Annotated in this window: 186 protein-coding genes, 2 tRNA genes, 2 other RNA genes, 1 pseudogene, 1 riboswitch and 1 other annotated feature (1 of these 193 only partly in view); of the genes and pseudogenes, 98 read left to right on the forward strand and 93 right to left on the reverse strand. The window is 58.3% G+C overall.

The genetic code is table 11. From position 1 onward, the window contains the following. Positions 1–817: the 3' portion of a porin OmpC gene (ompC, locus tag ACJ8HB_RS08635; RefSeq protein ID WP_047571579.1), read on the forward strand. Its footprint begins 266 nt before the window's first position; 817 of the gene's 1,083 nt are visible here — the last part of the coding sequence; the start codon falls outside the window, past its left edge; its stop codon occupies positions 815–817. Between the two features lie 242 nt (positions 818–1,059). Here ompC and ACJ8HB_RS08640 read toward each other — a convergent pair whose 3' ends face one another. Together ACJ8HB_RS08640 and ACJ8HB_RS08645 are read right to left on the reverse strand one after the other, a co-directional pair. Next, entirely contained in the window at positions 1,060–1,284 is a 225-nt protein-coding gene (locus tag ACJ8HB_RS08640) for a biofilm development regulator YmgB/AriR family protein (RefSeq protein WP_033654433.1), read from the reverse strand. A 123-nt stretch (positions 1,285–1,407) separates the two neighbouring features. Continuing rightward, positions 1,408–1,599, reverse strand: coding sequence for a YebW family protein (locus ACJ8HB_RS08645; protein ID WP_004934567.1), 192 nt, complete (start codon positions 1,597–1,599; stop codon positions 1,408–1,410). A 228-nt stretch (positions 1,600–1,827) separates the two neighbouring features. Here ACJ8HB_RS08645 and lysM point away from each other — a divergent pair, with 228 nt between their 5' ends. The 5 genes from lysM to ACJ8HB_RS08670 all read left to right on the forward strand — a co-directional run bounded on the left by lysM (position 1,828) and on the right by ACJ8HB_RS08670 (position 4,708). Beyond that, complete coding sequence (gene lysM, locus ACJ8HB_RS08650) at positions 1,828–2,274, forward strand: peptidoglycan-binding protein LysM (RefSeq protein WP_033634902.1); 447 nt, start codon at positions 1,828–1,830, stop codon at positions 2,272–2,274. 278 nt (positions 2,275–2,552) lie between these two features. Then, positions 2,553–2,693 carry a hypothetical protein gene (locus ACJ8HB_RS08655; RefSeq protein WP_162846225.1) on the forward strand — a complete coding sequence of 47 codons (141 nt, stop codon included), beginning with the start codon at positions 2,553–2,555 and terminating at the stop codon, positions 2,691–2,693. 23 nt (positions 2,694–2,716) lie between these two features. Beyond that, positions 2,717–2,881, forward strand: a complete 165-nt coding sequence (locus tag ACJ8HB_RS08660; protein ID WP_162846224.1) for a hypothetical protein — start codon at positions 2,717–2,719, stop codon at positions 2,879–2,881. Between the two features lie 104 nt (positions 2,882–2,985). Beyond that, on the forward strand, positions 2,986–3,927 hold the full coding sequence (locus tag ACJ8HB_RS08665; RefSeq protein ID WP_033654432.1) for a pirin family protein: 942 nt from the start codon (positions 2,986–2,988) through the stop codon (positions 3,925–3,927). A gap of 427 nt (positions 3,928–4,354) precedes the next feature. Continuing rightward, the gene (locus ACJ8HB_RS08670) at positions 4,355–4,708 is read left to right on the forward strand and encodes a DUF1304 domain-containing protein (RefSeq protein ID WP_033654431.1); all 354 of its coding nucleotides are present in this window, start codon (positions 4,355–4,357) and stop codon (positions 4,706–4,708) included. Between the two features lie 21 nt (positions 4,709–4,729). Here ACJ8HB_RS08670 and ACJ8HB_RS08675 read toward each other — a convergent pair whose 3' ends face one another. After that, complete coding sequence (locus ACJ8HB_RS08675) at positions 4,730–5,116, reverse strand: helix-turn-helix domain-containing protein (protein WP_004927697.1); 387 nt, start codon at positions 5,114–5,116, stop codon at positions 4,730–4,732. Between the two features lie 447 nt (positions 5,117–5,563). After that, positions 5,564–5,776 carry a YccJ family protein gene (locus ACJ8HB_RS08680; protein WP_004927694.1) on the reverse strand — a complete coding sequence of 71 codons (213 nt, stop codon included), beginning with the start codon at positions 5,774–5,776 and terminating at the stop codon, positions 5,564–5,566. A 184-nt stretch (positions 5,777–5,960) separates the two neighbouring features. Here ACJ8HB_RS08680 and ACJ8HB_RS08685 point away from each other — a divergent pair, with 184 nt between their 5' ends. Further along, on the forward strand, positions 5,961–6,200 hold the full coding sequence (locus tag ACJ8HB_RS08685; RefSeq protein ID WP_004927692.1) for a DUF2766 family protein: 240 nt from the start codon (positions 5,961–5,963) through the stop codon (positions 6,198–6,200). 40 nt (positions 6,201–6,240) lie between these two features. Here ACJ8HB_RS08685 and ACJ8HB_RS08690 read toward each other — a convergent pair whose 3' ends face one another. Next, the gene (locus tag ACJ8HB_RS08690; protein WP_004927690.1) at positions 6,241–6,474 is read right to left on the reverse strand and encodes a YobH family protein; all 234 of its coding nucleotides are present in this window, start codon (positions 6,472–6,474) and stop codon (positions 6,241–6,243) included. Between the two features lie 161 nt (positions 6,475–6,635). Between ACJ8HB_RS08690 and ACJ8HB_RS08695 the strand changes: the two genes are divergently transcribed. Together ACJ8HB_RS08695 and ACJ8HB_RS08700 are read left to right on the forward strand one after the other, a co-directional pair. Beyond that, positions 6,636–6,794, forward strand: coding sequence for a PhoP/PhoQ regulator MgrB (locus ACJ8HB_RS08695; protein ID WP_004927688.1), 159 nt, complete (start codon positions 6,636–6,638; stop codon positions 6,792–6,794). 81 nt (positions 6,795–6,875) lie between these two features. Further along, positions 6,876–7,151, forward strand: coding sequence for a YebO family protein (locus ACJ8HB_RS08700; RefSeq protein WP_033647694.1), 276 nt, complete (start codon positions 6,876–6,878; stop codon positions 7,149–7,151). 36 nt (positions 7,152–7,187) lie between these two features. Here the strand turns inward: ACJ8HB_RS08700 and fos are convergent, their stop codons facing one another. Continuing rightward, positions 7,188–7,595, reverse strand: a complete 408-nt coding sequence (gene fos, locus ACJ8HB_RS08705; RefSeq protein ID WP_033634897.1) for a fosfomycin resistance glutathione transferase — start codon at positions 7,593–7,595, stop codon at positions 7,188–7,190. A 170-nt stretch (positions 7,596–7,765) separates the two neighbouring features. Here fos and ACJ8HB_RS08710 point away from each other — a divergent pair, with 170 nt between their 5' ends. The 3 genes from ACJ8HB_RS08710 (at position 7,766) to ACJ8HB_RS08720 (ending at position 9,916) form a co-directional block, all read left to right on the forward strand. After that, positions 7,766–8,068: a phage protein NinX family protein gene (locus ACJ8HB_RS08710; protein ID WP_004927682.1), complete on the forward strand. Its 303-nt coding sequence runs from the start codon at positions 7,766–7,768 to the stop codon at positions 8,066–8,068. Positions 8,069–8,142: 74 nt separating this feature from the next. Beyond that, complete coding sequence (locus ACJ8HB_RS08715) at positions 8,143–8,379, forward strand: DUF4060 family protein (RefSeq protein ID WP_004927680.1); 237 nt, start codon at positions 8,143–8,145, stop codon at positions 8,377–8,379. 175 nt (positions 8,380–8,554) lie between these two features. Continuing rightward, positions 8,555–9,916: an amino acid permease gene (locus ACJ8HB_RS08720; protein WP_060421412.1), complete on the forward strand. Its 1,362-nt coding sequence runs from the start codon at positions 8,555–8,557 to the stop codon at positions 9,914–9,916. 46 nt (positions 9,917–9,962) lie between these two features. Here the strand turns inward: ACJ8HB_RS08720 and ACJ8HB_RS08725 are convergent, their stop codons facing one another. Further along, positions 9,963–10,253, reverse strand: a complete 291-nt coding sequence (locus tag ACJ8HB_RS08725) for a hypothetical protein (RefSeq protein WP_033647690.1) — start codon at positions 10,251–10,253, stop codon at positions 9,963–9,965. Between the two features lie 220 nt (positions 10,254–10,473). Between ACJ8HB_RS08725 and ACJ8HB_RS08730 the strand changes: the two genes are divergently transcribed. The 3 genes from ACJ8HB_RS08730 to cspE (ACJ8HB_RS08740) all read left to right on the forward strand — a co-directional run bounded on the left by ACJ8HB_RS08730 (position 10,474) and on the right by cspE (ACJ8HB_RS08740) (position 12,558). Beyond that, complete coding sequence (locus tag ACJ8HB_RS08730; protein WP_094859901.1) at positions 10,474–11,508, forward strand: MBL fold metallo-hydrolase; 1,035 nt, start codon at positions 10,474–10,476, stop codon at positions 11,506–11,508. A 682-nt stretch (positions 11,509–12,190) separates the two neighbouring features. Then, complete coding sequence (locus ACJ8HB_RS08735; RefSeq protein ID WP_002211058.1) at positions 12,191–12,307, forward strand: DUF2627 domain-containing protein; 117 nt, start codon at positions 12,191–12,193, stop codon at positions 12,305–12,307. 41 nt (positions 12,308–12,348) lie between these two features. After that, a complete protein-coding gene (gene cspE / locus ACJ8HB_RS08740) occupies positions 12,349–12,558 on the forward strand; it encodes a transcription antiterminator/RNA stability regulator CspE (protein ID WP_002221949.1) in 210 nt (69 codons plus the stop codon). A gap of 52 nt (positions 12,559–12,610) precedes the next feature. On the opposite strand, the gene ACJ8HB_RS08745 is transcribed toward cspE (ACJ8HB_RS08740), so the two are convergent. Further along, a complete protein-coding gene (locus ACJ8HB_RS08745) occupies positions 12,611–13,327 on the reverse strand; it encodes a polyphenol oxidase family protein (RefSeq protein ID WP_047571583.1) in 717 nt (238 codons plus the stop codon). Between the two features lie 161 nt (positions 13,328–13,488). On the opposite strand from ACJ8HB_RS08745, the gene rlmA reads away from it, so the two are divergent. Continuing rightward, positions 13,489–14,307: a 23S rRNA (guanine(745)-N(1))-methyltransferase gene (gene rlmA, locus ACJ8HB_RS08750; RefSeq protein WP_047571584.1), complete on the forward strand. Its 819-nt coding sequence runs from the start codon at positions 13,489–13,491 to the stop codon at positions 14,305–14,307. Positions 14,308–14,371: 64 nt separating this feature from the next. On the opposite strand, the gene mntP is transcribed toward rlmA, so the two are convergent. From mntP to manX, 5 genes are all read right to left on the reverse strand, one after another. Then, positions 14,372–14,941, reverse strand: a complete 570-nt coding sequence (gene mntP, locus ACJ8HB_RS08755; protein WP_033647683.1) for a manganese efflux pump MntP — start codon at positions 14,939–14,941, stop codon at positions 14,372–14,374. Between the two features lie 11 nt (positions 14,942–14,952). Beyond that, positions 14,953–15,136, reverse strand: a riboswitch (yybP-ykoY riboswitch). A gap of 218 nt (positions 15,137–15,354) precedes the next feature. After that, positions 15,355–15,813 (reverse strand): DUF986 family protein, encoded by a 459-nt coding sequence (locus ACJ8HB_RS08760; protein WP_033647681.1) that lies wholly within the window; start codon positions 15,811–15,813, stop codon positions 15,355–15,357. Positions 15,814–15,867: 54 nt separating this feature from the next. Beyond that, positions 15,868–16,710 carry a PTS mannose transporter subunit IID gene (locus tag ACJ8HB_RS08765; protein ID WP_033634889.1) on the reverse strand — a complete coding sequence of 281 codons (843 nt, stop codon included), beginning with the start codon at positions 16,708–16,710 and terminating at the stop codon, positions 15,868–15,870. A 15-nt stretch (positions 16,711–16,725) separates the two neighbouring features. After that, positions 16,726–17,526, reverse strand: coding sequence for a PTS mannose/fructose/sorbose transporter subunit IIC (locus ACJ8HB_RS08770; RefSeq protein ID WP_033634888.1), 801 nt, complete (start codon positions 17,524–17,526; stop codon positions 16,726–16,728). Positions 17,527–17,582: 56 nt separating this feature from the next. Further along, positions 17,583–18,542, reverse strand: coding sequence for a PTS mannose transporter subunit IIAB (gene manX / locus ACJ8HB_RS08775; protein WP_033654424.1), 960 nt, complete (start codon positions 18,540–18,542; stop codon positions 17,583–17,585). 563 nt (positions 18,543–19,105) lie between these two features. Here manX and ACJ8HB_RS08780 point away from each other — a divergent pair. Further along, positions 19,106–20,650 carry a TerC family protein gene (locus ACJ8HB_RS08780; protein WP_047571585.1) on the forward strand — a complete coding sequence of 515 codons (1,545 nt, stop codon included), beginning with the start codon at positions 19,106–19,108 and terminating at the stop codon, positions 20,648–20,650. Between the two features lie 16 nt (positions 20,651–20,666). On the opposite strand, the gene ACJ8HB_RS08785 is transcribed toward ACJ8HB_RS08780, so the two are convergent. The 4 genes from ACJ8HB_RS08785 to pabB form a co-directional block, all read right to left on the reverse strand. Beyond that, a complete protein-coding gene (locus ACJ8HB_RS08785; RefSeq protein WP_039565702.1) occupies positions 20,667–22,253 on the reverse strand; it encodes an EAL domain-containing protein in 1,587 nt (528 codons plus the stop codon). A 267-nt stretch (positions 22,254–22,520) separates the two neighbouring features. Beyond that, the gene (sdaA, locus tag ACJ8HB_RS08790) at positions 22,521–23,885 is read right to left on the reverse strand and encodes an L-serine ammonia-lyase (protein ID WP_047571586.1); all 1,365 of its coding nucleotides are present in this window, start codon (positions 23,883–23,885) and stop codon (positions 22,521–22,523) included. 446 nt (positions 23,886–24,331) lie between these two features. Further along, on the reverse strand, positions 24,332–24,910 hold the full coding sequence (locus ACJ8HB_RS08795) for a CoA pyrophosphatase (protein ID WP_033654422.1): 579 nt from the start codon (positions 24,908–24,910) through the stop codon (positions 24,332–24,334). After that, on the reverse strand, positions 24,907–26,280 hold the full coding sequence (gene pabB, locus ACJ8HB_RS08800) for an aminodeoxychorismate synthase component 1 (RefSeq protein WP_047571780.1): 1,374 nt from the start codon (positions 26,278–26,280) through the stop codon (positions 24,907–24,909). Before pabB ends, ACJ8HB_RS08795 begins: the two co-directional genes overlap by 4 nt. Positions 26,281–26,799: 519 nt before the next feature. On the opposite strand from pabB, the gene ACJ8HB_RS08805 reads away from it, so the two are divergent. Both ACJ8HB_RS08805 and ACJ8HB_RS08810 read left to right on the forward strand, forming a co-directional pair. After that, positions 26,800–27,801 carry a glycosyltransferase gene (locus ACJ8HB_RS08805; protein ID WP_047571587.1) on the forward strand — a complete coding sequence of 334 codons (1,002 nt, stop codon included), beginning with the start codon at positions 26,800–26,802 and terminating at the stop codon, positions 27,799–27,801. Positions 27,802–27,871: 70 nt separating this feature from the next. Then, positions 27,872–28,117: a YoaH family protein gene (locus ACJ8HB_RS08810; protein WP_033634881.1), complete on the forward strand. Its 246-nt coding sequence runs from the start codon at positions 27,872–27,874 to the stop codon at positions 28,115–28,117. Between the two features lie 34 nt (positions 28,118–28,151). Here the strand turns inward: ACJ8HB_RS08810 and purT are convergent, their stop codons facing one another. Beyond that, positions 28,152–29,330: a formate-dependent phosphoribosylglycinamide formyltransferase gene (purT, locus tag ACJ8HB_RS08815; RefSeq protein WP_047571588.1), complete on the reverse strand. Its 1,179-nt coding sequence runs from the start codon at positions 29,328–29,330 to the stop codon at positions 28,152–28,154. A 246-nt stretch (positions 29,331–29,576) separates the two neighbouring features. Between purT and cspE (ACJ8HB_RS08820) the strand changes: the two genes are divergently transcribed. From cspE (ACJ8HB_RS08820) to yebF, 5 genes are all read left to right on the forward strand, one after another. Next, positions 29,577–29,786 carry a transcription antiterminator/RNA stability regulator CspE gene (gene cspE / locus ACJ8HB_RS08820; protein WP_004927572.1) on the forward strand — a complete coding sequence of 70 codons (210 nt, stop codon included), beginning with the start codon at positions 29,577–29,579 and terminating at the stop codon, positions 29,784–29,786. A 147-nt stretch (positions 29,787–29,933) separates the two neighbouring features. Continuing rightward, positions 29,934–31,316, forward strand: a complete 1,383-nt coding sequence (dbpA, locus tag ACJ8HB_RS08825; RefSeq protein WP_047571589.1) for an ATP-dependent RNA helicase DbpA — start codon at positions 29,934–29,936, stop codon at positions 31,314–31,316. 88 nt (positions 31,317–31,404) lie between these two features. Further along, positions 31,405–31,728 carry a YebG family protein gene (locus ACJ8HB_RS08830; protein WP_047571590.1) on the forward strand — a complete coding sequence of 108 codons (324 nt, stop codon included), beginning with the start codon at positions 31,405–31,407 and terminating at the stop codon, positions 31,726–31,728. 39 nt (positions 31,729–31,767) lie between these two features. After that, positions 31,768–32,076, forward strand: a complete 309-nt coding sequence (gene yqfB / locus ACJ8HB_RS08835) for a N(4)-acetylcytidine aminohydrolase (protein ID WP_004927562.1) — start codon at positions 31,768–31,770, stop codon at positions 32,074–32,076. Positions 32,077–32,146: 70 nt separating this feature from the next. Next, on the forward strand, positions 32,147–32,506 hold the full coding sequence (yebF, locus tag ACJ8HB_RS08840; protein WP_033634875.1) for a protein YebF: 360 nt from the start codon (positions 32,147–32,149) through the stop codon (positions 32,504–32,506). 56 nt (positions 32,507–32,562) lie between these two features. Here the strand turns inward: yebF and ACJ8HB_RS08845 are convergent, their stop codons facing one another. From ACJ8HB_RS08845 to mdtH, 5 genes are all read right to left on the reverse strand, one after another. Continuing rightward, positions 32,563–33,126 (reverse strand): lipoprotein, encoded by a 564-nt coding sequence (locus ACJ8HB_RS08845; RefSeq protein ID WP_004927555.1) that lies wholly within the window; start codon positions 33,124–33,126, stop codon positions 32,563–32,565. A gap of 152 nt (positions 33,127–33,278) precedes the next feature. Beyond that, positions 33,279–34,919 carry an ABC1 kinase family protein gene (locus ACJ8HB_RS08850; RefSeq protein ID WP_094859900.1) on the reverse strand — a complete coding sequence of 547 codons (1,641 nt, stop codon included), beginning with the start codon at positions 34,917–34,919 and terminating at the stop codon, positions 33,279–33,281. A 32-nt stretch (positions 34,920–34,951) separates the two neighbouring features. Beyond that, positions 34,952–35,599, reverse strand: a complete 648-nt coding sequence (grxB, locus tag ACJ8HB_RS08855; protein WP_047571591.1) for a glutaredoxin 2 — start codon at positions 35,597–35,599, stop codon at positions 34,952–34,954. A 127-nt stretch (positions 35,600–35,726) separates the two neighbouring features. Next, on the reverse strand, positions 35,727–35,975 hold the full coding sequence (locus tag ACJ8HB_RS08860; protein WP_033634870.1) for a hypothetical protein: 249 nt from the start codon (positions 35,973–35,975) through the stop codon (positions 35,727–35,729). Positions 35,976–36,048: 73 nt separating this feature from the next. Next, positions 36,049–37,254: a multidrug efflux MFS transporter MdtH gene (gene mdtH / locus ACJ8HB_RS08865; protein ID WP_033654414.1), complete on the reverse strand. Its 1,206-nt coding sequence runs from the start codon at positions 37,252–37,254 to the stop codon at positions 36,049–36,051. Between the two features lie 345 nt (positions 37,255–37,599). On the opposite strand from mdtH, the gene rimJ reads away from it, so the two are divergent. The 4 genes from rimJ to murJ all read left to right on the forward strand — a co-directional run bounded on the left by rimJ (position 37,600) and on the right by murJ (position 41,396). Further along, positions 37,600–38,184 (forward strand): ribosomal protein S5-alanine N-acetyltransferase, encoded by a 585-nt coding sequence (rimJ, locus tag ACJ8HB_RS08870; RefSeq protein ID WP_033638511.1) that lies wholly within the window; start codon positions 37,600–37,602, stop codon positions 38,182–38,184. A 9-nt stretch (positions 38,185–38,193) separates the two neighbouring features. Next, the gene (locus tag ACJ8HB_RS08875) at positions 38,194–38,841 is read left to right on the forward strand and encodes a YceH family protein (protein ID WP_049232802.1); all 648 of its coding nucleotides are present in this window, start codon (positions 38,194–38,196) and stop codon (positions 38,839–38,841) included. Further along, a complete protein-coding gene (locus tag ACJ8HB_RS08880; RefSeq protein ID WP_041035483.1) occupies positions 38,834–39,754 on the forward strand; it encodes a Gfo/Idh/MocA family protein in 921 nt (306 codons plus the stop codon). Before ACJ8HB_RS08875 ends, ACJ8HB_RS08880 begins: the two co-directional genes overlap by 8 nt. A gap of 106 nt (positions 39,755–39,860) precedes the next feature. Further along, the gene (murJ, locus tag ACJ8HB_RS08885) at positions 39,861–41,396 is read left to right on the forward strand and encodes a murein biosynthesis integral membrane protein MurJ (protein ID WP_033654412.1); all 1,536 of its coding nucleotides are present in this window, start codon (positions 39,861–39,863) and stop codon (positions 41,394–41,396) included. Positions 41,397–41,458: 62 nt separating this feature from the next. Here murJ and argS read toward each other — a convergent pair whose 3' ends face one another. Continuing rightward, complete coding sequence (gene argS, locus ACJ8HB_RS08890; protein ID WP_060418900.1) at positions 41,459–43,189, reverse strand: arginine--tRNA ligase; 1,731 nt, start codon at positions 43,187–43,189, stop codon at positions 41,459–41,461. Between the two features lie 828 nt (positions 43,190–44,017). Here argS and ACJ8HB_RS08895 point away from each other — a divergent pair. Further along, the gene (locus tag ACJ8HB_RS08895; RefSeq protein WP_033647652.1) at positions 44,018–44,584 is read left to right on the forward strand and encodes a VOC family protein; all 567 of its coding nucleotides are present in this window, start codon (positions 44,018–44,020) and stop codon (positions 44,582–44,584) included. On the opposite strand, the gene ACJ8HB_RS08900 is transcribed toward ACJ8HB_RS08895, so the two are convergent. After that, positions 44,581–45,729 (reverse strand): MalY/PatB family protein, encoded by a 1,149-nt coding sequence (locus tag ACJ8HB_RS08900; protein WP_094859899.1) that lies wholly within the window; start codon positions 45,727–45,729, stop codon positions 44,581–44,583. The genes ACJ8HB_RS08895 and ACJ8HB_RS08900 overlap by 4 nt on opposite strands. Before the next feature lie 101 nt (positions 45,730–45,830). On the opposite strand from ACJ8HB_RS08900, the gene cutC reads away from it, so the two are divergent. The 3 genes from cutC to ACJ8HB_RS08915 all read left to right on the forward strand — a co-directional run bounded on the left by cutC (position 45,831) and on the right by ACJ8HB_RS08915 (position 49,122). Continuing rightward, the gene (cutC, locus tag ACJ8HB_RS08905; protein WP_033634860.1) at positions 45,831–46,589 is read left to right on the forward strand and encodes a copper homeostasis protein CutC; all 759 of its coding nucleotides are present in this window, start codon (positions 45,831–45,833) and stop codon (positions 46,587–46,589) included. 428 nt (positions 46,590–47,017) lie between these two features. Next, on the forward strand, positions 47,018–47,422 hold the full coding sequence (locus tag ACJ8HB_RS08910; RefSeq protein WP_033654407.1) for a hypothetical protein: 405 nt from the start codon (positions 47,018–47,020) through the stop codon (positions 47,420–47,422). Next, complete coding sequence (locus ACJ8HB_RS08915) at positions 47,419–49,122, forward strand: FKBP-type peptidyl-prolyl cis-trans isomerase N-terminal domain-containing protein (protein ID WP_094859898.1); 1,704 nt, start codon at positions 47,419–47,421, stop codon at positions 49,120–49,122. The genes ACJ8HB_RS08910 and ACJ8HB_RS08915 overlap by 4 nt, the downstream gene beginning before the upstream one ends. Before the next feature lie 36 nt (positions 49,123–49,158). On the opposite strand, the gene cmoB is transcribed toward ACJ8HB_RS08915, so the two are convergent. From cmoB to ACJ8HB_RS08940, 5 genes are all read right to left on the reverse strand, one after another. Next, on the reverse strand, positions 49,159–50,130 hold the full coding sequence (gene cmoB, locus ACJ8HB_RS08920; RefSeq protein WP_033654405.1) for a tRNA 5-methoxyuridine(34)/uridine 5-oxyacetic acid(34) synthase CmoB: 972 nt from the start codon (positions 50,128–50,130) through the stop codon (positions 49,159–49,161). Next, positions 50,127–50,870, reverse strand: coding sequence for a carboxy-S-adenosyl-L-methionine synthase CmoA (gene cmoA / locus ACJ8HB_RS08925; RefSeq protein WP_033634856.1), 744 nt, complete (start codon positions 50,868–50,870; stop codon positions 50,127–50,129). Before cmoA ends, cmoB begins: the two co-directional genes overlap by 4 nt. A 102-nt stretch (positions 50,871–50,972) precedes the next feature. Next, a complete protein-coding gene (locus tag ACJ8HB_RS08930; protein ID WP_004932387.1) occupies positions 50,973–51,368 on the reverse strand; it encodes an MAPEG family protein in 396 nt (131 codons plus the stop codon). Between the two features lie 102 nt (positions 51,369–51,470). Then, positions 51,471–52,286: a DUF72 domain-containing protein gene (locus ACJ8HB_RS08935; protein WP_094859965.1), complete on the reverse strand. Its 816-nt coding sequence runs from the start codon at positions 52,284–52,286 to the stop codon at positions 51,471–51,473. 53 nt (positions 52,287–52,339) lie between these two features. After that, positions 52,340–52,918 (reverse strand): hydrolase, encoded by a 579-nt coding sequence (locus ACJ8HB_RS08940; protein ID WP_094859964.1) that lies wholly within the window; start codon positions 52,916–52,918, stop codon positions 52,340–52,342. A gap of 254 nt (positions 52,919–53,172) precedes the next feature. On the opposite strand from ACJ8HB_RS08940, the gene ACJ8HB_RS08945 reads away from it, so the two are divergent. From ACJ8HB_RS08945 to ruvB, 7 genes are all read left to right on the forward strand, one after another. Beyond that, positions 53,173–53,364 carry an FmdB family zinc ribbon protein gene (locus ACJ8HB_RS08945; RefSeq protein ID WP_033632845.1) on the forward strand — a complete coding sequence of 64 codons (192 nt, stop codon included), beginning with the start codon at positions 53,173–53,175 and terminating at the stop codon, positions 53,362–53,364. A 74-nt stretch (positions 53,365–53,438) separates the two neighbouring features. Continuing rightward, the gene (gene aspS, locus ACJ8HB_RS08950) at positions 53,439–55,223 is read left to right on the forward strand and encodes an aspartate--tRNA ligase (protein ID WP_043147580.1); all 1,785 of its coding nucleotides are present in this window, start codon (positions 53,439–53,441) and stop codon (positions 55,221–55,223) included. After that, positions 55,223–55,669, forward strand: a complete 447-nt coding sequence (nudB, locus tag ACJ8HB_RS08955; RefSeq protein WP_004932373.1) for a dihydroneopterin triphosphate diphosphatase — start codon at positions 55,223–55,225, stop codon at positions 55,667–55,669. Before aspS ends, nudB begins: the two co-directional genes overlap by 1 nt. A 19-nt stretch (positions 55,670–55,688) precedes the next feature. After that, positions 55,689–56,432 (forward strand): YebC/PmpR family DNA-binding transcriptional regulator, encoded by a 744-nt coding sequence (locus ACJ8HB_RS08960; RefSeq protein WP_004932370.1) that lies wholly within the window; start codon positions 55,689–55,691, stop codon positions 56,430–56,432. A gap of 57 nt (positions 56,433–56,489) precedes the next feature. Next, on the forward strand, positions 56,490–57,011 hold the full coding sequence (ruvC, locus tag ACJ8HB_RS08965) for a crossover junction endodeoxyribonuclease RuvC (protein ID WP_004932367.1): 522 nt from the start codon (positions 56,490–56,492) through the stop codon (positions 57,009–57,011). A gap of 112 nt (positions 57,012–57,123) precedes the next feature. After that, complete coding sequence (gene ruvA / locus ACJ8HB_RS08970) at positions 57,124–57,738, forward strand: Holliday junction branch migration protein RuvA (RefSeq protein WP_033634852.1); 615 nt, start codon at positions 57,124–57,126, stop codon at positions 57,736–57,738. A gap of 19 nt (positions 57,739–57,757) precedes the next feature. Next, positions 57,758–58,762, forward strand: coding sequence for a Holliday junction branch migration DNA helicase RuvB (gene ruvB / locus ACJ8HB_RS08975; protein ID WP_025303125.1), 1,005 nt, complete (start codon positions 57,758–57,760; stop codon positions 58,760–58,762). A 69-nt stretch (positions 58,763–58,831) separates the two neighbouring features. Here ruvB and znuB read toward each other — a convergent pair whose 3' ends face one another. Both znuB and znuC read right to left on the reverse strand, forming a co-directional pair. Beyond that, positions 58,832–59,617, reverse strand: a complete 786-nt coding sequence (gene znuB, locus ACJ8HB_RS08980; protein ID WP_033634849.1) for a zinc ABC transporter permease subunit ZnuB — start codon at positions 59,615–59,617, stop codon at positions 58,832–58,834. Further along, positions 59,614–60,372 carry a zinc ABC transporter ATP-binding protein ZnuC gene (znuC, locus tag ACJ8HB_RS08985; protein ID WP_004932357.1) on the reverse strand — a complete coding sequence of 253 codons (759 nt, stop codon included), beginning with the start codon at positions 60,370–60,372 and terminating at the stop codon, positions 59,614–59,616. Before znuC ends, znuB begins: the two co-directional genes overlap by 4 nt. Before the next feature lie 78 nt (positions 60,373–60,450). Here znuC and znuA point away from each other — a divergent pair, with 78 nt between their 5' ends. The 3 genes from znuA to lpxM all read left to right on the forward strand — a co-directional run bounded on the left by znuA (position 60,451) and on the right by lpxM (position 63,858). Continuing rightward, complete coding sequence (gene znuA, locus ACJ8HB_RS08990) at positions 60,451–61,395, forward strand: zinc ABC transporter substrate-binding protein ZnuA (RefSeq protein WP_094859963.1); 945 nt, start codon at positions 60,451–60,453, stop codon at positions 61,393–61,395. Between the two features lie 21 nt (positions 61,396–61,416). Beyond that, entirely contained in the window at positions 61,417–62,739 is a 1,323-nt protein-coding gene (gene mepM / locus ACJ8HB_RS08995) for a murein DD-endopeptidase MepM (RefSeq protein ID WP_033654402.1), read from the forward strand. A gap of 150 nt (positions 62,740–62,889) precedes the next feature. Next, complete coding sequence (gene lpxM, locus ACJ8HB_RS09000; protein WP_033638507.1) at positions 62,890–63,858, forward strand: lauroyl-Kdo(2)-lipid IV(A) myristoyltransferase; 969 nt, start codon at positions 62,890–62,892, stop codon at positions 63,856–63,858. 49 nt (positions 63,859–63,907) lie between these two features. Here lpxM and ACJ8HB_RS09005 read toward each other — a convergent pair whose 3' ends face one another. From ACJ8HB_RS09005 to ACJ8HB_RS09015, 3 genes are all read right to left on the reverse strand, one after another. After that, on the reverse strand, positions 63,908–64,789 hold the full coding sequence (locus ACJ8HB_RS09005; protein WP_094859897.1) for a leucine-rich repeat domain-containing protein: 882 nt from the start codon (positions 64,787–64,789) through the stop codon (positions 63,908–63,910). An 85-nt stretch (positions 64,790–64,874) separates the two neighbouring features. Beyond that, positions 64,875–66,317 carry a pyruvate kinase gene (gene pyk, locus ACJ8HB_RS09010; protein WP_019452801.1) on the reverse strand — a complete coding sequence of 481 codons (1,443 nt, stop codon included), beginning with the start codon at positions 66,315–66,317 and terminating at the stop codon, positions 64,875–64,877. A gap of 189 nt (positions 66,318–66,506) precedes the next feature. After that, on the reverse strand, positions 66,507–67,379 hold the full coding sequence (locus tag ACJ8HB_RS09015) for a MurR/RpiR family transcriptional regulator (RefSeq protein WP_047567051.1): 873 nt from the start codon (positions 67,377–67,379) through the stop codon (positions 66,507–66,509). A gap of 448 nt (positions 67,380–67,827) precedes the next feature. Here ACJ8HB_RS09015 and zwf point away from each other — a divergent pair, with 448 nt between their 5' ends. The 4 genes from zwf (at position 67,828) to mdtI (ending at position 71,335) form a co-directional block, all read left to right on the forward strand. Beyond that, positions 67,828–69,303: a glucose-6-phosphate dehydrogenase gene (zwf, locus tag ACJ8HB_RS09020; RefSeq protein WP_033634844.1), complete on the forward strand. Its 1,476-nt coding sequence runs from the start codon at positions 67,828–67,830 to the stop codon at positions 69,301–69,303. 154 nt (positions 69,304–69,457) lie between these two features. After that, positions 69,458–70,099 (forward strand): bifunctional 4-hydroxy-2-oxoglutarate aldolase/2-dehydro-3-deoxy-phosphogluconate aldolase, encoded by a 642-nt coding sequence (locus tag ACJ8HB_RS09025; protein ID WP_047567052.1) that lies wholly within the window; start codon positions 69,458–69,460, stop codon positions 70,097–70,099. Positions 70,100–70,650: 551 nt separating this feature from the next. After that, entirely contained in the window at positions 70,651–71,019 is a 369-nt protein-coding gene (gene mdtJ / locus ACJ8HB_RS09030; protein ID WP_033634840.1) for a multidrug/spermidine efflux SMR transporter subunit MdtJ, read from the forward strand. Further along, a complete protein-coding gene (mdtI, locus tag ACJ8HB_RS09035; RefSeq protein ID WP_033634839.1) occupies positions 71,006–71,335 on the forward strand; it encodes a multidrug/spermidine efflux SMR transporter subunit MdtI in 330 nt (109 codons plus the stop codon). Before mdtJ ends, mdtI begins: the two co-directional genes overlap by 14 nt. 62 nt (positions 71,336–71,397) lie before the next feature. On the opposite strand, the gene ACJ8HB_RS09040 is transcribed toward mdtI, so the two are convergent. Further along, on the reverse strand, positions 71,398–71,742 hold the full coding sequence (locus ACJ8HB_RS09040) for a RidA family protein (RefSeq protein ID WP_033634838.1): 345 nt from the start codon (positions 71,740–71,742) through the stop codon (positions 71,398–71,400). 133 nt (positions 71,743–71,875) lie between these two features. On the opposite strand from ACJ8HB_RS09040, the gene ACJ8HB_RS09045 reads away from it, so the two are divergent. From ACJ8HB_RS09045 to rnd, 5 genes are all read left to right on the forward strand, one after another. Next, the gene (locus ACJ8HB_RS09045; RefSeq protein WP_094859896.1) at positions 71,876–73,792 is read left to right on the forward strand and encodes an ATP-dependent DNA helicase; all 1,917 of its coding nucleotides are present in this window, start codon (positions 71,876–71,878) and stop codon (positions 73,790–73,792) included. 78 nt (positions 73,793–73,870) lie between these two features. After that, positions 73,871–74,572 carry a tRNA (adenosine(37)-N6)-threonylcarbamoyltransferase complex dimerization subunit type 1 TsaB gene (gene tsaB, locus ACJ8HB_RS09050; RefSeq protein ID WP_047567057.1) on the forward strand — a complete coding sequence of 234 codons (702 nt, stop codon included), beginning with the start codon at positions 73,871–73,873 and terminating at the stop codon, positions 74,570–74,572. Positions 74,573–74,672: 100 nt separating this feature from the next. Beyond that, positions 74,673–75,263, forward strand: a complete 591-nt coding sequence (locus ACJ8HB_RS09055; protein ID WP_442520174.1) for a Slp family lipoprotein — start codon at positions 74,673–74,675, stop codon at positions 75,261–75,263. A 208-nt stretch (positions 75,264–75,471) separates the two neighbouring features. Beyond that, positions 75,472–77,160, forward strand: a complete 1,689-nt coding sequence (gene fadD / locus ACJ8HB_RS09060; RefSeq protein WP_033654397.1) for a long-chain-fatty-acid--CoA ligase FadD — start codon at positions 75,472–75,474, stop codon at positions 77,158–77,160. Between the two features lie 81 nt (positions 77,161–77,241). Beyond that, complete coding sequence (gene rnd / locus ACJ8HB_RS09065) at positions 77,242–78,363, forward strand: ribonuclease D (RefSeq protein ID WP_041035461.1); 1,122 nt, start codon at positions 77,242–77,244, stop codon at positions 78,361–78,363. 237 nt (positions 78,364–78,600) lie between these two features. Here rnd and minE read toward each other — a convergent pair whose 3' ends face one another. The 3 genes from minE to minC are packed head-to-tail and all read right to left on the reverse strand — an operon-like array spanning position 78,601 to position 80,407. Further along, positions 78,601–78,870 (reverse strand): cell division topological specificity factor MinE, encoded by a 270-nt coding sequence (gene minE / locus ACJ8HB_RS09070; RefSeq protein ID WP_004932303.1) that lies wholly within the window; start codon positions 78,868–78,870, stop codon positions 78,601–78,603. A 3-nt stretch (positions 78,871–78,873) separates the two neighbouring features. Next, entirely contained in the window at positions 78,874–79,686 is an 813-nt protein-coding gene (gene minD, locus ACJ8HB_RS09075; RefSeq protein ID WP_016927452.1) for a septum site-determining protein MinD, read from the reverse strand. 25 nt (positions 79,687–79,711) lie between these two features. Continuing rightward, positions 79,712–80,407 carry a septum site-determining protein MinC gene (minC, locus tag ACJ8HB_RS09080; RefSeq protein WP_025303113.1) on the reverse strand — a complete coding sequence of 232 codons (696 nt, stop codon included), beginning with the start codon at positions 80,405–80,407 and terminating at the stop codon, positions 79,712–79,714. A gap of 136 nt (positions 80,408–80,543) precedes the next feature. On the opposite strand from minC, the gene ACJ8HB_RS09085 reads away from it, so the two are divergent. From ACJ8HB_RS09085 to ACJ8HB_RS09100, 4 genes are all read left to right on the forward strand, one after another. Next, positions 80,544–80,816 (forward strand): YcgL domain-containing protein, encoded by a 273-nt coding sequence (locus ACJ8HB_RS09085; RefSeq protein WP_033634832.1) that lies wholly within the window; start codon positions 80,544–80,546, stop codon positions 80,814–80,816. A 28-nt stretch (positions 80,817–80,844) separates the two neighbouring features. After that, the gene (locus ACJ8HB_RS09090; RefSeq protein ID WP_047567066.1) at positions 80,845–81,867 is read left to right on the forward strand and encodes a lytic murein transglycosylase; all 1,023 of its coding nucleotides are present in this window, start codon (positions 80,845–80,847) and stop codon (positions 81,865–81,867) included. A 58-nt stretch (positions 81,868–81,925) separates the two neighbouring features. Beyond that, positions 81,926–82,582 carry a fumarylacetoacetate hydrolase family protein gene (locus ACJ8HB_RS09095; RefSeq protein ID WP_033634830.1) on the forward strand — a complete coding sequence of 219 codons (657 nt, stop codon included), beginning with the start codon at positions 81,926–81,928 and terminating at the stop codon, positions 82,580–82,582. A 119-nt stretch (positions 82,583–82,701) separates the two neighbouring features. Continuing rightward, complete coding sequence (locus tag ACJ8HB_RS09100; RefSeq protein WP_025159803.1) at positions 82,702–83,148, forward strand: YcgN family cysteine cluster protein; 447 nt, start codon at positions 82,702–82,704, stop codon at positions 83,146–83,148. A gap of 677 nt (positions 83,149–83,825) precedes the next feature. Here the strand turns inward: ACJ8HB_RS09100 and dsbB are convergent. Both dsbB and nhaB read right to left on the reverse strand, forming a co-directional pair. After that, positions 83,826–84,356 (reverse strand): disulfide bond formation protein DsbB, encoded by a 531-nt coding sequence (dsbB, locus tag ACJ8HB_RS09105; RefSeq protein WP_033634829.1) that lies wholly within the window; start codon positions 84,354–84,356, stop codon positions 83,826–83,828. 120 nt (positions 84,357–84,476) lie between these two features. Continuing rightward, complete coding sequence (gene nhaB / locus ACJ8HB_RS09110; RefSeq protein ID WP_047567072.1) at positions 84,477–86,042, reverse strand: sodium/proton antiporter NhaB; 1,566 nt, start codon at positions 86,040–86,042, stop codon at positions 84,477–84,479. A gap of 243 nt (positions 86,043–86,285) precedes the next feature. On the opposite strand from nhaB, the gene fadR reads away from it, so the two are divergent. Then, complete coding sequence (fadR, locus tag ACJ8HB_RS09115) at positions 86,286–87,005, forward strand: fatty acid metabolism transcriptional regulator FadR (protein WP_033634827.1); 720 nt, start codon at positions 86,286–86,288, stop codon at positions 87,003–87,005. Positions 87,006–87,062: 57 nt separating this feature from the next. Here fadR and ACJ8HB_RS09120 read toward each other — a convergent pair whose 3' ends face one another. Then, a complete protein-coding gene (locus ACJ8HB_RS09120) occupies positions 87,063–88,598 on the reverse strand; it encodes a SpoVR family protein (RefSeq protein ID WP_004932268.1) in 1,536 nt (511 codons plus the stop codon). A 298-nt stretch (positions 88,599–88,896) separates the two neighbouring features. Between ACJ8HB_RS09120 and zinT the strand changes: the two genes are divergently transcribed. Then, positions 88,897–89,547: a metal-binding protein ZinT gene (zinT, locus tag ACJ8HB_RS09125; protein ID WP_047567074.1), complete on the forward strand. Its 651-nt coding sequence runs from the start codon at positions 88,897–88,899 to the stop codon at positions 89,545–89,547. A gap of 44 nt (positions 89,548–89,591) precedes the next feature. On the opposite strand, the gene ACJ8HB_RS09130 is transcribed toward zinT, so the two are convergent. Continuing rightward, complete coding sequence (locus ACJ8HB_RS09130; protein ID WP_047567076.1) at positions 89,592–89,909, reverse strand: antibiotic biosynthesis monooxygenase family protein; 318 nt, start codon at positions 89,907–89,909, stop codon at positions 89,592–89,594. A gap of 542 nt (positions 89,910–90,451) precedes the next feature. Between ACJ8HB_RS09130 and ACJ8HB_RS09135 the strand changes: the two genes are divergently transcribed. Then, on the forward strand, positions 90,452–91,756 hold the full coding sequence (locus ACJ8HB_RS09135) for a D-amino acid dehydrogenase (protein ID WP_047567078.1): 1,305 nt from the start codon (positions 90,452–90,454) through the stop codon (positions 91,754–91,756). 76 nt (positions 91,757–91,832) lie between these two features. Continuing rightward, positions 91,833–92,906 carry a catabolic alanine racemase DadX gene (dadX, locus tag ACJ8HB_RS09140; protein WP_047567080.1) on the forward strand — a complete coding sequence of 358 codons (1,074 nt, stop codon included), beginning with the start codon at positions 91,833–91,835 and terminating at the stop codon, positions 92,904–92,906. 8 nt (positions 92,907–92,914) lie between these two features. Here the strand turns inward: dadX and ACJ8HB_RS09145 are convergent, their stop codons facing one another. The 3 genes from ACJ8HB_RS09145 to ACJ8HB_RS09155 all read right to left on the reverse strand — a co-directional run bounded on the left by ACJ8HB_RS09145 (position 92,915) and on the right by ACJ8HB_RS09155 (position 95,534). Beyond that, positions 92,915–94,108 (reverse strand): multidrug effflux MFS transporter, encoded by a 1,194-nt coding sequence (locus tag ACJ8HB_RS09145; protein WP_047567082.1) that lies wholly within the window; start codon positions 94,106–94,108, stop codon positions 92,915–92,917. A gap of 77 nt (positions 94,109–94,185) precedes the next feature. Continuing rightward, positions 94,186–94,746 carry a 3'-5' exonuclease gene (locus ACJ8HB_RS09150; protein ID WP_033634819.1) on the reverse strand — a complete coding sequence of 187 codons (561 nt, stop codon included), beginning with the start codon at positions 94,744–94,746 and terminating at the stop codon, positions 94,186–94,188. Between the two features lie 305 nt (positions 94,747–95,051). Beyond that, positions 95,052–95,534: a hypothetical protein gene (locus ACJ8HB_RS09155; RefSeq protein ID WP_047567085.1), complete on the reverse strand. Its 483-nt coding sequence runs from the start codon at positions 95,532–95,534 to the stop codon at positions 95,052–95,054. Positions 95,535–95,759: 225 nt separating this feature from the next. On the opposite strand from ACJ8HB_RS09155, the gene ACJ8HB_RS09160 reads away from it, so the two are divergent. Next, positions 95,760–96,053 carry a hypothetical protein gene (locus ACJ8HB_RS09160; protein ID WP_033634816.1) on the forward strand — a complete coding sequence of 98 codons (294 nt, stop codon included), beginning with the start codon at positions 95,760–95,762 and terminating at the stop codon, positions 96,051–96,053. Between the two features lie 266 nt (positions 96,054–96,319). Here ACJ8HB_RS09160 and ACJ8HB_RS09165 read toward each other — a convergent pair whose 3' ends face one another. From ACJ8HB_RS09165 to yeaG, 5 genes are all read right to left on the reverse strand, one after another. Then, positions 96,320–96,496: a GhoT/OrtT family toxin gene (locus tag ACJ8HB_RS09165; protein WP_033634815.1), complete on the reverse strand. Its 177-nt coding sequence runs from the start codon at positions 96,494–96,496 to the stop codon at positions 96,320–96,322. 805 nt (positions 96,497–97,301) lie between these two features. Continuing rightward, positions 97,302–97,580, reverse strand: coding sequence for a hypothetical protein (locus ACJ8HB_RS09170; protein WP_047567087.1), 279 nt, complete (start codon positions 97,578–97,580; stop codon positions 97,302–97,304). A gap of 53 nt (positions 97,581–97,633) precedes the next feature. Then, entirely contained in the window at positions 97,634–97,864 is a 231-nt protein-coding gene (locus tag ACJ8HB_RS09175; protein ID WP_004932237.1) for a hypothetical protein, read from the reverse strand. A gap of 337 nt (positions 97,865–98,201) precedes the next feature. Next, the gene (locus ACJ8HB_RS09180; protein WP_047567090.1) at positions 98,202–99,470 is read right to left on the reverse strand and encodes a YeaH/YhbH family protein; all 1,269 of its coding nucleotides are present in this window, start codon (positions 99,468–99,470) and stop codon (positions 98,202–98,204) included. A 132-nt stretch (positions 99,471–99,602) separates the two neighbouring features. Next, positions 99,603–101,537 (reverse strand): protein kinase YeaG, encoded by a 1,935-nt coding sequence (gene yeaG, locus ACJ8HB_RS09185; protein ID WP_004932230.1) that lies wholly within the window; start codon positions 101,535–101,537, stop codon positions 99,603–99,605. A 42-nt stretch (positions 101,538–101,579) separates the two neighbouring features. On the opposite strand from yeaG, the gene ACJ8HB_RS09190 reads away from it, so the two are divergent. Together ACJ8HB_RS09190 and ACJ8HB_RS09195 are read left to right on the forward strand one after the other, a co-directional pair. Then, complete coding sequence (locus tag ACJ8HB_RS09190) at positions 101,580–101,855, forward strand: hypothetical protein (RefSeq protein ID WP_154067234.1); 276 nt, start codon at positions 101,580–101,582, stop codon at positions 101,853–101,855. A 108-nt stretch (positions 101,856–101,963) separates the two neighbouring features. Further along, positions 101,964–102,728: a MipA/OmpV family protein gene (locus ACJ8HB_RS09195; protein ID WP_033647613.1), complete on the forward strand. Its 765-nt coding sequence runs from the start codon at positions 101,964–101,966 to the stop codon at positions 102,726–102,728. 94 nt (positions 102,729–102,822) lie between these two features. On the opposite strand, the gene ACJ8HB_RS09200 is transcribed toward ACJ8HB_RS09195, so the two are convergent. Then, positions 102,823–103,698 (reverse strand): D-hexose-6-phosphate mutarotase, encoded by an 876-nt coding sequence (locus ACJ8HB_RS09200; RefSeq protein ID WP_047567093.1) that lies wholly within the window; start codon positions 103,696–103,698, stop codon positions 102,823–102,825. Positions 103,699–103,781: 83 nt separating this feature from the next. Then, positions 103,782–104,777, reverse strand: coding sequence for a glyceraldehyde-3-phosphate dehydrogenase (gapA, locus tag ACJ8HB_RS09205; RefSeq protein WP_004932222.1), 996 nt, complete (start codon positions 104,775–104,777; stop codon positions 103,782–103,784). Positions 104,778–105,125: 348 nt separating this feature from the next. Here gapA and msrB point away from each other — a divergent pair, with 348 nt between their 5' ends. Beyond that, positions 105,126–105,539: a peptide-methionine (R)-S-oxide reductase MsrB gene (gene msrB, locus ACJ8HB_RS09210; RefSeq protein ID WP_004932219.1), complete on the forward strand. Its 414-nt coding sequence runs from the start codon at positions 105,126–105,128 to the stop codon at positions 105,537–105,539. Positions 105,540–105,602: 63 nt separating this feature from the next. Beyond that, a complete protein-coding gene (locus ACJ8HB_RS09215) occupies positions 105,603–105,875 on the forward strand; it encodes a YeaC family protein (protein ID WP_033634809.1) in 273 nt (90 codons plus the stop codon). 46 nt (positions 105,876–105,921) lie between these two features. Here the strand turns inward: ACJ8HB_RS09215 and ACJ8HB_RS09220 are convergent, their stop codons facing one another. The 4 genes from ACJ8HB_RS09220 to sppA all read right to left on the reverse strand — a co-directional run bounded on the left by ACJ8HB_RS09220 (position 105,922) and on the right by sppA (position 111,051). Then, the gene (locus tag ACJ8HB_RS09220) at positions 105,922–107,199 is read right to left on the reverse strand and encodes a glycoside hydrolase family 18 protein (protein ID WP_047567096.1); all 1,278 of its coding nucleotides are present in this window, start codon (positions 107,197–107,199) and stop codon (positions 105,922–105,924) included. A 230-nt stretch (positions 107,200–107,429) separates the two neighbouring features. After that, on the reverse strand, positions 107,430–108,062 hold the full coding sequence (pncA, locus tag ACJ8HB_RS09225) for a bifunctional nicotinamidase/pyrazinamidase (RefSeq protein WP_047567098.1): 633 nt from the start codon (positions 108,060–108,062) through the stop codon (positions 107,430–107,432). 22 nt (positions 108,063–108,084) lie between these two features. Then, complete coding sequence (ansA, locus tag ACJ8HB_RS09230) at positions 108,085–109,101, reverse strand: asparaginase (protein WP_033638505.1); 1,017 nt, start codon at positions 109,099–109,101, stop codon at positions 108,085–108,087. Positions 109,102–109,194: 93 nt separating this feature from the next. Next, entirely contained in the window at positions 109,195–111,051 is a 1,857-nt protein-coding gene (gene sppA, locus ACJ8HB_RS09235) for a signal peptide peptidase SppA (protein ID WP_047567101.1), read from the reverse strand. Positions 111,052–111,211: 160 nt separating this feature from the next. Here sppA and ACJ8HB_RS09240 point away from each other — a divergent pair, with 160 nt between their 5' ends. The 5 genes from ACJ8HB_RS09240 (at position 111,212) to ACJ8HB_RS09260 (ending at position 116,300) form a co-directional block, all read left to right on the forward strand. Further along, complete coding sequence (locus ACJ8HB_RS09240; RefSeq protein ID WP_004932204.1) at positions 111,212–111,763, forward strand: NAD(P)H nitroreductase; 552 nt, start codon at positions 111,212–111,214, stop codon at positions 111,761–111,763. Positions 111,764–111,920: 157 nt separating this feature from the next. Beyond that, positions 111,921–112,964 carry a selenide, water dikinase SelD gene (selD, locus tag ACJ8HB_RS09245; RefSeq protein ID WP_047567103.1) on the forward strand — a complete coding sequence of 348 codons (1,044 nt, stop codon included), beginning with the start codon at positions 111,921–111,923 and terminating at the stop codon, positions 112,962–112,964. Next, positions 112,964–114,082, forward strand: coding sequence for a tRNA 2-selenouridine(34) synthase MnmH (mnmH, locus tag ACJ8HB_RS09250; RefSeq protein ID WP_047567105.1), 1,119 nt, complete (start codon positions 112,964–112,966; stop codon positions 114,080–114,082). Before selD ends, mnmH begins: the two co-directional genes overlap by 1 nt. Further along, the gene (locus ACJ8HB_RS09255; protein ID WP_047567107.1) at positions 114,082–116,007 is read left to right on the forward strand and encodes a DNA topoisomerase III; all 1,926 of its coding nucleotides are present in this window, start codon (positions 114,082–114,084) and stop codon (positions 116,005–116,007) included. The genes mnmH and ACJ8HB_RS09255 overlap by 1 nt, the downstream gene beginning before the upstream one ends. Continuing rightward, positions 116,004–116,300, forward strand: a complete 297-nt coding sequence (locus ACJ8HB_RS09260; RefSeq protein ID WP_041035422.1) for a YnjH family protein — start codon at positions 116,004–116,006, stop codon at positions 116,298–116,300. Before ACJ8HB_RS09255 ends, ACJ8HB_RS09260 begins: the two co-directional genes overlap by 4 nt. A 21-nt stretch (positions 116,301–116,321) precedes the next feature. Here the strand turns inward: ACJ8HB_RS09260 and ACJ8HB_RS09265 are convergent, their stop codons facing one another. The 9 genes from ACJ8HB_RS09265 to ACJ8HB_RS09305 form a co-directional block, all read right to left on the reverse strand. After that, on the reverse strand, positions 116,322–116,723 hold the full coding sequence (locus ACJ8HB_RS09265; RefSeq protein WP_047567110.1) for a pyrimidine (deoxy)nucleoside triphosphate diphosphatase: 402 nt from the start codon (positions 116,721–116,723) through the stop codon (positions 116,322–116,324). A 44-nt stretch (positions 116,724–116,767) separates the two neighbouring features. Continuing rightward, on the reverse strand, positions 116,768–117,574 hold the full coding sequence (gene xthA / locus ACJ8HB_RS09270; protein WP_047567113.1) for an exodeoxyribonuclease III: 807 nt from the start codon (positions 117,572–117,574) through the stop codon (positions 116,768–116,770). A 101-nt stretch (positions 117,575–117,675) separates the two neighbouring features. Continuing rightward, on the reverse strand, positions 117,676–118,248 hold the full coding sequence (locus ACJ8HB_RS09275) for a TIGR00730 family Rossman fold protein (protein ID WP_004932190.1): 573 nt from the start codon (positions 118,246–118,248) through the stop codon (positions 117,676–117,678). 185 nt (positions 118,249–118,433) lie between these two features. Then, a non-coding RNA gene (locus tag ACJ8HB_RS09280) (RtT sRNA) lies at positions 118,434–118,560 on the reverse strand. Positions 118,561–118,607: 47 nt separating this feature from the next. Then, positions 118,608–118,734: non-coding RNA, RtT sRNA (locus ACJ8HB_RS09285), on the reverse strand. A gap of 47 nt (positions 118,735–118,781) precedes the next feature. After that, positions 118,782–118,866: transfer RNA gene (locus ACJ8HB_RS09290), tRNA-Tyr, on the reverse strand. Positions 118,867–119,079: 213 nt separating this feature from the next. Continuing rightward, positions 119,080–119,164, reverse strand: a tRNA-Tyr gene (locus ACJ8HB_RS09295). 175 nt (positions 119,165–119,339) lie between these two features. Beyond that, positions 119,340–120,188 (reverse strand): formyltetrahydrofolate deformylase, encoded by an 849-nt coding sequence (gene purU / locus ACJ8HB_RS09300; protein WP_016927485.1) that lies wholly within the window; start codon positions 120,186–120,188, stop codon positions 119,340–119,342. Positions 120,189–120,256: 68 nt separating this feature from the next. Then, positions 120,257–120,721 (reverse strand): YchJ family protein, encoded by a 465-nt coding sequence (locus tag ACJ8HB_RS09305; protein WP_033634796.1) that lies wholly within the window; start codon positions 120,719–120,721, stop codon positions 120,257–120,259. Positions 120,722–120,839: 118 nt separating this feature from the next. Between ACJ8HB_RS09305 and rssA the strand changes: the two genes are divergently transcribed. The 5 genes from rssA (at position 120,840) to ACJ8HB_RS09330 (ending at position 126,392) form a co-directional block, all read left to right on the forward strand. Then, positions 120,840–121,742 carry a patatin-like phospholipase RssA gene (rssA, locus tag ACJ8HB_RS09310; protein WP_033654364.1) on the forward strand — a complete coding sequence of 301 codons (903 nt, stop codon included), beginning with the start codon at positions 120,840–120,842 and terminating at the stop codon, positions 121,740–121,742. 103 nt (positions 121,743–121,845) lie between these two features. Further along, positions 121,846–122,859, forward strand: a complete 1,014-nt coding sequence (rssB, locus tag ACJ8HB_RS09315; RefSeq protein ID WP_043147565.1) for a two-component system response regulator RssB — start codon at positions 121,846–121,848, stop codon at positions 122,857–122,859. A gap of 211 nt (positions 122,860–123,070) precedes the next feature. Further along, on the forward strand, positions 123,071–123,988 hold the full coding sequence (galU, locus tag ACJ8HB_RS09320) for a UTP--glucose-1-phosphate uridylyltransferase GalU (RefSeq protein WP_047567119.1): 918 nt from the start codon (positions 123,071–123,073) through the stop codon (positions 123,986–123,988). Between the two features lie 40 nt (positions 123,989–124,028). Beyond that, positions 124,029–125,372 carry a UDP-glucose dehydrogenase family protein gene (locus tag ACJ8HB_RS09325; protein WP_033634791.1) on the forward strand — a complete coding sequence of 448 codons (1,344 nt, stop codon included), beginning with the start codon at positions 124,029–124,031 and terminating at the stop codon, positions 125,370–125,372. 9 nt (positions 125,373–125,381) lie between these two features. Further along, on the forward strand, positions 125,382–126,392 hold the full coding sequence (locus ACJ8HB_RS09330; RefSeq protein ID WP_047567121.1) for an NAD-dependent epimerase: 1,011 nt from the start codon (positions 125,382–125,384) through the stop codon (positions 126,390–126,392). A 186-nt stretch (positions 126,393–126,578) separates the two neighbouring features. On the opposite strand, the gene hns is transcribed toward ACJ8HB_RS09330, so the two are convergent. Then, positions 126,579–126,986 carry a histone-like nucleoid-structuring protein H-NS gene (hns, locus tag ACJ8HB_RS09335; protein WP_004932170.1) on the reverse strand — a complete coding sequence of 136 codons (408 nt, stop codon included), beginning with the start codon at positions 126,984–126,986 and terminating at the stop codon, positions 126,579–126,581. Positions 126,987–127,686: 700 nt separating this feature from the next. On the opposite strand from hns, the gene ACJ8HB_RS09340 reads away from it, so the two are divergent. Continuing rightward, positions 127,687–128,271, forward strand: a complete 585-nt coding sequence (locus ACJ8HB_RS09340) for a thymidine kinase (protein ID WP_033634789.1) — start codon at positions 127,687–127,689, stop codon at positions 128,269–128,271. A gap of 119 nt (positions 128,272–128,390) precedes the next feature. On the opposite strand, the gene adhE is transcribed toward ACJ8HB_RS09340, so the two are convergent. Beyond that, positions 128,391–131,063 carry a bifunctional acetaldehyde-CoA/alcohol dehydrogenase gene (gene adhE, locus ACJ8HB_RS09345; RefSeq protein WP_038877249.1) on the reverse strand — a complete coding sequence of 891 codons (2,673 nt, stop codon included), beginning with the start codon at positions 131,061–131,063 and terminating at the stop codon, positions 128,391–128,393. A 531-nt stretch (positions 131,064–131,594) separates the two neighbouring features. Between adhE and ACJ8HB_RS09350 the strand changes: the two genes are divergently transcribed. Further along, positions 131,595–132,239: a YchE family NAAT transporter gene (locus ACJ8HB_RS09350; RefSeq protein WP_015378089.1), complete on the forward strand. Its 645-nt coding sequence runs from the start codon at positions 131,595–131,597 to the stop codon at positions 132,237–132,239. Between the two features lie 124 nt (positions 132,240–132,363). On the opposite strand, the gene ACJ8HB_RS09355 is transcribed toward ACJ8HB_RS09350, so the two are convergent. Beyond that, positions 132,364–132,603: a hypothetical protein gene (locus ACJ8HB_RS09355; protein WP_141240915.1), complete on the reverse strand. Its 240-nt coding sequence runs from the start codon at positions 132,601–132,603 to the stop codon at positions 132,364–132,366. 332 nt (positions 132,604–132,935) lie between these two features. Between ACJ8HB_RS09355 and ACJ8HB_RS09360 the strand changes: the two genes are divergently transcribed. From ACJ8HB_RS09360 to oppF, 6 genes are all read left to right on the forward strand, one after another. After that, a complete protein-coding gene (locus tag ACJ8HB_RS09360; protein WP_047567124.1) occupies positions 132,936–134,573 on the forward strand; it encodes an ABC transporter substrate-binding protein in 1,638 nt (545 codons plus the stop codon). Positions 134,574–134,722: 149 nt separating this feature from the next. After that, positions 134,723–136,360 (forward strand): oligopeptide ABC transporter substrate-binding protein OppA, encoded by a 1,638-nt coding sequence (oppA, locus tag ACJ8HB_RS09365; RefSeq protein WP_033647597.1) that lies wholly within the window; start codon positions 134,723–134,725, stop codon positions 136,358–136,360. Between the two features lie 83 nt (positions 136,361–136,443). Next, entirely contained in the window at positions 136,444–137,364 is a 921-nt protein-coding gene (gene oppB, locus ACJ8HB_RS09370; RefSeq protein ID WP_033634784.1) for an oligopeptide ABC transporter permease OppB, read from the forward strand. A gap of 14 nt (positions 137,365–137,378) precedes the next feature. Next, positions 137,379–138,287, forward strand: a complete 909-nt coding sequence (oppC, locus tag ACJ8HB_RS09375) for an oligopeptide ABC transporter permease OppC (RefSeq protein ID WP_038877253.1) — start codon at positions 137,379–137,381, stop codon at positions 138,285–138,287. Positions 138,288–138,298: 11 nt separating this feature from the next. Continuing rightward, positions 138,299–139,315, forward strand: coding sequence for an ABC transporter ATP-binding protein (locus ACJ8HB_RS09380; protein ID WP_033634782.1), 1,017 nt, complete (start codon positions 138,299–138,301; stop codon positions 139,313–139,315). Next, positions 139,312–140,313, forward strand: a complete 1,002-nt coding sequence (gene oppF, locus ACJ8HB_RS09385; RefSeq protein ID WP_025303071.1) for a murein tripeptide/oligopeptide ABC transporter ATP binding protein OppF — start codon at positions 139,312–139,314, stop codon at positions 140,311–140,313. The genes ACJ8HB_RS09380 and oppF overlap by 4 nt, the downstream gene beginning before the upstream one ends. A gap of 74 nt (positions 140,314–140,387) precedes the next feature. Here oppF and ACJ8HB_RS09390 read toward each other — a convergent pair whose 3' ends face one another. Further along, positions 140,388–140,711 (reverse strand): HI1450 family dsDNA-mimic protein, encoded by a 324-nt coding sequence (locus ACJ8HB_RS09390; protein WP_004932139.1) that lies wholly within the window; start codon positions 140,709–140,711, stop codon positions 140,388–140,390. Between the two features lie 56 nt (positions 140,712–140,767). Beyond that, positions 140,768–142,228, reverse strand: a complete 1,461-nt coding sequence (gene cls / locus ACJ8HB_RS09395; RefSeq protein WP_033634781.1) for a cardiolipin synthase — start codon at positions 142,226–142,228, stop codon at positions 140,768–140,770. Between the two features lie 242 nt (positions 142,229–142,470). On the opposite strand from cls, the gene ACJ8HB_RS09400 reads away from it, so the two are divergent. Further along, a complete protein-coding gene (locus ACJ8HB_RS09400) occupies positions 142,471–142,647 on the forward strand; it encodes a YciY family protein (protein ID WP_025159792.1) in 177 nt (58 codons plus the stop codon). 45 nt (positions 142,648–142,692) lie between these two features. Here the strand turns inward: ACJ8HB_RS09400 and ACJ8HB_RS09405 are convergent, their stop codons facing one another. After that, positions 142,693–143,184, reverse strand: coding sequence for a Dps family protein (locus ACJ8HB_RS09405; protein WP_004932132.1), 492 nt, complete (start codon positions 143,182–143,184; stop codon positions 142,693–142,695). A gap of 200 nt (positions 143,185–143,384) precedes the next feature. Continuing rightward, the gene (smfY, locus tag ACJ8HB_RS09410) at positions 143,385–144,857 is read right to left on the reverse strand and encodes a multidrug efflux MFS transporter SmfY (RefSeq protein WP_033634780.1); all 1,473 of its coding nucleotides are present in this window, start codon (positions 144,855–144,857) and stop codon (positions 143,385–143,387) included. 127 nt (positions 144,858–144,984) lie between these two features. On the opposite strand from smfY, the gene ACJ8HB_RS09415 reads away from it, so the two are divergent. After that, positions 144,985–145,548, forward strand: a complete 564-nt coding sequence (locus ACJ8HB_RS09415; protein WP_047567132.1) for a TetR/AcrR family transcriptional regulator — start codon at positions 144,985–144,987, stop codon at positions 145,546–145,548. Between the two features lie 141 nt (positions 145,549–145,689). Here the strand turns inward: ACJ8HB_RS09415 and ACJ8HB_RS09420 are convergent, their stop codons facing one another. The 5 genes from ACJ8HB_RS09420 to ACJ8HB_RS09440 all read right to left on the reverse strand — a co-directional run bounded on the left by ACJ8HB_RS09420 (position 145,690) and on the right by ACJ8HB_RS09440 (position 151,843). After that, complete coding sequence (locus ACJ8HB_RS09420) at positions 145,690–146,697, reverse strand: substrate-binding domain-containing protein (protein WP_033634778.1); 1,008 nt, start codon at positions 146,695–146,697, stop codon at positions 145,690–145,692. A gap of 33 nt (positions 146,698–146,730) precedes the next feature. Beyond that, positions 146,731–147,708, reverse strand: a complete 978-nt coding sequence (locus tag ACJ8HB_RS09425) for an ABC transporter permease (RefSeq protein WP_369783701.1) — start codon at positions 147,706–147,708, stop codon at positions 146,731–146,733. A 76-nt stretch (positions 147,709–147,784) separates the two neighbouring features. Then, a complete protein-coding gene (locus ACJ8HB_RS09430) occupies positions 147,785–149,290 on the reverse strand; it encodes a sugar ABC transporter ATP-binding protein (RefSeq protein WP_094859895.1) in 1,506 nt (501 codons plus the stop codon). Continuing rightward, positions 149,287–150,804, reverse strand: coding sequence for a xylulokinase (gene xylB / locus ACJ8HB_RS09435; RefSeq protein ID WP_094859894.1), 1,518 nt, complete (start codon positions 150,802–150,804; stop codon positions 149,287–149,289). The genes ACJ8HB_RS09430 and xylB overlap by 4 nt, the downstream gene beginning before the upstream one ends. 4 nt (positions 150,805–150,808) lie before the next feature. Next, positions 150,809–151,843, reverse strand: a complete 1,035-nt coding sequence (locus ACJ8HB_RS09440) for an NAD(P)-dependent alcohol dehydrogenase (RefSeq protein WP_094859893.1) — start codon at positions 151,841–151,843, stop codon at positions 150,809–150,811. 228 nt (positions 151,844–152,071) lie between these two features. Here ACJ8HB_RS09440 and ACJ8HB_RS09445 point away from each other — a divergent pair, with 228 nt between their 5' ends. The 3 genes from ACJ8HB_RS09445 to ACJ8HB_RS09455 all read left to right on the forward strand — a co-directional run bounded on the left by ACJ8HB_RS09445 (position 152,072) and on the right by ACJ8HB_RS09455 (position 155,756). After that, complete coding sequence (locus ACJ8HB_RS09445) at positions 152,072–152,626, forward strand: D-lyxose/D-mannose family sugar isomerase (protein ID WP_047571603.1); 555 nt, start codon at positions 152,072–152,074, stop codon at positions 152,624–152,626. A 70-nt stretch (positions 152,627–152,696) separates the two neighbouring features. Then, positions 152,697–153,698, forward strand: coding sequence for a LacI family DNA-binding transcriptional regulator (locus ACJ8HB_RS09450; protein WP_094859892.1), 1,002 nt, complete (start codon positions 152,697–152,699; stop codon positions 153,696–153,698). A gap of 171 nt (positions 153,699–153,869) precedes the next feature. Beyond that, entirely contained in the window at positions 153,870–155,756 is a 1,887-nt protein-coding gene (locus tag ACJ8HB_RS09455) for a hypothetical protein (protein WP_094859891.1), read from the forward strand. A gap of 213 nt (positions 155,757–155,969) precedes the next feature. Here ACJ8HB_RS09455 and ACJ8HB_RS09460 read toward each other — a convergent pair whose 3' ends face one another. Further along, positions 155,970–156,920 (reverse strand): amidohydrolase family protein, encoded by a 951-nt coding sequence (locus tag ACJ8HB_RS09460; protein ID WP_094859890.1) that lies wholly within the window; start codon positions 156,918–156,920, stop codon positions 155,970–155,972. Between the two features lie 172 nt (positions 156,921–157,092). Further along, on the reverse strand, positions 157,093–157,389 hold the full coding sequence (locus tag ACJ8HB_RS09465; RefSeq protein WP_033634770.1) for a YciI family protein: 297 nt from the start codon (positions 157,387–157,389) through the stop codon (positions 157,093–157,095). A 175-nt stretch (positions 157,390–157,564) separates the two neighbouring features. Here ACJ8HB_RS09465 and ACJ8HB_RS09470 point away from each other — a divergent pair, with 175 nt between their 5' ends. Together ACJ8HB_RS09470 and tonB are read left to right on the forward strand one after the other, a co-directional pair. Next, positions 157,565–158,218, forward strand: coding sequence for an epoxyqueuosine reductase QueH (locus ACJ8HB_RS09470; RefSeq protein ID WP_025303057.1), 654 nt, complete (start codon positions 157,565–157,567; stop codon positions 158,216–158,218). 236 nt (positions 158,219–158,454) lie between these two features. Beyond that, on the forward strand, positions 158,455–159,198 hold the full coding sequence (tonB, locus tag ACJ8HB_RS09475; protein WP_016927510.1) for a TonB system transport protein TonB: 744 nt from the start codon (positions 158,455–158,457) through the stop codon (positions 159,196–159,198). A 67-nt stretch (positions 159,199–159,265) separates the two neighbouring features. On the opposite strand, the gene yciA is transcribed toward tonB, so the two are convergent. Beyond that, positions 159,266–159,694, reverse strand: coding sequence for an acyl-CoA thioester hydrolase YciA (yciA, locus tag ACJ8HB_RS09480; RefSeq protein WP_004932085.1), 429 nt, complete (start codon positions 159,692–159,694; stop codon positions 159,266–159,268). 76 nt (positions 159,695–159,770) lie between these two features. Then, a complete protein-coding gene (locus tag ACJ8HB_RS09485; RefSeq protein WP_004932082.1) occupies positions 159,771–160,310 on the reverse strand; it encodes a septation protein A in 540 nt (179 codons plus the stop codon). 221 nt (positions 160,311–160,531) lie between these two features. Between ACJ8HB_RS09485 and ACJ8HB_RS09490 the strand changes: the two genes are divergently transcribed. Next, a complete protein-coding gene (locus ACJ8HB_RS09490; protein WP_047567147.1) occupies positions 160,532–162,235 on the forward strand; it encodes a SulP family inorganic anion transporter in 1,704 nt (567 codons plus the stop codon). 52 nt (positions 162,236–162,287) lie between these two features. Here ACJ8HB_RS09490 and ACJ8HB_RS09495 read toward each other — a convergent pair whose 3' ends face one another. Then, positions 162,288–163,040: a YciC family protein gene (locus ACJ8HB_RS09495; RefSeq protein WP_033647584.1), complete on the reverse strand. Its 753-nt coding sequence runs from the start codon at positions 163,038–163,040 to the stop codon at positions 162,288–162,290. A gap of 34 nt (positions 163,041–163,074) precedes the next feature. Further along, positions 163,075–163,515, reverse strand: a complete 441-nt coding sequence (locus ACJ8HB_RS09500) for a YkgJ family cysteine cluster protein (protein WP_033634766.1) — start codon at positions 163,513–163,515, stop codon at positions 163,075–163,077. Positions 163,516–163,801: 286 nt separating this feature from the next. On the opposite strand from ACJ8HB_RS09500, the gene ompW reads away from it, so the two are divergent. Next, positions 163,802–164,434 carry an outer membrane protein OmpW gene (gene ompW / locus ACJ8HB_RS09505; protein ID WP_004932076.1) on the forward strand — a complete coding sequence of 211 codons (633 nt, stop codon included), beginning with the start codon at positions 163,802–163,804 and terminating at the stop codon, positions 164,432–164,434. Between the two features lie 44 nt (positions 164,435–164,478). Here ompW and ACJ8HB_RS09510 read toward each other — a convergent pair whose 3' ends face one another. The 6 genes and pseudogenes from ACJ8HB_RS09510 to ACJ8HB_RS09535 all read right to left on the reverse strand — a co-directional run bounded on the left by ACJ8HB_RS09510 (position 164,479) and on the right by ACJ8HB_RS09535 (position 171,572). Next, positions 164,479–164,793: a BON domain-containing protein gene (locus tag ACJ8HB_RS09510; protein WP_025303053.1), complete on the reverse strand. Its 315-nt coding sequence runs from the start codon at positions 164,791–164,793 to the stop codon at positions 164,479–164,481. Between the two features lie 217 nt (positions 164,794–165,010). Then, positions 165,011–165,817: a tryptophan synthase subunit alpha gene (trpA, locus tag ACJ8HB_RS09515; RefSeq protein WP_047567149.1), complete on the reverse strand. Its 807-nt coding sequence runs from the start codon at positions 165,815–165,817 to the stop codon at positions 165,011–165,013. Continuing rightward, positions 165,817–167,007, reverse strand: a complete 1,191-nt coding sequence (gene trpB, locus ACJ8HB_RS09520) for a tryptophan synthase subunit beta (RefSeq protein ID WP_033634762.1) — start codon at positions 167,005–167,007, stop codon at positions 165,817–165,819. The genes trpA and trpB overlap by 1 nt, the downstream gene beginning before the upstream one ends. Positions 167,008–167,048: 41 nt before the next feature. Beyond that, the gene (gene trpCF, locus ACJ8HB_RS09525) at positions 167,049–168,410 is read right to left on the reverse strand and encodes a bifunctional indole-3-glycerol-phosphate synthase TrpC/phosphoribosylanthranilate isomerase TrpF (RefSeq protein ID WP_079656981.1); all 1,362 of its coding nucleotides are present in this window, start codon (positions 168,408–168,410) and stop codon (positions 167,049–167,051) included. 3 nt (positions 168,411–168,413) lie between these two features. After that, positions 168,414–170,010: pseudogene (gene trpD / locus ACJ8HB_RS09530) on the reverse strand (bifunctional anthranilate synthase glutamate amidotransferase component TrpG/anthranilate phosphoribosyltransferase TrpD). After that, on the reverse strand, positions 170,010–171,572 hold the full coding sequence (locus ACJ8HB_RS09535; protein ID WP_047567153.1) for an anthranilate synthase component 1: 1,563 nt from the start codon (positions 171,570–171,572) through the stop codon (positions 170,010–170,012). The pseudogene trpD and the gene ACJ8HB_RS09535 overlap by 1 nt, the downstream one beginning before the upstream one ends. A 24-nt stretch (positions 171,573–171,596) precedes the next feature. Then, positions 171,597–171,700 (reverse strand) — a sequence feature (Trp leader region). Between the two features lie 253 nt (positions 171,701–171,953). On the opposite strand from ACJ8HB_RS09535, the gene rnm reads away from it, so the two are divergent. From rnm to rluB, 5 genes are all read left to right on the forward strand, one after another. Further along, positions 171,954–172,835 carry an RNase RNM gene (rnm, locus tag ACJ8HB_RS09540; RefSeq protein ID WP_047567156.1) on the forward strand — a complete coding sequence of 294 codons (882 nt, stop codon included), beginning with the start codon at positions 171,954–171,956 and terminating at the stop codon, positions 172,833–172,835. 47 nt (positions 172,836–172,882) lie between these two features. Next, positions 172,883–173,503: an L-threonylcarbamoyladenylate synthase gene (locus ACJ8HB_RS09545; protein WP_033643268.1), complete on the forward strand. Its 621-nt coding sequence runs from the start codon at positions 172,883–172,885 to the stop codon at positions 173,501–173,503. Positions 173,504–173,618: 115 nt separating this feature from the next. Beyond that, positions 173,619–173,978, forward strand: a complete 360-nt coding sequence (locus tag ACJ8HB_RS09550; protein ID WP_033634755.1) for a Rap1a/Tai family immunity protein — start codon at positions 173,619–173,621, stop codon at positions 173,976–173,978. A gap of 148 nt (positions 173,979–174,126) precedes the next feature. Further along, the gene (locus ACJ8HB_RS09555; protein ID WP_033634754.1) at positions 174,127–174,924 is read left to right on the forward strand and encodes an alpha/beta fold hydrolase; all 798 of its coding nucleotides are present in this window, start codon (positions 174,127–174,129) and stop codon (positions 174,922–174,924) included. Between the two features lie 163 nt (positions 174,925–175,087). Further along, positions 175,088–175,993 (forward strand): 23S rRNA pseudouridine(2605) synthase RluB, encoded by a 906-nt coding sequence (gene rluB, locus ACJ8HB_RS09560; protein WP_033634753.1) that lies wholly within the window; start codon positions 175,088–175,090, stop codon positions 175,991–175,993. A gap of 37 nt (positions 175,994–176,030) precedes the next feature. Here the strand turns inward: rluB and cobO are convergent, their stop codons facing one another. After that, entirely contained in the window at positions 176,031–176,621 is a 591-nt protein-coding gene (gene cobO / locus ACJ8HB_RS09565) for a cob(I)yrinic acid a,c-diamide adenosyltransferase (protein WP_047567159.1), read from the reverse strand. A gap of 11 nt (positions 176,622–176,632) precedes the next feature. Beyond that, positions 176,633–177,394: a YciK family oxidoreductase gene (locus ACJ8HB_RS09570; RefSeq protein WP_047567160.1), complete on the reverse strand. Its 762-nt coding sequence runs from the start codon at positions 177,392–177,394 to the stop codon at positions 176,633–176,635. A 359-nt stretch (positions 177,395–177,753) separates the two neighbouring features. Between ACJ8HB_RS09570 and sohB the strand changes: the two genes are divergently transcribed. After that, complete coding sequence (gene sohB / locus ACJ8HB_RS09575) at positions 177,754–178,800, forward strand: protease SohB (protein ID WP_033634750.1); 1,047 nt, start codon at positions 177,754–177,756, stop codon at positions 178,798–178,800. A 51-nt stretch (positions 178,801–178,851) separates the two neighbouring features. On the opposite strand, the gene ACJ8HB_RS09580 is transcribed toward sohB, so the two are convergent. Further along, positions 178,852–179,103: a YciN family protein gene (locus ACJ8HB_RS09580; RefSeq protein WP_033634749.1), complete on the reverse strand. Its 252-nt coding sequence runs from the start codon at positions 179,101–179,103 to the stop codon at positions 178,852–178,854. A gap of 427 nt (positions 179,104–179,530) precedes the next feature. Here ACJ8HB_RS09580 and topA point away from each other — a divergent pair, with 427 nt between their 5' ends. After that, positions 179,531–182,128, forward strand: coding sequence for a type I DNA topoisomerase (topA, locus tag ACJ8HB_RS09585; RefSeq protein ID WP_047567162.1), 2,598 nt, complete (start codon positions 179,531–179,533; stop codon positions 182,126–182,128). Positions 182,129–182,300: the final 172 nt, after the last annotated feature.

Consider the following 182,300-nt stretch of genomic DNA (forward strand, 5'->3'; position numbering starts at 1 on the left):
GCAGGGCACTACCGGCACCAAAACGCGTCTGGGCTTCGCGGGGCTGAAATTCGGCAACTACGGTTCTTTCGACTACGGCCGCAACTACGGTGTGGTCTATGACGCCGAGGCTTACACCGACATGCTGCCGGAGTTCGGCGGCGACTCCTACAGCTATACCGATAACTTTATGACCGCCCGTTCCAACGGTTTGGCCACCTACCGCAACCGTGATTTCTTCGGTTTGGTGGACGGCCTGAATCTGGCGGTGCAGTACCAGGGTAAAAACGATGGCGACGGCCGCAGCGTGACCAAGCAAAACGGCGACGGTTACGGCCTGTCTCTGGACTATCAGGACATCGGCGGTTCCGGCATCGGCGTAGCGGCGGCGTTCTCCGACTCCAACCGCACCAGCGCTCAGAAAGCCCTGCAGTACGGTAAAGGTGACAGCGCCACCGCATGGACCACCGCGGTGAAATACGATGCCAACCAGGTTTACCTGGCTGCGATGTATGCCGAAACCCGCAACATGACGCCGATCAGCGTCAACGGCACTTCCGGTTTCGCCAATAAAACGCAAAACTTCGAAGTTGTGGCCCAGTATCAATTCGAGAACGGTCTGCGTCCTTCCGTGGCTTACGTGCAGTCCAAAGGCAAGGATATCGAAGGGATCGGTGATGCCGACCTGGTGAAATACGTGGAAGTGGGGGCGACTTACTACTTCAACAAAAATATGTACACCTACGTTGATTACCAAATCAACCAGCTGAGCGACGATAACAAACTGAAATTGGCCAACGATGATATTGTTGCCGTCAGCCTGACGTATCGCTTCTAATCTGCAATTCCCTTACCTTCATCCTGTGTCGGGATTGGTAATCAGGCGGGGCGCAAGCCCCGCCTTAGCTCGTTGACAAAGGCGGAAAAAGCGTGGTTTTTCCTTCTTTGTGGTGAGCAACCGAAAATCAATGAATTGATTTCCCTTATTTTAAATGCTGTTTTCGGTAAACCTGGCAATGTCATCAGGCTTGTCATTCACCTCAGGTGGGGCGCAAGCCCGGCCTTCGTTTTATCGGGATCTCAGCCTTTGGGCGCCAGCCCGACCAGCTCAATGGCGGAACGCAGCGCGGCGAAACGTTGCTGATCCTGCTCACGCTCTATTTCGTTCACCAGCTGTGAAAGAATATTGCTGCCGGAGACCTTTTTATGGTTTTGGATTAACTGCAACACTGCGTCGCCTAACGCCAGGCTGACGTCGTGCAGCAGAGTTTCATATTGCTCGTTGGAGTGAGCCGATGCTGGCATGACCTTTCTCTGTCTCTTTCTTCTTCGGGAGCCGCAATTTAGCAAAACAGCGGCCTTATGCCTCGGAGGAAGACGCAGTTTCCGATGAAATCAGAAATTCCTCAGCGTCGCGCGGGGAGGGCGTTAAAAATCCGAATATTCGCTGGCTGGCAACCAGAAGCCGTCGATAAACTCTTCCATGGGATAACAGCCGGCGTGTCGCAAGTTCTGTTCCTTCATCGCGACCAGGCATTGCGGCTCGTCGCGCAATATATCGACCACCATTTCACTGCAGCCACCATCCAGATAACAGACAAACATCACCAATGCGTACATCGTTGCACGCCTCCTTCGTCGAGTTGCTCTGTCTGCAACAGTGTAGGTAAAAAAGCGCGATTTTTCAGCATCATTGCGCGATTAATCGCCATCGAAACGCCGTTGACTGCACTTTCGGAATACTCTAACCGTTTCTGACGCCGTGAGCGGATGGCATATCCTTTTGTCGATGCTAAGCTTAACTAGCCTTACTTAAACGCATTAGTGAAACCATCAAAAGGAGTGAATATGGGCTTGTTTAACTTCGTCAAAGAAGCGGGCGAAAAACTGTGGGACACAGTCACCGGCAATGCCTCCGCCGAAGATCAAGGCGCCAAACTCAAGGAGCATCTCGATAAGAGCGGCTTGCCGGGCACCGACAAAGTCAATGTGCAAGTGATCGATGGTAAAGCCGTAGTGACCGGCGACGCCGTCAGCCAGGAGTTAAAAGAGAAGATCCTGGTGGCTGTCGGCAACGTGGCGGGCATCAGCGGCGTGGAGGATAAGGTGGCGGTGACGCAACCCGACGCCGAGAGCCGCTTCTATACCGTGAAGAAGGGCGATACGCTGAGCGCCATCTCTAAAGAGATGTACGGCAACGCCAATCAGTACAACAAGATTTTCGAAGCCAACAAGCCGATGCTGTCGAGCCCGGACAAGATTTATCCTGGGCAGGTGTTGCGTATCCCGCAATAACGCGTCGGTCTGCCATAGCCCGGTTGCGTACCGGGCTTTTTTTTGTCCTCTGCAATAGGCGTCTCTTATTTCCCTGCGATCTTGATGCCGGTTACATTTCCCCTGTGTACCCGCTCGCTTGCCGGCAGGCGCGGTGTTGACCCTGATGGGGAAAATTGATAGCGTCATCCCCCGGTTGAGCCGGAACGACCAAGGCGGCAACGTTGGCGCCTTATTCTGAGGGGATGTTTTGCCCCGTCAAACAGCAATGCAGCAGTTGAACGAGTGAAACCGATTTAGTGAAACAACAGCGTAACGCCTCAACGGATAAAAACTATCGAGAAACCTTGGGTGATGCGCAATTTGCGATCGTCGTGTTGGCGGTGGCGTCCTGCTCACTGATTATCTTTACGCTGGCGGTCACGCTGTGGGTGACCTGACGCGATTAACTAGGGGAGATAAAATGGAGCCTAATCTCCATGATGAGACCAAACTGCTGGCGATTATCGGCCTGTTGGTGTCCGTGCTGCTGGTGGTATCAATTCTCTTTGGCGTGACCTATTTTTCCGATCTCAGGCACGCGCAGGACGATATAGACATCATGAGCTGCTATATCAAAGCGTCCTGACCGCGCAACTGCGCCTGAGCGTCGCCGCTCTGTGGGGAAGCTGTCCTGTGTTAAGCTTGGGCGGTTACCCTTGGCGAATCGGCGCCATTCAGGAGGTCTTTGCGATGAGTCAGTCACGTCCTACGCTCTCTTCACCTGCACGCGAATGCCCTGTCGTTGACGGCGTGCGCCAGATACAACGTATTGCCGTGCGTAACGCAGAAGTGGGGGGCATCCCGATCAACCGTGCGTTACCAACCCGGGAGCGGCGCACCGTCGGCGCCTGGTGTTTTCTCGATCACGCCGGGCCGACGGTATTCAACGGCACCTCGCCCGGCATGGATGTGGGGCCGCATCCGCACATCGGGCTGCAAACGTTCACCTGGATGATAGAGGGGGAGGTGCTGCACCGAGACAGCCTTGGCAGCGAGCAGGTGATTCGCCCGGGCCAGGTTAATCTGATGACCGCAGGGCGCGGCATTGTGCATACCGAACAGTCGGTGGGTGAGCAACGGCGATTGCATGCCGCACAATTATGGATCGCGCTGCCGGCCGAACATGCCGACATGGCGCCACGCTTCGATCATTATCCTGACTTGCCGCAATGGCAGAATAACGGCGTGAATCACCGTTTGCTGGTTGGGGAATTTGGCGCTTATCGTTCACCGGTGTTTACGCTTTCGCCATTAATCGCCATTGATCTGGAATGGCAGGAAGCGGCGAGGATCGAATTGCCGCTGCGCGATGATTATGAAATCGGCTTTTTGCCCCTTATTGGTGCATTTGAACTTAATGGTGAAACTTTTTCACCTGATGAGTTCGCCTATTTGGGCATGAAGAATAACTCTATTGGGTTAAATGCGCAAAAGGGCAGCCGGGGATTATTAATCGGTGGGGCGCCATTAAACGAAGAGGTCCTTATCTGGTGGAATTTCGTTGGCCATAGCAAGGCTGAAATTACTCGGGCTCAGCATGATTGGGAACAAGGGGCGCCGCGCTTCCCGGCGGTTAGCGGTTATTCTGGTGAGCGCATGACCGCGCCACGCCTGCCCTGGAGCGATGTTTGATAGCGTTAGGATATAATCGCCGCGATTATTCGGCTTATTTCGCTCTAATAAGGCGAAATTAATGTGATCGCGGCTCCAGCTTTACGACAATATAAGGTTTATCGGCGGAAAAGTGATCTGGCGCATATAATGACAGCGAGAAGAAGTTTAGGATAATCCTCAGGAAGTAAGGTTGTCTCCCGTTAGTCAGATGTCAGTGAGGTCATTATGAGCCAGGTACTCTATCGTGCAAGACTGTCCCATGTCGTGGTTGCCACGGCGCTGTTTTGGGCCTCTGTCGCGGCATTGTTGGTCGCCGTATTAAACTAACCTCAAAAAATGACTCCTGCATAAACCCGCCTCGGCGGGTTTTTTTATCTCCGCCGATGGGAAGATGAGAGGCGGAGTTTATAATTGATGACATCTTCAATAAACGACCGGGATCCTCATGAAGCTCTTTGCCGATATTTTGCTGCTGCTCATCGCAGCGCTCCATCTTTATATCCTGGTGCTGGAAATGTTCCTGTGGCGTACGCCACTCGGCAGGCGCGCATTCGGCACGACGGCGGAGTTCGCCGCCGCCACCCGGGTGCTGGCCGCCAATCAGGGGTTGTACAACGGCTTTCTGGCGGTGGGGTTGGCATGGAGCTACTGGCGTGGGGATATGGCGCTGCAGCTGTTCTTTCTCGGGTGCGTGTTGGCGGCCGGCGTGTTCGGCGGGCTGACCGCCAGCCGCAAAATTCTGTGGGTGCAGGCGCTGCCGGCCGCGATCGCGATACTGGCTGCATGGGCGGCGCGTTAACCCGCCGGTTTGCGGCGGGCTTCAGGCGGATTTTTGGTGAATGACGTGCAGCGGCGGATCGATATGCAGATCGACGCTCAAATCCTGGCGGAAATCATAGGGCGTGATATTAAAACGCTTTCTGAACATGTACGTGAAGTGAGACTGTGAACCGAAGCCAAAGTCCAGGGCAATATCGAAGATCGACGCTTCACTGCTGCGCAGTTGGTAGACCGCGCCGGCCAGACGGCGTTCGCGAATGTATTTGCCGAGCGAAATTCCCGTCGCTTCTTTGAACAGCTTCTGCATGTGCCACAGCGAGTAGCCGGAGTACTCGGCCAGCTCTTCGAGATGGATCACTCGTCCGAGGTGAGTTTCGACCCATTTGCTGAGGGCGCAGACCAATGAGAGGTGGTGTTCTTGTATCATCAGTGCGTCAGTGTGAGACCTACATAGCGGTGAAGTATACACAACTTGCCGCCGTGGACAAAAACGCCGCCGGTGTCGGGCGGCAATTATTCGGAAAAACCGCGTAACCGCCGCTTGTCAGCCGAAAGGAAAAACGGCTAATCTGAGACGGTCACCGCCTCGGTGGGGGACGCAAAGAAGGCCGCAGCAAGTAACCGCCAAAACAGAGTCAGCCGTAACAACTCAACGTTGATGGGGTGATCGCATGTTAATGACAGTGATTATTACTCTGGTTGTAATCGTGGGCGTCGGCGCTTTTATGGCGATGCCGGTGATGAGCATGAAAAACGCGGAAGGTGTGGGAGGTGAAGAACCGTGAGAGCAAGAGATATTGCACGCCGCTGAGCGGGGCGAACGCCAATCGGGAAAGCCTGGGTCAGAAACCCGGGCTTTTTGTTGCGCAGGCGCTCAAACGTTTTTCCGCTCGACGGTTTCCTCTCCCCAATAAAGCTGGTCGGCGGTGGTTTTGGCAAAGGCTTTCTCCAGCGCTTCGTCGCTGCCTTCTTCCCAGATTTTCTGCGCCAACACTTCGTCGTTCCCTGCCAGTTCAAAAATGGCTTCGGCGATCTCCACCGAAGTTTCACGCACTGTCGCCCAGGATTTCACATTGTGATTCGCCATAACTTTCTCCTGTTGGTTGTGGCTTGGGGGTGGTTTTTGCCACCGTCATGCTGCAAGTATAGGCTAATCCGCCGCGGGCTTTTGCCCGGCGGTGCGCAGAAGGGGGAAAAAGACGGGGAGAGCGGGCAATGGCGCGGACGCCATGCTATTCTGTGCGGCGTTTGAATCAAGAAGGAAAGTTATTATGTCTGACATGCTGAGCAACGAGCAGGAATTGGCTTCCGATCTGGTCGCTTGCCAACTGGTCATCAAACAGATTCTGGACGTTATCGACGTGATTGCGCCGACCGAAGTGCGCGACAAGATGGCGGGTCAGCTCAAAAGCATCGATTTCTCCACGCACCCTGCTGGCGCCGATCCGGTGACCCGCCGAGCGATTGACAAGGCGATTGCGCTGATCGAGATGAAGTTTACCCGCAACTGAGGCGGGGCCGCCGCAGAGCGACGGCGTCGGGCGGTGGCGGTTAATCCACCACCGTTTCGATTTTCTTGAACAGCGGGCAGTCGGCTACGCCGATGAAACCGTTGTCGCCATTCACGTACTGGGCGATCGCCACGTTACGCGCCGTCAGGTATTTGCACTGCAATCCCAACCCGCCAACGTTTTTGTTGCTGCCGATCAGCACGCCGTAACCCGAGATCAAAAAGCCGCCGTAAATGACCGCCAACACCAGTACCCACTTAATCAATTTACTCATCGCATTTCCTCGTTGTCCCTGAGGGAGCATCTAGCCACGGCGCGCATGCGAGGGCAAGGGTAACAGTCTGAAAACCGGGCGATAGCCAGAAATCTAAACGAAAAGTTAAACTTCGTTTAACTTCGCTGTGATAACATGCGCGATAGATTACCCAGATAACAATGAGGCTGCTAAATTTGTTGCGAAAAAAAATCCTCGTGATAATGACGGCCGTCGCTGCCTGCCTGTTTTTCTACCTGCTGGCGCTGGACAGCTATTGCGACGATGGTGGAAATTTTGCGTTGGGCATCTGTTCGGTGACCCGCTTCGTGCCCTGGTAAGCAATTTTCGGCAGGGATGTTCGCACGGCCGCCGCGAGTGTTAAGATGGCGGCCTGAATGTCGCAGTAGATAGGGTTTTTCATGTACGATTTAGGTTTTGGCCAGAACGGCCTGTTGTCGCTGGCCCTCGCCGCCGTGGCGTTGCTGGCCGGGCTGTGGGTTTGGTTCCTGGTGAACCGCGCCAGCGTGCGCGCCAACGAGCAGATTCGCCTGCTGCAAGAGATTGCCGAGCAACAACGTCAGCAAACGGCGCTGTTGAAGCGTATGGCGCACCGCGCTGGCACTGACGGCGCTGCTGCTGACGACGACGATCTCAGCCCCGCGCTGGATTTCAAAGGTTTTATCCCCGAACGTTGAGCATGATGCTCCGGCTGGCGCTGCCGCCGGGGCGCCTCAGTAAAACACCATGCCCTGATAAGGTTTTTCCCGGCATGCCGCCAGGCGGCTGGCCAAATCGCCGGCATGGATCTCCAATTGATGCCCATCAGGATCGAGAAAATAAAGCGATTCGCCTTCGCTGCGATTGCTTTTCCACTCTTCGACGCCGGCCTGGCGCAACCGCTGGCTGGCCTGTTCAATATGTTCCGGCGCTACGCTGAAGGCGTAATGGGTGTAATCGCGCTCGTGTTGTTGCGTGCGCCTTTCATCCAGCGACAGGCATAGCCACAATGACCCCAATGAAAGATAGGCGCCGCCTTGCCAGCGGGCGTGCGGGGTAAAACCCAACAGATGACGATAAAAATCGAAGCTGCGATCGAGATCGCTGACGGCAAGCGTCAGATGGTTGAGGCCGGTCAACATGCATGCGTTTCCTGGGCGCAGAACAGAGAGAAAAGTGTACGCAGGCGCTCAGGAAAGATAAAGGGGGCAAAGCATTAGTAGAGATAATGTGAAAACCGGCGGCGCTGTCATAAAACTGTCGTACAGACATCGTAATGTAGCGCGAACCTTACGAAAGATGGATGAAGCCGATGATTAAATGGTACGAAGAAAGCGATGCCGAAGTGAACCGCAGCATCGCGCTGCTGACCGGAGAGAACCCGGACAAGTGGTATCCCTACGGTGGTGTGAAAGGTAAAGATTACTGCAAGAATCCCTCCGATGCCTGGCCGATCATTTGCGCCAACAAAATCAGTCTGAACCCCGATAACCAAAGCGACAGCCCGCAATGGCAGGCGCGCATGAGCACCCAGGGCGGTGAATGGCAGGCGGACAGCGCCAGCCCGCTGCGCGCGGCGATGATCTGCTTCCTGATGAGCCGACAGGCTAACTGAGTCGAACAATACCGGTGATTGGTAAGAGTTTCTCCTTTTTCTAATAACAGAGCTGTCGTTGGCGGAGGCTGTTTATGAAGCGCATTATCAAAGGTGATAAAAACTTGTCTCATCTGGTGATTGCCCATGCGGCGATCGATCGTCATGCCGAAAGCTTCGGCCAGCGCCGTCAGGGCTGGCCCTCGACCTACCTGATAAAATATCAAAACGATCGCGTGGCGGTGGAAGTGGTCACGCGTAGCCAATCCTATGTCGCCACGCTGATGATCGGCGCGCGCAACCTGACCAAACTGTGCGGTATGCCTGGCTGAACGCCACCGTTGCATGCTTTCTCACGGTTAAAAAATCGCGCTCCGGCCTGCCGTCTCGGGGCGCTTCTCCTTGATGCTCACGGGGTTAAGTGTTAAAAAGCCGCCCGCAGATACATTTATTGATTGGTGAAATCTTGGCCGATAGCGGCAAGGGTGTACGCCATATGAGGATAAGATGGGCGGTCAGCATCAGGATACTCCGCTAAAACGCGGCTTAAAAAACAGACATATACAGCTTATTGCCCTCGGGGGCGCCATCGGTACCGGTTTATTTCTCGGCATTGCGCAAACCATTAAAATGGCCGGCCCCGCCGTGCTGTTGGGTTACGCCATCGGTGGTTTTATCGCGTTTTTAATCATGCGCCAGCTGGGCGAAATGGTGGTGGAGGAGCCGGTCGCCGGATCGTTCAGCCACTTTGCCTATAAATATTGGGGCGACTTCGCCGGCTTTCTTTCCGGCTGGAACTATTGGGCGATGTTCATTCTGGTCGGCATGGCGGAACTGACCGCTGTCGGCATCTACATTCAGTACTGGTGGCCGGAGATCCCCACCTGGGCCTCCGCCGCGCTGTTTTTCGTGCTGATCAACCTGATTAACCTGGTGAACGTGCGCCTGTACGGCGAAACCGAATTCTGGTTCGCCATCATCAAAGTGGTGGCGATTGTCGGCATGATCGTGTTCGGCGCCTGGCTGTTGGTCAGCGGCAACGGCGGCCCGCAGGCCAGCATCACCAACCTGTGGCAGCAGGGCGGCTTTATGCCGCACGGCTTCTCCGGGCTGGTGATGGCGATGGCGGTGATCATGTTCTCGTTCGGCGGCCTGGAAATGGTCGGCATCACCGCGGCGGAAGCCGCCGATCCGCGCCGCAGCATTCCCAAAGCCACCAATCAGGTGGTGTACCGCATTCTGATCTTCTATATCGGCTCGCTGACCGTGCTGCTGTCGCTCTATCCGTGGGGGCAAGTGGTGGAAGGCGGCAGCCCGTTCGTGCTGATTTTCCATGCGTTGAACAGCAATCTGGTGGCGACCGTGCTCAACGTGGTGGTGCTGACCGCCGCGCTGTCGGTCTACAACAGCGGCGTTTATGCCAACAGCCGCATGTTGTTCGGGCTGGCCAGCCAGGGCAATGCGCCGCAGGCGCTGACGCGGGTTAACAAGCGCGGCGTGCCGGTGCTGTCCATTGCGCTATCGGCGTTGATTACCTCGATTGGCGTGCTGATTAACTACCTGATGCCCGGCAAGGCGTTTGAGCTGCTGATGGCGCTGGTGGTTTCAACGTTGGTGATCAACTGGGTGATGATCTGCCTGGCGCACCTGAAATTCCGCGCCGCCAAGAACCGCCAGGGCGTCATTCCCAGCTTTAAGGCGCTGTGGTACCCGTTCGGCAACTACCTGTGCCTGGCGTTCCTCAGCCTGATTCTGGTGATTATGTATTTCAGCGAAGGGATCCGCATTTCGGTGTTACTGATGCCGGTGTGGATTGCGGTGCTGTGGTGCGGGTTTATGCTGACGCGCCGTAAAGGCACCAAGCGTTAATCGGTATGCTGCGGAGGCGTATTGCGCGCCTCCGCTTCTTTTCTCGTTAGCCGCGCGGCATAAAGGCGCGCCCCTCACTATGCCCCCGCCCCAGCAGTTTCCGACACAGCAGCAGCAGGGTGCTGATCACGTCGATGGCGACCACGCTGAGCATCAGCAGGGTCAGCATGAAGAATCCGAGCAGCGAACCGCCCAGCACCACCAGCGGGGCAGGTACGCGCAGACGGCGCAGCTTCATGGCGAAATACATTTTCCAGTATTGCTTCTGCGCCAGCAGCGCGCTGCGAATACGGCGCCCCAGGCCGATGCCTGATTTGCGGGATGTAGAACGACTCATAACTTCTCCTTTTCTGTATGCCCTACAAGTCAATCACAAAGATCTTAAGAGAGTCTTAACGAGCTCTTGGCGGCCCTGGCTGTCTCACCGGAGTGAGACAACAGCATACGGCAAAAGGTCCCGAGATGCAGCGCACGGCTGACAAAGTGCGAGCTTCATCGGGTTTGTTACACTGAAAGTCATGCCCGTGCAGGGCGCAGTGGTCGGGAGAAAAGGCAGGATGAAGAGAATCAACCGTTATTACGACGCGGCCAAGGCGCATCACACGCCGGAGGGATTTCGCAACCCGGAACCCTCGCAGCGCCAGGAGGGCGACCTGCAGCGTTGGCAGGATGAACGCAAGCGGCAGGGGGTGCCCAGGCCGCCGCAGCAGGGCTACGCGCAATTTACCGAGCGTTGGTGGCAACCCGCCGATCTCAGCGGCGGCGATGACAGCATTTGGTGGCTTGGGCATGCGTCAATGCTGCTGCGGCTGGGCGGGCGCTATATCCTGATCGACCCGGTGTTGTCCGAACGCGCATCGCCGCTGAGCTTCTACGGCCCGAAGCGCAGAACGCCGACGCCGCTGACGGTGGGGCAACTGCCGGCGGTGGATGCGGTGCTGATCTCCCATAATCATTATGATCATCTCGACAGGCGCACGGTGCGGCAGCTGGTGCGGCGCTTTCCACAGGCCGAGTTTATCGTGCCGCTCGGATTGAAGCGCTGGTTTCGCCGCTATCGGCTGAAGGTGCATGAACTGGACTGGTGGCAGAGCCTGTCGCTGGGCGAACTGACGGTCTACGCCACGCCGGCGCGGCACTGGAGCATGCGCACGCTGTGGGATCGCAATCGCTCGTTGTGGTGCGGCTGGGTGATCCACCATCCGGCGCTGCGGTTTTATTTTTCCGGCGACAGCGGCTATTCGGAACGGCTGGCGGAGATCGGTCAACGGCTGGGGCCGTTCGACGTGGCGGCGCTGCCGATTGGCGCCTATGCGCCGCGCTGGTTCATGCAGGAGCAGCATATGGATCCGCAGCAGTCGGTGGCGCTATATCGCGAGCTGAATCAGCCGCGCGCCATTCCCATCCATTGGGGGGTATTCGAATTGGCGGATGAATCGCTCGACGAGCCGCCGCAGCAGTTGAACCTGGCGCTGAGCGAGGCGGGGCTGGATCAGCATCAATTCCACCCGTTGAAGATTGGCGAGCGCATCGCGTTGCAGGACTCGCAGCAAGCGTTCTCTCTTCGCCCTGCGGTACCGGGGAAAGAATAAGATCAACGGTTTGAAAGCGTGGCGGTAATTAGCAGAATCGATAAGCACGGGTGGTGATTCAAATAACCACCCGATCTTCAAGATTTAATTCCATGCCACACTTTCGCTATTCATAAGATTATTCCGGTTATTCAGACTCGTGGCTTTCGGATTATTTAGGATGAAACAACCGGCCAGCGGGAGAGGCGTCTGGAGGTTGCATGCTTATGCAACCGTTGCTCGCGGTACCCGCTTCACTTGCGCCTTCCGACGCGATGGGGTTCTCACCCTGTGGCGGCAGGGTTGAAAACCGACGATGACTGCGCTTTCCGGCGCTAAAGGGTCGGAGCAGCATTGAATAAATTGGCCCCCGTTCATCGATATTCAAATGTTGCATATGACATTCCATAAAGATTCAAATTTTTTAACGCTATAAGCGGCAAAAAAGCGAAAGTGCCGAGAAGGAGAGGCGTCAAAACGATGAAAGTTTTGTTAAAACGCTATCAGAATGCGGGGTCTGGCGCAGTGATTTTGGCAAGCAGAAAATAGCCGATGCTTCAACATCTTTTGGGCTATTTAAGCAAATGCGGCGCTCGACCGTTTCAAATATGTGCGACATGTCGTTCAGTGATTAAAAATGGCTTGCCATCGCATACAGAGTATGTGATAACGCATCTGGGTAAAACGAGGTACAGTTCTGTATATGTGTGGCATTTTCAGTAAAGAAGTTCTGAGTAAAGACGTTAGCGTTGAATACCGCTTCTCTGCCGATCCTTATCTTAGTGCCTCAAGCAGTAACGACTCTAGTTTGTCTATGTAACGCCCTCGGGCGGTTTAAACAATCCAAAGGAAATACTCAAGATGGCAAAGATCAAAGGTCAAGTTAAGTGGTTCAACGAGTCTAAAGGTTTCGGTTTCATCACCCCGGCTGACGGCAGCAAAGACGTGTTCGTACACTTCTCTGCAATCCAGGGTAACGGCTTCAAAACCCTGGCTGAAGGCCAGAACGTTGAGTTCGAAATCCAAGATGGCCAGAAAGGCCCATCTGCAGTAAACGTTACTGCTATCTAATCAGCGTCAGCTGTACAAAAAGCCCGCCTCCGCGCGGGCTTTTTCGTTTCCGTCATCCGGCGGCGATGATGATGCCGGCGTACTGGTTGCGGCCTTTGATCCCCGGATGCGTCGGATCCTGCGCGCGCCGATGGCTGTTGCGGCGATAGCTGGTGTACTTGAAGCGCTGCGGCCGCTGCGGGTCGACGTCGGGCGTGCAGATGGTGCAACTGCCGGCGCGGTCAACGGCGGCGAAGCCCAGCGCCGCCAGCTTGTGTTCGGCAATCGCAGCCAAATCCAGATGCCGGTAATGCGGGCTGATCAGCGTGGCGGGCAGCGGCAGGCGCTGTTTAAAATTCTCCACCAGCGCTTCGTCGACTTCGTAGCAGCACGCGCCGGCGGCGGGGCCGATAGAGACCACCCAGTCGGCGGTGTCGCCGTCCTGGCGAATGTGCGCTGCCATCTGTTCCAGAATGCCGTCCAGCAACCCGCGCCAGCCGGCATGAACCGCGGCGATGGCGCCGCCGTCGCGGCGGCTGAACAGCACCGGCAGACAGTCCGCCGTCAGCACGCCGAGCAGAATGCCGGGCTGGCGGGTGTAGAAGCCGTCGGCTTCACCGCACACCTGCGCCGGTTGCAGCACCTCGACGATACGGGTGCCGTGCACCTGCTTCTTTTCCGGCAGCGTGGCGCTGTAGGGCAGCAGATGCCCCGGCAGCAGCGCGAGTTTGCTGCCGAAGCCGTGCTGAATGTGGGGCACCGCATCGAGCAGCGCGGAACGATCGCTCATAAGTTATTTTCACCTGCGTGAGAAAACAGACTCACAGTGTAGCCAGCTTTTTCCCCGCTTGACCAGGCGTTGTTGGCGGCGAAAGCGAGCGGGGATGCGCCTTGCATCGAGCCGACGCCTTCTTTAGACTAGCCGCGCCCTGTCTTTCTGGAAGCCCATTCATGTCCTATCAATGCCCTCTGTGTCATCAACCGCTGCATTTTTCATCGCAACGCTGGCGTTGCGACGGCAATCATCAGTTCGATCAAGCCAAAGAAGGCTACGTCAATCTGCTGCCGGTACAGCACAAGCGATCGAAGCAGCCGGGAGACAGCGCGGAAATGATGCAGGCGCGGCGCGCGTTTCTCGACGGCGGTTTTTATCAGCCGCTGCAGCAGCAGGTGGCAGAGTGGCTGGATTTGGCGCTGGCGGCCGATGCAGGCGCGTTATTGGATATAGGCTGTGGGGAAGGGTATTACACCGCCGCCGTGGCCGCACGGCTGGCGCAGCAGCGCAATATGGCGGTTTATGGGCTGGACGTCGCCAAGGTGGCGATCCGCTACGCTGCCAAGCGTTATCCCGCGGTCTCGTTCTGCGTCGCCTCCAGCCACCGCCTGCCGTTCGCCGACGGGGCGCTGGATGCGGTGTTTCGCATCTATGCGCCCTGCAAGGCGGCGGAGCTGGCGCGAGTGGTGAAGCCGGGCGGCGTGGTGGTGACGGTTTCGCCGGGCCCGCGTCATCTGTACCAACTGAAAGAGCAGGTGTACCAGCAGGCGCAGCTGCATGCCGAACAGGACGAACAGTTCGACGGATTCGAGTGCGAGCGTAAAGAGGCATTGGCCTATACGATGACCTTGCCGGGCGCACAGGCCGCCAACCTGCTGCAGATGACGCCGTTCGCCTGGCGCGCTACGCCGGAGGTGCAGCAGAGGCTGGCGCACGGCGGCGAGTTTGAGTGCGAAACGGATTTCGTGCTGGCGTTGTACCGGCGCCGTGCTTAACAGGCGCAGTGAGCCCAGAAACAAAAAAACCTGCCGCGGCAGGTTTTTTTGTAGCGCGAGCGCCTCAGGCCAGGTAGCCGAGATGCTCCAGCAGAATGTTGACGCCGATACCGATCAGCACCACGCCGCCGAGGATCTCGGCGCGTTTTCCCAGCAGCGGGCCGATAAAGCGGCCGATCATCATGCCCAGCGTCGCCATGATCATGGTGGCGCAACCGATGGCCATGGCGGTGTGCACGATATTGACCTGCAGGAAGGCCAGGCCGACGCCGATAGCCATGGCGTCGAGGCTGGTGGCGATAGCGGTAGCCACCAAGATCCAGAAGCCGTGGCGTTTGACCTTCTCTTCTTCATCGGGCTTGTTGCGCACCCCTTCGACAATCATGCGCATGCCGAGAATGAACAGCAGCGAGAAGGCGACCCAGTGATCCCATTCCATGATGTATTGGCTGGCGAACAGGCCGATGGCCCAACCGATGAGCGGGGTGATCGCTTCGACCACGCCGAAGATCAGGCCGGTGCGGATCGCTTCGCGGAAACGGGGTTGATGCAGGCTGGCGCCTTTGCCGATCGAAGCGGCGAAAGCATCCATGGACATGCCGAAAGCGAGAATGAGTGTTGCTGAAAGGTTCATGTGAAATAGCCTCGGCCGGGTGGCTCCATATACACGTAACCCACCCCCAACCAAACGACGGAGTTACGTGTCTATGGTCTCGCCAACCTTACCTGGCTGCCCGCACCACGTTTCATACGGCGAAACGAGTATGTTGATACGGGCGTTTCTGGCGTTTTATTCTCCAGAAACCGGCTACTCCCCAATGACGGCGCAACCATACCATATTATTTCCGCCATCGACAACTTTATTCTGGCGTGATGTTCGCGCTTAATTGAGACTCGTTTTCATTAATCTAATTTCATGTGGGAATATAATGTAGACGTGGGTAACAATGTTGCGGAAATAATAGTCATAGTGAAAGTGACGCAGCCCATTAATTACCCACAGGCCGCGCAAGGTTTGAGCGACAACAAAGCGGTTATTTATTTATCTATTGATTATCAACGAAAAATTGATAAATCTTCTCCAGGTCGTCCAGGTGTGTCACCTGAACCAACAGCCGGCGCTGTTCCAGGTCGATGGCCAGAATACCGTCCTCCGATAAATTCATGGCTTTAATGCGGTTATATTCAACAAACACATTGGCGAAGAAAAAACCCTGCGCTTTAAACACCATCTTGGGAGCGCGAATATAAGAAACATAGATAGCGAGCAGCGCCAAGGAAATAAGCAGGTAGGTGGTTAATACCGCACCATTGTCGGTGACATTGCGGTAAATCAGAATGGCGATCAGGCCGACGAAAATCAGGCTGTCGAGGCGGTGGCGGCGTTTGAGCAGCACCTTGAGGCGCGTTTTGCCTTTCAGCAGATCCATGCCGAATTCGTCATACAGCGAGTACAGCAACAGCAGGGTGATAAACAGCATCAGTACGGCGTCGGTCAGTGACATCTCTTGCTCCACACATAAAAAAGCCGGGGGTTGCCCCCCGGCCGTTTCGAACGATTACAGGCCCAGCAGGCCAATCCAATAGCCAAAGATACCGATGACGAAGAAGCCGATGATGATCCACAGCGCGTTGACTTTCTTGCGCAGCAGCCACATACAGGCGAAGGTCAGCAGCAACGGCACCAGGCCCGGCATCAATTGGTCGAGGATGGTCTGCACCGTGGTCACGTTGGTATGCCCGGTCTGGTCAGTGATCTTGGACACCACCAGCGGGATATTCACGTGCGTCCACTTGTTGACCAGCGCCCCCATGACAAACAGGCCGAGAATGGACGCCCCTTCCGTCAATTTCTGCAGGAAGCCGCCGCCCATGTCGTTGACGATATCCACCCCTTTACGGTAACCGTAGGCCACGCCGTAGTAGCGGGTCAACAGGCGCACCAGGTTGAACAGCACGAAGAACAGGATTGGCCCGAGCAGGCTGCCGCTCATGGCGATGCCGGCGCCGAGCGCGGCGAACACCGGCCGCACGGTGCCCCAGAAGATCGGGTCACCGACGCCCGCCAACGGCCCCATCAGGCCGACCTTGATGCCGTTGATCGCGCCGTCGTCGATCGGCGCGCCGTTCGCGCGTTGCTCTTCCATCGCCATGGTTACGCCGAGCACCGGCGCCGCCACGTAAGGGTGGGTGTTGAAGAACTCGAGGTGGCGCTTGATCGCCTGTTTGCGATCGTCATTGTTTTCCGGATACAGGCGACGGATCACCGGCACCATCGAGAAGCAAAAACCCAGCGCCTGCATGCGTTCGAAGTTCCACGAACCCTGGAACAGGTTCGAGCGCAGGAATACGCCGCGAATATCGGCCGGCGTGAGTTTCTTTTGAGCAGTTGTATCAACCATTTCTCTCACCTATTCCTAGTCGAGTTCGTTATCGAGATCGTTCGCGTTAGCCGGGCCGGCCTGGACAACCTGAGACTTGTTGTATTTCGGGCTGAGCTGGATATACAGCACGGCCATCACCACGCCGATGACACCGAGCGCCACCAGGTTGAAGTTGGTGAAGGCGGCGGTCACGAAACCCAGGTAGAAGAACGGCATCAGGTAGCCGGCGCGCATCATGTTAATCACCATCGCGTAACCGACCACCACGATCATGCCGCCGGCGATGTTCAGGCCGCTGGTGACCACTTCCGGGATCGAGTTGAGCAGGGCGTGTACCCCGGCGGTACCGACCGAGATGGCGACGATGACCGCCGGGATGGCGATACGCATTGCCTGCAGCAGCAGGGCGCCGATGTGGATCCAGGTGATGGCACGCAGGCTGCCGCGCTCCGCCGCGCTGTCCGCCGCGTGCTGGAAGGCCACGGTGAGGGTGCGCACGATGATGGTCAACACCTGGCCGGCCGCCGCCAGCGGAATGGCCAGGGCGATACCGGCGCCGACGCTTTGCCCGCCGGCGATGACCAGAATGGTCGAGATGATGGACGCCAGGGCGGCATCCGGCGCGACCGCCGCGCCGATGTTCATCCAGCCCAGGGCGATCATTTCCAGCGTACCGCCGATAATGATGCCGGTTTTCATATCGCCGAGAATGAAGCCGATCAGGGTACAGGCGACCAGCGGACGGTGGAACTGAAACTCGTCGAGGACGGAACCCATCCCGGCGATACAGGCAACGATAAATATCAGCACAATCTGAAGAGTGGTGATCTCCATTGCACTTCTCCTATGACCAAAAAAGCTCTGAGTAAAATAATCAGCGGCTGGCGCCACTAATTGAGTTTGTTAATCAGGTCCATCATTTTTAGCCGGCTGTCGGACGAGACCTTACGCACCTCCAGCTCGATACCGCGATCGTTCAGTTTCTTAAACGCTTCGATATCTTTTTCATCGACGGAAACGGCGTTGTTCACCTGGGTTTTCCCCTGACGGAACGCCATGCCGCCGATATTGACGGATTGAATATCCACGCCGCCCTCCACCAGACGCAAGACGTCGGTCGGGTTGGTAAACAACAGCATCACGCGGTCGTTGGCGTATTTCGGGTTGTTCCAGACGCGGATGGCCTTCGCCACGTCCACCACGTGGGCGGTGACGCCCGGCGGGGCAACCTGGGTCAGCAGGGTTTTGCGCACATGGTCGGCGGCGACTTCATCGCTGACGACGATAATGCGGCTGACGTTGGTCTCTTTGGTCCAGCGGGTAGCGACCTGGCCGTGAATCAAGCGGTCATCGATGCGCGCCAGGCCGATTTTCATGTGGTCATTCGGCCCCAGCGGCGCCTGAGGGGCAGCGGCTTTGGCGACGGGTGCTGCGGGTTTTGCGGGTTCTTCCTGCGGTTTTTTCAGCGCTTTCACGCCTTCGCGGCCGGTTTCCAACGCCAGCGCCACCAGTTCATCGAAGGCGGGGTTGTCGTCCCGCGCCATGAAGGTTTCCACCAGCATCGGAATGTTGACCCCGGTGACGACCTCATAGTTTTCCTTGTCGACCGCAATGCGGCTGGCGGCGTTGAACGGGCTGCCGCCCCAGGTATCCACCAGGAACAGCACGCCGCCACTGGTATCCAACCCACTGATTTTTTCGTTGTACTTGACGATTAACGTCTCGGCATTCTCACCGGGAACGAAGTCTATAAAGGCGACGTTGTCCTGCTCGCCCAATAGCATCTCCGCCGTTTTCAGCAGTTGTTCCGCTGCAGCCCCGTGTGTGCCGATGATAATAGCTATTGCCACTCGCTACCTCCTCGTTGAACTCCAGGCGCGGTTTGTGTCGTTTCTCCGCGCCGTCTTGGCAGTCACTTCCGCGGTTCAGATACATTATGGTAGAAAAAAAGAAACGCACGCCTAACATTTCTCACGCAGTTTCAAATGCCTGTGCGCAATACTTCACGAACGCGACATTTATTTTAGTGAGTGAAAAAATATTTTTTGTGACGCTGCTCCGCTATTGAATGCTCGGAGAAATCTTAGCTGTCGCAGATGACATGACGGGGGCGTCACCCTAAACCGCCGTTGAAAAAGCCGCTTTGTCCCCCAGAAAAATCCTGATACAGTAATTCCTTCTTTCATTACTAAGGAGTGAAGGGCCTCAGCCCTCCCTATGGACTGTCACCGAAGTTACTGTTTTTCCAGGTTTCACCCGCCACCCGCTGGCGTTGCATATGCTGTTCGGCCCTTCGGCCATCTCCCGGCAATCCCATCCCGTCACCTTGCTATTGTCGACTGCACCCATGCAGCGGCGGCATCGTCACGTCTGAGCGGCGTGCGCTCATTCCCACTTTTCTCTGGAGTCTGATATGGAATTTTTAATGGACCCCTCTATTTGGGCGGGGTTGCTGACGCTGGTGGTGCTGGAAATCGTGCTGGGCATCGACAACCTGGTGTTCATCGCCATTTTGGCCGACAAGCTGCCGCCGAAGCAGCGCGATAAGGCGCGCATCATCGGCCTGTCGCTGGCATTGCTGATGCGTTTGGGCCTGCTGTCGGTGATCTCCTGGATGGTAACCCTGACCACGCCGCTGTTCAGCGTCGGCGATTTCAGCTTCTCCGGCCGCGATCTTATCCTGCTGTTCGGCGGGGTATTCCTGCTGTTCAAGGCCACCATGGAGCTGCATGAACGGCTGGAAGGGCAGACGCATCAAGACGGCGCCAACCGCGGTTACGCCAAGTTCTGGGCGGTGGTGGTGCAAATCGTGATCCTCGACGCGGTATTCTCGCTCGATGCGGTGATTACCGCCGTGGGCATGGTGAACGATCTGCCGGTGATGATGGCGGCGGTGGTGATCGCGATGGCGGTGATGCTGTTGGCGTCGAAGCCGTTGACCAACTTCGTCAACGCGCACCCGACCATCGTGGTGCTGTGCCTGAGCTTCCTGTTGATGATCGGCCTGAGCCTGATCGCCGAAGGCTTCGGTTTGCATATTCCTAAAGGCTACCTGTATGCCGCTATTGGCTTCTCGATCCTGATTGAATTGTTCAACCAGATCGCGCGTCGCAACTTTATCAAGCATCAAGCGCGTCGCCCGATGCGCGAGCGCACCGCGGAAGCGATCATGCGCCTGATGGGGCAGCAGCGTACGCAGCAGACGGACGATGCGGTCGCCTTGCCGCGGGATGAAACCTTTGCGGCGGAAGAGCGCTATATGATCAGCGGCGTGTTGACGCTGGCCTCGCGTTCATTGCGCAGCGTGATGACGCCGCGCACCGACATTTCCTGGGTCGACTGCGAGCGCTCCCGCGAGGAGGTGCGCGCACAGCTGCTGGATACGCCACACAGCCTGTTCCCGGTGTGCCGCGACTCGGTGGATGAGATCGTCGGTGTGGTACGCGCCAAGGATCTGCTGGTGGCGCTGGAGCAAGGGGAAGATATCGCCGAGTTCGCCGCCCGCACGCCGCCGATCGTGGTGCCGGAAACCATGGACGTCATCAAGCTGTTGGCGGTGCTGCGCCGCGCCAAAGGGCGTCTGGTGGTGGTCACCAATGAGTTCGGCGTGGTGCAGGGGCTGGTGACGCCGCTGGACGTGCTGGAAGCGATTGCCGGTGAATTCCCGGACGAGGACGAAACGCCGGACATCGTGGCGGAAGGCGACGGCTGGCTGGTGAAGGGCGGAACCGATCTGCACTCGCTGGAACAGGCGCTGGCCTGCGATGACCTGGTCAGCCCCACCGCCGACTACGCCACCCTGGCGGGGCTGCTGTTGGCCCATTACGGGCAGATGCCGGTGGCGGGAGATAGCATTGAGCTGAACCACCTGCGGTTCGATATCGTTGAGGTGTCCGAATACCGTATCGAACTGGTGCGCGTTACCCGCGTCGTCCTGGACGAGACGGCGCACGCGTAACCCTCCCGCCGGGGGCTCAGGCCTCCGGCGGATCCTCTTCCGCTTTCCTGACGCGCGATTCGTACTGTTGCAACCACAGCGGGAAAACGTGGATCGGCATCGGCTTGGCGAAATAATATCCCTGCAGGGCATTGACCTCGCGTGAGCGCAGATAGTCGGCCTGTTCCTCCGTTTCCACCCCCTCTGCCACCAGTTTCAGCTTCAGGCGCTGCGCCAGCGTAATGATGGTGTCGGTCACCGTGGCGTTGACCGCGTCGGTGCCGATGGCGGCGGTAAACCCGCGATCGATCTTCAAGACGTCCGGGCTGAGGTTCTTCAGGTAGCTCAGCGAGCTGTGACCGGTGCCGAAATCGTCGATGGCCAGCATGATCCCCATGTCTTTCAGCGTGCGAATTTGGTCATACTGAATTGCCGACAGCGCGGTGCGTTCGGTCAGCTCCAGCATCAGCGAGGGCATCGGGTGCGCCGGCAGCCAAATCTGGCGAATATCGTCGATGATATTGAGCGTTTTAAAATGCTCGGCAGCGACGTTGATGCTGATGTAGAACGACGGCCGGGGCGGGAACAGCTGCAGATTTTCCGTCACGGTGCTCATCAGGTAGCGGGTGAGCGGAATGATCAGCTCATGCTGCTCGGCCAGCGGAATAAACACGTCGGGCGAGATCCACCCTTGCCGTTTCTTTTTCCAACGCAGCAGCATCTCAACGCCGGCGCAGCGCCCGGTATCGCTGTGGATGATCGGCTGGCAGTAGACGCGGAACTCGCGATGGGTGATGGCATGGCCGATGTGATAAGACAGGCTCATGCGGTTGGCGGTGAGCAGATAGACCACATAGGCGGCCAACAGGCTGATCAGCAGCGCCAGCGGAATATGGCGCGGCAGGGCGGAAAGCGCCAGCATGCCGATCTGCGGGCCGAACAGCGAAATCGAGAACGGATACAGCGCGGAGCCGGCGGTGTAGCGCAGATCGTTGGTCAGGGTATCGCGGCTCAGGATTTCGCGGCGGCCGTATTCCAGGCTGCTGTCGGCCACGTTCAGCACCACGCGCTGAACGTAAGGCTCCTGCGGCTCGAGTAAAAAGTTGGACAGCAGTTCGATATTAAACACGTGCAGCACGCCGCTGGTTTTATCGCGGGGCGATGGCGTCCACAGCACCAGCGTGGGCAGACCTTTGCTCACCGCCAGCGAGGGGCGCAGCGCCAGCCTGGCGTCGCTGTTGACGAAGGAGGGCATCACCGCGGCCAGCTGATAATGACGGGCGCCAAACAGGCTGGAGCAATAAATAATGCCGTTCTTCACCAGCAACATGGCGCGCAGCGCCTGATTTTGCGCGGCGCGAAAGCGCAGGGTAGATGACACGTTCTCGCAGGACTGGTTCAGCATGTCCATGCTGCGTTCCGCCTGCAGCTGCGCCGGCGTCAGCAACTGGTTGAGTTTGCCGACGGTGCGGGTGGCCAACGTGTGTTGGCTCAACTCGATGCTTTTGACCTCTTGATAGTAACGGGTATACAGCGATACCAACAGAATAGCCGCGCCCACCGCTCCGGCCAGCAGCCAACGGTAGTAACGATATCGGGACGCGGCGAGGTGGGTCATCAACATCCGGTAAATCCTTGTTCGGTAATCCAGCTCCGAGTCACAGTCAGGCCATTGATCCTTAAGTTGCGCTCGGCTAATTCTAGCCTGAGGTTATACAAGATTGATGGTAACTCAGTAAATTATTTCAGTTTGGTAAAACAGAAGGCCAATTTGCAGGCTAACCGCCGGATCGATGAGAAAAATGCAGGATTTTTTCTGGTGACATTGTCACTAAAACGTTCAATGAATTGATTACCCATAAAAAACCCCGCCGGGCGGCGGGGTTATCTGTCAGTCGCATTGCACCTTGATTGCCAGGCCGCCGCGTGACGTTTCGCGGTACTTGGCGTTCATGTCTTTGCCGGTTTCGTACATGGTCTCGATCACCTTATCCAGCGAAACGCGCGGCTCGCTGGTGCGGCGCAGGGCCATGCGGGCGGCGTTGATCGCCTTGACCGAGGCGATGGCGTTGCGCTCGATGCACGGCACCTGCACCTGGCCGGCGACCGGGTCACAGGTCAGACCCAGGTTGTGTTCCATGCCGATCTCCGCCGCCACGCACACCTGCTCAGGGCTGCCGCCTAGCAGTTCGGCCAGGCCGGCCGCCGCCATGGAGCAGGCTACGCCGACTTCACCCTGGCAGCCGACTTCGGCGCCGGAAATGGAGGCGTTCATCTTGTACAACGCGCCGATGGCGCCCGCCGCCATAAAGTAGCGGATATAGATGTCCGGGCTGACGGACTCGATGAAGTGATCGTAGTAAGCCAGTACCGCAGGCACGATGCCGCAGGCGCCGTTGGTCGGAGCGGTAACCACGCGGCCGCCGGCGGCGTTTTCTTCGTTAACCGCCAGCGCGAACATGTTGACCCAGTCGATCACGTTCATCGGATCGCTGGACAGTTTGTCCGACGCCACCAGCATGCGGCGCAGCGCGGAGGCACGGCGCGGCACGCGCAGCGGCCCCGGCAGCACGCCTTCGGTGTTCAGACCGCGATCGATACAGGCGCGCATGGTTTGCCAGACGTTGCCGAAGTAGGTCTCGATCTCTTGCTTGCTGTGCAGCGCCAGTTCGTTTTGCATCACCATGCCGGACAGCGACAGGCCGGTTTCGCGGCAGTGATCGAGCATTTCGCGCGCGGAGTTGAACGGATAGGGCATTTGCAGCTCTTGCTCGGCGTCCTTACCGAAGTTCTCCTCGTCGACGATGAAACCGCCGCCGATAGAGTAATAGGTCTTGCTGTACACTTCTTTATCGTCGGCGAAGGCGTGGATCTGCATGCCGTTTTCATGCAGCGGCAGGTTGTCGCTGCGGAAGACCATGCCGCCGTCGCGCGGGAAATCGACTTCATGCAGGCCGTTGGCCAGCATCAGGCGTTGACGTTGTTCTACATCGCGAATAAAACCCGGAATGCTATCGATATCGACGGTGTCCGGCATGTTGCCGGCCAGGCCGAGAATGATGGCGATATCGGTATGGTGACCTTTGCCGGTCAATGAGAGTGAGCCGTAAACGTCTACGGCAACACGCGTGATAGAAGGCATCAGGCCTTTATTTACCAGATCGTCGACAAACTGTTTGCCGGCTTTCATCGGTCCAACCGTATGAGAGCTGGACGGGCCGATGCCGATCTTAAACATGTCGAAAACGCTAATCACGCTAAAACTCCTTAAAGAGACGTATTGTTATGGCTGCGGCGGTTAAAAACCGCGCAGGGAACAGCGATATTGTAAAAGGGCCGTGCGGGTTCGGCTGCCTTTTTCGCATGAAATTAAATAATCCGTGGTGTCGCTTTTTTTCCTGATTACCCGGGGCGAACCCTTAAGCGGGGTATCCGCTTTCGCCCAAGCTCCATTAGCGGTAATCGCGCCAGCCTTCCGTGCTGAACGCCGCCGGCTTAATCCCTGTTTCTACAGTGGTTTATCTCGGGCGGTGGTATTTTACAGGTATTTCGTAAGGTTTAAGAGAGGGTTTACAGTTTTTTTAAAACCATTCAACCGGAACGGTAGTTGAAAAAGCGATCAAATGAAGTGATTTCGATCGCTTTACCTGCAGCTGACGCCGACGGCCATGCCAGATTGCGAGTCAGATCACGCAATGCGGGCTAAATACTGACCTGTTGCGCCAGGCGGCGAATGATGGCGGCGGTCAGCCCCCAGATAAACTGGCTGTGATACCAAGAGAGATAAATGCGGTGCGTGCGGCCGGCGCGATGAATATCCAGCGGGTAGTAACGCGACAGGGTCAGCGCTTCTCGCAAGGGCATCTCGAACACGTCCGCCACTTCACCCTCGTTGGCGCGGAACTGCACGTCCGGCGGGATCAGGCCGACGATAGGCGTGACCTGAAATCCGGTGCTGCTGTCGAGCGGCGCCATTTGGCCGAGGACGGTCACCGCGTGCGGCGGTATCGCCACTTCTTCCTGCGCTTCCCGCAGCGCCGTGACGATCGCCGATCCGTCTTCGGCGTCGGTCTTGCCGCCAGGGAAGGCCACCTGGCCGGCATGTTTGCGCAGCGAGTCGGCGCGGCGGGTCAACAGCAGCGTCGGCTCGGCGCGGCAGACGATCGGGATAAGCACCGCCGCCGGGCGCACATTGTGCGAGATCTGCGCCGCCTGCGGCAGCTGCAGTTGAAAACGGCTGATAAAGGCGTGCAGCGAGGCCGGTGAGTTCGATGGGATCACGACGGGGCATACTCCCCAAGCTGCGGCAGAATACGGCCAACCTTGTCGAAGGTCTCCTGGTATTCCGCCTGCTCCTGGCTGTCCGCCACGATGCCGCCGCCGGCGGAGCAGTGGATGCGGCCGTTTTCGGTGACGAGCGTGCGGATGGTGATGTTGGTGTCCATGGTGCCGCAGGCGCTCAGGTAACCGATGCTGCCGCAATAGGCGTTGCGCCGCTGCGGCTCCAGCTCTTCGATGATTTCCATCGCGCGCACCTTGGGCGCGCCGGTGATCGAACCGCCGGGGAAGCAGGCGCGCAGCAGCTGGGTGGCCGAGGCCTGCTCCGGCAGGGTGGCGGTAATGGTGCTCACCAGGTGGTGCACGGCGGGGAACGGCTCCACGACGAACAGTTCCGGCACCCGTACGCTGCCGGGCTGGGCGACGCGGCCGATATCGTTGCGCAGCAGATCGACGATCATCAGATTTTCAGCGCGATCCTTGGGCGAATCGGCCAAGCGGCGCGCCTGCGCGGCGTCCTGCTCGGCGTCCGCCAGCCGCGGCAGCGTGCCCTTGATCGGGCGGGTTTGGATGCGCTGCTGCGCCAGCCACAGGAAGCGCTCGGGAGAGACGCTCAGCACGCTGTTGTGCGGTAGCCGCAGGAAAGCGGAGAACGGCGCACGGTTGCAGGCGCTCAGTCGGCAAAACGCCTGCCATTCATCCCCCTGATAGTCGGCGGAGAACCGCTGCGCCAGATTAATCTGGTAACAGTCGCCGCTGCGCAGGTAGTGTTGAATACGTTGGAACTTCTCGCCGTATTGCCGGCGGCTCATATTGGCACGCCAGCCGCTTAGCAGCGTGAAGGGGCGCTCCGTCGGCGCGGTTTGGCTAGTAAGCCAGCGCCAGCGCTGCTCCACATCGCCATAGCTGAGCAGCGTCAGGGTTTGCAATTGGTGGTCGGCAATCAATGCCCAGTCATAAATGCCCACCGCCATGTCCGGCAGAGCGAGGTCGGCTTCAGCCAACTGCGGCAAGGTTTCCACCCGGCGCCCGAGATCGTAGCCGAACAGCCCCAGGGCGCCGCCCTGAAACGGCAGATCCGGGTTAAACGCCGGCTGCCAGCCTTGCGCCGCCAGCTGCTGCTGCAGCAGGGAGAACGGATCCTTCTGAGACTCAATGGTGACGCCGTCACTTTCGATTGTCGTGCCGGCGCCCTGGGTGGTGAGCGTAACGCGCGGCTGTGCGACCAGGATATCGAAGCGGTTATGCGAATGGTCGGCGAAGCCAGAATGCAGCAGCATCGCCCAGGGCTGTGCTGAAAGCGGGGCGAAAAGCGTCATCAGGGCACTGCGGCTGTAGGGCAACGATTTTATGTTTGGGGCGGTTACGCTCATGAACGTCAATAAACCTGGCTGTGAGGGCGGCGATATCTGGCGGCTAGTGTGCCATAGACGGTCACGTCATGCATGTTTTGCCATGCGCGGCATGCAGCACAGTTCACATAAACGGCAGTTCAATAAACCTGAAATAAGGCATTTTTTGCGCCATTGATTATACTTCGATATGTTAAAAATTTAACGTCAAATGCACTGGAAGCCTATTTGCCGCGGGCGCAAGGCCCGAAAATATAAAAAAAGATTCGTTAATTTCATAAATTTATTATTTCTGCTTGTTATTAGATGCGGAGCGGCGTGGTTTTGCCTGATTTTAGCCAGCGTCGCCGCCCTTTGGAATTAATGGGTTAATTACTCAGCGCTTTCTGGCGCTGGTTTGAATAAAGAAAAGCAGGTTCGGTTCCATTAGCCGCTGCGGGAATTTGCAGGCGTCACGCTATTTCAGCGTGCGCTGAACCCTATGCGTCTTTTAGAAAAGTAAAATTATTATTTTGTTACATTATCCTTAAAGAGCTGCCTATGTCGTTAATGCTGAGCGTGATCGTCCCGATGCACAATGCGGGGGAATTATTGGAGCCTTTCCTGGCCTCGCTGCTGGCCCAGCGTGAGCAGCGGTTGGAGGTGATCATCGTTAACGATGGTTCCACCGACGGTTCGGGGGAGATCGCACACCGTTACGCGGCGGCGCATCCGCATATTCGTGTGATCGATCAAGCCAATGTCGGTGTTTCTAACGCGCGCAATGCCGGGCTCGCCGTTGCCCGAGGCAAATATGTGGCGTTTCCCGATGCCGACGATGTGCTGGCGCCGGACATGTATTCCACGCTGCTGGAACAGGCGGAACAACACCAATTAGACGTGATGCAATGCAATGGCGAACGCTATTTCACCAGCCAGGATGAATTGCAGCCGATTTTTCCCGAGGCGCGTTTGCGCACCACCGACGTTATCACCGGCGTACAGTGGTTTGAACGTGCGTTGAAATCGCGAAAGTTTATTCACGTTGTATGGCTGGCAATATATCGCTTCGACTTTATTCGCCAGCATCGCCTTTATTTCGAGCCGGGATTGCATCACCAGGATATTCCCTGGACAACGGAAGTCATGTTTAATGCCAAACGGGTCAAATATTTAAGCACGCCGCTGTACCGTCAACGGGTGCACGACAAATCGATCAGCAACCGTCGTCGCACCGGTCAGGCGAACGTGGATTATCAACGCCACTATATGAAAATCGTCGAGATGCTGGAGCGGCTCAACCGGCGCTATGCCGGCACTGTCGCCATTCGCCCGGCTTTCCATTGGCAAATCACCCGCGAAGCGCTGGGCATTTGCCACAGTATTCGTCGTGAGCCGGATCCGGCTGCCCAGAGTCAAATCACCGAAGAGTTCTATCAGCGCGGCATCGACAGAGCGATGTTCGCCAATGCGCGCGGCCTGAAACAGGGGTGGCATGTCATGCTGTGGCGGCATCGGCTGAAGCAGTGGCGCAGCGATAACGGCTGCTCGCAACCGGCCTGAGCCACAAGACGTTGGGATCCGCCGCGTTAGCGCGTATACTCCTTCTCCCTTTTGCCGGAGAAAACGACACATGCATGCAGGTATGCCATTACTGAGTCACGCGGAGCAGCAGGAAGCGGCGGATCGCATCCATCAACTGATGGAGCAGGGCATGAGCAGCGGTGAAGCCATTGCTCGCGTTGCGCAGGAAATTCGCGAGAAGCATCAGGGCGCTCAGGTTGCGGTACTGTTCGATGACGATGATGAAGACGAGCAGCATGAGGCCGCCCCGGAGGCGTCGCGGAATGACGATGCTGAAGAAGACGAAGACTATTGACGTTATCGGGGCCGCGCAAGCGGCCCCGTGAGTATCAGCCGTTGACCGCCACGGCTGCGGCGGCTTGTTTCGCTTGCTCCACTGCCTGTTCCGTCGTGTCCGCCGTCGCCAGCGCCACGCCCAGGCGACGCTGCCCGGCGATCTCCGGTTTGCCGAACAGGCGCAGCTGGCTGTGCCCGCGCAGCGCGTGTTCCAGGCCGCTGAAGCGCACATCGCTGCTGGTCAGCTGGGGCAGGATCACCGCCGAAGCGGAAGGGCCGAACTGGCGGATGGCGCCAATCGGCAATCCGAGAAACGCGCGAACGTGCAGGGCGAACTCGGACAGATCCTGTGAGATCAACGTGACCATGCCGGTATCGTGCGGCCGCGGAGACACCTCGCTGAAGATCACGTCGTCACCACAGACGAACAGCTCCACGCCGAACAGGCCGAAACCGCCCAAGGCCTTCACCACCTTCTCCGCGATAGCCTGAGCGCGGCTCAACGCCGCGGCTGACATGCTCTGCGGCTGCCAGGATTCGCGATAGTCCCCATCCTCCTGACGATGGCCGATCGGCGCGCAGAAATGTACGCCGTCCACGGCGCTGATGGTCAACAACGTAATTTCAAAATCAAATCTTACCAGCCCTTCGACGATCACCCGGCCGCCGCCAGCGCGGCCGCCCTGTTGGGCGTAATCCCAGGCGCTTTGCAGTTGCTCAGGCGTGCGGATCAGGCTTTGTCCTTTGCCGGAAGAACTCATCACCGGTTTGACGATGCACGGGTAGCCGATGTGCTCGACCGCCTGCCGGAAAGTCGCCTCGCTGTCGGCAAAGCGGTAGCTGGAGGTGGGCAGGCCAAGCGCTTCCGCCGCCAGACGGCGGATGCCTTCACGGTTCATGGTCAGGCGCGTGGCTTCGGCGCAGGGCACCACGCGGTGGCCCTGGCGTTCAAGCTCGACCAGCATGGCGGTGGCGATCGCTTCGATTTCGGGAACGATATAGTCCGGCCGCTCTTGTTCGATAACGGCTTTCAGCGCGTCACCGTCCAGCATATTGATGACGTGGCTGCGGTGCGCCACGTGCATGGCGGGGGCGTCGGGATAGCGATCGACGGCGATCACTTCCAGGCCGAGGCGCTGGCATTCAATGGCGACTTCTTTACCCAGCTCCCCGGAGCCGAGCAACATAACGCGGGTGGCGGAAGGGCGCAGGGCGGTTCCAATCGTTAACATAGTTTCGTACCTGGATCGGTGAAAGTAAGCGGATTGATGATCGGCGGGCAGTATATACGAAAACGATTGCGTGCGCAGCCGGTGCGCCAAGTTTGTTGCTAACTTACTGTTTTTATAACAAGCAGAAATATTTGCCCTGCATGGGCGATTATGCGTTAATAACCGACGACGAAAGAAAGCCCACATATCGCATGGTTTTCGCGTCTCGTGCCGTCAAGGCAGGTTTATCAAGTAAAGGAAACACAAATGAGCAAGATCACTGGTCACGTTAAATGGTTCAACGAAAGCAAAGGTTTCGGCTTCATCACGCCTGCCGACGGTTCTAAAGACGTTTTCGTTCATTTTTCCGCTATCGTTAGCGATGGTTTCAAGACCCTGGCTGAAGGCCAGCAGGTTGAGTTCTCCATCCAGGACAGCCAACGTGGCCCTGCTGCAGCCAACGTCGTCGCCATTTAACGACGGAGCCGCCAAGAAACCCGCCGCCGGCGGGTTTTTTTATGCCCGCTGCCCGTAACGCCGCCCATCTCTGTTATCATTTGCCGCTGATTCGGCGCCAACCTGCGGGCGCGCCGCCATTCCATTCGTCATATAAGAGTTATCGCCGTGAGCACAGTTTCTTTTTCTTCCCTGCCGCTGCCAGCCGAACAGTTGGCCAACCTCAACGAACTGGGGTACGCCAAAATGACGCCGGTACAGGCCGCCGCGTTGCCCGCCATTCTGCAAGGGCGGGACGTGCGCGCCAAGGCGAAAACCGGCAGCGGCAAAACGGCGGCGTTCGGCATTGGTCTGCTGAATAATATCGTCGTCGCTCAGGTCGCCACGCAGGCGCTGGTGCTCTGTCCCACCCGCGAATTGGCCGATCAGGTGAGCAAAGAGCTGCGTCGCCTGGCGCGCTTCACGCAGAACATCAAAATCCTGACGCTGTGCGGCGGCCAACCGATGGGGCCGCAGCTCGATTCGCTGGTGCACGCGCCGCACATCGTGGTGGGGACGCCGGGGCGCATTCAGGAGCACCTGCGCAAGAAAACGCTGCTGCTGGACGAGCTGAAGGTGCTGGTGCTGGATGAGGCCGACCGCATGCTGGACATGGGCTTCGCCGACGATATCGACGATGTGATCAGCTACACGCCGCCGCAGCGTCAGACGCTGCTGTTTTCTGCCACCTATCCGGCGGGTATCGAACGCATCAGCGAACGCGTTCAGCGCCAGCCGCTGAGCGTCGAAGTGGACGATGACGAAGCGCAGACCGCCATCGAACAACGCTTCTATGAGACCACGCGCGATCAGCGCCCGGCGCTGCTGGTGTCAGCCATTCGTTATCATCAACCCGCGTCCTGCGTGGTGTTCTGCAATACCAAACGCGATTGTCAGACGGTGCTTGAGGCTTTGGAGGCCCGCAGCATCAGCGCATTGGCGCTGCATGGCGATCTGGAGCAGCGCGATCGCGACCAGGTGTTGGTGCGCTTCGCCAACCGCAGTTGCCGGGTGCTGGTGGCGACCGACGTTGCCGCTCGCGGGCTGGACATCAAAGAGCTGGAGCTGGTGGTTAACTACGAACTGGCGTTCGATCCCGAAGTGCACGTGCACCGTATTGGCCGTACCGGCCGTGCCGGCATGAGCGGGCTGGCGATCAGCCTGTGCACGCCGCAGGAAATGGTGCGGGCGCATGCGATTGAAGACTACCTGCAGATGACCGTCGATTGGGCGCCGGTGTCCGAGCTGAGCGGAGCCGCCAACGGTTCGCTGGAGGCGGAGATGGTGACGCTGTGCATCGACGGCGGCCGCAAGGCGAAGATTCGCCCCGGCGATATCCTCGGCGCGCTGACCGGCGATGCCGGGCTGACGGCGGCGGAAGTGGGCAAGATCGACATGTTCCCGGTGCATGCCTACGTCGCGATCCGTAAAGCCAGCGCACGCAAGGCGCTGCAACAGCTGCAACAGGGCAAAATCAAAGGCAAGAGCTGCAAGGTGCGGCTGCTGAAATAAGCCGAAGGCGGGCGGCGGTTTGCCTTCCCGCCACTATCTATTTATACTGTATATATTTACAGGTATTTGAGCATTTGAGGACGCACGCATGGCGGTTGAAGTTAAATATGTGGTGGTGAGAAACGGTGAGGAAAAAATGACTTTCGCGAGCAAGAAAGAAGCCGACGCCTACGACAAAATGCTGGATTTGGCGGATAACCTCGGAGAGTGGTTGCGACAGGTACCGCTGAACCTGGATGACGAACAGCGCGAAGGGCTGAGCTTCTTCCTGGCGGAGAATAAGGATGCGCTGGGGCTGATCCTGCGCGGCGCATCACCGGCGGAAACCGGCAAGAAACCGACGGAAGCGAAAGCGAAAAAAGCAGTCTCTAACTCAAAAGAGGGATCTGCGTCAGAAAAGCAAGCGGCATAATGGCTTATGTTGCGGTGTTGTGATGAAAAAGGATCTAAAATGAGCCGTGAAATAACTTTCTTCAGCCGCTTTGAGCAAGACATTCTGGCGGGGCGCAAAACCATCACCATTCGGGATGCCAGTGAGTCGCACTTCGAACCGGGCGAGGTATTGCGCGTAAGCCGCAATGAAGACGGCGTATTTTTCTGCTTTATCGAAGTGCTGTCGGTAACGCCGGTGCGCCTGGATGCGCTGACCGAACGCCATGCACAGCAGGAGAACATGTCGCTCGGCGAACTGAAGCAGGTGATCAAGGAAATCTATCCGGGTCTGGATGCGCTGTTTGTCATCGAGTTCGTCAAACGGTAACCCTTTGCCGAAACCCTGTTGTGAGCCAGGGATGGGCGCCCGGATAGCGCTAATCACAACGGGAGGAGACATGAAAAAAACGGCTTTGGCTATCGCCTTGTTGGCCATGATGGGAGCATCGACTGCGGTGTGGGCGCAGGTTCAAGAGCAACGCAGCGCCAAGGTGGGGCAGTGTGCGGGGCTGCAGCCGGCGGATATCGCCGCCCAGGTCAAGCGCGACTTCTTGCAGAACCGCATCACGCGCTGGGAGGCGGACAAAAAACTGCTGGGCACCGCTACCCCGATCGCCTGGGTTAGCCCGGATGCCATCACCGGCAAGGATCAGGTGTGGCAGGTGCCGCTGACGGTGCGTGGCACCAAAGCGGATAAAACCTACAACGTGACGCTCAACTGCAACACCGGCGAGATCGCCTACAGCGCGCCGCAGTAATCGTTTTCCGCAATGAAAAGCCCGCCTGGCGGCGGGCTTGATGCATCAAGAGGCGGTCAGTCGCTAAACGGGATCACCAACTCACCCGGTTTCACTTCCAATCCCTTCGCCAGTTTTTTCGCCAGCGCTTCGGTTTTGCTGTTGTCAGGATTCAGCACATAAGCCGGCTTTTGGTCGAAGTAAGACTTCAGCGACTGATTCAGATATGGCGTCAGCGCTTTCATCACCGTCTGCATTTTTTCCGGCTGCACGCTGTAATCGGTCAGTTCCATGTCTTTCAGGTAAATGGCGCCCTGTGCACGGTCGTAAACCGGCTGCGCTTTCAGCGTCAGCTTCAGATCCGCCGCCTGCGGGCCGAGAATCGACGTGATATTGACCTTGGCATCGCCGGAAAGGGTGACCTTGCCCGGCTCGCTGCGGCCAATCTGGCTTTGCAGCTGCGTCAGTACGATGTTGGCGTCCACCAGGCCGGGCACGCCGATCTGCTTCTGATAGTCGTTGTGTTTCTGCAGGTAATCATTCACTTCCTGCTCGCTCAGGGTGTACTGGGTCAGTTGATTGCAACCGGCCAATACGCCGGCGAACAGCAGGGCGGCTGCGCCCATCAGGATCTTCTTCATTAATGCCTCATTGCGACTGCTGGCGAAAAGTGCTGCAGATAATTGATTAATCATTATAAACGTTCCGCCTGCCCCTGAAAACGGCAGGCGGCGATGTGCAGGGGATAGTGCGCGCAAAAGCGGGCGACACCTATCGGATAACGCCGAAAGCGTCAACGCCGCAATCGCAGCGCCAAGAGCGCCACGCCGGCCAGGCAGGCAGCGCCCCCCAACAGCGGGAACAGCGGAATGCCCCACAGCCGCAGCGAAGAATGCATCAGATAAGGCGCCAGGCCCAGGGCAAAAGCGGCGGTGACGATAGCGATGGCCAGGGTGACGGCGGCGCGCTCCAGCGCTTTGCTCAACTGACCGAGGTTCCTGACGTTGATATCGGCATTGAGCTGCCCGCGTTTCAGACGGCGAACCAATAGCCGCAGGGTTTGCGGCAGTTCTTCTCCGGCGTCGAGCGCTTCCCCGCCCAGAGCCAACAGCCGCTGGCGCACGGCGCCCGGGGCATAGCGTTGCAGCACCGTTTGTTGCAGCATCGGTTTGAGGGTGGCGACGATGTCGAAGGCCGGATCCAATCGGTGCAGCACGCCGTCGGCGGTGATTAACGCCTTGAACAGCAGCACCAGATCGGGCGGCAGCGCCAGTTGGTGCTCACGCGCCATCACCAGCAGGTCGGTCAGGGCCTTGCCCAAGGTCAGAGTGGCGGCGGCCTGTTTGTCGAGAAAGTTTTGCGCCGCCAGCTCCAGATCCATCAAATCCAGCGGTTCGCTGTCCGACCAGGCGATCAGCGTGTTGACGATGCCTTCGGACTGACGATCGGCGATGGCCTGCAGCAGCAGGAGCAACTGGTTGCGCCGCCGCTCGGACAGCTGGCCCACCATGCCGAAGTCGATAAAGCCGACGCGGTCACCGCTCAGCGCCATGACGTTGCCGGGGTGAGGGTCGGCGTGATACAGCCGATGCTCCAGTACCATGCTCATAAAGGCGCGGGCGCCGCGTTGCGCCAGCAGCGGGCCGTCAAAGCCCGCCGCCGCCAGCTGCTGAGGGTTTTCCGGCGCGGTGCCGGGTAGGTATTCCTGCACTAACAGGCGCGGGGAAGACCATTGCCAATAGATTTTGGGCACGACGACGTCAGGTTGATGGGCGAACATCCCGGCGACGCGGTCGCAGTTATGCCCTTCGTGGGTCAAATCCAGTTCATGATTGAGCGCCGTCGCCAGCGCTCTGACCATCTGCCGCGGCCGATAGCGCGCCAGCGCCGGGCTCTGCTGCTCTACGGTTTCCGCCAGCGAGGCCAGCAGCCGCAAATCGGCGTGGATGGTTTTCGCCAGACCGGGCCGCAGCACTTTCACCACCACCTGTTCGCCGCTGTGCAGGCGTACGCGGTAGATTTGCGCCATCGACGCCGCCGCCAGCGGCGTGCGATCGAATTCGGCGAACAGCCGCTCGGGTTCGCCACCCAAGTCGGCAACGATCTGTGGCGCCAGCGTTTCCCATGGCAACACTGCCGCCCGGCTGTGCAGGCGATCCAGTTCGTCGGTCCAGGCCGGATCCAGCAGGTCGGAACGCGTGGCCAGGATCTGGCCGAATTTGACGAAGGTAGGCCCCAGCGCCTCGAGCGCTTCGCGCAGCCGCTCAGGCAGGGTTTGGGCGTCCTGTTGGGCGGATCCAGCGCGGGCGCCGCGCAGCAAAGCCCCCAGACCCAGCAGACGCAGAACGTCTTGCAGACCATAACGAATCAGAACGGAGGTAATTTCCTTCAGCCGCGCCCGATCGCGAGCGGTGGCGAGCACCATTTTCAGCATCAGTACGCCATATCCTTTTGGTTGCTCAAACGTTATTGTTCCATATCCAGCAGCAACGGCACCTCGCTGCGCTGCGCCATGCGGTTGCGGTAGGCTTCCACGTTATCCGGCAGCGCAACCCCGGCGACGATCGACAATGAGCGCAGCAGCGGGAACAGGTGAATATCGTCCTCGGACAGTTCGCCGTTCACCGCGTCGGCGGAGACGATCAGCGGCGACAGCGCTTGCAGATCGGCTTCCAACTGGGCGATCAGATCGGCGCTATTGGCGAGATGCTCGGCGAAATCCCCGATTGACGCCTGCTTTTTATCGATAAAGTAACGGCGGGCGCTGTCGGTGGCAAACTCTTCGAAATCGGCATGCGCAATTCGCGGCAACAACAATTTCGCGCTGTAACCGCCCACCCGCTGCAGCCACTCGGCGATGGCCGGGTTGGTGCGGCCGGTCAGTACCGGCTTGCCGTCCAGAGCATCGACATAGCGCACGATATCCAGGCTTTCCGGCATCGCTTCACCGTTGTCTTTGACCAGGATAGGCACCATTTTTTGGCCGATCAGGTTAAACGGAGTCGTTTCATCGTCGTTGAGCAACGTGACCAGGCGAATCGGCAGACGTTTCAGGCCAAAAATCATGCGGGCTTTCACGCAGAATGGGCAATGATCGTAAATAAACAGTTTCATGCTTGCTCCGGGTTGTCAGGTTTTAACAGCAATAGTTACCACAGCTTATCGAGGCTGTCTTGACGTGCGTGTGTTGGATGGTGCGTTATTGCGAAATTGCCCGCGCATCGGCGCGGGCCAGGGGGCGTTATTTCTTGGCCGGTACTGAGTTGAGCACATCGATCAGGTGAATGCGAGCTTCATCCAGATCGATTCGGTCACGTTCGTTGGCGGCGGTGACGACCTGCAGCTGTTTGATAATATCGTTTTTCAGGCCGGCGTCGCTGGCGAGGATATGGGCCAGCGCCTTCTCCACCAGGGTGGCGCGCGCATAAATCATGCGCAAGTTCAGTATCATATGTTCGAGTAGTTGCGGTAATTTTGCTTCTTCACTCATGCCGACGGGCTCCTGTGGGTGTTTTTACTAACAGGATAGCAGCTGTTGCCGATTCGGCCGGATTTCTATGGCGTCAACCGCCGCGCAGCATCATCGACGCACTGCGCCGCGGGCTGAACTGCCAGTACAGCGCCAGCAGCGTAGCGAAGCCTACTGCACCAAGCAGCAACCAGGGCAGCTCCGGCATGTTCATCGTCCGGCCGGTATCGTACATCCAGCCGCCGCCGGTATAACCCAACGCGCCGCCCAGCGCCAGGCCGAGGCGGCTGAAGCCCATATAGCTGCCGCGCGCACGCGGATCGGCCAGCGAAGCGCTCAGCGTTTCGCGCGCCGGTTCGGCGATGATCGATCCCAGATAGAAGCAGCAGATCAGCGTGAATACACCCTGCAAGCTGGTGGCGAGACCGATCGGCAGCAGGCTGAGCGTCATCAGCAACAGGCCCGCCATCAGGCGCTGTTCTAGCCGGAAGTGTTTTTCTCCCCAACGCGCCAGCGGATAGAGCAGCGATAGCGACAGCGCCGCTTCAATCGCATACATCCATTTCACCGCCGCCGGTGAACCGGCGATTTCGTTGACCACGATCGGCATCATCAGCATCACCTGCACCGCAAGCATGTAGTAACCGGTCAGCGTCAGGACATAGGTGAGGAAGCGGCGATCGCGCAGGACCCGCAACATGCCTTCCTTCATCGGTATGCGCACGGTAGAGATGCGATAAGCCGGCAGTAGCCAGGCGTTCCAGCCGGCGGCCAGCACGAAGATCGCCGCTCCAACCCAGCAGACAAAGTGAAAGTCGTACTGCAGCAGCCAACTGCCGATCAGCGCGCCGACCACCGCACCGGCGCTGTCCTGCATCATCAGCAACGAGAAAAAACGGCCGCGTTCGTGCGGACGGGTCAGCTTGATCACCAAAGCGGTGCGCGGCGGATCGAATAACGTGCCACCGAGGGCGGACAGCGCGCAAGAGAACCACAGGATCCAGGGGGCATCGGCCATCGCCATGGTGGCGAAACCGGCGGCGCGCAGCAGCATGCCGGTGACGATCATCGGCTTGGCGCCGAAGCGATCGGCGATGGCGCCGCCAAAGATGCCGAGCCCTTGTTGCAACAGCTGCCGCAAACCCAGCGCGATGCCGACGATCAGCGCCGCCCATCCTAATTGATCGACAAAGCGGATCGAAATAAGCGGAAAAACGACAAAGAAGCCTAAAACCACCAGCAGGTTATCGAGCAACAGAAAATATTTACCCAAGCTGCGTGCTTGCGACACCAGAGACATGCTTCACCATGAGCAATAAAGAAAGAGGGGGGAACAACGCCTCCATTCTCTACCCAATTCCCCTACGGCGACAGGGGGCGTATAGATAATATTTTTTTATCGTCAAGGTGTTACCTGTGCTGCAAAATGAGCGGAAAAACGCCGTAAAACGCGTATTCGGCGATTTACTGAACGACCGGGATTTTACCTCGGGGGCGGGCTACGGTTATATTGAATGCGGGGAAGTGCGGTTCTGAGGCGCTATTGGCAAAATAAAGTCATGGCATCAGGTCGGCGCCGGATAATTATCCACGCGGCTTCCCAATAAATACTTCTTATCGAACCGTTTTGACTGCGGGGGAAATGATGTTCGGCTATCGCTCTGCATCGCCAAAAGTACGTCTTACAACCGACCGGATGGTGGTCCGTTTAGTGAATGAACGGGATGCCTACCGTCTGGCGGATTATTATGCCGAGAACCGAGCCTTTCTCAAACCCTGGGAGCCGGTGCGCGACGAAAGCCACTGTTATCCTTCCGGCTGGCAGGCGCGTCTGGGCATGATCACCGAAATGCAAAAGCAGGGCAGCGCCTACTATTTTATCCTGCTCGATCCAGAAGAGCAGGAAGTGCGCGGCGTGGCGAACTTCAGCAACGTGCTGCGCGGTTCGTTTCATGCCTGTTTCCTCGGCTATTCGCTGGGGGAAAAGTGGCAGGGGCAAGGGCTGATGTTCGAAGCCTTGCAGTCCGCCATCCGCTATATGCTGCGCCAACAGCGCATGCACCGCATCATGGCCAACTATATGCCACACAACCAGCGCAGCGGCGCATTGCTGACGCGTCTGGGATTCGAACGCGAAGGTTACGCCAAGGATTACCTGCTGATCGACGGCCAGTGGCAAGACCACGTTTTGACGGCATACACCAATAAAGAGTGGCTACCCCCACGTTGAGGCCAAACGATGAAATATGAATTGAACGCCAGAGAGGCCCGGGTTATCGGCTGCCTGTTGGAAAAACAGGTCACGACACCGGATCAATACCCGCTTTCGCTGAATGCCATTACGCTGGCATGCAACCAAAAAACCAACCGCGAACCGGTGATGGACCTGAGCGAAAGCGAAGTGCAGCAACTGCTCGATCTGTTGCTGCGCAAACATTTCCTGCGCACCCTCAGCGGGTTCGGCAACCGGGTGGTGAAGTACGAACAGCGGTTTTGCAACTCCGAGTTCGGCCAGCTGAAACTCTCGCCCGCCGAACTGGCGGTGATCGCCACCTTATTGCTGCGCGGCGCGCAAACGCCGGGCGAGTTGCGCACCCGCACCAATCGGATGCACGAGTTCAGCGATGTCAGCGAGGTCGAACAGGTGCTGCAGCAACTGGCCACGCGCGAAGATGGCCCGTTCGTGGTGCGCCTGGCGCGTGAGCCGGGCAAGCGCGAAAGCCGGTTCATGCATCTGTTCAGCGGCCCGATTGATGAAGCGCCGCCGGCGGCGTTCGACGCTGAGGACGACGGCGAACTGAGCGCCAGAGTCAGCGCATTGGAAAGCGAAGTGGCGGAGCTGAAACGGCAGTTGCAACAGCTGTTGGCGAGGGATGCGAATGACTAAATTGCGTGTAGGCGTGGTGGGGTTGGGCAGTATCGCGCAGAAGGCGTATCTGCCAATCCTTGGCCAGGCGGCGGATTGGACGCTGGTGGGCGGTTTTTCGCCCAATCAGCAAAAAGCCCAGCCGCTGTGCGACAGCTACCGTATGGCCTGTTTCTCCCGTCTGGACAGCCTGGCCGAACAGTGCGATGCGGTCTTTGTTCACAGCAGCACCGCCAGCCATTTTTCGGTGATAGGCGAGCTGCTGAACCGCGGCGTGCACGTTTACGTCGATAAACCGCTGGCGGAGACGCTGGAGCAGGGCGAGCAGCTGCTTGAGCAGGCCGAGCGGCGAGGCAAAACGCTGATGGTAGGGTTCAACCGCCGTTTCGCGCCGCTTTACCGGCAGCTCAAACAGCAAATGAACCAGCCGGCCTCCATTCGCATGGATAAACATCGGGCGGACAGCGTCGGCCCGCACGATCTGCGTTTTACCCTGTTGGATGATTACCTGCACGTGGTGGACACTGCGCTGTGGCTGGCGGGCGGGCGGGAGCAACTGCTGAGCGGCAGCCTGCGCGCCAACGCCGCCGGTGAAATGCTGTACGCCGAGCATCACTTCGCCTGCGGCGACACCCAGGTGACGACCAGTATGCATCGCCGCGGCGGCAGCCAGCGCGAAAGCGTGCAGGCGGTGACCGACGGCGCGCTGTATCAGTTGACCGATATGCGCCACTGGCTGCGTGAAGATGCGCAGGGCGAGTTGGAGCAGCCGGTGCCGGGCTGGCAAAGCACGCTGGTGCAACGCGGCTTCGACGGTGCGGTGCGGCATTTCCTTGATGCCGTCGCCAACCAGAGCGCGCCGGAAACCGGCGGCGAACAGGCGCTGGCCGCCCAGCGGGTGGTCGAGCGTTTGCTGCGGGATAACTCTATGTAACATATGGCGGTAGCTATTCTTTTCCGGATGCGTAAACTGAGCCGATTGTTTCACTGACGCCTGCTGTTGCAGGCGTTGATATTTACGGTACCTATCAGACAACCACATGAACCTACTCAAATCCTTGGCTGCCGTCAGCTCGATGACGATGTTTTCGCGGGTGTTGGGCTTTGCCCGCGATGCGATCGTCGCGCGCGTGTTCGGGGCTGGCATGGCAACGGACGCCTTTTTCGTGGCGTTCAAACTCCCGAATCTGTTACGCCGTATCTTTGCCGAAGGGGCGTTTTCGCAGGCCTTCGTGCCGATCCTGGCCGAATACAAGAGCCAGCAGGGTGAAGAGGCGACGCGCACTTTTATTGCCTATGTCTCCGGGCTGCTGACGCTGGTGCTGGCGGTGGTGACGGTGCTGGGGATGCTGGCCGCGCCCTGGGTTATTTACATTACTGCGCCGGGCTTTACCGATACGCCCGACAAGTTTGCCCTGACGTCGGCGCTGCTGCGCATCACCTTCCCCTATATTTTGTTGATCTCACTGGCGTCGCTGGTGGGGGCGATCCTCAATACCTGGAACCGCTTCTCGATCCCGGCTTTTGCGCCAACGCTGCTTAACGTCAGCATGATCGGTTTCGCGCTGTTCGCCGCCCCGTATTTCAACCCGCCGGTGCTGGCGCTGGCCTGGGCGGTGGTGGTGGGCGGCGTGCTGCAGCTGGGGTATCAGCTGCCGCATCTGCGCAAGATAGGCATGCTGGTGCTGCCGCGCCTCAAGCTGGGCGATGCCGGGGTCTGGCGAGTGATGCGCCAGATGGGGCCGGCGATCCTCGGGGTGTCGGTCAGCCAAATCTCGCTGATCATCAACACCATTTTCGCTTCGTTCCTGGTGTCCGGCTCGGTGTCCTGGATGTACTACGCCGACCGCCTGATGGAGTTTCCTTCCGGCGTGCTGGGCGTGGCCTTGGGCACCATCCTGCTGCCGTCGCTGGCCAAAAGCTTCTCGAGCGGCAACCATGACGAGTACTCGCGCCTGATGGATTGGGGGCTGCGTCTGTGCTTCCTGCTGGCGTTGCCGAGCGCCATCGCGCTCGGCATTTTGGCCAAGCCATTGACCGTTTCGCTGTTCCAGTACGGCAAGTTCAGCGCCTTTGACGCGGCGATGACGCAACGCGCGCTGGTGGCTTACTCGGTTGGGCTGATGGGGTTGATCGTGGTTAAAGTGCTGGCGCCGGGCTTCTATTCGCGGCAGGACATTAAAACGCCGGTCAAGATCGCCATCATCACGCTGATTATGACGCAGGTGATGAACCTGGCGTTTATTGGCCCGCTGAAGCATGCCGGCCTGGCGCTGTCGATCGGTTTGGCGGCCTGCCTGAACGCCTCGCTGCTGTATTGGCAGCTGCGCAAGCAGAAGATCTTCCAGCCGCAGCCGGGTTGGGCGCTGTTCCTCACCAAGCTGGTGATCGCCGTGCTGGTGATGTCGGCGGTGCTGATTGGCGTGATGTGGCTGATGCCGGCCTGGGATCAGGGCAATATGCTGGAACGTTTGCTGCGTTTGGCTGCGGTGGTGGTGGCCGGTGTGGTGGCCTACTTTGGCGTGCTGGTAGGGTTGGGCTTCCGCCCGCGCGACTTTGCGCGCCGCGCCGCCTGAGCCGAAAGCAAGAACAAAAAAAGGTCGCCCAGGCGACCTTTTTGCTTTCCGCGCGGTGCGGTTTACATGCGTTCGACGGTTTCGATGCCCAGCGTATCCAGACCGGTTTTCAGCGTTTTCGAGGTCAGCAGCGCCAGCTTCAGGCGGCTCTGACGCGCTTCTTCGCTGTCGGCGTTCAGGATCTGGCAGTGCTCGTAGAAACCGGAGAACAAGCCGGCCAGATCGTACAGGTAACTGCACATGACGTGAGGCGTGCCTTCACGCGCGACGGTGGTGAGCACCTCTTCGAACTGCAGCAGGCGGGTAGCCAGCGCAATTTCACGCTCTTCGGTCAGCGTCAGCGGCAGCGTCAGGCTGCTTTCGTCGATCCCGGCGCGCTTGAATACTGATGCCACGCGGGTATAGGCGTATTGCATATAAGGCGCGGTATTGCCTTCGAAGGCCAGCATGTTATCCCAGTCGAAGACATAGTCGGTGGTGCGGCTTTTCGACAGATCGGCGTATTTCACCGCGCCGATGCCGACCACGCGGGCCACGGTCTTCATTTCGTCTTGCGGCATGTCCGGGTTTTTGCCGGCGATCAGCTGTTCGGCGCGTTCGATGGCCTCATCCAGCAGATCGGAGAGCTTCACCGTACCGCCCGAGCGGGTTTTGAACGGCTTGCCGTCTTTGCCCAGCATCATGCCGAACATGTGGTGTTCCAGCGAGACGGACCCCGGCACGTAACCGGCCTTGCGCACGATGGTCCAGGCTTGCATCAGGTGCTGATGCTGACGGGAGTCGATGTAATACAGCACGCGATTGGCGCCCAGGGTTTCGTAGCGGTACTTGGCGCAGGCGATATCGGTGGTGGTGTAGAGATAGCCGCCATCCTTTTTCTGGATGATGACGCCCATCGGATCGCCGTCCTTGTTCTGGTATTCGTCGAGGAACACCACGGTGGCGCCTTCGCTTTCCACCGCCAGCCCTTTGGCTTTCAGATCGGCGACGATGCCCGGCAGCATCGCGTTATACAGGCTTTCGCCCATCACGTCGTCTTCGGTCAGCGTGACGTTCAGGCGGTTATAGGTCAGCTGGTTTTGCGCCATGGTGATGTCGACCAGCTTGCGCCACATTTTCAGGCAGTACTGATCGCCGCCCTGCAGCTTCACGACGTAAGCGCGCGCGCGCTCGGCGAACTCGGCGTCTTCGTCGTAATGCTTCTTGGCTTCGCGATAGAACTGTTCCAAATCGGACAGGCCCATGTCGCTGGCGTTTTCGTTCTGCATTTTTTCCAGGTAGGCAATCAGCATGCCGAACTGGGTGCCCCAGTCGCCGACGTGGTTGGCACGGATCACTTTATGGCCCAGAAACTCCTGGGTACGCGCCGCGGCGTCGCCGATGATGGTGGAGCGCAGATGGCCGACGTGCATTTCTTTCGCCACGTTCGGCGCGGAGTAGTCGATAACGATGGTTTGCGGCTCAACCGGCGCAATGCCCAGTTTCGGTGCGTTCAGCACCTGGTCGGCCTGGCGGGCGACCCAGTCGCTGTTCAGGAAAATGTTGATAAAGCCGGGACCGGCGATTTCCACTTTACCGGCGACGTCGCCGAGATCCAGCAGTTGCACCACTTTTTCCGCCAGCTGCCGGGGCGGCATGCCCAGCTTTTTGGCGACGGACATCACGCCGTTGGCCTGGTAATCACCAAACTGCGCCTTGGCGGAAGGGCGGACCTGCGCTTCGCAATCGGCTGGCGCGCCAGCGGCGATCAGCGCCTGGCTGACTTTATCTGAAAGAAGAACCTGAATATTCACCGGGTTACCTTAATGACGAACGAGGGGCTGAAGCCAGCCCCTGTGGGATTCAACGGTGGCGGGCGCGATGGGCGACCGCCACAAAACAGCCTGCAATTGTAACCGATCTGACGGAGTCCGTCAGCAGTTGGCGCGGCCGCTGCGATGAAACAGTTGTCGGGTGCGGCGCGTTGATTGCCGGAAGGTGAAAAGCAGAATGAGCTGAACAGAATGTACGGAGGGGAGAGTTGCGAAGCTAGCGCTTTTTATTGCGGCGACCGGCATCCAGCGTGTTGACGCTGCGTGATTTGAAATGACGGTAGATGGCGTATACGGCGATAATTATCAACACCAAGGATATCGTCAGCAATAACATAATGATCATCTCGAATTTAAATTTCCTCCAAAGTAGCCGAGTTGTCTTGGTGAATCAATTGTCTGGGGTTAAATTAAGATAATCCTTAGCTTTTAATCAATTAATGCGTTTTATTTTCTTCTTTTACAATGGGTTGTGATTGCGGATTTGTGCGACATTGATAAGTGAGTCGTTTTGATTAAACCCAGCGATTCAATCGGCTTGACCAATGGCCTGCAGAGGATTTTGTGCAAAATAACTTAAATCATAGCGTCATAAAGAAAAGGTATAATGTCTTGCGAAAAATCTTATTTTTTATTTTTCCGTTGATTTAATAAGCTGCCACCTTAATAAAAATCCGGCTTTTATTCTCCGTGCCCGCAACCAAAAATCATGCTGAACTGCCGCCGAAAAACCTCGCAACGCTGGCGAGCGCTGTCGCCAGCGTGTAAATTACGGCGTTTAACTTTGCGCCCCGTTGTTTTGAGGTTCCTATGACCACTCCCTTGCAGGCCATTGCCGAGCTTGACGATCTGAAGCTCGACCTGCCGCGTTTCGAACAGGCGTTGCACCAATTTGCCGCCAAATTGCGGCTTGATCTGTCCGCGTTTACCGCCGATCACATCTCTCTGCGCTGTCACCAGAACGCCACCGCCGAGCGCTGGCGCCAGGGGCTGATGCAGTGCGGGACACTGCTGTCCGAATCGATGATCAACGGGCGACCTATCTGTCTGTTCGATTTGTCTCAGCCACTGGCCGTTGGGCCGTGGCGGATAGACTGCATCGAACTGCCGTATCCGGGGGAGAAACGCTATCCGCACGAAGGCTGGGAACACGTTGAATTAGTGCTCAGTGGCGATCCGCAGACGCTGTACGCCCGGGCGTTGAGCCACCTGGCCGATGAAGCGTTGCTGGCACCGGGGATCAAGCTGAAGCAAAGCTCGCCAAAAGGCGAGGGCGAACGACTGCCGAACCCGACGCTGGCCATCACCGACGGAACGGTCACGATCAAGTTTCATCCTTATTCCATTCGAGACATCGTCGCCAGCGAACAAGGTTAGCCAGGCAGTGCCGCACAGGCTCGCGCCATGCGATCGAGCGCTTCATCGAGCAGGGCCCATCGGCAACCAAAGTTAAGCCGCACAAAGTGCCGATCGCCAAAGTCCAAACCGGCGCTTAGCCCAACGCCCGCACGTTCGAAGAACTGATGCGGGTTATCCACCGGCAACGCGCTGCAGTCTATCCAGGCCAGGTAAGTGGCCTCGACAGGCAGCAACGTCAAACCCGGCATGGCGTTGATACGCTTTATCAGCCGATCGCGATTGGCGCGCAGATAAATCAACTGCTCATCCAGCCAGGGTTGCCCGTATTGATAAGCCGCCTGCGCCGCCACCAGCGCCAACAGATTGACCTCCGGCACGATACCGCTGCGCGCGCGTTTCAGCTTTTGTCGCAGCGCTTCGTTGGGAACGATCGCCATCGAGGCGCCGAGCCCGGCGAGATTAAACGTTTTTGACGGCGACATCAGCGTCACGCTGCGTTGGGCCGCATCGTCATTCAGGGTGGCGAAAGGGATATGCCGCACGCCGGGCTCAAGCAGCAGTTCGCAGTGGATCTCATCGGAACAGACGATTAAATCGTGTTCGCGAGCGAACTGATGGTGCTGCAACAGCTCATCCCGGCGATAAACGGTGCCACCGGGGTTCTGCGGGTTGCACAGCAACAGGAGTTTCTCGTTGCCACTCAGCCGATCATGCAGCGAGGAAAAATCCAGCACCCAGCGTTGGCCGGTCGCCTGCAGCGGCACCGCGAGGTGCTCGCGCCCGGCGAATTTGGCCGCTTTGCGAAACGGCGGATAAATGGGAGAGGGGGCCAGTGTGCTCTGATGTCCTTCGGTGCAGGCGCGCACGCACAAATTCAGGCCGCACACCAGCCCAGGCAGGAAAATGATCCATTCAGGCTTGATGTGCCAGCCGTAGCGCTCTACCATGCGGCGGGTAAAAACCTCAATAAGATCAGGGGATGGGTGAGTGTAGCCGAATACGCCGTGCGCCACGCGCCGCTGCAAGGCTTCGATCACCGCCGGCGGTGAGGTGAAATCGCTGTCGGCGACCCAAAGCGGGATGATGTCGCGGTCGCGATATTTATCCCACTTAACGCTGTCACTGTGACTGCGGTCTACCCATTGATCAAAATTGAATGCCATAGTTACAACCCTGAGCCGGTTTATGCCTATGCATGAGCCTACGTGAGAAATGAAGAAATGAACAATTGCCGCCGTATGTTGGCCGTTATCTGGGGGTGACAATGATAAAACTGGAAGTTTGTTGCTTTAGCGTCGACTGCGCGCTGACGGCCGAACGGGCGGGCGCCGATCGCATTGAGTTGTGCGCCAGCCAGAGCGAGGGGGGATTGACGCCGAGCTATGGCACGCTGCGTCTGGCGCGCGAGCGGGTTTCGATCCCGGTGCATCCGATCGTTCGCCCTCGCGGTGGCGATTTCTGCTACGGCGCGGTGGATTTCGAGGTGATCAAACAGGATCTCCGCCAGATCCGCGAGATGGGGTTCCCCGGCGTAGTGGTTGGCATGCTGGACGAAGAAGGGCACATCGATCTGCCGCGCATGCGCGAAGTGATGAGGCTGTGCGAGGGCATGGCGGTGACGTTCCATCGCGCGTTCGACATGTGCCAGAACCCGATGGTGGCGTTGGAGCAACTGAGCGAGCTGGGCGTGGCGCGCATTTTGACCTCCGGCCAGCAGCAGAGCGCCGAACTGGGCCTGCCGTTGCTGCGCGATTTGCGCCAGGCCAGTCAGGGCCCGGTAATCATGGCGGGTGCCGGCGTGCGCCTCAGCAATCTGCACAAGTTTGTCGATATTGGCCTGCATGAACTGCACAGCTCTTCCGGTCACCTGGTGCCGTCGACCATGCGTTACCGCAAGGCGGGCGTCACCATGTGCTCCGATAACGAGTTTGACGAATTTAGCCATTATTGCGTGGATGGCGAAATGGTGGAGGCGATGAAAAACGCGCTGGCCTTGGTTGATCCCCTGGCGCAAAGCGCATAAACACGCAGCTAACCGCGTTTGACAACCGGTTTCCGGGCCGTAAGACCCCTTTGCGTGTCACTGAGCCCTCGGCGATCACGCAAGTACCAGGCCCCGGCGTTTTGCCGGGGCTTTTTTTATGTCTTGCGAAGACGCGGTGCCCGTTTCACGCTGTTTCTCTGTCGCACTGCCCCCCATCTCTTCTTGCGCTCATCATGCCCTGCTGATAAGTTTGTGAGTTAAAATCCTTTAAATATCATAATATTAAATGATTTTTTGGTATGCATTTTCGTGGTGAATGATTTGCGCTCTGCCGCTCATCGCCACGTCTGCATTTTCATACCCGTTCATCGCCGGCCTATGGCCGGAACATCACAGCATTAATGAGGAGAGCCGTCGATGCAGCCGCGGAGCGCGTTGGCGGCGGACTTAACAAGGAGATAACGATAATGACCCGAACGGCACACTGTTTGACCGCTGCGCTTTTGCTGACCTTGACCCTGAGCGGGTGCCAGACCGCCAAGCGGCCTGTTTCTACATTAAGTAAGCCGCCCAGCGCAGAAGACATTGCGGAACAAGACAAGCGGCAGCGTGAAGCCGAGCGTATACAGCAGTGCCAGCGCGAGTTGGATGCCATGCGCGGCATGGATAACGAAAAATACCAAAAATTCAAACGTGAATTCGATACCTTGATGGGCGGCGCCGCGCAGTATGCCGGGGTACGCCAGCGGGTCAACACGGGCACGCAGGAAACCGTCGACGCCCTGTATCGTTATCGCACCAGCCGTCTGTGCGCAGACATCAGTTCTGCCATGATGACCGGCCTGGCTGAGCGCGGAGAGCGCGCCCAATGACCCCTCGTGCGAGAAAGGCATTACTGAGCCTGATGATACCGCTGGCGTTTGCGCCAGCGATGGCCGCAGCGGATGACGATGTGCCGGCATTACTGCAGTTCGCCGAGCGCTACCAGCGGCAGGACGCACCGGCAGCTGACGCCGCGGTTACTCCCTCCCGGGAAACCCAAAAGCCGGCGCCCCGGCCGGTTCAACCGCGTGAAACGAGCTCGCAGAGAAAGCAACTGGCGCAGTTGCAAAAGACGCTGCGCGAGAAAGAGGCTCGATTGGAGCAACAGCAAACCGCTATTCAATCACTGCAGCAGGAGCTGACCGCGTTGCGGGTTGCGTCGTCACTGACGGCTGCCGATAAACCGACAGCTGCTCCCGATCTGAGCGCGTTGAGCGACTTCGCCAGCGGCGTGCGACGGGCGCTGAACCTGACGCCGCAGGAGCGCAAGGCTCAGGCGCAGATCGCCGAGGCGCAGGCAGCGTTAGCGCAGGAAAAACAACAAACCGAGGAGCGCGATCGGCGTATCGCCTTGCTGGAACAACGGCTGGCGGCGTTGCCTGAACAGGCGGATAACGCCTGGCAGGAGAAACTGACGGCGGCGCAGACCGCCAACGATAAAGCGCGCCAGCGTTATGAGCAGGACAAACAAGCGGCCGCCGCTGAGCTGGCGCAACAGAAGGCGGAAGCCGCCAAGGCGACGGGAGAACTTCGGCAGCAGCTGGCACTGCGGCAGAAAGAGCTGGATGAACAACGCCAACAGGCCGAGCGGCAAGAGAAAAGCCTGAAAACGGCGCTGGAACAGCAAAAGGCCGAAGCCGCCAAGGCGACGGGTGAACTTCAGCAACAGCTGGCGCAGCTACAGGAAAAAAACAAGACGCAAACCGAGCAGGCGAAGGCATTGGCGCAGCGGCTGGCAACGGCGGTGGCGGAAAGCGAAAAATCAACGCTGCAACTGGCGAAAACGACGGAGCAGGCGAAAAAAAACGCATTGGCGCTAGCGGACGCCAACCAAACGCAGCAGGCATTGCGTGAGGAGCTGGATGGGCTGCGCTCTCGCGCCAAATGGCTGCCGGATGCGCAGGCGCTCGAGAAAAAGCCGGCGCAACAGAGCTATGCTGCCGGTGTCGCTTTGGGGCGCGATATTCAAACGATGCTGGCGGAGCGTAAAAATTGGGGCATCAATCCCGATAAAACCGTGCTGCTGGCGGGCGTGATCGATACCTTCAACGGCCATTACCAGTTAAGCGATGCGCAGTTGACCCGCGCGCTGGCGGAGTCGGAAAAAGCGGTGAACGACGCCCGGAACCAGGCAGCGAAGGTGCAAACCAGCAAGGGCGAGGCGTTCGTCACCGAGTTTAAAAAGAAAAAGGGCACGCAGAAGTCGCCTTCCGGTTTCTGGTATCGCATCGAGTATGCGGGTGATGAAGCCATTAAGGAAAACGCGCGGGTGGACATCGTGGTGAAGGAAAGTTTAACCGACGGCAGCGTGATTCAGGATATGGATCGCAGTGGGAAGGTGATGTCACAGCCGCTCTCTGCCTATCCGCCGTTGTTCCGCGAGGCGATCGGCCATCTGAAAAATCATGGTTCGCTGACGATGGTGGTGCCGCCGGCGTTGGCGTACGGTGAAACGGGCTATGCGCCGCAGATCCCGCCGAACGCGACCATGGTGTATGAGCTGCGGATTGTCGATGTCAACAACGGGTAACGTCGGGCCGGCCCAGGCCGGCCCGATTAGCGAGCGCTAGGGCTTTTTGGCGGTCAGCACGGCGCGCAGGGGCGCCGGATAGCCTTCGATCGTTTTGCTGCGATCGTTCGGATCGAGGAATTCGGCCAGTGATTCGCTGGTCATCCAGTCGGTGCGGCGCTGCTCTTCGAGGCTGGTGACGCACATATCGGCGATCTTCACGTCGACGAAGCCGCACTTCTCCAACCAGCATTTCAGCGCCTCGGCGGAAGGGATGAAATACACGTTACGCATCTGAGCATAACGATCGCCCGGCACCAGCACCTGGTGGCGATCACCTTCCACCACCAGCGTTTCCAGCACCAGTTCACCTTCAGCCACCAGCTGGTTTTTCAGCTGATACAGATGATCGAGCGGCGAGCGGCGGTGATACAGCACCCCCATCGAGAACACGGTGTCGAATGCCGCCAATTCCGGCAATTGCTCGATGCCGAGCGGCAGCAGGTGGGCGCGCTGATCGCCGCCTAATAGCTTGCGCACCGCTTCGAACTGACACAGGAACAGCTGCATCGGATCGATGCCGACGGCGAGGTGTGCGCCGGCGCCAATCATGCGCCACAGGTGATAACCGCTGCCGCAGCCGACGTCGAGAATGGTGCGGCCGGCCAGCGGAGCAATGTGCGGCAGCACGCGATCCCACTTCCAGTCGGAATGCCATTCGGTATCGATATCGATGCCATACAGCGAGAAGGGCCCTTTACGCCATGGCATCAGGGTGCGCAGCATTTTCTCGATGCCTTCAAGCTGGCCCGGCGACAGGCCCGGCTCCATCTCGGCGCGCACGCCGTGCAGCAGATCGAGACGGGTTGGGGTCAGCGTCGGCAAATGCTCGACCGAGTTGAACCACTGTTTGAATTTGCCGTGCAGCGATTCGCGTTGCCAGGCGCTCAGCTGCGCAGGCAGCGTGTCCAGCCAATGGCTGAGGGGGCTTTTGGCGATGCGTTGATAGAAATCACCGAACTCGATCATTGCGCATCCCCCGCTTTCAGGGCGATCAGCGAACCGAAGTTGAAGCATTGGAACCACACTTCGGCATGCTCGAACCCGGCCTGTTGCAGGCGCGCCTTGTGCGCTTCCACCGAGTCGGTGAGCATCACGTTTTCCAGCATGCTGCGTTTTTGGCTGATCTCCAGCTCGCTGTACCCGTTGGCGCGTTTGAAATCGTGGTGCATGTTGAATAGCAGCTCGCCGACTTCAGCGTCCTCAAAGCTGAACTTCTCCGACAGCACCAGTGCGCCGCCCGGGCGCAGGCCACGATAGATTTTCTCCAGCAGACGCAGGCGATCGGCCGGTTCGAGGAACTGCAGCGTAAAGTTCAGTACCACCATCGAGGCGTTCTCGATCTCGATGTCGCGAATGTCGGCTTCGATGACATCGACCGGCGTGTCGGCGCGGAAGGCATCGATATGGCGGCGGCAACGTTCCACCATCGCCGGTGAATTGTCGACGGCGACGATATTGCAGCCGGGCACCTTGATATTCCGCCGCATCGACAGCGTCGCCGCACCCAGCGAGCAGCCCAGGTCATACACCCGGCTGTCGGGTTGCACAAAGCGCTCGGCCAGCATGCCGATCATCGAGATGATGTTGGAATAGCCGGGAACGGAGCGTTGGATCATGTCGGGGAACACTTCGGCGACGCGTTCGTCAAAGGTCCAGTCGCCCAGTTTGGCGATGGGGGCGGAAAAAAGGGTATCGCGGTTTGGCATAGCGGCAAATCAGTTCAGAATTCGAAGCTGCGTAGTCTAACAGAAAAGCGCAAAAAAGCGGAGCGGAAGCAGGCGGCGCGGCCGCCTGATGATAAAACGAGATCAGTGCAGGCTGAAAATCAGATCCCAGGGCAGATAGAAGATATTTGCCAGAACCATCAACAACAAAGAGATATAGGTCGCGGCCATGCCCGAACGGCGCCAGCGAACCTCGCGGTTGCGTAAACCGTAGTAATGCACCAGTCGCCCGGCCATCAGCATCAGGCCGCAAAGGTGAATCATCCAGATTTCCGCGCCGTTCATTTCCATAATCACCAGCAAGACGGCAGCAATCGGAATGTATTCAACGGCGTTGCCATGCACGCGGATGGCGGTCTGCAATTCGTAGAAACCGCCGTCGCCATAGGCTACGCGGTACTGCATCCTTAATCTGACTACGTCATAAGAGAGTTTGATCAACAACAATGCGCCGAGCACCACATAAAGCGCGCTTACCATTTTTAACTCCGTTCCCTAACCAAAACTGGCAGCCAGCATCATAGCCGTCATTGTATTCACTGTCGCGGGGAAATATTTGATGTTATTGGTCAGATTAATAGGTCAAAACAGTGCATCTTGTTCTGGCCAGTCCGGCGGCGCAGGCAAATCGGGGATCGCCAGCCGTAGCTGCTGCCAAATTTTTTGCGCCTGCTGGGGCGAATCGCCGTTGTCCGGCGTATGAATAAACAGATAGGGCTGATGCTGTTGCTGCCACAGCGGCAGTTTTTTCTGCCAGGCGTCGAACCAGCGCAGGTTGTCGGCCAATTGGTCACCGCCGATAAAGCGCACCAGCGGTTGGTCGGCGGTGACCAGGGCGTGCACCGGCAGCTTCGGCTTTTTCTGCTGGGCATCGCGCACGGCGGCGGTGTTGGGGGCGGCGTGATGCACCGGGCGGCTGTCGAGGATCACCCGATTGATGCCGCGCTGGTGCAATCCCTGATTCAGCGCACGCTCTTCCTCGCCCTTGGCGAAAAACGCCGGATGACGCACTTCTACGCCGTAGGTGAATTCCTTCGGCAGGCTTTCGAAGAACTGCCACATGCGCGGCAGCTCGTCAGGGCCGAAGGCGGCGGGCAACTGCAGCCACAGTTGGCCGATGCGTTGATGCACCGGGCTCAGGCAGTGGTAAAACGCCTGCAGCTCGGCGGCGCAGTTGCGCAGGGCGGCCTTGTGGCTGATGTCCGACGGGAATTTGAAGCAGAAGCGAAAATCGTCACCGGTCATGTCGCGCCAGCGCTGCACGATTTCCAGCTTCGGCAGCGCGTAGAAGGTGGTATTGCCTTCCACGCAGTTGAAATAGCGGCTGTAATCCGCCAAATCACGCAGCCCGATGCGATTCCAGGCTGCATGTTGCCATTGCGGCAGTCCGATGTAGATCACGGCGTCGTCTTCCTTTACTTGTCCTTGGCTTATCAGGCTACAACTTAACGTTACCGCTCGAGCGCGGCAAGAATTTCGCCGGTGTCGCGCACCCGTGCCAAACGCGGGAAGATGTGTTCGAACGCGAAACGGTGCATTTCCGCGTTCTGCGCGCTGCAGACATCTTCGGCGATCACCAGCTCATAGCCATGCTCCCAGGCGGCGCGGGCGGTGGATTCCACGCCGATATTGGTGGATATGCCGCCCAATACCACGGATTTGATGCCGCGACGGCGCAGCTGCAAATCCAGATCGGTGCCGTAGAAGGCGCCCCATTGGCGCTTGGTGACCAGAATATCGCTGTCGCAGACCGCCAGCGGCGCGGGGAACTCCCACCAACTGGCCGGCAAGCCGCCGGCGGGCGCGGGAGCCGGCTTGTCCACCGGCTGTTTCAGCGCTTCGGCGAAGGAGTTTGACCAGCCGACGCGCACCAGCAGCACCGGCGCGCCCAGCAGACGAAAACGGGCGGCCAGCAGGGCGGCGTTCGCCACCACCTGGTCGGCGCTGTGCGGGCCGCCGGCGTAGGGCAGAATGCCGTTTTGCAAATCGATCAGCACCAGAGCGGTGGTTTGGGCGTCAAGTTTCAGCATGGATTTCATCTCGTTGCAAAGTGGATAAAAACTGATCGGCGCGCCGGGCGAGCTGCGTTCGGCGCAAAACCGGGGGAGAATCAGGCTACGTGAAAAAACTGTCGCAGGTTAATGGGAAATTTGTTAACCGATGTGTTGATTCGAGCAAAAACGCGCCATTTAGTGCAGTAACAATGCTGTGTTCGCACTTATCGGGCGGATGAATTTCCTTTATAATGACTCCCTTTTTTCAACACTCTTTAATCCAACGACCTATGCCGATTTATGAATATGCATGTGGTGCTTGCAACCATCGGTTAGAGAAATTGCAAAAATTTTCCGATGCGCCGCTGGCAGACTGCCCGGCGTGTGGGCAGCCCGCGTTGACCAAGTTGATTTCTTCCTCCGGTTTCCAGCTTAAGGGCACCGGCTGGTATGCGACGGATTTTAAACCGGGTAACAAGTAGAATTTATCAGATAACAGCCGCGCGACAGGGGCGCAGTAGCCCGGCGCGGCATCGGCTGTGTAAAAGGATAGCGTATGCGTACTGAATATTGCGGGCAGTTGAATCTGTCCCACGTGGGCCAGGAAGTCACTCTGTGTGGTTGGGTCAATCGTCGTCGCGATCTCGGCGGCCTGATCTTTATTGATATGCGCGACCGCGAAGGCATCGTGCAGGTGTTCTTCGATCCGGACCAGAAAGTGGCGTTCGACAAGGCCTACGACCTGCGCAATGAGTTCTGCATCCAGATCGTCGGCACCGTGCGTGCGCGTCCGGACAGCCAGATCAATAAAGATATGGCCACTGGCGAAGTGGAAGTGTTCGCCCACGCGCTGGAGATCATCAACCGCTCCGAGCCGCTGCCGCTGGACTCCAATCAGGTCAACAGCGAAGAAGCGCGCCTGAAATACCGCTACCTGGATCTGCGCCGCCCGGAAATGGCCGAGCGTCTGAAGACCCGCGCCAAAATCACCAGCTTCGTGCGCCGCTTCATGGACAGCCACGGCTTCCTCGATATCGAAACGCCGATGCTGACCAAGGCGACGCCGGAAGGCGCCCGCGATTACCTTGTGCCGAGCCGCGTACACAAGGGCAAATTCTACGCGCTGCCGCAGTCCCCGCAGCTGTTCAAACAGCTGCTGATGATGTCCGGCTTCGATCGTTACTACCAGATCGTCAAATGCTTCCGCGACGAAGACCTGCGTGCGGACCGTCAGCCTGAATTCACCCAGATCGACGTCGAAACCTCTTTCATGACCGCCGATCAGGTGCGTGAAGTCATGGAGAAGTTGGCGCGCGAACTGTGGCTGGACGTGAAGGGCGTGGATCTGGGCGATTTCCCGGTCATGACCTTCGCCGAAGCGATGCGTCGCTTTGGCTCCGACAAGCCGGACCTGCGTAACCCGCTGGAGCTGGTGGACGTGGCTGACTTGGTCAAAGACGTCGAGTTTAAAGTGTTCTCCGGCCCGGCCAACGACGCCAAAGGCCGCGTGGCGGCGATCCGCGTACCGGGCGGCGCACAGCTGACCCGCAAGCAGATCGACGAGTACGGCGCTTTCGTCAATATCTACGGCGCCAAAGGCCTGGCGTGGCTGAAGGTCAACGACCGCGCCGCCGGCATGGAAGGCGTGCAGAGCCCGATCGCCAAATTCCTCAGTGCAGACGTGCTGGAAGGCATCCTGGCGCGCACCGATGCGCAGACCGGCGATATCCTGTTCTTCGGCGCCGACAGCGTCAAGATTGTCACCGATGCGATGGGCGCGCTGCGCCTGAAGCTGGGGCGCGATCTGGCGCTGACCCAACTCGACAGCTGGGCACCGCTGTGGGTGGTTGACTTCCCGATGTTCGAAGAAGACGAAGAGGGCGGCCTGGCGGCCATGCACCACCCGTTCACCTCGCCACGCGACATGAGCCCGGAAGAGCTGGCGGCAGCGCCGGTCAACGCCATCGCCAACGCCTATGACATGGTGATCAACGGTTACGAAGTGGGCGGCGGTTCGGTGCGTATCCACCGTAGCGAAATGCAGCAGACGGTGTTCAGCATTCTGGGCATTAACGAACACGAACAGCGCGAGAAGTTCGGCTTCCTGCTGGACGCGCTGAAGTACGGTACGCCGCCGCACGCCGGCCTGGCCTTCGGCCTGGATCGTCTGGTGATGCTGTTGACCGGCACCGACAACATCCGCGACGTCATCGCCTTCCCGAAAACCACCGCGGCGGCCTGTCTGATGACCGACGCGCCGAGCTTCGCCAACCCGGCTGCGCTGCAGGAGCTGGCGATCAGCGTGGTAAAGAAAGCCGGTGCGGAACAAGAGAGCGAGTGATGAGTTACAAGCGCCCTGAATCTATCCTGGTAGTGATTTACGCGAAATCCAGTGGTCGGGTGCTGATGTTACAGCGGCGCGACGATACCGAGTTCTGGCAGTCGGTCACCGGCAGCCTGGAACAGGATGAGTCGCCACCGCATGCCGCGCGGCGTGAAGTGATGGAAGAGGTCGGCATCGATATCGAAGCAGAGCACCTGCCGTTGTTCGATTGCCAGCGCTGCGTGGAGTTTGAACTCTTTGTCCATTTGCGACATCGCTATGCGCCGGGAACCACGCGCAATAAAGAGCACTGGTTCTGTCTGGCGTTGCCCGAGGAGCGCGATCCGGTGATTACCGAGCATCACGCTTACCAATGGCTTGAGGCGGCCGAGGCCGTGAAGTTGACCAAGTCGTGGAGCAATCAGCAGGCGATTGAAGAGTTCGTGATCAATTCAGTCCAGTAGTTTTTTTCGGAGATTTTTTATGGCAGGTCATAGTAAGTGGGCCAACACAAAGCACCGTAAAGCGGCGCAGGACGCCAAGCGCGGTAAAATTTTCACCAAGATTATTCGTGAGCTGGTCACGGCCGCCAAGCTGGGCGGTGGCGATCCGGATTCCAACCCGCGTCTGCGCGCGGCGATGGACAAGGCGCTGTCGAACAACATGACGCGCGACACCATGAACCGTGCGATTGCGCGCGGCGTGGGCGGCGATGATGATACCAATATGGAAACCATCATCTATGAAGGTTACGGCCCTGGCGGCACCGCCGTGATGATCGAATGCCTGAGCGACAACCGCAACCGCACCGTGGCGGAAGTGCGCCACGCCTTCACCAAATGCGGCGGCAACCTCGGCACCGACGGTTCCGTGGCTTACCTGTTCACCAAGAAGGGCGTGATCACCTACGCACCGGGCCTGGATGAAGACAGCGTGATGGAAGCGGCGCTGGAAGCCGGTGCGGAAGACATCGTGACCTATGACGATGGCGCCATCGACGTGTTCACCGCCTGGGAAAGCCTGGGCGCGGTGAAAGACGCGCTGACCGCGGCGGGCTTCGAAGCCGAAGCGGCGGAAGTGTCGATGATCCCATCGACCAAGGCCGACATGGACGCGGAAACCGCGCCTAAGCTGCTGCGCCTGATCGATATGCTGGAAGACTGCGACGACGTGCAGGAAGTTTACCATAACGGTGAAATCTCCGACGAAGTGGCGGCGACGCTGTAATCCGGTAAAACGGGCGCCGCCGTTCGGCGGCGCCGTGCATGCAAGGTGGATGTAGATATGGCGATCATACTCGGTATCGATCCCGGCTCACGCGTCACCGGCTATGGCCTTATCCGCCAGCAGGGGCGTCAGTTGAGCTATATCGCCAGCGGCTGCATCCGCACGGTGGTGGACGACATGCCGACGCGGCTGAAGCTGATTTACGCCGGCGTCAGTGAGATCATCACCCAGTTTCAGCCCGATTTCTTCGCCATCGAACAGGTGTTTATGGCCAAGAACCCGGACTCGGCGCTCAAGCTCGGCCAGGCGCGCGGCGTCGCGATCGTCGCGGCGGTGAATCAGAATCTGGAAGTGTTCGAGTATGCGGCGCGGCAGGTCAAACAGACCGTGGTCGGCACCGGCGCGGCCGAAAAGGCGCAGGTACAGCACATGGTGCGCTCGCTGCTCAAACTCTCGGCCAACCCGCAGGCGGACGCCGCCGATGCCCTGGCCATCGCCATTACCCACTGCCACCTCAGCCAGAATGTGCTGCGGATGAGCGAAGGGCGGTTGAACCTGGCGCGCGGGCGTTTGCGCTGACGCAAAGCGATGATTGCTCAGGCTGGATATTCATCCAGCCTTTTTTATGTTATAAGCTTTACCAGCAACGGCATGGCAGGGCGCCATGCCCGGTCATTCTGCAGGAGGGTAAATGATAGGTCGTCTCAGGGGAAATATTCTGGAAAAGCAGCCGCCGCTGGTGTTACTGGAGGCGAACGGCGTGGGCTATGAGGTACACATGCCGATGACCTGCTTTTACGAGCTGCCGGAACTGGGGCAAGAGGCCATCGTGTTTACCCACTTCGTGGTGCGTGAAGACGCGCAGCTGCTGTACGGTTTCAACGACAAGCAGGAGCGCGCGCTGTTCCGCGAGCTGATCAAGGTCAACGGCGTCGGGCCGAAGCTGGCGTTGGCGATCCTGTCGGGCATGTCCGCGCAGCAGTTCGTCAGCGCGGTGGAGCGCGAAGAGATCACTGCGCTGGTCAAGCTGCCGGGCGTAGGCAAGAAAACCGCCGAGCGCCTGGTGGTAGAGATGAAAGACCGCTTCAAAGGGCTGAACGGCGATCTGTTCAACAGCAGTAGCGAGATCAGCCTGCCGTCCGCCGCCGCCAACGCGCCGGAAGCGGACGCAGAAGCCGAAGCTGTCTCGGCGTTGGTGGCACTGGGCTATAAGCCGCAGGAAGCCAGCCGCATGATCAGCAAAATTGCCAAACCGGGCGCCGACTGCGAGACCCTGATCCGCGACGCGCTGCGCGCGGCTTTGTAAGGCCGCTAAGAGGTAGATAATGATTGAAGCCGATCGCCTGATCTCCGCCGAACCGATCAACGAGGAAGAAGTCCTCGATCGCGCCATTCGTCCCAAGCTGTTGACCGAATACGTGGGCCAGCCGCACGTGCGCGAGCAGATGGAGATCTTCATCCAGGCGGCCAAGCAGCGCGGCGACGCGCTCGACCACCTGCTGATCTTCGGCCCGCCGGGCCTGGGGAAAACCACCCTGGCCAACATCGTGGCCAACGAAATGGGCGTGAATCTGCGCACCACGTCCGGCCCGGTGCTGGAGAAGGCGGGCGATTTGGCGGCGATGCTGACCAACCTCGAACCGCACGACGTGTTGTTCATCGACGAAATCCACCGTTTATCTCCGGTGGTGGAAGAGGTGCTGTATCCGGCGATGGAAGACTATCAGCTGGATATCATGATCGGCGAAGGGCCGGCGGCGCGTTCGATTAAGCTCGATCTGCCGCCGTTTACCTTGGTGGGCGCTACCACCCGCGCCGGCTCGCTGACCTCGCCGCTGCGCGATCGCTTCGGCATTGTCCAGCGGCTGGAGTTTTATCAGGTGGCGGATCTGCAGCACATCGTCTCGCGCAGCGCCGGCTGCCTGGGGCTGGAGCTGTCCGACGAGGGTGCCCATGAAGTGGCCCGCCGTGCGCGCGGTACGCCGCGTATCGCCAACCGCCTGTTGCGCCGGGTGCGCGACTTTGCCGAGGTGCGCGCCAACGGCGTGATCAGCGGCGCGGTGGCGGCGCAGGCGCTCGATATGCTCAACGTCGATGCCGAAGGTTTCGACTATATGGATCGCAAGCTGCTGTTGGCGATTATCGACAAGTTTACCGGCGGCCCGGTCGGGCTGGACAACCTGGCGGCGGCGATCGGCGAAGAGCGCGAAACCATCGAGGACGTGATTGAACCGTTCCTGATCCAGCAGGGCTTTATCCAGCGCACGCCGCGCGGCCGTTTGGCGACCCAGCATGCCTACCGGCATTTCGGGCTGGAACGCGAAGCATAAGAAGTTTGCCATCCTCCATACAAAAGGGCCGCATCTGCGGCCCTCGTCATATTCTGGTTCTGGCTTCAATCAAGCCTGCTGTTTTTTGAACAGGCTCAGCGTGAACAGCACGGCGGCGCAGAGCACTACCGAAGGGCCGGCCGGCGTATCGTAACACGCCGAGAAAGTCAGGCCGCCGGTGACGGCCACCATGCCGAGCAGCACCGCGACGCCGGCCATCTGTTCCGGCGTGCGCGCGAAGCGGCGAGCGGTGGCTGCGGGAATGATCAGCAGCGAAGTGATGATCAGCGCGCCGACGAATTTCATCGCCAGGCCGATGGTCAACGCGGTCACCAGCATCAGCACGGTGCGCGCCCGCGCCAGATTGACGCCGTCGACGTGCGCCAGCTCCGGGCTGATGGTCATCGACAGCAGATCGCGCCACTGCCACCACAGCACCAACAGCACCACGGCGACGCCGCCGGCGATCATCAGGATATCGCTCAGCGTGACCGACAGCAGATCGCCGAACAGGTAGGCCATCAGGTCGACCCGCACGTTGGACATCAGCGCCACCACTACCAGGCCCAGCGACAGGGCGCTGTGGGCCAGAATGCCGAGCAGGGTATCCACCGAAAGCTGCGGGCGGCGCTCCAGCCATACCAGGGCCAGAGCCAGCAGCAGCGTAATGGCGATCACCGCATAGAAAGGATTGATGTCGAGCAGCAGACCAAAGGCGACGCCGAGCAGCGAGGCGTGCGCCAGGGTATCGCCAAAGTAGGACATGCGGCGCCAGACCACGAAGGAGCCCAGCGGCCCGGCGGCGCCGGCCAACAACACGCCGGCCAGCCAGCCGGGAAGTAACAGTTCGATCATGCTTCGCGGCTCCCGGTTTTCTTCAAGACAATTCTTCCCTGCAGGTCGTGGCGGTGATTGTGATGGTGGCGATACACCGCCAGTTGCTCTGCGCCGCGGTTGCCGAACATGGCGATGAATTCGGGATGCATCGACACCACCTCCGGCGCCCCTGAGCAGCAGATGTGCTGATTGAGGCACAAGACCTCGTCGGTTTTCGCCATCACCAGATGCAGATCGTGCGACACCATCAGCACGGCGCAGCCCAGCTCTTTACGCAGTTGATCGATGAGATCGTACAGCGCCAGCTGGCCGTTGACGTCCACCCCTTGCGTGGGTTCGTCCAGCACCAGCAGCTGCGGTTTGTTCAACAGCGCTCGCGCCAGCAGCACGCGTTGGTTTTCACCGCCGGAGAGCTTTTGCATCGGCTGGTCGAGCAGGTGGGCGGCGTGCACGCGCTTGAGCGCCGGCAGAATGTCGGCTTTCTTGACGCCGGGCTTGAGGCGCATAAAGCGGCTGACGGTCAGCGGCAGGGTGGCGTCGAGGTGCAGCTTTTGCGGCACGTAGCCGATGCGCAGATCGGGCTCACGCTCCAGCGTGCCGGCGGTCGGTTTGACCAATCCCAGCACCACGCGCACCAACGTAGACTTGCCCGCGCCGTTCGGGCCCAGCAGCGTGAGAATACGGCCGGGTTGCAGGCTGAGGGAAATGTTCGACAGCACCTTGCGGCTGCCGAAGGCGACGGAGATATTTTTTAGCGTTATCAGTGTAGACATCTCGAGATTACAGGTTGCAGAACGAAGCGAATGTTATAATATCACGCCTTGTTGATGAAAACGATGGGATTACTGATGATGGCAAAGAAAAATAAATGGCTGCAGCGCACGCTGCTGGCCAGCGCACTGTTGATGGCCGGCCCGCTGAGCAGCGCTTCCGCGGCGGTGGTGACCTCGATTCGTCCGTTGGGCTTTATCGCTTCGGCCATCGCCGACGGCGTGACGCCGACCGAAGTGTTGCTGCCGGATGGCGCTTCACCGCACGATTTTGCGTTGCGTCCTTCCGATATCCAGCGCTTGCGTTCCGCGGACCTGGTGCTGTGGGTTGGGCCGGACATGGAAGCGTTCCTGAACAAGGCGCTGGTGCCGATCTCGGCGACCCGAAAGCTGGCCATCAGCGAACTGCCGGCGGTGAAGCCGCTGCTGATGAAAGGCGAAGAGGACGACGATCATGATCATGCAGGCGAAGCGCATAACCATGCCGATGACGATCATGGGCATCATCACGGCGAGTACAATATGCACGTTTGGCTGTCGCCGGAGATAGCAAAAGTGACCGCGATCGCGATTCACGACAGATTGTTGGAACTTATGCCGCAAAATAAGGACAAATTAGACGCAAACCTGCGCCAGTTCGAGAATCTGCTGACGCAAACTGACAAAAATGTTGGTAACATGCTTACGCCTGTGCAAGGTAAGGGTTATTTTGTTTTTCATGATGCTTACGGCTACTTTGAGAAACACTACGGTTTGAGTCCGCGGGGCCATTTCACCGTCAATCCCGAAATTCAGCCTGGAGCACAGCGCCTACACCAAATTCGAACACAGTTGGTTGAGCAGAAAGCGGTATGCGTTTTTGCTGAGCCACAATTCAGGCCGGCCATAATCAATGCCGTCGCCAAGGGTACCAAAGTGCGTTCCGGAACGCTGGACCCGCTGGGCATCGGCATCGCGCTGGGGAAGGACAGCTACGGGAAATTCCTGACTCAGCTGTCAAACCAGTACGTGAGCTGCCTGAAGTAAAGCTTATGAGGATAATATCGAGTGCAGCAGATAGTCCGAACTATCGCTCTGGCGTATAACAACCTGCCACGGCCCCACCGCGTCATGCTGGGGTCGCTGACAGTCGTCACATTGGCCGTCGCTGTTTGGCGGCCTTTTGTTTACCACCCAGAACACAACCCCATTGCCAAGAGCGTCGAGTTAGAATCCAGCCAGATGCGGTCATTGCTCCCCGAAGCCAGTGAGCCGATTGATGCCGACCAACCCACCCCCGATGACGAAATCCCGCAGGATGAGCTGGATCAGAAAGACGCCGGCGACGATGGCGTGCATGAATATGTGGTTTCTACCGGCGACACCCTCGGCAGCATTCTGACGCAATATGGCATCGATATGTCGGATGTCACGCTGCTGGCCTCGCAAAACCGCGATCTGCGTAATCTGAAGATTGGCCAACAGCTGTCGTGGACCGTGAACGATGCGGGCGATCTGCAGCAGTTGACCTGGGAAGTTTCCCGCCGCGAAACCCGCACCTATGACCGCGTCGGCAACAGCTTCAAAGAGTCGAAAGAGGCGCAGCAGGGCGAATGGCGCAACAACGTGATCAGCGGCCGGGTCAACGGCAGCTTCGTCAGCAGCGCCGGCGACGCCGGGCTGAGCCGTAACGAAATCAACTCGGTGATTAAGGCGCTGCAGTGGCAGCTCGATTTCCGCAAGCTACGCAAAGGCGACCAGTTCTCCGTGCTGATGTCGCGCGAGCATTTCGACGGCAAGAAATCGCAAAGCCAGCTGTTGGGCGTGCGTCTGCGCACCGGCGGCAAGGATTACTACGCGATCCGCGCCGAAGACGGCAAATTCTACGATCGCCAGGGCTCAGGCCTGGCGCGCGGCTTCATGCGTTTCCCGACCATGAAACAGTTCCGCATCTCCTCCAACTTCAACCCGCGCCGCGTGAACCCGGTGACCGGTCGCGTGGCGCCGCACAAAGGCGTCGATTTCGCCATGCCGGTCGGCACGCCGGTGCTGGCGGTCGGCGATGGTGAAGTGGTGATCGCCAAACGCAGTGGCGCAGCGGGCAACTATGTGGCGATCCGTCACGGTCGCCAGTACACCACGCGCTATATGCACCTGAAAAAGCTGCTGGTGAAACCGGGCCAGAAGGTGAAACGCGGCGATCGCATTGCGCTCTCCGGCAACACCGGCCGCTCCACCGGGCCGCACCTGCACTTTGAACTGTGGACCGGCCAACAGGCGGTGAACCCGCTGACGGCCAAGCTGCCGCGTTCCGAAGGGCTGGGCGGCAAAGACCGCAGCGATTATCTGGCACAGGTGAAGGAAGTGGTTCCTCAACTGCAGTTAGATTAACGTCCCCCTTTTTCCGGCGCTTCGGCGCCGCTAATTTCATCGGCCTGATTGCGGGCCGATGCTGTTTTATCTGGGCGGTTCGCGGTTGTTAATTGCAAAATCGGTGATGGCAATTATGATTAGCCGAATCGCTAAGCTAAGAGCATGTGCATGCAAAACGAGAAGAAATCGAACGTAGAGTTCATCCCGCAGTTTCAAAAAGCCTTTTTATATCCGCGCTACTGGGGCGTGTGGTTGGGAACCGGCCTGATGGCCGGCATTTCGCTGGTGCCCGCGCGCCTGCGCGATCCGGTGCTGGGTGCGGTCGGCAAACTGGCCGGCAAGCTGGCGAAGGGCGCGCGCCGTCGTGCCCGCATCAACCTGCTGTATTGCTTGCCGGGGCTGCCGGAAAGCGACCGCGAGCACATTATCGACCAGATGTTCGCCTGTGCGCCGCAGTCGATGGTGCTGATGGCTGAGCTGGCTTGCACCAAGCCCGAGAAAGTGCTCAAGCGCGTGCGTTGGCACGGTGAAGAGGTGTTGGACAAGATCCGGGCGGAAGGGCGCAACGTGATTTTCCTGGTGCCTCACGGCTGGGCGGTGGATGTGCCGGCGATGCTGATGGCCGCGCGCGGCCAACCGATGGCGGCGATGTTCCACAACCAGCGCAATCAGCTGATCGACTACCTGTGGAACGCCGTGCGACGTAAATTCGGCGGCCGCATGCACGCGCGCAACGACGGCATCAAACCGTTTATCAGTTCGGTGCGGCAGGGCTATTGGGGCTACTATCTGCCCGATCAGGATCACGGCGCCGAGCACAGCGAGTTCGTCGATTTCTTCGCCACCTATAAGGCGACGCTGCCGGCGGTGGGGCGGCTGATGAAGGTGTGTCGTGCGGCGATCGTGCCTTTGTTCCCGGTGTACGACGGCAAAACCAGCATGCTGGATATTTATATTCGCGAGCCGATGGACGATCTGGCCGAAGCCGACGATCCGCGCATTGCCCGCCGCATGAATGAAGAAGTGGAAAATCTGGTGGGCCCGAATCCGGAGCAGTATACCTGGATCCTCAAACTGCTGAAGACGCGCAAGGAAGGGGAGATTGAACCTTACTCGCGCGACGATCTGTATCGTTAATCCTTTCTGCCGCTAACGCCGGCCGGGCCGCAATCCGGCCGGCGTCTCTTCATATATGCACCCTACAGCCGCGAGCCCGCAGGATGTCGATGACGTTGGGCGTGTGGGTGAAATCATTCCAGCGCAGGTCCAGCTTGCGCAGGCGGCTCAGTTCGCCGAGGCTTTCCGGCAGGTCGCTCAGGCGGTTGGCGCGCAGATCCAGACTTCTCAGCGCCGTCAGCTCGCCGATATTTTCCGGCAGGCGCGTCAGCTGGTTGAAACGCAGGTTCAGCTCGCTCAGCCGCGGCAACCGACAGAAGGCCTGCGGCAGCTCGGCGATGGCATTGTTAGCCGCGTCGAGTATCTCCAGCTCACCGAGCTGAACCATTTCCGCCGGCAGCGAAGTCAGGGCATTTTTCATGATATGCAGTTCGCGCAGCGCGTGCAGTTGCCCGATTTCGGCGGGCAGGTTGCCGATGCGGTTGTTGTATAAACGCAGCTCCTGCAATGCCGCCAGCCTCGGTATCGCCTGCGGCAAAACGGTTAAATGGTTGTCGGTCGCGTTGAGGTAAACCAACTGCTGCAGCTGCGCCAGCGAGCGCGGCAGATCGCTAAAGCCGTTATCGCTCAGATAGAGGTATTTCAACCGATGCAGCTGCCCCAGTTCTTCGGGGAGTTCGTTTGCGCGATTGTGGCCAAAGTCGAACATCTCGAGCTGTTGCAACTGGCCAATCTCCGGCGGCAGGCGGTCGAGCTGATTGCAGGAGATATTCAGCACCCGCAGATTTCGGTGCCGGAAGAGGGCGACAGGGAGGGCCGTCAGCTGATTGTCGTACAGGCTAATCTTGCGCAGCGCGTGGCCGGCTAACGGCGACTCGTCGAGCTGCGTCAGGCCGTGGCCGTCGAGATCGAGCTCATCACTGCTCGCTGCGGGAGTGTGTTGGTGGAGCATGGTGTTCTCCGTCTTTTATGGCGGTGCAGGGGCAAAAAAAATGCCGGCCAACGTGAGCCGGCCGGCATTTCGTCTGCGGCGTGGATTACTCGACGCGCAGGATACGGCTGGTATTGGTGGTGCCGACGGTTTCCATCACGTCGCCCTGGGTGACGATCACCAGATCGCCGGAGACCAAGAAGCCCTTGTCGCGCAGGCGATTGACGGCTTCATTGGCGGCGATCACGCCGTCTTTGTGGCTGTCGAAATACACCGGCGTCACGCCGCGATACAGCGCGGTCAGGTTCAGCGTATGCTCATGACGCGACATGGCGAAGATCGGCAGGCCCGAGCTGATGCGCGACATCATCAGCGCGGTGCGGCCGGACTCGGTCATGGCGATCAGCGCGGTAACGCCTTTCAGGTGGTTGGCGGCATACATCGAAGACATGGCAATCGCTTCTTCGATGTTGTCGAACTGCACGTCCAGGCGGTGTTTGGAAACATTGATGCTCGGGATCTTCTCGGCGCCCAGACAAACGCGCGCCATCGCCGCCACGGTTTCCGCCGGGTATTGGCCGGCGGCGGTTTCGGCCGACAGCATAACGGCGTCGGTGCCGTCCAGCACGGCGTTGGCCACGTCCATGACTTCGGCGCGGGTCGGCATCGGGTTGGTGATCATCGACTCCATCATCTGAGTTGCGGTGATCACCGCGCGGTTCAGGGTACGGGCGCGGCGGATCAGTTTCTTCTGAATGCCGACCAGTTCCGGATCGCCGATCTCGACGCCGAGATCGCCACGGGCAACCATCACCACGTCGGAGGCCAGAATAATGTCGTCCATCGCTTCGTCGCTGCAGACCGCTTCGGCGCGCTCAACCTTGGACACGATCTTGGCGTTGCAGCCGGCGTCGCGCGCCAGGCGGCGGGCATAGTTCAGGTCTTCACCGGTGCGCGGGAAGGAAACCGCCAGATAGTCGACGCCAATCTTGGCGGCGGTCACGATGTCCGCCTTGTCTTTTTCGGTCAGCGCTTCGGCCGACAGGCCACCGCCGAGCTTATTGATGCCCTTGTTGTTGGACAGCGGGCCGCCGACCGTCACTTCGGTAAACACTTTCATGCCCTGAACTTCGAGCACTTTCAGCTGAACGCGGCCGTCGTCGAGCAGCAGGACATCGCCCGGCACCACGTCGGCAGGCAGGCCTTTATAGTCGATACCGACTTTTTCTTTATCGCCTTCGCCTTTTGACAGGTTGGCGTCCAGCAGGAATTTATCGCCCACGTTGAGGAAGATTTTGCCTTCCTTGAAGGTGGAGACGCGGATTTTCGGCCCTTGCAGATCGCCGAGTATAGCGACGTGACGTCCCAGTTTTGCGGCGATTTCGCGCACTTTGTCAGCGCGAGCCTGGTGATCTTCCGGGCTGCCGTGGGAGAAGTTAAGCCGAACTACGTTGGCGCCGGCGGCAATGATCTTTTCCAGATTATTGTCGCGGTCAGTAGCCGGACCCAGGGTGGTAACGATTTTGGTTCTTCTGAGCCGTCTGGACATGTATTACTCCGTTGACTGGTGAAGCAAATATTGGTGTTGCGATAACGTCGGATAACGAAACCAGGCGTGAAATGTAATTTTACAACACTGATATTTCACCCGGGTTACCCGCATGAGCATGTTAACAGGGTACCGCCTCTGATGCCGTCATTCAAATGTCTGTTGAACGGCGATTTTTTCTTCGTCGGGTCACGAATCAAAACTGTTGGGAATGACCACGCCTTTATCAAAGCGCGATTCTTTGAGCGCTTCTTTGACCCGCTTCAAGTTATCTCTGAATTTAGCCCCTCGGCGCAAGGTAAATCCGGTGGCGAGCACGTCAATGAGCGTTAATTGCGCGATCCGTGACACCATCGGCATGTAAACGTCAGTGTCTTCGGGCACGTCGAGCAGCAGAGCGAGGGTCGCCGCCTGAGCGAGCGGGGTGTCGCGCGAGGTGACAGCCAGTACCGTGGCGTCGTTTTCTCGCGCCAGGTGGGCCATCTCCACCAGATTCTTGGTGCGGCCGGTGTGTGAGATCAGCACCACCACGTCGCCTTCGCCGGAGTTCATGCAGCTCATGCGCTGCATGACGATGTCATCGAAGTAGACCACCGGAATGTTGAAGCGGAAAAATTTGTTCATCGCATCGTGCGCTACCGCCGCGGAGGCGCCCAGGCCGAAGAAAGAGATCTTTTTTGCCTGGGTGAGCAGGTCAACCGCACGATTGATTGCGGCAATATCCAAATTTGCCTTTACTGTATCCAGGCTGGCCATGACCGATTCGAAGATCTTGCTGGTATAAGCATCGACGCTGTCGTCTTCCTCGACGTTACGGTTTACGTAGGGCGTGCCGTTAGCCAGGCTTTGGGCGAGATGCAGTTTGAAGTCGGGAAAGCCTTTGGTATCAAGGCGGCGGCAAAAACGGTTGACGGTGGGTTCGCTGACGTCGGCCATGCGCGCCAGCGTGGCGATGCTGGAGTGAATGGCGGTCTGCGGGGAGGCCAGGATCACCTCGGCGACTTTCCTTTCAGATTTGCTCAGGAGTTCCAGATGGCTCTGGATTTTGTCCAGCGTATTCATATAACGAGAGTCACTCATGGTTTTATCCCTGTGGCTTTCAAGCAACAGCGTCGAATCTCGCCCGTGTTCGCCGTGCAAGCAGACGCCAAACGAGCGGCTGTAACCTGGAATCGATAGGGTATGACGATTTCAAACAAAGGAGAAATCAATGCCGGTTTAGTGAAAATATACTACGTGCTGGTAACCGTTGGCAGTCTCGACAGGGCGTATGCAGGCTTTTTTCACCAGAATATGACCTGTGTCTAACTTTCATAATGGTAACAGAGCGTCAAAAAAGACGAAAAATTACAGTTTTGCCCGGGACGAGGGCGCTGGCGCACATTGGCGCTTTCCACTGGAATATTGAGGTCTTTTTTTCTGCTTCTGCGCTGGGTTTGCTGGCCGTAGTCAAACAGAGTACATTAGTAATGTAAGAAAATTACAAATATCCTGCAACGAGGAGATGAACATGGCGGTAACCTCTACAGCCCAGGCGTGTGACCTGGTTATTTTCGGCGCGAAAGGTGATTTGGCGCGCCGTAAGCTGCTGCCTTCCCTGTACCAGTTAGAGAAAGCCGGACACATCCACCCGGAAACGCGGATCATCGGCGTCGGCCGCGCGGAGTGGGATAAAAAAGCCTATACCGAAGTGGTCAAGGAAGCGCTTGGCACCTTCATGAAGGAAAAACTGGATGACGAACTCTGGGCCACGCTGAGCGCACGCCTGGACTTCTGCAATCTGGACGTCAACGACAGCAAGAACTTTACCAAATTGGGTAAAATGCTGGATCAGAAACACCGCACCACCATCAACTACTTCGCCATGCCGCCAAGCACCTTCGGCGCCATCTGCAAAGGGTTGGGCGAAGCCAAACTGAACCATGAGCCGGCGCGCGTGGTGATGGAGAAGCCGCTGGGCACCGATCTGGCGTCTTCCCGCGTGATCAACGACCAGGTGGCGGAGTACTTCAACGAATCCCAGGTTTACCGTATCGACCACTATCTCGGCAAAGAGACGGTGCTGAACCTGTTGGCGCTGCGTTTCGCCAACTCGCTGTTCGCATCCAACTGGGATAACCGTACCATCGATTCGGTGCAGATCACCGTGGCGGAAGAGGTGGGCATCGAAGGGCGCTGGGGTTACTTCGACCAGGCCGGCCAGATGCGCGACATGATCCAGAACCACCTGCTGCAGATCCTGACCATGATCGCCATGTCGCCGCCGGCGGATCTGACCACTGACCGTATCCGCGACGAGAAGGTGAAGGTACTGCGTTCGCTGCGCCGCATCGATCAGACCAATGTACGGGAAACCACCGTGCGCGGTCAGTACACCGCCGGTTTCGTCCAGGGCAAGAAAGTGCCGGGTTATCTGGAAGAGGAAGGGGCGAACAAGAGCAGCAGCACCGAAACTTTCGTCTCCATCCGCGTGGATATCGACAACTGGCAGTGGGCCGGGGTGCCGTTCTACCTGCGTACCGGTAAACGTCTGCCGACCAAATGCTCGGAAGTGGTGGTGTACTTCAAGAACCCACCGCTTAACCTGTTCAGCGACTCTTACCAACAGCTACCGCAGAACAAGCTGACCATCCGCCTGCAGCCGGACGAAGGCATCGAAATTCAGGTGCTGAACAAGGTGCCGGGGCTGGATCACAAGCACCGTCTGCAGACCACCAAGCTGGATCTGAGCTTCTCGGAAACCTTCAACCAGGAGCACGTGGCGGACGCCTACGAGCGCCTGCTGCTGGAGACCATGCGCGGCATTCAGGCGCTGTTTGTGCGCCGCGATGAAGTGGAAGAGGCCTGGAAGTGGGTCGACTCCATCATGGACGCATGGAAAGCCGACAACGAGGCGCCGAAGCCTTATCAGGCGGGCACCTGGGGGCCGGTGGCCTCGGTGGCGATGATCACCCGCGACGGCCGTTCCTGGAACGAGTTCGAGTAATGCGCAATGCCGGCAGCCTGTCTGCCGGCTTTTTTTTGCCTGCGATCTGCGCGTGGGCCACATCACTTACGGTACGGCCGGACGTCCGCGCATTTGCGCGGAGCCCTGTGGCAGGGGCGTGCCATTGTTAACCGCGAGTAATGGAGAAATAACGATGAAAAACTGGAAAACCAGCGCCGAGCAGATCCTGACGGCAGGGCCGGTGGTGCCTGTTATCGTGATCAACAAGCTGGAGCAGGCGGTGCCGCTGGCGAAAGCGCTGGTTGCCGGCGGCGTGCGGGTATTGGAGGTGACGCTGCGCACCACCTGCGGGCTGGAGGCGATCCGCGCTATCGCCAAAGAGGTGCCGGAGGCCATTATCGGCGCTGGTACGGTGATCAATCCGCAGCAGCTGCGGGAGGTGACCGAGGCGGGAGCGCAGTTCGCCATCAGCCCGGGGCTGACCGAAGCCTTGCTGCAGGCGGCGACGGCGGGGCCAATCCCGCTGATCCCGGGCATCAGCACCGTTTCCGAGCTGATGCAGGGCATGGATCACGGCCTGCGCGAGTTCAAATTCTTCCCGGCGGAAGCCAACGGCGGCGTGAAGGCGCTGCAGGCGATCGGCGGCCCGTTCCCGCAGGTGCGTTTTTGCCCGACCGGCGGCATTACGCCGAACAACTACCGCGATTATCTGGCGCTGAACAGCGTACTTTGCATCGGCGGTTCCTGGCTGGTGCCGGCGGACGCGCTCGAAAGCGGCGACTACGCGCGCATCACTGAACTGGCGCGCAGTGCCGTCAGCGGGGCCGCGTTGTAACCCGCGCCGCGCCTGGGGTTGGCGCTTATTTGCGCGCCCGCGAATATCGCAAGGCTCAACGCTCCGTTGAGCCTTTTTTAATTTTTATCGTGATTAACATTCTTATTTTTAACCCGTTTTTTTTCGATTTTTATGAAAACGGCAGTTTGCTTTCTTATTTTGGCTGTGGTAAAAATATCTTAGTCGAAAATTTTACTTTCATGAGGATATTGGGCAAATCGCACGGTGTGCGGCTGATAATAGAGAACGATTATGATGACTATTAACGGAATTACCCTCAGAACCTCTACGTGCCAACTCTTCCTGTCTGCGATCCTTGCCAGTGAGCATCACTGGTGCAGCGAGCTATAGCGTCTTTCTCCCTTAACCGGTGCCGGTAGCGGGCTTTCGCCTTCGCTCTACCGTTCAGCCGGGCAAACATTCTTTTTTGCGTTTGGGTCAGTTTATCCCCAGGGATCTCTGCGTCTTGCGCGCCGCAATGCGCCGTTTGACGAGATAAATCGGGATAAATATGCCTTGGCGCGCGTTATTCGCCGTTTGGGAGAAAAATTATGATTTATTGGATCTTTTTAGGTTTGGCCATCATGACCGAAATCATCGGCACCTTGTCGATGAAATACGCCAGCGTCAATGGCGGCATGATCGGGCACATCGTGATGTACGTGATGATCACCGCGTCTTATGTGTTGCTGTCCGTAGCGGTAAAACGCGTGGCGCTGGGCGTGGCCTATGCGCTGTGGGAAGGCATCGGTATTCTGTTCATTACCCTGTTCAGCGTGCTGTGGTTCGACGAGCCAATCTCGGCGCTGAAGGTGCTGGGCCTGGCTACGCTGATCGCCGGCATCATGCTGGTGAAATCCGGTACCCGCAAAGAGCGAAAACAGGTCAGCCCGCGAGGTAACAACCATGCAACAGTTTGAGTTGTACCACATTGGGTTCCTGGGGCTGGCGATCGTGCTGGAAATCATCGCCAACATCTTCCTGAAGATGTCGGACGGCTTCCGTAAAATTTGGCTGGGGCTGTTGTCGCTGCTGTCGGTGCTCGGCGCGTTCAGCGCCCTGGCGCAGGCGGTGAAGGGCATCGATCTGTCGATCGCTTATGCGCTGTGGGGCGGTTTCGGTATCGCCGCCACCATCGCCGCAGGCTGGATCATGTTCGGCCAGCGGTTGAACGCCAAAGGCTGGATTGGCCTGGCGCTGCTGCTGATGGGGATGGTGATCCTTAAACTGTCCTGATAACGGGCAATAAAAAACCGCAGGCGTTGCCGTCTGCGGTTTTTTTTCGTCTGCGCTCAGGCTTACAGCGCGGCGATGATTTTGATTTCCACCTTGTACTTCGGATTCATCAGCTGCGCCTGCACGGTGCAGCGCACCGGCGCGCTGCCGGCGACCACCCAGGCGTCCCAGGCGGCGTTCATCGCGGCGAAGTCGGCGCTGTTGGCCAGGAAGATGGTGGCGTCCAGAATGCGGCTTTTGTCCGAACCTACGCGCGCCAGCAGCACGTCGATGGCGGCGAGGGCGTTGGCGGTCTGCGCGGTCGCGTCGTCGTCCAGGTTCTCCGGCACGCTGGTGTAGTAAACGGTCTCGTTGTGCACCACGGCTTCGGACCAGCGCTGATCAGGATCAATTCTTTCGATATTCATTTGCTTATCTCCATATCATAGTCCCGCTAAGGGTAGCACAGCCGGTAATGAAAAAGCGCGGCGATAAAGTGGGTGGTAGCCGGGCGGCAGGCTTGGCATAATCACCGCTGAATGACACCGGCAGAGAGACAGCGTGACAGACGATTTTGTAACAGACGGCGCATTGGCGCAGGCTATCAAGGGATTCAAACCGCGTGAGCCGCAGCGGCAGATGGCGCAAGCCGTCACCGAGGCGATCAATTTCAAGCAGGAGCTGGTGGTGGAAGCCGGCACTGGCACCGGCAAAACCTTCGCTTATCTGGCGCCGGCGCTGCGCTCCGATCGCAAAGTGATCATCTCTACCGGTTCGAAAGCGTTGCAGGATCAGCTGTATGCGCGCGATCTGCCCACCGTCGCCAAAGCGTTGAAGTACAAAGGCAAGCTGGCGCTGCTGAAGGGGCGCTCCAATTATCTGTGTCTGGAGCGGCTGGAGCAGCAGTCGATGGCCGGCGGTGAGCTGGCGGGGCAGACGCTGATCGATCTGGTGCAGCTGCGCAAGTGGTCGTCGCAGACCAAAGAGGGCGACATCAGCACCTGCAGCGAAGTGGCGGAAGACAGCTTCGTCTGGCCATTGGTGACCAGCACCAATGACAACTGCCTGGGCAGCGATTGCCCGCTGTATCAGGATTGCTTCGTGGTCAAGGCACGCCGCCGCGCGATGGATGCGGATGTGGTGGTGGTAAACCATCACCTGTTCCTGGCGGATATGGTGGTGAAAGAGGGCGGTTTCGCCGAGCTGATCCCGGAAGCCGAGGTGATGATTTTCGACGAAGCGCACCAAATCCCCGACATCGCCAGCCAGTATTTCGGCCAACAGCTCACCAGCCGCCAACTGTTGGATCTGGCGAAGGACATCACCATCGCCTACCGCACCGAGGTGCGCGACGCCGCTCAACTGCAAAAAAGCGCCGACCGTCTCAGCCTGAGCACGCAAGATTTCCGTCTGAATCTGGGCGAGCCGGGTTTTCGCGGCAATCTGCGTGACGTGCTCGGTGAACCGAACGTGCAGCGCGCTCTGTTGCTGCTCGATGACGCGTTGGAGCTGTGTTATGACGTGATGAAACTGTCGCTGGGGCGTTCGGCGCTGCTGGACGCCGCCTTTGAGCGTGCCACGCTGTACCGCGCGCGCCTCAAGCGGCTGAAGGCGGTGACGGAGCCTGGCTACAGCTATTGGTATGAATGCAACTCGCGCCATTTCGTGCTGGCGCTGACGCCGCTGACGGTAGCCGATCGGTTCCGCGAAATGCTGGACGAGAAGCCGGGCAGTTGGATCTTTACCTCGGCCACGCTGTCGGTCAACGAGCGGTTGGGCCACTTCACCGAACGGCTGGGGCTGACCAAGGCCAAAACGCTGCTGTTGCCGAGCCCGTTCGACTATGCCAAGCAGGCGCTGCTGTGCGTGCCGCGCTTTTTGCCTTCGCCGAATCAGCGCGGCGGAGCGCGCCAGCTGGCGCGCATGCTGCGGCCACTAATTGAAGCCAACAACGGCCGCTGCTTCTTTTTATGCACCTCGCACCAGATGATGCGCGAGCTGGCGGAAGAGTTCCGCGCCACGATGACGCTGCCGGTGCTGTTGCAAGGGGAAACCAGCAAAGGGCAGCTGCTGGCGCAGTTCGTCGCCGCCGGTAACGCGCTGCTGGTGGCGACCAGCAGCTTCTGGGAAGGGGTGGACGTGCGCGGCGATGCGCTGTCGTGCGTGATCATCGATAAGCTGCCGTTCACTTCACCGGACGATCCGCTGCTGAAGGCGCGCATTGAAGATTGCCGCCTGCGCGGCGGCGATCCGTTCAATGACGTGCAGCTGCCGGATGCGGTCATCACCCTGAAACAGGGCGTCGGCCGTTTGATCCGCGACACCGACGATCGCGGCGTGCTGGTGATTTGCGATAACCGTCTGGTCATGCGGCCCTACGGCGAGGTGTTCCTCAATAGCCTGCCGCCTACGCCGCGCACCCGCGATTTGAAGCAGGCGATCGCCTTCCTGCAGGCCGCCGACACGTCGGCCACGTAAAGATGAAGGGCTTACGGGGCTGTGCTACAATGCGCGCCCTGTATGAAAAACCCAGTTTTATTCCCGCCAGAGGTTGGCATGTCCACGCGAATTTTAGCGATCGATACCGCGACGGAAGCCTGTTCCGTCGCCGTCTGGAATCAAGGCGAAATCCACGCCCTGTTTGAGCTGTGCCCACGCGAGCATACGCAACGTATTTTACCTATGGTGCAGCAGGTGCTGGCGGAATCCGGCCTGGCGCTCAACCACCTCGATGCGCTGGCCTTTGGCCGCGGCCCCGGCAGCTTTACCGGGGTGCGCATCGGCATTGGCATCGCTCAGGGCCTGGCGCTGGGCGCCGATCTGCCGATGCTCGGCATTTCCACGCTGCAAACCATGGCGCAGGGCGCCTGGCGCGTCGGCGGCGCGGAGCGGGTGCTGGCGGCGATAGATGCGCGCATGGGTGAGGTCTACTGGGGGCAGTTCGAACGCCAGGCGGACGGTAGCTGGTTGGAAAGCGAAGGCGAGGCGGTGTTGTCGCCGGCGCAGGCGCTGGAGCGTGCGCAGCGCCTGCAGGGCGAGTGGGCTCACGTCGGCACCGGCTGGCAAACCTATCCCGATCTGGTCAAGGGGTCTACGCTGAGCGTGCGTGACGGGCAGATGCTGTTGCCGCAGGCGCAAGACATGCTGCCGCTGGCGCTGCACGCCTGGCAACAGGGGCTGGCGGTGGCGGTGGAAAACGCCGAGCCGACCTATCTGCGCAATGAAGTCACCTGGAAAAAACTGCCGGGCCGCGAGTAAGCGCGGCCTATTGTGCTGTTGTTGAGGCCGGGCGATGAAAGCCTGCAACTTGAACGATGAAACGCGGTCAAAGTTACAGCCATTTCAGGAGATTGCGACCATGTTAATCCGCACTGCAAGTAAAAAGCTGTCGCTGCTGGCCGTCGCCTGCGGCGCGCTGGTTCTGTCCGGGTGCGTCACCGTACCGGATGCGATCAAAGGTTCCACCCCTTCGCCGGTGACTCAGCTTTCCTCGGTACAAAATGCACCCAATCTGTTTACCGGCGCGGAAGCCCGCTTCGGCGGCACCGTAGTAAACGTCGCCAACGAGCAAGGGCGCACGGTGCTGGAGATCGCGGCGGTGCCGCTCGGCAGCGGTGCGCGGCCGATTCCGGGTGAACCGTCGCGCGGCCGCTTGCTGGCCACGGTAAACGGTTTCCTCGAGCCTGTTGATTTCAAAGGCCAGTTGGTGACCGTCGTCGGCCCCATTACCGGTCTGAAAGAGGGGCGTATCGGCATGACGCCGTATCGCTTCGTGACGATGAACGTGACCGGTTTCAAACGCTGGCACCTGGTGCAGCAGGTGGTGATGCCGCCTGCGCCAATGGGCCCTTGGGGCTGGCGCGGTGGCCCGTGGGGACCCGGTTGGGGCGCAGGCTATGGTTGGTACAATCCCGGCCCGGCACAGGTGCAAACCATCGTAACCGAGTAGCATACGCTTGATGTGAACACATTTGACAGGGCGGCTCAGGCCGCCCTTTTGCTTTTTGGGATAAGGAATATCCGACAATTAGTGACGTACATCGCAACCTGAATAATGTTTAAAACCTGCACTGGTCTGCTGAGTTAAAATATTGTTATGGTTAGGCTGCGAGTTTGAGGCTGCGATGATAATTAGTAATGATTTCAGGAGTAATACCTTGGATAAGGTCTGGTTAAAACGGTATCCGGCAGATGTGCCCGCAGAGATTGATGCCGATCGCTATTCGTCGTTGATCGAAATGTTTGAGCATGCCGTGCAGCGCTATGCCGATCAGCCCGCCTTTATCAACATGGGCGAGGTGATGACCTTCCGCAAACTGGAAGAGCGCAGCCGGGCTTTCGCGGCTTACCTGCAAAATGAACTGGGCCTGAAGAAGGGCGACCGCGTCGCGCTGATGATGCCTAACCTGTTGCAGTACCCCATCGCCCTGTTCGGTATTCTGCGCGCCGGTATGGTGGTGGTTAACGTCAACCCGCTGTATACCCCGCGCGAGCTGGAACACCAGTTGAACGACAGCGGCGCCAGCGCCATCGTTATCGTCTCCAACTTTGCCCATACGTTGGAAAAAGTGGTGTTCAACACCCAGGTCAAGCACGTGATCCTCACGCGCATGGGCGATCAGCTTTCGGCCGCCAAAGGCACGCTGGTCAACTTTGTGGTCAAGTACATCAAGCGCCTGGTGCCTAAATATAATCTGCCGGACGCCATTTCATTCCGCAGCGCGCTGCAGCGTGGACGCCGTCTGCAATATGTAAAGCCGGACATCATTAATACCGATTTGGCCTTCCTGCAATACACCGGCGGCACCACCGGCGTAGCGAAAGGCGCGATGCTGACGCACCGCAACATGCAGGCCAATCTCGAACAGGCCAAAGCCGCCTACTCGCCGCTGTTCCGTGAAGGGCAGGAACTGGTGGTGACGGCGTTGCCGCTGTACCACATTTTCGCGCTGACGGTGAACTGCCTGCTGTTTATCGATCTGGGCGGGCGCAATTTGCTGATCACCAACCCGCGCGATATTCCGGGGCTGGTGAAGGAGCTGGGCAAATACCCGTTCACCGCCATGAGCGGGGTGAATACCTTGTTCAACGCGTTGCTGAACAACGAAGAGTTCCACAAACTCGACTTCTCCACGCTGCGTTTCTCGGTCGGCGGCGGCATGTCGGTGCAAAAAGCGGTGGCCGAGAAGTGGGAGAAAACCACCGGCAAACACTTGCTGGAAGGCTATGGCCTGACGGAGTGCGCGCCGCTGGTGGCCGGCAACCCTTACGATCTGAAACACTACAGCGGCAGCATCGGTTTGCCGGTGCCGTCGACGGATATTCGGCTGTTGGACGACAATGGCCAGGATGTGCCGCCGGGAGAACCGGGCGAACTGTGGGTCAAAGGCCCGCAAGTTATGTTAGGCTATTGGCAACGCCCGGAAGCTACCGACGAAGTGCTGAAAGATGGCTGGTTGGCGACCGGTGATGTGGTGACCGTGGACGAGCAGGGGTTTGTGCGCATCGTCGACCGTAAGAAAGACATGATCCTGGTCTCTGGTTTCAACGTTTACCCGAACGAGATCGAGGACGTGGTCAGCCAGCATCCGAAGGTGCTGGAATGTGCGGCGATCGGGGTGCCCAGCGAGGTCTCCGGCGAGACGGTGAAGATCTGCGTGGTGAAGAAAGACGCCTCGCTGACCAAGGAAGAGCTGTTGACCCATTGCCGTCGGCACCTGACCGGGTATAAAGTGCCTAAAATTGTTGAGTTCCGCGATGAATTGCCGAAGTCGAACGTCGGCAAGATTTTGCGGCGAGAACTGCGCGATGAGCTAAAAACGCCGAAACCGGCCGATGCCGCCTAGGTTTCGCTCTTGCGCCTGACTATCGACAACGCCGGTGAATGCCGGCGTTGTTGTGTTTGAATCCTACAAGAGAATGATGTTTTGAATTATCAGTTGATCACTACCGATGCCGGATTGCAGCAGGTCTGCGAGCAGGCGAGAAAGCATGCCCAGATTGCGCTGGACACCGAGTTTGTCAGAACGCGCACCTACTATCCGCAGCTGGGCCTGATCCAGCTCTACGACGGTGAACAACTCTCCCTTATCGATCCTCTGCCGATCAAGCAATGGCAGCCGTTTGTCGACCTGCTGGCCGATACCGCCGTGGTGAAGTTCCTGCATGCCGGCAGTGAAGATCTTGAAGTGTTTCTCAACGCCTTTAAAACGCTGCCGACGCCAATGGTCGATACCCAGATCCTGGCGGCGTTTACCGGCCGGCCGCTCTCCTGCGGTTTCGCGACGCTGGTGGCGGAGTATATGAAAGTTGAGCTGGACAAGAGCGAGTCGCGCACCGACTGGCTGGCGCGTCCGCTGACCGAAAGGCAGTGCGTGTACGCAGCCGCCGACGTGTTCTATCTGCTGCCGATGGCCAAACAGCTGGTGCAGGAGACCGAAGAGGCCGGTTGGACCGCGGCGGCCAACAACGAGTGCCTGTTGCTGTGCCAGCGCCGCAGTGAGGCGCTGGCGCCGGAATTGGCCTATCGCGAAATCAGCAATGCCTGGCAGCTGCGCCCGCGTCAGCTCGGTTGTTTGCAGAAGTTGGCGCAATGGCGGCTGCGCCAGGCGCGCGAGCGCGATCTGGCGGTGAACTTCGTGGTGCGTGAGGAAAACCTGTGGCAGGTGGCGCGCTATATGCCGTCTTCGCTGGGAGAACTGGATTCGCTGGGCCTGAGCGGGCCGGAGATCCGTTATCACGGTAAAACGCTGCTGGCGCTGGTGGCGGAGGCCGAAGCGCTGGACGAATCCGAGCTGCCGGCGCCGTTGGCTAACCTGATCGATCAGCCGGGCTACAAGAAGGTGTTCAAAGACATCAAGGCGGCGATCGCTACCGTCAGCGAGCAAAGCGGGTTGAGCAGCGAGCTGCTGGCATCCCGTCGCCAAATTAACCAATTGCTGAACTGGCATTGGCAACTGAAAGACGGCGAAAGTCGTCCTGAATTAATCAGCGGCTGGCGCGGCGATCTATTAATGGCACCGCTGCAGGACATCCTGAAAGATTATTAATCGCTGATTATCACCAGGGCAGGGTAGGGAAACTCTGCTCGGGTGAATATAGGCAGGAAATAATGCGTTGAAGGTAAATCTGGCCAGAATTTACTTTAAACGAGGCGGCGGCAAAGTTAATTGGGAATAGTCCCAAAGGGAAAAATCGCTTTTTTGCTGCCGATAAAGCTTAATAACTGGATGCACATACAGTTACCCCCTGCATAAAATATACAGGGGGTAATTAATGCGTCGCAATCATTTAGCTGCTTCTTCCGATTCCGGTAATGTCACGTTAAGTTCAAGTACCGAAATATCGTCCCCTTTCTGCTCGAACTGCACGTGCAGCATTTCAGGATCGATCTGAATGTATTTGCAAATAACCGCCAGAATATCGCGTTTCAGATCAGGCAGATACGGGGGCTCACTGTCCCCGCGACGACGCTCTGCGACGATAATCTGCAGCCGTTCCTTGGCTATATTGGCTGTCTGTTTTTTGCGGGACAGAAAGAAGTCTAATAAGGCCATGGTTTATCCCCCAAAAAGGCGTTTCAGGAAACCCTTCTTCTCTTCTTCAATGAAGCGGAATGGGCGTTCTTCCCCCAACAAGCGGCAAACGGTATCGTCGTACGCCTTACCGGCGTCTGACTCGGCATCCAGAATGACAGGCTCACCCTGGTTGGAAGCGCGCAGCACGGACTGGTCTTCCGGGATCACACCCACCAGTGGAATGCGCAGGATTTCCAGCACGTCTTCCATGCTCAGCATGTCGCCACGGCTGACGCGACCCGGGTTGTAACGGGTCAGCAGCAGGTGTTCCTTGATGGGCGACTCGCCTTTCTCGGCGCGGCGTGACTTGGAGGAGAGGATGCCCAGGATACGGTCGGAGTCGCGTACCGAAGACACTTCCGGGTTGGTGGTGATGATAGCTTCGTCGGCGAAATACAGCGCCATCAGCGCACCGGTTTCGATACCGGCCGGTGAATCGCACACCACGAAGTCAAAATCCATCTCGCCGAGATCGTTGAGAATTTTTTCAACGCCTTCGCGGGTCAACGCGTCTTTGTCGCGCGTCTGCGAAGCAGGCAGGATATAGAGGTTTTCAGTGCGTTTGTCTTTGATCAACGCCTGATTCAGCGTGGCATCGCCCTGAATCACGTTCACGAAATCATACACTACCCGACGTTCGCAGCCCATGATCAGGTCAAGATTACGCAGGCCGATATCGAAATCGATCACGACGGTTTTCTTGCCTTTCTGGGCCAGGCCGGTAGCGATGGCCGCGCTCGAAGTGGTCTTGCCAACGCCCCCTTTACCCGATGTAACAACAATAATGCGTGCCATGAAATGGATTCCTTGTCAAAAGGGCTTAATTTAAAGGTTGTATGGTTAAAGCGTTATCCAACAGGCTGAGTCGTACGGCCTGCCCGACGTAATCGGACGGGATTTGGTCGCTCAACCAGTACTGCCCTGCGATAGAGACTAGCTCAGCCGCCAGGTGGGTGCAAAAAATCTGACATTGCGTGTCGCCTGACGCGCCTGCCAGTGCGCGACCGCGCATCATGCCGTAAACATGAATGTTGCCGTCGGCAATCAGTTCGGCGCCGGCGCTGACGCTGCTGGTCACGATAAGATCGCAGTTGCGGGCGTAAATCTGTTGGCCGGAACGGACAGGCGTGCTGATGATGCGCGTTTTGGCGGGGGCGTTATCCGCCACCACGGGCGCAGGTGCAGGCTCCGGCGCCGCCATTTTCTGGCCTTTGCCTTCGCTCAGCAGCGGCAGCCCGGCGCGGGCTATCGCGCGCTTTTGACGCTCATCTCTGCAACCGCTGATACCCACAACGCGCAGACCTGCTGCCGCGACAGCCTGTTGAAGTTCTTTCCAGTTCGCATCGCCTTCCAGCGTTGCGACGTTGATAACAACAGGGGCGTTTTTCAGAAAAGCGGGCGCTTGCTCAACTTTTTCCTGTAACGCCTGACGTATTACCTCGGGCTGCGAATTATGCAAATGAACAACCGATAGGGTAAAACTGCTGCCTTTTAGCTCAATTGGCGATTGTGACATCTATCCTGACTCAGTCTCAGCAACTTTAAATCCCCGGAATACCACTCGGGGTGCGATATTCCGATGTACTATAAGCATGTTATAGTCAGAGTTATATCCAGGCAAGACGCTCCCTCAATTAAATAGAGTTAAAAAAATGCTTTGTGTGATCTATAGAAGCCCGAAACGCGATCAAACTTATCTTTATGTCGAAAAAAAAGACGATTTCTCTCGTGTGCCAGAGGATCTGATGAAAAGTTTCGGCGTGCCGCAATTCGCCATGATGCTTTCGCTCGATGAGCGCAAGAAATTGGCCTCGGCGGATATCGAAAAGGTGAAGCAGGCGTTGAAAGACGAAGGCTATTACCTGCAGTTCCCGCCGCCGGTTGAAAACCTGCTCAATCAGCATCTGGCGGGCGACAAGGCCTGAGACAGTCGCCACGGCCTAGGGAGGCGCGATGACACGTTCGGCGAGAAGAACCGTATTGGCCGCCTGGCTGGCGCTGGGCGGTGTGCTGATGCCCGGCGCGCCGCAGGCGGCTCAGGAGACGACGCTGGCGGCGAGCGGCCGCGATCCGGCGCAGTTCCCGGCGTATGTCGAGCAGCTCAAGCGCCGGGCGCGGGAGCAGGGCATCAGCCAGGGCACCCTTGACCGCGCTTTTGCGCAAATCCATTTCGTCGATCGGGTGATCAAGGCCGATCGCAATCAGCCGGAGCAGAAAATTACCCTGGACGACTACCTGCGGCGGGTGATGTCGCCCGCCAAGGTGCGCCAAGGGCGCGAACTGTATCGGCAGCGCCAGGCGCAATGGGCGCGCGCCAGCGAGCGCTACCGGGTGCCGGGGCGCTATATCATTGCGCTGTGGGGCATGGAGAGCGCCTACGGCAAGATTCAGGGGCGGGAAGACGTGGTGTCCGCGCTGGCGACGCTGGCGTTTGAAGGGCGCCGCGAGGCCTTTTTCAGCCAGGAACTGATGGCGGCACTGCGGATAGTCGAGCAGGGGCACGTCGGCGATACGCCGCTGAAAGGCTCCTGGGCCGGCGCGATGGGGCAATGCCAGTTTATGCCGAGCTCCTTCTTGCGCTACGCGGCGGACGGCGACGGTGACGGGCGCATCGATATCTGGAATAACATTGATGACGTCTTTGCGTCTACGGCCAGTTATTTGTCCAAAGAGGGCTGGCAGCCCGGTATCGGCTGGGGGCGCGAGGTTAAACTGCCCGCCGGTTTCAAGCGATCCGAGCTGGGGTTGAAAGACGCGCAGGCGCGCAGCGTCAACGCCTGGCAACAGCGCGGGGTGCGTCGTGCGGATGGCAGTGCATTGCCGCATGCCGTCCAGCGCGGTTGGATCATCGCGCCGGATGATCTCCAGGGGCGGACGTTCCTGGTCTATGATAATTTCCGCACCCTCATGCACTGGAATCGCTCTTACTATTTCGCCATCGCCGTGGGTATGATGGCGGACGCGATCGGGCATTGATCCGGCACACCAATAATCGGCTTGGCGCGCCAAGCCTCCACAGTTTGGGAGAAGCGGTATGTATCAACATAGAGACTGGCAGGGTTCGCTGCTCGATTTTCCGGTGAACAAGGTGGTTTGTGTCGGCAGCAACTACGCCGATCACATCAAGGAAATGGGCAGTGCGGTTTCCGTCGAGCCGGTGGTGTTCATCAAACCGGAAACGGCGCTGTGCGATATTCGTCAGCCGGTGGCTATCCCCAAAGAGTTCGGTGCGGTGCACCATGAGGTGGAGCTGGCGGTATTGATCGGCACGCCGTTGAAACAGGCCAACGAAGACCGCGTTGCGCGGGCGATCGCCGGCTACGGCGTGGCGCTCGATCTGACGCTGCGCGATCTGCAGGCGGGCTTTAAAAAAGCCGGTCAGCCGTGGGAAAAGGCCAAGGCTTTCGACGGTTCCTGCCCGATGTCGGGGTTTATCCCGGTGGCGGAATTTGGCGATCCGCAAAACGCCGAGCTGTCATTGACCGTTAACGATCAACTGCGCCAGCAGGGCAATACGCGTGACATGATCACGCCGATCCTGCCGCTTATCAGTTACATGAGCCGTTTCTTCACGCTGCGCGCCGGCGACATCATCCTGACCGGCACGCCGCAGGGCGTGGGCCCGATGGCCTCCGGCGACATGCTGAAAATCAGCCTGAACGGCAAAATGCTCAGTACCCGCGTGATCTGATCTCTCGCCGCCGGCGCTGTCGGCGGCAAAGCTTGCATCTTGCGGCTAAAATGTCTATATAGTCCCCCCTCGAACCTGTGCGCAGGTGACTTATCCATTTACCGAAACCGGACGCTAACATGTCACAACTCGCTTTTTGGCAACAGAAAACGCTGGCGGAAATGTCAGAACAAGAGTGGGAATCGCTGTGCGACGGGTGCGGGCAATGCTGTTTGAATAAGCTGATCGACGAAGATACCGACGAGATTTATTTTACCAACGTAGCCTGCAACCAGCTCAACATCAAATCCTGCCAATGCCGCAACTACGAGCGGCGCTTCGAGCTGGAAGAAGACTGCATCAAACTGACGCGCGAGAACCTCACCACCTTCGATTGGTTGCCGCCGACCTGCGCCTATCGCCTGATCGGCGAAGGCAAGCCGCTGTTCCCCTGGCATCCGCTGCTGAGCGGATCCAAGGCGGCGATGCACGGCGAGCGCATCACGGTGCGGCATATCGCGGTGCGCGAGAGCGAAGTGGTGGACTGGCAGGATCATATCCTCAACAAGCCGGACTGGGCCAGATAAAGGCGGGCGCCTGCAGGGCAAAATGGGGCTTCATGCAAGAGGGCGGCGTGTTCAGACATGCCGCCCTCTTGCATTATTGAGCTAACGATTTTAATCATTGGCGTGCGAATGGCGTTGACGCTCGAGGCCGGACAGAGGGAAATTTCAACATTTGATTCAAGGATGATAGGGGCTTGCGTAATAGGAGGTAGGGGGAAAAAAGCCCCTGCAAAGATGAGGGGCAAGACACACAACAACACCAGGGAAATCGGTAGTACTCACTTTGCCGATACTATAAGGATTTTATGGGTAAACTTCACCAAAATATTGTGCTCTGAATGTGACAAAGGTGCGGTCGTTCATAAGTAACGGTAATTTATTGATGCCTGTAGGTAGGGAGGGCCGCGCTGGCGCAGCCTGTTTTTACCCGCCGGCGTCGCAGAAGTTTAATGTTATGTAAATTACGCGCTTAACCGCGCCAGGATGCTTCTTTTCAAACGATAAGTTGGGTAATTTGGCCGCTCTCCCGCAAGTTCGAGAGTATAACAATGAAAATGGTCCGTCTGTTTGCCGTGGCTGGAGCGCTGATCGTGCTCGTTTACTTCCTTACACATACCTGAGAGGGTTTTATCTCGGAATGTGACAGCAATACCTAAAAAAACGGCGCCTTTCGGCGCCGTTGTTTGTTTGTCAGCCGATCAGCGGCCGAACAGATCGCGGCGACGTGGGCGAACAAATTGTGCGATCAGCACAATCAGCGCCACCAGCAGATAGGCGCCGAAGATGCCGACCAGCCACTGTGGCATTTCCAGCGTCAGGAATTGCCATTGGCGCACGGAGCAGTCGCCGGAAGCGTGGAACACCGCCGGCAGCCATTTGTCCAGCGGCAGCCACGAAGGGAAGCTCACGAAGAAGTCGCAGGTATTGAACGGCGAAGGGTGCAACTGGATCATGGTGTGTTTCCACGCCAGCTGGAGGCCTTCCCAGGCGCTGTAGATCCACAGCAAGATCGCCGCGTAGCGCAGCGGGGTTTTCGGCGCGATGGCGCCCACCAGCGAGGCGCCGAGGATGCCGAACAGCGCACAACGCTCATAAATGCACATCACGCACGGCTGCAGCAGCATAACGTGCTGAAAATAGAGCGCGACCAGTTCCAACACCAACGCTGTCAGGGCCATTAGCAGCCAGGCGCCGCGTCCTTGTGAACAGCGGTTAAAGAATTGCAACATATCTAGATTCTTCCATGCAGTAAGCAATTGAACCGGCAGTGTAAACCAATTCCTCCTCGCTGCCAGCCTCCTGGGCTGGATTCAGCGTAAAAATAGTCGGTTCACCCTGCCGGCACCGTTTCAGTGGCCGACGGCGTCGATGGGCGGCAGCGTCAGCCAATGCCACTGCGTCAACAGCTCGGTCGCCGGCTCCAGGGTGAACTGGACGCACAGCAGGCCAACTATCGTCAGCACCACCGTATAAGGCAGGGCCATCCACACCATGCGGCCATACGACAGACGCACCAGCGGCGCCAATGCCGACGTCAGCAGGAACAGAAACGCCGCTTGCCCGTTAGGGGTGGCAACCGATGGCAGGTTGGTGCCGGTATTGATGGCGACCGCCAGCAGCTCGAACTGCTTCAGCCCGATAGCGCCGGTTTCCAGCGCGGTGCGCGCCTCGTTGATGTAAACCGTGCCGACGAACACGTTGTCGGAAACCGACGACAGCAGGCCGTTGAACAGATAGAACAGCGAAAGCTGAGAGGCGGGCTCGGCGCGCAGCACGAACTGGATCACCGGGCTGAACAGGTGCTGTTCGATGATCACCGCGACCACGGTGAAAAACACCGTCAGCAGAGCGGTGAACGGCAGCGCTTCCTGGAACGCTTTGCCGATGGCGTGCTCATCGTTCACGCCGCACAGGGAGGTGGCGAGCACGATCACCGACAGGCCGATCAGCCCCACTTCCGCCAGGTGGAAGGCCAGCGCCAGCACCAGCCAAACGCCGATCAGCGCCTGCATCACCAGTTTGAGCCGTTCTTGCTTGCTGCGGCCCGCGGTGGCCTTGCGGTCATACTCTTTCAGCACGTCGCGCACCGCCTCCGGCAACTGCGCGCCATAGCCAAACAGGCGAAAACGTTCTACCAGCCAACAAACCAGCAGGCCGCACACCAACACCGGCAGGGTGACCGGCGCCATACGCAGGAAGAAATCGATAAAGCCCCAGCCCGCGTTTTTGGCGATGATTAGGTTCTGCGGCTCGCCCACCATGGTCATGACCCCGCCGAGCGCGGTGCCGACGCCGGCGTGCATCAGCAGGCTGCGCAGAAAGGCGCGGAATTGCTCCAGCGTCTGTTTACGCTCTTCACCGGCGAAATCGCTGTCATCGCCGATGTCGCCATCGGGGCGATTCGAGGTCACGTTGTGATAGATGGAATAAAAGCCGGTGGCCACGCTGATCACTACCGCCACGACCGTCAGCGCGTCGAGGAAGGCGGAAAGTAAGGCGGCGGCCAGGCAGAACGCCAGCGACAGCAGCGTTTTCGAACGGATGTTGAGCAGCAGCTTGGTGAACACGAACAGCAGCAGCTGCTTCATAAAGTAGATGCCGGCCACCATAAAGATCAGCAGCAGCAGCACTTCCAGGTTATGTTCGATTTCCTGCGAAACCTGCGCCGGGCTGGTCATGCCGATGGCCACCGCCTCCAGCGCCAGCAGGCCGCCCGGCAGCAGCGGATAGCATTTCAGCGCCATCGCCAGGGTAAAGATGAACTCGACCACCAGCAGCCAGCCCGCGATAAACGGGCTGGCGAAAAAGAACACCAGGGGGTTGATCGCCAGAAAAATGAGAATGGTCAGTTTGTACCAGTCGGGAGATTGCCCCAGAAAATTTTTGAGCAGGGCGCTGCGCAAGGTTGTTTCCATTGTCCTTTATGCATCCTTAAATCAGTCGTAGCACGTACCCTAACAATGCGGCGGGGGCGGGCGCAACCGGAGCTTGTTTTACGGCGGCAAATTTCTGCCGGCCGGTGTTTTTGCGCGTTTTTTGCCACTTTATGCACACTTTCGTTTATTGTTTTTCGCTCACGCTATGTCATGTCAGCACGATCTGGTATGATGAGCTGATTACTTTTACTGATTTTATCGTCGCAACGGAACGTCAAACACATGGTCATAAAGGCGCAGAGTCCTGCCGGTTTCGCGGAAGAGTACATTATTGAGAGTATTTGGAATAATCGCTTCCCCCCTGGCTCTATTTTGCCCGCGGAGCGTGAGCTTTCGGAGTTGATTGGCGTCACGCGCACCACGTTACGTGAAGTGTTGCAACGTCTGGCCCGCGATGGCTGGTTGACCATTCAGCATGGCAAACCGACCAAAGTGAACAATTTCTGGGAAACGTCCGGCCTCAATATCCTTGAGACCGTAGCCCGTCTCGATCACAAAAGCGTCCCGCAGCTGATCGATAACCTGCTGTCCGTGCGCACCAATATCGCGTCGATCTTTATTCGCGCCGCGGTGCGCAATCATCCTGAGCAGGCGCAGGAAGTGCTGGCGAAAGCCGCCGAGGTGGAAGATCAGGCGGACGCTTTCAATCTGCTCGATTACGAGATCTTCCGCGGCTTGGCGTTCGCTTCCGGCAACCCGATCTACGGCCTGATTTTCAACGGCCTGAAAGGGCTGTATACCCGCGTGGGCCGTTACTACTTCTCCAACCCGGAAGCGCGCAAGCTGGCGCTGGCCTTCTACAGCAAGCTGTCCACGCTGTGCCATGAGAAGCTGTACGATCAGGTGATGGATACCGTGCGCAACTACGGTAAAGACAGCGGGGCGATTTGGCAGAGCATGCAGGGCACCATGCCGAGCGATCTGACCGAAGCGCGTCGCTAATCGCGTGTCGATGAAATAACGAAGGGCGCCATGCGGCGCCCTTTGTCGTTGTGGCGGTTACAGCGGCGTTGGCCGCGGCGGGCAGCGATCGAGCAACTCCACGCTGCCGTCTTCGTTTTGCTGTTCGAGGATCACGTCGAAGCCCCACAGGCGATGCAGGTGCTTCAACACGTCGCGGCGGCTCTTATCCAGCGGCGCGCGTTCCTGTGGGATGTAGCGCAGCGTCAGCGAGCGGTCGCCGCGCAGATCCACGTTCCAGATCTGAATGTTCGGCTCGTGATTGCTCAGGTTGTATTGCGCCGACAGCTCCTGGCGGATCGCCCGGTAACCGGCCTCGTTGTGGATCGCGGCAATTTCCAGATAGTTGTTGCGATCGTCGTCCAGCACGGTGAACAACCGGAAATCGCGCATCACTTTGGGCGACAGGAACTGGCTGATAAAGCTCTCGTCCTTGAAGTCGCGCATGGCGAAGTGCAAGGTGTCCAGCCAGTCTTTGCCGGCGATGTCCGGGAACCAGTAGCGGTCTTCTTCGGTTGGCGACTGGCAGATTCGCTTGATGTCCTGGAACATGGCGAAGCCCAGCGCATAAGGGTTGATGCCGTTATAGTACGGGCTGTTGTACGGCGGCTGATACACCACGTTGGTGTGGCTGTGCAAAAACTCCAGCATAAACCGCTCGGTCACCCGCCCCTCGTCGTACAAATGGTTGAGGATGGTGTAGTGCCAGAAAGTGGCCCAGCCCTCGTTCATCACCTGAGTCTGTTTTTGCGGATAAAAATACTGGCTGACTTTGCGCACGATGCGCAGCACCTCACGCTGCCAGGGTTCCAGCAGCGGCGCATTTTTCTCGATAAAATAGAGGATGTTTTCCTGCGGCTCGCTCGGATAGCGGCGCGCCTGCTCCGGCGACTCTTCACGTTCGACGCGTGGCAGGGTCTTCCACAGCGTGTTCACCTGGCTTTGCAGATACTCTTCGCGGCTTTTCTGGCGCGCTTTCTCTTCCACCAGTGAGATTTTCTGCGGGCGTTTGTACCTATCGACACCATAGTTCATCAGCGCGTGGCAGGAGTCCAGCAGCCGCTCCACTTCATCGACGCCGTAGCGTTCTTCGCACTGGCTGATGTAGTGGCGGGCGAACAGCAGATAATCGACGATGGAGCTGGCGTCGGTCCAACTGCGGAACAGATAGTTATTCTTGAAGAACGAGTTGTGGCCATAGCAGGCGTGCGCCATCACCAGCGCCTGCATGGTGATGGTGTTCTCCTCCATCAGGTAGGCGATGCAGGGATTGGAGTTGATGACGATTTCATACGCCAGCCCTTGCTGGCCCTGTTTGTAGCGCTGTTCGGTTTCGATGAATTTCTTGCCGAAGGACCAATGGGTATAGTTGATCGGCATGCCGACGCTCGAATAGGCGTCCATCATCTGCTCGGAGGTGATCACCTCGATCTGATGGGGGTAGGTGTCGAGCCGGTAATGCTTGGCGACGCGGTCAATCTGCTCCAAATACACCTGCAGCAGTTCGAACGTCCAGTCCGGTCCATCGCTCAGACGTTTGTCATCCTTGACCTTTTCATGTGTTGAAGTAGTCATCAGCGCACCCTCATTATTCACGGGTCTTGCTCAAACGGCAGACCCTGTATCAAGCATAGTTCAAGTCATAATTAACCATTGCAAATCAGTGAAATAAAAATGCCGGTACGCAAGGGAGCGAACGGCGGTCAATCCGGCGCCCGTCCCGGCAGAAAGCGCCTCAGCATCTGGCTTCCTCTCCGAGTATAGCCCTGCGGCAAGGGCGCGCAACACACTGCCTGATACGCGACAGGGATTGAAAAATGTTATGTTATATTGTAACTTTTAGTTTTTCTCAATAACGGACAAGGAGCGCATTTTGGCGAGGCATTTTGGCAAACTGGCGGTGGCGCTGGCCGCACTGTTTATCAGCGGGCAGGCGTTTGCCCACGGGCATCATTCACATGGCAAGCCGCTGACGGAGGTGGAAAAAAAAGCGGAGGCGGGCGTGTTCGACGATAAGGACGTCAAAGATCGCAACTTGGCGGATTGGGAGGGCGTCTGGCAATCCGTGTATCCTTATCTGCTCAATGGGGATCTTGACCCGGTGTTCAAGAAGAAAGCGGCAAAGGATAAGAGTAAGACCTTCGCGGAAGTAAAAGCGTATTACCGAAAAGGGTATGCTACCGATGTGGATACCATCGGCATTGAAAACGGCGTCATGGAGTTTCATCGCGGCGACCAATCCAGCGCCTGTCAGTATAAGTACGCCGGGCACAAGATCTTGACCTATGTTTCCGGTAAAAAGGGCGTGCGTTATCTGTTCGAATGCCAGGATGCCGGCAGCCAGGCACCGAAATTCGTGCAGTTCAGCGATCATATTATCGGCCCGCGAAAATCGGCACATTTCCATATCTTTATGGGCAACACGTCGCAGGAAGCGTTGCTGAAAGAAATGGACAACTGGCCGACTTATTACCCATTCCAACTGCAGACCAAAGAAGTCGTGGACGAGATGCTGCATCATTGATGCCGCTCCCCCGCAACCACAAGCCCGCTTATGTGGGCTTGTGCTCAGGCAAACGGTCTGATTTGCAGGTAATCGTCCGTCACTGCCATTTCAAATAATGTTTCATCCGCCAACAGGGTCGCCCGCATTCGCTCCCGGGCTTGCCGGTAGCGTTCATCCAACTGAATATCACCGGCGTTTTCCCATGCGGCTCGGCTTGGCCATTGCGCATAGCCGATAAACTTCCCGCTCATATCTCGATGCAGGCGCGAGCCGAGGCTGCCGCGCTGCAGATAGATCCCTTGGGTCAACTCAAGCCAGGCCTGGCGAAAGGCGTGTTCGTGCCCGGTTTTGACTGAGAACCGGTAGATGGCGATGAACATAAGGGGTCTCCAGAAAAGCGACAATGTGAACTTTAGGATCTGCTTCTGGCTTCAACGTTCATATCGTGCTGCCGCGTTCAACCTAAACGGGCGGGGTTAAGGGCGTTCGCCTGTTTTATTCCAGTAGTGAAAACAAGGTTAATTTTTTGCCGAAATTTTACGCGTTTTTTCTGCTGCGGGGAGAGGGGATTCATTTTGTCTGTTATGTTGGTATTTTTTATTTTATTGGTTTTTTATTCTGCTTATATGTTGGCTGATGTTTTTATATTCTGTTAAATCAATGTTGCTTATTACGCCTTTTTTGAGTGCTATCATTGATAGCGTTGCTATCGATTCAGCGGCGGTTTGACGCTATAATCCCTTCTAAACCGCATCTTATCGCTATTTACGAGCGGCTATTGCAAATGCTCGACTCATCGACGATAAATTAATTGTGAATATTGTCACGTTTGATGACGAAGTTGTTGGACGGATTTTTTCACTGAGTTAATTTCCTGTGAGCAGAAGATTATGCTTTGTGAAGCCTTGGGCTGGAGTCAGCGATGCGAGTGGTAATTTTAGGTAGTGGAGTGGTGGGCGTAGCCAGTGCCTGGTATTTGGCGAAGGCAGGGCATGAGGTGACGGTGATCGATCGTCAGCCTGGCCCGGCACTGGAAACCAGCGCGGCGAACGCCGGGCAGATTTCACCGGGCTATGCTGCTCCCTGGGCGGCTCCGGGCGTGCCGCTGAAGGCCATCAAGTGGATGTTCCAGCGCCATGCGCCGTTGGCGATCCGTCTCGACGGCAGCAGCTTCCAGCTGAGCTGGATGTGGCAGATGTTGAAAAACTGCAACACCGAACACTACATGACCAATAAAGGCCGCATGGTGCGCCTGGCGGAATACAGCCGCGACTGTATCAAGGCGCTGCGTCAGGAGACCGGCATCCAGTACGAAGGTCGCCAGGGCGGCACGCTGCAGCTGTTCCGCACCCAACAACAGTTCGAAAACGCAGCGAAAGACATTGCGGTATTGGAAGATGCCGGTGTGCCTTACAGATTGCTGGAAGCCGGCCAACTCGGCAGCGTCGAGCCGGCGCTGGCGCAGGTGGCGCACAAGCTGACCGGCGGCCTGCAGCTGCCGAACGACGAAACCGGCGATTGCCAGCTGTTTACGCAGCAGCTGGCGAAAATGGCGCAGCAGGCGGGCGTAACCTTCCTGTTCAACCGCAGCGTTGACCGCCTGCTGGTGGAAGGCGACAAGATCGCCGGCGTGCAGTGCGGCGAGGACGTGTTTAAAGCCGACAGCTACGTGGTGGCGTTCGGTTCGTATTCCACGGCGCTGCTGCGCGGCCTGGTTTCTATCCCGGTTTATCCGCTGAAGGGCTATTCGCTGACCATTCCGATCACCGATGAAGCGGCGGCGCCGTTCTCCACGGTGCTGGACGAGACGTACAAAATCGCCATCACCCGTTTCAACCAGCGCATCCGCGTCGGCGGCATGGCGGAGATCGTCGGTTTCAATACGCAGCTGGAGCAAAAACGGCGCGAAACGCTGGAGATGGTGGTGCGCGATCTCTACCCGAACGGTGGCAGAGTGGAAGACGCGACGTTCTGGACCGGCCTGCGGCCGATGACGCCGGACGGTACGCCCATTGTCGGCCGCACTTCGCTGAAGAACCTGTATCTCAATACCGGGCATGGCACGTTGGGCTGGACGATGGCCTGCGGTTCCGGGCAGCTGTTGTCCGATCTGATGTCCGGCATTACGCCGGCGATCCCTTCCGATGATCTGGCGGTGGCGCGTTACAGCGCCGGGTTTCGCCAGCAACACGCGGTTCCGCTGAACGACGTGCATCCCGCGCGTTAATCGTCGACGCTGTCATAGACTTTCCCGGCCACGCGCAGGCGCGCGTGGCCGCTGTACGCTGCCCCAAGGAGAAGCGATGCCCCGTCCGATAACCGCCACGATGCATCTTGGCGCAATTGAAAATAACCTGCAGGTGGTGCGCCGTTTCGCCCCCGGCGCCAAAGTTTGGGCGGTGGTCAAGGCCAACGCCTATGGCCACGGCATCAAACACGTTTGGCGCAGCATGGCGCAAACCGACGGCTTCGCCATGCTGGATCTGGCCGAAGCGGTGCTGCTGCGTGAGTCGGGTTGGCAAGGGCCGATTCTCCTGCTGGAAGGTTTCTTCCAGCCGCAGGATTTGGCGTTGCTCGATCGTTATCGCCTGACGACGGCGGTGCACAACGACTGGCAGCTGGCGGCGATCGCCAATGCCACGCTGAGCGCGCCGCTCAATGTCTATCTGAAAGTGAACAGCGGCATGAATCGGCTGGGGTTCGCACCCGAGCGGCTGCATGAGGTGTGGCGCAGGGCGCAGGCGGTTGCCAACATCGGTGAGCTTACGCTGATGAGCCATTTCGCCACCGCCGACGGTCCGGAAGGCGTGACCCAGCAGATGGCTACCATCGAGGCGGCCGCTGCCGATATCCCGCTGCCGCGCTGCCTGGCCAACTCGGCCGCCACGCTGTGGCATTCTTCTACCCACGGCAGTTGGGTACGCCCTGGGATCATTCTGTATGGCGCTTCGCCGAGCGGGTGCTGGAATGACGTTGCGGCGACGGGGTTGCAGCCGGCGATGACGCTGAGCAGCGAGATCATCGGCATTCAGCAGCTGAAGTCTGGCGATCGCGTGGGTTACGGCGGCCGTTACAGCGCCGCCGGCGCGCAGCGTATTGGCGTGGTGGCCTGCGGTTACGCCGACGGCTATCCGCGTCATGCGCCGACCGGCACGCCGGTATGGGTTGACGGCGTGCTGACACGCACCCTGGGAACGGTATCGATGGATATGTTGGCGGTGGATCTGACGCCCTGTCCGCAAGTCGAGCTGGGCGCCGAAGTGGAGCTGTGGGGGAAACGCCTGCCGGTGGACGAGGTGGCCACGGCGGCAGGAACGTTGGGCTATGAGCTGCTGTCGGCGTTAGCGGCGCGGGTGCCGGTCGCCATTGAAGCCTGAGCCGTGGCTCAGGCGACTTTTCTGATCTGCCCTTTAATCTGCTTGCTGAGCCGCCGCGCGTGCAGCGCCAGCAGGCAGCCTGCCAGCATCACCAGTGCCAGCGACAGCTTCGGTTGCAGCGGCAACGCCATCGCCACCAGACCCAGCGCGGCACCACCCGCCATCTGCACGAAACCGACCAGCGCGGACGCGACGCCGGCCTCATTGGAATACGGCTCCAGTGCGTAGCTGGTGGCCGGGCCCATCACGAACGCCAACCCGGCGCAGGCGCTGGCGACCGGCAACATATACGCCAGCCAGTGCGCTTGCGCCGTCGCGGGCAGCAGCATAACGCCCAGCAGCAGGCCCAGACAGCCCAGCCCCATCAACATGCCGCCGGTCGCCAGACAAACCGGGCGGCCGACCTTGTGGATGATGCGGTTGGCGAAGAAGCTGACCAGCATGATCCAGAAACCGTTGGCGCCGAACACCAGCGAGAATTGCAGCGGGGTCAGGCCGGCGGTGCCCATCAGCACGTTCGGCGCCAGAGAAACGTAGGTCAGCGCCATGCCCATTGCCCCGGAGTTCACCACCGCAAAGGAGAGGAAACGGCGATCGCTGAGGATGCGCGCGTATTGGCGCACCGGCAACCCTTTGACCGGCACGGTGTCGGCAGGGCGAGTTTCCGGCAGGCGCAGCGCGATCAGCACCAACACCAGCAGCGCGTAGCCGACCAGGAACCAGAAGGGGGCGCGCCAGCCGAAGGCTTCGGCGAGCAGGCCACCGAGCAGCGGCGCCAGCGCCGGGATGATGTTCAGCGTGCCGTTGAGAAAGCCGAAAGCGCGGGCGGCATCGTCGCCATTCAGGCGATCGCGCACGCCGCTGAAGGCGACGACGGCGGTGCAGCAAACCGCCACCCCTTGCAGCAGACGCGAAGCGATGAAAATCGTCGGGCTGGTGGCCAGCGCCGCCATCGCGGCGCCGATCATGTAGAGGATAATGCCGGCCAGCGCCGCCGGCTTGCGGCCATAGTTATCCACCAGCGGCCCGGCGATGACCTGGCCGAGGCCAAGCACCAGAATAAACAGTGAAATGGTGGATTGGATCAGCGCTTCGCTGCTGCCCAGGCCGACGGCAATGGCGGGAATGGTCGGCAGGTAAAGATCGATGCCTAATGGGCCGAGCAGCACCAGGCTGAGAAGCATAAACAGAAACTTTTGCATAACAGGAAAGGCACGTCCAAGTGACAAAGAGGGCTAGAGTAGAGACTCTGGCGGTAAATGGAAAGGGGCAAAGCGGGTCAGCGCTGCGCCCCTTGGCGGTAATAGAGCGCCGAGACGGTATCGGCCACATAACGGGCCTGGTGGCGAGCATCATCCAGCGCGCGATGCGGCATACCCTCGAACGGGCGGGCTTTTTTCGGGTTAAAGCCGTGCAGTTCCGCCAGCGTGATCACCGTGCGCACGTCCTGGGTATCCCAGAATTTCCACGGGCAGGGCATTTCCAATTGCTGGAAGGCGTGTTCGAGGATCGCGCAGTCGAACTCTTTGCCGTTGCCCCAGACTTTCACCGTGTCGGTGCTGTTCATATGGATAAAGCGGCTGAGGCTGCTCAGCACGCGTTTCAGGCTCTCGGTGCCGCTGAAGGCCTGTTTGCGGGCCTCATCGGACTGTTTCGCCCACCAGGCGACCGTATCCAGGCTAATGGTACGGCCCGGCTGGTCTTTCTGGCTGCTGACGGCGGCTTCGAATTCGGCGCCCAGCTCCCCGGTTCGGGGATCGAAAAACACCGCCGCCACCACCAGAATGACGGCGCTGGGTTTTATATCCAGGGTTTCAATGTCTAACATCAGATGGTGCATCGGCGTATCCGGCGGTTGCGTGGTGGCTTAATGTTACTACAGAACGTGCGCCGATGAGGGCTGTGTGCGCATGAAATCCTTTTAAAGCGCCGCGTTCAGGTTATGATATTCGGGATACTCTTGTCAGGTTGGTCGCTATCGGTGAGAACGCTTATCTTTATTCTGTGCATGGTTGGCTACTTGCTGTTGCTGGGCTACCTTGGCATGTTCGTCACGGACAAGATCTGTGAGAAGGCGGGTAACTACACTAAAATCTGCCGTATCGTAGACATTTCCGAACCGCACATCCCCTAATAGCCCCCTGTTTATCCCAGATAGTCGGTGGTAATCAGCGGCGTCAGGATGGCCGCCAGCGCCGTGAGCGCTCCCCATTGCCGCCAGCCCAACCGCGCCAGCCAGTCATGCCGCTGGGGCGGCGTGGCCAGTTGCCCGACGGCCACGGCGCCGGTAAGCAGCAGCGTCAGAATCAGCAGCACCAGGCCACGGCTCACCAGCGTGAACTCAACATGCAGCACATTGGCGTAATACAGGCGCATCAGAATAAAATAGCTGAGCAAGACCCAGGCGAAAACGACGTTCTTCTTGAGCACCTGCTGCAGCATCAGCGCGAGGAACAGGCTGTGAAACAGCGACAGCAGCGGGGCCTCGATCGGATGCCGAACGCAGACGTTGTAGACCGCCATGTAAATGTTGAAAACCAGCAGGGTATAGATCACGTAAATATACCAGCCGTAGATGACCTTGAGCTTTTTCGGGTTCGGCGGCAGAGAGAGTGCGTCCGGTTTCATTAATGCCTCCTGATGATGCCATGCGAACGCTGCGGTTGAAGGCGGCGCGGCGACATCGTAATTTAAAATCCACAGGGTATATATCACCCGAGCGCTAAATGACAATTAAACGCCGGATCGGCTTTATTTCCGCGTTTGCCTGGAACTCTTTTGCGCTTGCGGGGTCGATTGGCGTGTGAACGCCTGGCGGTGTTCGCACCACAATGGAAGACGTAATGCATTGATATGAAAGATTATAAAAACACTTCGGGCACAAAAATCCTGCTGCTGTTCAGCCTGGCGTTTTATACGTTGTTGCCGCCGTTGTTGACGGCGGCCGTGTTTGACCGTTTCAATCTTAACCCGTTTGCGATCGTTAAATTTTTCCACTTTAACCCGTTTTCAGCCGATCGGGGCATACCCGGTTATCAGACGTTCTTCTACTTGCTGATGTTATGGTTGGGGGTGAATATTTTTCTCTGGCTGCTGGTGTGGGGCGCAGGGCGGCTGTATCAACGCTGGCGTGCGCCGCGCGGCTGATATTTTTCCAGGGGGAAGAGTTACGCAGGGAAATGACTTTACATTCAATAATGAGACGTATTATCATTTGAATCGCCGGTGAGGGGAAAAGGGTTGTCTCCTTCTGTGCCCCCCGATCCGGCACGACATTGCTCACATTGCTTCCAATTTTCATGCCAGCCTTGCGCTGGCGTTTTTTTATCCCGCGCCAAAAATCCACTGCGCCGGTGGTCGGCCTCTTTTCATTAGCATGCCTGTTTAAAAACCCACGCGAGGTATTGGGGGCGTCAGAACAGCGAAAACAGCAACACCACCGGCAGGCTTAACGGCCAGGTTAACCCGATGGTCAGCGCGCTGATACAGCGAATTTTGACGGTGTCCCGGCTAACCAGGTAGGTGAAAATCATAGAAACTAACAGGCCGATAAAATAACAGTATTGCGTTGCAACCCACAGCGACGACATGAAACCCGATCCCAGTTGTATTTTTACGCGCGAATTCTAGGAGCTTGGCGGGTGATAATCAATGACTAAAGGCCGTTTATTCAAACCTTTATCCATAAGAATGCATAATTTATTTCTATAAAGAACGTAGGGTTATTAACGGTCTTACGTTTATTACCAAAAGAAATCAACAGCATAGTTACCGGTAACATTCCGCGTCTGGCAAACCTTCTTTCTGGAGGTGACTCCCCTAAGCAGTAAAAGAGCCGGTGAAGGGGGGGAACGCGATGGGGGTTATGACTCATAAAAATTAATGATGTATTGGCGGGCGGACGGCTAAGGTGAGGTGGCGTGGGTTTGGCGGTACGTGAACCTTTCAGGTGCCGGTTTTAGCGCATCTGTCACGATGCGCCGCCAGCCGGCCAGGGAGGGGGGGCGTGGACGTTGCGGGTTTAATGAATGTTAAGACCGTAGACGAACAGCCACGAAAACAGCAGCGCCAGCAGGCATGCCATAAAAACGATGGAGATCATTTCCTTCACAACTTCATTCCTTTTCCCGTTGGGCTAAATTTACTTCTCTTTGTTTTTGCGCGAAATTTTAGATCGACATGGGTAAAAATCCTAGTTTTAATCGTTTTTTTCTCCCCCCTTGCGGCGTAAGCCGCTTCGATAAGGCCGTGGCGACGCCGGAAAACCGGGAACGCTAACTCGTCGTCGCCATTGCTGAACGCCTGAGGCTGACTATAGAAAATGGGGACTGCGTGGCGCCGAAGGCAGCCACGCGCCTCCCTTAAGGGGAGCCATTCATCTGTCTACGGCGCAGTCTATGAGATGAAGGAGTCGGCAATGAGCACGCACCCCATTATCGTGCTGGTACGCTGATTCTGGGACGGCGTCGCGCAGGGGATATTCGGCGATTCATACAGAGGAGATGCGTTGACCTCGCTGGTTTCCATGCCGATGAGGTGGCGGGTTTGATTGATGAGGCAGCCAGCGCGAAATACAGCAAGGGCAGAAAGGGTTTTCGGACTAAAAGATGACATTCTGCGGCAGGCTATCCCTTCGCTGAAATCGCTATCGATATTAATAATCAACAGCATCATCGACACGCGGCGGCGGCAATAATGGCGTAGATGCCTGCCTTACGTATATCGCCTTAGCGTCCGTTAACGCCGATCATTTCTATGGCTGCACGATGCAACCGCTGAAAATAATCATCGGGCTGTTTTTCTATCTCCTGGATAAGGCTGGCGAGCAGGTTCTGTTTGGTTATCGGCTTGTTGGCGGTCAGCACCAGCAGCACGTTTTTGCCAAGCAGGCAGCATATTTGCTTATGGTATTCATCAACATCGTGCTTGTTGAGGCCATAGAGGGTGTAATCGATCATGATGTCTAACCTGCTGACAGGTAAATGCCCGCCGGAGCAGGCTGAGAAGCCATAGAAAAATAAAATGAGGCAAATTTCGCTTAGGAAGAGACTTAAGCGACGGGGTAACGATAACTGAATAGGAATATTCCTATCAAGCCGTGTGGGCGCAGAGGCGAATGTTTAGGAATAACCTCAGAAGAACAAATAATAGAGACGGCCGTTCTGGGAAATCTGACTTATTATTGATATTGCCATTGCCTAAAAATCAAACATAGGTGATGTAAATATATAATGCGAAAAAGAAACAGCCGGAAAACGGCGTTTTCCGGCTGTGGTGACATTCACGCGACATTATTCACACGGTCTGCTTGCGAAACAGTTCGCGGAATACCGGATAGATATCGTCCGGTTCGCGGATATGCTGCATGGCGAAGTTATCGAATCTTGCCTGCAGATCCTCATATTCGCGCCACAGCGTTTGGTGAGCGCGGCGAGTGATTTCTATGTAGCTGTAATAACGCACCATCGGCAGGATCTTCTTCGCCAACAGCTCATGGCACAGCGGTGAATCGTCGGCCCAGTTGTCGCCGTCCGACGCTTGCGCGGCGTAGATATTCCATTGCGCCGGGTCATAACGCTCTTCGACCACGTCGTTCATCAACTTCAGCGCGCTGGAGACGATGGTGCCGCCGGTTTCCTGCGAATAGAAGAACTCCTGTTCGTCCACCTCTTTCGCCTGGGTGTGATGGCGAATATAGACCACCTCGACGTTCTTGTAGGTTCGGCTCAGGAACAGATAAAGCAGAATGTAAAAGCGCTTGGCCATGTCTTTGGTCGCCTGATCCATCGAACCGGACACGTCCATCAGGCAGAACATCACCGCCTGGCTGGAAGGCTCCGGCCGGCGCTCATAGTTTTTGTAGCGCAGGTCGAAGGTATCGATAAACGGTACGCTTTCGATTTTCTTGCGCAGTTCGGTAATTTCCTTGCGCAGCCGCTCCTCTTCCAGCAATTGCACCGGTTCGGTGTTTTCCAGCTGGGTCAGCGCGTCTTCCAGCTCGTGCAACGCGCGTCTTTTACCGGCGGTCATGGCGGTACGTCGCGCCAACGAGTTCTGCAGCGAACGCACGACGCTGATGTTGGCCGGCACGCCGTTGGCGGTATAGCCGGCGCGATGGGTTTTGAACTCGGTCAGCTGCTTGTACTGATTCTTTTTCAGGTTGGGCAGGGCGAGATCCTCAAACAGCAGATCGAGGTACTCGTCTTTGGAGATCTGGAAGACGAATTCATCCTGGCCTTCACCGTCCTGGCTGGCGTTGCCCTGGCCACCGCCACCGCCTGCGCCGCCCTGAGGCCGCTCAACGCGATCGTTCTGCACGAAGTGGTCATTGCCCGGGTGAACGCGATGGCGAGTGCCGCCGCGCCCCTGATGAAACATCGGTTCGTTGATATCGTCAGTGGGGATGGAGACCGACTCCCCGCTGTCTACGTCGGTGACCGAACGCTTGTTGATGGCTTCGGCAATCGACTGTTTGATTTGCGACTTGTAACGGCGCAAGAAGCGCTGGCGGTTCACCATGCTCTTGTTTTTGCCGTTCAGCCGCCGGTCAATGAAATAGGCCATACTTCCCCCAAACGACGTTGCCAACTCTTCATGTCCCGGCCGCGACAGCGCAATATGTCAGCCCCTCCCTGGGCTGCGCTGCAACGTCCATGACTGTGGACATGGCCCTGATAATGCCGCTTACCTGAGGCGTTATGAGGATTTTCTGACCCGCAGATACCATTCACACAGCAGGCGAACCTGCTTGCGGGTATAGCCTTTCTCCATCATGCGGTCGACGAAGTCGTCGTGTTTCTTCTGCTCGTCCGTCGATGTTTTGGCGTTAAACGAAATGACCGGCAACAGCTCTTCGGTATTGGAGAACATTTTCTTCTCGATCACGGTGCGCAGCTTCTCGTAGCTGGTCCAGTTCGGATTACGGCCGTTGTTGTTGGCGCGGGCGCGCAGCACGAAGTTCACGATTTCGTTACGGAAATCTTTCGGGTTGCTGATGCCGGCCGGCTTCTCGATTTTCTCCAGTTCGGCGTTCAACGACTCGCGGTCGAACAGCTGACCGGTGTCGGGATCGCGATACTCCTGATCCTGGATCCAGAAGTCCGCGTAGGTCACGTAACGGTCAAAAATGTTCTGCCCGTATTCCGAGTAGGATTCCAGATAGGCGGTCTGGATCTCTTTGCCGATAAATTCGGCGTATTTCGGGATCAGATAGCCTTTCAGGTGCTCCAGGTATTTCTCTGCCAAATCCTGCGGGAACTGTTCGCGTTCGATCTGCTGTTCCAATACATAGAACAGGTGTACCGGGTTGGCCGCCACCTCGGCGTGATCGAAGTTGAATACCCGCGAGAGGATTTTAAAGGCGAAACGGGTGGAGAGGCCGTTCATGCCTTCGTCAACCCCGGCGTAGTCGCGGTACTCCTGATAGGACTTGGCTTTCGGATCGGTATCCTTGAGGCTTTCACCGTCATACACGCGCATTTTCGAGTAAATGCTTGAGTTTTCCGGCTCTTTCAGCCGCGACAGCACGCTAAAGCGCGCCAGCGTTTCGAGGGTGCCCGGCGCGCAGGGCGCGTGGGTCAGCTCGCTGTGATCCAGCAGCTTGTCGTAAATCTTGATCTCTTCCGACACGCGCAGGCAGTAAGGCACCTTGACGATGTACACGCGGTCGAGGAACGCTTCGTTGTTCTTGTTGTTACGGAAGGTCACCCACTCGGATTCGTTGGAGTGCGCCAGAATGATGCCGTTGAACGGCAGGGCGGAGATGCCCTCGGTGCCGTTGTAGTTGCCTTCCTGGGTCGCCGTCAGCAGCGGGTGCAGCACCTTGATCGGCGCTTTGAACATCTCGACGAATTCCATTATCCCCTGGTTGGCGCGGCACAGGGCGCCGGAGTAGCCGTAGGCGTCCGGATCGTTCTGCGCATGATTCTCCAGCTTACGGATGTCCACTTTACCGACCAGCGCCGAGATGTCCTGGTTGTTCTCATCGCCCGGTTCGGTTTTGGCGATGGCGATCTGCTCCAGGATGGATGGGCGCACTTTGACGACTTTAAACTTGGTGATGTCGCCGCCGAACTCATGCAGGCGCTTCGCCGCCCACGGCGACATGATGGTGCCGAGATAGCGACTCGGGATGTTGAATTCTTTCTCCAGGATCGAGGCATCTTCCTGCGGGTTGAACAGGCACAGCGGATGATCGTTGACCGGGCTGCGTTCGCCGTTGGCGCTGAGGGTGTAGATGGGTACGCGCTGCATCAACGCCTTAAGACGCTCCGCCAGCGAGGATTTACCGCCGCCCACCGGGCCGAGCAGGTAAAGGATCTGTTTCTTCTCTTCCAGGCCCTGCGCGGCGTGTTTCAGGTAAGAGACGATCTGTTCGATGGCCTCTTCCATGCCGTAGAATTCTTCAAAGGCCGGATAGCGTGCGATCACGCGGTTGGAGAACAGGCGCGACAGGCGTGATTCTAGCGCAGTGTCGACCATCACAGGTTCACCGATAGCCATCAGCAGACGTTCGGCCGCGTTGGCATAGGCACTGCGATCTTGCCGGCAAATGGTAAGAAATTCCTGCAGTGTGAACTCTTCGTCCTTGGCAGCTTCGTAGCGCTGGCGATAGTGGTCAAATATGTTCATGATGCCCGTCCTTTCGTTATTAGCACAGGTTAAAGAGAGCGTGTGATAGTGTTCTGGCCCCCGGAAGATGAGAATACGCCTGAGTACAGCAACCCGTATGCCAACTTGGTGCGCTTATTATCGCGAGTTGCGCTGTTTGCCACTGGGCTCAGGATAAATTCACCTTCTGATTTAAGCTTAGTTTGCTTGCCGGAAAATTTCCTGCCGCAGAAAAAGCTTTTTTTAAGTCATATCAATGACTCAGTTATTACAGTGGAAGCCAAATGCCTTGTCTGGCGCGGCCTGCAGGATGAAACGTCATCGTTCCGCCATGATTAATTCATAATTCCGCTATAAGTTATTCGATCTTGGTCGTTTTCTATTGTAAAGATTAGGCGCGCAACTAAATTTTCACATAAACTATTGCGGCTATTAACCCTGTAATTTATGGAAAAAGAACCAGTGAAGATTTCAAAACTCAAAACGCTAGCAATTATCGCTTCCGCAATGGTTTGTGCGCAAAGTGCTCAGGCGGGAACCTGGTCACTCGGCGCCGGCGCGCTGGTTAGCCCGGACGCGTATCGCGGTTATCAGGATCGCGTATATCCGGTGCCCGTCATCGACTATGAAGGTGACGACTTCTACTTCCGTACTCTGACCGCCGGTTACTACCTGTGGAAAGATCAAGAAAACCAGCTGAGCATCATGGGTTACTACACGCCATGGGGCTACCGCCCTGGCGACAGCGATGACGATCGCATGAAGCGTCTCGACAAACGCCGCGGCACGCTGATGGCCGGCCTGGCTTATTCGCACCACGCGGAGTGGGGCACCCTCCGCACCACCTTCACCGGCGACACGTTGAACTACAGCAACGGGCTGGTGGGCGATGTGGCTTATCTGTACAAGTTTGATCTGGACGCGCTGACGCTGGTTCCGGGCGTAGGCGTGATGTGGAACAGCAAAAACCAGAACAAATATTACTACGGCGTCAGCGCCAATGAATCGCGCCGCAGCGGCCTGGACAGCTACACCCCTGGCGATAGCTGGGCGCCGTATCTCGAGCTGAGCGCCAATTACCAGATCAACAAAAGCTGGAACGCCTTCTTCCTCGGCCGCTATGTGAAGTTGTCGGATGAAGTGAAAGACAGCCCGATGGTGGATAAATCCTACACCGGTTTGTTGATGACGGGTGTGAGCTACACCTTCTAATCACGCATTGCACGATTATCGTGCATGGCGTGCATCAAAAAGGGGCGCTGGCGCCCCTTTTGCACATCTGCAGTGCGCTGTCGCGCGCGGCGCCTCAGGCCTTCTTACGGCTGCGGAAGGTCACGCCCAAACGGGCGGGTTGCTCGCCTGCGGCGACCAGCGGTTTGCTGACGCGCCCGGTCTCGATGCAGACCATGGTCTTGTAACCGTCGTTCGGCATATCCCCCATGCTGCAGGAGAGCTCCACGCCGGGGTTCCAGGCGATGACGTCGCTCATATGATGGTGGTGAACCTCTATGGTGCGCGCGAGCGCCTGATCGCGGATCTGGCTGAAGGCTTCCGGGCGGGTATAGACGCGGTCGGTTTGGCCGACGAAGGTCACTTCGCCTTCCTGAAGCGCCTCTGCGCCGCCCGCCACCTTGTCGATATAAGGCTCGCCCAGGCCCGCCACGCTGACCCGATCGATGTCGCCGACCTGGAAGTAACTGTGCAGCGCCGCCGTGGCCTGATAATCGCCGTGCGATTCCAGTTCGATTTCGCACTCCGCACCCAGCTTGAAGCGGGCAATCAGCGTGAAGGCGTGCGGCCACAGTTTGCGGGTCTGCTCATTGTCTTTCAGCGTAAAGGTCAGGATGACGCCGTTGTCATCTTCATCGTGCGCCGTTAGGCTCCAGGGCTGGTTGCGGGCAAAACCGTGGGAGGGTTGCGCCACCGGGCCGAACCACGGCCAGCAGATCGGCACGCCGCCGCGGATGGCCTTGCCTTTGGCGAAGGGGGTATTGTTGCTGAGCCAAATCACCGGCTGCTCACCGCTGGGCTGCCAGGCCAGCAAATGGGCGCCCTGCAGTGCGACGGCTGCGCGCACTTTCGGATGCGACACCACAACCACGCCCAGCTCATCGAGTTGCCGCTGGCTGATGTATGGCGAAATCTGTTCGGAAACGGGCAGGGTGAAAATTTTCTCGTTCATTTCATGACCTATTGTTTGCCGGAGAGACAAATAAAAAAGGGCGACAAAAATGTCGCCCTCATTATCAGCTTAACATCATGCCATTACTTGGAGATGTGAGCGATCAGATCCAGAACCTTGTTGGAATAACCGGTTTCGTTGTCGTACCAGGAAACCAGTTTCACGAAGTTGTCGTTCAGTGCGATACCGGCTTTGGCATCGAACACGGAAGTCAGCACTTCGCCGTTGAAATCGGTGGAAACCACGTCGTCTTCAACGTAGCCCAGAACGCCTTTCATAGAACCTTCAGCGGCGTCTTTGATGGCTTTCTTGATTTCTTCGTAGGTAGCCGCTTTTTCCAGACGCACGGTCAGGTCAACAACGGATACGTTTGGCGTCGGTACGCGGAACGCCATACCGGTCAGTTTGCCTTTCAGCTCTGGCAGAACAACGCCAACCGCTTTCGCTGCGCCGGTAGAAGAAGGGATGATGTTCTGGGATGCGCCGCGGCCGCCGCGCCAGTCTTTGTGGGACGGGCCATCAACGGTTTTCTGAGTTGCGGTGGTCGCGTGAACGGTGGTCATCAGGCCTTCAACGATACCGAAGTTGTCGTTGATGACTTTAGCCAGTGGCGCCAGACAGTTGGTGGTGCAAGAGGCGTTGGACACGATGTCCTGGCCGGCATATTTATCAAAGTTGGCGCCGCGCACGAACATTGGGGTCGCATCTTTGGATGGGCCAGTCAGAACCACTTTTTTAGCGCCGGCGGTGATGTGCTTACGTGCGGTTTCGTCGGTCAGGAAGATACCGGTCGCTTCAGCAACCACGTCAACACCCACTTCGTTCCACTTCAGGTTAGCCGGGTCTTTCTCTGCGGTAACACGGATGGTTTTGCCGTTAACAACCAGGTGGCCGTCTTTAACTTCTACCGTACCGTTGAAACGGCCGTGAGTAGAGTCATACTTCAGCATGTAAGCCATGTACTCTGCGTCCAACAGGTCGTTGATTGCAACGATCTCGATGTCAGAACGCTCTTGAGCAGCACGGAAAACAATGCGACCGATACGGCCAAAACCGTTGATACCTACTTTGATAGTCATATATTCCACCAGCTATTTGTTAGTGAATAAAAGGTTGGTTGTAAAATTACAAAAACCTTACCCAGCGTCAAGCGGAATCGTGTCAATTCTTGCGGCAAGTCAAACCGGAAGGGTGGTTTTGCACGCTTATTGCACAGTCCATTTGCGCTCGGCCTCATCCGTTATATGGGGACAAGCCGCCAAGTATAAAGTCAGCATACGCAAGATGTGTGATCGCTATCACATATCATCGTGACGTGGCCTTTATGGGCTACAGTTTAGGCCAAAAACCCCTGCAGTGGTGTTAATTTTTTGTTATTATTACTCATTGTTTTCGTTGACATTATCCACATTCAGAGATAAGCACAAATGGCTAAAGAGACAACCCCCGGTCATCCGGTCACGGAACTGAATGAAATCCAACGTTATGTGACGCAACAGCGCGGCACCGAAGCGCCGTTCAGCGGCAAATTGCTGCACAACAAGCGCGAGGGCGTGTACCATTGCCTGTGCTGTAACCAGCCGCTGTTCTATTCCGAAACCAAATACGATTCCGGCTGCGGCTGGCCGAGCTTTTATGAGCCGGTTTCCGCCGATGCTATCCGTTATCTTGATGATAATTCACATAATATGCATCGTGTTGAAATCCGCTGTGGCCATTGCGACGCACACCTGGGGCACGTTTTCCCCGATGGCCCGCAGCCGACCGGCGATCGCTACTGCGTCAATTCCGCTTCACTGAGCTTTACCGATGGCGAAAATGGCGACCAAACGGCCGGTTAAGTGGTAATTTAACCAACAAAATCGATTCAGCTAATTATTCATCCGTAAGCGAGAAGGGCTCTGATGGACGTGAAAGATCTGATTGCGGCGATGACGCCCGAGATATACCAGCGCCTGGTACAGGCGGTTGAGCTGGGCAAATGGCCGGACGGCGTGGCGCTGACGCCGGAGCAAAAAGAAAACAGCCTGCAGGCGGTGATGCTGTGGCAGTCGATGAACAACGTCGATCCGCAGCACATGAGCATCGGCACCGACGGGCAGATCGTGATGAAGAGCAAGCAAGAGCTGAAACAGCAGTTCGTTGCCGAGCCGTTGGCCAAACTCAAACCGCAGTAAGGCTTCCCTTAAGAAAGCGGGGCGATGTCGCCATCGCCCCGTCGATTCACCGTTTTTCGCCCTTAATCCCCAGCGATTCCGCCAGCTGCTGCGCCAGCCGGTTGTCGTCATCCGCGCCGTATTCCCAGAACATCGCACCGCCCAATCCCTGACTTTTGATGTATTCGGCCTTGATGGCCACCGAACGCGGATTCTCGTAGGAGATTGCGAACAGCGGCTTGCCTTCGGCGGATTGCAGCGTCAGGTAAGGCACTTTGGCGTCGTCATCCCAGTGCTCGCGAAAACGATGCTGCGGATCGTTGAGTAATTTACTGACGATATCGTGGTATTCAAAGTAAGTGTCTTTGCTGAGATCCAGCCCCAGCGCGCTGAACAGGGCGGTTTCTCGCGCGCTGAAGTAAGGTTGCGTCACCGGATGTTTGGCGGCGTCCGGCTTGTCCCAGTCGATACCCGCCTCGGTCGCCCGTTTCGGAACCCGGCCGTAGAAACCGATGCCCAGGTTCATCTGCGCCGGTTTCAGGCCGGCAGCCAGATAATTTTTGACCACGAAATCGGCGCTGTAGCGGTCGGCGGCCGCCACGGTTGGCCAACGCTTTGAATCGTACAGGTTGGCATTGAAGTACTGCGTGCCGTAAGCCATGTCGTAGGTCATCAGATTGATGTAGTCGAGGTAAGGGGCAATGCTTTTCACATCAACCCATTCCTGTGGGCTTTTGACGTTGGCCCCGACGGCGATGGTTAACAGCTTGCCTTTATCCAGCGCCTGATGAAGCTCTTTCAGCAGCAGGGTGAAGTTGTCGCGATCCGCTGGTTGGCTTTCCACCAGCCCCCAGGCGCCGTTCACCGGATATTCCCAGTCCAGATCGATGCCATCCAGCTGATACTGGGCGATCACCTGCAGCGCGGAGCGGATGAATATCGCCCGGTTTTCCGCAGTTGCCGCGGCACCGGAGAAACCGCGTGCGCCCCAGCCGCCGACCGACAGCAGCACTTTCAGCTCGGGGTTCTGTTTACGCAGTATCGGCAGCCGTTGCAGATCGGCCGTGACCTTCGGCGACAGGTAGATCTGGTGGCGGCGAGCGGGGTCTTTCAGCGCTGCATTGGCTTCGTCTTTCTCGCCGTTGTAGATCAGGCCGAACGAATAGTTGAGGTGGGTGATTTGCGTGACGTCCAGCTTGTCGATGTCGCCACCGGGGCCAGCGGTGACGTCGCCGCCGCCGTTGAAGTAGCCGACGGAGAGATAAGCCGCCTGGGCCGTGCCTGCGCCGGCCATAGCCAACTGCACCGCCGCCAGCAAAGGCAGCAGTTTTCGGGTTATTTTCATGTCTGTCTCCTTGGGTCGGCAAGGCCGACCGTACCGCCAGGGGCGGTCACAATAAAACCGGGCTCAGCGGGCCCCGGATGCGTATAACCGATTGACGCCAAAAGCGTCGCAGCCATAACAGCAAAAGCGCCTGCTGCTCACAAGCGGCTGGCGGAGAAGAAGGACGATATTGTGAGCGGCGTCGAAGTTTCGCCGCCGCTCGGAGAAGGCGCCGCTGGCGCCCGGGAGGGTTAGTGGACGAGAAACTGTGACAGGGTAACTAATTGTGCGCCGGCGCGCGCCATGTCCTGCAGCGCCCGCTCGCTGTCGTCCGGCTGCAGATTCACGCCGCGGCAGCCGTCGACGATCACCTGCGTTGGATAGCCGGCAGCCAGCGCATCCAGCACGCTGAACTTCACGCAGTAGTCGGTCGCCAGGCCCATGATTGCCAGCCGCCGGACGCCCTGCGATTGCAGCCAGCCGTGCAGTTCGGTCTGCGCTCGGTGGCCGTTATCGAAGAATGCGCTGTAGCTGTCGATATCGGTATCCTGCCCTTTGCGAAAAACGGCATTGATATGTTGCCGCTGTAACTGGGGGTGAAAATCGGAGCCGTGGCTCCCTTGCACGCAGTGCACCGGCCACCACACCTGCGGCAGGCCTTCCAGCTCGCCGAGGGTGCCGACCTGCGCATGGGAGTTCACCGCAAAACTGCGGTGATTAGCGGGATGCCAGTCCTGGCTGGCCACCACCGGCTCGCCACGCGCCAGACAGGCGGCGATCGCCTGATTGGCCACCGGGATGACGGCGTCGCCCGCCGTGACCGCCAGCGCGCCGCCGGGGCAGAAATCGTTTTGCAGATCGATCAACAACAGGGCCGTTTTCATCGCCGCTCCAGAGTTCAGTAGGTTAACCGTTGATGCTCAGTTCGCCGCGCAGGTCTTGCTGCATCAGGGCGCGGATTTGTTCCGGCGTCAGCGGCTGGCTCAGCAGGTAGTGCAGCTTGGTCAGGGCGGCTTCCACCGTCATGTCGAAACCGCTTATCACCCCGGCGTGCGCCAGCGCGTTGCCGGTGGCGTAGCCTTCCATATTGACGCGCCCGGAGATGCACTGCGTCAGGTTCACCACCACGATGCCGCGTTCTGAGGCCGCGCGCAACTCGTCGATCAGCTCGGCCTTCTGCGGCGCGTTGCCGACGCCGTAGGAACGCAGGATCAGCGCTTTGACCGGCTGCAGCAGGAAGTTGCGCACCACCGCGCCGGAAATGCCCGGATAGATAGTGACCACGCCGATCGGCTGCGGCGTAATGTCGTGCACCCGCAGCGCGCCGTTGCATGGCGGGCTGTCGATGCCTTGCTGGCGGCGAATGTGAATACCGGCTTCCAGCAGCGGCGGCAGATTCGGGGAGGCGAAGGCGTCGAAGCCGTCGGCGTGCGCTTTGGTGGTGCGGTTGCCGCGGAACAGCTTGTTGTTGAAGAACAGGCTGACTTCATTCACCGGATGGTTGGCCGCCAGATACAGCGCGTTGAGCAGGTTGGTCTGGCCATCGGAACGCAGCTCCGCCAGCGGAATCTGCGAGCCGGTGACGATCACCGGTTTAGCCAGGTTTTCCAGCATGAAAGAGAGTGCCGACGCGGTGAACGCCATGGTGTCGGTGCCGTGCAGGATCACGAAGCCGTCGTAGCGATCGTAGTTCTGCTTGATGTCATCGGCGATGTGCTGCCAGTCTTCCGGCGTCATATCCGAAGAGTCAATCAATGGCGCATATTCATGAATGGTGAAATCCGGCATTTCCGGGCGATGGAATTCGGGCATCAGTGCCAGCTGGCGCTGCAGGTGGCCGGAAACCGGGATATAGCCGTGATCGGAACGCTGCATGCCGATGGTGCCGCCGGTGTAGGCGACGTAAATGGATTTCTTTTGCATGGTCATGATTTTAACAAAGATAAGATGGGCTGAATTATAGGGGCATGGCGGCAGAAAAAAAGCCCGGCGATGGCCGGGCTGCAGAATTATTTGTTAGCGGACTTCTCCGCAGGTGAGACAGATCGCATAACGGTTTTGCGGATCGTTCAGGTTATTGAACAAGCCCGGCTGTTCTTTCACCGCGTTGGCGACCGAGGCCAGCGGAGCGGGCAGTATGGCCTGAATCGCCGCCGGCAGCATGGCGTGAACGGAAACGCCCAACTGGCTGAGCACCATATCGCTCAGGCTTGGGGTATCGACGAACCAGTTGAGCTGCCACTGCTGCAGCTTCGCCAGCTCGGCGGCTTTTTTCACCGCGTCGTCGAAATCGCCCAATTGATCGACCAGGCCGTTGGCCTTGGCGTCGCTGCCGAGCCAGACGTGGCCCTGGGCGATTTGGTCAACCTGCTGCGGGGTCATCTTGCGCGATTTGGCAACCAGATCGAGGAAGTTCTTATACCCGTTTTCGATGTTCAGCTGCATCATCTGCGAGAACTCCTGCGGCAACGCCTTGGTGACCGCAATGTCGGCCAGCGGCGAGGTCGCCACGCCGTCGGTGTGCACGCCCAGCGTATCCAGGGTTTTCTCGTAGGTGTTGATGATGCCGAAAATGCCGATGGAACCGGTCAGGGTACTCGGGCTGGCGATGATGTAGTCGGCCGGCGTCGAAACCCAGTAGCCGCCCGACGCGGCCATGCCGCCCATCGAAACCACCACCGGTTTGCCGGCGGCGCGCACGGCGGCCAGTTCGGAACGGATCACTTCGGATGCGCTGACGCTGCCGCCCGGGCTGTTGACGCGGAACACCACGGCCTTGATGGCCGGATCCAGGCGGGCCTGACGCAGTTCGGCGGCGGTGGTATCACCCCCGACGTTACCCGGCGTCTGCGGGCCGTCCATGATGGCGCCGTTGGCGAAGACTACGGCGATCTTGCCGCCCTGGTTGGCGTCCGGCTTCGGCTGGTAGTCGTAGATGCTGATGGCGTTGAAATCGTTCGCCTGTTTATCCCAGCCGAAGGTCTTGACCAGCTGATTTTCGATCGCGGTGCGCGAGGCCAGCTCGTCCACCAGCTTATTGTCCAGCGCATAGCGAGCGGTGTCGCCACCGGCCGCCTGCAGGCCGCTCAGCACGCCGGCGGCACCCGGGAACAGCTGCTGTGGCGTCAGCTGGCGGTTGGCCGCGACGGTTTCCAGATAGTTCTGCCACAGGCCGCCAATCCAGCGGCTGTCCGCTTCGCGCGCCGCCGGAGACATATCGTCGCGGATCAGTGGTTCGACCGCCGATTTATAGGTGCCGACGCGGAAGATATTGGTGGTGACCTTGAGCATGTCCAGCAACGACTTGTAATACAGGTTGTTGGTGGCGAAACCGTGCAGATCGACCGCGCCCTGCGGCGACAGATAGACCTTGTTGGCGTAGCTGGCCAGGAAGTATTGCGTCTGGTTGTAGCTGTCGCCGATGGCGAAGATCGGCTTGCCGCTGTCGCGGAACTCGCGCAGCGCCTTGCCGATATAGCGCAGCGACGGCTGATCGGCGCCGACGAAGTCATTCAGCTGCAACACCATGCCGGTAATGTTTTTATCGTCTTTGGCCTTGCGGATGCTATCGACCACGTCGAACAGCGAGTTTTCCTGCAGACGGCTGCTGGAGGCGCCCAACAGCTCGCGGCCCCATTGCCGCACCCGGTTGTTTACCGAGGGCTGATCGACCACCACGCCGCTTAAATCGACCAGCAGCGCGCCGCGCGCCGGGGCCGTCGTGGTGGAGGAACTTTGGAAGGACAGATAGATGCCAACCCCAACCAGGATCAGCAAGACCAGGAACAGGTTAAGGATCAGTTCCCTGATAAAATTCAGCAGACGCCATGTCCACCGGAAAATGCCGGCAATAATTTGCCACAATGTGCGCATGTGCTCTCCAACAAGAGTCGAGAATGTTCCGCTATCCTAATGAGCGGCCGGGGAAATGTCAGCTTTAAATCGTGGCACACAGACGCTATCGCCGAGGCTGTAACTCGTCGTTTAGCTATGTTAACGTGGCCGGAATGAAAATTGTTATCAGGAGTTTACGATGGATGCTCTGGATCTTTTATTGAATCGCCGCTCGGCTTCGCGCCTGGCGGAACCGGCGCCGGCGGGGGAAGTGCGCCAAAATATCATCAACGCGGGCCTGCGTGCGCCCGATCACGGCGCGCTGCAGCCGTGGCGTTTCGTGATGATCGAAAATCAGGGTCTGGAGCGCTTCAGCCAGCTGCTGCAGGCGGCGGCGAAACAGGATCAACTGGACGAAGCGGCGATCGAAAAGGCCACCAAGGCGCCGTTCCGCGCGCCGCTGATCATCACCGTCATTGCGCACTGCACTGAAGAGACCAAGGTGCCGCGCTGGGAGCAGGTGGTTTCCGCCGGTTGCGCGGTGCAGGCGATGCAGATGGCGGCGCTGGCGCAGGGCTTTAACGGCATCTGGCGCACCGGCGCCTGGACCGAGCATGCGCTGGTGCGCGAAGCCTTCGGCTGCCGCGAGCAGGACGAGATCGTCGGTTTCCTCTATCTGGGCACGCCGCAGCTGAAGGCCGCCACCAAGGTGACCCCGCCGGACAGCACGCCTTTCGTCAGCTATTTCTGAGTTTTCTCCCGCGGGGCGCGGCGAAAATGCGCCAAACCCCGCAAAATCGCATGGTTTCTGAGCAGGCCGTTCGCTTATCGCTGGCGCGCTCTTATCAATCCCTTCGGCAAGCGCTACCCTATGTTATCTTGAGTGCCGTTACCGAAGGGAGTGGACTATGACATCGCCAGCGATCCGTTTAACCCAGTACAGCCATGGCGCTGGCTGCGGCTGCAAAATCTCACCGAAAGTTCTCGAAACCATCTTGCACAGCGAGCGGGAAAAGTTTGTCGATCCGCGCCTGTTGGTCGGCAATGAAACCCGCGACGACGCGGCGGTGTACGACATCGGCAACGGCGTCGGCATCATCAGCACCACCGACTTTTTCATGCCGATCGTCGACGATCCGTTCGATTTCGGCCGCATTGCGGCCGCCAACGCCATCAGCGACGTGTATGCGATGGGCGGCAAACCGATCATGGCGATCGCCATTCTCGGCTGGCCGATCGCCAAACTGCCGCCGGAGGTGGCGCAGCAGGTGATCGACGGCGGCCGTTTCGCCTGCCAGCAGGCGGGGATCGCGCTGGCCGGCGGCCATTCCATCGATGCGCCGGAACCTATTTTCGGCTTGGCGGTCACCGGCGTGGTCAATACCGAGCGGGTGAAGAAAAACAGCGCGGCACAGGCCGGGGCGAAACTCTATCTGACCAAGCCACTGGGCATCGGCGTGCTCACGACCGCCGAGAAACAAAGCAAACTGCGCCCTGAGCATCAGGGCCTGGCGACCGAAGTGATGTGCCGCCTGAACAAGCCGGGCGCCGATTTTGCCGAGGTGGCGGGCGTCACGGCGATGACCGATATCACCGGTTTTGGCCTGCTGGGCCACCTGAGCGAGGTGTGCCAGGGCTCCGGTCTGCAGGCGACGGTCTGGTTCGATCGGGTGCCGAAGCTGCCGGACGTCGAAGCGTATATCGCCGAAGGTTGTGTGCCGGGCGGCACCGGGCGCAACTTCGACAGCTATGGCCATCTGGTGGGCGAGATGAGCGATTTGCAGCGCCAGCTGCTGTGCGATCCGCAAACCTCCGGCGGCTTGCTGTTGGCGGTATTGCCAGAGGCGGAAGCGCAGGTGCTGGCGATTGCCGGGCAGCACGGTATCACCCTCAACGCCATCGGTGAGCTGCATGTGGCATCGGCCGGTAAGCCGCTGATCGAGGTCGTGTAGTGTCCAACATCCAAGGAAGGCCGGACAGCGACGATTACCCACGCATTTTCCTGCAGGACGTGCCGCTGATTGACGTGCGCGCACCGATCGAATTTCAGCAGGGCGCCTTCGCACAGGCGGTGAATTTACCGCTGATGATCGACAGCGAACGCCAGGCGGTCGGCACCTGCTATAAGCAGCATGGGCAGCAGGCGGCGATCGCGCTCGGCCACAGCCTGGTGAACGGCAAACTGCGCGAACAGCGCACCGCCGCCTGGCTGGCGGCCTGCTCAGCGCGGCCCGAAGGCTATATTTACTGCTTCCGCGGCGGGCTGCGCTCGCAGCTGGTGCAGCAATGGCTGCACGAGGCCGGCGTGGATTATCCGCGTATCACTGGCGGTTATAAAGCGCTGCGCAATTATCTGCTCGGTGTACTGACGCAAAGCGCGCAATTGCCGATGGCCCTGGTGGGCGGTAATACCGGCAGCGGCAAGACGCTGCTGGTCAACGAACTGGCCGACGGCGTCGATCTGGAAGGCGCGGCGCGCCATCGCGGTTCATCTTTTGGCCGAACGCTGGCGGGGCAGAGCTCGCAGATAGATTTTGAGAATCGTCTGGCTGTGTTATTGCTGAAAAAACAGCATGGTGGCAGCCGCCGTTGGGTGCTGGAAGACGAAGGGCGGATCATCGGCAGCAACAATCTGCCGTTGCCGTTGTTCAACGGCATGCAGCAGGCGCCGGTGGCGGTGATCGACGATCCGTTCGATATTCGTCTGGCGCGCCTGCAGGCCGAATATATCGACGGTATGCGCGAACAGTTCGAACAGGCCTATGGCATGGAAGAGGGCTGGCGGCAGTACGCCGACTATTTGCATCATGGCCTGTTCGCCATTCGCCGCCGTTTGGGCCTGGAGCGCTTCCAGCAGTTGACGCAGCGGCTGGAGGCGGCGCTGCGGGCGCAGCGCCTCAGCGGCCAGGGCGACGCGCACCGCGAGTGGTTGGCGCCTCTGTTGCAGCAGTACTACGATCCGATGTACTGCTATCAGCTGGAAAAGAAAGCCCAGCGGATCGTCTTCCGCGGGAACTATGCAGAAGTAAGAGAATTCTTGATGACGTTCAGCCAGAAAAACGGTGATTAATGCGACTGTTCATAGCCGAGAAACCGAGTTTGGCGCGCGCCATTGCCGACGTCTTGCCCAAGCCGCATCGCCGCGGCGACGGCTATATCGCCTGTGGCAACAACGACGTGGTGACCTGGTGCGTCGGCCATCTGTTGGAGCAGGCCCAGCCTGACGCCTATGACAGCCGCTATGCGCGCTGGTCGTTGGCGGATCTGCCAATCATCCCCGAAAAATGGCGCTTACAGCCACGCCCTTCGGTCAGCAAACAGCTCAACGCCATTAAAAAGCTGCTGCACGAAGCCGATGAAGTGGTTCACGCCGGTGACCCGGATCGCGAGGGGCAACTGCTGGTGGATGAGGTGCTGGACTACCTGGATTTGACGGCGGAGAAGCGCCAGAACGTGCGCCGCTGTCTGATCAACGATCTCAATCCACAGGCGGTGGAGCGTGCTGTCGAGCGTCTGCGCGACAACCGTGATTTCATTCCGTTGTGCGTGTCTGCGCTGGCGCGTTCGCGCGCCGACTGGCTGTACGGCATCAATATGACCCGCGCCTACACGCTGCTGGGCCGCAACGCCGGTTACGACGGCGTGCTGTCGGTGGGCAGGGTGCAGACCCCGGTGCTCGGATTGGTAGTGCGCCGCGATGAAGAGATCGAAAACTTCGTGCCAAAAGACTTCTTTGAGGTCAAGGCGCACATCGTCACGCCGAAAGAAGAGCGCTTCGTGGCGCTGTGGCAACCCAGCGAGTCCTGCGAACCTTATCAGGACGAAGAGGGGCGTTTGCTGCACCGGCCGTTGGCGGAGCACGTGGTCAAGCGCATCGAGGGGCAGCCTGCCCTGGTCACGTCCTATAATGATAAACGGGAATCAGATACCGCGCCGCTGCCGTTCTCGCTCTCTACGCTGCAAATCGAGGCGGCCCGGCGCTATAACCTCAGCGCGCAACAGGTGCTGGACGTTTGCCAGCGGCTGTACGAAACCCACAAATTGATCACCTATCCGCGTTCCGACTGCCGCTATCTGCCGGAAGAACATTTCGCTGGCCGCCACGCGGTGCTGAACGCCATTAGCGTGCACCAGCCTGAGCTGTATCCGCAGCCGGTGATCGACAGCGATCGCCGCAACCGCTGCTGGGACGATAAAAAGGTCGATGCGCACCACGCCATTATTCCCACCGCCCGCGCCGGCAAGGTGAATCTGACGCAGGATGAACGGAATGTGTATGGGCTGGTGGCGCGCCAGTACTTGATGCAGTTCTGTCCGGATGCGGTGTTCCGCAAATGCGTGATCGAGTTGGATATTGCCGGCGGCAAATTCATCGCCAAGGCGCGTTTCCTGGCGGAGGCCGGTTGGCGTACGCTGCTGGGCAGCAAGGAGCGCGACGAGGAAAACGAAGGCGCGCCGCTGCCGGTGGTGGCCAAAGGCGATGAGCTGCTGTGCGAGCGCGGTGAAGTGGTGGAGCGCCAGACGCAGCCGCCGCGGCCGTTTACCGACGCCAGCCTATTGTCGGCCATGACCGGCATCGCGCGTTTCGTACAAGATAAAGCGTTAAAGAAAATCCTGCGGGCGACCGATGGTTTAGGTACGGAAGCGACGCGAGCGGGGATCATCGAATTGCTGTTCAAACGGGCGTTTCTGTACAAGAAGGGGCGCTATATTCACTCCAGCGAAACCGGGCGCGCGTTGATTCACTCGCTGCCGGATCTTGCTGCGCGTCCTGATATGACGGCCAACTGGGAAGCCACGCTGACGCAAATCAGCGAGAAATCCTGCCGCTATCAGGACTTTATGCAGCCGTTGGTCGGCACGCTGCAAGAGCTGATTTATCAGGCCAAGCAGAGCCGGGCGAGCATGGCGTTTCGTGGGTTGCCGCCGCCGCCTTCCAGCGGGGGCAAAAAACGCAGGAAAAGCGCCGGCAAGGCGCAGGAGAAGAGTGAATGAAGCATGGACTCAGTGGGGTTTTAGCCGCCGCTGTCTTGGCGTTTTCCGGCCTGGCCGCCGCCAATCGCGGCGATGTGGACGTGGTGTTGCCGGTTTCGCCGGAGATTTGGGGCACGGCCAAAAGCGGCGTCAATCCGCCGCCGGCGCAGCCCTGCAACCGCTGTTGTGTCTACCAGAACCAGAATTATTCCGAAGGGGCGGTGCTCAAAGTCGAAGGGGAAGTGCTGCAGTGCGTGCGTGAGCCTAACACCATCGGCACCAACCCCTTGATTTGGGTGCGATTGAAGAAGTGACGATGTAACCTATCGCCGCGCTCAGCGCGCATCGCCTTGCGCGGCGATATAGTCCGCCAGCAGTGGAACGTCGGCGGGCGCCAGGGCGTATTCCTGCGCCTGTTGCGGCGTGACCCAGACCAGCGCCGAGTGGCAATGCAGCTGCAATTCACCGGAGAACGCCGCGACTCGCCAGGCGTGCAGCCGGATGATGCGTTCGCCTTGCTGCCACTGATTGCTGCCCACATAGTCGCCGATACGGGCGCAGATCCCCAACTCCTCATCCAGCTCGCGCGCCAGCGCTTCTGGCTGGCTTTCGCCGGCTTCAACTTTGCCGCCGGGAAACTCCCACAGACCGGCTTGATCGCTGCCTGCGCCGCGCTGAGCCAGCAAAATGCGGCCATTTTGTTCCAGAATGGCGGCTACCACGTCGATAATTTTCATTGGCTTCACAGAGTAAAACCCCGGCGAGCGCCGGGGTGATAGGATTACAGCGTAAATTCCGCCCAGACCGGCGCATGGTCGGAAGGTTTTTCCATACCGCGGGTTTGGTAATCGATGCCGGTGGCGATGCAGCGCGAAGCCAGCGGGGTGCTGGCCAGCAGCAGATCGATACGCAGGCCGCGGTTGTCGTCGAACCCTTTGGAGCGGTAGTCGAACCACGAGAATTCGTCGCTGCGCCCCGGGTTGGCGTGGCGGTAGGTGTCCACCAGCCCCCAGTTCAGCAGGCGCTCCATCCATTCGCGCTCTTCCGGCAGGAAGGAACACTTGCCGGTGCGCAGCCAGCGTTTGCGGCTGTCTTCGCCGATGCCAATGTCATAATCGCTTGGGCTGATGTTCATGTCACCCATGATCAACACTGGGGATTCCGCCGACAGCTGCTGCTCCAGGTAGTTTTGCAGATCCTGATAAAAGCGTGTTTTAGCCGGGAATTTGATCGGATGGTCGCGGCTTTCACCTTGCGGGAAGTAGCCGTTGATCACCGTCAGCGTGCCCTGCGGCGTAGCCAGATCGGCCATGATGATGCGACGCTGTGCGTCTTCTTCGTCGGTCGGGAAACCGCGGCGCACGGCCAGGGGCTCCGCTTTGGTCAGCAGCGCTACGCCGTAATGGCCTTTTTGCCCGTGATAGAACACGTGATAGCCGTGCTGGCTGACGTCTTCCAGCGGGAACATGTCGTCGTGAACTTTCGTTTCTTGCAGGCCGATCACGTCGGGCTGGTGCTGTTCGATAATTGCCGCCAGCTGATGCGGACGCGCGCGCAGTCCATTGATATTAAAAGAGACAAACTTCATGAGCGGTGCCGTTTTCACGAGAAAAATGTGCTGTGATAGTAGCAGAGTTTGGCGGGAAATGTAACGCAGACAGCGGCGGGACCGCTGGCTGCGCAGCGGCTTTATTTCGCCCAGCGGTCGTAATTTTTGGGTTGATAGTCGTCAAACTGTTGCAGCAGCGTTTGCGCCGATTCACTGATGTGCAGGGTGCCGAGGTAGTCGTGGCGCATAAAGCCCTGATCGGCGACGTGCTCGAGGAACTGGCTCAGCGGGCGGTAGAAGCCGTTGACGTTGAGCAGGCCGACCGGTTTGTTGTGATAGCCGATTTGCCCCCAGGTCCAGATTTCAAACAGCTCTTCCAGCGTGCCGATGCCGCCGGGCAGGGCGATAAAACTGTCCGCCAGCGCCGCCATACGGGCTTTGCGCGTGTGCATATCCGGCACCACTTCCAATTCAGTCAGGCCGCGATGCGCGGTTTCTGCTTCAACCAGGCGCTCGGGGATAATGCCGACAGCTTCACCGCCCGCCGCCAACACCGCGTCCGCCACGATCCCCATCAATCCTTTTTTGCCGCCGCCGTAGATTAAACGGCGCCCCTGTGCGGCCAGCAACTGCCCCAGTTGACGAGCCTGCTCGGCATAAGCGGGATTGACGCCTTCGCTGGCGCCACAAAAAACGCAAATATTGTTTCGCATCCACCTGTTCCTTACTGCGCAAAAGAAGCCAGTGGTATAGCGAATTGTCGGTCTTAGTTCAAGTTACGGTTGGGAGGCGGAGATAAAACGCCGGATGAGAGCGCCGTTCGACGGTGTGAGTTTTCCCGAAGCGCGAGTGATAGATGCGATGTGCTTTGATGAGGTTTGGGGGATTTTATAAAAGATGGTGGTGGGGGAAGGATGATTCGTCGCTGCGCGACTCACCCTGCGGGCCGCGCTGAAGCGCGTTGTCTCACTGCGTGAGACTCGAACCTTGTCGAAGCTTCTCATCCTTCCCCAGTGCGGAGCATTATGGGTGTGATGTGCTTTAAGTTTATTTGGGGTTTTCTATAAAGAGATGGTGGTGGGGGAAGGATAATTCGTCGCTGCGCGACTCACCCTGCGGGCCGCGCTGAAGCGCGTTGTCTCACTGCGTGAGACTCGAACCTTATCGAAGCTTCTCATCCTTCCCCAGTGCGGAGCATTGTGGGTGCGATGTGCTTTAAGTTTATTTGGGGTTTTCTATAAAGAGATGGTGGTGGGGGAAGGATTCGAACCTTCGAAGTCTGTGACGGCAGATTTACAGTCTGCTCCCTTTGGCCGCTCGGGAACCCCACCATGGTATTCATGGATTTACAAATTGTCGTTCCAGTTTTATCTGGAAGAAACCTGGCCGGTTTCTTTACTGCGTCTTCGCTCCTGGCGGAGAGAAGATGGTGGTGGGGGAAGGATTATTCGTCACTTCGTTCCTCACCCTTCGGGCCGCGCTAAAGCACGTTATCCTTCCCTTTCTGATTCGCTTTAACCCAATGCGTATCAGCAACGAAAAGATGGTGGTGGGGGAAGGATTCGAACCTTCGAAGTCAGTGACGGCAGATTTACAGTCTGCTCCCTTTGGCCGCTCGGGAACCCCACCATATACATGGCTATTTAACTGGCCTTGCTTGCGAGAGCGCTGTCTCGGTAAGCGGGGCGCATCATATCAAATGAAGCGGATGTGTAAAGCATTGAAATGCAGAAAATGAATCGTTTGCCGTTTTTTTATTCTTGGCGGTGCATCCCTGAACGAAATGCACCGATTTATTGAGCGATTAAAGAATAACGGTGCGGTTGCCGTAGACGAAGACGCGCTGCGCCAGCACCTGATACAGCGCGCGGCTAAGCACGTTTTTCTCCACGTCGCGGCCGGCGCGCATCATATCCTCGGCGGAATAGGTGTGATCGACGTGGATCACGTCTTGCATGATGATTGGGCCTTCGTCGAGATTGTCGTTAACGTAGTGGGCGGTGGCGCCGATGATTTTTACCCCGCGCTCATAGGCCTGGTGATAAGGGCGCGCGCCGATAAACGCCGGCAGGAACGAATGGTGAATGTTGATCACCTGATTCGGATAATGTTGCACGAAGGCCGGGGTCAGCACGCGCATATATTTGGCAAGCACCACGTAATCCGGCTGATATTGATCAATCTTGGCCGTCATTTCGCGGTCATGCTGTTCACGCGTCAGGCCTTCGTGGCTCACCAGATGGAAAGGAATATCGAAACGCTCCACCAGCGATTGCAGCGTGTCGTGGTTGCCGATCACGGCGGCGATTTCAACGTCGAGGCCGCCATAGGCGCTTTTCATCAACAGATCGCCCAGGCAGTGGGCCTCTTTGGTGACCAGCACCACGATGCGCCGGCGCCCGGTGCTGTGCAGCTCACGCAGTGAACCTTCCGGCAGCGCGCTGTCCAGATCGGCCAGCAGCGTGTTGTCGTTGAAAATGCCTTCCAGCTCGGTGCGCATGAAGAAACGCCCGGTGCGATGATCGACGAACTCATTATTCTGCACGATATTGAGTTCGTGCTTGTAACAGATGTTGGTGATCTTGGCGATCAGCCCTTTGGCGTCCGGGCAGATGGTGCGTAACACTTTCCGTTGTACATTTTGGTGTGGCATGGGTTTGAGGATCCTGTCTGATACTGAACGGCCTGTCTGCGCAGGCGTAAACGTGAAGCGCCGGCCGGCTAGCGCCCGCAGCACTTCTTGTATTTTTTCCCTGAGCCACAGGGACACATCGCATTTCTGCCGGGCTGGGGTTTGGTGCCATCGATATAATACCAACGTTGATCGCGACGAAGGAAGCGCGAGCGCTCATGCATCGCCTGTGGTTCGCCGCTTTCGCCATCGATAAAGCGGGCGATGAATTCGACGAAGCCTTCATCCGGCTCATGACCGGCTTTCTCTTCCACGATCGTCAGGCCTAACCATTCGGTATTTTTAAAGCTGTCGACGATTGCATTGCGCCACGCTTCGGCGCCGCAGTCGGGGTGCCAGGTGGCGATCAGATAGTCGACGTTATGACTCACGTAGGCGGTGAAGCGTGAACGCATCAGCTGACCGGGCGTGGGCGCCGGCTGATTGCCGCTGATAAAAGGGGCGCAGCACGCGTTATACGCCTGTCCGCTGCCGCATGGGCATGATTCGGGCAAAATAACTCCTGAGAACACGAGGCAGAAAATGAATTTAGCGCATATGTTACCTAACAACATTCGTCAGTGACAATCTACCCTGAAAGCAGAGAACACCTTTCACCGCGAGGATGGCGCTATGCGGCAAATCAAGATCGGACTGGCGCTGGGGGCGGGCTCGGCCAAAGGCTGGGCGCACATCGGCGTGATTAATGCGATAAAGAAACTGGGGATTGAGGTTGATATCGTGGCCGGTTGCTCCGTCGGCGCGTTGGTGGGGGCGGCGTTCGCCAGCCACCGTCTGCCGGCGATGGAGCAGTGGGTGCGATCGTTCAGCTATTGGGACGTGATTCGCCTGATGGATTTTTCCTGGCACCGTGGCGGCCTGTTGCGCGGCGAGCGGGTGTTTAACGCCGTCGGACAGTTGTTGAAGATCAATGATATCGCCGAATGTGCGCTGAAGTTCGGCGCCGTGACGACCAATCTCAGCACCGGGCGTGAGCTGTGGCTGACCGAAGGCGATATTCATCAGGCAATACGCGCCTCCTGCAGCATGCCTGGGCTGTTGGCACCGGTGTGGGCCGACGGCTATTGGCTGGTGGATGGCGCGGTGGTCAATCCGGTGCCGGTGTCGCTTTGCCGCGCCATGGGCGCCGATATCGTCATCGCGGTCGATCTGCAGCATGACGCGCACCTGATGCAGCAGGATCTGTTCTCGATACGTATCGAGGAAGAAAGCCCGGACGATGCGCCTGCGGCCACCTGGCGCGGGCGTCTGCGGGAGCGCATCGGCAGAATGCGGCAGCGCAAACCGGCGACGGCGCCCACGGCGATGGAGGTCATGGGCACCTCGATTCAAATGCTGGAAAATCGCCTGAAGCGCAACCGGATGGCGAGCGATCCGCCGGATGTGCTGATTCAACCTTTTTGCCCGCAAATCTCGACGCTGGATTTCCACCGCGCCAATGAAGCGATCGAAGCGGGATTGCTGGCGGTGGAAAAACAACTGGATCGGTTGTTGCCGTTGATAAAAAATAGATAATTCTCGGTTCTCGGTTGGCATTGCGCGGTCAGTCTGTTTCAGACGAGCATAAGTGACCTTTTTGAGCCACTATTACACTATGGAAAGGGACGAGGCTCGGCTGATGGCATTACCACTTACTCACAAGCGCATCTTGATCGTTGAGGACGAACAGGTTTTTCGTTCGGTGCTGGTCGGTTATTTGGCCTCGCTGGGCGCTGAAACCGGCGAGGCGACCAACGGTTTACAGGCGTTGAGTGCCGTCGATGACTTCAAGCCGGATCTGATCCTGTGCGATCTCGCGATGCCGGAAATGGGCGGTATCGAATTCGTTGAACACCTGCGTTTACAGGGGGTACAGATCCCGGTGCTGGTGATCTCGGCCACCGACAAGATGGCGGACATCGCCAAGGTGCTGCGGTTGGGCGTGCAGGATGTGCTGCTCAAGCCGCTGACCGATCTCAACCGCCTGCGTGAAGCGGTGCTGGCGTGCTTATACCCCAATATGTTCACCTCCCAGGCGATTGAAGAGGTTGAACTGTTTCAGGATTGGGACGCGCTGAGCAAAAATCCTTCCGAAGCCGTCAAACTGCTTAAACAATTGCAGCCGCCGGTACAGCAGACTATTGCGCATTGCCGGATCAACTATCGGCAGTTAACCACCGGCGAAAATCCCGGCCTGGTGCTGGATATCGCCGCCTTGTCAGAAAAGGATCTGGCATTCTATTGTCTGGACGTCACGCGCGCCGGCGATAATGGCGTATTGGCGGCTTTGCTGTTGCGCGCGTTATTTAATGGGCTGCTGCAAGATCATCTGGCTAATCAACAGCATCGTCTGCCGCAAATGTCGGCATTGTTAAAGCAGGTTAATCAATTATTGCGGCAGGGGAAATTAGACGGTCAATTCCCTCTGTTGTTGGGATATTATCACACCGAAAATAAAAACCTGATCCTGGTTTCCGCCGGGCTGCATGCCAACGTCAATACCGGTGACAATCAAATCCAGCTGAACAACGGCGTGCCGCTGGGGACGCTGGGAGCTACCTACATGAATCAGATCAGTCAGCGCTGTGCTGCCTGGCAGTGTCAGGTATGGGGCAGCGGTGGCCGATTGCGGCTGATGCTCAGCGCTGAATAACAGGCAGCGATCGGCGAGATCTTAAGCTATTCACTTATCGGTAATTAAACCGTTTATTTATTCTCCCGATTATCCGAACGGGTAATAGTCCTAAATGTTTTCTATTTGTGTTCCGGCTAATGCTCGGCGCGTATAAGCTGGTATACTCCGAAGGTTTTTTATATCGAGCCAAGCTCATAAAATGAGCGTCTTAGCTTTAAGAGAGGAAATAATGCCTGCTGTAAATCGCAAAGTCAGAAAAGCCGTGATCCCGGTTGCAGGCTTGGGTACGCGGATGTTGCCGGCCACCAAAGCCATTCCGAAAGAAATGCTGCCGCTGGTTGATAAACCGCTGATCCAATACGTCGTCAATGAGTGCATTGCGGCGGGGATTAACGAGATTGTGCTGGTCACCCACTCCTCCAAGAACTCGATCGAAAACCATTTTGATACCAGTTTCGAACTCGAAGCGATGCTGGAAAAACGCGTCAAGCGCCAATTGCTGGATGAAGTGCAGTCGATCTGCCCGAAAGGCGTTACCGTGATGCAGGTTCGTCAGGGCAATGCCAAAGGCCTGGGGCACGCAATTATGTGTGCCTACCCGATGGTGGGCGATGAGCCGGTCGCGGTGGTGCTTCCTGACGTGATCCTCGACGAATACAGCGCCGATCCGAAAAAAGACAACCTGCACGAAATGCTGCAGCGCTTCGAAACCACCGGCGTTAGCCAAATCATGGTTGAACCCGTGCCGCATAAGGATGTCGGAAACTACGGCGTAGCCGACTGCAAGGGCGTCGATTTGCAACCGGGCGAAAGCGCGCCGATGGTCAGCGTGGTCGAGAAGCCGTCGCCGGATAAAGCGCCTTCCAACCTGGCGATTGTCGGGCGTTACGTGTTGTCCGCCGATATTTGGCCGCTGTTGGCGAAAACGCCTCCAGGCGCCGGCGATGAAATTCAGCTGACTGACAGCATCGAAATGCTGATGCAGCAGGAAACGGTGGAAGCGTATCACCTGAAAGGCGTGAGCCATGACTGCGGTAACAAACTGGGTTACATGCAGGCTTTTGTAGAGTACGGCATGCGTCATGCCAGCCTGGGCAAAGAATTTTCTCAGTGGCTGCAACAGGTTGTTGCCGCTGACAAGGAGTAATTTGATCTTTCGTCTTAATTTGAAAAACTAGGATTTTCACATGAAAGTAACAGTTTTTGGTATTGGTTATGTGGGGCTGGTACAGGCCGCGGTGCTGGCTGAAGTTGGCCATGACGTTATGTGCATCGATGTTGATGAGCGAAAAGTCGAAAACCTGAAAAAAGGGAATATCCCGATTTTTGAGCCGGGCCTGGCGCCGCTGGTGCAGCAAAACTATGAGGCCGGGCGCCTGCATTTCACCACCGATGCCAAAGCGGGCGTGGCGCACGGGAATATCCAGTTTATCGCCGTCGGCACGCCGCCGGATGAGGACGGCTCCGCCGATCTGAAATATGTCACCGCGGTGGCACGCACCATCGCCGAGCACATGACCGATCGCAAAGTGGTGATCGACAAATCCACCGTGCCGGTCGGCACGGCGGACAAGGTGCGTCAGGTGATGGCGGAAACGCTGGCTAAGCGCGGCAGCAACGTGCCGTTCGACGTGGTGTCGAACCCTGAATTCCTGAAGGAAGGCGCTGCGGTGGCTGACTGCATGCGCCCTGAGCGCATCGTGATCGGTACCGATAATAAAGAGGTGATCGAACCTATTCGCGAGCTGTACGAGCCGTTTAACCGCAATCACGATCGTATGATCATGATGGATATCCGCAGCGCGGAGCTGACCAAATACGCCGCCAACTGCATGTTGGCGACCAAAATCAGCTTTATGAACGAAATGTCCAACCTGGCGGAAATGCTGGGCGCGGACATCGAGAAAGTGCGTCAGGGCATCGGTTCCGATTCACGCATCGGCTATCACTTCATCTACCCTGGCTGTGGCTACGGTGGCTCTTGCTTCCCGAAAGATGTGCAGGCCTTGATCCGCACGGCGGAGCAGATCGGTTACCAACCGAAGCTGTTGCAGGCGGTAGAGCAGGTCAACTACCAACAGAAAGACAAGCTGAGCAGCTTTATCAAAGACTATTTCGGCAGCGATTTGAAGGGCAAAACCTTCGCACTGTGGGGCCTGGCGTTCAAGCCGAATACCGATGACATGCGTGAAGCCTCCAGCCGCGTGCTGATGGAGCAACTGTGGGCTGCCGGCGCCACCGTTCAAGCCTACGATCCGGAAGCGATGAACGAAGTTCAGCGCATCTATGGCCAGCGTGACGATCTGAAACTGATGGGCACCAAAGAGGCTGCGTTGCACGGCGCCGATGCGCTGGTGATTTGCACCGAATGGCAGAATTTCCGCGCGCCGGACTTCGACGTGATCAAGGGGGCGTTGAAACAGCCGGTGATCTTCGATGGACGTAACCTGTACGATCCGGAGCGTTTGGCGAATCGTGGCTTTACCTACTATGCGATTGGCCGCGGCGCATCGATTAAACCGGTTATTTAAGGAGTGACCATGAAATTCCTGGTTACAGGCGCCGCAGGGTTTATTGGTTATCACGTTGCAGAGCGTTTGTTGACCGCCGGGCATCAGGTTGTCGGCATCGATAACCTGAATGACTATTATGACGTGGGCCTGAAAACGGCCCGTCTGGACAGACTGGCGGATAAGCCGGGATTCCGCTTTATCAGGCTGGATTTGGCCGATCGCGAAGGCATGGCGGCATTGTTTGCCGAGCATCAGTTTCAGCGCGTCATTCATTTGGGCGCGCAAGCCGGCGTGCGTTATTCGCTGGTCAACCCGTTGGCTTATGCGGACGCCAACCTGATCGGCCATTTGAACGTGCTGGAAGGCTGCCGGCATAATAAGGTCGAGCATTTACTTTACGCGTCCTCCAGCTCTGTTTATGGCCTCAATCGCAAGCTGCCGTTTGCTACCGAAGATTCTGTCGACCACCCTGTGTCACTGTATGCGGCAACCAAAAAAGCCAATGAGCTGATGTCACACAGCTACTCTCATTTATACGGTCTTCCGACGACGGGGCTGCGCTTCTTTACCGTATATGGTCCCTGGGGGCGTCCGGATATGGCGCTGTTCAAGTTTACCAAGGCCATATTGGCGGGGGAGAGCATCGATGTATATAACCACGGTGAAATGCACCGTGACTTTACTTACATTGATGATATCACCGAGGCGATTGTGCGGCTGCAGGCGGTTATTCCGCAGGCAGATCCGTCATGGACCGTTGAACAGGGATCGCCGGCGACCAGTTCCGCGCCGTATCATGTTTATAATATCGGCAATAACTCCCCCGTTAAACTGATGGAATATATCACGGCATTGGAGCAGGCTTTGGGGGTAACGGCCCGCAAGAATATGCTGCCGATGCAACCTGGCGACGTGATGGATACCAGCGCGGATACCGCAGAGCTTTATCGTGACATTGGTTTTAAGCCGGAAACCAGCGTTGAAGAGGGTGTGAAGCGCTTTGTTGATTGGTATAAGGCATTCTACCAGGTTCAATAATTGAACGAGGGTAAATGCGATAAAGGGGCCTTAGGGCCCTTTTTTTTCACTGGGATTTCGTGCAAGGAGGAAAATGCGAATTAGGATATTTACTAAAAGAAAAGGGATGAGGCGGGATCACGGCTATAAGCTTTAAAATGAAAAGGCCCCCCGCAGGGAGCCTTTCAGATACGGACTGAATCGCTATTACAGCAGGAAATCATCCAGAGATTTACCTTGCTCTTCGATAGCTTTCTTAATCACCGCAGGGGTACGGCCTTGGCCGGTCCAGGTTTTCAGTTCGCCGTTTTCGTCTTTATATTGGTATTTAGCAGGACGTGCTGCACGTTTTGCTTTGCCGGCAGCCTTGTTGGCAGCCATGGTTTGCAGCAGTTCATTCGGATCGATACCGTCAGCAATCAGCATTTCGCGGTATTGCTGCAGTTTACGGGTGCGTTCTTCGATTTCTGCTTGAGCCTGGCTGTCTTCTTCGCGACGTTCGTTCACAACAACTTCCAGTTTCTCGAGCATTTCTTCCAGCGTTTCCAGTGTGCATTCTCTTGCCTGGGCGCGCAGAGTGCGGATGTTGTTCAAAATCTTTAATGCTTCGCTCATTGTCCTAGTCTCAAATTATATTGGTGGGGGGCGTCTCGATAATAATAGAGTGCTATTTTCCTTTCTGCAATAGCCAAATTGACTTGAATACTCAAATTTACCTTTTAAAAAACCGTTAATCGGATCTGTCCGACTAATATAGGAAGGGCTGTTAACTATTACCCTCACCGCACTTAAGTCAAAATTTCAGCAGGCATGCTTTAAAATGCGCGTGGCGCAAGGCTTTCATCGATAAGTTATCGCTGTAATTTATATCAATATTACAATGGGTTCTGTGGGCTTAATCACGTCATGACGAGGCAGACATTGTAAACAATAGGGGTATCTGGGTAAAGATTGCGTCAGGAAACGTCGGGGGAGAACGAAGGTGATTAAATGCCCTGTATTGGCCTCACGTATAATAGGCAAGCACTCCGCCGCGGTCGCGGCGCCTGCCGAGGTGAAAGGGGGGATTATGCATTAATCGGCAAATGACCGGCTTAACCATTAGCAAGAATTAATAGTGATGACAGGCATACATTATCCTGTAAATAGCGGTAAAAAGAACGGGCCGACAGAAGGATATGTTTCGCTTGAAAGCGCATTATTACGGCGAACGCAATATTCGCTCGCTTTGGGCTGAGCCGGGGGGCGGGTTATGGTACACTCACCGTCCTAATCAACATTTGAATATTTCTTATACCATCGGAGTTGCGGGGCCATGGCTCAACTTTATTTTTATTACTCTGCGATGAATGCCGGCAAGTCCACCGCGCTGCTACAGTCTTCATATAACTATCAAGAACGTGGTATGCGCACGCTGGTGTTCACTGCGGAGATCGATCACCGCTTTGGGGTGGGCAAAGTCAGCTCGCGCATCGGTTTATCCTCGCAGGCCCAGCTCTATAACAACGACTCGATGCTGTACGCCATGATTCAGCAGGAGCATCAACAGCAGCCGGTGCATTGCGTGCTGCTGGATGAAAGCCAGTTTCTGACCAAGGCCCAGGTTGAGCAATTGTGCGATGTGGTGGACCAACTGGACATTCCCGTATTGTGCTACGGCCTGCGTACCGATTTTCTCGGTGAGCTGTTTATCGGCAGCCAATATTTGCTGGCCTGGGCTGATAAGCTGGTGGAATTGAAAACCATCTGCCACTGCGGGCGCAAAGCCAATATGGTGTTGCGGTTGGATGAAAACGGCCAGGCGATGCACGCCGGTGAGCAGGTGGTGATTGGCGGTAACGAGAGCTATGTCTCCGTCTGCCGCAAGCATTATAAAGAAGCGATTCACTCCCTGGAGTAGGGGAGAAAACGCCGCCAAAGCCCGCTGAAGCGTTTTGGTGACCTGAGTCGAAATGCAGCGCCTCGGGCGCAATAAAAAACCCGCCGTGTGGCGGGTTTTTTTATCGGTTCACGGAACCGTTATTTCTTGGGCTTCTTTACCGCGGTTTTGGCGGCAGCAGGAGCGGCAGCTTCCTCTTCTACCGCTTCGCTGAATTCGCGGCCGTAGAAGGTATCCAGCATGATTTGCTTCAGTTCGGCAATCAGCGGATAGCGCGGGTTGGCGCCGGTGCATTGGTCGTCGAACGCGTCTTCCGACAGCTTGTCGACTTTCGCCAGGAAGTCCGCCTCCTGCACACCCGCTTCACGGATGGAGGTTGGGATGCCCAACTCGGTTTTCAGCTCGTCCAGCCAGGCCAGCAGTTTCTCAATCTTCTGCGCGGTGCGGTCGCCCGGGGCGCTCAGGCCGAGGTGGTCGGCGATTTCAGCGTAGCGGCGGCGCGCCTGAGGGCGGTCGTACTGGCTGAAGGCCGTCTGCTTGGTCGGGTTATCGTTCGCATTGTAGCGAATAACGTTGGAAATCAGCATCGCGTTGGCCAGGCCGTGCGGAATGTGGAACTCCGAACCCAGCTTGTGCGCCATGGAGTGACAAACCCCAAGGAAGGCGTTGGCGAAAGCGATACCGGCGATGGTGGCGGCGTTGTGCACGCGTTCACGAGCAACCGGGTTTTTCGCGCCTTCTTTATAGCTGGCCGGCAGATACTCTTTCAACAGTTTCAGCGCCTGCAGCGCCTGGCCGTCGGAGTATTCGTTCGCCAGCACCGAGACGTAGGCTTCCAGCGCGTGGGTGACCGCATCCAGACCGCCGAAGGCACACAGGGATTTCGGCATGTTCATCACCAGGTTGGCGTCGACAATCGCCATGTCCGGGGTCAGCGCATAGTCGGCCAGCGGGTATTTCTGCCCGGTGGTGTCGTCGGTCACGACGGCGAATGGCGTGACTTCCGAACCGGTGCCTGAGGTGGTGGTGATAGCGATCATCTTCGCTTTCACGCCCATTTTCGGGAACTTGTAGATACGCTTGCGAATGTCCATGAAGCGCAGCGCCAGATCCTCGAAGTGGGTTTCAGGATGTTCGTACAGCACCCACATGATTTTCGCAGCGTCCATCGGCGAACCGCCGCCCAGCGCGATGATGACGTCCGGTTTGAAGGAGTTCATCTGCTCGGCACCTTTACGCACGATGCTCAGCGTCGGGTCGGCTTCCACTTCGAAGAACACTTCGGTTTCGATGCCGTGAGACTTCAGAACCTTGGTGATCTGGTCGGCATAGCCGTTGTTGAACAGGAAACGGTCGGTCACGATGAAGGCGCGTTTTGCCCCGTCGGTCGCCACTTCTTCCAGCGCGATAGGCAGCGAGCCACGGCGGAAGTAGATCGATTTCGGAAGTTTATGCCACAACATGTTTTCTGCTCGCTTCGCTACAGTTTTCTTGTTGATCAGGTGTTTAGGTCCGACGTTTTCAGAGATGGAGTTACCACCCCAGGAGCCGCAACCCAGCGTCAGCGAAGGCGCGAGTTTGAAGTTATACAGGTCGCCGATACCGCCCTGAGAAGCCGGGGTGTTGATCAGGATGCGAGCCGTTTTCATTTTATCGCCGAAGTAGGCGATGCGAGCCGTTTGGTTATCCTGGTCGGTGTACAGGCAGGAAGTGTGGCCGATACCGCCCATGGCGACCAGTTTTTCGGCTTTGGCGACGGCGTCTTCGAAGTCTTTGGCCCGGTACATCGCCAGCGTCGGCGACAGTTTTTCATGGGCGAAAGGTTCGGACTCGTCGACCAGCTTCACTTCGCCGATCAGCACTTTGGTGTTGGCCGGCACTTTGATGCCTGCCATCTCGGCGATTTTCGGTGCGGATTGCCCGACGATGGCCGCGTTCAGACCGCCGTTTTTCAGGATGATGTCCTGCACCGCTTTCAGTTCTTTACCCTGCAGCAGATAGCCGCCGTGGGAAGCGAAGCGTTCGCGTACCGCATCATAAATAGAGTCGACGACGATGACCGACTGTTCGGAAGCGCAGATAACGCCGCTGTCGAAGGTTTTGGACATCAGGATAGACGCGACCACGCGCTTGATGTCTGCGGTTTCGTCTACCACCACCGGCGTATTACCGGCGCCGACGCCGATGGCCGGTTTGCCGGAGCTGTAGGCGGCTTTCACCATGCCCGGGCCACCGGTGGCCAGGATCAGGTTGATGTCCGGGTGGTGCATCAGCTGGTTGGACAGTTCGACGGTCGGTTGGTCGATCCAACCGATGATGTCTTTCGGCGCGCCGGCGGCGATAGCGGCTTGCAGCACGATATCGGCGGCTTTGTTGGTGGCATTTTTCGCACGCGGGTGCGGCGAGAAGATGATGCCGTTACGGGTTTTCAGGCTGATCAGCGCTTTGAAGATCGCGGTAGAAGTTGGGTTGGTGGTAGGGACGATACCGCAAATCAGGCCGATAGGCTCGGCGATGGTGATGGTACCGAAGGTGTCATCTTCAGACAGGATGCCACAGGTTTTTTCATCTTTATAGGCGTTGTAGATGTACTCGGAAGCGAAGTGGTTTTTGATCACTTTGTCTTCGACGATACCCATTCCGGATTCTTCCACGGCCATTTTGGCCAACGGGATACGGGCATCAGCAGCGGCGAGGGCGGCAGCGCGGAAAATTTTATCCACTTGCTCTTGAGTGAAGTTGGCATATTCGCGCTGGGCTTTTTTGACACGTGCGACAAGCTCGTTCAGTTCAGCGACATTCGTTACAGCCATAATGCTCTCCTGATAATGTTAAACTCTTTCAGTAAATAAGCCGTGCGAGCCACTAGTATAGTCATAACGGGAATAAACGGTGATTTGAATACCGGGGCTTTCCCGCGTTATTTCTTCGCATGCTGCTGATTTGCTTAAAGAGCTTCACCCTACGCCAACCGGAGGGGCAGGCAGTGAGGAGAAGGGAACCGGCTGGGTTGCCGCCGACTTTGTTCTACTCCCTGACTACGACTAAGAGCTTACCTACTGTTGGGTAGTCGATTTGTGATCTAAATCATGAAAAGTGCAAGCTGACACCTTTCAGCTTGCCGGTGTTGGGAATCATTCTTGATAACTGTGAGCGATGACTCTTTTTTCAACATAAAAAATCAAAAGGCCATACATCACTTTAACAAAGGGCATTTGTTTCGTTGCATAACTTGCTGACAGTCAAAAATGCTGCTTGGGCCGGATGGATTACCCGCGCCAATTCCATTACATTAGCGCGCATAGGCAGCACACCTTTTTTATAGCGATTAATGCGGAGCATCTGTGGGCCAATCTCTGTTGGATCTTTCCGGCTTTATCAAGTTCTTTGTCGGTCTGTTTGCGCTGGTCAACCCGGTGGGCATTTTGCCGGTGTTTATCAGCATGACCAGCTACCAGGCGGAAGCGGGGCGCAATAAAACCAACCTGACCGCTAACCTGTCGGTCGCCATCATTTTGTGGACGTCGCTGTTCCTGGGCGAAGGGATCCTGCGGATGTTCGGCATCTCTATCGATTCGTTCCGCATCGCCGGCGGTATTCTGGTGGTGACCATCGCCATGTCGATGATCAGCGGCAAGCTGGGGGAAGACAAGCAAAACAAACAGGAGAAATCGGAGAGCGCGATCCGCGAAAGCATCGGCGTGGTGCCGCTAGCGCTGCCGTTGATGGCGGGGCCGGGGGCGATCAGTTCCACCATCGTGTGGAGTTCCCGTTATCACAACTGGCAAAGCCTGCTCGGCTTTACGGTGGCGATCGCCTTGTTCGCCTTTTGTTGCTGGCTGTTGTTCCGCGCCGCGCCGCTGTTGGTGCGTTTGCTGGGGCAGACCGGCATCAACGTGATCACCCGTATCATGGGTCTGCTGCTGATGGCGCTCGGCATCGAGTTTATCGTTACCGGCATTAAGGCGATATTCCCCGGCCTGTTGTAATACCCTTTGTTTAGCCGCGTACCTTTCGCGTCGGCGCGGCTAAAATTAATTTTAAAGTTTAAATTATTTATTGGTTCGCATTATTATAGTGCACAGAGTGAATAAAAATTATGCCGTTGCACTCTTATGTTGCATAAATCTCATGTTGCTGCTCAAAAAAAACGCTGAGCGCTATTTCAAACACTTTTCCTCCCCCTTTTTCGCGCATTTTGCCCCCGTTCAACGGTAAAGCTGTTGTTAAATTAGTCACATCATTCTGTGGGGCTTGTCTCACTTTCATCCAGGTGTTATTAGTGATTAACCGCCCGTAGACAGGTGTTTGTTCTTTGAATGATTGGATTGTTAACTGAATGTTTCTTTTCACGGCGGTGAGATCGTGCTGACGGTTTCAATTGAAATGAATTCGGTTTTTTTGCCTTTAAAATCATATCAATGACATTGGTTTTTCTTGGCCTCGAACGCAGGGGACGGATCGGGCTTCGTGCGATAAAAGAGAATTGCTTAACATTTTCGTAAAATTTATTGGCTATGGAATTTGGCTTCTGCTAATTTCCGAGCAACTTTCCCGTGGTCAATTAACTGAAATGCGCCATAAAAACGGGAATGATTTTTGCTGGTATCCGTTTATTTAGAATTCTTATAAACACTTCACAAACTTCGATAAGCGATGCTTGTCGGTGAAAAGGAGCCTCGATTATGCAGCAAACCCTGAAGCGTACTTCTTTGACCTTGTTGATTAGCGGCGCGCTGAGCGTCGGCGCCGTAAATAGCGGTTGGGCGGCGCAGGTGCCGGCCGGCGTTCAGTTGGCGCAGCAGCAGAATATTGTGATCAACAACGGTAGCGAAGTGGCTTCATTGGATCCGCATAAGGTCGAGGGCGTACCGGAAAGCAATATCATTCTTAACCTGCTGGAAGGGCTGGTGAGCACCGACGCCAACGGGCATGTGGTGCCGGCGGCGGCGGCGAGCTGGGAAAACCAGAATTATCAGCAATGGACTTTCCACCTGCGTCCCGGCGCGGTGTGGAGCGACGGCAGCCCGGTGACCGCGCAAGATTTCGTCTACAGCTGGCAGCGTCTGGCCGATCCGAAAATCGCCTCGCCCTACGCCAGCTACCTGCAATACACCAAAGTCGAGAATATCGACGACATCCTGACCGGTAAGAAGCCTCCGCAGACCCTCGGCGTCAAGGCGCTGGACGAGCAGACGCTGCAGGTGACGCTGAGCGAGCCGGTGCCGTATTTCATCAGCATGCTGAGCCACACGTCGCTCAAACCGGTCAAACGGGCGGTGGTGGAGAAATTCGGCGATAAATGGACGCTGCCCGCCAACTACGTCGGCAACGGCGCTTACCGCCTGAAAGAGTGGGTGGTGAACGAGCGCATCGTGCTGGAGCGCAGCCCGAGCTACTGGAACAACAAGCAGACGGTGATCAATCAGGCGACCTTCCTGCCGATTACCTCGGAAGTCAGCGACGTTAACCGCTTCCGCAGCGGCGAGATCGATATCACCAACAGCGCCATTCCGCCATACCTGTACGTCAAGATGAAGCGCGAAATGCCTGAACAGCTGCACGTTAACCCTTATCTGTGCACCTTCTATTACGAGCTCAATAACAAGCAGGCGCCGTTCACCGATGCGCGCGTGCGTACGGCGGTGAAGATGACGCTGGATCGCGACATCATCGCCAACAAGATCATGGGCCAGGGGCAGATCCCGGCCTACAGCTTCACGCCGACCTTCACGGAAGGCGCTAACTTCACGCCGCCCGCGTGGGCCGGCTGGAGCCAGGAACAGCGCAACGCCGAAGCCAGAAAACTGCTGGCGGAAGCGGGCTACAGCGACGCCAAGCCGCTGAAATTCTCGCTGCTGTACAACACCTCCGATCAAAACAAACAGCAGGCGATCGCCGCCGCGTCGATGTGGAAGAAGAACCTGGGCGCCGAGGTCACGCTGCGCAACCAGGAATGGAAAACGTCGCTGGAGAGCCGCCATCAGGGGCAATACGACGTGGCGCGCGCCACCTGGTGCGGGGATTACAACGAGCCCAGCGCGTTCCTGAACCTGGTGCTGTCCAACAGCAGCATCAACACCGTGTTCTATAAAAGCCCGGCGTTCGACGGCATCATGGCCGCCACGCTGAAGGCGCCGGATGAGGCCGCGCGCGCCGCGCTCTATCAGCAGGCGGAAGCGCAGCTGGACAAAGACTCCGCGTTGGTCCCGGTTTATTACCGCGTCAGCGCGCGTTTGATCAAGCCGACGGTGGGCGGGTTCACCGGCAAAGATCCGCTGGACTATACCGACGTTAAAAATCTGTACATTATCAAGCAGTAAAAGGGGTGTTCCTGGCGCTAGTTCGCGGAGGAATATAGGGAAGGCCGGCCGCCGCATTCGTTCCGCGGCGGCGGGAAAACAGAGTCCGCTTACGGGCAACGCAGGCTCCACGAAGAGCCTGTGATAATAAAAAACTGGAGTTGATAAGTATGACCAACATCACGAAGAAAACGCTCATTGCCGCCGGCGTCATCGCCGCGCTGGGCATCACAGCAACCACCTCCGCCTTTGCCGCCGACGTTCCTGCAGGCGTGCAGCTGGCCGACAAACAAGAAATCGTCAAAAACAACGGTTCCGAAGTGCAGTCGCTGGATCCGCACAAAATCGAGGGCGTGCCGGAAAACAACGTCACCCGCGATCTGATGGAAGGCCTGGCGAACAACAGCCCGGACGGTTCCATCGTGCCGGGCGTCGCGGAAAGCTGGGATAACAAGGATTTCAAAGTCTGGACCTTCCACCTGCGTAAAGACGCCAAATGGTCCAACGGCAAGCCGGTAACGGCGCAAGATTTCGTCTACAGCTGGCAGCGCGTGGTGGATCCGAAAACCGCGTCGCCTTACGCCAGCTACCTGCAATACGCCCACGTGGAAAACGTCGATGACATCATCGCCGGTAAAAAAGACAAGTCGACGCTGGGCGTGAAGGCCATCGACGACCACACCTTCCAGGTGACCCTGAGCGAGTCGGTGCCTTATCTGGTTGAAATGACCCCGCACTACGCCATGAAGCCGGTTTACAAAGACGCGGTGGAGAAGTTTGGCGAGAAGTGGACGCTGCCGGCCAACTACGTCAGCAACGGCGCCTACAAACTGAAAGACTGGATTGTCAACGAACGCATCGTACTGGAACGCAACCCGGAATATTGGGATAACGCCAAAACCATCATCAATAAAGTGACGTTCCTGCCTATTTCGTCGGAAGTGACCGACGTTAACCGCTACCGCACCGGCGAAATCGACATGACCTACAACAACATGCCGATCGAACTGTTCCAGAAGCTGAAAAAAGAGATCCCGAAAGAGGTGCATGTCGATCCTTACCTGTGCACCTATTACTACGAAATCAACAACCAGAAGGCGCCGTTCACCGATGCGCGCGTGCGTGAAGCGCTGAAGCTGGGCATGGATCGCGACATCATCGTCAACAAGGTGAAAAACCAGGGCGATCTGCCGGCCTACAGCTTTACGCCGCCATACACCGACGGCGCCAAGCTGACCCCGCCGGAGTGGTTCGGCTGGACGCAGGAAAAACGCAACGAAGCGGCGAAGAAACTGCTGGCGGAAGCCGGCTACGGCCCGGGCAAACCGCTGACCTTCTCCCTGCTGTACAACACCTCCGATCTGCACAAGAAGCTGGCGATCGCCGCCGCCTCCATCTGGAAGAAAAACCTGGGCGTGGACGTGAAGCTGGTGAACCAGGAGTGGAAAACCTTCCTGGATACCCGCCATCAGGGCACCTATGACGTTGCGCGCGCCGGCTGGTGCGCCGACTACAACGAGCCGAGCTCGTTCTTGAACATGATGTTGTCCGACAGCAGCAGTAACACCCCGCACTACAAGAGCGCCGAGTTCGACAAGCTGATGGCCAACGTGCTGACCGCGAAGACCAAAGACGAGCGCGCCGATCTGTATCAGAAAGCGGAAGTTCAGCTGGATAAGGATTCCGCCATCGTTCCGCTGTATTACTACGTGAACGCCCGTTTGGTGAAACCTTACGTCGGTGGCTACACCGGCAAAGACCCGCTTGATAACGTGTACGACAAAAACCTGTACATCATCAAGCATTGATACGGTAAGAGCCGGCGGCGCAGGCCGCCGGCCCATGTTGAGAATAATAAGCCGTCATCAGGCTGTCGCACAGGGTTAGGGCAATGCTTAAATTTATACTTCGTCGCTTGCTGGAAGCGATCCCGACACTATTTATCCTTATCACCATCTCATTCTTCATGATGCGCCTGGCGCCCGGCAGTCCATTTACCGGTGAGCGCGCATTGCCGCCAGAAGTTATGGCGAATATCGAGGCCAAATATCATTTGAACGACCCGATCTGGAAACAGTACGGTCATTATCTGGCGCAGCTTGCGCAGGGAGACTTCGGCCCGTCCTTTAAATACAAGGACTATTCGGTCAACGATCTGGTCGCCGGCTCTTTCCCGGTGTCCGCCAAACTCGGCCTGGCCGCGTTTCTGCTGGCGGTGGTGCTGGGGGTGAGCGCCGGCGTTGTCGCCGCGCTGAATCAGAACACCAAATGGGACTACACGGTGATGGGGTTCGCCATGACCGGGGTGGTGATACCCAGTTTCGTGGTGGCGCCGCTGCTGGTGCTGATCTTCGCCATCACGCTGAAATGGCTGCCGGGCGGTGGCTGGAACGGCGGCGCGCCTAAATTCATCATCCTGCCGATGGTGGCGCTGTCGCTGGCCTATATTGCCAGCATCGCCCGTATCACGCGCGGCTCGATGATTGAAGTGCTGCACTCCAACTTCATCCGCACCGCGCGCGCCAAAGGCTTGCCGATGCGTCGCATCATTTTCCGCCACGCGCTGAAGCCGGCGCTGCTGCCGGTGCTGTCCTACATGGGCCCGGCGTTCGTCGGCATCATCACCGGTTCGATGGTGATCGAAACCATCTACGGTCTGCCGGGGATCGGCCAGCTGTTCGTTAACGGCGCGCTGAACCGCGACTACTCCCTGGTATTGAGCCTGACCATTCTGGTGGGCGCACTGACCATTCTGTTCAACGCGATCGTCGATGTGCTGTATGCGGTCATCGATCCGAAAATCCGTTATTAATCTGGAGCACGCGAATGATGTTGACTAAAAAGAACAGCGAAGCTCTGGAACACTTCAGCGAGAAGCTGGAAGTGGAAGGACGCAGCCTGTGGCAAGACGCGCGCCGGCGCTTTATGCACAACCGTGCGGCGGTCAGCAGCCTGTTCATTCTGGTGTTGATCACGCTGTTTGTGGTGCTGGCGCCGATGCTGTCGCAATTTGCCTACGACGATACCGATTGGGCGATGATGTCCGCCGCGCCAAGCGTGGAATCGGGGCACTATTTCGGCACCGACTCCTCCGGGCGCGATCTGCTGGTGCGGGTGGCGATCGGCGGGCGCATCTCGCTGATGGTCGGCGTGGCGGCGGCGCTGGTGGCGGTGGTGGTCGGCACCCTGTACGGCGCGATGTCCGGCTATCTGGGCGGCAAGGTCGACTCGGTGATGATGCGCCTGCTGGAGATCCTCAACTCCTTCCCGTTCATGTTCTTCGTGATCCTGCTGGTGACCTTTTTCGGCCAGAACATCCTGCTTATCTTCGTGGCGATCGGCATGGTGTCGTGGCTGGATATGGCGCGTATCGTGCGCGGCCAAACCCTCGGTCTCAAGCGTAAGGAGTTCATCGAAGCGGCGCTGGTGTGCGGCGTCTCCACGCGCAATATCGTGCTGCGGCATATCGTGCCGAACGTGCTCGGCGTGGTGGTGGTGTATGCCTCGCTGCTGGTGCCGAGCATGATCCTGTTCGAATCCTTCCTCAGCTTCCTGGGGCTGGGCACGCAGGAGCCGCTCAGCAGCTGGGGCGCATTGCTCAGCGACGGCGCCAACTCAATGGAAGTTTCACCGTGGTTGCTGCTGTTCCCGGCGGGTTTCCTGGTTGTCACTCTGTTCTGTTTCAACTTTATCGGCGATGGCCTGCGTGACGCCCTCGACCCGAAAGATCGTTAAGGAGTGCAATCATGAGCACCATTGAACATCCTCAACTGCAAACCGGCGCCGGCGTCAAAACGTCGCCGCTGCTGGACGTGAAAGACCTGCGCGTCACGTTCTCCACCCCGGACGGCGACGTGACGGCGGTGAACGATCTGAACTTCGACCTGCGCGCCGGCGAAACGCTGGGCATCGTCGGTGAATCCGGTTCCGGCAAATCGCAGACCGCGTTCGCCCTGATGGGGTTGCTGGCCAGCAATGGCCGCATCGGCGGTTCGGCCAAATTCAACGGCCGTGAAATTCTCAACCTGCCGGAAAATCAGCTCAACAAGCTGCGGGCCGAAGAGATCTCGATGATCTTCCAGGACCCGATGACCTCGCTCAACCCTTATATGCGCGTTGGCGAACAGCTGATGGAAGTGCTGATGCTGCATAAGAAAATGAGCAAAAGCGAAGCCTTCGAAGAGTCGGTACGCATGCTCGACGCGGTGAAAATGCCGGAAGCGCGCAAGCGCATGCGCATGTATCCGCACGAGTTTTCCGGCGGCATGCGCCAGCGCGTGATGATCGCCATGGCGCTGCTGTGCCGGCCGAAGCTGCTGATCGCCGACGAACCGACCACCGCGCTGGACGTGACCGTCCAGGCGCAGATCATGACGCTGCTCAACGAACTGAAGCGCGAATTCAACACCGCCATCATCATGATCACCCACGACCTGGGCGTGGTGGCCGGCATCTGCAACAAGGTGCTGGTGATGTACGCCGGCCGCACCATGGAATACGGCAGCGCGCGCGAGGTGTTCTACCAGCCGAGCCATCCGTACTCCATCGGCCTGTTGAACGCGGTGCCGCGCCTCGACGCCGAAGGCGAAGCGCTGCTGACCATTCCCGGCAACCCGCCGAACCTGCTGCGGTTGCCGAAAGGCTGCCCGTTCCAGCCGCGCTGCCCGTACGCCATGGAACAGTGTGCGAGCGCTCCGCCGTTGGAGCAATTTGGGGAAGGGCGCCTGCGCGCCTGCTTTAAACCGGTGGAGGCGTTGGTATGACAGCGGTAACCGACAAGAAAGTGCTGCTCGAAGTGGCCGATTTGAAAGTGCACTTCGACATTCATGACGACAAACAGTGGTTCTGGCAGCCGCCGAAAACCCTGAAAGCGGTCGATGGCGTCACGCTGCGGCTGTTCGAGGGGGAAACCCTGGGCGTGGTCGGCGAGTCCGGCTGCGGCAAATCCACCTTCGCGCGCGCCATCATCGGCCTGGTGAAGGCCACCAGCGGGCGCGTCGCCTGGTTGGGCAAAGATCTGCTGGGCATGAGCGACGCCGACTGGCGCAAAACCCGCAGCGATATCCAGATGATCTTCCAGGATCCGCTGGCGTCGCTCAACCCGCGCATGACCATCGGCGAGATCATCGCCGAGCCGCTGCGCACCTACTACCCGAAAATGCCGCGTCAGGAAGTGAAGGACAAGGTCAAGGCGATGATGCTGAAGGTCGGCCTGCTGCCTAACCTGATCAACCGCTACCCGCACGAGTTTTCCGGCGGCCAGTGCCAGCGTATCGGCATCGCGCGCGCGCTGATCCTCGAGCCGAAGCTGGTGATCTGCGACGAACCGGTCTCCGCGCTGGACGTGTCGATTCAGGCGCAGGTGGTGAACCTGCTGCAGCAGCTGCAGCGCGAGATGGGGCTGTCACTGATCTTTATCGCCCACGACTTGGCGGTGGTGAAGCACATTTCGGATCGCGTGCTGGTGATGTATCTGGGCCATGCGGTGGAGCTGGGCACCTATGACGAGGTGTACCACAATCCGCAGCACCCTTACACCAAAGCGCTGATGTCGGCGGTGCCGATCCCGGATCCGGACAAGGAGAAGGAAAAGCAGATCCAGTTGCTGGAAGGGGAGCTGCCTTCGCCGATCAACCCGCCGACCGGCTGTGTGTTCCGCACCCGCTGCCCGATCGCTGGGCCGGAGTGCGCCAAGACGCGTCCGCTGCTGGAGGGCAGTTTCCGCCATGCAGTTTCGTGCCTGAAGGTCGATCCGCTGTAATGCGCCGCTAGCCGGCAACAAAAAGCCCCGCTGAATGAGCGGGGCTTTTTTTTATCCGATATGCTATCGGCGAATCACTCTTTCCACAGAATGTGGCACAGCTTGTGGTCTTTCTCGCGGCAGATCAGCACGCGGGCGAACACGTCGTTGATCGGCTCGCCGTCGCTGTCCGCCAGACCGATCACCACCTCGGCGAAGAAGTCCGGGTTCAGATCGTAATCCACGTGCTCGCTCCAGTCTTCGGAGGGGTCGTACAGTTCGGCGCCGCCGCGCTCTTCAAACTGCAGGTTGAACAGCAGAATATCCGCCGGATCCAGATTGTCGCCGGCCAATTCGAGGAAGATGTCGTAGGCCTGTTCCAGCGTTTCGTCTTCGGTAAGGCGGTTATTCAAATCCATAAAAAAATCCTGATAACAAATGATTTGGCGCTATTAAAGCACGCTCGTCGCGGCTTTTACAGCAGCGGGCTGAAAAAGTAGAACAGGCGTTCGACCAGGCGATGCCAGAACGGCCGCTTCAGCCACTCTTTGGCGTTCAGCAGCTTGGAACGGGCGATGTAATCTTCCTGCACGCAGGCCAAATCGCTGCCGAAGCCGTCATCATCGATCACCAGCGTGATCTCGAAATTCAGCCACAGGCTGCGCATATCCAGATTGACGGTGCCGACCAGGCTGAGTTGCCCGTCCACCAGCACGCTCTTGGTATGCAGCAGGCCGCCTTCGAACTGATAGATCCTGACGCCGGCCTCCAGCAGCTCGGAGAAGAACGCGCGGCTGGCCCAGCGCACCATCATCGAATCGTTGTCGCGCGGCACGATGATGCTGACCTCGACGCCGCGCAGGGCGGCGGTACAGATGGCGTGCAGCAGATCGTCGCTCGGCACGAAGTACGGCGTGGTCATGATCAGCTGCTCGCGGGCGGAATAGACCGCGGTCAGCAGCGCCTGGTGGATCATCTCCTCGGGGAAGCCGGGGCCGGAGGCGATCACCTGAATGGTGTGGCCGCTCTCCTGTTCGAACGGCATGATGTTGACGTCCGGCGGCGGCGGCAGAATGCGCTTGCCGGTTTCAATCTCCCAGTCACAGGCATAGACGATGCCCATGGTGGTGGCCACCGGGCCTTCCATGCGCGCCATCAGGTCGATCCACTGGCCGACGCCCGCATCCTGCTTGAAGTAGCGCGGGTCGACCATGTTCATGCTGCCGGTATAGGCGATGTAGTTGTCGATCAGCACCACTTTGCGGTGCTGACGCAGATCCATGCGGCGCAGGAACACGCGCAGCAGGTTGACCTTCAGCGCTTCCACCACTTCGATGCCGGCATTGCGCATCATCGCCGGGTAGGGGCTGCGGAAAAATTGCAGGCTGCCGGCGGAGTCGAGCATCAGGCGGCAGTGTACGCCGCGCCGCGCGGCGGCCATCAGCGATTCGGCCACCTGATCGACCAGGCCGCCGGGCTGCCAGATATAGAACACCATTTCGATGTTGTGGCGCGCCAGCTCGATGTCGCGGATCAGCGCTTTCAGCGTGTCGTCGGTGGTGGTGAGCAGCTGCAGCTGGTTGCCCTTGACGCCGTCGATGCCCTGGCGGCGGTTGCACAGCTGGAACAGCGGTTCGGCGACTTCGCTGTATTCGGTGGCAAAGATGCGGCGGCTCTCTTTCAGCTCCTTCAGCCAGCGCGCGGTCGACGGCCACATGGCCTTGGCGCGCTCGGCCCGGCGCTTGCCCAGATGCAGCTCGCCGAACGATAAATAGGCCACGATGCCGAACAGCGGCAGAATGTAGATAACCAGCAGCCAAGCCATGGCAGAGGGAACCGCACGGCGTTTCATCAAAATGCGCATCGTCACGCCGGCGATCAGCAGCCAGTAGCCGAACACCATGAGCCAACTGATTACGGTATAAAATGTTGTCATAAAGGCGAAAAATCCCGTTCGCAAACCACCAATGATGAGTGTACGCACAGATCGGGCAAGGCGAAACCTTTTATCGGCGCTTATGTTACATAAATATGATGAAGTTAAGGCACTTGCTGAAAATGAAAGGGTAGCTTTTGCCCGCACGGCGTCCGCTGTGCCGCCGATAACGGCGGCTTGGATCACGGGCGGAAAGGGCTATAATGCCCGCGGTTGGCATTAGACGAACGAGTGACGGAATTATGAGACGCAGTAGAAATGAAGTGGGCCGCTGGCGCATGTTGCGGCAGAGCCAACGCCGCCGGCATCGCTGGCTGGAGCGCCAGTCGTGCAGCAATCGCCATATCATCCGGGTGCGGCGCCGCCTGGACGATCAGCATCGGCGCGCGCTGCTGTTTGCGGTATCCTGCGAGTGGTAAAACGAAAACAGTCCCGTAAGGGACTGTTTTGTTATGGCGCCAGGGTTATTTGCCCAGATAGGCGTTGAGCATCCAGACCTGTTTTTCCTGCTCTTTGATGTAATCGCTCATCAGCGACGCGGTGCCTTCGTCGCCGGCGTCCGCCGCCACCGTCAGCAGTTCACGCTGCTGTTGCAGCAAGATTGAATACCCTTCCAACAGGCCGCGCAGCGTGCCCTTATCATCGGTCACGTTGGTGTGTTCCTTGATGTCGGCGGTTTTCAGATAGTCGCTGAAAGCGTGACGCGGCTGCGAGCCCAGCGTCAGAATACGTTCCGCCAGCTCGTCCACCTTGGTCAGCAGATCGTTATATGTCTCTTCGAACTTCGCGTGCAGTTCAAAGAACTGCGGGCCGGTAATGTTCCAATGATAGCCGCGCACGTTCATATACAGCACCTGATAGTTCGCCAACAGCGCGTTCAGCGCTTCGGCGAGTTTTGCCGATTGTTTACTGTCGAGGCCGATATGGGTTTTCGCTGCTTTCTTTGCCGTTGCCATAATAATCTTCTCCTGATTATCTGTTCCGATAGTAGACAGAATCAATTTCCATAGGGGATACAGTAACCGGATTTATCGCAGGGTTAAATACGATAACAGGCATTATTGCCATCGTTCAAACCGATGACGACAAATCCGTCGAGCAAATTGCCGAATTAGTTTACGCAGGTTCCGCCGGCGAAAAAAGCCGCTTTTATCGGTTACTTGCGCAGCGCCAGTTTTACCGCCCCGGCGCCCAGCGCCATTAACAGCGCGGCGGCGATCAGTACCGTAATAAACGCGCGATCAAAGGCCAGACGCGCCAGCTGCGTCAGCTGCTGCGCGCGATCGGCCGCCATCCCGGCCGCCAGGCGCAGGGCTTCGTCGATGCTGTCGTATGCCAGCGGGTTGACCGGCAGCTCCGCCGGCAGCGCCAGGCTATGGCTGTAAACCGCCGTCATCAACCCGCCGAGCAGCGTCACGCCCAGCACGCCGCCCAGCTCGTAGGAGACGTCCTCGATCGACGCCGCCATGCCGGATTTTTCCTCCGGCGCGTTCAGCATGATGGCGGTGGAAGCGGCGGTGATCACGCCACCGAGGCCAAAACCCACCAGCGCCAGGCTGACCAATTGCAATGCCATGCCGCTCTGGTATAACGCGGCAAGACCGGCGATGCCGAGAGTGGTCAGGACAAAACCGCCGAGGATGATGCTGCGTTCGCCGTAGCGCGGCAACAGCAGGCCGGCTACGGGCCCCGCCAGCGCCGAGGCCAGCGGGATCGGCAAAATAAACAGCGCCGCCTGCAGCGGGCTGAGGCCGAGCACCAGCTGCAATCGCTGGCTGAGCACCAGTTCGATGCCGATCAGCGCCACCATCGAAAGCAGTGCCACGCCGATGCCGCCGGCGAACAGCCGGTTGCGGAACAGAGAGAAATCGATCATCGGGTGGGCGCTGCGCTGCTGACGACGCACGAACAGGGCCAGGAACAACACGCCGATCAGGGCTGCCACAAGCAAGGCACTCACATCAGGCGTCGGCTTGCTCAGCTCCTTCAGCGCATAGATAGCGCCGACCAGGCCAATCATGATCTGCACCGAGCCGACGATGTCCGAAGGGCGCGGGTTATCGCCACCGCAGCGCGGGATCAGTTTCCACGCCAGCGGCCAGACCAGCAGCACGACCGGCACATTGATCAGGAACACCGAACCCCACCAGAAATACTCCAGCAGCAGGCCGCCGACCACCGGGCCGATGGCCGCGCCGCCGGAGGCCACCGAGGCCCAGATGCCGATCGCCAGCGCGCGCTCGCGTTCGTCGGTAAAGACGTGGCGCACGATGGACAGCGTGGCGGGCATCATCATCGCCGCGCCAACGGCGAGGAACACCCGGGCGGCGATCAGCCACTCGGCGGTGGGCGAGAACGCGGCGCACAGCGACGCGACGGCAAACACCGGCAGTCCGGCGAGAAACAGCCGTTTATGGCCGATGCGATCGCTCAGCATGCCGGCGCCGGGCAACAGGCCGGCCACCACCAGCGGGTAGGCGTTGACGATCCAGAGTTTTTGCGAGGCGCTGGCGTCCAGCGCCTGGGTTAAGCGCGGCAGGGCGGTATATAACACCGTCATATCGATGACGATCAGGAACAGGGCGCTGGCGACCATCGTCAGGATCAACCAGCGGTTCTTGGCGTACATAAGTCATAATCCAGTTAAAGTGGGCGGCGCGGAGGCGCCGCCATTCGGGTAACCCACCGGCGATGCCGGGTGGTATACTGATGATAATATATATCCATACGTTCGTATTGAAAAGAAGGGTTTCTTAATGGGACGTCAACGCAGCATCGATCGCGACAAGGTTTTGGACACCGCCGAAGAGATCGTCGCCACCCAGGGCGCCGCCGGCTTGACCATCGACGCCGTCGCCAAAGCGATGGGGATCTCCAAGGGCGGGGTGCAGTATTGCTTTGGCAGCAAAGACGCCCTTATCGATGCCATGTTCGATCGCTGGGGCAGTGCCTACGAGACGCTGTTCACGGCGATCGCCGGCGACGAGCCTTCGCCGCAGACCGCCGTGCGGGCGCATATGCTGGCCACCCACAGTTCGGATCAGACCTCCAGCGCCAAGGCCGCCGGGCTGATGGCGACGCTGATTCAAACGCCGGAGCATCTGGCGAGCACGCGCGAATGGTATCGCAGCCGCATCGCCGGGCTCGATTTGACCACCGAAGAGGGCAAGCGCGCGCGCCTGGCGTTTCTCGCCACCGAAGGCGCCTTTATGCTGCGTTATTTTGGTTTGATGGATATCGACCAGGCGGAATGGGAAACGATGTTCACTGATATGCAGGCGTTGATTTTAACTGAGGATGCCTATCGCACTGATAGCTAGTAAAGCCCGCAGTGAAGGGCGTATGGTTATCGAACAAGATATTCCCTCGAAGAACTTTTAAGCCAGCCACTCCGTGCTGGCTTTTTTTTGTTTGCAGGCAAGCGCCCAAGCGGTGCCCCCTGGAGGCAGGGGGCGGGGGGATTATTTACGGGCGTCCAACAGCGATTGGGCGTTCTCTGCGGTGACGACGGTCCACGGAATGTAATAATGCTTCTGCGTGCCGCCTTCCCATTTCAGATCCTTGGCGTACTGTTTCCAGATATCCGACTGCGGCTGATAGCTTTCACCTTTCACGGCGCGCAGCGCGACGTCGATGGACCCCTGCATCTGGCCTTTGGCATCTTGCAGGATAGAGACCATTTCACCGGCCTGCACCGCATGAATCGCGTCGGAAACGCCGTCAACGCCGGCAATCGCGAAGTCCTTCACATTCAGGCCGGCGCCTTTAATCGCCTCGATAGCGCCCAGCGCCATCTCGTCGTTTTGGCCAATCACGCCGTTGATTTTGCCCCGATGTTTCTGCAGCCAGTTTTCCATCAGCGGCTGCGCTTCCGCGCGTGACCAGTTGGCCGTTTTGCGTTCAAGCACGGTGACCTGGCCGGCACCGCACTCGGCTATCGCTTTATCATTGCCCTTGCCGCGCTGGATCTCGCCGCTGCCGCCTTTCGGGCCTTCGATAATCACCACGTTCACCTTATGGTTCTTGCAGTCGAGTTTGTCCAGTACGGCTTTGGCTTCCAGATATCCCCCCAACTCGTCGTTAGACACCACTTCAGACGTCATCGCGTCCGTGTTCAGGCGCGCATTGGTGACCACCACCGGGATTTTGGCCTCGTTGGCATTGGTGACGATATCGATATTGGCCTCAAAGTCCATAGGGTTGACGATAATGGCATCGGCGCGCGTCTGGATAGCGGTGGCGGCCTGATCGTTTTGCACCGATGCATCATAACGCCCATCGTAGAAGGTCAGCACGGCTTCGCCGCTTTTCACCGCCGGGTGTTCCTTCCCGAACCTTTCCATCAATTGCACGAACTCGGCTTTGTTGCCGTACATCAATACCGCGATTTTAACCGGGGCGGCCTGGGCTGCCGACAGGCTGCCCAGCATCAGGGCAGAGGCAAACAACGCTATCTTGGTCTTATTCATGGTTTTCTCCTGGTAGAGTTGGGTCTGATGTTATTAATCGCGCTGTTGCTTACGCGAGGGGTCGAGCAATACGGCAAGGACGATCAATGCGCCTTTGATAATTTGTTGGTAATACGACTGCACGCCGAGCAGATCGAGGCCGTTATTCATCACCCCGATAATCAGCACGCCGAAGAAGGTGCCGACCAGCGTACCGACGCCGCCGGCCATGCTGGTGCCGCCGATCACCACCGCTGCGATGGCGTCCAACTCATACCCTGCGCCGGCATTGGTCTGCGCCGAACCGGTGCGAGCCGTGAGGATCAGGCCGGCGATGCCGGCCAGCGCGCCGCACAGCGTATACACCAGTATTTTGATGCGGGTCACGTTGATCCCCGAGGTGCGCGCGCTCTTCGGGTTGCCGCCGACGGCGTAGATGTAGCGCCCGAAAAGGGTTTTATTCAGCACGAGCCAGGCGAGGGCGAACAGCACGATGAAGATGATGACGGGCACCGGAACGCCGCCGACATAGCCATTGCCTAACCAGCGGAAATCGCTGTTCAATTGCGATACCGGATTGCCGTTGGTGGTCAGCATGGTTAAACCGCGCGCCGCGGAGAGCATGCCCATGGTGACGATAAACGGCTGCAGCCGATAACGGGCTAACACGGTGCCGTTCATCAGGCCGCAGACGATGCCGATGCCCAGCGCCACAATCAGCGGCGCCATGACGGCGGTCGCGGTGTCGCCGATAGCCAATCCGCTGTTGTTGGTGGCGAAGCGGGCTGCGACGATCCCGCTTAACGCCAGCACCGAGCCCACGGAGAGATCGACGCCTGCCGTGATAATGACGAAGGTCATGCCGATCGCCAGAATGCCGTTGATCGAGACCTGGCGCAGGACGATCAGGGTGTTTTCATTGCTGAGAAAATAATTGCTGCTCCAGGCCCCCTGAGCGACCTGATATTCGCCAATCAGCGCCACGATCAGGCACAGGGCGAAAAAGGCGATGATAATGCCGTATTTGTGCATACGGCGCTTATTGCGGGTGAAAAATGAAATTCCTGGTGATAAGGAGTGGGCGCTGCTCATTTTTTTTCTCTCTCTGTTAAACCGCAAGTTTCATCAGTGCTGCCTGGGTCGCATCGGCTGCCGAAAGCTCGCCGGCCAACTGCCCGTCACGAAACACCAATATGCGATCGCTCATGCCGATAATTTCCGAAAGCTCGGAGGAAACCATAATGATCCCTTTGTTTTGCAAGGCGAACTCCGACATAAATCGATAGATCTCTTTCTTGGCCCCGACGTCGATACCGCGCGTCGGCTCGTCGAGCAGCAAAACCTCCGGATCCAGCAGCGCCCAACGGCCCAGCACGACTTTTTGCTGGTTGCCGCCGCTCAGGTTGCCCACCGGCTGTTCGCCATCGTGGGTTTTAACGTTGAAGCGCTGGATCATGTCGCGGGTTCGCGCCTGCTCCCGTTTCTCGCTGACAAACCCCATCCGGCTGATGGCGGCAAAAGAGGCGATATTGATGTTTTCACTGACGGAACGGCACAGCACCAGGCCGGTTTCCTTGCGATCTTCCGTCACGTAGGCAATACCGCTGTCGATGGCCTCGCGCGGAGAGTGGCGGTTCAGCGTCTTGTCGCCCAGGCGAATCGTGCCGCTGTCGGCATGCTGAATGCCGAAGATAAGATCGAGAAATTCACTGCGGCCCGATCCCACCAGCCCATAGATGCCCAGGATCTCACCGTGCTTCAGCTGCAGGCTGATATCTTTTATCTTGCTGCGCCAACACAGGTTATTGACCGCCAGCAAGACCTGTTCGCCGGGCTGATTGAATTTGGCGAACTCGCTGTCGTACTCGCCGCCAATAATGTGTTCGATCAGCTGTTCACGGGTAATGTCGGCGATATAGCCTTCATGGATATAGGCGCCGTCGCGGAAAATGGTGTAGCTGTCCGCGATTTGGAATATCTCTGACAAACGGTGAGAGACGTAAATAATGCCTTTACCTTTTGCCGCCAGTTGCTGAAGCGTCTGAAAGATTTTCTGCGCATCCTCTTCGCCAATCGCCGAGGTGGGTTCATCCATGATGATGATGTCGGCATTGGCATGCGACAGCGCCTTGGCGATCTCGACCAGCTGCTGTTCGGCGACGCTCAGGTTGCGCATTTTTTCTCGGGCGTCGATCTTGAAATCGAGTTCTTTGAGCAGGCTGGTCGTGCGTTGATTGAGCGTTGCGAAATCGACGAACCCCAGGCGTCTCGGCTCGCGGCCCAGCCAAATGTTTTCGGCCACCGTCAGATCCGGGATCGCGCTCAGCTCCTGCTGCACGATGGCGATGCCGGCATTGAGGGCTTCCCGCGGATGATGAAATTCACAGCGTTGGCCATTGATAAAAATGTCGCCGCCGTCGGGTTGAATAAAGCCCATCAGAATGCTGAGAAAGGTGGATTTACCCGCGCCGTTGCCGCCGCACAGGGCATGGATGGATCCGCGCCGCAGGCAAAACTCCGCATTCTTGAGCGCCACGACCGGGCCGAAGGCTTTCCTGACGCCGCTGACCTCCAGCAGGTAGGCGGGCGTTGGCGTATGGGGATCTCGCGTCACAGTTGCACCTCCGGGTAGGTCTGCTGCAAGCGTTGCAGGTAGCGTTGATAAAGCGTCTCGTATTGCGCCTGCCTGCCGGCGTTTGGCGGCGTGCGCGTGGCCTCATCCAGCGCAACGAAGCGTTGGCACAGTTCGGCCAGCAATGCGGCGGCGTTCCGGCGCGGATCGTCGGCCAACATCGTCGCCCACATCGCCTGAATGGCGCCGCCTAGCGCCGCGGTCTCTTTGGCTTTCAGACAGACCACCGGGCATCCCATTACGTCCGCGACGATTTGTCGCCAGGCGGCGCTGCGGGCGCCGCCGCCGGTGAGGCGGATTTCGCGCGCTTCGATGCCCTGACGGCGAAACAGCTCGATGCCATAGCGCAACCCATACGTGGCGCTTTCGACCACCGCCAGGCAGAGATTGGCGCGGGTAAAGTTGTCGCTATCAAGGTTGTGCAGGCTGGCGCGCGCGTGGGGCAATGGCGGAACGCGTTCACCATTGAAGAACGGCAGCATCTCGACACCGCCTGCGCCGGGCGAAGCCTGCGCCAGCAAAGCGTTAAAGCCGGCAAGATCTTGGTCCAGCAGCGTTTGTACCGCGGTGGTGGCCGAGGTGACATTCATGGTGCAAATCAATGGCAGCCACCCGTTGGTGCTGGAGCAGAAGCCGGCAATCATGTCCGATTCCGCCGTGACGGGGGCGGCGGACCAGGCGAACAGCGTGCCGGAGGTGCCCAGGCTCAGGGTGAGGGTGCCGGCCTCGATGTTGCCGGAACCGATGGCCGCCATCATGTTGTCGCCGCCGCCGGTCGAGACCCGCACTGCCGGGCCGAGGCCGAGTTTTTCCGCCGCGGCGGGGCGCACCATGCCGATGCAGCACTCCGCGCTTTTGAGCGGCGGCAGGGCTTGCCACAGGCGGCCGCTGTCGTCGATAAGATCGACGGCGGTTTTGCTCCAGCGACGGGTGCGCACATCGAACAACCCGGTGCCGGAAGCGTCGCCATATTCCGCTACGCGCTCCCCGGTCAGCCAGAAGTTCAAGTAGTCATGGGGCAACAACACGGTATGCAGTTGTGCCCACAGCGCCGGATGGTGCGTCTTGAACCAAAGGATTTTTGACGCGGTATAGCCGGTGGCGATCCGCAGGCCAAGCGTTTCCAGCGAGCCGTTGGCTCCGCCGAGCTGTTGCAGGAGCCGTTCGTTTTCCTCTGCGGTTTCGGTATCGCACCACAGCTTGACGCTGTGCAGCACGTTGCCGTCTGCGTCCAGCGGCACAAACCCATGTTGTTGGCCCGAGACCCCCAGAGCGTGAATCTCCTGTGCATCAACGCCGGCGTGAGTCACGGCTTGGCGAAAAGCGATGACTAGCGCCTCAATCCACCAGTCGGCCTCCTGTTCGCGCCGGCCATTGGCTTGGCTGATGAGACGGTGAGGGGCGTTGCCCTCACCGAGGATCACGCCCTGCGTGCTGTCGACAATCACGACTTTCGTGCCTTGCGTACCGCAGTCTATGCCAGCATAGAGCGCCATAGGATCACTCCATCTCCAGCATGATTTTGATGTCTGAGGCATGTCCCGCCACCGCGCGCTCGAAGGCCGCCACGCTGTCGGAGAACTTGTAGGTTTGGCTTATCAACGGCTGGACGCGCAGCTTGCCGCTGCTCAACAGGCGCAGCGTGCGCGGGTACATGTTGGCGTAGCGGAAAATGGTCTTGAAGGTAATTTCCTTGGCCTGCGCGGCGACGATATCCAGCGGCGCGGCATCGATCGGCATGCCGACCAGCACGGCGGTCGCCCCGGGCGCCGCATGTTCGGCCAGCGTAGCGATAGCCGGTTTCGCGCCGCTGCATTCAAACACGACATCGGCGCCATTGCCGCTGGTGAGGGCGGCTACTTTCCCCGCCAGGTCGCCGGTTTTGATATTGACGGCGTGCAGCCCCTCGTAACTGGCCGCAACGGCGAGTTTTTCGTCGAACAGATCGCAAATTATGACGTCCGAGCAGCCGCCCGCCAGCGCCGCGAGGGCGGTGACCACGCCGATCGGCCCGGCGCCGATCACCAGCGCGATATCGCCGGGTTTGATCCCGGCTTTGGTGGCCGCTTGCATGCCGATGGCTAAGGGTTCCACCATGGCGCCTTCAGCGAAACTGACGTTGTCCGGCAATTTGAACGTGAAGGCGGCAGGGTGGATGACGGTTTCGCGCAGGCAGCCGTGCACCGGCGGCGTCGCCCAGAAGCGAACGGCCGGGTCAAGGTTGTAAATACCGGCGCGCGTCTGCGCCGAGTTGAGATCGGGAATGCCGGGCTCCATGCAAACGCGATCGCCGATGCTGAGGTGAGTGACGTTTTTACCTGTCGCGAGCACCACGCCGGAGGCTTCATGGCCGAGCACCATCGGGGCGTTAACCACGAACGGGCCAATGCGGCCATGTTGGTAATAGTGCACATCACTGCCGCAGATGCCCACGGAATGAATTTTTATCTGCACATCATCGGGGCCCAGCGTTTCGGCAAGCTGGACGTCCTCGATAGCGATTTCCCCCGCTTTGGCCAACACTAATGCTTTCATATTGCCTCCTGGTGAATCATTTTTATGGTAACGATATCATTTCAATGCGGCGATATTGGGCCAAAGCGAGGGGGTAAACTGTGATCGATGTTGGAATTACTCGACGAGAGTTAATTTTGCTGGTGGGTTGTTATTCAATATGGGGATAGCGATCACAAAATCGGCGATGCAATGACGGTTTTAATATCAGCGTGCTGATATCGATACCGTTACTTTGCAGGGGAAATGATGAACAAACAACAAAGCGCCATAGCCGCTACGCTGGAATATTTGCGCAAGGCGGACATTATTCTGACCGAAGAAGAACAGCAACGTATTGAAATTGCGACATTTGGCCTGGCCGACTATCCCGCCTCAGGGCTGCAACTGCTGACCTATATCAACTCGCCTCGCTATTGTGCGAAAGAGTTGGTGCTGTTTCCAGAGCAGACTTGCCCGGAACATTTGCATCCTCCTTTCGCCGGCACGCCGGGCAAGCAAGAGACGTTTCGCTGCCGTTGGGGCGAGGTGTTTCTGTTTGTCGATGATGAAAACCTGACGCTTAATGACGCCGGCGGTGAACCGGTATGCCGGGTGCCAGAGGGCGCGGAGCCTTGGTATACCTGCAATCGCTATATCCTCTTGCGGCCGGGCGAGCAATACACCATCGCGCCCAATACCCGGCACTGGTTTCAGGCTGGAAAGCGGGGGGCGGTGGTGTCCGAGTTCTCTTCCGAGAGCCGTGACGAGCTGGATATCTTTACCGATCCCCGGATTAACCGCCTGGCGGGCGTAAATCATTAGCGCCACGATGAAAGTTCTGTCATGATGTTGTTAATGGTACAAAATGATACTAAAAGCTAAGGAGCTGCATTTGGCAGTGGGTCGAGGACGGAAAGCGACGCTGGCTAGCGTCGCCGCACAGGCAAACGTCAGTAAAATCACCGCGTCGCGGGCATTTTCACAGCCGGACAAAGTTCATCCGGAAACGCTGCGCCGCATTCGGGAGACCGCTGCCGAGCTCGGCTATGTGGTCAATGCCGCAGCGCGCAACCTGCGGGCGAAAAGCAGCAGAACCATCGGTATCGTCAACCCTGATATGGCCAACCCGTTCTTTGGCGGTCTGACGCGGCTGATGACGCTTGAAGCGCAAAAAATGGGATACGACACCCTGGTGTTCGACTCCTATGAGTCTCAGGAAAGCGAAGACAGAATCATCGACAAACTGATTGGCTACAACGTCGATGCGATCATTCTCTCGGTCATTTCCAACGATCATTTGTACCAGCCTTCCTACCTAAAACGGTTGGAAACCTTGAATATTCCGGTGGTGCTGATCGACCGGGAGCTGGACAATCGCCACTGCAGCGGGGTGTATATCGATAACCTGGACTGCGGCCTCCAGGCGGGGCGCTGGCTGCTGGAACAGAAGGCGCAGCGGGTGGTGGTGGTCTCCGGACCGGAAAACTCCAACGTGGCGCGTGACAGGGTCACTGGCTTGCATGCGGCATTACAAGGCAAGGTGGCGTCGCTTGAAGTGCTGTATGCCGATTTCTTTATGGATGTCGCTTGGCAAGAGACGAGCCGATGGCTGGCCAATAACCGCGCACCGGACTTTTTCGTCGGCTGCAATAACCAGATCTCCCTGGGCATTATCAAGGCCTGCATTGAACACCGGCTGCCGTTGATGCAGGACGTGTCGCTGTTCAGCATCGATGAGGTTTCACATGCTGAGATCTACGGTTTTCATTTCCCCTGCGTGTCGCATGATTTGCAAGAGATCGCCTGGCAAGCGTTGAATCTGGCGATCCGGCGCATTGCCGACCCCGATATCAAGCCGGGCAAGGTGGTGGTGCGGGGAAAACTCATCGCGTAGCGGCCTTTCTCTGCCTTTGTATGGGGATAACGGGAGCGAAAGGAAGCGTTATATCCAATTGACCGGTATGTTCGGTGGGTAATAGAACAACATCCCCGCTATTGATGCACGGTTCATTCGCTTATAGAGTCACATGGCTGTATGTATATACAGTAATTACATGAGGATAATATGATGAATACCTGCCCTGATATCGCTACGTTGCGAAACACTCTTCCTGGCGCGGTCGGCGAATTGATCGCCGTGACCGCATACTACGGCGATTGGAATATCAGCAATCGTCAGCCCATCGGCGGCGGTATCTTCGTCGCCAAAGCACAATCTACACCGATGGATGACGGCGGGATGTTCATCCGCCCTAACGCCGCTTGGTTGTGGGTGCGCGTTCTGGACGTGGCCGGCACAGTGTCGCCTTATATGTTCGGCGCGAAAGGTGACGGTATTTCAGAGGATGCCACTGCCATTCAGGCTGCTCACGATTATGCCAGTTCACAGGCTGTCTCCAGCGGTTCTCGTATATTGAAAAACGGCAATCTGCAGTTCGGGAGCGGACAATTTAAATGTACGAAAACGCTGAAGCTGGATTTGAAAACCGTTGATTACGATTTTTCCGGCGCCTTGTTGGATTTTAGCGCCATGACACAAGGCAACAGCATCGACCGCAACGTCGCGATTCAATGGCAAAACAACGCCGGTTATACCCAGGGCAATCTCAGCGTGAAAAATTTGCGTATGATTGGACCTGGGGCCAATTCATTTGTCGATGGCATGACGTTTTCTACTTCGCTCTCGGCAAGCTATGGTCGCAATTCGCTGACCTTTATCGGCGGCGGGATCGAAGGTTTTGCCTATGGCATAACAGGCACCACCGATTTTTACTTCCTGCGCATGTACGGCTTTAGTTTCAATCACTGCGACATTTGCTATTACTTCCCCGACAATACTTCCAATTCCGGTGAAGAGATGAATTTCCATAGCTGCATTTTCGCTCAGAGTAATTGCGGGGTGAAATTACAGGGAGGGTACAGCTATTTCTTAAACTGTTCCTTCGATTACATTTACGGTAAAAACGGACCGCAAACCTCCTCCAGCCATGTCGGAAAGTATATGCATATCGAGGGTGGACAACATATTTTCCGCGATTGTCACGTTGAAGGCTATGGCCCACAAAATTACATCCTGAACATCCCGGATGCTAAACGTTGCAAGGTCAATATTATCGGCGGTCTGTTTACCTTCAAAGCCGGCGGTAGCCCAACGGCCTATCCGACAACCTCTAACCCATTCTATGTGGGGGATTTGGCGCGAGTGGTGTTTGATAAAGTCAATATCGGTCAGATGCAACAAGGTGGTGACACCAACGTCAGTGGTTGGATTGATGGCACGGGTTCTGTCTCTTTGCGTAATACGCAATTGCCTATCGCCTGGCCTTATCTGTTAACTCAGGTGCGAACCGATACCGCCGTAGAGGACAATTGGCTGGATGGCACGACGTATAGCAACGGTAGCGACAAATGGACTGAGGAAGTTTGGGTTCTGCCGCCGGGAGGTGTTAATACGGTACGCAAATCTCGCTACGGGTGGGGTACGGCTAACAGCACCAATTTTAGCCTTATTCGCCAGGCCGATTTCGTTTCATTGGGGCGCAACGCGGCCGCTGGTGATGGTGTGTTCCAAGCGGTGCTGGGAACCCTCAGCCTGAAAGGTTACGGCAGCGTTATTCACCATGTTCGCGCCAACACTTACGCGGGTGATGGGCAACGCTGCCAGGTCAAAATCTTATGGGCGAAACTGCGCGAATATGGTCCGCACCAGGACGTTGAACCCCAAATTCTCAAGCAGCAAACCGGTCACGTTTATACCTATCAATTTAGCGGCAATGAATCTGATCTGAAGAGCGTTATCATCCCAGGCCAAATGCAGGGCTATCCTACGCAGCCTCCCGCCTTCGAGCGAGCGCCGGACTGGGCTACGCACGCTTTCTTGCTTATTGACGTCACCGAAATGAAAAGCAACTTTGACCTGCGCATTACGGATGTTTATCTGCGACAGGTCTGACGCAGTTTCCCAACATTAACCTGTCACGGCATGTCGCACACCCCGTTATTACGAGGGGGGGTGCGACATTGACGCCGCAGCGCTTTACGCGGCTGTCGCTGGCGCTACGTGAAGCGCGACTTTTTAAAGAGCCGCATAAAAAACCCACTTGAGCTAACCGGAATCCGGGGCTGGAATGGAGTCTCCTGCCCGTTACTGAATGAGGACGGATCTTTAGTCCGCGCCCAGCCCAAACACCGCCGCCGCATTGCGATCCAAAATGGCGTTCACGTCTGCCTCCGGCAATTCCGCACGGCGGATGTAGTCCACCGTGGTTTGAAACAGGTCGCCCGGCTGGAACGGGAAATCGGTGCCGAACAGCAGCCGCTCTGCGCCGAAGGTCGCCGCCGCCGCTTGCAATGCGGGCACCTGATCGTGGCCTACCGTGTCGTACCACATGCGCAGAGCGGCGCGGCTCGGCGGTTCCGGCGTATGCGGCGCTTCCCATGCGACGGTTTGGTCGAGACGCTCCAGCGTCATCGGCAGCAGGCCGCCCAGGTGCGGCACAATGATTTTCATCTCCGGAAAGCGTTGGGGGATGCCGTGGAGAATAAAGTGCATGGCGGCGACCGTGTCTTCGATCGGCGCGCCAATCGACCAGGTCAAAGCGTAATCGGCGATCAGCGGCGAATGCGCACCGCGGCCGGCGGGATGAATGGCCAGCACGCTGTGGCGGCGATTGAGTTCCTGATAGAGCGGCTCGAACAGCGGGTTGGCAATAGACAGCCCGAACACCGAGGTGGTGATGCAGGCGCCCAGCATATTGAGCTGGGTAAAGGCCCTTTCAAGCTCGAGCAACGCCGCGTCGATATGCGGCAGCGGCAAAGAAGCGATAGCCCGAAAGCGGGTGGGATAACGCGCTACCAGTTCCGCATATTCATCATTGATCCGGCGCGCGGCATCAACGGCCGCCTGTTCGTCTTCCAGATGCGGCGACAGCGGCGTCGCCGACAGGATTTGCATGTCGATGCCGGCGCTGTCCAGCAGGGCGAAGCGGGCGTCGAGTTCGCGCTCGGTGCGGCCGGCGCCCAGTTGCCGATAGGCGGCGACGTCGTGCACGCCATGCGCTTGCAAAAGATCCAGATACTCTGTGCTCCACAGGTGAGCGTGTACGTCGAGTCGCATCGGTCTATCTCCCGGCTTCGCGGCGATGCCGCGGGTTCAGGAGAGTATAGGCAGGCGACGCGACGCCTCCTGAAGGGAGAGCATTTTTTCTACCGACGGGTTAGGGGGAGAGCACGCATTGATCCGGGAACGGCGCGCAAACGGGCGTTCCCGGTATTGGGAGGGCTGGAGATCAGAACACCTGCTTGAACGGTTTCACCGTCACGTCGGCATAGACACCGGCGGCGATATAGGGATCCTGTTGCGCCCAGGCCTGGGCTTGCGCCAGCGACTCGAATTCGGCGATCACCGTCGAACCGGTAAAGCCGGCGGCGCCGGGATCGTTGCTGTCGATGGCCGGGTTAGGGCCGGCGACCACCAGGCGACCGGCGTCGCGCAGCGCCTGCAGGCGCGCCAGGTGTGCCGGACGCACCGCCAGACGATTTTCCAGCGAGTTGGGGACGTCTTGCGCGTAGATCAGATAAAGCATGTTTCACCTTTAAAATCATGGCTATAAAACGGTGCTACCAAGGTAGCGCAAAAGGCGCGACAGGGGAACGGCGTAGGGCGAATTTCCCGGCGGATTGGCGCTTATGCCTTGAAGCCGCTACTTTTTATTCGTATAGTGCGGCGCGCTTAAACTGATATGCCATTGAGGTGAGGACATGACGGAACTGGTAAGGGAAAAACTCGATTTGCCGGCGGGCAAAAGCAAACTGCTGCTGCATTCGTGCTGCGCGCCCTGTTCCGGCGAGGTAATGGAAGCGATCCAGGCCTCCGGGATCGAGTACGCCATTTTCTTCTATAACCCCAATATTCATCCGCAAAAAGAGTATCTGCTGCGCAAGGAAGAGAACATCCGCTTCGCCGAGCAGCACGGGGTGCCGATCATCGATGCCGATTACGATACCGACAACTGGTTCGCCCGCGCCAAGGGGATGGAGAATGAGCCGGAGCGCGGCATTCGTTGCACCATGTGTTTCGACATGCGTTTCGAGCGCACGGCGCTGTATGCGCATGAGCACGGTTACGACACCATCTCCAGCTCGCTCGGCATTTCGCGCTGGAAGAACATGCAGCAGATCACCGACTGCGGCATTCGCGCGGCGGAAAAGTATCCTGACCTGGTGTACTGGGATTACAACTGGCGCAAGAAGGGCGGTTCGTCGCGCATGATAGAGATCAGCAAGCGCGAACGCTTCTATCAGCAGGAATACTGCGGCTGCGTCTATTCGCTGCGCGACACCAACCTGCACCGCAAGGCGCAAGGGCGGCCGCTGATCAAGCTGGGCGTGCTTTACTATGGCGATGAAGAATAACGCTTAATCACCGCAATCAACCCGCTACGGCGGGTTTTTTACTTTTTGACGTCAGGCGAAACGTTAATGAAGCGTGGTGTTCCGGCGATAAAAAAGCAACGGCCAGGTTAATATCCTTATGAGTTTGCTGGTTTTAGCCGCGCATACTGACGATTAAAGCGATAGTTTGCCTTTCGTTATTGAATATGATTGCTATTTGCATTTAAACTTGGCGAACCAGAGGAAACAGAATCATTATGCCGCTAAAAAAGATGTTCCTTAATCGCCGTATATCCGTGCCTTTCGTCTTGTCCGTAGGCCTGCACAGCGCCCTGGTGGCGGGATTGCTTTACGCTTCGGTAAAAGAAGTGGTGGAGCTGCCGAAGCCAGAGGACGCGCCGATCAGCGTCATGATGGTCAACACCGCCGCGATGGCCGAACCGCCACCGCCGGCGCCGGCCGAGCCGGAACCGCCGCAGGTTGAACCTGAGCCGGAGCCAGAACCGGAGCCTATCGTGGAGCCGCCGCCGAAGGCGATCGTGAAGCCGGAGCCGGTCAAGCCGAAACCGAAGCCTAAGCCGAAGCCGAAGGTCGAAAAACAGGTCAAACCGGAGCCGAAGAAGGTCGAGCCGCGCGAGCCGTCGCCGTTCAACAACGATTCGCCGGCCAAGCCGATCGATAAAGCGCCGGTGAAACAGGCGCCTGCTGCGCCGGTGCAGGGCAACTCGCGCGAGGTCGGGCCAAGGCCGATCAGCCGCGCCAATCCGCTCTATCCGCCGCGGGCCCAGGCTTTGCAGATCGAAGGCAACGTGCGGGTACAGTTCGATATCGACAGCGACGGGCGCGTGAGCAACGTGCGCATCTTGTCGGCCGAGCCGCGCAACATGTTTGAGCGTGAAGTGAAGCAGGCGATGCGCAAGTGGCGCTATGAAGCCAAAGAAGCGAAAGATCGCACCGTCACTATCCGCTTCAAGCTGAACGGCACGACTGAATTGAACTGAGTTCGGTCAACACAAAAAGAAAGGGTCGCCTCGGCGACCCTTTTTGCATTTGCGGCGTAGCGTCAGTTTATTCTTCGAAGCCGACGCGGAAATTCATTTTGCCCTCAGGCAGCGCGCGCGAGTTGCCTTCCGCATCGACAGCCACATAGGTGAACACCGCTTCGGTCGCCCGGTAGCGCTGGCCGATCGGGGCGGAGGAGACTTTCTTGACCCACACTTCGATATTGATGGTGATCGAGCTGCGCCCGGTACGGATGCAGTGCGCATAGCAGCAAACCACATCACCTACCGCCACCGGTTTCAGGAAGGTCATGCCGTCCACGCGCACGGTCACCACGCGCCCTTCGGCGATCTCTTTTGCCTGGATGGCGCCGCCGATATCCATTTGCGACATCAGCCAGCCGCCGAAGATATCACCGTTGGCATTGGTATCGGCCGGCATCGCCAGCGTGCGCAGCACCAGCTCGCCGCTGGGTAAAGGTCGTTGTTGTGTCATAGCAGTCTGCTTTTAAAAGGAGGGAATAACATCATACTGCCCGCGACAAGCGCCGCAGGCATTAACAATTTTGTAACTATTTTTTCTGTTCTTCCGGCATGTGCCGGTAAATATAGATACCGCTGAGGAGGGTGAAGACCAGCGTCAGCACCGTCAGGCCAAAGACTTTGAAATTGACCCAGACGCTTTGCGGCAGCCAGAAGGCGACATAGATGTTCGCCAAGCCGCAGGCCAGGAAGAAGACCGCCCAGGCCAGGTTGAGGTTGCTCCACACTTTGTCCGGCAGCGTCAGCTCTTTGCCCAGCATGCGCTGAACCAGCGGTTTTTTGAGCACCCATTGGCTGATCAGCAGCGCCAGCGCGAACAGCGCGTAAATCACCGTGACCTTCCATTTGATGAACAAATCGTTGTGGAACACCAGCGTCAGGGTACCGAACACCAGCACCATCAGGAAGGTGATCAACGTCATCTTCTCGACCTTGCGGTATTTAACCCAGGTGAACACCAGCGCTAGTGCGGTAGCGACGATCAACGCGCCGGAAGCGACGTAAATATCGTACAGCTTGTAAAAAGCGAAAAAGACAATTAACGGGAGGAAATCAAGAAACTGCTTCATAAATCAATCCATCATCTGTTCATCGGCCGACTATACCGGATTCGGCGAGCTCTGTGTACCGCCGGGCGCTGCCGATTATCGGCGTTTGGCCGGCGGATTTCTGCCGCGAAAGCAGGAATTTGCATAAACTTACGCGAGAAAGCGCGGGCGCATTGCCAGCGCGCGCCGCAGGCCGCATAGTAAGTAGCATAATAACCAGATAATTTACCGCGGAAAACAGCATGCAGTGGAAATCTCTCCAGGCCTTGACGCCTGGTTTGACGCATTTATTGGGCTATCAACGCAGTTGGCTCAAGCCGGATATTCGCGCCGGCCTTTCCGTCGCCGCCGTCGCCTTGCCGGTGGCCATCGCCTATGCCGAGCTGGCCGGGGTCAGCCCGGTGGTGGGGCTCTATTCCTGTATTTTGCCGATGGTGGCCTATGCGCTGTTCGGCTCGTCACGCCAGCTGATCGTCGGGCCCGACGCCGCCACCTGTGCGGTGATCGCCGCGGTGGTGACGCCGCTGGCGGCGGGCAATATGGAGCGCCATTGGCAGCTGACCATCATGATGACCGCGATGATGGGCGGCTGGTGCCTGCTGGCCAGCCGGTTCAAGCTGGGGGCGCTGGCGGATCTGCTGTCGCGGCCGATCCTCAGCGGGTTGCTGAACGGGGTGGCGATCACCATTATGGTCGATCAGATCGGCAAGGTGTTGGGGTTCACGGTGCGCCCGGCGCAGCTGATCGAGCGCATCTACGCGCTGCCCGGCAACCTGCTGCACAGCGACTGGCTGACGATGGCGGTGTCGTTATTGACGCTGGTGACGCTGCTCGGATTTAAAAAATGGCGGCCTAACTGGCCGGCACCGCTGTTCGCCATCGTGCTGGCGGCGTTCGTGACCTGGGCCGGCGGCCTGCAACAGCATGGCGTGGTGACGGTGGGCGGTTTCAGCGGCGTGTTGCCGATCGTCCAGTGGCCGGATTTCCAGCCCGGTTTACTGCGCGACATGGTGATCCCGGCGCTCAACTTGGCGGTGGTGAGCTTTGTCAGCATGATGCTCACCGCCCGCAGCTTTGCCGCCAAAAACGGTTATGAGGTGAACGCCGACGCCGAGTTTCGCGCGCTGGGGCTGGTGAATATCGTCTCTGCGCTGTCGCAAGGTTTCGCCATCAGCGGCGCAGACTCGCGCACCGCGGTGAATGACGCCAACGGCGGCAAGAGCCAGCTGGTGTCGATCATCGCCGCCGCGGTAATTGCCTTCGTCTTGCTGTTCCTGATGTCGCCGCTGCAGTTTATTCCGGTGGCGGGATTGGGGGTGGTGCTGATGTATGCGGCCTGGTCACTGCTGGACATCCGCGGCATCTGGATCTTGCGCCGTCGCAACGCGCAGGCGTTCCGCCTGGCGCTGTTTACCTTCCTCAGCGTGCTGCTGGTGGGGGTGATCAGCGGCATCGGGCTGGCGGTGTTGCTGGGATTGATGCAGTTTTTGCGCACCGTCTTCCGGCCGACGGAACAGCTGCTGGGCGTCAACGACGAAGGCATGATCCACTCCATGGGCAACAACAATGGGGTGAAGGCGGTGCCCGGCGTCATGATGTATCGTTTCAATTCGCCGCTGACCTATTTCAACGTGGCGTACTTCAAACGCCGCATTCTCAATTTGGTCGACGGTACGCCGTTCCAGCCGCGTTGGGTGGTGGTGGACGCGGTGGCCAGTTTTACCCATGCCGACATCAGCGTGCTGGCGGCCATCGACGAACTGAAACGCGATCTGTTACAGCGTAACGTTAGGCTGGTGCTGGCGGGGCGCCGCACCGAGCTGACGCGCTGGTTCCGCATCAACCGCTTAGGGCGCGACAAAGAGCTGATTTTGGTGCCGGATCTGTATCTGGCGCTGAAGCTGATTCAGAGTAAGGAGCAGGCGGAAGCCGTCGTGATGGGGTAAACAAAAAAGGGGCGCGCCGAAGCGTGCCCCTTGATTTTCGCTGACGCCGGCGTTAGCCGCGCAGCAGCATATACAGGCGGAACAGGTAGATCAGCAGCAGGGCAGACACCAGGTTGCTCAACGCGGTCAACACCACGCTGGCGACGTTCGGTGTCAGCACCGACAGATGGCTCACCAAAAACAGCACCAGCAGTTTGGCCGCCAGCCACAGCATCATCGCCGGCACGATCACGCGCGCATTGGCGAAGGCCAGTTTGCTGCTCAGCTTGAGCGAAGCGAACACGCCTTTCTTGTCGACCGAGGCGATCACCGGCGCCAGCGCGAAGGCGATCGCCATCAGCACGCCCGGCACCACAAACAGCGTCAGGCCAAGCTGGATCAGCAGGGTGCAGATAAACAGCAGCAGCAGCAGGCGCGGCAAGTCGGGCGCCGAGGCGCCGAGCGCGCGCAGGGCGCTGGTGCGTTGCCCTTGCGACACCAGACGAATCAGCGTCAACATCCCGCCGACCAGCAGCACGTTGCCGACCAGCGCGGAGAAGGTGGCGGCCGCCGACACTTTCAGCAACACCATCTGCTGTTCCGGCGTCATCTGCTGGATCACTTCCTGAATGCCCATACCGGTAGACGAAGCGAAATCGCTGGTGGTGGCAGCGAGCGTCGCCAACTGTTCGGCATCGGGGCTGAAGGCCTGATTCAGCAGCACGGAGATAAACGCCGTCAACAACGCCAGCATCAGGATGCTGGCCAGTTGGTTGCGTAAAAAGTTAAAACTGTCACGGTACAAAGCGTTGGCCGTGATAGACATGCAGACTCCTTGGCGTCGGGAAAACAGAGATAAATCAGTGGGTGATTGTACCCTGTTCCACGCCGCTGTGGCACCCCGCGAATTGCACTACGCCTATTTCTTCAACGATCGTCGTCTCAGGCAGCGACAGCGGCAGGGGCACCGGCAAGGGCGGCAGGCCGTAGCGTTCCCGGGCGCGATCGCAGGCTTCGTTGCGCAGGCCGTTTTCACCGGACTGATCGAACTCTCTGCACGGGCTGGGCCGATTGAGGTAGATCGAGCAGGACACGGCTTTGCCGATCTCGCCGTCCAGCGCGTTGCAGCGGGGGGACTTGCTGTTGGTCCCCTGCATGCAGCGCAGGAACGGGGTCAAAGGCTCCGTCAGGGAAAGAGGGACGGTGCCGCCGCCGTCTTCGGCTTCGGCCCAATAGAATGACACTCGAAAATAGCCACAGCATGCGCCGCAGCTGACACAGGGATTAAGGATTTCGCTCATCTTGATTGCCCGCCGACTCCTCACGGCACCAACCAAAACCAACACGGAAAATGAAATTACCTCAGCCGCAATTTTCTCCGCAACCGAAATTTGAACATGTAGATAATTTGCAACAAAATCGATTTTTTGATGCAGATCAATCCTTGATTTATTAGGCGGTTAGGTAACCTTGTTTTTAGTAGGATTTTAAATTTTTACACATAAGATGTGATCTCGATGGGATCACAAATACCCGAAAGTAGGTATATTCCATCCCGAGAGATTAACCACACAAATGGAATGGATAATGAAAAAGACAACTCTGATGGTATTGGCGACGATGATGGCGCCTATGTTGGCAAGTGCGCATCAGGCCGGTGATTTCCTGTTCCGCGCGGGCACCGCGACGGTGCGTCCAAATGCGGGTTCGGACAACGTGCTGGGGTTGGGTTCGCTGGATGCGAAAAACAACACCCAGCTCGGTCTAACCTTCGGTTACATGGTGACGGACAACATCGGCGTTGAGTTGTTGGCCGCAACGCCATTCCGCCACAAGGTGACGCTGGGCGGCACCGATCTGGCGACCGTTCACCAGTTGCCGCCTACGCTGATGGCGCAATACTACTTCGGCGATAAGCAGGACAAACTGCGTCCTTACCTGGGCGTCGGCGTTAACTACACCACTTTCTTCGATGAGAAGTTCAACGACTACGGCAAAAGCGCCGGGTTGAGCAATCTCGATCTGAAAGATTCCTGGGGTGTGGCGGCGCAGGCCGGCCTGGATTACAACCTGGATGAGCACTGGATGCTGAACATGTCGGTGTGGTGGATGAATATCGAAACCAAAACTCGCTTCAACGATGCGAATGGCGGGCACCACAGCTTCGATACGCGTTTGGATCCGTGGGTGTTCATGTTCGGGGCGGGGTACCGCTTCTGATGAAGGCTCCAAGCAGGGAGGCGTTGCGCCTCCCTGTGTCGGTATTATTTAATCTGCATTACGTTTTCAACCGATTTCACGCCGGCCACGCCGCGTGTGACCTGCACCGCACGGTTGGCGTCATCGCTGGACGTCACGAAGCCGCTCAGCTGTACGCGCCCTTTAAAGGTTTCCACGCTGATTTCGCGTGACTTGATGTTTTTATCCGCCAGCAGTGCCGATTTCACTTTGGTGGTGACCACCGTGTCATCGATATAACCGCCCGTTCCCTCTGATTTTGCCGTCGGCGCGCAAGCGCTCACCGCGACCGCCACAACGGCTGCCATGCACAAGGCCGAAAGGGTTTTAAACAGCTTCATAAATTACTCTCCATGCAATGTTATGGTTGAAATTCGCTACGGTTTTTCGCCGCAGCGAGCGCATTCCCCAAATCAAACGAAGAAATGCATAGCGAACAAAATTCATTGTGAGACAAGACCTGGGTTTGTTCAAATTTTTGCTGTAAATAAATGGAACAAACTTTGAGGGGAAACAAGCTGTTAAAGCGAGCGCCGGCAGGGCGCTCGCTGAAGAGGATCACGCCCGGGTGGCGCGCTTCATATTGCTGACGAAGGCCGCCAGCTTGGTCAGCATCTCCGCCGGGTTGGCATGGTGCTGTTCGATGATTTTGACGATTGCCGAGCCGGAGATCGCGCCGGCGGCCCCAGCCTGCAGCGCGGCCTTCACCTGCTCGGGTTCGGAGATGCCGAAGCCTTGCAGCGGCGGCGTGGCGTGGTACTCGCGCAGCTTGTTCACCAGGTGATGCAACGGCAGCTGCGCCCGGCTTTCGGTGCCGGTGACGCCGGCACGCGACAGCAGATAGGTGTAGCCGCGGCCGTGCGACGCGATTTCCCGCAGCAGATCGTCATCGGCGTTCGGCGGGCAGATGAAGATCGGCGCGATGCCGTGGCGCGCGGCGGCGGCGCGGAACGACGCAGACTCTTCAAACGGCACGTCGGCGACCAGCACCGAGTCCACGCCCACTTCGGCACAGCGTTGGTAAAACGCATCGATGCCTTTATGGAACACCAGGTTGGCGTACATCAGCAGGCCGATGGGAATGGTCGGATGCTTCTGGCGGATGGCCGCCAGCATCTCGAAGCACTGGGTCGGCGTGACGCCGGCGGCGAAGGCGCGTAGCGTCGCGCTCTGGATGGTGGGGCCATCCGCCAGCGGATCGGAGAACGGGATGCCCAGCTCCAGCGCGTCCGCGCCGGCTTCGATCAGGGTGTCGATAATCTGCAGCGACAGCGCCGGATTAGGATCGCCCAGCGTCACGAACGGGACGAAGGCGCCTTCCTTGCTGCTTTCCAGACGCGTGAACAGTTGCTGATAACGTTCCATCAGATTTCTCCCCGTGCTTTCAAAATGTCGTGAACGGTAAATATGTCTTTGTCGCCGCGGCCGGACAGGTTGACCACCAGGATCTGCTCTTTCTGCGGCGTTTCACGGATCATTTTCAGCGCGTGCGCCAGGGCGTGCGAGGATTCCAGCGCCGGGATGATGCCTTCATGGCGCGACAGCGCCTTGAACGCTTCCAGCGCTTCGTCGTCGGTGATCGACACGTATTCGGCGCGGCCGGTGCTGTTCAGGTAGGCGTGCTGCGGCCCGACGGACGGGAAGTCCAGCCCGGCGGAAATTGAATAGGATTCTTCAATCTGGCCTTCGGCGGTCTGCATCATCGGCGCCTTCATGCCGAAGTAGATGCCGACGTGGCCGTGCTTGAGCGGCGCGCCGTGCTGGCCGGTTTCGATGCCCAGGCCGGCAGGTTCCACGCCGATCAGCCCAACGTCGGCGTCATCGATAAAATCGGCGAACATGCCGATGGCGTTGGAGCCGCCGCCGACGCAGGCGATGACTGCATCCGGCAGGCGGCCTTCGCGCTCCAGCACCTGCGCTTTGGTTTCTTCGCCGATCATGCGCTGGAATTCACGCACGATGGTAGGGTACGGATGCGGGCCGGCGGCGGTGCCGAGCATATAGTGCGCGGTTTCATAGCTGCCGGACCAGTCGCGCAGCGCTTCGTTGCAGGCGTCTTTCAGGGTGGCGGAGCCGCTGTGCACCGGGATCACTTCCGCGCCCATCAGCCGCATGCGGAACACGTTAGGCGACTGGCGCTCGACGTCTTTGGCGCCCATATAGATACGGCATTTCAGGCCGAGCAGCGCGCAGGCCAACGCCGACGCGACGCCGTGTTGGCCGGCGCCGGTTTCCGCGATGATCTCGGTTTTGCCCATACGCTTGGCCAGCAACGCCTGGCCCAGCACCTGGTTGGTCTTGTGCGCGCCGCCGTGCAGCAGGTCTTCACGCTTCAGGTACAGCTTGGTGTTGCTGCCGGCGGTGAGGTTTTTACACAGCGTCAGCGCCGTCGGGCGGCCCGCGTAGTTCTTCAGCAGATCGATAAATTCCGCCTGGAATGCAGGATCGCGCTGGGCGCTGACAAAGGCTTCTTCCAGTTGTTTCAGAGCCGGCATCAGAATTTGCGGCACGTATTGGCCACCAAATTCGCCGAAGTAGGGGTTAAGCAGCGTCATGAGAGTTCCCGTTATTATCCGTTATTAATGTTGAGCCGTATTCAGTAGGCGCGCAGGGTCTGGAAGACCGAGGCCAGGCGCGCGGGATCTTTGATGCCCGGTTCGCTTTCCACGCCGGAGTTGAAGTCCAGCCCGGCGCAGCCGAGCTTGGCAGCCTCGACGCAGTTGTCGGCGCGCAGGCCGCCCGCCAGCATCACGTTAGTCAGATCTTCACCTTGCAATACCGACCAGTCGAAGCGTTGGCCGGTGCCGCCGGCGCCGTTGTCGAGCAGATAGCGATCGACATGCTGCAGATCGCGCGCCGGCACCCGATCTTTCACGCTCAGCGCTTTCCAGATGCGGCAATCGGCCGGCAAGCGGGCGCGCAGGGCGTTGATATAGGCCTGGTCTTCTGCGCCGTGCAATTGCACCGCGTGCAGACCGAGGCGCTCAACGGTCAACGCCACGGTATCGACCTGGGCGTCGCAGAACACGCCGACGTACTTCAGCGGCGCGCCGGAGATCACTTCGCGAGCGCGGGTGATGTCCACATAGCGCGGCGAGCGGCCGACGAAAATCAGCCCGCCGTAGATGGCGCCGGCCTGATAGGCGGCGGCGGCGTCCTGCGGACGGGTCAGGCCGCACACTTTGTTGTCGCCCAGGATCACGCGGCGCACGGCGGCGCGCAGATCGGGTTCCGACATCAGCGCGCTGCCGATCAGGAAGCCGTTGGCGTAATGACTCAGCTCGCGGATCTGCCCGTAGTTGTTGATGCCCGATTCGCTGATCACCGTCACGCCATGCGGCACGCGCGGCGCCAGCTGACGGGTGCGGTTCAGATCGATGCTCAGATCGCGCAGATCGCGGTTGTTGATGCCGACCACGCGCGCTTCCAGCGCGATCGCGCGCTGCAGCTCTTCTTCGCTGATCACTTCGGTCAGCACGCCCATATTCAGGCTGTGGGCCACCGCCGCCAGCTGGCGGTACTGCTCGTCGGTCAACACCGACAGCATCAGCAGGATGGCGTCTGCCTGATAGTAGCGCGCCAGGTAAATCTGATAGGGATCGATGATAAAGTCTTTGCACAATACCGGTTGGCTGACGGTTTTACTGACCAGCGGCAGGAAATCGAAGCTGCCCTGGAAGTATTTCTCGTCGGTCAGCACCGAGATCGCCGAGGCGAAATCTTTATACACCGTGGCGATCTCTACCGGATCAAAGTTCTCGCGAATCAGTCCCTTGGAAGGCGAGGCCTTCTTGCATTCGAGAATGAAAGCCGTCCGGGTGCCCTGCAGCGCGTGATAGAAGCTGCGTTCGCTCGGTACGATGTCGTTCTGAAAGCCGGCCAGGGGCTGTTGCTGTTGTCGCGCCGCGATCCATTGCGCTTTGTCGCGGACAATCTTGTGTAGCACGGTTTCCTGCATCATTTATCCTCTTGCCGCCAGTGCGATGACACGCTCATAGGCCTGCCCGCTGTTGATCATATCCAGTGCCTGCCGCGCATTTTGGCGCAGGTCTTCATGTCCGAATAACTTCAGAAGCAACGCGACGTTGGCCGCGACCGCCGCGGCGTGCGCCGGCTCGCCTTTACCTTGTAACAGCCGCGCCAAAATGTCACGGTTTTCTTCCGGCGTGCCGCCCAGCAAGGCTTCCAGCGGATAGGTTTCCAATCCGAAGGACTGCGGCGTGAGCTGGTAGCTGCTGATTTCGCCGTTGTTCAATTCCGCCACGTGCGTCGGGGCGTGGATCGCCACCTCGTCCATGCCGCCGCCGTGAACCACCGCCGCACGCTGATAGCCCAGCACACGCAGGGTTTCGGCGATCGGCAGTACCAGTTCCGGGCTGTAAACGCCGATCAGCGCCAGCGGCGGACGCGCCGGGTTGATCAGCGGGCCCAGCACGTTGAACAGCGTGCGGGTTTTCAGCTGCTGGCGTACCGGCATGGCGTGACGAAAACCGGTGTGGTACTGCGGCGCGAACAGGAAACACACGCCGAGATCGTCCAGTGCCTTGCGCGCTTCTTCCGCCGGCAGATCCAGGCGGATGCCGAACGCCGCCAGCAGATCCGAAGAGCCGGAGCGGCTGGAGACGCTGCGGTTGCCGTGTTTGGCGATCTTCGCGCCGCACGCCGCCGCTACGAAGGCGCTGGCGGTGGAAATATTGATGCTGTTGGTGCCGTCGCCGCCGGTGCCGACGATATCGGCGAACGGGTAGTCAGGGCGCGGGAACGGCTGAGCGTCGTCCAGCAGCGCTTTGGCGGCGCCGGCGATCTCTTCCGGGCGCTCGCCGCGGACTTTCATGCTGATCAACGCCGCCGCCAGTTGGCTCGGCTCCAGTTCGCCGCGCACGATGGCGCTGAACAGCTGTTGGCTTTCCTGCTGGCTCATCGACTCGGCGCGGTACAGTTTCTCAAGAATAGGTTGCATCGTCGTGTTCCTTATATTACTTCGCCAGCGCCCAGGCCAGGGTCTGCTCAAGCAGGCGCGCGCCGTGGGTGGTCAGAATCGATTCCGGGTGGAACTGGAAGCCGCACACGCGGCGATGATCGTCGCGCACCGCCATCACCATCTCGCCGAACCGGGCGTTGACGGTGAGATCGGCCGGGATATTGCTGCCGACCAACGAGTGGTAGCGCGCTACCGGCAGCGGGTTGGCCATGCCGGCGAACATGCCTGCGCCATCGTGAACGATCGCCGAGGCCTTGCCGTGCAGGATCTCGCCCGCCTGGCCGACCTGGCCGCCGTAGGCTTCGACGATCGCCTGGTGGCCGAGGCAGATGCCGATGATCGGCAGCCGGCCGCGCAGGCGCTGCAGCAGTTCCGGCATGCAGCCCGCTTCGGACGGGGTGCCGGGGCCGGGCGACAGCATCAGCACCGGCTGGGTCATGTGCTCCAGGCGTTCGATGATCACCTCGGCGGCGATCTGGTTACGGTAAATCACCACCTGGTGGCCGCTGGCGCGCAGCTGATCGACCAGGTTGTAGGTAAAGGAATCGACGTTGTCGAGCAGCAGAATATCGGCCATCAGAACACCTCCTTGGCATGGTGCGCTGTGGCGATGGCACGCAGCACGGCACGGGCTTTGTTGCGGGTCTCGTCGGCTTCCGCCTGCGGGACGGAATCCAGCACCACGCCGGCGCCGGCCTGCACGGTGGCGATGCCGTCTTCAACGTAGGCGGAACGAATGACGATGCAGGTATCCAGATCGCCGGTGGCGGTGAAGTAGCCTACCGCGCCGCCGTAGCTGCCGCGGCGCGTGCCTTCGGAGGCGGCGATCAGCTGCATCGCCCGCACCTTCGGCGCGCCGCTCAGGGTGCCCATGTTCATGCAGGCCTGGTAGGCGTGCAGCACGTCGAGATCGGCGCGCAGGGTGCCCACCACCCGGGAAACCAGGTGCATGACGAACGAATAGCGGTCCACCTTGGTCAGATCGGCGACGTAGCGGCTGCCGGCCTGGCAGATGCGCGCCAGATCGTTGCGCGCCAGATCGACCAGCATCAGGTGCTCGGCCAGCTCTTTGTGGTCGGTGCGCATTTCCAGCTCGATGCGGCTGTCGAGATCCAGATCCAGCGAACCGTCCTTACTCCGGCCGCGCGGGCGGGTGCCGGCGATCGGGTAGATTTCGATTTGCCGATTGCTCGCGTCGTATTTCAGCGCGCTCTCCGGCGAAGCGCCGAACAGGGTGAAGTCATCATCCTGCATGAAGAACATGTACGGGCTGGGGTTGTTGTCTTTCAAGGTCTGGTAGGCCGCCAGCGGCGCCGGGCACGGCAGGGAGAAGCGGCGCGACGGCACCACCTGGAAAATCTCGCCCTGGCGGATCGCTTCCTGCAGCCCGCTGACCACCGCGCCGTACTCTTCGTCGCTCTGGTTACAGCTCAGCTGCATGTTTTCCAGCGTTTGGTGCGGGATCGGCTGCGGGGTTTGTTGTAATTCGGCCTGCAGCTGTTCCAGGCGTTGCTGCAAACGCTGCGCTTCACTCGCCTGCTCACTGAAGACGCTGGCCTGCAGACGGGCCGAGCCTCGTTGGTGATCCAGCACCAGCAGGGTTTCCGCCAGATAGAAGCAGAAGTCCGGGCAGCGCTGATCCTGGCGCAGCGCCGGCAGGTCTTCGAAACCGGCGACCAAATCGTAGGCGAACAGGCCGCCCAGCATCACGGCTTCGCGCTCGTCCGCCGGGGAGTCCACCAGGGTCAGCAGCGTGCGCAGCGCGTCGAACACCGACAGTGAACGCAGGCGGGCGTCTTCGTCCTGCACCGCGTCGATCGCCGGGAAGGTCAGTTCGCGGCCGTTGGGGCGCGCCTGATTGCGCACCTCGGGCGGCAGCGCTTCGTCCAGCAGCGGCAGCAGCGCCGCGCCGTTGGCGCTCAGCGCCTGCACGCTGACGGTGTGGCCCAGTGCGGTAATGCGCAGCGCGCTGTCGATCACCAGCAGGCTCTGCAGATTCTGTTTGCTGTTGATTTCCGCCGATTCCAGCAGCAGGGTGGCCGGACGGGCGCCGCACAGCTGGTGGAAAATGGTGGTGGGGTCGCCCCGGTAGCTGGCTTGCGCCTTCAGCAATGTCATTTGTGGTTTGATGTTCATCATCGGTGGTTCCAGTGAATTCTGTCCATAAAAAAGCCCGCATCAGGTGCGGGCTCAGGAAATCTGCATTGTCAGATGACAGCTATGCGCGATTACACCGCCCGCAAGAGGGAGGTACGCCACCAACCGTGAAGAGAAATGTAGTTGTTCATTTGTAGACTCTCTCTGTTAACGCTCATCCGACACGGCCGTTGCCGTGAACTTGTGTACTAGTTAACTGGTTCGAGAGGGCAAAGTCAACCCTCTTTTTGCACAATGTTTTAGCGGTCAGCGTGAATTCTATTCATCATTCAGCCTGGCGTCCGCGGCCGGGGCAGAATAGATTTCCGTCCGGCCGCCGATCGCGGGTATGATAGAAAACCAAGCCATTGCCGGATAGCCGTTTTGACAGACAGTAACCCCCCATCCACCGCCTTTACTCTGTACGACCTCCACAGCCACACAACCGCCTCCGATGGCTACCTGACGCCGACGCAGCTGGTGCAGCGGGCGGTCGAGATGCGCGTGGGCGTGCTGGCGATCACCGATCACGACACCACCGCAGGCCTGGCCGAGGCCGCCGCCGCCATTGCGGAGCAGGCGTTACCACTGCGGCTGGTCAACGGGGTGGAAATCTCGACGCTGTGGGAAAATCATGAGATCCATATCGTTGGATTGGGCATGGACGTCGCGCACCCGGCGCTGGTGGCGCTGTTGGCGGAACAAACCGAACGGCGCAATCGGCGTGCGCAGGAGATCGGCGTGCGTCTGGGTAAGGCGCGCATTCCCGACGCCTATGCCGGCGCCCAGCGGCTGGCGGGTGCCGGCGCGGTGACCCGCGGCCATTTCGCCCGTTATCTGGTGGAGATTGGCGTGGCGGGCAACATGGCGCAGGTGTTCAAGAAATTCCTGGCCAAGGGCAAAACCGGCTACGTGCCGCCGCAGTGGTGTACAATAGAACAAGCCATTGATGCGATTCATCAATCGGGCGGCCAGGCGGTGATGGCGCATCCCGGCCGTTACGATCTGACCGCGAAGTGGTTGAAACGTTTGCTGGCGCATTTCGCCGAACACGGCGGCGACGCCATGGAAGTGGCGCAGTGTCAGCAGGCGCCGCATGAGCGCTCGCAATTGGCGAAATACGCTCAGGACTACCGGCTGTTGGCCTCGCAAGGCTCTGATTTTCATCAGCCTTGTTCGTGGATCGAACTGGGCCGCAAACTGTGGCTGCCGGGCGGCGTCGAGCCGGTGTGGCGCGATTGGCCGCAGCCTGGCGAGGCGGTCTGATTTTACGCGCGTGGCAACGCGCGCGGGCATCATTTTAGGAGCAAGTCATGAGTCAGCTTTTTTATATTCACCCGGACAACCCGCAGCCGCGTTTGATTAACCAGGCGGTCGAGGTGTTGCGCAAGGGCGGGGTGATCGTTTATCCCACCGATTCCGGCTATGCGCTGGGTTGCATGCTGGAAGAGAAGGCGGCGATGGAGCGCATTTGCCGCATCCGTCAGCTGGACGGCAACCACAACTTTACCCTGATGTGCCGCGATTTGTCCGAGTTGTCGACCTATGCGCACGTCGATAATACGGCGTTTCGCCTGATCAAAAACAATACGCCGGGTAACTACACCTTCATTCTGAAAGCGACCAAGGAAGTGCCGCGCCGCCTGATGAATGAAAAGCGTAAAACCATCGGCCTGCGCGTGCCGTCGAACCCGATCGCGCTGGCGCTGCTGGAGGCGCTGAACGAACCGATGATGTCCACCACCCTGATGCTGCCGGGCAATGATTTTGCCGAATCCGATCCGGAAGAGATCAGCGATCACCTGGGCAAGGTGGTCGATCTGGTGATCCACGGCGGTTTCCTCGGCCAACAGCCGACTACGGTTATCGATCTGACCGAATCCTCGCCGGAAGTGGTGCGTGAAGGGGCGGGCGACGCGGCGCCTTTCCGCTGATGTAAACCGTCGCCGACTTGCCCATTGTCTGAAAATCGGCTGAAGCGACGCTATTTCGGGTGAAAGCAGCTATTCTTGACTACTTCAGAATTGATAATGGGCAGGATGCGCACCAATGATTAAACGGGTTTCTTTTTTAGCGGCCTTATTATTTTCCTCGATGGCAAATGCGGGTTTTTATTCGGGCAGTTCCTTGCTGGCGGAATCCGGCGGTTACGTAAAAAATAAAAACGGTGAGGCCACCGTTGCCGAAGCGCTTAACGGCGGCATGTTTATGGGATACGTCGCCGGCGTATTCGATACTTATTCGATGCAGGGCAACCGCAATATTTGCCCGGAAGCCGGGATGAGTATCGGCACGGCCGCCGATGCGGTGATGCGCTATTTGAACGAGCATCCCGAGCAGTTGCATTACTCTGCGCCTTCGGTGATCATGCTGGCGTTAAGCGCCGCCTATCCCTGCGTGCGCCATTAAATTTGCATTCCATTTAGTGCGCATTTTTTCATAAGGTGCGCTCTCATACTTTCCGCACGAACTTCAATAGATCAATCTCCGCGGCGCTGTCACCTTAGCATCGTCGGCATCCCCCGAACGGGTCGGGGAGAGACGCGCAGGAGGTTATATGACCACATTTCACAGCGCCAACATCGCTCTCGATTATCAGGATATCGGCTCAGGGCCGCTCACGCTGGTGCTGCTGCCCGGCTGGTGCGAGCCGAAAACCGTGTTCGATCCCTTCATCGCCCTGGCGGCAGAACGTTATCGGGTGATCAGCATCGACTGGCGCGGCCACGGCCTGTCGTCAAAAACGGCGGAGATGTCGCTCGCGGCGGACGATTTGCTGGAAGATGTGCGTCAGCTACTGACGGCGCTGCGTTTGGACAACGTGGTGACTCTGTCGGTGGCGCACGCCAGCTGGCTGGCGGTGGCGTTGGCCGAAGCGTTGCCGCAGCGGGTGCGGGGCATGGTGTTTCTCGATTGGATCATGACGCAGCCGGAACCGGCGTTCTTTACGGCGGTGAGCCGCATGCAGCAGCCGCAGCAGTGGCTGGCGGCGCGCGACGCCTTGTTCGCCTTCTGGCAGGGCGGCATCCGCCACGAACGGGTCAAACGCCATCTGGAGGTCGAGATGGCGCAGGAAGATTACCGGCTCTGGCGTGCCGCCGGCGTGGCCATCGAACAGGCCTACCGGCAATTCGGCTCGCCGCTGCAACGTCTGGCGGGAATGAGCGCGCCGCCGCCGTGCCGCCACATCTACTCGCTGGATCGCCGCGACGACTATCTGCGGCGCCAGCAGGCATTTGCCGCCGAGCAGCCGTTTTTCTCCGTGGTGCGTTTGGGGGAGGCTCGCACTCACCTCGGCATTCTGGAACGGCCCGACGCGGTGCTGTGGGCGGTGGAGGATTTTTTGGCGCCGTGAACGCCGTCTGAAGGGGGCCTCCGGCGATAAAGTGGGTTTCAACACCTTAGAAAGCCTGTATAATGCGCGGTTCGATCCTGATAAATGTATTGTTACCGTTGTGGCGGTTGGCCGCGGCGGTTATCCCCCCGACGCCTGTGAAGGCGACATTAGAGGTTGCTCAATGAGCGAAAAGTTACAGAAAGTTTTAGCGCGCGCCGGGCATGGCTCGCGTCGTGAAATCGAAACCATGATTGAAGCCGGGCGCGTCAGCGTCGACGGCAAGGTCGCCAAGCTGGGCGATCGCGTTGAAGTGACGCCGGCGATGAAAATTCGCCTGGACGGTCATGTCCTGTCGATCAAAGAGTCTGAAGACGTGGTCTGCCGAGTGCTGGCTTACTACAAACCGGAAGGCGAGCTGTGTACCCGCAGCGATCCTGAAGGCCGCCCGACGGTGTTCGATCGTCTGCCTAAGCTGCGCGGTTCGCGCTGGGTGGCGGTAGGGCGCCTGGACGTCAATACCTCCGGTCTGCTGCTGTTCACCACCGATGGCGAGCTGGCCAACCGTCTGATGCACCCGAGCCGTGAAGTGGAACGCGAGTACGCGGTACGCGTGTTCGGCCAGGTCGACGATGCGAAAGTGAAGCAGCTGAGCAAGGGCGTGCAGCTGGAAGACGGCCCGGCCGCCTTCCGCACCATCAGCTTCCAGGGCGGTGAAGGCCTCAACCAGTGGTACAACGTGACCCTGACCGAAGGCCGCAACCGTGAAGTGCGTCGCCTGTGGGAAGCGGTGGGCGTGCAGGTTAGCCGCCTGATCCGCGTGCGCTATGGCGACATCGATCTGCCGAAAGGCCTGCCGCGCGGCGGCTGGGCCGAGTTGGATCTGCCGGCGATCAACTACCTGCGCGAGCTGGTGGAATTGAAGCCGGAAACGGTCAGCAAGATGCCGGTGGAGCGTGAGCGCCGCCGCGTGAAGGCCAACCAGATCCGCCGCGCGGTCAAGCGCCATTCGCAGGTGGCCGGCAGCGGCCGCCGCAGTGCGCCAGGCAGCAAGCCGGGTAAACCGGGCAAGCCGAGCAAACGCAGCTAATCTCTCATTCTGGCCCCGTTCGGGGCCAGAACTTTTGTTACCAATCGATCCCCTGTTGCGCCTTCACGCCCGCATCAAACGCGTGCTTCACCGGCCGCATCTCCGTGACCGTATCCGCCAGTTCCAGCAGATCGCGATGGCAACCGCGCCCGGTCAGGATCACCGTTTGGTGCGCAGGGCGCTCCAGCAACGCGGCCTTCAGCTCTTCCAGTTCCAGATAACCGTAGGTCAGCATGTAGGTCACTTCGTCCAGCAGCACCAGATCCAGGTTGCTGTCGGCCAGCATGCGTTTGCCGTGTTGCCACACCGCCTGGCAGGCGGCGGTATCGCCGGCTTTGTTCTGCGTCTCCCAGGTGAAGCCGGTGGCCATCACCTGAAATTCAACGCCGTGTTGCTGCAGCAGATTCTTTTCGCCATTGGGCCATTCGCCCTTGATGAACTGGATCACCCCGGCGCGCATGCCGTGGCCGACCGCCCGGGTGACGGTGCCGAAGGCGGCGGTGGTCTTACCCTTGCCGTTGCCGGTAAACACCAGCAGCAGGCCGCGCGTGTCCTGCGCCGCGGCGATGCGCGCATCGACCTGTTCTTTCAGGCGCTGCTGGCGCTGTTGATGACGATCTTCCGCCATGAAAACGCTCCTTATTCGGCCGCGCCGGGTTTACGGTTCGGTTGGGCGTCGAAGCTCATGCCGGTTTTGCGGCGGCTGTCTTCGCCCATCAGATACAGATACAGCGGCATGATATCGGCCGGGGTTTTCAGCTTGTTCTTGTCTTCGTGCGGGAAGGCAGATGCGCGCATTTTGGTGCGGGTGCCGCCCGGATTGATGCAGTTCACCCGCAAATTGCGGTTTTTATACTCGTCGGCCAACACCTGCATCATGCCCTCGGTGGCGAACTTCGACACCGCATAGGCGCCCCAGTCTGCGCGGCCGGTGCGCCCGACGCTGGAACTGGTGAACACCAGCGAACCCGCGTGGGATTTCAGCAGCAGCGGCAGCAGCGCCTGAGTCAGCATAAAGGTGGCGTTGACGTTAACCTGCATCACCTCTTGCCACATGGTCATCGACAGGTCGGCCATCGGCGCGATGTCGCCGAGCAGGCCGGCGTTGTGCAGCACGCCGTCAAGGCGGGGGATCTGGCGCGCCAGATCGTCGGCTATCTGCCGGCATTGCTCCGGCGTGGCGTGCAGCAAGTCCAGCGTCACCACCAACGCCGGGGCGCCGCCCTGGGCCGCGATCTCTTGTTGTACCGCCAGCAGCTTGCTTTCGGTGCGCCCCAGTAGCACCAACTGGGCACCGAAGCGCGCGTAGGTCAGCGCCGCTTCGCGGCCGATGCCGTCGCCGGCGCCGGTGACCAGAATGATACGTTGTTCGAGCAGATCTTGTTTGGGTTGGTAATGCACGATAAATCCTCGCCTGGGGGGCCGTTCTCCCGCAGATATCGGGGAGCAAGAGTGAAACGCGCGGCCGGGGCGGGAGCGAAGGCTCGACCGTCTACGGGCCGCGCAGCGAATGCGTCTCATCATATTGATGAATAATGGGTGTTATATGCCTTAATCCGCCGGCATTTTCAATGCGTAGCAGGCTGAAATGGCATTCTTTTGTAACAAAAGCGCGGCGGCGACGGCTTGGTTCGGCCGCAAATCGTCCCCATAGTGATGCTCCGTGCGCAATGAATTTTCATTTAGCCGCGACAGCAGCCGCTGCGGTTGGCTAAAATGGGAAGAATCATACTAACAACCTGTAAATAAAGGCGGAATCTGTGGAGTTTATATCTGTTTATGGCCTGTTTCTGGCCAAGGTTGCCACGGTGGTGCTCGCCATCGCCGCGTTGGCCATACTGGCTGTCAGTCTGGGGCAACGCAAGAGCCGCCAGAAAGGGGAGCTGCAGCTGACCGATCTCGGTGAACAGTATCGCGAGATGCAGCGTGACATGCGCCTGGCGCGCATGGATGCCGCCGAGCAAAAGGTTTGGCTGAAACAGTTCAAGAAACAGACCAAGGCCGACGACAAGCTGAAAAAGCAGCGCGCCAAGTCCGGCGCGGTCGAGGTGGCCAAGCCGTGCCTGTATGTGCTGGATTTCAAGGGCAGCATGGACGCGCACGAGGTGACCTCGCTGCGCGAAGAGATCTCGGCGGTGTTGGCGGTGGCGTCGGCGCAGGATGAAGTCCTGCTGCGGCTGGAAAGCCCTGGCGGAGTGGTGCACGGCTACGGCCTGGCGGCCTCGCAGCTGGAGCGCCTGCGTAAAGGCGGCATTCGCCTGACGGTGGCGGTGGATAAAGTGGCGGCCAGCGGCGGCTACATGATGGCCTGCGTCGCGGATCGCATCGTGGCGGCGCCGTTCGCCATCATCGGCTCGATCGGCGTGGTGGCGCAGATCCCGAACTTCCACCGCCTGCTGAAGAAGAACGACATCGACGTGGAGTTGCACACCGCCGGGCAGTTCAAACGCACGCTGACGCTGTTCGGTGAAAACACCGAGCAGGGGCGCGAAAAGTTCCGTGAAGATCTGAACGAAACCCACGAGCTGTTCAAGCGCTTTGTGCATGAGCAGCGCCCGTCGCTCGACATCGACAGCGTCGCCACCGGTGAGCACTGGTTCGGTTCACAGGCGAAAGAGAAGGGCCTGATTGACGCTATCGGCACCAGCGATGACTTGCTGATCGCCGAGCTGGATAACCACGAAGTGATCGCCGTGCGCTATTCGCGCCGCAAACGCCTGATGGATCGCTTTACCGGCAGCGCGGCGGAAAGCGTCGATCGCTTGTTGTTGCGCTGGTGGCAGCGTGGGGAAAAGCCATTGCTGTAACGGCGGCGATAGCGTGAATCAGCGGGGGCCGGGCGCCCCCGTTTTCTTTTCTCAATCGACCAGGTGGTATTTTTCCGAAAGCAGATGGGCCAAATGTTTAAACATATTAAATACCGCGGTGGTTTTGGCGGTGGGCAATCCGTCGGCATCCAAAAAGTATTCGCCGCGGAAAACTAAAACGCCGTTTTTTTGTTCAACGTCGGTGGCGATCATGCCGTGCAGATAATCTTCGTGTTGGCGGATGATGTTATTTGCTTCCGCCAGCAGGGCCTCGCGGCCGATAGGGGCAGTATTCGTGCGCATTTATTAGACTCCAAACTAAAAACTCTGCGCATATTCTAACGCCGGTTCGCTTTTATCCGCAAACCGACTAAGGTTTATTTGCCGTCTGGATGGCCATGGGCGGCCGCCGGTTGGCGAAATCGGTCTTTCCGTGCTAATTAGGTTGCGTGACGCTTTTTATCAGGTACAGTGTGGGATTTTGCGGCGTCGGGTGGAAGGTTTTGTTTACGCCATGAATAAAACTCACACAGCCATACTTCTGGGGCATGGGTGAATAGCAGGCAGGATCAACAACTTGCGTTCAGGTTGAGCGGTTGGGCAACCAAAAGGAAAAAATCTGTTGATCTCTTGCCAGACTGCCGCAATATAAAAAAAGAGACACGAATTGCCGCGGCACGGCGAGATAAAAGACTTCTTTTTAGAAGAAATAAATTAGGTAAAGGTAAATATGGGTAAAGCTCTCGTAATAGTTGAGTCCCCGGCAAAAGCCAAAACTATTAATAAATATTTAGGAAGTGACTACGTGGTGAAGTCCAGCGTCGGTCATATCCGTGATTTGCCGACCAGTGGCTCAGCCAGCAAAAAGAGCGCTGACTCAACCGAAGACAAAGCCAAGAAAAAAGTTAAAAAAGATGAGAAGGCGGCGCTGGTAAATCGCATGGGCGTCGACCCTTACCACGGCTGGAAAGCGCATTATGAAATCCTGCCGGGTAAAGAAAAAGTGGTCGCCGAGTTAAAATCGCTGGCGGAAAACGCCGACCACATTTATCTCGCAACCGACCTTGACCGCGAAGGGGAAGCCATCGCTTGGCACCTGCGGGAAGTGATCGGTGGGGATGACAAACGCTTTAGCCGCGTGGTGTTTAACGAAATCACCAAAAACGCGATCCAGCAGGCGTTCAAACAGCCGGGCGAGCTGAACATTGACCGCGTCAACGCGCAGCAGGCGCGCCGGTTCATGGACCGCGTGGTGGGCTATATGGTCTCGCCGCTGCTGTGGAAGAAAATCGCCCGCGGCCTGTCCGCCGGCCGCGTGCAGTCGGTGGCGGTGCGCCTGGTGGTTGAGCGCGAGCGCGACATCAAGGCCTTCGTGCCGGAAGAGTACTGGGAGCTGCATGCCGATCTGCTGGCGAAGGGTGAAACCGCGCTGCAGATGGAAGTGACCCACGCGCACGACAAGCCGTTCAAACCGGTCAACCGCGAGCAGACTCACGCCGCGGTCAAGCTGTTGGAAAAAGCCCGCTACACGGTGCTCGATCGCGAAGACAAACCGACCAGCAGCAAACCGGGCGCGCCTTTCATTACCTCCACGCTGCAACAGGCCGCCAGTACCCGCCTGAGCTTCGGCGTGAAAAAAACCATGATGATGGCGCAACGGCTGTATGAAGCCGGCCACATCACCTATATGCGTACCGATTCCACCAACCTGAGCCAGGATGCGCTCAACATGGTGCGTGGCTACATCGGCGACAACTTCGGCGACAAATACCTGCCGAAGGCGCCGAATCACTACAGTAGCAAAGAGAATTCGCAGGAAGCGCACGAAGCGATCCGTCCTTCGGACGTGAACGTGCTCGCCGAACAGTTGAAAGACATGGAAGCGGACGCGCAGAAGCTGTATCAGCTGATCTGGCGCCAGTTCGTTGCCTGCCAGATGACGCCGGCGCAATACGATTCCACCACGCTGACGGTGAAAGCCGGTGATTATCAGCTGCGCGCCAAGGGCCGTACGCTGCGCTTTGACGGCTGGACCAAGGTGATGCCGGCGCTGCGCAAGGGCGATGAAGATCGCACCCTGCCATACGTCGAAATCGGCAGCGAACTGGATCTGCAGAAACTGATCCCAAGCCAGCACTTCACCAAGCCGCCGGCGCGCTACAGCGAAGCCTCGCTGGTGAAAGAGCTGGAAAAACGCGGCATCGGCCGCCCGTCCACCTACGCCTCCATCATCTCGACCATTCAGGATCGCGGTTATGTGCGGGTGGAAAGCCGCCGCTTCTATGCCGAGAAAATGGGCGAGATCGTCACCGATCGCCTGGAAGAAAACTTCCGCGAGCTGATGAACTATGACTTCACCGCGCGCATGGAAGATGGTCTCGATGAGGTCGCCAACAACCAGGCCGAGTGGAAAGCGGTGCTGGACGAGTTCTTCGTCGACTTCAGCGAACAGCTGGAAACGGCGGAGAAGGATCCGGAAGAAGGCGGCATGCGGCCTAACCAGATGGTGATGACCAGCATCGACTGCCCGACCTGCGGCCGCAAGATGGGCATCCGTACTGCCAGCACCGGCGTGTTCCTCGGCTGTTCCGGCTACGCGCTGCCGCCGAAGGAGCGCTGCAAAACCACCATCAACCTGGTGCCGGAAGCGGAAGTGCTCAACATCCTCGAAGGCGACGAGGCGGAAACCAACGCGCTGCGCGCCCGCCGCCGCTGCAAGAAATGCGGTACGGCGATGGACAGCTATCTGATCGACAACCAGCGCAAGCTGCATGTCTGCGGTAACAACCCGGCGTGCGACGGTTACGAGATCGAAGAGGGCGAGTTCCGTCTGAAAGGCTACGACGGCCCGGTGGTGGAGTGCGACAAGTGCGGCTCGGAAATGCACCTGAAAATGGGGCGTTTCGGCAAGTACATGGGCTGCACCAACGAGAACTGCAAAAACACCCGCAAGATCCTGCGTAACGGCGACGTCGCGCCGCCGAAGGAAGATCCGGTGCCGTTGCCGGAGCTGCCGTGCGAGAAGTCCGACGCCTATTTCGTGCTGCGTGACGGCGCTGCCGGCGTGTTCCTGGCGGCCAACACCTTCCCTAAATCGCGCGAGACCCGAGCGCCGCTGGTGGAAGAGCTGGCTCGCTTCAAGGATCGCCTGCCGGAGAAGCTGCGCTATCTGGCCGATGCGCCGGTGGCGGACGCCGAAGGCAATAAAACGCTGGTGCGTTTCAGCCGCAAAACCAAACAGCAGTACGTCTCTTCTGAAAAAGACGGCAAGGCGACCGGTTGGTCCGCGTTCTACGTGGACGGCAAGTGGGTCGAAGGTAAGAAGTAAGGCCAATGTCCCGCCCGCAAGATGAAAAACCAGCCCTGGCGGCTGGTTTTTTATTGTAAGCCTTAAACCACCTCCTAAGGAGGTGGTGATTGAACCTGTGAGGCTCTAGCCTGAAGGAAACCCATGCCGGAATATTCCAGCTTACTCACCACAAGTAAGAAGGAAATCACCA

The sequence above is a fragment of the Serratia sp. CY27727 genome (assembly GCF_052169275.1).
Classification (GTDB): Bacteria; Pseudomonadota; Gammaproteobacteria; order Enterobacterales; family Enterobacteriaceae; genus Serratia; species Serratia sarumanii.

Excerpts from the sequence above, each read along its gene's own strand:
- ACJ8HB_RS09145 (WP_047567082.1), bottom strand. The coding sequence starts at position 94,108 with ATGCAAAAGTTTCTGTTTATGCTTCTCAGCCTGGTGCTGCTCGGCCCA.
- galU (WP_047567119.1), top strand. The coding sequence starts at position 123,071 with ATGCCTGCTGTAAATCGCAAAGTCAGAAAAGCCGTGATCCCGGTTGCA.
- ACJ8HB_RS09095 (WP_033634830.1), top strand. The coding sequence starts at position 81,926 with ATGTATCAACATAGAGACTGGCAGGGTTCGCTGCTCGATTTTCCGGTG.
- rluB (WP_033634753.1), top strand. The coding sequence starts at position 175,088 with ATGAGCGAAAAGTTACAGAAAGTTTTAGCGCGCGCCGGGCATGGCTCG.
- rlmA (WP_047571584.1), top strand. The coding sequence starts at position 13,489 with ATGTCCTATCAATGCCCTCTGTGTCATCAACCGCTGCATTTTTCATCG.
- lpxM (WP_033638507.1), top strand. The coding sequence starts at position 62,890 with ATGCAAAACGAGAAGAAATCGAACGTAGAGTTCATCCCGCAGTTTCAA.
- ACJ8HB_RS08895 (WP_033647652.1), top strand. The coding sequence starts at position 44,018 with ATGACCACTCCCTTGCAGGCCATTGCCGAGCTTGACGATCTGAAGCTC.
- topA (WP_047567162.1), top strand. The coding sequence starts at position 179,531 with ATGGGTAAAGCTCTCGTAATAGTTGAGTCCCCGGCAAAAGCCAAAACT.
- ruvC (WP_004932367.1), top strand. The coding sequence starts at position 56,490 with ATGGCGATCATACTCGGTATCGATCCCGGCTCACGCGTCACCGGCTAT.
- ruvB (WP_025303125.1), top strand. The coding sequence starts at position 57,758 with ATGATTGAAGCCGATCGCCTGATCTCCGCCGAACCGATCAACGAGGAA.
- ompW (WP_004932076.1), top strand. The coding sequence starts at position 163,802 with ATGAAAAAGACAACTCTGATGGTATTGGCGACGATGATGGCGCCTATG.
- oppF (WP_025303071.1), top strand. The coding sequence starts at position 139,312 with ATGACAGCGGTAACCGACAAGAAAGTGCTGCTCGAAGTGGCCGATTTG.
- ACJ8HB_RS09425 (WP_369783701.1), bottom strand. The coding sequence starts at position 147,708 with ATGCACAAATACGGCATTATCATCGCCTTTTTCGCCCTGTGCCTGATC.
- yeaG (WP_004932230.1), bottom strand. The coding sequence starts at position 101,537 with ATGAACATATTTGACCACTATCGCCAGCGCTACGAAGCTGCCAAGGAC.
- rssA (WP_033654364.1), top strand. The coding sequence starts at position 120,840 with ATGCGGCAAATCAAGATCGGACTGGCGCTGGGGGCGGGCTCGGCCAAA.
- ACJ8HB_RS09005 (WP_094859897.1), bottom strand. The coding sequence starts at position 64,789 with ATGCTCCACCAACACACTCCCGCAGCGAGCAGTGATGAGCTCGATCTC.
- ACJ8HB_RS09055 (WP_442520174.1), top strand. The coding sequence starts at position 74,673 with ATGTTAATCCGCACTGCAAGTAAAAAGCTGTCGCTGCTGGCCGTCGCC.
- ACJ8HB_RS09260 (WP_041035422.1), top strand. The coding sequence starts at position 116,004 with ATGAAGCATGGACTCAGTGGGGTTTTAGCCGCCGCTGTCTTGGCGTTT.
- ACJ8HB_RS09150 (WP_033634819.1), bottom strand. The coding sequence starts at position 94,746 with ATGCACCATCTGATGTTAGACATTGAAACCCTGGATATAAAACCCAGC.
- ACJ8HB_RS09415 (WP_047567132.1), top strand. The coding sequence starts at position 144,985 with ATGGGACGTCAACGCAGCATCGATCGCGACAAGGTTTTGGACACCGCC.
- ACJ8HB_RS08875 (WP_049232802.1), top strand. The coding sequence starts at position 38,194 with ATGAAATATGAATTGAACGCCAGAGAGGCCCGGGTTATCGGCTGCCTG.
- ACJ8HB_RS09160 (WP_033634816.1), top strand. The coding sequence starts at position 95,760 with ATGAAAGATTATAAAAACACTTCGGGCACAAAAATCCTGCTGCTGTTC.
- msrB (WP_004932219.1), top strand. The coding sequence starts at position 105,126 with ATGGCTAAAGAGACAACCCCCGGTCATCCGGTCACGGAACTGAATGAA.
- znuB (WP_033634849.1), bottom strand. The coding sequence starts at position 59,617 with ATGATCGAACTGTTACTTCCCGGCTGGCTGGCCGGCGTGTTGTTGGCC.
- ACJ8HB_RS09085 (WP_033634832.1), top strand. The coding sequence starts at position 80,544 with ATGCTTTGTGTGATCTATAGAAGCCCGAAACGCGATCAAACTTATCTT.
- ACJ8HB_RS09265 (WP_047567110.1), bottom strand. The coding sequence starts at position 116,723 with ATGAAAATTATCGACGTGGTAGCCGCCATTCTGGAACAAAATGGCCGC.
- ACJ8HB_RS09405 (WP_004932132.1), bottom strand. The coding sequence starts at position 143,184 with ATGGCAACGGCAAAGAAAGCAGCGAAAACCCATATCGGCCTCGACAGT.
- ACJ8HB_RS09445 (WP_047571603.1), top strand. The coding sequence starts at position 152,072 with ATGAACAAACAACAAAGCGCCATAGCCGCTACGCTGGAATATTTGCGC.
- mdtI (WP_033634839.1), top strand. The coding sequence starts at position 71,006 with ATGCAACAGTTTGAGTTGTACCACATTGGGTTCCTGGGGCTGGCGATC.
- yqfB (WP_004927562.1), top strand. The coding sequence starts at position 31,768 with ATGAGCCGTGAAATAACTTTCTTCAGCCGCTTTGAGCAAGACATTCTG.
- ACJ8HB_RS09535 (WP_047567153.1), bottom strand. The coding sequence starts at position 171,572 with ATGATGAACATCAAACCACAAATGACATTGCTGAAGGCGCAAGCCAGC.
- ACJ8HB_RS08830 (WP_047571590.1), top strand. The coding sequence starts at position 31,405 with ATGGCGGTTGAAGTTAAATATGTGGTGGTGAGAAACGGTGAGGAAAAA.
- ACJ8HB_RS09465 (WP_033634770.1), bottom strand. The coding sequence starts at position 157,389 with ATGCTTTATCTGATCTACGCGCAAGACGTCCCCAACTCGCTGGAAAAT.
- ACJ8HB_RS08640 (WP_033654433.1), bottom strand. The coding sequence starts at position 1,284 with ATGCCAGCATCGGCTCACTCCAACGAGCAATATGAAACTCTGCTGCAC.
- trpCF (WP_079656981.1), bottom strand. The coding sequence starts at position 168,410 with ATGCAGGAAACCGTGCTACACAAGATTGTCCGCGACAAAGCGCAATGG.
- ACJ8HB_RS09100 (WP_025159803.1), top strand. The coding sequence starts at position 82,702 with ATGTCACAACTCGCTTTTTGGCAACAGAAAACGCTGGCGGAAATGTCA.
- ACJ8HB_RS09090 (WP_047567066.1), top strand. The coding sequence starts at position 80,845 with ATGACACGTTCGGCGAGAAGAACCGTATTGGCCGCCTGGCTGGCGCTG.
- fadR (WP_033634827.1), top strand. The coding sequence starts at position 86,286 with ATGGTCATAAAGGCGCAGAGTCCTGCCGGTTTCGCGGAAGAGTACATT.
- trpA (WP_047567149.1), bottom strand. The coding sequence starts at position 165,817 with ATGGAACGTTATCAGCAACTGTTCACGCGTCTGGAAAGCAGCAAGGAA.
- ACJ8HB_RS08860 (WP_033634870.1), bottom strand. The coding sequence starts at position 35,975 with ATGAGTGAAGAAGCAAAATTACCGCAACTACTCGAACATATGATACTG.
- ACJ8HB_RS08695 (WP_004927688.1), top strand. The coding sequence starts at position 6,636 with ATGAGGCTGCTAAATTTGTTGCGAAAAAAAATCCTCGTGATAATGACG.
- fos (WP_033634897.1), bottom strand. The coding sequence starts at position 7,595 with ATGTTGACCGGCCTCAACCATCTGACGCTTGCCGTCAGCGATCTCGAT.
- minE (WP_004932303.1), bottom strand. The coding sequence starts at position 78,870 with ATGGCCTTATTAGACTTCTTTCTGTCCCGCAAAAAACAGACAGCCAAT.
- ACJ8HB_RS09175 (WP_004932237.1), bottom strand. The coding sequence starts at position 97,864 with ATGATCGATTACACCCTCTATGGCCTCAACAAGCACGATGTTGATGAA.
- dsbB (WP_033634829.1), bottom strand. The coding sequence starts at position 84,356 with ATGTTGCAATTCTTTAACCGCTGTTCACAAGGACGCGGCGCCTGGCTG.
- ACJ8HB_RS09580 (WP_033634749.1), bottom strand. The coding sequence starts at position 179,103 with ATGCGCACGAATACTGCCCCTATCGGCCGCGAGGCCCTGCTGGCGGAA.
- aspS (WP_043147580.1), top strand. The coding sequence starts at position 53,439 with ATGCGTACTGAATATTGCGGGCAGTTGAATCTGTCCCACGTGGGCCAG.
- dadX (WP_047567080.1), top strand. The coding sequence starts at position 91,833 with ATGCCCCGTCCGATAACCGCCACGATGCATCTTGGCGCAATTGAAAAT.
- adhE (WP_038877249.1), bottom strand. The coding sequence starts at position 131,063 with ATGGCTGTAACGAATGTCGCTGAACTGAACGAGCTTGTCGCACGTGTC.
- mntP (WP_033647683.1), bottom strand. The coding sequence starts at position 14,941 with ATGAACCTTTCAGCAACACTCATTCTCGCTTTCGGCATGTCCATGGAT.
- ACJ8HB_RS09015 (WP_047567051.1), bottom strand. The coding sequence starts at position 67,379 with ATGAATACGCTGGACAAAATCCAGAGCCATCTGGAACTCCTGAGCAAA.
- minD (WP_016927452.1), bottom strand. The coding sequence starts at position 79,686 with ATGGCACGCATTATTGTTGTTACATCGGGTAAAGGGGGCGTTGGCAAG.
- ACJ8HB_RS08665 (WP_033654432.1), top strand. The coding sequence starts at position 2,986 with ATGAGTCAGTCACGTCCTACGCTCTCTTCACCTGCACGCGAATGCCCT.
- sppA (WP_047567101.1), bottom strand. The coding sequence starts at position 111,051 with ATGCGCACATTGTGGCAAATTATTGCCGGCATTTTCCGGTGGACATGG.
- ACJ8HB_RS09440 (WP_094859893.1), bottom strand. The coding sequence starts at position 151,843 with ATGAAAGCATTAGTGTTGGCCAAAGCGGGGGAAATCGCTATCGAGGAC.
- gapA (WP_004932222.1), bottom strand. The coding sequence starts at position 104,777 with ATGACTATCAAAGTAGGTATCAACGGTTTTGGCCGTATCGGTCGCATT.
- mdtH (WP_033654414.1), bottom strand. The coding sequence starts at position 37,254 with ATGTCTCTGGTGTCGCAAGCACGCAGCTTGGGTAAATATTTTCTGTTG.
- hns (WP_004932170.1), bottom strand. The coding sequence starts at position 126,986 with ATGAGCGAAGCATTAAAGATTTTGAACAACATCCGCACTCTGCGCGCC.
- ACJ8HB_RS09215 (WP_033634809.1), top strand. The coding sequence starts at position 105,603 with ATGGACGTGAAAGATCTGATTGCGGCGATGACGCCCGAGATATACCAG.
- ACJ8HB_RS09340 (WP_033634789.1), top strand. The coding sequence starts at position 127,687 with ATGGCTCAACTTTATTTTTATTACTCTGCGATGAATGCCGGCAAGTCC.
- ACJ8HB_RS09460 (WP_094859890.1), bottom strand. The coding sequence starts at position 156,920 with ATGCGACTCGACGTACACGCTCACCTGTGGAGCACAGAGTATCTGGAT.
- ACJ8HB_RS09135 (WP_047567078.1), top strand. The coding sequence starts at position 90,452 with ATGCGAGTGGTAATTTTAGGTAGTGGAGTGGTGGGCGTAGCCAGTGCC.
- cutC (WP_033634860.1), top strand. The coding sequence starts at position 45,831 with ATGATAAAACTGGAAGTTTGTTGCTTTAGCGTCGACTGCGCGCTGACG.
- ACJ8HB_RS08730 (WP_094859901.1), top strand. The coding sequence starts at position 10,474 with ATGAAGAGAATCAACCGTTATTACGACGCGGCCAAGGCGCATCACACG.
- ACJ8HB_RS08715 (WP_004927680.1), top strand. The coding sequence starts at position 8,143 with ATGAAGCGCATTATCAAAGGTGATAAAAACTTGTCTCATCTGGTGATT.
- ACJ8HB_RS09400 (WP_025159792.1), top strand. The coding sequence starts at position 142,471 with ATGAGACGCAGTAGAAATGAAGTGGGCCGCTGGCGCATGTTGCGGCAG.
- xylB (WP_094859894.1), bottom strand. The coding sequence starts at position 150,804 with ATGGCGCTCTATGCTGGCATAGACTGCGGTACGCAAGGCACGAAAGTC.
- ACJ8HB_RS09555 (WP_033634754.1), top strand. The coding sequence starts at position 174,127 with ATGACCACATTTCACAGCGCCAACATCGCTCTCGATTATCAGGATATC.
- ACJ8HB_RS09120 (WP_004932268.1), bottom strand. The coding sequence starts at position 88,598 with ATGACTACTTCAACACATGAAAAGGTCAAGGATGACAAACGTCTGAGC.
- ACJ8HB_RS09490 (WP_047567147.1), top strand. The coding sequence starts at position 160,532 with ATGCAGTGGAAATCTCTCCAGGCCTTGACGCCTGGTTTGACGCATTTA.
- ACJ8HB_RS09420 (WP_033634778.1), bottom strand. The coding sequence starts at position 146,697 with ATGAATAAGACCAAGATAGCGTTGTTTGCCTCTGCCCTGATGCTGGGC.
- oppB (WP_033634784.1), top strand. The coding sequence starts at position 136,444 with ATGCTTAAATTTATACTTCGTCGCTTGCTGGAAGCGATCCCGACACTA.
- ACJ8HB_RS09165 (WP_033634815.1), bottom strand. The coding sequence starts at position 96,496 with ATGTCGTCGCTGTGGGTTGCAACGCAATACTGTTATTTTATCGGCCTG.
- ACJ8HB_RS09325 (WP_033634791.1), top strand. The coding sequence starts at position 124,029 with ATGAAAGTAACAGTTTTTGGTATTGGTTATGTGGGGCTGGTACAGGCC.
- ACJ8HB_RS08670 (WP_033654431.1), top strand. The coding sequence starts at position 4,355 with ATGAAGCTCTTTGCCGATATTTTGCTGCTGCTCATCGCAGCGCTCCAT.
- selD (WP_047567103.1), top strand. The coding sequence starts at position 111,921 with ATGACATCGCCAGCGATCCGTTTAACCCAGTACAGCCATGGCGCTGGC.
- ACJ8HB_RS08710 (WP_004927682.1), top strand. The coding sequence starts at position 7,766 with ATGATTAAATGGTACGAAGAAAGCGATGCCGAAGTGAACCGCAGCATC.
- grxB (WP_047571591.1), bottom strand. The coding sequence starts at position 35,599 with ATGAAACTGTTTATTTACGATCATTGCCCATTCTGCGTGAAAGCCCGC.
- zwf (WP_033634844.1), top strand. The coding sequence starts at position 67,828 with ATGGCGGTAACCTCTACAGCCCAGGCGTGTGACCTGGTTATTTTCGGC.
- ACJ8HB_RS08900 (WP_094859899.1), bottom strand. The coding sequence starts at position 45,729 with ATGGCATTCAATTTTGATCAATGGGTAGACCGCAGTCACAGTGACAGC.
- ACJ8HB_RS09025 (WP_047567052.1), top strand. The coding sequence starts at position 69,458 with ATGAAAAACTGGAAAACCAGCGCCGAGCAGATCCTGACGGCAGGGCCG.
- ACJ8HB_RS09180 (WP_047567090.1), bottom strand. The coding sequence starts at position 99,470 with ATGGCCTATTTCATTGACCGGCGGCTGAACGGCAAAAACAAGAGCATG.
- pyk (WP_019452801.1), bottom strand. The coding sequence starts at position 66,317 with ATGTCCAGACGGCTCAGAAGAACCAAAATCGTTACCACCCTGGGTCCG.
- ACJ8HB_RS08690 (WP_004927690.1), bottom strand. The coding sequence starts at position 6,474 with ATGAGTAAATTGATTAAGTGGGTACTGGTGTTGGCGGTCATTTACGGC.
- ACJ8HB_RS09220 (WP_047567096.1), bottom strand. The coding sequence starts at position 107,199 with ATGAAAATAACCCGAAAACTGCTGCCTTTGCTGGCGGCGGTGCAGTTG.
- lysM (WP_033634902.1), top strand. The coding sequence starts at position 1,828 with ATGGGCTTGTTTAACTTCGTCAAAGAAGCGGGCGAAAAACTGTGGGAC.
- ACJ8HB_RS08770 (WP_033634888.1), bottom strand. The coding sequence starts at position 17,526 with ATGGAGATCACCACTCTTCAGATTGTGCTGATATTTATCGTTGCCTGT.
- znuC (WP_004932357.1), bottom strand. The coding sequence starts at position 60,372 with ATGTCTACACTGATAACGCTAAAAAATATCTCCGTCGCCTTCGGCAGC.
- ACJ8HB_RS09255 (WP_047567107.1), top strand. The coding sequence starts at position 114,082 with ATGCGACTGTTCATAGCCGAGAAACCGAGTTTGGCGCGCGCCATTGCC.
- ACJ8HB_RS08720 (WP_060421412.1), top strand. The coding sequence starts at position 8,555 with ATGGGCGGTCAGCATCAGGATACTCCGCTAAAACGCGGCTTAAAAAAC.
- ACJ8HB_RS08960 (WP_004932370.1), top strand. The coding sequence starts at position 55,689 with ATGGCAGGTCATAGTAAGTGGGCCAACACAAAGCACCGTAAAGCGGCG.
- ACJ8HB_RS08765 (WP_033634889.1), bottom strand. The coding sequence starts at position 16,710 with ATGGTTGATACAACTGCTCAAAAGAAACTCACGCCGGCCGATATTCGC.
- ACJ8HB_RS08645 (WP_004934567.1), bottom strand. The coding sequence starts at position 1,599 with ATGTACGCATTGGTGATGTTTGTCTGTTATCTGGATGGTGGCTGCAGT.
- minC (WP_025303113.1), bottom strand. The coding sequence starts at position 80,407 with ATGTCACAATCGCCAATTGAGCTAAAAGGCAGCAGTTTTACCCTATCG.
- ansA (WP_033638505.1), bottom strand. The coding sequence starts at position 109,101 with ATGCAAAAGAAATCCATTTACGTCGCCTACACCGGCGGCACCATCGGC.
- purU (WP_016927485.1), bottom strand. The coding sequence starts at position 120,188 with ATGCCACACCAAAATGTACAACGGAAAGTGTTACGCACCATCTGCCCG.
- xthA (WP_047567113.1), bottom strand. The coding sequence starts at position 117,574 with ATGAAGTTTGTCTCTTTTAATATCAATGGACTGCGCGCGCGTCCGCAT.
- yciA (WP_004932085.1), bottom strand. The coding sequence starts at position 159,694 with ATGACACAACAACGACCTTTACCCAGCGGCGAGCTGGTGCTGCGCACG.
- cspE (WP_004927572.1), top strand. The coding sequence starts at position 29,577 with ATGAGCAAGATCACTGGTCACGTTAAATGGTTCAACGAAAGCAAAGGT.
- nudB (WP_004932373.1), top strand. The coding sequence starts at position 55,223 with ATGAGTTACAAGCGCCCTGAATCTATCCTGGTAGTGATTTACGCGAAA.
- ACJ8HB_RS09390 (WP_004932139.1), bottom strand. The coding sequence starts at position 140,711 with ATGGATTTGAATAACCGCCTTACCGAAGACGAAACGCTGGAACAGGCC.
- ACJ8HB_RS08940 (WP_094859964.1), bottom strand. The coding sequence starts at position 52,918 with ATGCTGAAACTTGACGCCCAAACCACCGCTCTGGTGCTGATCGATTTG.
- ACJ8HB_RS09495 (WP_033647584.1), bottom strand. The coding sequence starts at position 163,040 with ATGTCTATCACGGCCAACGCTTTGTACCGTGACAGTTTTAACTTTTTA.
- purT (WP_047571588.1), bottom strand. The coding sequence starts at position 29,330 with ATGTTAACGATTGGAACCGCCCTGCGCCCTTCCGCCACCCGCGTTATG.
- cspE (WP_002221949.1), top strand. The coding sequence starts at position 12,349 with ATGGCAAAGATCAAAGGTCAAGTTAAGTGGTTCAACGAGTCTAAAGGT.
- pabB (WP_047571780.1), bottom strand. The coding sequence starts at position 26,280 with ATGAGCGTAACCGCCCCAAACATAAAATCGTTGCCCTACAGCCGCAGT.
- ruvA (WP_033634852.1), top strand. The coding sequence starts at position 57,124 with ATGATAGGTCGTCTCAGGGGAAATATTCTGGAAAAGCAGCCGCCGCTG.
- ACJ8HB_RS09155 (WP_047567085.1), bottom strand. The coding sequence starts at position 95,534 with ATGAAACCGGACGCACTCTCTCTGCCGCCGAACCCGAAAAAGCTCAAG.
- ACJ8HB_RS09485 (WP_004932082.1), bottom strand. The coding sequence starts at position 160,310 with ATGAAGCAGTTTCTTGATTTCCTCCCGTTAATTGTCTTTTTCGCTTTT.
- ACJ8HB_RS08945 (WP_033632845.1), top strand. The coding sequence starts at position 53,173 with ATGCCGATTTATGAATATGCATGTGGTGCTTGCAACCATCGGTTAGAG.
- ACJ8HB_RS08930 (WP_004932387.1), bottom strand. The coding sequence starts at position 51,368 with ATGGTAAGCGCGCTTTATGTGGTGCTCGGCGCATTGTTGTTGATCAAA.
- ACJ8HB_RS08850 (WP_094859900.1), bottom strand. The coding sequence starts at position 34,919 with ATGCTGAAAATGGTGCTCGCCACCGCTCGCGATCGGGCGCGGCTGAAG.
- ACJ8HB_RS09360 (WP_047567124.1), top strand. The coding sequence starts at position 132,936 with ATGCAGCAAACCCTGAAGCGTACTTCTTTGACCTTGTTGATTAGCGGC.
- ACJ8HB_RS08745 (WP_047571583.1), bottom strand. The coding sequence starts at position 13,327 with ATGAGCGATCGTTCCGCGCTGCTCGATGCGGTGCCCCACATTCAGCAC.
- cls (WP_033634781.1), bottom strand. The coding sequence starts at position 142,228 with ATGACAACATTTTATACCGTAATCAGTTGGCTCATGGTGTTCGGCTAC.
- ACJ8HB_RS08915 (WP_094859898.1), top strand. The coding sequence starts at position 47,419 with ATGACCCCTCGTGCGAGAAAGGCATTACTGAGCCTGATGATACCGCTG.
- ACJ8HB_RS09545 (WP_033643268.1), top strand. The coding sequence starts at position 172,883 with ATGAGTCAGCTTTTTTATATTCACCCGGACAACCCGCAGCCGCGTTTG.
- rssB (WP_043147565.1), top strand. The coding sequence starts at position 121,846 with ATGGCATTACCACTTACTCACAAGCGCATCTTGATCGTTGAGGACGAA.
- oppA (WP_033647597.1), top strand. The coding sequence starts at position 134,723 with ATGACCAACATCACGAAGAAAACGCTCATTGCCGCCGGCGTCATCGCC.
- ACJ8HB_RS08880 (WP_041035483.1), top strand. The coding sequence starts at position 38,834 with ATGACTAAATTGCGTGTAGGCGTGGTGGGGTTGGGCAGTATCGCGCAG.
- ACJ8HB_RS08680 (WP_004927694.1), bottom strand. The coding sequence starts at position 5,776 with ATGGCGAATCACAATGTGAAATCCTGGGCGACAGTGCGTGAAACTTCG.
- ACJ8HB_RS08660 (WP_162846224.1), top strand. The coding sequence starts at position 2,717 with ATGGAGCCTAATCTCCATGATGAGACCAAACTGCTGGCGATTATCGGC.
- ACJ8HB_RS09240 (WP_004932204.1), top strand. The coding sequence starts at position 111,212 with ATGGATGCTCTGGATCTTTTATTGAATCGCCGCTCGGCTTCGCGCCTG.
- oppC (WP_038877253.1), top strand. The coding sequence starts at position 137,379 with ATGATGTTGACTAAAAAGAACAGCGAAGCTCTGGAACACTTCAGCGAG.
- ACJ8HB_RS09380 (WP_033634782.1), top strand. The coding sequence starts at position 138,299 with ATGAGCACCATTGAACATCCTCAACTGCAAACCGGCGCCGGCGTCAAA.
- smfY (WP_033634780.1), bottom strand. The coding sequence starts at position 144,857 with ATGTACGCCAAGAACCGCTGGTTGATCCTGACGATGGTCGCCAGCGCC.
- pncA (WP_047567098.1), bottom strand. The coding sequence starts at position 108,062 with ATGAAAACGGCCCTGTTGTTGATCGATCTGCAAAACGATTTCTGCCCC.
- nhaB (WP_047567072.1), bottom strand. The coding sequence starts at position 86,042 with ATGGAAACAACCTTGCGCAGCGCCCTGCTCAAAAATTTTCTGGGGCAA.
- ACJ8HB_RS09330 (WP_047567121.1), top strand. The coding sequence starts at position 125,382 with ATGAAATTCCTGGTTACAGGCGCCGCAGGGTTTATTGGTTATCACGTT.
- ACJ8HB_RS08805 (WP_047571587.1), top strand. The coding sequence starts at position 26,800 with ATGTCGTTAATGCTGAGCGTGATCGTCCCGATGCACAATGCGGGGGAA.
- ACJ8HB_RS09200 (WP_047567093.1), bottom strand. The coding sequence starts at position 103,698 with ATGAACGAGAAAATTTTCACCCTGCCCGTTTCCGAACAGATTTCGCCA.
- trpB (WP_033634762.1), bottom strand. The coding sequence starts at position 167,007 with ATGACGCTGCTTAACCCCTACTTCGGCGAATTTGGTGGCCAATACGTG.
- ACJ8HB_RS09510 (WP_025303053.1), bottom strand. The coding sequence starts at position 164,793 with ATGAAGCTGTTTAAAACCCTTTCGGCCTTGTGCATGGCAGCCGTTGTG.
- murJ (WP_033654412.1), top strand. The coding sequence starts at position 39,861 with ATGAACCTACTCAAATCCTTGGCTGCCGTCAGCTCGATGACGATGTTT.
- ACJ8HB_RS08675 (WP_004927697.1), bottom strand. The coding sequence starts at position 5,116 with ATGATACAAGAACACCACCTCTCATTGGTCTGCGCCCTCAGCAAATGG.
- ACJ8HB_RS09550 (WP_033634755.1), top strand. The coding sequence starts at position 173,619 with ATGATTAAACGGGTTTCTTTTTTAGCGGCCTTATTATTTTCCTCGATG.
- znuA (WP_094859963.1), top strand. The coding sequence starts at position 60,451 with ATGGCAAAGAAAAATAAATGGCTGCAGCGCACGCTGCTGGCCAGCGCA.
- ACJ8HB_RS08810 (WP_033634881.1), top strand. The coding sequence starts at position 27,872 with ATGCATGCAGGTATGCCATTACTGAGTCACGCGGAGCAGCAGGAAGCG.
- ACJ8HB_RS09470 (WP_025303057.1), top strand. The coding sequence starts at position 157,565 with ATGACGGAACTGGTAAGGGAAAAACTCGATTTGCCGGCGGGCAAAAGC.
- ACJ8HB_RS09170 (WP_047567087.1), bottom strand. The coding sequence starts at position 97,580 with ATGATGCTGTTGATTATTAATATCGATAGCGATTTCAGCGAAGGGATA.
- ACJ8HB_RS09040 (WP_033634838.1), bottom strand. The coding sequence starts at position 71,742 with ATGAATATCGAAAGAATTGATCCTGATCAGCGCTGGTCCGAAGCCGTG.
- ACJ8HB_RS09275 (WP_004932190.1), bottom strand. The coding sequence starts at position 118,248 with ATGCGAAACAATATTTGCGTTTTTTGTGGCGCCAGCGAAGGCGTCAAT.
- ACJ8HB_RS08780 (WP_047571585.1), top strand. The coding sequence starts at position 19,106 with ATGGAATTTTTAATGGACCCCTCTATTTGGGCGGGGTTGCTGACGCTG.
- mdtJ (WP_033634840.1), top strand. The coding sequence starts at position 70,651 with ATGATTTATTGGATCTTTTTAGGTTTGGCCATCATGACCGAAATCATC.
- yebF (WP_033634875.1), top strand. The coding sequence starts at position 32,147 with ATGAAAAAAACGGCTTTGGCTATCGCCTTGTTGGCCATGATGGGAGCA.
- ACJ8HB_RS09130 (WP_047567076.1), bottom strand. The coding sequence starts at position 89,909 with ATGTTCATCGCCATCTACCGGTTCTCAGTCAAAACCGGGCACGAACAC.
- ACJ8HB_RS08845 (WP_004927555.1), bottom strand. The coding sequence starts at position 33,126 with ATGAAGAAGATCCTGATGGGCGCAGCCGCCCTGCTGTTCGCCGGCGTA.
- cobO (WP_047567159.1), bottom strand. The coding sequence starts at position 176,621 with ATGGCGGAAGATCGTCATCAACAGCGCCAGCAGCGCCTGAAAGAACAG.
- ACJ8HB_RS08910 (WP_033654407.1), top strand. The coding sequence starts at position 47,018 with ATGACCCGAACGGCACACTGTTTGACCGCTGCGCTTTTGCTGACCTTG.
- tonB (WP_016927510.1), top strand. The coding sequence starts at position 158,455 with ATGCCGCTAAAAAAGATGTTCCTTAATCGCCGTATATCCGTGCCTTTC.
- ACJ8HB_RS08785 (WP_039565702.1), bottom strand. The coding sequence starts at position 22,253 with ATGTTGATGACCCACCTCGCCGCGTCCCGATATCGTTACTACCGTTGG.
- cmoA (WP_033634856.1), bottom strand. The coding sequence starts at position 50,870 with ATGCCAAACCGCGATACCCTTTTTTCCGCCCCCATCGCCAAACTGGGC.
- ACJ8HB_RS08760 (WP_033647681.1), bottom strand. The coding sequence starts at position 15,813 with ATGTCACTGACCGACGCCGTACTGATGCTGTTTATCACCCTGCTGTTG.
- tsaB (WP_047567057.1), top strand. The coding sequence starts at position 73,871 with ATGTCCACGCGAATTTTAGCGATCGATACCGCGACGGAAGCCTGTTCC.
- rimJ (WP_033638511.1), top strand. The coding sequence starts at position 37,600 with ATGTTCGGCTATCGCTCTGCATCGCCAAAAGTACGTCTTACAACCGAC.
- ACJ8HB_RS08685 (WP_004927692.1), top strand. The coding sequence starts at position 5,961 with ATGTCTGACATGCTGAGCAACGAGCAGGAATTGGCTTCCGATCTGGTC.
- ACJ8HB_RS09195 (WP_033647613.1), top strand. The coding sequence starts at position 101,964 with ATGGAAAAAGAACCAGTGAAGATTTCAAAACTCAAAACGCTAGCAATT.
- cmoB (WP_033654405.1), bottom strand. The coding sequence starts at position 50,130 with ATGATCGAGTTCGGTGATTTCTATCAACGCATCGCCAAAAGCCCCCTC.
- ACJ8HB_RS09455 (WP_094859891.1), top strand. The coding sequence starts at position 153,870 with ATGATGAATACCTGCCCTGATATCGCTACGTTGCGAAACACTCTTCCT.
- ACJ8HB_RS08700 (WP_033647694.1), top strand. The coding sequence starts at position 6,876 with ATGTACGATTTAGGTTTTGGCCAGAACGGCCTGTTGTCGCTGGCCCTC.
- ACJ8HB_RS08735 (WP_002211058.1), top strand. The coding sequence starts at position 12,191 with ATGTGTGGCATTTTCAGTAAAGAAGTTCTGAGTAAAGACGTTAGCGTT.
- ACJ8HB_RS09500 (WP_033634766.1), bottom strand. The coding sequence starts at position 163,515 with ATGAGCGAAATCCTTAATCCCTGTGTCAGCTGCGGCGCATGCTGTGGC.
- ACJ8HB_RS08725 (WP_033647690.1), bottom strand. The coding sequence starts at position 10,253 with ATGAGTCGTTCTACATCCCGCAAATCAGGCATCGGCCTGGGGCGCCGT.